211 protein-coding genes, 5 tRNA genes, 1 other RNA gene and 3 pseudogenes (1 of these 220 cut by a window edge) are annotated in these 228399 nt (G+C 70.7%); 121 read left to right on the top strand and 99 right to left on the bottom strand.

The window, feature by feature from the left end; all coding sequences use genetic code 11:
• Together pdxT and ABD161_RS10795 are read left to right on the top strand one after the other, a co-directional pair.
• Window positions 1-490: the 3' portion of a pyridoxal 5'-phosphate synthase glutaminase subunit PdxT gene (pdxT, locus tag ABD161_RS10800; protein WP_344002527.1), read on the top strand. The gene continues 113 nt to the left of window position 1, outside the view; the window shows 490 of its 603 coding nt (coding positions 114-603); the start codon falls outside the window, past its left edge; it ends in the stop codon at window positions 488-490.
• A gap of 111 nt (window positions 491-601) precedes the next feature.
• Window positions 602-1615 (top strand): DUF2510 domain-containing protein, encoded by a 1014-nt coding sequence (locus tag ABD161_RS10795; RefSeq protein WP_344002475.1) that lies wholly within the window; start codon window positions 602-604, stop codon window positions 1613-1615.
• A gap of 19 nt (window positions 1616-1634) precedes the next feature.
• Here the strand turns inward: ABD161_RS10795 and pdxY are convergent, their stop codons facing one another.
• Window positions 1635-2486 carry a pyridoxal kinase PdxY gene (gene pdxY, locus ABD161_RS10790; protein ID WP_344002472.1) on the bottom strand — a complete coding sequence of 284 codons (852 nt, stop codon included), beginning with the start codon at window positions 2484-2486 and terminating at the stop codon, window positions 1635-1637.
• Window positions 2487-2524: 38 nt separating this feature from the next.
• Between pdxY and ABD161_RS10785 the strand changes: the two genes are divergently transcribed.
• The 10 genes from ABD161_RS10785 (at window position 2525) to ABD161_RS10740 (ending at window position 13466) form a co-directional block, all read left to right on the top strand.
• Complete coding sequence (locus tag ABD161_RS10785; RefSeq protein ID WP_344002470.1) at window positions 2525-3436, top strand: L,D-transpeptidase; 912 nt, start codon at window positions 2525-2527, stop codon at window positions 3434-3436.
• A 92-nt stretch (window positions 3437-3528) separates the two neighbouring features.
• Window positions 3529-4290 (top strand): YebC/PmpR family DNA-binding transcriptional regulator, encoded by a 762-nt coding sequence (locus ABD161_RS10780; protein WP_135115302.1) that lies wholly within the window; start codon window positions 3529-3531, stop codon window positions 4288-4290.
• 164 nt (window positions 4291-4454) lie between these two features.
• Complete coding sequence (locus ABD161_RS10775; protein ID WP_344002466.1) at window positions 4455-5186, top strand: phosphotransferase; 732 nt, start codon at window positions 4455-4457, stop codon at window positions 5184-5186.
• A gap of 357 nt (window positions 5187-5543) precedes the next feature.
• Window positions 5544-6128: a crossover junction endodeoxyribonuclease RuvC gene (ruvC, locus tag ABD161_RS10770; protein WP_135115300.1), complete on the top strand. Its 585-nt coding sequence runs from the start codon at window positions 5544-5546 to the stop codon at window positions 6126-6128.
• 27 nt (window positions 6129-6155) lie between these two features.
• Complete coding sequence (gene ruvA, locus ABD161_RS10765; RefSeq protein ID WP_344002461.1) at window positions 6156-6776, top strand: Holliday junction branch migration protein RuvA; 621 nt, start codon at window positions 6156-6158, stop codon at window positions 6774-6776.
• Entirely contained in the window at window positions 6769-7800 is a 1032-nt protein-coding gene (ruvB, locus tag ABD161_RS10760) for a Holliday junction branch migration DNA helicase RuvB (RefSeq protein ID WP_406916308.1), read from the top strand. Before ruvA ends, ruvB begins: the two co-directional genes overlap by 8 nt.
• 88 nt (window positions 7801-7888) lie before the next feature.
• Window positions 7889-8383: a preprotein translocase subunit YajC gene (locus tag ABD161_RS10755; RefSeq protein WP_344002456.1), complete on the top strand. Its 495-nt coding sequence runs from the start codon at window positions 7889-7891 to the stop codon at window positions 8381-8383.
• A 46-nt stretch (window positions 8384-8429) separates the two neighbouring features.
• Entirely contained in the window at window positions 8430-10166 is a 1737-nt protein-coding gene (secD, locus tag ABD161_RS10750) for a protein translocase subunit SecD (RefSeq protein WP_344002453.1), read from the top strand.
• Complete coding sequence (secF, locus tag ABD161_RS10745; RefSeq protein ID WP_135115295.1) at window positions 10166-11146, top strand: protein translocase subunit SecF; 981 nt, start codon at window positions 10166-10168, stop codon at window positions 11144-11146. Before secD ends, secF begins: the two co-directional genes overlap by 1 nt.
• Window positions 11147-11216: 70 nt before the next feature.
• On the top strand, window positions 11217-13466 hold the full coding sequence (locus ABD161_RS10740; protein WP_344002449.1) for a RelA/SpoT family protein: 2250 nt from the start codon (window positions 11217-11219) through the stop codon (window positions 13464-13466).
• Here ABD161_RS10740 and ABD161_RS10735 read toward each other — a convergent pair.
• From ABD161_RS10735 to ABD161_RS10725, 3 genes are all read right to left on the bottom strand, one after another.
• Window positions 13445-14008 (bottom strand): hypothetical protein, encoded by a 564-nt coding sequence (locus tag ABD161_RS10735; protein ID WP_344002446.1) that lies wholly within the window; start codon window positions 14006-14008, stop codon window positions 13445-13447. The two genes, ABD161_RS10740 and ABD161_RS10735, sit on opposite strands and share 22 nt — an antisense overlap.
• A gap of 89 nt (window positions 14009-14097) precedes the next feature.
• A complete protein-coding gene (locus tag ABD161_RS10730; RefSeq protein WP_344002443.1) occupies window positions 14098-15786 on the bottom strand; it encodes a DUF349 domain-containing protein in 1689 nt (562 codons plus the stop codon).
• A 96-nt stretch (window positions 15787-15882) separates the two neighbouring features.
• Window positions 15883-16221, bottom strand: a complete 339-nt coding sequence (locus tag ABD161_RS10725; RefSeq protein ID WP_344002440.1) for a dioxygenase — start codon at window positions 16219-16221, stop codon at window positions 15883-15885.
• Between the two features lie 151 nt (window positions 16222-16372).
• Here ABD161_RS10725 and ABD161_RS10720 point away from each other — a divergent pair, with 151 nt between their 5' ends.
• From ABD161_RS10720 to ABD161_RS10505, 44 genes are all read left to right on the top strand, one after another.
• On the top strand, window positions 16373-17716 hold the full coding sequence (locus ABD161_RS10720) for a replication-associated recombination protein A (protein WP_344002437.1): 1344 nt from the start codon (window positions 16373-16375) through the stop codon (window positions 17714-17716).
• Between the two features lie 126 nt (window positions 17717-17842).
• Window positions 17843-18805 carry an efflux RND transporter periplasmic adaptor subunit gene (locus tag ABD161_RS10715; protein WP_344002434.1) on the top strand — a complete coding sequence of 321 codons (963 nt, stop codon included), beginning with the start codon at window positions 17843-17845 and terminating at the stop codon, window positions 18803-18805.
• Window positions 18802-19542 (top strand): ABC transporter ATP-binding protein, encoded by a 741-nt coding sequence (locus ABD161_RS10710; protein ID WP_344002431.1) that lies wholly within the window; start codon window positions 18802-18804, stop codon window positions 19540-19542. The genes ABD161_RS10715 and ABD161_RS10710 overlap by 4 nt, the downstream gene beginning before the upstream one ends.
• Window positions 19539-20801: an ABC transporter permease gene (locus ABD161_RS10705; protein ID WP_344002428.1), complete on the top strand. Its 1263-nt coding sequence runs from the start codon at window positions 19539-19541 to the stop codon at window positions 20799-20801. Before ABD161_RS10710 ends, ABD161_RS10705 begins: the two co-directional genes overlap by 4 nt.
• 194 nt (window positions 20802-20995) lie before the next feature.
• Window positions 20996-21625, top strand: a complete 630-nt coding sequence (gene rpsD / locus ABD161_RS10700) for a 30S ribosomal protein S4 (protein WP_135113041.1) — start codon at window positions 20996-20998, stop codon at window positions 21623-21625.
• Between the two features lie 165 nt (window positions 21626-21790).
• On the top strand, window positions 21791-21988 hold the full coding sequence (locus ABD161_RS10695; protein WP_344002423.1) for a hypothetical protein: 198 nt from the start codon (window positions 21791-21793) through the stop codon (window positions 21986-21988).
• A 103-nt stretch (window positions 21989-22091) separates the two neighbouring features.
• Complete coding sequence (gene alaS / locus ABD161_RS10690; protein ID WP_344002420.1) at window positions 22092-24752, top strand: alanine--tRNA ligase; 2661 nt, start codon at window positions 22092-22094, stop codon at window positions 24750-24752.
• A 13-nt stretch (window positions 24753-24765) separates the two neighbouring features.
• Window positions 24766-25233 carry a Holliday junction resolvase RuvX gene (gene ruvX / locus ABD161_RS10685; RefSeq protein ID WP_344002417.1) on the top strand — a complete coding sequence of 156 codons (468 nt, stop codon included), beginning with the start codon at window positions 24766-24768 and terminating at the stop codon, window positions 25231-25233.
• Between the two features lie 9 nt (window positions 25234-25242).
• Window positions 25243-26727 carry an endolytic transglycosylase MltG gene (gene mltG / locus ABD161_RS10680; RefSeq protein WP_344002414.1) on the top strand — a complete coding sequence of 495 codons (1485 nt, stop codon included), beginning with the start codon at window positions 25243-25245 and terminating at the stop codon, window positions 26725-26727.
• Complete coding sequence (locus ABD161_RS10675) at window positions 26724-27581, top strand: shikimate dehydrogenase (RefSeq protein ID WP_344002411.1); 858 nt, start codon at window positions 26724-26726, stop codon at window positions 27579-27581. The genes mltG and ABD161_RS10675 overlap by 4 nt, the downstream gene beginning before the upstream one ends.
• Window positions 27582-27585: 4 nt before the next feature.
• The gene (gene aroC, locus ABD161_RS10670; RefSeq protein ID WP_344002409.1) at window positions 27586-28809 is read left to right on the top strand and encodes a chorismate synthase; all 1224 of its coding nucleotides are present in this window, start codon (window positions 27586-27588) and stop codon (window positions 28807-28809) included.
• On the top strand, window positions 28793-29488 hold the full coding sequence (locus ABD161_RS10665) for a shikimate kinase (protein ID WP_344002407.1): 696 nt from the start codon (window positions 28793-28795) through the stop codon (window positions 29486-29488). The genes aroC and ABD161_RS10665 overlap by 17 nt, the downstream gene beginning before the upstream one ends.
• Window positions 29485-30636: a 3-dehydroquinate synthase gene (gene aroB, locus ABD161_RS10660; protein WP_344002404.1), complete on the top strand. Its 1152-nt coding sequence runs from the start codon at window positions 29485-29487 to the stop codon at window positions 30634-30636. Before ABD161_RS10665 ends, aroB begins: the two co-directional genes overlap by 4 nt.
• Before the next feature lie 112 nt (window positions 30637-30748).
• Window positions 30749-31309 carry an elongation factor P gene (efp, locus tag ABD161_RS10655; protein WP_344002401.1) on the top strand — a complete coding sequence of 187 codons (561 nt, stop codon included), beginning with the start codon at window positions 30749-30751 and terminating at the stop codon, window positions 31307-31309.
• On the top strand, window positions 31306-31713 hold the full coding sequence (gene nusB / locus ABD161_RS10650) for a transcription antitermination factor NusB (RefSeq protein ID WP_344002398.1): 408 nt from the start codon (window positions 31306-31308) through the stop codon (window positions 31711-31713). Before efp ends, nusB begins: the two co-directional genes overlap by 4 nt.
• Window positions 31714-32556: 843 nt before the next feature.
• Window positions 32557-33105 (top strand): bifunctional pyr operon transcriptional regulator/uracil phosphoribosyltransferase PyrR, encoded by a 549-nt coding sequence (gene pyrR, locus ABD161_RS10645; RefSeq protein ID WP_135113063.1) that lies wholly within the window; start codon window positions 32557-32559, stop codon window positions 33103-33105.
• On the top strand, window positions 33102-34076 hold the full coding sequence (locus ABD161_RS10640; RefSeq protein WP_135113065.1) for an aspartate carbamoyltransferase catalytic subunit: 975 nt from the start codon (window positions 33102-33104) through the stop codon (window positions 34074-34076). The genes pyrR and ABD161_RS10640 overlap by 4 nt, the downstream gene beginning before the upstream one ends.
• A complete protein-coding gene (locus ABD161_RS10635; protein WP_344002392.1) occupies window positions 34073-35431 on the top strand; it encodes a dihydroorotase in 1359 nt (452 codons plus the stop codon). Before ABD161_RS10640 ends, ABD161_RS10635 begins: the two co-directional genes overlap by 4 nt.
• Window positions 35428-35952: a PH-like domain-containing protein gene (locus ABD161_RS10630; protein ID WP_344002389.1), complete on the top strand. Its 525-nt coding sequence runs from the start codon at window positions 35428-35430 to the stop codon at window positions 35950-35952. The genes ABD161_RS10635 and ABD161_RS10630 overlap by 4 nt, the downstream gene beginning before the upstream one ends.
• A complete protein-coding gene (gene carA / locus ABD161_RS10625; protein WP_344002386.1) occupies window positions 35949-37109 on the top strand; it encodes a glutamine-hydrolyzing carbamoyl-phosphate synthase small subunit in 1161 nt (386 codons plus the stop codon). The genes ABD161_RS10630 and carA overlap by 4 nt, the downstream gene beginning before the upstream one ends.
• On the top strand, window positions 37102-40410 hold the full coding sequence (carB, locus tag ABD161_RS10620; RefSeq protein ID WP_344002384.1) for a carbamoyl-phosphate synthase large subunit: 3309 nt from the start codon (window positions 37102-37104) through the stop codon (window positions 40408-40410). The genes carA and carB overlap by 8 nt, the downstream gene beginning before the upstream one ends.
• Window positions 40407-41273, top strand: coding sequence for an orotidine-5'-phosphate decarboxylase (gene pyrF, locus ABD161_RS10615; protein ID WP_344002381.1), 867 nt, complete (start codon window positions 40407-40409; stop codon window positions 41271-41273). The genes carB and pyrF overlap by 4 nt, the downstream gene beginning before the upstream one ends.
• Window positions 41266-42201 carry a guanylate kinase gene (gene gmk / locus ABD161_RS10610; protein ID WP_344002378.1) on the top strand — a complete coding sequence of 312 codons (936 nt, stop codon included), beginning with the start codon at window positions 41266-41268 and terminating at the stop codon, window positions 42199-42201. Before pyrF ends, gmk begins: the two co-directional genes overlap by 8 nt.
• Before the next feature lie 88 nt (window positions 42202-42289).
• Window positions 42290-42544: a DNA-directed RNA polymerase subunit omega gene (gene rpoZ / locus ABD161_RS10605; protein WP_055988299.1), complete on the top strand. Its 255-nt coding sequence runs from the start codon at window positions 42290-42292 to the stop codon at window positions 42542-42544.
• A 115-nt stretch (window positions 42545-42659) separates the two neighbouring features.
• The gene (gene metK / locus ABD161_RS10600) at window positions 42660-43847 is read left to right on the top strand and encodes a methionine adenosyltransferase (protein WP_135113079.1); all 1188 of its coding nucleotides are present in this window, start codon (window positions 42660-42662) and stop codon (window positions 43845-43847) included.
• Between the two features lie 24 nt (window positions 43848-43871).
• Window positions 43872-45866, top strand: coding sequence for a primosomal protein N' family DNA-binding protein (locus ABD161_RS10595; RefSeq protein WP_344002372.1), 1995 nt, complete (start codon window positions 43872-43874; stop codon window positions 45864-45866).
• An 81-nt stretch (window positions 45867-45947) separates the two neighbouring features.
• Complete coding sequence (gene fmt, locus ABD161_RS10590; RefSeq protein ID WP_344002524.1) at window positions 45948-46871, top strand: methionyl-tRNA formyltransferase; 924 nt, start codon at window positions 45948-45950, stop codon at window positions 46869-46871.
• Window positions 46871-48340 carry an RsmB/NOP family class I SAM-dependent RNA methyltransferase gene (locus ABD161_RS10585; RefSeq protein WP_344002370.1) on the top strand — a complete coding sequence of 490 codons (1470 nt, stop codon included), beginning with the start codon at window positions 46871-46873 and terminating at the stop codon, window positions 48338-48340. The genes fmt and ABD161_RS10585 overlap by 1 nt, the downstream gene beginning before the upstream one ends.
• Window positions 48341-48362: 22 nt before the next feature.
• Window positions 48363-49040 carry a ribulose-phosphate 3-epimerase gene (gene rpe, locus ABD161_RS10580; RefSeq protein ID WP_344002367.1) on the top strand — a complete coding sequence of 226 codons (678 nt, stop codon included), beginning with the start codon at window positions 48363-48365 and terminating at the stop codon, window positions 49038-49040.
• Between the two features lie 94 nt (window positions 49041-49134).
• Window positions 49135-49398 carry a phosphoribosyl-ATP diphosphatase gene (locus ABD161_RS10575; protein WP_135113089.1) on the top strand — a complete coding sequence of 88 codons (264 nt, stop codon included), beginning with the start codon at window positions 49135-49137 and terminating at the stop codon, window positions 49396-49398.
• Between the two features lie 41 nt (window positions 49399-49439).
• On the top strand, window positions 49440-50279 hold the full coding sequence (gene hisG / locus ABD161_RS10570) for an ATP phosphoribosyltransferase (protein WP_344002363.1): 840 nt from the start codon (window positions 49440-49442) through the stop codon (window positions 50277-50279).
• Between the two features lie 2 nt (window positions 50280-50281).
• Complete coding sequence (hisF, locus tag ABD161_RS10565) at window positions 50282-51043, top strand: imidazole glycerol phosphate synthase subunit HisF (RefSeq protein WP_135113093.1); 762 nt, start codon at window positions 50282-50284, stop codon at window positions 51041-51043.
• Window positions 51040-51462, top strand: a complete 423-nt coding sequence (gene hisI / locus ABD161_RS10560) for a phosphoribosyl-AMP cyclohydrolase (protein ID WP_344002360.1) — start codon at window positions 51040-51042, stop codon at window positions 51460-51462. Before hisF ends, hisI begins: the two co-directional genes overlap by 4 nt.
• Window positions 51459-52046, top strand: a complete 588-nt coding sequence (locus ABD161_RS10555) for a Trp biosynthesis-associated membrane protein (RefSeq protein ID WP_344002356.1) — start codon at window positions 51459-51461, stop codon at window positions 52044-52046. The genes hisI and ABD161_RS10555 overlap by 4 nt, the downstream gene beginning before the upstream one ends.
• 111 nt (window positions 52047-52157) lie before the next feature.
• The gene (locus ABD161_RS10550; RefSeq protein ID WP_344002353.1) at window positions 52158-52388 is read left to right on the top strand and encodes an HGxxPAAW family protein; all 231 of its coding nucleotides are present in this window, start codon (window positions 52158-52160) and stop codon (window positions 52386-52388) included.
• A 2-nt stretch (window positions 52389-52390) separates the two neighbouring features.
• Complete coding sequence (trpC, locus tag ABD161_RS10545) at window positions 52391-53167, top strand: indole-3-glycerol phosphate synthase TrpC (protein WP_344002521.1); 777 nt, start codon at window positions 52391-52393, stop codon at window positions 53165-53167.
• 62 nt (window positions 53168-53229) lie between these two features.
• Complete coding sequence (gene trpB / locus ABD161_RS10540; RefSeq protein WP_344002518.1) at window positions 53230-54447, top strand: tryptophan synthase subunit beta; 1218 nt, start codon at window positions 53230-53232, stop codon at window positions 54445-54447.
• Window positions 54444-55235 carry a tryptophan synthase subunit alpha gene (gene trpA / locus ABD161_RS10535; protein WP_344002350.1) on the top strand — a complete coding sequence of 264 codons (792 nt, stop codon included), beginning with the start codon at window positions 54444-54446 and terminating at the stop codon, window positions 55233-55235. Before trpB ends, trpA begins: the two co-directional genes overlap by 4 nt.
• Before the next feature lie 10 nt (window positions 55236-55245).
• Complete coding sequence (gene lgt / locus ABD161_RS10530; RefSeq protein WP_344002347.1) at window positions 55246-56223, top strand: prolipoprotein diacylglyceryl transferase; 978 nt, start codon at window positions 55246-55248, stop codon at window positions 56221-56223.
• A gap of 118 nt (window positions 56224-56341) precedes the next feature.
• On the top strand, window positions 56342-60922 hold the full coding sequence (gltB, locus tag ABD161_RS10525) for a glutamate synthase large subunit (RefSeq protein WP_344002344.1): 4581 nt from the start codon (window positions 56342-56344) through the stop codon (window positions 60920-60922).
• The gene (locus tag ABD161_RS10520) at window positions 60915-62381 is read left to right on the top strand and encodes a glutamate synthase subunit beta (protein WP_344002341.1); all 1467 of its coding nucleotides are present in this window, start codon (window positions 60915-60917) and stop codon (window positions 62379-62381) included. The genes gltB and ABD161_RS10520 overlap by 8 nt, the downstream gene beginning before the upstream one ends.
• A 100-nt stretch (window positions 62382-62481) precedes the next feature.
• A complete protein-coding gene (gene pyk / locus ABD161_RS10515) occupies window positions 62482-63924 on the top strand; it encodes a pyruvate kinase (protein WP_344002338.1) in 1443 nt (480 codons plus the stop codon).
• 106 nt (window positions 63925-64030) lie between these two features.
• Window positions 64031-64113: transfer RNA gene (locus tag ABD161_RS10510), tRNA-Leu, on the top strand.
• A 73-nt stretch (window positions 64114-64186) separates the two neighbouring features.
• Window positions 64187-64801 carry an ANTAR domain-containing response regulator gene (locus tag ABD161_RS10505; RefSeq protein WP_135113108.1) on the top strand — a complete coding sequence of 205 codons (615 nt, stop codon included), beginning with the start codon at window positions 64187-64189 and terminating at the stop codon, window positions 64799-64801.
• 226 nt (window positions 64802-65027) lie between these two features.
• Here ABD161_RS10505 and ABD161_RS10500 read toward each other — a convergent pair whose 3' ends face one another.
• Window positions 65028-65378, bottom strand: a complete 351-nt coding sequence (locus ABD161_RS10500; protein ID WP_425560873.1) for a hotdog fold thioesterase — start codon at window positions 65376-65378, stop codon at window positions 65028-65030.
• 121 nt (window positions 65379-65499) lie between these two features.
• Here ABD161_RS10500 and polA point away from each other — a divergent pair, with 121 nt between their 5' ends.
• From polA to ABD161_RS10470, 6 genes are read left to right on the top strand one after another with little or no spacing between them, the layout of a single operon-like run.
• Window positions 65500-68127: a DNA polymerase I gene (gene polA / locus ABD161_RS10495; RefSeq protein ID WP_344002330.1), complete on the top strand. Its 2628-nt coding sequence runs from the start codon at window positions 65500-65502 to the stop codon at window positions 68125-68127.
• A 26-nt stretch (window positions 68128-68153) separates the two neighbouring features.
• Window positions 68154-69827, top strand: a complete 1674-nt coding sequence (locus tag ABD161_RS10490) for a DUF885 domain-containing protein (RefSeq protein WP_344002327.1) — start codon at window positions 68154-68156, stop codon at window positions 69825-69827.
• A gap of 59 nt (window positions 69828-69886) precedes the next feature.
• On the top strand, window positions 69887-70924 hold the full coding sequence (locus tag ABD161_RS10485) for an LLM class flavin-dependent oxidoreductase (protein ID WP_344002324.1): 1038 nt from the start codon (window positions 69887-69889) through the stop codon (window positions 70922-70924).
• A gap of 29 nt (window positions 70925-70953) precedes the next feature.
• Complete coding sequence (locus ABD161_RS10480) at window positions 70954-72303, top strand: MFS transporter (protein WP_344002321.1); 1350 nt, start codon at window positions 70954-70956, stop codon at window positions 72301-72303.
• Window positions 72304-72341: 38 nt separating this feature from the next.
• On the top strand, window positions 72342-73142 hold the full coding sequence (locus ABD161_RS10475; protein ID WP_344002318.1) for an SGNH/GDSL hydrolase family protein: 801 nt from the start codon (window positions 72342-72344) through the stop codon (window positions 73140-73142).
• Complete coding sequence (locus ABD161_RS10470; RefSeq protein WP_344002315.1) at window positions 73139-74164, top strand: LLM class flavin-dependent oxidoreductase; 1026 nt, start codon at window positions 73139-73141, stop codon at window positions 74162-74164. Before ABD161_RS10475 ends, ABD161_RS10470 begins: the two co-directional genes overlap by 4 nt.
• A 4-nt stretch (window positions 74165-74168) precedes the next feature.
• Here the strand turns inward: ABD161_RS10470 and ABD161_RS10465 are convergent, their stop codons facing one another.
• Window positions 74169-74726 (bottom strand): cysteine hydrolase family protein, encoded by a 558-nt coding sequence (locus ABD161_RS10465; RefSeq protein ID WP_135113122.1) that lies wholly within the window; start codon window positions 74724-74726, stop codon window positions 74169-74171.
• Between the two features lie 98 nt (window positions 74727-74824).
• Between ABD161_RS10465 and ABD161_RS10460 the strand changes: the two genes are divergently transcribed.
• Complete coding sequence (locus tag ABD161_RS10460) at window positions 74825-75574, top strand: formylglycine-generating enzyme family protein (protein ID WP_344002311.1); 750 nt, start codon at window positions 74825-74827, stop codon at window positions 75572-75574.
• A gap of 4 nt (window positions 75575-75578) precedes the next feature.
• Here the strand turns inward: ABD161_RS10460 and ABD161_RS10455 are convergent, their stop codons facing one another.
• Together ABD161_RS10455 and ABD161_RS10450 are read right to left on the bottom strand one after the other, a co-directional pair.
• Entirely contained in the window at window positions 75579-76265 is a 687-nt protein-coding gene (locus tag ABD161_RS10455; RefSeq protein WP_344002307.1) for an esterase/lipase family protein, read from the bottom strand.
• Window positions 76262-77011, bottom strand: a complete 750-nt coding sequence (locus ABD161_RS10450; protein WP_344002304.1) for an alpha/beta fold hydrolase — start codon at window positions 77009-77011, stop codon at window positions 76262-76264. Before ABD161_RS10450 ends, ABD161_RS10455 begins: the two co-directional genes overlap by 4 nt.
• A gap of 140 nt (window positions 77012-77151) precedes the next feature.
• On the opposite strand from ABD161_RS10450, the gene ABD161_RS10445 reads away from it, so the two are divergent.
• Window positions 77152-78231 (top strand): DNA polymerase IV, encoded by a 1080-nt coding sequence (locus tag ABD161_RS10445; protein ID WP_344002300.1) that lies wholly within the window; start codon window positions 77152-77154, stop codon window positions 78229-78231.
• Window positions 78232-78256: 25 nt separating this feature from the next.
• Here ABD161_RS10445 and ABD161_RS10440 read toward each other — a convergent pair whose 3' ends face one another.
• Entirely contained in the window at window positions 78257-79822 is a 1566-nt protein-coding gene (locus tag ABD161_RS10440; RefSeq protein WP_344002297.1) for a deoxyguanosinetriphosphate triphosphohydrolase family protein, read from the bottom strand.
• Window positions 79823-79915: 93 nt separating this feature from the next.
• On the opposite strand from ABD161_RS10440, the gene ABD161_RS10435 reads away from it, so the two are divergent.
• The 5 genes from ABD161_RS10435 to ABD161_RS10415 all read left to right on the top strand — a co-directional run bounded on the left by ABD161_RS10435 (window position 79916) and on the right by ABD161_RS10415 (window position 82403).
• Entirely contained in the window at window positions 79916-80095 is a 180-nt protein-coding gene (locus ABD161_RS10435; RefSeq protein ID WP_344002294.1) for a PspC domain-containing protein, read from the top strand.
• A 24-nt stretch (window positions 80096-80119) separates the two neighbouring features.
• Window positions 80120-80620 (top strand): GNAT family N-acetyltransferase, encoded by a 501-nt coding sequence (locus ABD161_RS10430; RefSeq protein ID WP_344002291.1) that lies wholly within the window; start codon window positions 80120-80122, stop codon window positions 80618-80620.
• A gap of 187 nt (window positions 80621-80807) precedes the next feature.
• The gene (locus ABD161_RS10425; protein WP_344002288.1) at window positions 80808-81515 is read left to right on the top strand and encodes a transglycosylase family protein; all 708 of its coding nucleotides are present in this window, start codon (window positions 80808-80810) and stop codon (window positions 81513-81515) included.
• Between the two features lie 108 nt (window positions 81516-81623).
• Window positions 81624-82013, top strand: a complete 390-nt coding sequence (locus ABD161_RS10420) for an ester cyclase (protein WP_344002285.1) — start codon at window positions 81624-81626, stop codon at window positions 82011-82013.
• Between the two features lie 87 nt (window positions 82014-82100).
• Complete coding sequence (locus ABD161_RS10415) at window positions 82101-82403, top strand: NIPSNAP family protein (protein ID WP_344002282.1); 303 nt, start codon at window positions 82101-82103, stop codon at window positions 82401-82403.
• 30 nt (window positions 82404-82433) lie between these two features.
• Here the strand turns inward: ABD161_RS10415 and ABD161_RS10410 are convergent, their stop codons facing one another.
• Entirely contained in the window at window positions 82434-83249 is an 816-nt protein-coding gene (locus ABD161_RS10410; RefSeq protein ID WP_344002280.1) for an aminoglycoside phosphotransferase family protein, read from the bottom strand.
• 105 nt (window positions 83250-83354) lie between these two features.
• Here ABD161_RS10410 and ABD161_RS10405 point away from each other — a divergent pair, with 105 nt between their 5' ends.
• Window positions 83355-84101 carry a GH25 family lysozyme gene (locus ABD161_RS10405; protein WP_344002277.1) on the top strand — a complete coding sequence of 249 codons (747 nt, stop codon included), beginning with the start codon at window positions 83355-83357 and terminating at the stop codon, window positions 84099-84101.
• A gap of 56 nt (window positions 84102-84157) precedes the next feature.
• Here the strand turns inward: ABD161_RS10405 and ABD161_RS10400 are convergent, their stop codons facing one another.
• A complete protein-coding gene (locus tag ABD161_RS10400) occupies window positions 84158-84490 on the bottom strand; it encodes a hypothetical protein (protein WP_344002274.1) in 333 nt (110 codons plus the stop codon).
• 205 nt (window positions 84491-84695) lie between these two features.
• On the opposite strand from ABD161_RS10400, the gene ABD161_RS10395 reads away from it, so the two are divergent.
• Entirely contained in the window at window positions 84696-84881 is a 186-nt protein-coding gene (locus ABD161_RS10395) for a hypothetical protein (protein ID WP_344002270.1), read from the top strand.
• 415 nt (window positions 84882-85296) lie between these two features.
• On the opposite strand, the gene ABD161_RS10390 is transcribed toward ABD161_RS10395, so the two are convergent.
• Genes ABD161_RS10390 through ABD161_RS10370 form a run of 5 tightly spaced genes read right to left on the bottom strand, consistent with a single transcriptional unit; the run spans window position 85297 to window position 89622 of the window.
• Window positions 85297-85722 carry a pyridoxamine 5'-phosphate oxidase family protein gene (locus ABD161_RS10390; protein WP_135113143.1) on the bottom strand — a complete coding sequence of 142 codons (426 nt, stop codon included), beginning with the start codon at window positions 85720-85722 and terminating at the stop codon, window positions 85297-85299.
• Window positions 85719-88070, bottom strand: coding sequence for an ATP-binding cassette domain-containing protein (locus tag ABD161_RS10385; protein WP_344002265.1), 2352 nt, complete (start codon window positions 88068-88070; stop codon window positions 85719-85721). Before ABD161_RS10385 ends, ABD161_RS10390 begins: the two co-directional genes overlap by 4 nt.
• Window positions 88071-88117: 47 nt before the next feature.
• Window positions 88118-88540: a VOC family protein gene (locus tag ABD161_RS10380; protein WP_344002262.1), complete on the bottom strand. Its 423-nt coding sequence runs from the start codon at window positions 88538-88540 to the stop codon at window positions 88118-88120.
• Window positions 88537-88983, bottom strand: coding sequence for a helix-turn-helix transcriptional regulator (locus ABD161_RS10375; RefSeq protein ID WP_344002259.1), 447 nt, complete (start codon window positions 88981-88983; stop codon window positions 88537-88539). The genes ABD161_RS10380 and ABD161_RS10375 overlap by 4 nt, the downstream gene beginning before the upstream one ends.
• Before the next feature lie 33 nt (window positions 88984-89016).
• Window positions 89017-89622, bottom strand: coding sequence for an LOG family protein (locus tag ABD161_RS10370; RefSeq protein WP_344002256.1), 606 nt, complete (start codon window positions 89620-89622; stop codon window positions 89017-89019).
• 32 nt (window positions 89623-89654) lie between these two features.
• On the opposite strand from ABD161_RS10370, the pseudogene ABD161_RS10365 reads away from it, so the two are divergent.
• The 3 genes and pseudogenes from ABD161_RS10365 to ABD161_RS10355 all read left to right on the top strand — a co-directional run.
• Window positions 89655-92105: pseudogene (locus tag ABD161_RS10365) on the top strand (S41 family peptidase); the annotation flags it as partial.
• A gap of 181 nt (window positions 92106-92286) precedes the next feature.
• Window positions 92287-92871, top strand: a complete 585-nt coding sequence (locus tag ABD161_RS10360; RefSeq protein WP_344002515.1) for a S41 family peptidase — start codon at window positions 92287-92289, stop codon at window positions 92869-92871.
• Window positions 92868-93800: an AEC family transporter gene (locus ABD161_RS10355; RefSeq protein WP_344002512.1), complete on the top strand. Its 933-nt coding sequence runs from the start codon at window positions 92868-92870 to the stop codon at window positions 93798-93800. Before ABD161_RS10360 ends, ABD161_RS10355 begins: the two co-directional genes overlap by 4 nt.
• Window position 93801: 1 nt before the next feature.
• Here ABD161_RS10355 and ABD161_RS10350 read toward each other — a convergent pair whose 3' ends face one another.
• From ABD161_RS10350 to ABD161_RS10340, 3 genes are read right to left on the bottom strand one after another with little or no spacing between them, the layout of a single operon-like run.
• Window positions 93802-95010, bottom strand: a complete 1209-nt coding sequence (locus ABD161_RS10350; protein WP_344002253.1) for an anthranilate synthase component I family protein — start codon at window positions 95008-95010, stop codon at window positions 93802-93804.
• On the bottom strand, window positions 95007-95579 hold the full coding sequence (locus ABD161_RS10345; RefSeq protein ID WP_344002250.1) for an anthranilate synthase component II: 573 nt from the start codon (window positions 95577-95579) through the stop codon (window positions 95007-95009). The genes ABD161_RS10350 and ABD161_RS10345 overlap by 4 nt, the downstream gene beginning before the upstream one ends.
• 39 nt (window positions 95580-95618) lie before the next feature.
• Window positions 95619-96395 (bottom strand): SDR family oxidoreductase, encoded by a 777-nt coding sequence (locus tag ABD161_RS10340; protein WP_344002247.1) that lies wholly within the window; start codon window positions 96393-96395, stop codon window positions 95619-95621.
• A gap of 187 nt (window positions 96396-96582) precedes the next feature.
• On the opposite strand from ABD161_RS10340, the gene ABD161_RS10335 reads away from it, so the two are divergent.
• The 5 genes from ABD161_RS10335 to ppgK all read left to right on the top strand — a co-directional run bounded on the left by ABD161_RS10335 (window position 96583) and on the right by ppgK (window position 100083).
• Window positions 96583-97071: an NfeD family protein gene (locus ABD161_RS10335; protein ID WP_344002244.1), complete on the top strand. Its 489-nt coding sequence runs from the start codon at window positions 96583-96585 to the stop codon at window positions 97069-97071.
• A 3-nt stretch (window positions 97072-97074) separates the two neighbouring features.
• On the top strand, window positions 97075-97980 hold the full coding sequence (locus tag ABD161_RS10330) for an SPFH domain-containing protein (protein ID WP_344002241.1): 906 nt from the start codon (window positions 97075-97077) through the stop codon (window positions 97978-97980).
• Window positions 97977-98735 carry a glycerophosphodiester phosphodiesterase family protein gene (locus tag ABD161_RS10325; protein WP_344002238.1) on the top strand — a complete coding sequence of 253 codons (759 nt, stop codon included), beginning with the start codon at window positions 97977-97979 and terminating at the stop codon, window positions 98733-98735. Before ABD161_RS10330 ends, ABD161_RS10325 begins: the two co-directional genes overlap by 4 nt.
• Window positions 98736-98856: 121 nt before the next feature.
• A complete protein-coding gene (locus ABD161_RS10320) occupies window positions 98857-99234 on the top strand; it encodes an RNA polymerase-binding protein RbpA (RefSeq protein ID WP_135113167.1) in 378 nt (125 codons plus the stop codon).
• Window positions 99235-99330: 96 nt separating this feature from the next.
• Complete coding sequence (gene ppgK / locus ABD161_RS10315; RefSeq protein WP_344002234.1) at window positions 99331-100083, top strand: polyphosphate--glucose phosphotransferase; 753 nt, start codon at window positions 99331-99333, stop codon at window positions 100081-100083.
• Between the two features lie 63 nt (window positions 100084-100146).
• Here ppgK and rnpB read toward each other — a convergent pair.
• From rnpB to ABD161_RS10295, 4 genes are all read right to left on the bottom strand, one after another.
• Window positions 100147-100523: RNase P RNA component class A (rnpB, locus tag ABD161_RS10310), an RNA gene on the bottom strand.
• Between the two features lie 46 nt (window positions 100524-100569).
• Window positions 100570-102396: a bifunctional 3'-5' exonuclease/DNA polymerase gene (locus ABD161_RS10305; RefSeq protein ID WP_425560869.1), complete on the bottom strand. Its 1827-nt coding sequence runs from the start codon at window positions 102394-102396 to the stop codon at window positions 100570-100572.
• Complete coding sequence (locus tag ABD161_RS10300) at window positions 102311-102790, bottom strand: reverse transcriptase-like protein (protein ID WP_344002228.1); 480 nt, start codon at window positions 102788-102790, stop codon at window positions 102311-102313. Before ABD161_RS10300 ends, ABD161_RS10305 begins: the two co-directional genes overlap by 86 nt.
• Entirely contained in the window at window positions 102787-103518 is a 732-nt protein-coding gene (locus tag ABD161_RS10295; RefSeq protein WP_344002225.1) for a zinc ribbon domain-containing protein, read from the bottom strand. The genes ABD161_RS10300 and ABD161_RS10295 overlap by 4 nt, the downstream gene beginning before the upstream one ends.
• A gap of 143 nt (window positions 103519-103661) precedes the next feature.
• Between ABD161_RS10295 and ABD161_RS10290 the strand changes: the two genes are divergently transcribed.
• Window positions 103662-104627 (top strand): LLM class F420-dependent oxidoreductase, encoded by a 966-nt coding sequence (locus ABD161_RS10290; RefSeq protein ID WP_344002222.1) that lies wholly within the window; start codon window positions 103662-103664, stop codon window positions 104625-104627.
• A 33-nt stretch (window positions 104628-104660) separates the two neighbouring features.
• Here ABD161_RS10290 and ABD161_RS10285 read toward each other — a convergent pair whose 3' ends face one another.
• From ABD161_RS10285 to ABD161_RS10240, 10 genes are all read right to left on the bottom strand, one after another.
• Window positions 104661-106133 carry an FGGY family carbohydrate kinase gene (locus ABD161_RS10285; RefSeq protein ID WP_344002219.1) on the bottom strand — a complete coding sequence of 491 codons (1473 nt, stop codon included), beginning with the start codon at window positions 106131-106133 and terminating at the stop codon, window positions 104661-104663.
• A 43-nt stretch (window positions 106134-106176) separates the two neighbouring features.
• Entirely contained in the window at window positions 106177-106986 is an 810-nt protein-coding gene (locus ABD161_RS10280) for a BtpA/SgcQ family protein (protein ID WP_344002216.1), read from the bottom strand.
• A complete protein-coding gene (locus tag ABD161_RS10275) occupies window positions 106983-107786 on the bottom strand; it encodes a DeoR/GlpR family DNA-binding transcription regulator (RefSeq protein WP_344002213.1) in 804 nt (267 codons plus the stop codon). The genes ABD161_RS10280 and ABD161_RS10275 overlap by 4 nt, the downstream gene beginning before the upstream one ends.
• Entirely contained in the window at window positions 107786-109123 is a 1338-nt protein-coding gene (locus tag ABD161_RS10270; RefSeq protein WP_344002210.1) for an amidohydrolase family protein, read from the bottom strand. Before ABD161_RS10270 ends, ABD161_RS10275 begins: the two co-directional genes overlap by 1 nt.
• Window positions 109120-110751 carry an ABC transporter ATP-binding protein gene (locus ABD161_RS10265; protein ID WP_344002509.1) on the bottom strand — a complete coding sequence of 544 codons (1632 nt, stop codon included), beginning with the start codon at window positions 110749-110751 and terminating at the stop codon, window positions 109120-109122. The genes ABD161_RS10270 and ABD161_RS10265 overlap by 4 nt, the downstream gene beginning before the upstream one ends.
• 49 nt (window positions 110752-110800) lie before the next feature.
• On the bottom strand, window positions 110801-111892 hold the full coding sequence (locus ABD161_RS10260) for a BMP family ABC transporter substrate-binding protein (protein ID WP_344002207.1): 1092 nt from the start codon (window positions 111890-111892) through the stop codon (window positions 110801-110803).
• Window positions 111889-112902: an ABC transporter permease gene (locus ABD161_RS10255; RefSeq protein ID WP_344002204.1), complete on the bottom strand. Its 1014-nt coding sequence runs from the start codon at window positions 112900-112902 to the stop codon at window positions 111889-111891. Before ABD161_RS10255 ends, ABD161_RS10260 begins: the two co-directional genes overlap by 4 nt.
• The gene (locus ABD161_RS10250; RefSeq protein ID WP_344002201.1) at window positions 112899-114029 is read right to left on the bottom strand and encodes an ABC transporter permease; all 1131 of its coding nucleotides are present in this window, start codon (window positions 114027-114029) and stop codon (window positions 112899-112901) included. Before ABD161_RS10250 ends, ABD161_RS10255 begins: the two co-directional genes overlap by 4 nt.
• A gap of 221 nt (window positions 114030-114250) precedes the next feature.
• Window positions 114251-114326: transfer RNA gene (locus tag ABD161_RS10245), tRNA-Val, on the bottom strand.
• A 24-nt stretch (window positions 114327-114350) separates the two neighbouring features.
• On the bottom strand, window positions 114351-115145 hold the full coding sequence (locus ABD161_RS10240) for an MOSC domain-containing protein (protein ID WP_344002198.1): 795 nt from the start codon (window positions 115143-115145) through the stop codon (window positions 114351-114353).
• Between the two features lie 125 nt (window positions 115146-115270).
• On the opposite strand from ABD161_RS10240, the gene aceE reads away from it, so the two are divergent.
• The 6 genes from aceE to ABD161_RS10210 all read left to right on the top strand — a co-directional run bounded on the left by aceE (window position 115271) and on the right by ABD161_RS10210 (window position 123141).
• Complete coding sequence (gene aceE, locus ABD161_RS10235) at window positions 115271-117997, top strand: pyruvate dehydrogenase (acetyl-transferring), homodimeric type (RefSeq protein WP_344002195.1); 2727 nt, start codon at window positions 115271-115273, stop codon at window positions 117995-117997.
• A gap of 7 nt (window positions 117998-118004) precedes the next feature.
• On the top strand, window positions 118005-119258 hold the full coding sequence (locus tag ABD161_RS10230; protein ID WP_425560867.1) for a PucR family transcriptional regulator: 1254 nt from the start codon (window positions 118005-118007) through the stop codon (window positions 119256-119258).
• A 289-nt stretch (window positions 119259-119547) separates the two neighbouring features.
• Window positions 119548-120459 (top strand): ACP S-malonyltransferase, encoded by a 912-nt coding sequence (locus ABD161_RS10225; RefSeq protein WP_344002192.1) that lies wholly within the window; start codon window positions 119548-119550, stop codon window positions 120457-120459.
• Between the two features lie 30 nt (window positions 120460-120489).
• On the top strand, window positions 120490-121491 hold the full coding sequence (locus ABD161_RS10220; protein WP_344002189.1) for a beta-ketoacyl-ACP synthase III: 1002 nt from the start codon (window positions 120490-120492) through the stop codon (window positions 121489-121491).
• A gap of 88 nt (window positions 121492-121579) precedes the next feature.
• Window positions 121580-121825 carry an acyl carrier protein gene (locus ABD161_RS10215; protein WP_135113190.1) on the top strand — a complete coding sequence of 82 codons (246 nt, stop codon included), beginning with the start codon at window positions 121580-121582 and terminating at the stop codon, window positions 121823-121825.
• A 74-nt stretch (window positions 121826-121899) separates the two neighbouring features.
• Entirely contained in the window at window positions 121900-123141 is a 1242-nt protein-coding gene (locus tag ABD161_RS10210) for a beta-ketoacyl-[acyl-carrier-protein] synthase family protein (protein ID WP_344002186.1), read from the top strand.
• A 126-nt stretch (window positions 123142-123267) separates the two neighbouring features.
• Here ABD161_RS10210 and ABD161_RS10205 read toward each other — a convergent pair whose 3' ends face one another.
• The 5 genes from ABD161_RS10205 to ABD161_RS10185 form a co-directional block, all read right to left on the bottom strand.
• Window positions 123268-123771, bottom strand: a complete 504-nt coding sequence (locus tag ABD161_RS10205; RefSeq protein ID WP_344002183.1) for a DUF3145 domain-containing protein — start codon at window positions 123769-123771, stop codon at window positions 123268-123270.
• Window positions 123772-123874: 103 nt separating this feature from the next.
• Window positions 123875-124981, bottom strand: coding sequence for a carboxylate-amine ligase (locus ABD161_RS10200; RefSeq protein ID WP_344002180.1), 1107 nt, complete (start codon window positions 124979-124981; stop codon window positions 123875-123877).
• A gap of 73 nt (window positions 124982-125054) precedes the next feature.
• Window positions 125055-125132: transfer RNA gene (locus ABD161_RS10195), tRNA-Ile, on the bottom strand.
• A 54-nt stretch (window positions 125133-125186) separates the two neighbouring features.
• Entirely contained in the window at window positions 125187-126650 is a 1464-nt protein-coding gene (locus tag ABD161_RS10190; RefSeq protein ID WP_344002176.1) for a protein adenylyltransferase SelO, read from the bottom strand.
• A gap of 54 nt (window positions 126651-126704) precedes the next feature.
• Window positions 126705-127799, bottom strand: a complete 1095-nt coding sequence (locus tag ABD161_RS10185) for a DMT family transporter (protein ID WP_344002502.1) — start codon at window positions 127797-127799, stop codon at window positions 126705-126707.
• Between the two features lie 89 nt (window positions 127800-127888).
• Here ABD161_RS10185 and def point away from each other — a divergent pair, with 89 nt between their 5' ends.
• Together def and ABD161_RS10175 are read left to right on the top strand one after the other, a co-directional pair.
• Window positions 127889-128455, top strand: a complete 567-nt coding sequence (def, locus tag ABD161_RS10180; protein WP_135113201.1) for a peptide deformylase — start codon at window positions 127889-127891, stop codon at window positions 128453-128455.
• Between the two features lie 112 nt (window positions 128456-128567).
• A complete protein-coding gene (locus tag ABD161_RS10175) occupies window positions 128568-129095 on the top strand; it encodes a septum formation family protein (protein WP_135113203.1) in 528 nt (175 codons plus the stop codon).
• A 16-nt stretch (window positions 129096-129111) separates the two neighbouring features.
• Here the strand turns inward: ABD161_RS10175 and ABD161_RS10170 are convergent, their stop codons facing one another.
• Window positions 129112-129822 (bottom strand): NUDIX hydrolase, encoded by a 711-nt coding sequence (locus ABD161_RS10170; RefSeq protein WP_425560864.1) that lies wholly within the window; start codon window positions 129820-129822, stop codon window positions 129112-129114.
• 132 nt (window positions 129823-129954) lie between these two features.
• Between ABD161_RS10170 and ABD161_RS10165 the strand changes: the two genes are divergently transcribed.
• Window positions 129955-131310 carry an APC family permease gene (locus ABD161_RS10165; RefSeq protein ID WP_425560862.1) on the top strand — a complete coding sequence of 452 codons (1356 nt, stop codon included), beginning with the start codon at window positions 129955-129957 and terminating at the stop codon, window positions 131308-131310.
• Here the strand turns inward: ABD161_RS10165 and ABD161_RS10160 are convergent.
• The 3 genes and pseudogenes from ABD161_RS10160 to ABD161_RS10150 all read right to left on the bottom strand — a co-directional run.
• Window positions 131258-131533, bottom strand: a pseudogene (locus tag ABD161_RS10160) (GNAT family N-acetyltransferase); the annotation flags it as partial. The gene ABD161_RS10165 and the pseudogene ABD161_RS10160 overlap by 53 nt on opposite strands.
• A gap of 127 nt (window positions 131534-131660) precedes the next feature.
• Window positions 131661-131822: pseudogene (locus tag ABD161_RS10155) on the bottom strand (GNAT family N-acetyltransferase); the annotation flags it as partial.
• Window positions 131823-132007: 185 nt separating this feature from the next.
• A complete protein-coding gene (locus ABD161_RS10150) occupies window positions 132008-133027 on the bottom strand; it encodes a zinc-dependent alcohol dehydrogenase family protein (protein WP_344002169.1) in 1020 nt (339 codons plus the stop codon).
• A 175-nt stretch (window positions 133028-133202) separates the two neighbouring features.
• Between ABD161_RS10150 and ABD161_RS10145 the strand changes: the two genes are divergently transcribed.
• Window positions 133203-134087 (top strand): helix-turn-helix transcriptional regulator, encoded by an 885-nt coding sequence (locus ABD161_RS10145; RefSeq protein ID WP_344002166.1) that lies wholly within the window; start codon window positions 133203-133205, stop codon window positions 134085-134087.
• A gap of 42 nt (window positions 134088-134129) precedes the next feature.
• Here ABD161_RS10145 and ABD161_RS10140 read toward each other — a convergent pair whose 3' ends face one another.
• The 7 genes from ABD161_RS10140 to dusB all read right to left on the bottom strand — a co-directional run bounded on the left by ABD161_RS10140 (window position 134130) and on the right by dusB (window position 141326).
• A complete protein-coding gene (locus tag ABD161_RS10140) occupies window positions 134130-134564 on the bottom strand; it encodes a (R)-mandelonitrile lyase (protein WP_344002163.1) in 435 nt (144 codons plus the stop codon).
• Window positions 134561-135832, bottom strand: a complete 1272-nt coding sequence (locus ABD161_RS10135; RefSeq protein ID WP_344002160.1) for a multidrug effflux MFS transporter — start codon at window positions 135830-135832, stop codon at window positions 134561-134563. Before ABD161_RS10135 ends, ABD161_RS10140 begins: the two co-directional genes overlap by 4 nt.
• Window positions 135833-135947: 115 nt before the next feature.
• A tRNA-Asn gene (locus ABD161_RS10130) sits at window positions 135948-136023 on the bottom strand.
• Between the two features lie 57 nt (window positions 136024-136080).
• Window positions 136081-136860, bottom strand: a complete 780-nt coding sequence (locus ABD161_RS10125) for an ATP-binding cassette domain-containing protein (RefSeq protein WP_344002157.1) — start codon at window positions 136858-136860, stop codon at window positions 136081-136083.
• Window positions 136861-136901: 41 nt separating this feature from the next.
• Window positions 136902-138800 carry a DNA primase gene (gene dnaG, locus ABD161_RS10120; RefSeq protein ID WP_344002154.1) on the bottom strand — a complete coding sequence of 633 codons (1899 nt, stop codon included), beginning with the start codon at window positions 138798-138800 and terminating at the stop codon, window positions 136902-136904.
• Window positions 138800-140182 (bottom strand): deoxyguanosinetriphosphate triphosphohydrolase, encoded by a 1383-nt coding sequence (locus ABD161_RS10115; protein WP_344002151.1) that lies wholly within the window; start codon window positions 140180-140182, stop codon window positions 138800-138802. The genes dnaG and ABD161_RS10115 overlap by 1 nt, the downstream gene beginning before the upstream one ends.
• A complete protein-coding gene (gene dusB, locus ABD161_RS10110) occupies window positions 140172-141326 on the bottom strand; it encodes a tRNA dihydrouridine synthase DusB (protein ID WP_344002148.1) in 1155 nt (384 codons plus the stop codon). The genes ABD161_RS10115 and dusB overlap by 11 nt, the downstream gene beginning before the upstream one ends.
• A 56-nt stretch (window positions 141327-141382) precedes the next feature.
• On the opposite strand from dusB, the gene ABD161_RS10105 reads away from it, so the two are divergent.
• Entirely contained in the window at window positions 141383-141883 is a 501-nt protein-coding gene (locus ABD161_RS10105; protein WP_344002145.1) for a glutathione peroxidase, read from the top strand.
• A gap of 7 nt (window positions 141884-141890) precedes the next feature.
• On the opposite strand, the gene ABD161_RS10100 is transcribed toward ABD161_RS10105, so the two are convergent.
• Genes ABD161_RS10100 through recO form a run of 3 tightly spaced genes read right to left on the bottom strand, consistent with a single transcriptional unit; the run spans window position 141891 to window position 144164 of the window.
• Window positions 141891-142583 carry a DsbA family oxidoreductase gene (locus tag ABD161_RS10100; protein ID WP_344002143.1) on the bottom strand — a complete coding sequence of 231 codons (693 nt, stop codon included), beginning with the start codon at window positions 142581-142583 and terminating at the stop codon, window positions 141891-141893.
• A gap of 43 nt (window positions 142584-142626) precedes the next feature.
• Entirely contained in the window at window positions 142627-143430 is an 804-nt protein-coding gene (locus ABD161_RS10095) for an isoprenyl transferase (protein ID WP_344002140.1), read from the bottom strand.
• Window positions 143427-144164, bottom strand: a complete 738-nt coding sequence (gene recO, locus ABD161_RS10090) for a DNA repair protein RecO (RefSeq protein ID WP_344002138.1) — start codon at window positions 144162-144164, stop codon at window positions 143427-143429. Before recO ends, ABD161_RS10095 begins: the two co-directional genes overlap by 4 nt.
• Before the next feature lie 361 nt (window positions 144165-144525).
• Between recO and ABD161_RS10085 the strand changes: the two genes are divergently transcribed.
• The gene (locus ABD161_RS10085; protein ID WP_425560860.1) at window positions 144526-145392 is read left to right on the top strand and encodes a trimeric intracellular cation channel family protein; all 867 of its coding nucleotides are present in this window, start codon (window positions 144526-144528) and stop codon (window positions 145390-145392) included.
• A gap of 1 nt (window position 145393) precedes the next feature.
• Here ABD161_RS10085 and leuA read toward each other — a convergent pair whose 3' ends face one another.
• On the bottom strand, window positions 145394-147151 hold the full coding sequence (gene leuA / locus ABD161_RS10080) for a 2-isopropylmalate synthase (protein WP_344002135.1): 1758 nt from the start codon (window positions 147149-147151) through the stop codon (window positions 145394-145396).
• A gap of 228 nt (window positions 147152-147379) precedes the next feature.
• On the opposite strand from leuA, the gene ABD161_RS10075 reads away from it, so the two are divergent.
• Window positions 147380-148009 carry a hypothetical protein gene (locus ABD161_RS10075; RefSeq protein ID WP_344002132.1) on the top strand — a complete coding sequence of 210 codons (630 nt, stop codon included), beginning with the start codon at window positions 147380-147382 and terminating at the stop codon, window positions 148007-148009.
• Between the two features lie 92 nt (window positions 148010-148101).
• On the opposite strand, the gene era is transcribed toward ABD161_RS10075, so the two are convergent.
• The 11 genes from era to lepA all read right to left on the bottom strand — a co-directional run bounded on the left by era (window position 148102) and on the right by lepA (window position 159268).
• Window positions 148102-149001 carry a GTPase Era gene (gene era / locus ABD161_RS10070; protein WP_135113237.1) on the bottom strand — a complete coding sequence of 300 codons (900 nt, stop codon included), beginning with the start codon at window positions 148999-149001 and terminating at the stop codon, window positions 148102-148104.
• Window positions 148994-150334 (bottom strand): hemolysin family protein, encoded by a 1341-nt coding sequence (locus ABD161_RS10065; RefSeq protein WP_135113239.1) that lies wholly within the window; start codon window positions 150332-150334, stop codon window positions 148994-148996. The genes era and ABD161_RS10065 overlap by 8 nt, the downstream gene beginning before the upstream one ends.
• A gap of 10 nt (window positions 150335-150344) precedes the next feature.
• Entirely contained in the window at window positions 150345-150812 is a 468-nt protein-coding gene (gene ybeY / locus ABD161_RS10060; protein ID WP_135113241.1) for an rRNA maturation RNase YbeY, read from the bottom strand.
• A complete protein-coding gene (locus ABD161_RS10055; protein ID WP_135113292.1) occupies window positions 150806-151837 on the bottom strand; it encodes a PhoH family protein in 1032 nt (343 codons plus the stop codon). The genes ybeY and ABD161_RS10055 overlap by 7 nt, the downstream gene beginning before the upstream one ends.
• A 52-nt stretch (window positions 151838-151889) precedes the next feature.
• Window positions 151890-152243 carry an HIT domain-containing protein gene (locus ABD161_RS10050; protein WP_344002129.1) on the bottom strand — a complete coding sequence of 118 codons (354 nt, stop codon included), beginning with the start codon at window positions 152241-152243 and terminating at the stop codon, window positions 151890-151892.
• 41 nt (window positions 152244-152284) lie between these two features.
• On the bottom strand, window positions 152285-153010 hold the full coding sequence (locus tag ABD161_RS10045) for a 16S rRNA (uracil(1498)-N(3))-methyltransferase (RefSeq protein WP_344002126.1): 726 nt from the start codon (window positions 153008-153010) through the stop codon (window positions 152285-152287).
• Window positions 153011-153016: 6 nt separating this feature from the next.
• On the bottom strand, window positions 153017-154129 hold the full coding sequence (gene dnaJ, locus ABD161_RS10040) for a molecular chaperone DnaJ (RefSeq protein ID WP_344002123.1): 1113 nt from the start codon (window positions 154127-154129) through the stop codon (window positions 153017-153019).
• Window positions 154130-154214: 85 nt separating this feature from the next.
• Window positions 154215-155255: a heat-inducible transcriptional repressor HrcA gene (hrcA, locus tag ABD161_RS10035; protein WP_344002120.1), complete on the bottom strand. Its 1041-nt coding sequence runs from the start codon at window positions 155253-155255 to the stop codon at window positions 154215-154217.
• Between the two features lie 237 nt (window positions 155256-155492).
• A complete protein-coding gene (hemW, locus tag ABD161_RS10030) occupies window positions 155493-156710 on the bottom strand; it encodes a radical SAM family heme chaperone HemW (protein WP_344002117.1) in 1218 nt (405 codons plus the stop codon).
• Window positions 156711-156720: 10 nt separating this feature from the next.
• Window positions 156721-157374 (bottom strand): DUF1990 domain-containing protein, encoded by a 654-nt coding sequence (locus tag ABD161_RS10025; RefSeq protein ID WP_344002114.1) that lies wholly within the window; start codon window positions 157372-157374, stop codon window positions 156721-156723.
• A gap of 31 nt (window positions 157375-157405) precedes the next feature.
• Complete coding sequence (gene lepA / locus ABD161_RS10020; RefSeq protein WP_135113255.1) at window positions 157406-159268, bottom strand: translation elongation factor 4; 1863 nt, start codon at window positions 159266-159268, stop codon at window positions 157406-157408.
• A 265-nt stretch (window positions 159269-159533) separates the two neighbouring features.
• Between lepA and ABD161_RS10015 the strand changes: the two genes are divergently transcribed.
• From ABD161_RS10015 to rpsT, 6 genes are all read left to right on the top strand, one after another.
• A complete protein-coding gene (locus ABD161_RS10015; RefSeq protein WP_344002109.1) occupies window positions 159534-160505 on the top strand; it encodes an ABC transporter permease in 972 nt (323 codons plus the stop codon).
• Between the two features lies 1 nt (window position 160506).
• Window positions 160507-161451, top strand: coding sequence for an ABC transporter permease (locus ABD161_RS10010; protein WP_344002107.1), 945 nt, complete (start codon window positions 160507-160509; stop codon window positions 161449-161451).
• The gene (locus ABD161_RS10005; protein ID WP_135113259.1) at window positions 161448-163535 is read left to right on the top strand and encodes an ABC transporter ATP-binding protein; all 2088 of its coding nucleotides are present in this window, start codon (window positions 161448-161450) and stop codon (window positions 163533-163535) included. Before ABD161_RS10010 ends, ABD161_RS10005 begins: the two co-directional genes overlap by 4 nt.
• Before the next feature lie 80 nt (window positions 163536-163615).
• Entirely contained in the window at window positions 163616-165340 is a 1725-nt protein-coding gene (locus ABD161_RS10000; protein WP_135113261.1) for an ABC transporter family substrate-binding protein, read from the top strand.
• 90 nt (window positions 165341-165430) lie between these two features.
• Window positions 165431-166186 carry an alpha/beta fold hydrolase gene (locus ABD161_RS09995; RefSeq protein ID WP_344002099.1) on the top strand — a complete coding sequence of 252 codons (756 nt, stop codon included), beginning with the start codon at window positions 165431-165433 and terminating at the stop codon, window positions 166184-166186.
• 117 nt (window positions 166187-166303) lie between these two features.
• Window positions 166304-166564 carry a 30S ribosomal protein S20 gene (gene rpsT / locus ABD161_RS09990; protein WP_135113265.1) on the top strand — a complete coding sequence of 87 codons (261 nt, stop codon included), beginning with the start codon at window positions 166304-166306 and terminating at the stop codon, window positions 166562-166564.
• 116 nt (window positions 166565-166680) lie between these two features.
• Here the strand turns inward: rpsT and holA are convergent, their stop codons facing one another.
• The 4 genes from holA to leuS all read right to left on the bottom strand — a co-directional run bounded on the left by holA (window position 166681) and on the right by leuS (window position 173545).
• Window positions 166681-167724 carry a DNA polymerase III subunit delta gene (gene holA, locus ABD161_RS09985; protein WP_344002095.1) on the bottom strand — a complete coding sequence of 348 codons (1044 nt, stop codon included), beginning with the start codon at window positions 167722-167724 and terminating at the stop codon, window positions 166681-166683.
• A gap of 47 nt (window positions 167725-167771) precedes the next feature.
• Window positions 167772-170141, bottom strand: coding sequence for a ComEC/Rec2 family competence protein (locus ABD161_RS09980; RefSeq protein ID WP_344002092.1), 2370 nt, complete (start codon window positions 170139-170141; stop codon window positions 167772-167774).
• Window positions 170138-170773 (bottom strand): helix-hairpin-helix domain-containing protein, encoded by a 636-nt coding sequence (locus ABD161_RS09975; RefSeq protein WP_344002089.1) that lies wholly within the window; start codon window positions 170771-170773, stop codon window positions 170138-170140. Before ABD161_RS09975 ends, ABD161_RS09980 begins: the two co-directional genes overlap by 4 nt.
• A gap of 204 nt (window positions 170774-170977) precedes the next feature.
• A complete protein-coding gene (gene leuS, locus ABD161_RS09970; protein WP_344002495.1) occupies window positions 170978-173545 on the bottom strand; it encodes a leucine--tRNA ligase in 2568 nt (855 codons plus the stop codon).
• Between the two features lie 108 nt (window positions 173546-173653).
• Between leuS and ABD161_RS09965 the strand changes: the two genes are divergently transcribed.
• The gene (locus ABD161_RS09965; protein ID WP_344002087.1) at window positions 173654-174292 is read left to right on the top strand and encodes a DedA family protein; all 639 of its coding nucleotides are present in this window, start codon (window positions 173654-173656) and stop codon (window positions 174290-174292) included.
• A gap of 51 nt (window positions 174293-174343) precedes the next feature.
• A complete protein-coding gene (locus ABD161_RS09960; RefSeq protein ID WP_344002084.1) occupies window positions 174344-175378 on the top strand; it encodes an App1 family protein phosphatidate phosphatase in 1035 nt (344 codons plus the stop codon).
• Between the two features lie 38 nt (window positions 175379-175416).
• Here ABD161_RS09960 and ABD161_RS09955 read toward each other — a convergent pair whose 3' ends face one another.
• Entirely contained in the window at window positions 175417-175917 is a 501-nt protein-coding gene (locus tag ABD161_RS09955; protein WP_344002081.1) for a GNAT family N-acetyltransferase, read from the bottom strand.
• 182 nt (window positions 175918-176099) lie between these two features.
• Here ABD161_RS09955 and ABD161_RS09950 point away from each other — a divergent pair, with 182 nt between their 5' ends.
• Genes ABD161_RS09950 through ABD161_RS09940 form a run of 3 tightly spaced genes read left to right on the top strand, consistent with a single transcriptional unit; the run spans window position 176100 to window position 179077 of the window.
• A complete protein-coding gene (locus ABD161_RS09950) occupies window positions 176100-176816 on the top strand; it encodes an SOS response-associated peptidase (protein WP_344002078.1) in 717 nt (238 codons plus the stop codon).
• Between the two features lie 37 nt (window positions 176817-176853).
• Window positions 176854-178143, top strand: coding sequence for a M18 family aminopeptidase (locus ABD161_RS09945; protein WP_344002075.1), 1290 nt, complete (start codon window positions 176854-176856; stop codon window positions 178141-178143).
• 1 nt (window position 178144) lies between these two features.
• A complete protein-coding gene (locus ABD161_RS09940) occupies window positions 178145-179077 on the top strand; it encodes a 3-methyladenine DNA glycosylase (RefSeq protein WP_344002072.1) in 933 nt (310 codons plus the stop codon).
• Here ABD161_RS09940 and ABD161_RS09935 read toward each other — a convergent pair.
• Window positions 179023-179427 carry a ribosomal maturation YjgA family protein gene (locus ABD161_RS09935; RefSeq protein ID WP_344002069.1) on the bottom strand — a complete coding sequence of 135 codons (405 nt, stop codon included), beginning with the start codon at window positions 179425-179427 and terminating at the stop codon, window positions 179023-179025. The genes ABD161_RS09940 and ABD161_RS09935 overlap by 55 nt on opposite strands.
• A 209-nt stretch (window positions 179428-179636) precedes the next feature.
• Between ABD161_RS09935 and ABD161_RS09930 the strand changes: the two genes are divergently transcribed.
• The 3 genes from ABD161_RS09930 to ABD161_RS09920 all read left to right on the top strand — a co-directional run bounded on the left by ABD161_RS09930 (window position 179637) and on the right by ABD161_RS09920 (window position 183354).
• The gene (locus ABD161_RS09930) at window positions 179637-181304 is read left to right on the top strand and encodes an ABC transporter substrate-binding protein (protein ID WP_344002066.1); all 1668 of its coding nucleotides are present in this window, start codon (window positions 179637-179639) and stop codon (window positions 181302-181304) included.
• Between the two features lie 98 nt (window positions 181305-181402).
• Window positions 181403-182404, top strand: a complete 1002-nt coding sequence (locus ABD161_RS09925) for an ABC transporter permease (RefSeq protein WP_135112264.1) — start codon at window positions 181403-181405, stop codon at window positions 182402-182404.
• Window positions 182401-183354 carry an ABC transporter permease gene (locus ABD161_RS09920; protein WP_344002061.1) on the top strand — a complete coding sequence of 318 codons (954 nt, stop codon included), beginning with the start codon at window positions 182401-182403 and terminating at the stop codon, window positions 183352-183354. Before ABD161_RS09925 ends, ABD161_RS09920 begins: the two co-directional genes overlap by 4 nt.
• Before the next feature lie 61 nt (window positions 183355-183415).
• Here the strand turns inward: ABD161_RS09920 and ABD161_RS09915 are convergent, their stop codons facing one another.
• A complete protein-coding gene (locus tag ABD161_RS09915) occupies window positions 183416-185083 on the bottom strand; it encodes an ABC transporter ATP-binding protein (RefSeq protein ID WP_344002058.1) in 1668 nt (555 codons plus the stop codon).
• A 98-nt stretch (window positions 185084-185181) separates the two neighbouring features.
• On the opposite strand from ABD161_RS09915, the gene ABD161_RS09910 reads away from it, so the two are divergent.
• Window positions 185182-186042 (top strand): transposase, encoded by an 861-nt coding sequence (locus ABD161_RS09910; RefSeq protein ID WP_344002055.1) that lies wholly within the window; start codon window positions 185182-185184, stop codon window positions 186040-186042.
• A 9-nt stretch (window positions 186043-186051) separates the two neighbouring features.
• Here the strand turns inward: ABD161_RS09910 and ABD161_RS09905 are convergent, their stop codons facing one another.
• Window positions 186052-186411, bottom strand: a complete 360-nt coding sequence (locus tag ABD161_RS09905) for a VOC family protein (RefSeq protein WP_344002052.1) — start codon at window positions 186409-186411, stop codon at window positions 186052-186054.
• A gap of 113 nt (window positions 186412-186524) precedes the next feature.
• On the opposite strand from ABD161_RS09905, the gene ABD161_RS09900 reads away from it, so the two are divergent.
• Both ABD161_RS09900 and ABD161_RS09895 read left to right on the top strand, forming a co-directional pair.
• Window positions 186525-187361, top strand: a complete 837-nt coding sequence (locus ABD161_RS09900; protein ID WP_344002049.1) for a hypothetical protein — start codon at window positions 186525-186527, stop codon at window positions 187359-187361.
• Window positions 187362-187372: 11 nt separating this feature from the next.
• Complete coding sequence (locus tag ABD161_RS09895; RefSeq protein ID WP_344002046.1) at window positions 187373-188449, top strand: FUSC family protein; 1077 nt, start codon at window positions 187373-187375, stop codon at window positions 188447-188449.
• A 6-nt stretch (window positions 188450-188455) separates the two neighbouring features.
• Here ABD161_RS09895 and fdhD read toward each other — a convergent pair whose 3' ends face one another.
• The 4 genes from fdhD to ABD161_RS09875 all read right to left on the bottom strand — a co-directional run bounded on the left by fdhD (window position 188456) and on the right by ABD161_RS09875 (window position 194005).
• Entirely contained in the window at window positions 188456-189304 is an 849-nt protein-coding gene (gene fdhD, locus ABD161_RS09890) for a formate dehydrogenase accessory sulfurtransferase FdhD (protein ID WP_344002043.1), read from the bottom strand.
• 9 nt (window positions 189305-189313) lie between these two features.
• Window positions 189314-191617 carry an FdhF/YdeP family oxidoreductase gene (locus ABD161_RS09885; protein WP_344002040.1) on the bottom strand — a complete coding sequence of 768 codons (2304 nt, stop codon included), beginning with the start codon at window positions 191615-191617 and terminating at the stop codon, window positions 189314-189316.
• Window positions 191618-191683: 66 nt separating this feature from the next.
• A complete protein-coding gene (locus tag ABD161_RS09880) occupies window positions 191684-192598 on the bottom strand; it encodes an AIM24 family protein (RefSeq protein ID WP_344002037.1) in 915 nt (304 codons plus the stop codon).
• Between the two features lie 27 nt (window positions 192599-192625).
• Complete coding sequence (locus ABD161_RS09875; RefSeq protein ID WP_344002035.1) at window positions 192626-194005, bottom strand: MFS transporter; 1380 nt, start codon at window positions 194003-194005, stop codon at window positions 192626-192628.
• A 167-nt stretch (window positions 194006-194172) separates the two neighbouring features.
• On the opposite strand from ABD161_RS09875, the gene ABD161_RS09870 reads away from it, so the two are divergent.
• Entirely contained in the window at window positions 194173-194688 is a 516-nt protein-coding gene (locus tag ABD161_RS09870) for a pyridoxamine 5'-phosphate oxidase family protein (RefSeq protein WP_344002032.1), read from the top strand.
• Window positions 194689-194695: 7 nt separating this feature from the next.
• On the opposite strand, the gene ABD161_RS09865 is transcribed toward ABD161_RS09870, so the two are convergent.
• Window positions 194696-196342, bottom strand: a complete 1647-nt coding sequence (locus ABD161_RS09865; RefSeq protein ID WP_344002029.1) for an NAD-dependent epimerase/dehydratase family protein — start codon at window positions 196340-196342, stop codon at window positions 194696-194698.
• A 96-nt stretch (window positions 196343-196438) separates the two neighbouring features.
• On the opposite strand from ABD161_RS09865, the gene ABD161_RS09860 reads away from it, so the two are divergent.
• A complete protein-coding gene (locus ABD161_RS09860) occupies window positions 196439-196804 on the top strand; it encodes a DUF2200 domain-containing protein (RefSeq protein ID WP_344002026.1) in 366 nt (121 codons plus the stop codon).
• A gap of 63 nt (window positions 196805-196867) precedes the next feature.
• Entirely contained in the window at window positions 196868-197146 is a 279-nt protein-coding gene (locus ABD161_RS09855) for a hypothetical protein (protein WP_228066455.1), read from the top strand.
• A gap of 64 nt (window positions 197147-197210) precedes the next feature.
• On the opposite strand, the gene ABD161_RS09850 is transcribed toward ABD161_RS09855, so the two are convergent.
• From ABD161_RS09850 to rplU, 10 genes are all read right to left on the bottom strand, one after another.
• Window positions 197211-197286: transfer RNA gene (locus tag ABD161_RS09850), tRNA-Ala, on the bottom strand.
• A 72-nt stretch (window positions 197287-197358) separates the two neighbouring features.
• Window positions 197359-197745, bottom strand: coding sequence for a ribosome silencing factor (rsfS, locus tag ABD161_RS09845; RefSeq protein WP_135112241.1), 387 nt, complete (start codon window positions 197743-197745; stop codon window positions 197359-197361).
• Complete coding sequence (locus tag ABD161_RS09840; RefSeq protein ID WP_344002020.1) at window positions 197745-198986, bottom strand: hypothetical protein; 1242 nt, start codon at window positions 198984-198986, stop codon at window positions 197745-197747. Before ABD161_RS09840 ends, rsfS begins: the two co-directional genes overlap by 1 nt.
• Complete coding sequence (gene nadD / locus ABD161_RS09835; protein ID WP_425560872.1) at window positions 198983-199582, bottom strand: nicotinate-nucleotide adenylyltransferase; 600 nt, start codon at window positions 199580-199582, stop codon at window positions 198983-198985. Before nadD ends, ABD161_RS09840 begins: the two co-directional genes overlap by 4 nt.
• Window positions 199583-199628: 46 nt before the next feature.
• Window positions 199629-199850 (bottom strand): hypothetical protein, encoded by a 222-nt coding sequence (locus tag ABD161_RS09830; protein ID WP_135112235.1) that lies wholly within the window; start codon window positions 199848-199850, stop codon window positions 199629-199631.
• Between the two features lie 59 nt (window positions 199851-199909).
• Complete coding sequence (locus tag ABD161_RS09825; RefSeq protein ID WP_344002013.1) at window positions 199910-201187, bottom strand: glutamate-5-semialdehyde dehydrogenase; 1278 nt, start codon at window positions 201185-201187, stop codon at window positions 199910-199912.
• A gap of 67 nt (window positions 201188-201254) precedes the next feature.
• Window positions 201255-202067 carry a glutamate 5-kinase gene (proB, locus tag ABD161_RS09820; protein ID WP_344002010.1) on the bottom strand — a complete coding sequence of 271 codons (813 nt, stop codon included), beginning with the start codon at window positions 202065-202067 and terminating at the stop codon, window positions 201255-201257.
• Window positions 202064-203590 carry a GTPase ObgE gene (gene obgE, locus ABD161_RS09815; protein ID WP_344002006.1) on the bottom strand — a complete coding sequence of 509 codons (1527 nt, stop codon included), beginning with the start codon at window positions 203588-203590 and terminating at the stop codon, window positions 202064-202066. The genes proB and obgE overlap by 4 nt, the downstream gene beginning before the upstream one ends.
• An 84-nt stretch (window positions 203591-203674) precedes the next feature.
• Window positions 203675-203929, bottom strand: a complete 255-nt coding sequence (rpmA, locus tag ABD161_RS09810; protein ID WP_135112227.1) for a 50S ribosomal protein L27 — start codon at window positions 203927-203929, stop codon at window positions 203675-203677.
• A gap of 19 nt (window positions 203930-203948) precedes the next feature.
• Window positions 203949-204257 (bottom strand): 50S ribosomal protein L21, encoded by a 309-nt coding sequence (gene rplU, locus ABD161_RS09805; RefSeq protein ID WP_135112225.1) that lies wholly within the window; start codon window positions 204255-204257, stop codon window positions 203949-203951.
• Between the two features lie 228 nt (window positions 204258-204485).
• Here rplU and ABD161_RS09800 point away from each other — a divergent pair, with 228 nt between their 5' ends.
• Window positions 204486-204758: a DUF4031 domain-containing protein gene (locus ABD161_RS09800; RefSeq protein WP_344002001.1), complete on the top strand. Its 273-nt coding sequence runs from the start codon at window positions 204486-204488 to the stop codon at window positions 204756-204758.
• 88 nt (window positions 204759-204846) lie between these two features.
• Here the strand turns inward: ABD161_RS09800 and ABD161_RS09795 are convergent, their stop codons facing one another.
• Window positions 204847-207420: an Rne/Rng family ribonuclease gene (locus ABD161_RS09795; protein ID WP_344001998.1), complete on the bottom strand. Its 2574-nt coding sequence runs from the start codon at window positions 207418-207420 to the stop codon at window positions 204847-204849.
• Window positions 207421-207684: 264 nt separating this feature from the next.
• Between ABD161_RS09795 and ABD161_RS09790 the strand changes: the two genes are divergently transcribed.
• Window positions 207685-208272 carry a vitamin K epoxide reductase family protein gene (locus tag ABD161_RS09790; RefSeq protein WP_344001995.1) on the top strand — a complete coding sequence of 196 codons (588 nt, stop codon included), beginning with the start codon at window positions 207685-207687 and terminating at the stop codon, window positions 208270-208272.
• 170 nt (window positions 208273-208442) lie between these two features.
• Here the strand turns inward: ABD161_RS09790 and ndk are convergent, their stop codons facing one another.
• From ndk to ileS, 4 genes are read right to left on the bottom strand one after another with little or no spacing between them, the layout of a single operon-like run.
• A complete protein-coding gene (gene ndk, locus ABD161_RS09785; protein ID WP_135112217.1) occupies window positions 208443-208859 on the bottom strand; it encodes a nucleoside-diphosphate kinase in 417 nt (138 codons plus the stop codon).
• 49 nt (window positions 208860-208908) lie between these two features.
• A complete protein-coding gene (locus ABD161_RS09780; RefSeq protein ID WP_344001990.1) occupies window positions 208909-209307 on the bottom strand; it encodes a DUF4233 domain-containing protein in 399 nt (132 codons plus the stop codon).
• Complete coding sequence (locus tag ABD161_RS09775; protein ID WP_233441051.1) at window positions 209304-210689, bottom strand: bifunctional folylpolyglutamate synthase/dihydrofolate synthase; 1386 nt, start codon at window positions 210687-210689, stop codon at window positions 209304-209306. Before ABD161_RS09775 ends, ABD161_RS09780 begins: the two co-directional genes overlap by 4 nt.
• Window positions 210686-214012 (bottom strand): isoleucine--tRNA ligase, encoded by a 3327-nt coding sequence (gene ileS / locus ABD161_RS09770; RefSeq protein ID WP_344001986.1) that lies wholly within the window; start codon window positions 214010-214012, stop codon window positions 210686-210688. The genes ABD161_RS09775 and ileS overlap by 4 nt, the downstream gene beginning before the upstream one ends.
• Before the next feature lie 251 nt (window positions 214013-214263).
• On the opposite strand from ileS, the gene ABD161_RS09765 reads away from it, so the two are divergent.
• Complete coding sequence (locus tag ABD161_RS09765) at window positions 214264-214920, top strand: pentapeptide repeat-containing protein (RefSeq protein ID WP_135112211.1); 657 nt, start codon at window positions 214264-214266, stop codon at window positions 214918-214920.
• A 111-nt stretch (window positions 214921-215031) separates the two neighbouring features.
• Here the strand turns inward: ABD161_RS09765 and ABD161_RS09760 are convergent, their stop codons facing one another.
• A complete protein-coding gene (locus ABD161_RS09760; protein ID WP_344001983.1) occupies window positions 215032-215859 on the bottom strand; it encodes an endonuclease domain-containing protein in 828 nt (275 codons plus the stop codon).
• A gap of 159 nt (window positions 215860-216018) precedes the next feature.
• On the opposite strand from ABD161_RS09760, the gene ABD161_RS09755 reads away from it, so the two are divergent.
• The 3 genes from ABD161_RS09755 to ABD161_RS09745 all read left to right on the top strand — a co-directional run bounded on the left by ABD161_RS09755 (window position 216019) and on the right by ABD161_RS09745 (window position 219770).
• Window positions 216019-216786, top strand: coding sequence for a 2-phosphosulfolactate phosphatase (locus ABD161_RS09755; protein ID WP_344001980.1), 768 nt, complete (start codon window positions 216019-216021; stop codon window positions 216784-216786).
• A gap of 177 nt (window positions 216787-216963) precedes the next feature.
• On the top strand, window positions 216964-219528 hold the full coding sequence (gene valS, locus ABD161_RS09750; protein WP_344001977.1) for a valine--tRNA ligase: 2565 nt from the start codon (window positions 216964-216966) through the stop codon (window positions 219526-219528).
• A complete protein-coding gene (locus ABD161_RS09745) occupies window positions 219528-219770 on the top strand; it encodes a hypothetical protein (protein WP_344002492.1) in 243 nt (80 codons plus the stop codon). The genes valS and ABD161_RS09745 overlap by 1 nt, the downstream gene beginning before the upstream one ends.
• Before the next feature lie 60 nt (window positions 219771-219830).
• On the opposite strand, the gene ABD161_RS09740 is transcribed toward ABD161_RS09745, so the two are convergent.
• Window positions 219831-220055: a hypothetical protein gene (locus ABD161_RS09740; protein WP_344001974.1), complete on the bottom strand. Its 225-nt coding sequence runs from the start codon at window positions 220053-220055 to the stop codon at window positions 219831-219833.
• Entirely contained in the window at window positions 220052-220660 is a 609-nt protein-coding gene (locus ABD161_RS09735) for a helix-turn-helix domain-containing protein (protein WP_344001971.1), read from the bottom strand. The genes ABD161_RS09740 and ABD161_RS09735 overlap by 4 nt, the downstream gene beginning before the upstream one ends.
• Window positions 220661-220741: 81 nt before the next feature.
• Between ABD161_RS09735 and ABD161_RS09730 the strand changes: the two genes are divergently transcribed.
• Both ABD161_RS09730 and ABD161_RS09725 read left to right on the top strand, forming a co-directional pair.
• Complete coding sequence (locus ABD161_RS09730; RefSeq protein WP_344001968.1) at window positions 220742-222805, top strand: M3 family metallopeptidase; 2064 nt, start codon at window positions 220742-220744, stop codon at window positions 222803-222805.
• A 63-nt stretch (window positions 222806-222868) separates the two neighbouring features.
• Window positions 222869-223447, top strand: coding sequence for a carboxymuconolactone decarboxylase family protein (locus ABD161_RS09725; RefSeq protein ID WP_344001965.1), 579 nt, complete (start codon window positions 222869-222871; stop codon window positions 223445-223447).
• 24 nt (window positions 223448-223471) lie between these two features.
• On the opposite strand, the gene ABD161_RS09720 is transcribed toward ABD161_RS09725, so the two are convergent.
• From ABD161_RS09720 to ABD161_RS09705, 4 genes are all read right to left on the bottom strand, one after another.
• The gene (locus ABD161_RS09720) at window positions 223472-224584 is read right to left on the bottom strand and encodes an epoxide hydrolase family protein (RefSeq protein WP_344001962.1); all 1113 of its coding nucleotides are present in this window, start codon (window positions 224582-224584) and stop codon (window positions 223472-223474) included.
• A 56-nt stretch (window positions 224585-224640) separates the two neighbouring features.
• Complete coding sequence (locus ABD161_RS09715) at window positions 224641-225417, bottom strand: hypothetical protein (protein WP_344001959.1); 777 nt, start codon at window positions 225415-225417, stop codon at window positions 224641-224643.
• A gap of 51 nt (window positions 225418-225468) precedes the next feature.
• Window positions 225469-226740, bottom strand: coding sequence for an ATP-dependent Clp protease ATP-binding subunit ClpX (gene clpX, locus ABD161_RS09710; RefSeq protein ID WP_344001956.1), 1272 nt, complete (start codon window positions 226738-226740; stop codon window positions 225469-225471).
• A 114-nt stretch (window positions 226741-226854) separates the two neighbouring features.
• On the bottom strand, window positions 226855-228330 hold the full coding sequence (locus ABD161_RS09705; protein ID WP_344001953.1) for an APC family permease: 1476 nt from the start codon (window positions 228328-228330) through the stop codon (window positions 226855-226857).
• Between the last annotated feature and the right edge of the window lie 69 nt (window positions 228331-228399).

Here is a 228399-nt window from a genome sequence, read left to right as displayed (position 1 = left end):
TGCCGAACTGGCCGAGGTCGACGGTCTTGTGCTGCCCGGGGGCGAGTCGAGCGTGATCGACAAGCTCGCGCGCGCGTTCGAGCTCCAGGGGCCGATCCGCCAGGCGATCGCCGACGGCATGCCGGTCTACGGCACGTGCGCGGGGCTGATCCTGCTCGCCGATCGGATCTCCGACGGCATCGCCGGGCAGCAGACCTTCGGCGGGCTCGACGTCACCGTCCGCCGCAACGCCTTCGGCGGTCAGGTGGAGTCGTTCGAGACCGACCTGGATGTGGCCGAGCTCGGCGGGCCCCCGGTGCATGCGGCCTTCATCCGGGCTCCGCTTGTCGAGGAGCTCGGACCAGCGGCGCGGCCGCTGGCGGCCCTCGACGACGGACGTGTGGTGGCCGTGGAGCAGGGAGCGCTGCTCGGCACCGCGTTCCACCCGGAGGTGACCGGCGACATCCGGTTCCATGAGCGGTTCCTGGCGAGGGTCGCGGCCGTCGCCTGACCCGGATCGACACGGCGCCGCGGGCAACGGAGTTCCCGCGCCGCGCCGGCTCCCTCCCGCTACTCTGGCGGCAGACCGGGCGTCGGCGCGGTCGGCTGCGAAGGGGGACGCATGACCGATTCAGACTCGCGCGGAGGAACGCCTCCCGGATGGTACCCGGACGGATCCGGCGACCTCCGCTGGTGGGACGGCACCGCCTGGACCGAACAGGTCGCGCCGGCGCCGGGAGCGACCTCCGACGCGCCGCAGCCGGCCGTTGCCGATGGGACGGACCCGGACGCCGCGATGGCGACGCCCGCGGGCCCCGCGCCCCGGGGACCATGGGCGCCGCAGGCAGGCCCGGTGCCGCCGGCGAACCCGGCCGCGCCGCGCGGATCAGAGACCGTCGCCACCGTGGGGCTCATCCTCGCCGTGCTCGTCGCGCCGGTGGGGCTCATCCTCAGCATCGTGGCGCTGGTACGCGCAGGCCGCCGCGGACTGAGCCGGGTGATCCCCACGATCGGCATCGTGGTGGGTGCGCTCGGCACCGTCGTGTGGGTGATGCTCGGCATCCTCGCAGCCCTCGCGTGGAGCGCCTATCAGGCGTCGGACAGCGCTGCCACGCCCGCGCCGCTTCCTTCCGCGACCTCGGAGAGCGCGCCCGCCGTATCTGAAGAGCCGGATCCCTCGGTCGAGCCCGTGCCCTCGACGAGCGCCGCGGACGGCGACTACGCGGCCGCCCTCGCCGAGCGGGATCAGTTCATCGCCGACCAGCAGCAGCCGCTCGACGGATCCCTGGCAAAGGCCCGCACGCCGGAGCAGATCGCGTTCGTCGCCGAGCAGCGGGAGTGGATCGAGTCGAACGGCCTCACCTGGACCGAGGAGGAGGAGGCGGTGACGCTCGCGCTGGCGCTCGATGCCTGCGAGACCTCGATCCTGAACTTCCACACGGTGACCACCGACACGGTCTCGACGCACGTCGCGACGTCGCCGCTCATCCAGGGACAGATCGATCAGGCGCCCGATCAGGCGGATCTGATCCGTCAGAGCATGCTCGAGATCGCCGTCTTCGGGACGTCCTTCATCTGCGAGGCCGACGCCCCGCAGTGGGAGGCCGCCTACCTGGAGCTGTACCCCGCGAACTGACCTTCGCGTCCGGGCGCGGTCAGCGCACCTGGCGCGGCTCGAACTCCCGGCGCGGGTTGGCGTAGTGCTCCTGCGCCTCGACCAGCTGAAGTTCGCGCTCGCCCGAGGCGAGCGTCTGCTCGAGCAGGCCGAACACGCTCGACGCGGTGCGGGCGAGCGCCTCGGCGGCCGAGCCCGTCGCGCGGTAGTGCGCCGTGAACAGGGCGGCGGTGACGTCGCCCGATCCGTTCGCCTTGAACGGCAGCTGGGGCGTGGTCACGATCCAGGCGCCCTGGTCGTCGGCCGCGAGCATCTCGAGGGTGCCCTCCTCGCGATCCGGTCGCTCGACGCTCGTCACCAGCACGGTGCGGGGGCCCATGTCCCGTGCACGATCGACCGACTCGAGCGTGGAGGCGAGGTCGCCGGGCTCGGTTCCGGTCAGGTAGCCGAGCTCGAACTGGTTGGGCGTGATGAGGTCGGCGACGGGAACGACCTTGTCGCGCAGCAGCACCGGGATCGCGGGGGCGACGAAGCATCCGGACGTGGCGTTGCCCATGACGGGATCGCACGCGTAGATCGCATCCGGGTTGGCGGCCTTCACCCGTGCCACCGCATCGACGATGACGTCCGCGATGCCCTCGCTTCCCTGGTAGCCGGAGAGGATCGCGTCGATTCCGGGGAACGCGCCGCGCTCCTCGATGCCGGTGATGACCTCTCGCACGTCCTCCGGGGCGATGAGCGGGCCGCGCCACGCCCCGTAGCCCGTGTGATTGGAGAAGTTGACAGTGTAGACCGGCAGCACCTCGACGCCGATGCGCTGCAGCGGGAACACCGCGGCGGAGTTGCCGACGTGCCCATACGCCACCGCCGACTGGATCGAGAGGATCTTCATCCCTCGATCCTCGCACCTCGGAGTGGTGGAATGGACGCATGGGGAGTGGGGTCCGTCGCATCGCGTTGTGGGGCGTCGTCGTGCTCGTCGTCGGCGGGGCGGTCGCGGTGGCCGTGGGCTCCCAGGCGGGGCAGGGCGCCCCATCGACCGCGCGCTCGGTCGAGTCGCCGTCGGCCCAACCGTCACCGACCCCCACTCCGACGCCGACGCCGACCCTGCGCGGTGAGCCGGCCGACACGGCGGCCTACGACCTCGGCGCGCTGCCGGTCGCCGACGTGTTTGCGATCAATCCGCGGCTGCCGCTCGACGACGATCCCGACGCCCCGACCACAGGCCTCGTCGCCCAGCCGAGGGAGGTCGCGGCCCCGGTGTTCGACCGTGAGGGCGGAGAACCGGTGGCGCAGCTTCCGCGGGAGCAGCCCTACGGTGGCTCAGTCGTGCCCGTGATCGAGGAGCACGACCACTGGGTCCGTGTGCTGCTCACCGGGCGTCAGGCGCTGCCGGGGGACGGCGACCCCGCGCAGGTGACCGGCTGGCTGCGCACCGCGGACGTCGATCTCACGCGCAACCCGCACCGGGTCGAGGTGGATCTGTCGGAGACCACCGTCCGGATCGTGACGGATGACGGATCCGGCGAGCAGGAGACGATCGTCGCGGACGACTTCGCGTGGGGGACCGAGGCGACCCCGACGCCGCTGGGACGCTCGTTCGTGATGTTCGTCGACGTCGTGGAGGAGTTCGCCTACACGGAGGGAAACCCGCTCGTCTACCTGTCGGTGCAGTCGCCGACGCTGCGGGGGTTCGGCGGCCAGCCCGTCGCCGTCACGGCGTTCCACTACCACGCGTACCGCAGCGGCGCGATCTCCAACGGCTGCCTGCGCGTCTCGGCGGAGGCGACGGCGGTGCTGAGTGAGCTGCCCCTCGGCACGCCCGTCCACATCCGCGCCTGAGGGGCGTGCCGTCGGCGCGCCGGGCGTTCTCTTAGACTGTCAGGAGGTCTCGACGCCGCGAGGCGCGACCGGAGGACGAGAGCGGGAGAGTCATGTCAGGTCATTCAAAGTGGGCGACGACCAAGCACAAGAAGGCGGTCATCGATGCCCGCCGCGCGAAGTCGTGGGCGAAGCTGATCAAGAACATCGAGGTCGCGGCGCGCCTGGGCGGCCCCGATGAGTCGGGCAACCCGACGCTGTTCGACGCGGTGCTCAAGGCCAAGAAGACCTCGGTCCCGAAGGACAACATCGACCGCGCCATCAAGCGCGGCGCCGGCATCGGCGGCGAGGCCGTCGACTACACGACGATCATGTACGAGTGCTACGCACCGGGCGGCGTCGCGATGCTGATCGAGTGTCTGACCGACAACAAGAACCGCGCCGCCGCCGAGGTGCGCACAGCCGTCACGCGCAACGGCGGCAACATGGCCGACCCGGGCAGCGTGTCGTTCAACTTCGAGCGCAAGGGCGTCATCGTCGCCTCGAATGAGGGCGCCAGCGAGGACGACGTGATGCTCGCCGCCCTGGAGGCCGGCGCGCTCGAGGTCGAGCCGCACCCGCAGGGCTTCGAGGTCATCACCGAGGCCAGCGACATGGTCGCGGTGCGCACGGCGCTCCAGGAGGCGGGAATCGAGTACGAGTCGGCGGACGCCGAGTTCGTCGCGAACGTCAAGGTCCCCGTCGACGCCGAGACGGCCCGCAAGGTCTTCCGCCTGATCGACGCGCTCGAGGACAGCGACGACGTGCAGAACGTCTTCACGAACATGGACCTCACCCCCGAGGTGCAGGCAGAGCTCGAGCAGGACGACGAGTAAGCATCCACCTGATCCGTCACCGCCCCATCCGGTCCGCCGGGTGGGGCGGTTCTGCGTCGTCGCGGGCGTCCGTGGACAGGCTCGGTGTGACGCCTTCGCATCTGTGGGACGGATGAGCCTGCGCGGCGGCTCGGTGGCCTGTCCACGGTCGCTACGGTGGGTCGGTGGGCGGCGACGACGAGGTGATCCTGGCGGGCGGGAACGTGACCCCCGTCGTGCGCATCGGCGACACCGTGCGTCGGGAGACGGGGCCCTGGACTCCGGCCGTCCACCGCCTGCTCGAGCACTGCGCCGAGGCCGAGGTGCCCGGGACGCCACGCGTTCACGGCATCGACGAGCAGGGGCGGGAGATCCTGAGCTTCCTCCCCGGCGAGGTGCTCGCCGACGCCGCCCCCGACGTGCTCTGGTCGCGCGCGACCCTCCGGGATGCGGCCCGCCTGCTGCGTCGCATCCATGACGCGGGCGCCCCGCTCGCTGCCGAGCCGATTGTGTGGCGTGCGTCGAGGCACGAGCCCGTTGAGGTGATCTGCCGCAACGACTTCGCGCCCTACAACCTGCTGATCTCCGGCGCCGGGCTCGCCGCGATCGACTTCGACTTCGCCTCTCCCGGCCCGCGCCTGTGGGATGTCGCGTACCTCGCGTATCGGATCGCGCCGCTCGCCGAGGACGCGCCCGCGTTCGATCCGGAGCGTTTCGGATCGCCGGATGAGCGGATCGCCGAGCTCGTCGCGTCCTACGGCGGCGACTGGTCCACGGCGGAGGTCCGGGCGATGGCCGCTGTGCGCCTCGAGGAGCTCGCGGCGTTCACGGAGGCCCGCGCCGCGGAGACGGGCCGCGACGACCTCGCCGGCCACGCGCGGATGTATCGCCGCGACGCGGCGCGATTGCGCGCGTGACCCGCGCCCGACCGCAGGTTGGTTGTGACGCGTGTGCTCCGCTGCGGCGGATGAGCCTGCGCCGGGGCACCTGAGCCTGTACGGGGTAAACAAGCAGCGAGCGATGCAGGCCGACGAACTGGCGCGTCGTCGAGGGATGACCGAAAACCGGACTGATGTGGCGCGTGTGACGGGTGAGGTCCATCCCGTCCCTCGGTCACGCGGATCCGGTTCTTCGAACGCCCGCGGACGGGCCGGATGTGACGCGTGTGGCGCGGTGGGACGGGTGAGCCTGCGCCCGGGCGGGCGAGTCTGCGGACGGGCGGATGTGCGGCGGTGCGCGGCGGGCGAGCGGCCGGCCGCGCCTACGCTGGGCGGATGAGCAGTCTGCGCGTGCTCGGGATCGATCCCGGCCTGACCCGGTGCGGCGTCGGCGTCGTCGACGTGGCCCGGAACCGCACCGCGACGCTCGTGCACGTCGGGGTTGTGCGCTCGGCCCCCGAGATGCCGATCGCCGAGCGGCTGGCGACGATCGCCCGCGGGATCCGCGAGGTGCTCGACGCGCACTCCCCGGACGTGGTGGCGGTCGAGCGCGTGTTCGCGCAGCACAACCTCCACTCGGTCACCGGCACGGCGCAGGCGAGCGGCGTCGCGCTGATGCTCGCGGCGGAGCGCGGCATCCCCGCGGCGACGCATACGCCGAGCGAGGTGAAGGCCGCCGTGACGGGCTACGGCTCGGCGGACAAGCGCCAGGTGCAGACGATGATCCAGCGCGTGCTGCGGCTCGACGCCCTTCCCCAGCCCGCGGACGCCGCCGATGCGCTCGCGCTCGCGCTGTGCCACGCCTGGGGCGGGGGAGCCTCCGCGCAGGCGCACGGCGCCGACACCTCGCTCACGCCCGCGCAGCGCGCATGGGCCGATGCCGAGAAGCGCACCCGCCGGGCGCGTGTCGCTCGAACATAGGTGCGAACCCGCCCGTAGGCTTGTCGCATGATCTCCTCCCTGCGCGGCACTGTCCTGCATGCCGGCACCGACAGCGTCATCGTGGAGGTCGGGGGAGTCGGGTTCTCCGTCGCCGTGCCGCCGGACGTCGCCCGCACCGCGCGCGTCGGGGAGACTCTCTTCCTTCACACGACCCTCATCGTGCGGGAGGACGCGCTGTCGCTGTTCGGCTTCGCCACGCGCGATGAGCTCGAGGTGTTCGGCACGATGCTCACGGTCTCCGGGGTCGGGCCCAAATCCGCACTCGGCGTGCTCTCGGCGCTCACCGTCGACCAGATCGCGGCGGCCGTGGCCGAGGACGACGACAAGCCGTTCCGCCGGGTGTCGGGCATCGGGCCCAAGACCGCCAAGCTCATCGTCGTGCAGCTGCAGGGGAAGCTCGCCCCGCCCGTGCCGAGCGCGGCACCGTCGGCCGCGGCGACGGACGTCACCGACCGCGTGGTGCAGGCGGTCGCCGGCCTCGGCTGGCCCGAGCGCGTGGCGAGCGACGCCGTCGCGCAGGCCGCCGAGGGGGCCTCCGACGCCGACCGCGCGTCGGTGCAGGCGCTGCTGCGGCTGACGCTCGCGCTGCTCGGACCTGCCCAGCATGCGGGGGCCGCGCGTGGCTGACGACGACGTGACCGCGCCCGAGCCTCTCGACGAGGTCGAGCTCGCGGTCGAGGGAGCGCTGCGCCCCGGCACGCTGGCCGAGTTCGTGGGGCAGCACAAGGTGCGCGGTCAGCTGCAGCTGCTGCTCGATGCCGCCCGCATCCAGCAGCGGCCCGCCGACCACATCCTGCTCGCCGGCCCTCCCGGGCTCGGGAAGACGACCCTGGCCATGATCGTGGCGCAGGAGAGCGAACGGCCGCTGCGGCTCTCCAGCGGCCCGGCGATCCAGCACGCGGGAGACCTCGCGGCCCTGCTGTCGAGCCTGACGCCGGGTGAGGTGCTCTTCATCGACGAGATCCACCGGATGGCGCGCTCCGCCGAGGAGATGCTCTATCTCGCGATGGAGGACTTCCGGATCGACATCATGGTCGGCAAGGGGGCCGGCGCGACGAGCATCCCGCTCGATCTCGCCCCGTTCACGCTCGTGGGTGCGACGACGCGCTCGGGGATGCTCCCCAACCCGCTGCGCGACCGGTTCGGTTTCACGGCTCACCTCGAGTACTACGAACCGGATGAGCTCGAGCGCGTGGTCGAGCGATCCGCGTCGGTGCTCGGCGTGCGGCTCGGCGAGGCGCAGCGCGTCGAGATCGCGCGGCGCTCCCGCGGCACGCCGCGCATCGCGAACCGGCTGCTGCGTCGCGTCCGGGACTACGCACTCGTCCACTCCGGCGGCACCCAGCCCGCGCTGGCGGACGTCCAGGCCGCGCTCGACCTCTACGACGTCGACGCGATCGGCCTCGACCGCCTCGACCGCGCCGTGCTGGATGCGCTGGTGCGGCGCTTCCGCGGGGGACCGGTGGGCCTCTCGACGCTGGCGGTGACCGTCGGCGAGGAGCCCGACACGGTCGAGAGCGTCGTCGAGCCGTACCTCGTGCGCATCGGCTTCATGGGGCGCACGCCGCGCGGCCGCATCGCCACGCCGGAGGCCTACGCGCACGTCGGCGTCGCTCATCCGGACGGGGCGCTGAATCTTGATGACCTATAATCGCTGGAGGTCTGGCGGCTCCCGCCGAATCCCCCCTCTCTCGCGCCGATGACGGCGCGTGCGCCCAGCTGAAAGGCTCTCCCGCCCCATGGATCCGAATCTCCTGCTCCTCGTCGTCCTGGCCGTGCTGCTCATCTGGATGTTCTTCAGCTCGCGGCGCCGCCAGCAGAAGCTGCGCGAGGAGCAGGCTCTCAAGGCGGAGAAGATGGTGCCCGGCGCTCGCGTCATGACCCGCTCCGGTCTGTTCGGCACGCTGGTCGCGTACGACAAGGACGACCTGTCGAAGCCCGCCGAGGTCGAGATCGCCCCCGGTGTCGTCGTCGAGCTGCACACGCAGGCCGTCGACCTCGCGCCTGAGACGGCCGTGGTCGCGGATGAGCCGGAGACCGACGCCGAGGATGTCGCCGACGACGAGACTGCCGTGGAGACCCAGACCGAGACCGACGCGCGGACGGAGCCCGCCGAGCCGGCGGAGACCACCGCGACCCCGGCGTCCAGCGAGTCGGCCTTCCCCGCCTACGAGCTTCCCGACCTCGACCTCGGCGACGACAAGCGCGACCAGGGCACCGACAAGAAGGACTGAGCCCCCTCCGGCTCGTCCCCCTCCCGCTGCAGAAAGCTGACCGCCCGTGGCGACATCCACTCCTGCGCGCCGTGCCTGGCGCGTCCTGACCGGCCTCCTGGTCATCACCGCGATCCTCTTCGGCGCCAACGCGCTCGGCGTGCACGTCTTCAAGGGCGGCACCTGGGTGCCCGAGCTCGCGCTCGACCTTCAGGGCGGCACGCAGATCGTGCTCGAGGCCCAGACCGAGGAGGCCGCTCCCTCGGCCGAGCAGCTCTCCCAGGCGGTCGCGATCATCCGACAGCGCGTCGACGCCTCCGGCGTCGGCGAGTCGGAGATCTCGACCCAGGGATCGCAGAACATCGTCGTGCAGATCCCCGGAAACGCGGATGAGGAGACGCGCGAGCGCATCCAGGCGAGCGCGCAGATGGCCCTTCGTGCCGTGATCTACACGGGCGGCCCCACGAACACGTTCGTCGGAGAGGACGGCGAGGAGACGCCGTACCCGACGCCGGGTCCGTCCCTGAATGCGCAGCCGACAACGGAGCCGTCAAACGGCTCCGACCCCGCATGGGTCAGCGACCTGCTGTGGGCGCAGTTCAACTCGTACAACTGCGCCGACGAGGCGAACGACCCGTCGTCGGCCCCCGCCGACCAGCCGCTCATCACGTGCGACGTCACCGGTGCGCAGAAGTACATCCTCGGTCCGGTCGAGATGGACGGGTCGTCCATCGTCGACGCCACGAATGGGGTCGACCCGCAGACCGGCGTCTGGAGCGTCAACCTCGAGTTCGACCAGCAGGGCACTGAGACGTTCGCCGGCATCAGCGAGCGGCTGAACACCATCCGGCAGCAGTCGCCGAACGATCCGCGCGCGCAGTTCGCCTTCGTCCTCGACGGCAGCGTGATCTCGGCCCCGTCGATGAACGCGGTGATCTCCGACGGCCGTCCCAGCATCTCGGGAAGCTTCGATCAGGACACGTCGAAGGCACTCGCCGACCAGCTGAAGTTCGGCGCGCTGCCGCTGAGCTTCGAGGTCGTCAGCTCCGACACCATCTCGGCCACGCTCGGCACGCAGCAGCTGCAGAGCGGCCTGATCGCGGGCCTGATCGGTCTTGTGCTCGTCGGCCTGTTCGTCGTGCTCATCAGCTACCGCGCACTGGGCTTCGTGATCATCGCGTCGCTCGTCGTGATGGGCGTGCTCACGTACATCCTGCTCTGCCTGCTGTCGTGGCGTCTCGGCTACCGCCTGTCGCTCGCCGGCGTGGCGGGCCTGATCGTCACGATCGGCTTCACCGCCGACTCGTTCATCGTCTACTTCGAACGCATCCGGGACGAGCTGCGGGACGGCAAGGCGATGACCGTCGCGGTCGAGGACGGCTGGGCCCGCGCCAAGCGGACCATCTACATCTCGAAGTCGATCAACGTCCTCGCGGCCGTGGTGCTCTACATCCTGGCCGACGCCACCGTGAAGGGCTTCGCGTTCACTCTGGGTCTGACCACCGTGCTCGACGTCCTGATCTTCGTGATGTTCACGCACCCGGTCATGCAGCTTCTCGTGCGCACGCCGTTCTTCGGCGACGGGCACCGACTGTCGGGCCTTGACCCGACGGCCCTCGGCGCGGTCTACCGCGGCCGGGCGAGCTTCCGCGCGCCCGTTGCCGCACGCGGTCGCGCCTCGCGCTCCCGCGCCGAGGCCGAGCGTCGCCAGACGATCGCCGAGCGCAAGGCAGCTGAGCAGGCCGCCGCCCCGTCCGGGTCTTCGAGCAAGGGCGCCACGCGCGCCGAGGAGGGGAACGACTGATGCGCTCCATGACCGAGGTCGGCAACGACCTCTACACGGGCAAGAGCTCCTTCCCGTTCGTCGGTCGCCGCCGCACCTGGTTCATCGTCGCGATCGTGCTCGTCGTGCTCTCCGCGCTCGCCCCGTTCGTGCGCGGCGGGTTCACGTTCTCGGTCGAGTTCACCGGCGGCTCGCAGTTCCTCGTCTCGGCGCCCGCGTCGACCGACCAGACCCTCGCGACGGATGCCGTCGAAGAGGTCGTGCCGGATGCGACGACCAAGGTCACGACGATCAGCAACCGCGACATCCGCGTGCAGACGTCGCAGCTCGGCGATGACGAGACTCACGCGGTCACCGAGGCCCTTGCCGGCGCGTACGGCGTCGCCCCCGAGGAGGTCACGGCCTCGTTCATCGGCCCCAGCTGGGGTCAGGACGTCACCCGCCAGTCGCTGTGGGGCCTGGCGATCTTCCTCGCGCTGACGTTCCTCATCCTTGCGATCTACTTCCGCACGTGGAAGATGTCGGCCGCCGCGATCATCGGTCTGATCGACGTGCTGATCGTCACGGTCGGCATCTACGCGCTGTGCGGCTTCGAGATCTCTCCGGCGGCCGTGATCGGCTTCCTCACGATCCTCGCGTACTCGCTGTACGACACGACCGTCGTGTTCGACAAGATCCGCGAGAACACCGAGCAGGATGCGGAGGGGTCCGGGCGCACGTTCGGCGAGTCGGTCAACCTCGCGGTGAACCAGACGCTCGTGCGCTCGATCAACACGTCCGTGGTGGCGGCGCTGCCGGTCGCGGCGATCCTGTTCATCGGATCGTTCTGGCTCGGCGCCGAGACGCTGTCGGACATCTCGCTGTCGATCTTCGTCGGCATCATCGTCGCGACCTACTCGACGCTGTTCGTCGCCGCGCCGCTGTACTCGCTGTTCCGTGAGGGCGAGCCGGCGATCCGCCAGGCCGACGAGAGGGTGCTCGCCGCACGTGGCGCGGCCTGAGCCGGCCCCGCCCCGGCGTAGGATTGTCGAATCCGCATTGCGGACCGGCGATCGCGGGAGGGGGCGGAACATGGCTGATTCAGTGACCTCTCAGGCGCCGAGCCTGCGGCGCCTCGTGCCGCGCATCTTCTCCCGGGCCGCGCGGCACGCCGACCTGACGCGCCTGATCACCACCGTGCGGGCGAACCACCCGCGCGGCGACATGGCGATCATCGAGAAGGCCTACGCGGTCGCCGACGAGAAGCACCGCGGGCAGAAGCGCCAGAGCGGTGAGCCCTACATCACCCACCCGCTCGCCGTCGCGCAGATCCTCGCCGAGCTCGGGCTCGGTCCGCGGGCGATCGCGGCGGCGCTGCTTCACGACACGGTCGAGGACACCGGCTATCCGCTCGACGAGCTGCAGGCGGCGTTCGGCGACGAGGTCGCGCTGCTTGTCGACGGCGTCACCAAGCTCGACAAGGTCAAGTACGGCGAGAGCGCGCAGGCCGAGACCGTCCGCAAGATGATCGTGGCGATGTCCAAGGACATCCGCGTGCTGGTCATCAAGCTTGCAGACCGCCTCCACAACGCCCGCACCTGGGGTTTCGTCCCGCCCGAGAAGGCGAAGAAGAAGGCAACCGAGACCCTCGAGATCTACGCGCCGCTCGCGCATCGCCTGGGTATCCAGACGATCAAGTCAGAGCTCGAGGACCTCTCGTTCGCGGTGCTTCATCCGAAGATCTACAACGAGATCGACAGCCTGGTGAAGCAGCGGACGCCCCAGCGCGAGCAGTACGTGCAGAACGTCATCGACGACGTCAGCCGGGACCTGCACGAGCTGCGCATCCGGGGCACCGTCGCCGGGCGCCCCAAGCAGCTGTACTCCGTGTATCAGAAGATGGTCGTGCGGGGCCGTGAGTTCGACGACATCTACGACCTCATCGGCATCCGCGTGATCGTCGCGACGGTGCGCGACTGCTACGCCGTGCTCGGCTCGATCCATGCGCGCTGGCGTCCGCTCCCCGGCCGGTTCAAGGACTACATCGCGACGCCGAAGTTCAACCTGTACCGCTCGCTCCACACCACGGTGATCGGCCCGGGCGGTCGCACGGTCGAGATCCAGATCCGCACGCACGAGATGCACCAGCAGGCCGAGTTCGGTGTCGCGGCGCACTGGAAGTACAAGGAGCGGATGGCGGGCGGCAAGACCGTCCCCGACCCGAAGTCGATCGACACCGACATGGCGTGGCTCGCCCGCATCTCCGACTGGGAGTCGGAGACGAAGGACCCGGGCGAGTTCCTCGATTCGCTGCGCTTCGAGATCGGTGCGAAGGACGTCTACGTCTTCACGCCCAAGGGCAAGGTCATCGGACTTCCCGCCGGCGCGACTCCCGTCGACTTCGCGTACGCCGTGCACACCGAGATCGGCCACCGCACAATGGGTGCGAAGGTCAACGGCCGCCTTGTGCCGCTCGAGTCGACCCTGAACTCCGGCGACGTGGTCGAGGTGTTCACCTCGAAGAACCCGGATGCGAGCCCCAGCCAGGACTGGCTGACGTTCGTCAAGAGCACCCGCGCCCGCAACAAGATCCGCGGCTGGTTCACGAAGGAGCGTCGCGACGAGGCGATCGAGCAGGGGAAGGATGCCATCGCCCGCGCGATGCGCCGCCATCACCTGCCGCTGCAGCGACTCAAGGACTCGCTGCAGGATGTCGCCGACATCATGCACTACGAGGACGTGTCGGCCCTCTACGCCGCGGTCGGCGAGGGGCACGTCTCCACGCAGTCGGTGCTCGAGAAGGTCAGCGGCCTCATCCAGAGCAGCGAGGAGCCGACAACCGAGCAGGTCGAGCTCCCGCCCACGGTCGGTCAGCGCCGACCCCGCGGCGGCGACGCCGGCGTGCTCGTGCGCGGCGCCGACGACATCCTGGTGAAGCTCGCGAAGTGCTGCACGCCGGTGCCGGGCGACGAGATCGTCGGCTTCATCACCCGCGGCAGCGGCGTGTCCGTCCACCGGTCGGACTGCACGAACGTCAAGTCGCTGAAGAACGACCCCGAGCGGATGATCGCCGTCTCATGGGCGCCCACGACGAAGAGCGTGTTCCTCGTGCACATCCAGGTGGAGGCGCTCGACCGCTCCGGTCTGCTCTCGGATGTGACCCGCGTGCTGACGGAGCACCACGTGAACATCCTGTCGGCGACGGTCTCGACGACGAAGGAGCGCCTCGCGCTCAGCCGTTTTGTGTTCGAGATGGGGGACGCGGTGCACCTCGACCGCGTGCTGAACGCGGTGCGCCGCATCGACGGCGTCTACGACGTCTACCGCGTCACGTCGTCCTGATCCGGCTCAGCTGAGCCTTCGGAGGCGAGCCCGGCGAGGAACGCCATGGCGGGCTGCCGGCCGGGAAGTCGACGGTGCGCGGCGATCCAGTCGAGCGCCTCGCGGATGAGTGCCGGGCTGGCGATGCGCCGGGCCGCACCGGCGGCGACCGGGTCGTCGGCTTCGCGGGCGAGCTCGACGAGGGTGCGCGACCGGCTCGAGACCCGCACGCCGCCGAGCAGGACGGTGTCGGCGCTGTCGATCGCCGTGTCGCGGAACCGTACGTCGCGCCGCACGGGCCGGGTGGTGCCGTGTGGTCCGCGCTGGACGTGATGCACGTCCGGAGGCAGGCCGAGCGCACCGTGGATCCATGCAGCGCTCCTGCCGATCGCGACGAGCGCGTCGCCGAGGAGCGGCCGGAGTGTCGCGGCGCGCAGCTCGGGCGATTCCAGCGCGTCGGCGGGAGCGAAGGCGCCGCCGACGCGGGCGAGCTCGCCGTCGAGAAGCGCCGCGGACAGCTCGGCGGGGGACAGGATGTCGTGGGCGAAGTGGACGCGGGCCATGCGGGAAGTGTGCCCGGAAACCCCAGGGGCGCGCGGCCCGGTGTGGATAACCGGTGCCGCGCGCCCCTGGAGCAGCGCGAGCGCTGGGGTCAGCCGCCGATCGCCTTGAGCCAGGCGCGACGGGCCTCGAGTGCCTCGCGGGCCTCGGCCTCTGCCTTCTTGTCGCCCTTGTCCTGGGCGGCGGCGAGCTCCTTCTCGAGCTTGTCGATCGCATCCTGGAGCTGGCGGGTCGCGTCGTTCGCGCGGGCCTTGGTCTCCGGGTTGTTGCGCTTCCAGTCGACCTCTTCGCGGGCGCGCAGATCCTGCTCGATCTTGCGGAGCTGGTCGTCGAGGCCGCGCTCGACGTCGCGCGGGAAGATGCGGCCGACCTCGTCCCAGCGGCGCTGGATGCCGGTCAGCAGCTGGCGGGCCTTCGTCAGGTCGGCAGTGTCGGGCACGACCTTCGCCTCCTCGAGCAGCGCCTTGCGCGCCTCGATGCGCGGGGCGGACTCCGCCTGCTCGGCGGCGTCCCGCTCGGCGCGCGCCGAGTACAGCGCGTCGCCCGCGGCCTTGAAGCGCGCCCACAGCGCGTCGTCGACCTTGCGGCCGGCACGGCCGGCGGCCTTCCACTCGTCGAGGAGGGCGCGGTAGGCGGGGATGCCGTCCTCGCCCTTCGGGGCGAGGGCTTCGGCGCGCTCGAGGATCTTCGTCTTGCGGTCGCGCGCCGACTTATGCGTCTCGTCGAGCTCGGCGAAGAACGCGCGGCGGTGGCGCTCGACCGTGGAGCGCGCGTCACGGAAGCGCTTCCAGAGGGCCTGGCCCGTTGCCTTCGGCAGGCGCGGGGCCGACTGCTGGTGCTGCTGCCACTCCTCGAAGGCGGCATTCAGCTCGGTGGTCGCCTGCTTCCACTGGATCGACTTCGGGTCGCGCGCGGCGAGCGCCTCGACCCGCTCGACGACCGCCGTGCGCTGGGCGACGGCCTCGTCCACCGCGGCGCGGTGCGCGGCGGCCTCCTCGGCGCTCGCCTCCGCGAGCGAGTCGGTGAGCGCGTCGAGCAGGTCGGTCAGTCCGGCGATGTCGCCGACGACCGCCGCGCCCACGACCTCCTCGCGGAGCTTCTTCGCCTGGCCGCGCAGGTCGGCGGCCGATGCTCCGCCGCGGAGACGGCGCTGGGCGAGGGTGCGCACGCGCAGGGCGAGGTCGTCGAACTTGCGCTCGTAGTAGGCGAGCGCCTCCTCCGGCGTGCCGTCGGGGTACTCGCCGACGACGCGCCACTCGTCGCCCTCGCGGACGGAGACGACGCCGGCCTCATCGACCCGGCCCCACTTGGTGGTGTCGGCGGGCGCCGCGGGGGCGGCCGACTTGGCGGGAGCGCTCGGCTTGGGGCTCGCGGCGGCCGGCGCGGCGGCGGCCTGGTCCTCGTCCGCCGGCGTGTCCGCCTCGGCGGCTTCGGGCTCGGTGGGCTGCTCGGCCTCCGGCTCGGCCTCGACCGTCTCGGGCTCGGCGGCCTGCTCAGCGTCCGGGACGACGTCCTCGGCGGAAGCGTCCGCCTGGACCTCGCTCTGAGTGGGCGCCTCGGTCTCCGCCACGGGCGCCTCGGTCTCGGCCGGCTCCTCCGCGGCGGAGGCGGCGTCCTCGGCGGGCACGTTCACCTCGGCCGGCGTCTCCGGCTCAGCGACCTCGTCGGCGACGACGGACGCGGTGCTCTCTGCGTTCTCCGGCGCGGTCTCGTCGACCTCGACGGCGTCGGCGCCGTCCGGGGTCGTCTCTTCAGCAGGGGTGTGATCGGGGATCGTCACGGGGAGGCTCCTTGCGCGGTGACCGCGGGAGGGGACAGGACGCGCCTAGCCTAGTACGCCCGCTCAGGGGCGACCCCGGTGCGGTGACGCCGCGCGTCAGCCCGCGGGTGTCTCGGTCGCCGAGGGCGTGCCGCTGGGCGCCGGAGTGTCGCTCGGCGCGGGAGTTCCCGTCGGCACGGGTGCGGGCGTCTGCGTCACGCCCGGCGTCGGGGTGGGAGCGACGGCGGCGCCCGGGCCCACGCTGTAGAAGAGCGCCTGGCCGCCGATCGCGCCGGCGATGACGACGGCGGCGACGCCGGTCGCGACGATGTTGTCGCGACGACGGCGGCGGGACTGCGCGCGGTGGTGCTCGAGCCGCGCCTCGTAGAGGCGGGCGCGCTCCCGCGCCTCGCGCGCGGCGCGCTCCTTGGCGGATGCCTTGCCCCCTGCGGCCATGTCTGACGGATCCTCTCGACGACGGCGCCGGCGAGGCGCCTCCTGCAGAGCGGGATCGAGCCTACGCATGGGCGGCGCGAGCGTCGAAATCGACACGGGCGAAGACGCGAGCCGCAAACCGTTTGTCAGGGGCGCCTCATAGTCTGAGGGGATGACTCCAGCGAGCGGATCCCTGATGGGCGGTGGGCGCGGCCTGACGCCCCTGGCCGTGCGGATGCGTCCGACGTCGCTGGATGAGGTGGCGGGTCAGGCGCACCTCCTGCGGCCTGGCTCGCCGATCGTCGCGCTCGCCGACCCCGAGGCGCAGGCGCCCGGCACCGTGTCCGTCATCCTGTGGGGGCCGCCCGGAACGGGCAAGACCACGCTCGCCCAGGCGATCGCCCGTTCCTCGGGGCGCCGGTTCGTCGAGCTCTCGGCCATCACCGCGGGAGTCAAGGACGTGCGCGAGGTCATGCAGGAGGCGCTGAACCAGCGCGATCTCTACGGCCAGTCGACGATCCTGTTCCTCGACGAGATCCACCGGTTCACCAAGGCGCAGCAGGATGCGCTGCTCCCCGGCGTCGAGAACGGCTGGGTCATCCTGATCGCGGCGACCACCGAGAACCCGAGCTTCTCGGTGATCTCGCCGCTGCTGTCCCGCTCGCTGCTTCTCACGCTGCAGCCGCTGACGGACGAGGATCTCGGCGTGCTCGTCGACCGCGCCGTCACCGACTCTCGCGGGCTCGCCGGCGAGGTCGAGCTCGAACCAGAGGCCCGATCCGCCCTCATCCGGCTCGCCTCGGGCGATGCGCGGCGGGCGCTGACCGCCCTGGAGGCGAGCGCCGGCGTGGCTGTGTCGGAGGCGCCCGAGGGAGCCGAGACGCCCGCCGTGACGGCCGAGCACGTCGCCCAGGCCGTCGACCGGGCGCTGCTGCGCTACGACCGGCAGGGCGACGAGCACTACGACGTGATCAGCGCGTTCATCAAGTCGATCAGGGGCTCGGACGTCGATGCGGCGATGCACTATCTCGCCCGGATGATCGAGGCGGGGGAGGACCCCCGGTTCATCGCGCGCCGCCTGGTGATCTCGGCCTCCGAGGACATCGGCCTCGCCGACCCCCAGGCGCTGCAGATCGCCGTGGCCGCGGCGGACGCCGTCGCGTTCATCGGCATGCCGGAGGGCCGGATCCCGCTCGCCGAGGCCACCGCGTACCTCGCGACCGCCGCGAAGTCGAACGCCGCGTACAACGCGATCAACGCCGCCATGGCCGACATCAAGGCCGGCCGGATGGGCGCCGTCCCCAAGCACCTGCGGGACGCGCACTACCCGGGCGCGAAGCGGCTCGGCCACGGCAAGGGCTACGTGTACCCGCACGATCACGAGCTCGGTGTGGTGAGCCAGCAGTACCTGCCGGACGAGCTGCGCGGGCGCCGGTACTACGAGCCGAAGCCTCACGGCACCGAGCGGGAGATCGGGGCGCGGCTCGAGAAGCTGCGCCGCATCCTCGGCGGCTGAGTGGACGCCGGCCCCTGATTTCGATCAGGGTCTGCCCGGGTATGTCCGCGGCGTCCTTGACGCCCCGGTCCGTGTCCCGGGAGGGTGAGCGTACCGTCCCGTCTCCCCCCGAACCGAGGTACCAGCATGGCCGTCTTCCGGCGTGTGATCCTTCCCGTCTTCTGGCTCGTCATCGGCGTCGTCGCCGCGGCGGCCCTCGCCAAGCTGGCGTTCTTCCCCGATCAGAGCGAGGCGCCCGTGATGGGCGCCGGCGCCGAGCCGACGGGCGCGCTTTTCGAGCCGCAGCTGGCGGTCGAGCGCGGCACGATCCGGAACGACCTGGAGCTGAAGGCGACGGTCGCGGGCGATCCCGCCGTCGCGATCACGGCGTACAAGGCGGGCACGGTCGTCGACGTGTTCGCCGGCAAGGGGCAGCAGGTCGCGGCCGGCGCCATCATCGCGAGCGTGCGCGAGCAGATCCCCCAGGAGGACGGCTCCACCTTCGACCTGTGGAGCGAGATCATCGCGCCCGGCACCGGCACGCTGTCGGACCTCTCACTGGCGAGCGGCCAGGCGGTCGCGCCGGGGGACACCGTCGGCGCCGTCGCCCCCGCCACGTTCCGGATCCAGGGATCCATCGCCCCCGAGGATCGGTATCGCCTGACGGCGGAGCCGAAGGAGGCGACCATCCAGATCGCCGGCGGTCCCGCGCCCTTCACCTGCACAGGCCTGGTGCTCGAGACCCCGCTCGCGGGTCTGCCGGCCGAGGACTCGGCGGCGCCCTCGTCGCCCACGACGACCGTGCGCTGCCCGGTGCCGGCGGACGTCCGGGTCTTCCCGGGCCTCAGCGCGACCATCACGATCGCCGGCGGCATCGCCGAGGACGTGCTCGTCGTGCCGATGACCGCCGTGATCGGCACGGCCGAGGCGGGCGTCGTCTTCGTGCCGGGGCCCGACGGCATGCCCGAGGAGCGCGAGGTGGTGCTCGGCCTGAACGACGGCAGGAGCATCGAGGTGCGCGAGGGACTCGAGGAGGGCGAGACGATCTTCGAGTTCGTGCCCGCCGCCGCGCAGGCCGAGGAGCAGACGTCCGCCGAGGCGCAGGGGTGAGCGTCCCGATCCTGCGGGCGCGCGGCATCACCCGCACCGTGGAGTTGCCCGACGCCGCGCCCCTGCACATCCTGCGCGGCGTCGACCTCGACGTCCACGTCGGCGACCACCTGAGCATCATGGGCCGCTCGGGGTCGGGCAAGTCGACCCTGCTCAACATCCTCGGGCTGCTGGACGCGCCCACCGACGGCGAGCTGGAGTTCGACGGCGTGCCGCTGCAGCGGATGAGCGCCGGGCGTCGCGACCGCGCGCGCGGCCGCAACGTCGGGTTCGTGTTCCAGCAGTTCAACCTGCTGCCGCGGCGCACGGCACTCGAGAACGTCGAGATGCCACTGATGTACGACGGCGGGCGCGGCTTCTGGCGCCGTCGCGCGCTCGCCTCCGAGATGCTCGATCGCGTCGGACTCGGCGACCGGCTGCAGCAGACGCCGGAACGTCTCTCCGGCGGCGAGCAGCAGCGTGTGGCGATCGCGCGCGCTCTTGTGCGGTCACCGCGGCTCATCCTGGCGGACGAGCCGACCGGGGCGCTCGACGTCGACACCGGCGCGACGATCATGGATCTGCTGGACGACATCGCCACGCAGGCGGGCGCCGCGCTCATCACGATCACGCACGACCCGCACGTCGCTGCGCGCGCGCAGCGCGCGTTCCGCCTCGCCGACGGTGTGCTGCACGAGACCGTTCCGGTGCTCGAGCCCGCCGCGTCGGCGCGGGCGGCCACCGGAGCCGGCGCATGAGCGCCCTGACCTCCGCCGCCGGCTCGCTCGCGGAGGCGTGGCAGGAGCTGCGTGTCCACCGCCTCCGCGTCCTGCTCAGCCTGATCGTCGTGGCCGTGTCGGTCGCCGCGTTCACGGGCGTCGTCGCCCTGGGGCAGATGCTCTCGCAGGGCTTCGAGGAGCAGATGGAGCGCAGCGGCGGACGCCCCGCTCTCGTCATGATCGGCGCCGCGCAGGGGGAGCCGGACGCATCGGGAATCGTCGCTTCGGCGGACGGCGACGCGCTCGATGCCGCGGTCTTCGCGACGGCCGAGCGCTTCGGCATCGACTGGGTCGCGCGTCAGGCGTGGCTCGAGGCACAGCTTCCGTACGAGGGGTGGGCCGGCATGCAGGCGGTCGACCCGGATTACGGAGTGATGCATCGCGTGCCGATCCTGCAGGGCCACTGGTTCACGGACGCAGATGCGGCACGGCTGGTGCCGGCGATCGTGATCAGCGAGAACTGGTGGGAGTCGCTCGGCTCGCCCGCGATGGAGACGCATCCGAGGGTCACGGTCACGCTGACCACCTGGTCCGCCGACGGAACGCCCTCGGCGCCGACCGACGCCGAGGCGGTGGTGGTCGGCGTGACGACCACACAGGATCAGTACTCGTTCAACGGCTTCCTCGTCTACGACGACGTCGCCGCGCTGATCGGCGCCGATGCGCTCGCCCAGAACACGAGCCGCGAGGCGTGGATCCCGGTCGACGGCGCCCAGGAGCTCATCGACGCGATGGAGACCTCGATCGCCGCATCGCTGCCGGAGGGGTACGACGTCTCGGCCGATCGCACCGACTACCTCTATCAGCAGGAGCAGGGCGGCTTCGATCCGTTCGGCCCCATGCTGCTGGTGCTGGGCGGAATCTCGGGCCTCATCCTCGCGCTCGGTGGGCTGAGCCTGCTGAACATCACGCTCGTCACCGTGCGCCACCGGATCCGCGAGATCGGTGTGCGGCGCAGCTTCGGGGCGACCGGCACGCGGGTGTTCTTCTCGGTGATGCTCGAGAGCGTCGTCGCGACCGTCATCGCCGGCGGCGTCGGGATCGTGATCGCGATTCTCGTGCTGCGGATGCCGCTCGTCGCCGACAACATGTTCGCGATGCTGCAGGAACCGCCGGCCTTCCCGATGTCGGCGGCCGTCACGGGCCTGCTGGTCTCGGCAGGCGTGGGCGCGCTTGCCGGCCTGGTGCCCGCGCTGGTCGCCCTCCGGGTCCGTCCGATCGACGCGATCCGCTACTGATCCAGCAGGGGGATCGCGGCCTCTCCGGCGCTGGTCGGGCGCGCTCGGGTGGACCTGGTAAGCTGGATCGGCTCGAAATCCGGGCACATCCCCTTTTGCTTGATCCCTCGGGTGGGTAGACGTACGCCCGAATCGGATGGGAGGGGACTGTACGTCCGAGCGTCGCGACAGCCGCGGCCTCGTGAAAGGAAACCATGGTTACCAAGTCCCAGGACCGCCGCAAGGTCCGCCTGTCGCGCGCCCTCGGCGTCGCGCTGACCCCGAAGGCCGCGCGCTACCTCGAGAAGCGCCCCTACGGCCCCGGTCAGCACGGCCGCACGAAGCGCAAGGCCGACAGTGACTACGCCGTCCGTCTCCGCGAGAAGCAGCGTCTGCGCGAGCAGTACGGCATCCGCGAGAAGCAGCTCCGCATCGCCTTCAACGAGGCGCGCCGCACCGACGGCCTGACGGGTGAGAACCTCGTCGAGCTGCTCGAGATGCGTCTTGACGCCCTCGTGCTGCGTTCGGGCTTCGCCCGCACGACCGCGCAGGCGCGCCAGTTCGTGGTTCACCGCCACATCCTCGTCGACGGCAAGATCGTGGACCGCCCGTCGTTCCGCGTGAAGCCGGGTCAGACCATCGAGGTCAAGGGCAAGAGCGAGTCGCTCGAGCCCTTCCAGGTCGCGGCCGCCGGCGGTCACGCCGAGGTCCTCCCGAACGTTCCGGGCTACCTCGAGGTCGAGCTCGACAAGCTCCAGGCGAAGCTCGTGCGTCGCCCGAAGCGCGCCGAGGTGCCCGTCACGTGTGACGTGCAGCTGGTCGTCGAGTACTACGCGGCTCGCTGATCCATCGATCCGTCCGGAGGGCGTCGAGGCTTCTGCCTCGGCGCCCTCCGTCGTTCGCGCGGCGCCCGGCGCGCTGCCCGACGGCACCGGTCGGCGCTCGCGGCGCCGCTCGGTCTACGATGGAACGACGTCGCGACGCGCGGCCCAAGCTGGAGGATGGGTGACATGAAGAACGTGCTGTGGTTCCTGCTCGGCATCGCCACGGGCTTCGTCGCGGCCCACGTCCTCAACAAGGACCCGCGCGGCGCCGAGGTGCTCGCCGACATCGACGCCCGCATCGACGAGTTCGTCGACCGCATCGGCGAGGCGTACCGCCTCGAGGAGGCGCGCCGCACCTCGGCGGACGACGCCCCCGCAGCCTGACCCCCTCCGCTCTCCGGCCGTCGCCCGAGACGGCCGTCCCCGCATGCAGTCGCGTCCGCTCCGGCGGGGCGCGGCGCCACCAGTCAAGGACGAAGCACTCCCCATGAAGACCGCGGAAATCGCGAAGCGCTACCTCGACTTCTTCGAGAAGAACGACCACACGATCGTGCCGTCCGCCTCGCTCGTGAGCGACGACCCGTCGATCCTGTTCACGATCGCCGGCATGGTGCCGTTCATCCCGTACCTGACGGGTGTCGTTCCGGCGCCCTACTCGCGAGCCGCCGACCTGCAGAAGTGCATCCGGACGAACGACATCGACGAGGTCGGCAAGACGGCGCGCCACGGCACGTTCTTCCAGATGCTCGGCAACTGGTCGTTCGGCGACTACTTCAAGGAGGGCGCGATCTCCTTCGCCTGGGAGCTGCTGACCACCTCCGAGGAGGACGGCGGGCTCGGCTTCGACCCGAAGGACCTCTGGGTCACCGTCTACGAGACCGACGACGAGGCCGCCGAGCTGTGGCAGCGGATCGCGGGGCTCCCGGCGGAGCGCATCCAGCGCCTCGGCCGCGAGGACAACTTCTGGACGACCGGCCAACCCGGCCCCGCCGGACCCTGCTCGGAGATCTACTTCGATCGCGGGCCCGCGTACGGCAAGGACGGCGGCCCGATCGTCGACGACAACCGGTTCCTGGAGATCTGGAACCTTGTCTTCATGCAGAACGAGATCACGAACGTGCGCTCGAAGACCGAGTTCGACATCGTAGGCGATCTTCCCGCGAAGAACATCGACACCGGCATGGGGCTCGAGCGCGTCGCGTTCCTCAAGCAGGGCGTCGAGAACATGTACGAGATCGACCAGGTCCGCCCCGTCCTCGATCGCGCGTCCGAGCTTTCCGGTCGCCCCTACGGCGTCTCACACGAGGACGACGTGCGCTTCCGCATCATCGCCGACCACATCCGGTCCTCGCTGATGCTGCTCTCCGACGGCGTGACCCCCTCGAACGAGGGCCGCGGCTACATCCTGCGTCGCCTGATGCGCCGCAGCGTGCGCGCGATGCGCCTGCTCGGCGTCCAGGAGGCGACGTTCCCCGCGCTGTTCGAGGCCTCGCGCGACGCGATGAAGGAGGCCTACCCGGTCATCGAGAGCGACTGGCAGCGGATCTCGTCCTACGCGTACGCGGAGGAGGAGACGTTCCTGCGCACGCTGACGTCCGGATCCACGATCCTCGACACCGCGGTGCAGAAGACGAAGGCGGGGGGCGGGTCGACCCTCGCCGGCGACCAGGCGTTCCTGCTTCACGACACCTACGGCTTCCCGATCGACCTCACGCTCGAGATCGCGGAGGAGGCGGGAATCGGCGTCGACCGCGCCGGATTCGACGCGCTGATGCAGGAGCAGCGCCAGCGCGCGAAGGCGGATGCGCGCTCGCGCAAGCGCGCGATCGCCGACGTCAGCGTCTACCGCGATTTCCGTGCGCTCGGCGAGACGGTCTTCACCGGCTACACGGATCTCGAGACCGAGAGCCGCGTGCTCGGCGTGCTCGTCGACGGCCTCGCCACCGGTCGGGCATCCGAGGGACAGATCGCCGAGGTCATCCTCGCGGAGACGGCGCTCTACGCCGAGTCGGGCGGCCAGGTGGCCGACAAGGGAACGATCGTCGGCCCGGGCTACGAGCTCGAGGTGCTCGACGTGCAGCGCCCGGTGGCCGGACTCATCAGCCACACCGTCGAGGTCGTGCGCGGCGAGGTCGGCGTCGATCAGCCGGCGACCACGATCGTCGACGCCGCCAACCGCCGCTCGGCCCAGCAGGCGCACTCCGCCACGCACCTCGTGCACGCGGCACTGCGCGACACCCTCGGCAGCGGCGCGACTCAGGCGGGATCGCTCAACCGCGCCGGTTACCTCCGCTTCGACTTCACGTGGGGACAGGCACTGAGCCCGGAGACCCGATCGGAGATCGAGGAGATCGCCAACAACGCGGTGCGCGACAACCTCGAGGTGACGACGCGCGTGCTCTCGCTCGACGAGGCGAAGGCGGCGGGAGCGATGGCGCTGTTCGGCGAGAAGTACGGCCGGACGGTGCGGATGGTCGACATCGGCGGCCCCTGGTCGCGCGAGCTCTGCGGCGGGACGCACGTGTCCTCGAGCGCCGAGATCGGCCTCGTGAGCCTGATCGGCGAGTCGTCGGTGGGAGCGTCGAACCGTCGTGTCGAGGCGCTCGTCGGGCTCGACGCGTTCCGCGAGCTGACGGCCGAGCGGGCGCTCGTCGCCGAGCTCTCGGCCTCGCTGAAGGCGCCGAAGGATCAGCTCCCGGCCCGGATCGCCGAGCTCACCGCGAACCTCAAGGCCGCCGAGAAGAAGATCGCGGCCTTCGAGGCCCGCGCGCTCGCGGACCGCGTGCCGGCGCTCGCGCAGACCTCGCAGCGCACCGGAGCCGTCAACCTGGTGGCCGAGTCCGTCGGCCAGGTCGGGTCGGCAGACGACCTGCGCAGCCTCGCGCTGTCGGTGCGCGACCGTCTCGGCTCGGATCCGGCGGTCGTCGCCCTCACGGGACAGGCGGGAGACAAGGTGCTCGCGATCGTCGCCACGAACGAGGCGGCGCGTTCGGCCGGAGCGAAGGCCGGCGCCCTCGTGAAGGTCGCCCTCGAGCCGCTCGGCGGTCGAGGCGGCGGACGCGACGACATGGCGCAGGGCGCGGGCTCCGAGTCGGCGGGCATCCCGGCGGCGCTCGACGCCGTGCGCGCTCAGCTGCGGACCGCGTGATCGGGCGCGGCGCGTGACGGGATTCCGGCGGGGAGTGCGCCTCGGCGTGGATGTGGGCAAGGCCCGCATCGGCGTCGCGCGCTGCGATCCCGACGGGATGCTCGCCGTTCCCGTCGAGACGGTGCCGCGCGACGAGCGCTCGATCGCCCGGCTGGTGGAGCTCGTGGGGGAGTACGAGCCGCTGGAGATCATCGTCGGCCTGCCGCTCAACATGCGCGGCGAGGACACGCTCTCGACGGCCGATGCGCGCGAGTTCGCCGCGCAGCTCGCCGCCGCGCAGGATGCCGCCGTGCGGCTTGTCGACGAGCGCCTCAGCACCGTGTCGGCGCATTCGGCACTGCGTCAGTCGGGCAGAACCCAGAAGGGTTCTCGTAGCATTGTCGATCAGGTCGCCGCGGTGGTGCTGCTCCAGCACGCCATCGACAGCGAGAAACGCACCGGGGCGGCCGCCGGCAACCCGGCCGGCATACCCGAGGAGTAAGCCCCGCTCATGACCGATCCGTCCCGCGAGAGCACGCCACCCGAGGCCTCGCCCATGACGCGCCGCCAGGCGCGCGAGTCGGCGCGGGCCCCGCAGGCTCCGTCCGCATCCGCCACGCCCGAGGGCGACGCGAGCGGCGTGCCGACGGCCGGCGATCCGGTGTCGGCGGCGCGCGCGATGCCCTGGGACGACGGAATCTTCGTCGAGCGCACGCCGGCGACCACGGTCACCCCCGCCGCGGAGGCGACGCCCCCGGCCGAGCGCTCGGCTCCGGCGACGCTCGCCGAGACGGCGGCGCTCGCGAGCCAGGCGCCGGCGCCCAGCGGTCCGGAGCCGGCGTCGCTCGAGGACCTCTTCGTTCCCGAGAACACGGTCGAGCCGAAGCGCCGCGGGGGCCGCGGCTGCCTCGTCACGCTCGTCATCCTGCTGGCGATCCTCGGCGGCATCGTCGCCGGCGGCATGTACGTGTGGAACACCTACGGCACGCAGATCGCCGAGCGGTTCGGCTGGGACGGGCCGAGCGACTACGAGGCGGGTGAGGCCACCGGCGAGGCGATCATCACGATCGAGGAGGGCGACGGCGGCGAGGCGATCTCGCAGACCCTCTACGAGGCCGGCGTGACGCTCAAGCCCGACTCCTTCTACGACCACCTGCTGGACGCCGATGCGATCCCGACGTTCTACCCCGGGATCTACCGGCTGCAGCAGAAGATGACGTCCGAGGCGGCGCTTGCCGCGCTGGCGGACCCGGCGAACAAGCTCGAGAACACGGTCGCCCTGCAGGAGGGCTGGACCGTCTCGGCGACCCTCGAGGCGGCGTCCACGGGTCTCGACATGCCGCTCGAGGAGCTGCAGGCGGCGGCCGAGGACCCCTCGGCCTACGGCGTCGAGGCCGACAGCCTCGAGGGATGGCTGTTCCCGGCGACCTACACGTTCGACCCGGGCGTCACCGCCGAGGATGTCATCAAGACGATGGTGGATCGCACGCGCGAGTCGCTCGCGAACGCCGGCGTCGCGGCGGGCGACGAGCAGCGCATCCTGACGGTCGCGTCGATCGTGCAGCGCGAGGGCGCCTCGCGTGAGGACTTCGGGATGGTCGCGCAGGTGATCTACAACCGCCTCGATCCGGAGATCTCAGACACCAACGGCCTGCTCCAGATGGACTCGACGGCCCAGTTCGGGTACCGGGCCGCGCACCCGGAGGCAGCGGAGCAGGGCTCGGTCTTCAGCTCGGAGGAGCAGCTGAACGATCCCAACCCGTGGAACACGTACGTGCACCCCGGGCTGCCCGTCGGTCCGATCGCCAACCCGGGCGACGAGGCGATCCAGGCGGCTCAGCAGCCGACGGAAGGCGGATGGCAGTACTTCGTGACCGTGAACCTCGAGACGGGCGAGACGCTCTTCGCGGAGACCTACGCCGAGCAGCAGCAGAACGAGGCGCAGCTTCACGCGTGGTGTGCCGACAACCCCGACCACGGCGGCTGCGGCGGATGACCGGAGCCACCCGGCTCGCGGTCTGGGGCGACCCGATCGCGCACAGCCGCTCGCCGCAGCTTCACGACGCGGCGTACCGGGTGCTCGGGCGGACGTGGAGCTTCGAGCGCGTCCGCGTCGCGGAGGGAGAGTTCGATGGTGTGCTCGCGGGCCTCGACGCGTCGTGGCGCGGGCTCGCGGTCACGATGCCGTTGAAGGAGCGCGCGTGGAGGGCGAGCGGATGGCGTGATCGCCGCGCCCAGCTCACCGGAGCGGTGAACACCCTGCTCCTGCCCGGGGCTGACGTGCCGAGGCCGACCGGGGCACCTGCGTCCGCGCCGGTGGGATTCAACACCGATGTCGGCGGCATCGTCGCGGCGCTTGCCGACGAGGGGATCGCCGAGGTGGGCTCGGTCCGCATCGTGGGCGCGGGCGCCACGTCCGCGTCGGCGCTGGTGGCGGCGGCCGAGATGGGCGCCAGCACGGCGAGTGTCGTCGCCCGCCGGCCCGAGCGCGCTGCGCCCCTCGTGGAGCTCGGGGAGGCGCTGGGCGTCCCCGTCTCGGTGGAGCCCTTCGGCGGCCCGCACGCGCCGGTCGACCTCACCGTCTGCGCACTGCCGGGCGGCACGATCCTGCCGGACGAGGATGCCGACGCCCTCGCGGCGGGCGGTCATCCGCTGTTCGACGTCGCCTACCACCCGTGGCCGTCGCATCTGGCGAGCCGCTGGCAAGGACCGGCGATCCCGGGGCTCGGAATGCTGCTTCACCAGGCGGTGCTGCAGGTGCGGGTGTTCACGACCGGATCGGTCGACGAGCCGCTCGCGTCCGAGGATGACGTGCGCGCCGCGATGCGCTCCGCGCTCATGGGAGACTAGGCGCATGCTCCGCGTGCTCACGGCCGGCGAATCGCACGGCCCCGAACTCATCGCCGTCATGGAGGGACTTCCCTCCGGCGTGCCCCTGCTTGCCGAGGACATCCAGGCCGACCTGCAGCGTCGGAAGCTCGGCTACGGCCGCGGGTCGCGCATGAAGTTCGAGCAGGATGAGCTCACCATCTCGGGCGGCGTGCGTCACGGCCTCACCCTCGGCAGCCCCATCGCGCTGCGCATCGGCAACACCGAGTGGCCCAAGTGGACCGAGGTCATGAACCCGGCCCCCATGGAGCTCACCGAGAAGTCCCGCGGCCGCGGTGCGGCGCTCACCCGCCCGCGCCCGGGACACGCCGACCTGGTCGGGATGCAGAAGTACGACTTCGACGAGGCGCGCCCGATCCTCGAGCGCGCGAGCGCGCGCGAGACGGCCGCGCGCGTCGCGCTGGGGGCGATCGCCCGCGCGTTCCTGGCGGAGCTGGGAATCCGGCTCGTCAGCCACACGCTGTCGATCGGGCCCGTGCGCGTGCCGGATGACGCGCCGGTGCCGACGCCGGATGACGTCGCCGCGCTCGACGCCGATCCGCTGCGTTGCTTCCACGCCGAGACCTCCGAGCGCATGGTCGCCGAGGTCGACGACACTCGCAAGGAGGGCGACACCGTCGGCGGCATCGTCGAGGTGCTCGCATACGGCCTGCCGCCGGGGCTCGGCTCGCACGTGCACTGGGATCGCCGCCTCGATGGAAAGCTCGCGCAGGCGCTGATGAGCATCCAGGCGATCAAGGGCGTGGAGGTCGGCGACGGCTTCGAGACCACCCGCCGCCGCGGTTCCGCCGCGCACGACGAGCTGTTCGTCACGTCCGACGGCATCGCGCGCGGCAGCGACCGCGCCGGCGGCACCGAGGGCGGCATGTCCACCGGCACCGTGCTGCGCGTGCGGGCGGGGATGAAGCCCATCGCGACCGTTCCCCACGCACTGCGGACGGTGGACGTCGCCACCGGCGAGACGGCCGCGGCCCATCACCAGCGCTCCGACGTCTGCGCGGTGCCCGCCGCCGGCGTGGTGGCCGAGGCGATGGTCGCGATCACGCTCGCCGACGTCGTGCTGGAGAAGTTCGGCGGCGACTCCGTGAAGGAGACCCGCCGCAACCTGACCGCATACGTGGACGGCATCGCGGAGAGCCTGCGGACGTCGGCGCAGCCGGTCGACCTCGCGCATGACCTCGCACTCTGACGCAGGCGCCCCCGCCGCCGAGTCGACCGGCGCATCGCCGCGTGCGCTCGTGCTCGTCGGCCCCATGGGCGCCGGCAAGTCGAGCATCGGGCGTCGCCTCGCGCGCACGCTCGGGGTGCGGTTCCGCGACACCGACAGCGCTGTCGTCACAGAGCACGGGCCGATCGCCGACATCTTCGCGGCGCACGGGGAGCCCCATTTCCGTGCGCTGGAGCACGAGGCCGTGATCGCCGCCGTGGCGCGCGGCGGGGTGGTCGCACTCGGCGGCGGCGCCGTGCTCCACCCGGGCACGCGCGCCGCCCTTCGGGATCACCACGTCGTGCTGCTCACGGTCGAGGAGCGCGTGGTCGCGGGCCGCATCCGCGCCCAGCAGAAGCGCCCGCTGCTGAGCGGGGACGAGGATCCGCTGGACGCCTGGATCCGGATCCGCGACGCACGCGAGCCGATCTACCGCGAGGTCGCGGATGCGGTGTTCGACACCTCGAGGGGCCCCCTCGGCGACGTCGTGACGGCGATCGCCGCGTGGGTGCGCGCCGAGGATCCGGCCTTCGCGCCGGGTGTTCCCTCGGAGCAGCAGACGACGCAGGATGAGACCGCCCTGAGCGCAGAGGATCTGAGCGCAGAGGACCCGAACGCCCCGGTTCCCGGCGCGGACGGCGACAAGGAGACGACGCGATGAGCGAGACCAGCACGCAGGCGGACGACCGCACCCCGGGCGACACCGTGATCCACGTGAACGGCACCCCGGGCTACGACGTGACCATCGGTCACGGCACGATCGGGCAGGTCGGGCCCGCGCTTCCCCCGGCGGCGCGCAAGGTGCTCGTCGTCCACCCGCCGACGCTCGGCGCCCAGGCGGCCGAGCTCCGCGAGGCCCTCATGGCCGACGGCGGACGCGAGGTGCTGCTGGCCGAGATCCCCGACGCCGAGGCGGGCAAGCGCATCGAGGTCGCCGCGTTCTGCTGGCAGATCATGGGCCAGGCCGATTTCACCCGCACCGATGCCGTCGTGGGCTTCGGCGGCGGCGCGGTGACCGACCTCGCCGGGTTCGTGGCCGCCAGCTGGCTGCGTGGCGTCGAGATCGTGCAGGTCCCCACCACCGTGGCGGGAATGGTCGACGCGGCCGTCGGCGGCAAGACCGGCGTGAACACCGCGGAGGGGAAGAACCTCGTCGGCGCGTTCTGGGCACCGCGCGCGGTCATCTGCGACCTCGACCTGCTCGCGACGCTGTCGGAGAACGACGTGCTCGCGGGCTTCGCCGAGATCGTCAAGGCAGGCTTCATCCGGTACCCCGAGATCCTCGACATCGTGGAGGCGGACCCGGATCGCGCCATCGACGTCGCCTCGCCCGAGTTCCGCCGCTGCGTCGAGCTGGCGATCCAGATGAAGGCCGACGTCGTGGGGGAGGACTTCCGCGAGGCGGGCCTGCGCGAGATCCTCAACTACGGGCACACGCTCGGGCACGCGATCGAGCACGCCGAGCGCTACCGCTGGCGTCACGGCGCGGCGGTCTCCGTCGGCATGATGTACGCCGCCGAGCTGTCGCGCCTCGCCGGCCGCCTCTCCGACGCCGCGGTCGACCGGCACCGTCGGGTGCTCGAGCTGCTCGGCCTGCCGACCACGTACCGCGCGGGCGCGTGGCAGACGCTGCTGGCGACGATGCAGCGCGACAAGAAGGCGCGCGGCGGCATGCTGCGCTTCATCCTGCTCGACGACATCGCCAAGCCGACCGTTCACCAGGCGCCCGACGAGTCGCTGCTGTTCGCCGCCTACCAGGAGATCGGCGCCGAGGAGCAGGGCCGCATCATCAGCACCCGCCGCAGCTGAGCGCGCCCGCTCGGGGGACTCGCAAGCCGACACGGTAGGATCGTTCCTCGGCCGTGACGGCCCCGAACTTGCGCGCGACTCGGCGCGACTCAATCGAACGAACGGAAGATCCATGGCATCCACCGCAGACATCAAGAACGGCGTCGTTCTCAGCATCGACTCGCAGCTCTGGAGCGTCGTGGAGTTCCAGCACGTCAAGCCCGGCAAGGGCGGCGCGTTCGTCCGCACCAAGCTCAAGAACGTCGTCACCGGCAAGGTCGTCGACCGCACGTTCAACGCCGGCGCCAAGGTCGACATCCAGAACGTCGACCGCCGCGACTACTCGTACCTCTACAACGACGGCGAGAACTTCGTCTTCATGGACCAGAAGGACTACGACCAGATCACGGTCCCCGCCGCCACCGTCGGCGACTCCGCGAAGTTCCTCCTGGAGAACCAGGAGGTCACCATCGCCCTCCACGACGGCACCCCGCTGTACGTCGACCTCCCCGCCTCGGTGATCCTCGAGATCACCTACACCGAGCCCGGCCTCCAGGGCGACCGCTCGTCCGCCGGCACGAAGCCCGCCACGGTCGAGACCGGCGCCGAGATCCAGGTGCCGCTGTTCCTCGAGACCGGCACGCGCGTCAAGGTCGACACCCGCACGGGCGACTACCTCGGCCGCGAGAAGTGAGCGCCCGCACCAAGGCACGCAAGCGCGCCCTCGACATCCTGTTCTCGGCCGACGTCCGCGGCGACCAGCTCTCGGTCGCCCTCGCGGCCGAGGCGAAGCGGGCCGCGTCGGAGCCGGCACGCCAGGCATCCTGGCTCTACGCCCGCGAGATCGTGGACGGCGTGATCGATCACGCCGAGGAGATCGACGAGCAGATCTCCACCCACAGCCGCGACTGGAAGCTCGACCGCATGCCCACCGTCGACCGCGCGCTCCTGCGCATCGCGACGTGGGAGATCCTGTTCAACGACGCCGTGCCGACCGCCGTCGCGATCGATGAGGCGGTCGACCTCGCCAAGGAGTTCTCCACGGATGACTCCGGCGCGTTCGTCCACGGAGTGCTCGCCCGCATCGCCCGCAGCTGAAGGGTCTTATTAGAAGCGTCTCGCACGCTCGCGCCGACGCTCCGCGCCGGCACTCGTGAGCGAGGCACCGTCGCTGACGCTCCGTTGCGGCAGCGCTTCGCGCTGCGGGGTCGCTTCGCTCCACGCTCACTTCGTTCGCACAGGGGCACAGGCTCTTTCCCCCAGCCCGGTTATTGAGCGAGCGGAGCGAGTCGAGATGACGGGTCGCACGGGCGGGCGGCTTCGAGTCGGTCGCTTCGGCTCGCTGGCGCTCGCTCAGCAACCGGTGGGGTGCCGGCCCTTGGCTTAACCCCGGTTATCGAGCGAGCTTGCGAGTCGAGATGACGGGTCGCACGGGCGGGCGGCTTCCAGTCGGTCGCTTCGGCTCGCTGGCGCTCTTCAGCAACCGATGGGGTGCCGGCCCTTGGCTTAACCCCGGTTATCGAGCGAGCTTGCGAGTCGAGATGACGGACCCGCACATGTCGGTCGCTTCGGCTCGCTGGCGCTCGCTCAGCAACCGGTGGGGTGCCGGCCCTTGGCTTAACCCCGGTTATCGAGCGAGCTTGCGAGTCGAGATGACGGACCCGCACATGTCGGTCGCTTCGGCTCGCTGGCGCTCGCTCAGCAACCGGTGGGGCAAACGTGCGGCGTGTGCACCTTCGCGCCGCTTGTTCGGTGCGTTTGCCGCACCTCTGCGTGCCCCAGCCCGGTTATCGAGCGAGCTTGCGAGTCGAGATGGACCCGCACGGGCCCGTCGCTTCGGCTCGTTCAGCAACCGGCGCGCGCTGGGGGAGTCCGGCACCGGTAGGCTGGACGCACCTGCACCTTTAACACCGTCCCGTGAGGCGGAGAAGGGAGAGGCCCATGAGCACGCGCGCTGTGCTGAATGACGCCGACATCACGCGGGCCCTGACTCGGATCGCCCATGAGATCCTCGAGTCGAACAAGGGCCCGGACGACCTTATCCTCCTCGGGATCCCGACCCGCGGCGTCACCCTCGCCCGCCGGCTCGCTGCGCTGATCGAGCGCTTCGCCGGAACCGTCGTGCCCACCGGGGCCCTGGACGTCACGATGTACCGCGACGACCTCTCCCAGCACCCGACGCGCACGCCGCGGCCGACCGAGATCCCGCCCGGCGGCATCGACGGCAAGGTCGTTGTGCTCGTCGACGACGTGCTGTTCTCCGGGCGCAGCATCCGCGCCGCGCTCGACGCGCTGAACGACATCGGCCGGCCCGCCGCCGTGCGCCTCGCGATCCTCGTCGACCGCGGCCACCGCGAGCTGCCGATCCGGCCCGACTTCGTCGGGAAGAACCTGCCGTCCTCGCGCTCCGAGCGCGTGAACGTGCGCCTCGCCGAGATCGACGGCGGGGCCGACGAGGTCACGATCGAGGCACGGGAGGACGAGCGATGAGGCACCTGCTCGACACGCGCACGCTCGCCCGCGAGGACGCCATCCGCATCCTCGACATCGCCGAGGACATGGCCGACACGCAGTCGCGCGAGGTCAAGAAGCTCCCGACCCTGCGCGGCAAGACGGTCGTCAACCTGTTCTTCGAGGACTCGACCCGCACCCGCATCTCGTTCGAGGCCGCGGCAAAGCGGCTCTCGGCCGACGTCATCAACTTCGCCGCCAAGGGCTCGAGCGTCTCCAAGGGCGAGAGCCTGCAGGACACCGCTCAGACGCTGCAGGCGATGGGGGCCGACGCGGTGGTCATCCGCCACGGCGCCTCCGGGGCGCCCCGCACCCTCGCGACCAGCGGATGGATCGACGCGGGCGTCGTGAACGCCGGCGACGGAACGCACGAGCACCCCACGCAGGCCCTGCTCGACGCCTTCACGATGCGCAAGCGCCGCTACGGCGGCGACAGCCGCGGACGCGATCTCGCGGGCTTCCGGGTGGCGATCGTCGGCGACATCCTCCACTCCCGGGTCGCACGCTCGAACGTCTGGCTGCTTCACACCCTCGGCGCGGAGGTGACGCTCGTCGCCCCGCCGACGCTGCTTCCCCAGGACACGTCGGCGTGGCCGGTGACCGTGCGCTATGACCTCGACGAGGCGATCGCCGACGCTCCCGACGCGGTCATGATGCTGCGCATCCAGCTGGAGCGCATGAACGCGGCGTATTTCCCCTCTGAGCGGGAGTATTCGCGTCGCTGGGGGCTCGATCCTCGGCGCCTCATCAGCCTCCCTCCCGGTAGCATCGTCATGCACCCCGGGCCCATGAACAGGGGTCTGGAGATCTCCGCCGAGGCCGCCGATTCGCCCCGCTCGACCGTGCTCGAGCAGGTCAAGGCCGGCGTATCGGTGCGGATGGCGGTGCTGTACCTGCTGCTGGCAGGCGAGCGGACGAACCCGAAGCGCGCAAACGAGGAGGGGCGATGAGCCTGAAGCCCACGAACGAGGTCCTCCTCATCACCGGAGCAGCGATCGAGGGCGGCGACCGAGCCGACCTGCTGATCGAGAACGGCCGGATCACCGAGGTCGGCACCGGACTGTCCCGCGAGGGTGCGACGCGCATCGACGCGGACGGCCTGATCGCCCTGCCCGGCCTCGTCGATCTCCACACCCACCTGCGCGAGCCCGGCTACGAGGCGAGCGAGACCATCCTGACCGGCACGCGCGCGGCTGCCGCGGGTGGGTTCACCGCGGTGTTCGCGATGCCCAACACCTCGCCGGTCGCCGATACCGCGGGAGTGGTCGAGCAGGAGCTCGCCCTCGGCGAGGCGGCCGGCTACGCGACGGTGCAGCCCATCGGCGCGGTCACGGTCGGCCAGAAGGGCGAGCGGCTCGCTGAGCTCGGCGCCATGGCCGATTCTCGGGCGCGGGTCCGCGTCTTCAGCGACGACGGCTTCTGCGTGTGGGACCCGCTGATCATGCGCCGCGCGCTCGAGTACGTGAAGGCCTTCGACGGCGTGGTCGCGCAGCACGCGCAGGACCCCCGGCTCACCGAGGGCGCGCAGATGAACGAGGGGATCGTCTCGGCCGAGCTCGGCCTCACGGGATGGCCCGCCGTCGCCGAGGAGTCGATCATCGCGCGCGACGTGCTGCTCGCCGAGCACGTCGGCTCGCGACTGCACGTCTGCCACCTCTCGACGGCCGGATCGGTCGACATCATCCGGTGGGCGAAGAAGCGGGGGATCGCGGTCACCGCCGAGGTCACCCCCCACCACCTGCTGCTGACCGACGAGCTCGTGCGCGGCTACGACGCCCGCTACAAGGTCAACCCGCCGCTGCGGACGGCCGAGGATGTGCATGCGGTCCGTGAGGGCCTCGCCGACGGCACCATCGACATCGTCGCCACCGACCACGCACCCCACCCCGCCGAGGCGAAGGCGTGCGAGTGGCCCGCGGCGGCCAACGGAATGGTCGGCCTCGAGAGCGCGCTGCGCGTCGTCCACCAGGCGATGGTCGAGACCGGCCTGCTCGACTGGGCGGACGTGGCGCGCGTGATGTCCGCGACGCCGGCGCGGATCGGGCGGCTCGAAGGACACGGCACGCCGCTCGCTGTGGGTCAGCCCGCCGAGCTCACGCTCTACGATCCCCGCACCGGCGGCTCATTCGGCACCGATGACCTGCGCGGCCGCAGCGTGAACTCGCCGTACGTCGGGCGCGAGCTTCCCGGCCAGGTGATGTGGACGATCCACCGCGGCTACGTCACCCTCGCGAACGGCGAGCTCGTCGAGCCGCAGGGGGTCATCGCATCCGATGCATTGAGCGAGCGGAGCGAGTCGAAATGACCCAGGAAGCCGCCGCACTGATCCTCGTCGGCCTCGCCGTCGTCGTGCTCGCGCTGATGGCGTGGGGCTGGCGACGACGATCCCGGCGCGACGCCGGCATCGCGGCCCCGGTCGGCGAACGCCGCGGCGAGATCCGCGGCACGTTCACCGGCCTGTACGTCGCCACGACGCGCCACGAGGCGCCGCTGGATCGCCTGAACGTGCGGCACCTCGCGTTCCGTGCCCGGGCGACCGTGGTCGTGACCGACGCCGGCGTCGCGCTCGAGCTGCCGGGATCGGCTCCCGTCTTCCTCGGCGCCGCGCGCATCGAGGGCGCGGGACGCGCCACCTGGGCGATCGACCGCGTCGTCGAGAACGACGGCCTCGTCCTGGTCGCCTGGACCGCCGACGACGGCACCGTCTGCGACACCTACCTCCGTCTGCAGGACGGCGATCCGGATGCCCTCGTGGCCGAGATCGCGCGTCTTCAGACGCCGACCGACTCACCCTCCGACTCCACCCAGATGGGAGCACAGCGATGACATCGCTCCTCGACCGCCAGCCTGCGGTGCTCGTCCTCGAAGACGGCACGCGCTACCCCGGGCACGCCTACGGCGCCCGCGGCACCACCCTCGGCGAGGTGGTCTTCACGACCGGCATGACCGGCTACCAGGAGACCCTCACCGACCCGTCGTACGCCGGCCAGATCGTGCTGCAGACCGCACCGCACATCGGCAACACCGGCGTCAACACCGAAGACCCCGAGTCGCGCCGCGTCTGGGTCGCCGGCTACATCGTGCGCGACCCCAGCCGCGTGGTGTCGAGCTGGCGTGCCGAGGAGACCCTCGACGACGCCCTCGAGCGCGACGGCATCGTCGGGATCAGCGGGATCGACACCCGCGCCATCACGCGCCACATCCGCTCCGCCGGCAGCATGCGCGGCGGGATCTTCTCGGGCGACGCCGAGTCCCTCGCCGAGGAGGAGCAGCTGCGCCTCGTCACCGAGGCGCCGGAGATGGCCGGCCAGAACCTCTCCGACCAGGTGTCGGTCGAGGTCGCCGAGGTCACGCCGGCCGTCGGCGAGAAGATCGGCAACCTCGCGGTGATCGACCTCGGCATCAAGCAGGCGACCGTGAACAACCTCGCCCGCCGCGGGTTCGAGGTGCACGTCCTGCCGCAGAACGTCACCCGGGAGCAGCTGCTCGCGATCGAGCCGGTCGCCGCCTTCTACTCGAACGGACCCGGAGACCCCGCGGCCTCCGAGGGCCACGTCGAACTGCTGCGCGGCATCCTCGACGAGCGCCTTCCGTTCTTCGGCATCTGCTTCGGCAACCAGCTGCTCGGCCGCGCGCTCGGCCTCGGCACGTACAAGCTCCCGTTCGGCCACCGCGGCATCAACCAGCCGGTGAAGGACAAGCTCACCGGGCGCGTCGAGATCACCGCCCACAACCACGGCTTCGCGGTCGAGGCGCCCCTCGAGGGCGAGTTCGACAGCCCCGCCGGCTACGGCCGCGTCGAGGTCAGCCACGTGGGCCTGAACGACGACGTCGTCGAGGGCCTGCGCGCCCTCGACATCCCCGCGTTCTCGGTGCAGTACCACCCCGAGGCCGCGGGCGGCCCCAACGACGCCAACTACCTCTTCGACCGCTTCCGCGACATGGTCGTGGAGCACCTCACCAAGAAGGACGCGAATGCCTAAGCGCGACGACATCCAGTCCGTCCTCGTCATCGGCTCCGGACCGATCGTCATCGGTCAGGCCGTGGAGTTCGACTACTCCGGCACCCAGGCGTGCCGCGTGCTCCGCGAGGAGGGCGTGCGCGTCATCCTGGTGAACTCGAACCCGGCCACGATCATGACCGACCCCGAGTTCGCCGACGCGACCTACGTCGAGCCGATCACCCCCGAGGTCATCGAGTCGATCATCGCGAAGGAGAAGCCGGACGCGATCCTGCCGACGCTCGGCGGCCAGACCGCGCTGAACGCCGCCATGGCGCTTCACGAGCGCGGCATCCTCGAGAAGTACGGCGTCGAGCTGATCGGCGCGAAGGTGGATGCCATCCGCAAGGGCGAGGACCGCCAGATCTTCAAGCAGCTGGTCATCGACGCCGGCGCGGAGGTCGCCCGCAGCGTGATCGCCCACACGATGGACGAGGTGCTCGCCGGCGCCGAGGAGCTCGGCTACCCGCTCGTCGTGCGCCCGTCCTTCACAATGGGCGGCCTCGGCTCGGGCTTCGCGTTCGACGAGCAGGATCTGCGCCGCATCGCCGGCCAGGGCCTGCGCGAGTCGACCACGACCGAGGTGCTGCTCGAGGAGTCGATCCTCGGGTGGAAGGAGTATGAGCTCGAGCTCATGCGCGACACGGCCGACAACACGGTCGTGGTCTGCTCGATCGAGAACGTCGACCCCGTCGGCGTCCACACGGGAGACTCGATCACCGTCGCCCCGGCGCTGACGCTGACCGACCGCGAGTACCAGAAGCTGCGCGACATCGGCATCGACATCATCCGCGCCGTCGGCGTCGACACGGGCGGCTGCAACATCCAGTTCGCGGTCAACCCGGAGAACGGCCGGATCATCGTGATCGAGATGAACCCGCGAGTGTCGCGCTCGTCGGCGCTCGCGTCGAAGGCCACGGGCTTCCCGATCGCGAAGCTCGCCGCCAAGCTCGCCCTCGGCTATCGCCTGGATGAGGTGCCCAACGACATCACGAAGGTGACCCCCGCGTCGTTCGAGCCCACGCTCGACTACGTGGTCGTGAAGGTGCCCCGGTTCGCGTTCGAGAAGTTCCCCGCCGCCGACCCGACCCTCACGACGACCATGAAGTCGGTCGGCGAGGCGATGGCGATCGGCCGCAACTACACGACCGCGCTGCAGAAGGCCCTCCGCTCGGTCGAGAAGCGCGGTTCGAGCTTCCACTGGGGCGACGAGCCGCGCTCCGCCGAGGAGCTGCTCCTCGAGGCCCGCACTCCCACGGACGGCCGCATCGTGCTCGTGCAGCAGGCGCTGCGCAAGGGCGCGACGGTCGCCGAGGCGTTCGACGCCACCGCGATCGACCCGTGGTTCCTCGACCAGATCGTGCTGATCAACGAGGTGGCCGACGTGGTCGCGGGTGCGGCGGAGCTGGATGAGCGCGTGCTGCGCCTGGCGAAGGAGCACGGCTTCTCGGACGTCCAGATCGCGCAGCTGCGCGGCGTCGACGAGGCGGATGTGCGCGGCGTCCGGTACGAGCTCGGGCTGCGCCCGGTGTTCAAGACGGTCGACACGTGCGCGGGCGAGTTCCCGGCGCTCACGCCGTACCACTACTCGAGCTACGACTTCGAGTCGGAGGTGACCCCCTCCGACCGCAAGAAGGTCGTGATCATCGGATCCGGCCCGAACCGCATCGGGCAGGGCGTCGAGTTCGACTACTCGTGCGTGCACGCGTCGTTCGCGCTGTCGGCGGCCGGGTTCGAGACGATCATGATCAACTGCAACCCCGAGACCGTGTCGACCGACTACGACACGTCCGACCGCCTCTACTTCGAGCCGCTGACGCTCGAGGACGTGCTCGAGGTGCTGCACGTCGAGTCGCTCTCGGGCGAGATCCACGGCGTCGTCTGCCAGCTCGGCGGCCAGACCCCGCTCGGGCTCGCGAAGGGCATCGAGCAGGCCGGCTACACGATCCTCGGCACCAGCCCCGCGGCGATCGACCTCGCCGAGGACCGCAAGCTCTTCGGCGAGATCCTCGAGCGCGGCGGCCTGCTCGCCCCGCGCAACGGCACGGCGACCGACGAGGCCGAGGCGGTCCGCATCGCCGAGGAGATCGGCTACCCGGTGCTCGTGCGCCCCAGCTTCGTGCTCGGCGGCCGCGGCATGGAGATCGTGTACGACACCGCGAGCCTGCGCGACTACTTCGCACGCATCGCGGAGCACGCCATCATCGGTGCGGATGCCCCGCTGCTCGTCGACCGCTTCCTCGACGACGCCGTGGAGATCGACGTCGACGCGCTCTACGACGGCCACGAGCTGTACATCGGCGGCATCATGGAGCACCTCGAGGAGGCCGGCATCCACTCCGGCGACTCGAGCTGCGCGCTGCCGCCCATGTCGCTCGGCCGCACCGAGATCGACCGCGTGCGCGAGGCGACCCTCGCGATCGCGCAGGGTGTGGGCGTCCGCGGCCTGCTGAACGTGCAGTTCGCGATCAGCGCCGGCGTGCTCTACGTCATCGAGGCGAACCCCCGCGCGAGCCGCACGGTGCCGTTCGTGTCGAAGGCGCTGGGCATCCCGCTCGCCAAGGCCGCCGCGCGCATCACGGCGGGCGAGACGATCGACACGCTTCGCTCCGAGGGTCTGCTGCCGCAGACCGACGGATCGCGCGTGCCGCTCGATTCGCCGGTCTCCGTCAAGGAGGCGGTGCTGCCGTTCAAGCGGTTCCGCACCCGGGAGGGACAGATCGTCGACTCGGTGCTCGGGCCGGAGATGCGCTCCACCGGCGAGGTCATGGGCATCGACCGCGACTTCCCGACGGCGTTCGCGAAGAGCCAGTCGGCGGCCTACGGCGGAATCCCGCTGAGCGGCACCGTGTTCATCTCGGTCGCCGACGCCGACAAGCGCGACGTGATCCTGCCGGCCCACCGCCTGCAGCAGCTCGGCTTCTCGATCCTCGCGACCGAGGGCACTGCCGAGATCCTGCTGCGCAACGGCATCAAGGCGGAGGTCGTGGGCAAGTACAGCGCGACCCAGGAGTCCGGCGAGGAGAACATCGTCGACCTCATCAACGAGGGTCGCGTGGACATCATCGTGAACACCCCGAGCGGCATGTCGGCGCGCGCGGACGGCTACGAGATCCGCGCCGCGGCGGTCGGCGGCGACAAGGCCCTGTTCACCACGATCGCCACGCTGGGCGCCGCGGTGAGCGCCATGGACACCATGCGCGACGGCTTCCGGGTGAAGAGCCTGCAGGAGTACGCGACCGAGCGCGCGGAGCGCACCGCCCTCGCCCTGGGGGCGGTGTGACCGCATCCGCCGGCTCGTTCGGAGAGCGCGCCCGCGCCGCCATCGCGCGGCGCGGGCACCTCTGCGTCGGCATCGACCCCCACGAGCCGCTCCTGGCGGCGTGGGGGCTCAGCGCCGATGCCGCGGGGGTGCGCGAGTTCGGGCTCCGCGTCGTCGAGGCCGCCACCGGGCGCGCCGGGTTCGTGAAGCCCCAGGTGTCGTTCTTCGAGCGTCACGGGTCGGCCGGCATCGCCGCCCTCGAGGACGTTCTCGCCGCGGCGCGCGGCGCGGGACTGCTCGCGATCGCCGACGCCAAACGCGGCGACATCGGATCGACGATGGACGCGTACGCGACGGCGTGGCTGACGCCCGGTGCCCCGCTCGAGGCGGATGCGCTGACCGTGACCCCGTACCTCGGCGTCGGGTCCCTCGATGGCACCTTCGACCTCGCGCACGCCCACGGCAAGGGGGCGTTCGTGCTGGCGGCGACGAGCAATCCCGAGGCGACGGCGCTGCAGCGGGCGACGACGGGTGACGGCCGGACGGTCTCCGCCGAGATCGTCGCCGAGGTCTCCCGGCGCAACGCCGAGGCCATGGGGCAGGGCCGGTGGGGGAGCCTCGGCTTCGTCATCGGCGCCACGGTCGACTGGGCCGCCGCGGGGCTGGAGCCCTTCTCGCCCGTGGCGCCCATCCTGGCCCCGGGCTTCGGCCACCAGGGGGCCCGCCCCGATCAGCTGCGAGCCGTGTATGGCACGATGGCCCCCGCGGTCGTCGCGAGCGAGAGCCGCAGCCTCCTGTCCGCGGGCCCCGCCGGCATCGCGGATGCGATCGCCGCGGCCGCCGACGCCTACCCGCCCGTCACCGAGGGGAGCCTGCATGTCTGACACCGCAGATGACGCGCCTCGCGCCACCGCGTCACGGCCCCCGGAGGTCGACAGGGCCGCGGCCTCCCGCCGCGCGGTGGCCGCCCGGCGCGCGCGTGCGTCGCTGAAGCGCGACCTCGCCACCCGTGTCGTGACCCCGCAGGAGGTGCTGCGTCGCGCCGCGGCCGACCCGGCCTCGCCGGCCGGCACGCTCCGCGTTCCCGACTTCCTGACCTCGCTGCCCGCGATCGGCGAGGGCAAGCGCGACCGCATCCTGACCGAGCTCGGCATCTCGCCGGTCAAGCGCCTCGGCGGCCTCGGCACGCGGCAGCGCTCGGCCCTCGAGGCGTGGCTCGATCGGCGGATGCCCGAGCCGCGACCGCGCCCGGGACGCAGCCGCCTCCTCGTGCTCGCCGGCCCGACCGCCGTCGGCAAGGGGACAGTGTCGGCCAAGATCCGCGAGGAGCACCCCGAGATCCTCGTCTCGGTGTCGGCGACGACGCGTCCTCCCCGCCCCGGCGAGATCGACGGCGTCCACTACTACTTCGTGGACGACGCGGAGTTCGATCGCATGCTCGCCGAGGACGAGCTGCTCGAGCACGCCGTCGTGCACAACAAGTACCGCTACGGCACGCCGCGCGGACCGATCGAGGCCGCGCTGGCCGAGGGGCGCACCGTCCTGCTCGAGATCGATCTGCAGGGCGCGCGGCAGGTGCGCGCCGCCGATCCGCGCGCCTCGCTGGTGTTCCTGCTGCCGCCGAGCTGGGATGAGCTCGTGCAGCGGCTCGTCGGCCGCGGCACCGAGGACGCGGAGGAGCGCGCCCGTCGCCTCCGCACCGCGCGGGTCGAGCTGGCGGCCCAGGGGGAGTTCGACTTCCACGTCGTGAACGAGGACGTCGCCACCGCCGCGCGCCAGGTCGTAGACTTGACCCAGGCGTCCGCGCGCTGATCCGTCTGGTCCGCTCCGGACCGCATCCAGATCCGCCGACGCCGATCGTCTTCCACGCGACTGCCGTCGCCCAGCCAGGAGGTTCCGCATGACCACGGAGAACAAGGGCATCATCGACCCGCCCATCGACGAGCTGCTCGACAAGGTCGACTCGAAGTACCAGCTCGTGATCTACGGCGCGAAGCGCGCCCGCCAGATCAACGACTACTACACGGATCTCCACGAGGGGAACCTGTTCGACAACGTCGGCCCGCTCGTCGACTCGTCGGTCGAGGACAAGCCGCTGACGATCGCGCTCCACGAGATCCACCAGGACAAGCTGCGCCTGCGTCACGCCGAGTGACACGCGCCTGACCTGATGTCGGTGGTCGCCCCCATCATGGGTGGCGACCACCTTCTCGTCTGAGCCCTGTCACCGGTCGCACACCGCCCGCCGAAACGCCTCGCCTAGGAGCAGCATGAGCCTTCGCCTCTTCACGTCGGAGTCCGTCACCGAGGGTCACCCCGACAAGATCTGCGACCAGATCTCCGACAGCATCCTCGACGGGCTGCTGGCGCAGGACGCCGAGAGCCGCGTCGCGGTGGAGACGCTCGTGACGACCGGCCTCGTGCACGTCGCCGGCGAGATCCGCACCGAGGCGTACGTCGAGATCCCCGCGATCGTGCGCGGCGTGATCAACCGCATCGGCTACACGTCGAGCGACATGGGCTTCGACGGCGACTCCTGCGGCGTCAGCGTGTCGGTGGGCGAGCAGTCGAGCGACATCGCGGCGGGCGTCGACACGGCGCTCGAGACGCGCGAGGGCTCGTCGGATCACTACGACGAGCTCGGCGCGGGCGACCAGGGCATCATGTTCGGCTTCGCGGCGAACGAGACACCGCAGCTCATGCCGATGGCCGCGTGGGCCTCCCACCGCCTCGCCGAGCGGCTCACCGAGGTGCGCCGCAACGGCGAGATGCCCTTCCTGCGTCCCGACGGCAAGACGCAGGTCACGCTCGGCTACGAGGGGTTCACGCCGAAGACGGTCGACGCCGTCGTGGTGTCCACGCAGCACCACCCGAAGATGACGCAGGACGAGATCCGCGCCGAGGTCGAGGAGCGCGTGATCCGCCCCGTGCTCGAGCAGACGGGGCTCGACTTCGAGGGCGTGAAGCTCTACATCAACCCCGCGGGCCCGTTCGTCACCGGCGGCCCCAAGGGCGACGCGGGGCTCACCGGCCGCAAGATCATCATCGACACCTACGGCGGCGCGGCGCGCCACGGCGGCGGCGCGTTCAGCGGCAAGGACCCGTCGAAGGTCGACCGCTCGGCCGCCTACGCGATGCGCTGGGTCGCCAAGAACGCCGTCGCGGCGGGCCTCGCCGAGCGCCTCGAGGTGCAGGTCGCGTACGCGATCGGCAAGGCGAACCCCGTCGGCCTGTACGTCGAGTCGTTCGGCACGGGCGCCGTGTCCGACGACGTGATCGTCGACGCGATCCGGTCGGTGTTCGACCTGCGGCCGGCCGCGATCATCGAGCAGCTCGACCTGAAGCGCCCGATCTACGCGCAGACCGCCGCGTACGGTCACTTCGGCCGGGAGCTGCCCGATTTCACGTGGGAGCAGACGACGCGCGTCGACGACCTGCGTCGCGCCGCCGGCCTCTGACCCGAGCGGACAAGGGGAGCCGTCGTGTCGCGCCGCGTCGCGCGCGTGCTGATCGACTCGCCGCTGCCCCAGCTCGACCGGCTGTTCGACTACGCGATCCCGGATGAGCTGGCCGGCGAGTGCGTTCCGGGCGTCCGGATCAAGGCGCCGCTGCGCACCGCCGGCCGCGTCGTCGACGGGTACGTGGTCGAGATCGGCGACGAGGCAGACGGCGACAGGCCGCTGTCCGAGCTCGACTCCGTCGTGTCGGCGGCCGAGGTGCTGCCGCCGCGGCTCTACGCGCTCGCCCGGCGCGTCGCCGACCGTGCGGCGGGGTCGGCGGTCGACATCCTGCGGCTCGCGATCCCGAAGCGCCAGGTACGGGTCGAGAAGCAGTGGCTCGCGGGCGACCCGCCGCCGGCTCCGGTGGTGCCTCAGGGTCGGGTGGAGGCCGCCCACGCGCTGCTGGCGGCGTACCCCGGGCTCGCGGAGGGGCTCGAGGAGTCCGGCCGCCTCGCCGTGGACGCGCCGCCCCGGCTCGAGGGTGCCCGTCCGGCGTGGACCGCGCTGATCTCGGCCGCGGCGACGGTGGTGCTCGCCGCCGGGCGCTCGGTGGTGCTCGTGGTGCCCGACCACCGCGACCTCGACGCGCTGCACGGTGCGCTGCTCGAGACGCTGCCCGCCGACGCGGTGGTGCGTCACGACGCCCAGCAGACCGGGCCCGAGCGCTATCGGGGGTTCCTCCGGACGCTCGCCGATGCGCCGTGCGTGGTCATCGGCAACCGCTCGGCCGTGTACTCGCCCGTCGCGCGGCTCGGACTCATCGCGCTGTGGGACGACGGCGATCCCCTGTACGAGGAGCAGCTCGCACCCTACGTGCACGCCCGCGACGCCGCTCTTGTGCGCCAGGAGCTCGCCGACCCCGACTCGGGGGATTCCCCGGCCCTGCTGCTGGCCGGGCACACGCGCACGGCCGACGTGGAGCGGCTGGTGGCGCTCGGCTGGGTGCGCGACGTGCCGGCCGCCCGGCGCTACGCGCCGAACGTCATCCTGAGCGCGGTGAACGAGAGCGAGCGCCCCGGAGCCCGCATCCCGTCGGCGGCGTTCCGCGCGGCGCGTGAGGGCCTCGAGCACGGCCCGGTGCTCGTGCAGGTCGCGCGCCCCGGGTACGCCCCGACGCTGGTGTGCGCCGACTGCCGTGCTCCCGCGCGCTGCCGGCACTGCGGCGGCCCGCTGCATGCTCCCGGCCGGGGCGCGACCCCGGTGTGCGGCTGGTGCGGCCGCTCGGCCACCGCATGGACGTGCGCGGCGTGCTCCTCGCCCCGCGTGCGCCTCGCCTCATCCGGCAGCGAGCGGACGGCGGATGAGCTGGGGCGCGCGTTCCCCGGTGCGCGCGTCATCGTGGCGGACGGCGCCCATCCGGTGCTCGAGGTCGACGACCGTCCGGCCCTTGTCGTCGCGACGCGCGGCGCCGAACCCATCGCCCAGGGCGGGTACCGGGCGGTGCTGCTGCTCGACGGCGACCGGATGCTGCAGGCGCCGGAGCTGAGGATCGGCGAGGCGTGCCTCCGGTGGTGGTCGAACGCGGCGGCACTGGCGGCCCCGGGGGCTCCCGTCCACCTCGTCGGGGTGGGCGGCGCGGTCGGGCGGGCGCTCGCGACCTGGACGCAGGCCGCCTACGCCCGCGCCGAGCTCGCCGACCGCGCGCCGCTGCGGATGCCGCCCACGGCCCGCGTCGCACGCATCGAGGGAGACGTCGCGGCGGTCGATCGCGCGCTCTCCACCCTCCGTGCCGACGTCCCCGAGCTGCCGACCGACGCGGTCCTCGGGCCCGTGCCGCTCGATCGCCAGGGCTGGCCAGGCGCGCGGGCGCTCATCCGCTTCGACTACTCCCGGGGCGCCGCCGTCGCCGCGAGCCTGCGCGCGTCGGTCGTCACCGAGGCGGTGAACGCGCGCTCGTCGCGCCGGGGCTCGGCGAAGTCGCGGGCGCCGCGGAATATACTCACGGCCAGGCTCGACATCGTCGAGCCGGAGTTGTGAATGGCACCGGATGAGCCCCGCGGAGCGGGTGAGGCGCAGGCTGGTGCGCCGCGAGACGGGGGAGCAGTGACCGCTGAACGCATGAGGATCGTGTTCGCGGGGACGCCGTCGGTGGCGGTCCCGTCGCTGCGCGCGCTGCACGCCGCCGGCCACGACATCGCCGCCGTGGTCACCCGCCCCGACGCGCCTCTGGGACGCAAGCGCGTGATGACGCCCTCGCCGGTGGCCGCAGCGGCCGCGGAGCTCGGTCTTCCGGTCATCAAGGCGGCGCGACTGGATGCTGAGGCCACCGAGCGGATCACGCAGCTGCGGCCCGAGCTCGCGGTCGTCGTCGCCTACGGCGGCCTCGTCCGAGAGCCGCTGCTGTCGCAGCCGCCGCATGGCTGGATCAACCTTCACTTCTCGCTGCTGCCGCGCTGGCGCGGGGCGGCGCCGGTGCAGCGCGCGCTGATCGAGGGCGACCGCGTGACGGGTGCCGCGGTGTTCCGGCTGGTGCCCGAGCTCGATGCCGGCGACGTGTTCGGCGAACTGCGCTACGACGTCCCGGAGGACGCGACCGCGGGCGACGTGCTGGAGGCCCTCGCCGAGAGCGGCGCCCGGCTGCTGACCGAGGTCGTCGCCGGCATCGCCGCGGGCACGGCGGTCGCGACCCCCCAGGTCGGCGAGCCGACGCACGCGGCGAAGCTGACGATCGACGACGGGCTTCTCGCGTGGAGCGAGCCGGCGGAGCGCGTCCTCGACCGGTTCCGCGGGGTGACCCCCGAGCCGGGGGCCCACACGACGCTCGACGGCGCCCGGTTCAAGATCCTCGCCGCCCGCCGCGCCGACGGCGCCGGCCACCTGGCGCCCGGCGAGGTCGCCCCGGTCGCGGGCGGCATCCTCGTCGGGACGGGCACCGATCCGATCCTGGTCGATCGGGTGCAGCCGGCCGGCAAGGCGGCGATGGCCGCGAGCGACTGGGCCCGCGGCACGCGCGGCACCGTCGTGCTGGGAGGCGAGGCCTGATGGTCGAGCATCGCGAAGGCGGCGCCCGGCGAGGCGACGGGCACCGTACGTCGTCCCCCGCGCCGCGGAATCGCCGCGCACAGCGGCCGAGCGACAAGGCCTGGCGCCAGGTGCAGCCCGCGCGCCGCGTGGCGTTCGCCGTGCTGCGCGCCGTGCAGGATTCGGACGCCTACGCGAACCTGCTGCTTCCGCGCGAGCTGGAGCGGGCGGGGCTCTCGGGCGGAGACGCCGCCCTCGCCACCGAGCTGACCTACGGCACGCTTCGGCGCCTCGGCACGTACGACGCCGTGATCGCTCTCGCGGCCGACCGCGACCCGGCAACGGTCGACGCGCCCGTGCTCGACGCGCTGCGTCTGGGCGTCCATCAGCTGATGGCGACCCGCGTGGCCTCCCACGCCGCGGTGAACGAGTCCGTCGAGCTCGCTCGCGAGACGGCAGGCGCCAGCGCCGCCGGCTTCGCCAACGCCGTCCTCCGGCGTGTGGCGCGGGAGAACCCGGGCGACTGGCTCACGCGCATCGCGGACACGGCGCGATCGGATGACGAGCGCATCGGGCTCGAGTCGTCGCACCCCGTCTGGATCGTCCGCGCCCTGCGTCGCGCGCTTGCCGCCGAGGGGCGTGCGGACGAGCTCGACGACCTGCTCGACGCCGACAACGTCTCGCCGCGCGTGACCATGGCCGCGCTGCCCGGCCTCGCCGAGACCGACGGAACCCGCACGCCCTACTCGCCGGTCGGCTTCCGTCTCCGCGCCGGCGACCCCGAGCCGCTCGTCCGCGCCTCGGGCGGCACCGTGCGCGTGCAGGACGAGGGGTCGCAGCTCGTCGCCCTGGCACTGACCCGGCTCGCCCCGGTCGAGCCGGGGGAGCGGTGGCTCGATCTCTGCGCGGGCCCGGGTGGCAAGACGGCGCTCCTCGCGGCCGAGGCACTGGCTCACGGCGCGCACCTGGATGCGAACGAGCTCGTTCCCGCCCGCGCCGGTCTCGTGCGCAAGGCGATCGCCCCGATCCCCCTGCAGGTCGACGTCTCGGAGGCCGACGGGCGCGAGCTCGCTGCCGAGCGCGCGGGGACGTACGACCGCGTCCTCGTCGACGCCCCCTGCACCGGTCTCGGCGCCCTGCGCCGGCGGCCGGAGGCGCGCTGGCGCAAGCAGCCGAGCGACGTCGCGGATCTCGCCGTGGTGCAGGCGGGGCTGCTGCGCGCGGCGTTCGCCGCGCTGAGGCCGGGCGGCACCGTCGCATACGTGACGTGCTCGCCGCATCTCGCGGAGACGTCCGCGATCGTCTCCCAGGTGCGCGAGGAGCTGGGCGACGCGGTCGAGGAGCTCGACGCCCGCGCCGTGCTGCGGCGCGTGTCGCGTGGCGCCATCGACCTGCCCACGCCGGCGTCGGGTGCGGGGAGCGCGCAGCTGTGGCCGCACCGCCACGGCACCGACGCGATGTTCCTCGCCCTGCTCCGCAAGACCCGCTGATCCGATCCGGAGGACCCGACCGATGTCGCTACCTGACGCCCCCCGCATCAACCCGAGCATCCTCGCGGCCGATTTCGTGAACATGCAGGCCGAGCTCGCGCGGATCGCGTCGGCCGATTTTGTGCACGTGGACGTGATGGACAACCACTTCGTGCCGAACCTCACGTTCGGGCCGCAGATGGTCGAGCGGATCCAGGCGACGAGTCCCGTGCCGCTCGACGTGCATCTGATGATCGACGATCCGGACCGCTGGGCTCCCGGCTACGCCGAGCTCGGGGCCGCGTCGGTCACCTTCCATCTCGAGGCCGCCGCCGACCCGGTCGCGCTGGCCCGGCGGCTGCGCGAGATCGGCGCCCGCGCGGGCGTGGCGGTCAAGCCCGGCACCGAGGTGGACGGCCTCCTCGAGCACCTCCACGAGTTCGACCAGATCCTGGTGATGACGGTGGAGCCCGGCTTCGGCGGGCAGGGCTTTATGCCGGAGACGATGCCGAAGCTGCGCCGTCTCGCCGACGAGACCCGCCGCCGTGGGGCGGACGTCTGGCTGCAGGTCGACGGCGGCATCGCCGCGGGCACCATCGCGCAGGCCGCGGAGGCGGGCGCCGACACCTTCGTCGCCGGATCCGCCGTGTTCGGGGCCGACGACATCGACGGCGCGATCGCGGGCCTCCGCTCCCTCGCCGCCGCCGCCCACGCCCACTGACCCCTGCCGTCCCGCGTTCAGTACCCTCGTGCGAGCGAAGCGGGTGCCCGAGCGCGTGCGACGAGGGAGCGAAGCGAGCCTCTAAAGTGGATGCGTGAAGACTTTCGATGCCCTGTTCGCCGAGCTGAGCGAGAAGGCTCAGACGCGCCCCGAGGGCTCGGGAACCGTCGCGCAGCTGGATGCCGGCGTCCACGCGATCGGCAAGAAGATCGTGGAGGAGGCGGCCGAGGTCTGGATGGCCGCCGAGTACCAGTCGGACGACGAGGCCGCCGAGGAGATCTCGCAGCTGCTCTACCACCTGCAGGTGATGATGATCGCGAAGGGCCTGACGCCTGCCGACGTCTACCGACATCTGTGAGCTCGCCTCCAGCCCTGTCGACCCCCTTCCTGAAAGCTGACATGCTCCGCATCGCCGTCCCGAACAAGGGATCCCTGTCCGAGACCGCCGCCGAGATGCTCGCCGAGGCCGGCTACGCCGGTCGTCGCGACTCGAAGCAGCTCCACCTCATCGACTCGGCCAACGACGTCGAGTTCTTCTTCCTCCGTCCGCGCGACATCGCCACGTACGTCGCGCTCGGCGCGCTCGACGTGGGCATCACCGGCCGCGACCTCCTGCTCGACGCCCGCATGCCCGCGCGGGAGATCGAGACCCTCGGATTCGCACGGTCGACGTTCCGGTTCGCGGCGGTGCCCGGCCGGTTCGCGGATGTCGCGGCACTCGACGGCGCGCGCATCGCGACGTCGTACCCCGGCCTCGTCGACTCGTTCCTCGACAGCCACGGGGTGGCGGCCGACCTCGTCCCGCTTGACGGTGCCGTGGAGTCCGCGATCGAGCTCGGCGTCGCCGACGCCATCGCCGACGTCGTCGAGACCGGCACGACCCTGCGCCAGGCGGGTCTCGAGATCTTCGGCCCGGTCATCCTCGAGTCCGAGGCGGTGCTGATCCAGGGCCCGCACGAGCGCGCCGGCGTCGACACGCTGCTGCGCCGCCTGCGCGGCGTGATGGTCGCCCGCCAGTACGTGATGGTCGACTACGACCTCCCCGCGAAGCTCGTCGACCGCGCGGTCGAGATCGCCTCCGGAATCGAGTCGCCCACGGTCTCGCCGCTGCGCGATCCCGAGTGGGTGGCAGTGCGCGTGATGGTTCCCCGCAAGGGCGTCAACCGGGTGATGGACGATCTGTACGAGCTCGGCGCGCGCGCCATCCTCGTCACCGCGATCGACAACGCGAGGCTCTGACGATGAGCGTGGTCACGCGCGTCATCCCGTGCCTCGACGTCGCCGCCGGTCGCGTCGTCAAGGGCGTGAACTTCGAGAACCTGCGGGAGATGGGCGATCCCGTCGAACTCGCGCGCGAGTACTTCGAACAGGGCGCCGACGAGCTCACCTTCCTCGACGTGACCGCCACGGTCGACGAGCGCGCGACGATGTACGACGTCGTCCGGCGTACGGCGGAGGAGGTGTTCATCCCGTTGACGGTCGGCGGTGGCGTCCGCACGACCGACGACGTTGCGCGCCTGCAGGGCGTCGGGGCCGACAAGGTGGGAGTGAACTCCGCCGCCATCGCGCGCCCCGACCTGCTCAGCGAGATCGCCGACCGCTTCGGCGCGCAGGCGCTCGTGCTGTCGCTCGACGTGAAGCGGTCGTCTCGGACGCCCTCGGGATTCGTCGTGACGACCCACGGCGGCCGCACCGAGACCGACCTGGATGCCCTCGCGTGGGCCCGCGAGGCGATCGACCGCGGCGCGGGTGAGCTGCTGGTCAACTCGATCGACGCCGACGGCACGAAGCAGGGTTTCGACCTCGAGCTGATCCGCCTGATGCGCGAGCTCTCGAGCGTTCCCGTGATCGCGTCCGGAGGAGCGGGTGCCCCCGAGCACTTCCCGCCGGCGGTGACCGCGGGCGCCGATGCGGTGCTCGCCGCCAGCGTGTTCCACTCGGGCCAGCTGACGATCGACGATGTGAAGCGCGCGCTGCGCGCGGAGGGGATCGACGCGCGATGACTGATCCGGTTGCTGAGCGAGCGGAGCGAGGCGAAGCGACAGGCGCCGAGCGTGACCTCGACGAGCGGATCGCCCGCGTCGCGTTCAACGCCGACGGCCTCGTGCCGGCGATCGTGCAGCAGTGGGACAGCGGCGAGGTGCTGATGCTCGCCTGGCTCGACGCCGAGGCGCTGCGCCGCACCCTCACGACCGGCCGTGTCACGTACTGGTCCCGCTCGCGTCAGGAGTACTGGCGCAAGGGCGACACCTCGGGCAACATCCAGCGCGTCGTCTCCGCGAACCTCGACTGCGACGGCGATGTGGTGCTGCTGAAGGTCGAGCAGACCGGCCCGGCCTGCCACACGGGCACCCGCACCTGCTTCGACGGCCGCGACCTCGGCGCGGTCGCGGCCGACCTCGACGGGACCCCCGCGACGTGAGCCTGCGCACGCGCGCCCGTCCGCTCACCGTCGTCGCCATCCTGGCGGCGGGCGCGATCGGGCTGATCGGCTCGACCCAGACGTGGGCCGTCGCGAGGCTCGCCGACGGCGAGCTGCCGGTCTCCGGATCCATCGCGGTGCCCGTGCTGCAGCCGCTGATGCTCACCGCCCTCGCACTCGGGCTCGTGCTGACCCTTGTCGGACGCGTGCTCCGCTACGTCCTCGGCGCCCTCGCCGTCGTCGTCGCGGGCGCCGTGATCGCGCTGTCGGCGCCCATGCTCGTCGCGCCGCCGCTGTCGGCCGTCGCCCCCGCCGTGACCGAGCGCACCGGCCTGGCGGGAACGGAGGCGGTGGCGGGCGTCGTGTACGACGTCGCGGCGACGCCGTGGCCCCTCGTCACGATCGTCGCGGCCGTGGTGCTCGGACTCGCGGGACTGGCGGTGCTGGCGACCGCGCACCAGTGGACCCGCGGTGGGCGCCGCTATGCCGCAACGGCCGAGCCGGTCGCTCGCACCGAGGACACGACGCTGGATGCCGTCGACTCCTGGGACGATCTGTCCCGCGGCGACGACCCGACCCGCTGACAGCGGCCGAGGGACGACATCCTGGGCGTCGGCCGTCCGCCCGCATCGGATGGCACCCCGCGCGCCCGATAGACTTTCAGAGGTCCCACGCATCGAAGGAGCACATACGCGATGAGCAACCACACCGACGACCCCGGTCACGGACACTCGCCCGCCGCCTGGACGGCCGTCATCATCATGCTGGTCGCGATCTCGCTCGGCACGGTGGCTCTGTTCATCGACGTCTGGGCGCTCTTCTGGGTGGCCGTCGGTCTGCTCGTGGTCGGCCCTCTCGTGGGCTGGATCATGACCAAGGCCGGCTACGGCGCCAACGGACCGAAGTACACGACGAAGGCCCACTGATGCTGCTCGCCGACCTCACGGCCGGCGCGGTGGAGGACGCGGAGAACCGCAGGCTCACCCGCCCGCTGGCGGAGGTCGAGAGCGCGGCTCTCGCTCAGCCGCCCGCCCGCGACGCCCTCGCCGCGCTGGCACCCGCCGCACGCGTTCGCATCATCGCGGAGGTGAAGCGCGCCAGCCCGTCGCGCGGCGACCTCGCCGCCATCCCGGATCCCGCCCACCAGGCAGGGCTGTACGAGCAGGGCGGCGCCTCGGCGATCAGCGTGCTCACCGAGCAGCGGCGGTTCAAGGGAAGCCTCGCCGACCTCACCGCGGTGCGGCAGGCGGTCTCGGTGCCGGTGCTGCGCAAGGACTTCATCGCCACGCCGTACCAGGTGCTCGAGGCACGGGCAGCGGGTGCCGATCTCGTCCTGCTGATCGTCGCGGCGCTGGACCAGCCGGTGCTCGCCGAGCTCTACGGCCTCGTCCGGGAGCTCGGGATGACCCCCCTCGTCGAGGCGCACAGCGCCGACGAGGTCGCCCGCGCCGCGGATCTCGGCGCCGACCTCATCGGGGTGAACGCGCGCGACCTGTCGACGTTCGAGCTCGACCGCGATCTGTTCGGCCGGCTCGTCGAGAAGATCCCTGCGGGCGCCATCAAGGTCGCCGAGTCGGCGGTGCTGACGCCCGCCGACGTCTCCCATTACCGCTCGGCGGGCGCCGACGCGGTGCTCATCGGCGAGGCGCTCGTGACGGGCGACCCCGTGGCCACTCTCAACGCATTCCTGGAGGCCGGATCGTGAGCGACACCACAAGCCTGCGCGACCAGCACGGCCCGTTCTTCGGCGACTTCGGCGGACGGTTCATGCCCGAGTCGCTCGTCGCGGCCATCGACGAGCTCGCGCTCGCCCACGCCGAGGCGATCGCCGATCCCGCCTTCCGCGACGAACTCGCCGGGCTGCTCGCCGACTACGCCGGCCGGCCGTCGGCACTGACCGAGGTGCCGCGCTTCGCCGAGCACGCCGGGGGAGCGCGGGTCTTCCTGAAGCGCGAGGACCTCAACCACACGGGCTCGCACAAGATCAACAACGTGCTCGGTCAGGCGCTGCTCACCAAGCGCCTCGGCAAGACCCGCGTGATCGCCGAGACCGGTGCCGGTCAGCACGGCGTCGCCACGGCCACCGCCGCCGCGCTGTTCGGCCTCGAGTGCACCATCTACATGGGCGAGGTCGACATGGAGCGCCAGGCGCTGAACGTCGCCAGGATGCGCCTGCTCGGCGCCGAGGTCATCCCGGTGACGACCGGATCGCGCACCCTCAAGGACGCGATCAACGAGGCCTACCGAGACTGGGTCGCGAGCGTCGAGACCACAAACTACATCTTCGGCACCGCGGCGGGCCCGCACCCGTTCCCCGCGATGGTGCGCGACTTCCAGAAGATCATCGGCGAGGAGGCGCGCGCCCAGCTCATCGAGCGCGCCGGGCGCCTCCCGGATGCGGTCTTCGCGTGCGTGGGCGGCGGCTCGAATGCGATCGGCATGTTCGACGCGTTCCTCGACGACGAGGGAGTGAAGCTCTACGGCGTCGAGGCCGCCGGTGACGGCGTCGACACCCCGCGTCATGCGGCGTCGATCGAGCGCGGCCGCCCCGGCGTGCTTCACGGATCGCGGACCTACGTGCTGCAGGACGAGGACGGCCAGACGGTCGAGTCCCACTCGATCTCGGCCGGCCTCGACTATCCGGGCGTCGGACCCGAGCACTCCTGGCTCGCCGACATCGGCCGCGCGGAGTACATCCCCGCGACGGACGACGAGGCGATGCAGGCGCTGCGCCTGCTCAGCCGCACCGAGGGGATCATCCCCGCGATCGAATCGGCGCACGCCCTCGCAGGCGCCCTCCGGATCGGCCGCGAGCTGGGCCCGAACGCGATCATCGCCATCTGCCTCTCGGGTCGGGGCGACAAGGACATGGACACCGCCGCGCGCTATTTCGAGCTGTACGACGATGCGCAGGCCGCGCAGGAACACGGGACGCAGGGGGCGCAGGCATGCGATGTACTGAGCGAGCGGAGCGAGTCGAAGTGAGTGTCGTGGAGGACGCGATCGCGAAGGCGCACGCGGAGGGACGCGGCGCGTTCGTCGGCTACCTGCCCGTCGGCTACCCCGACCTGCAGACGAGCATCGACGCGGCCGTCGCCCTCGCCGAGAACGGCGTCGACATCATCGAGCTCGGCCCGCCTTACAGCGACCCGGTGATGGACGGCCCGCTCATCCAGGAGGCAACGCAGGCCGCTCTCGCGGCGGGCTTCCGCACGCGCGACCTGTTCACGGCGCTGCGCGAGATCACCGCGCGCACCGACGTGCCCGTGCTGGTGATGACGTACTGGAACCCCGTCGTGCAGTACGGCGTCGACCGCTACGCCGACGACCTGCTCGCCGCCGGCGGCGCGGGCCTGATCACGCCCGACATGACGCCCGAGGCGGCGCCCGAGTGGATCGCCGCCAGCGAGCGGACCGGCCTGGAGCGGGTCTTCCTCGCCGCGCCGACCTCGAGCGACGAGCGCCTCGACCTCGTGGTCCGCAACACCACGGGCTTCGTCTACACGGTCTCGACGATGGGCATCACGGGCGAGCGCGCCCAGCTGGACGCGGCGGCCCGCACGCTCGTCGAGCGCCTGCGCGCCCACGGCGCCGCCCGCGCCTGCGTGGGCATCGGCATCTCGACGGCCCAGCAGATCTCGGACGTCCTGACGTACGCGGACGGCGCGATCGTCGGCACCGCCCTCGTCCGCGCGCTGCGCGACGGCGGCGTCGAGCAGCTCGCGGCCGTCACGCGCGAGCTGGCGTCCGGTACCCCGCGTCCGTCGAACTAGACTCGGCATCATGCTGTCTTCCGCGCTCGCGTCCGTCGTGACGAGCATTCCCAGCCCGCCGATCAGCTACATCGACCTCGGCCCGCTGCGCATCCACTTCTACGCGCTGTGCATCATCGCCGGCATCGTCGTCGCGACGCTGATGACGAACCACCGGCTCACGAAGCGCGGCGCCGAGCCGTGGGTCGTCATCGACATCGCGCTGCTCGCCGTGCCGCTCGCGATCATCGGCGCGCGCATCTTCCACGTCCTCACGCACCCCGGCTTCTACTTCGGCGAGGGCACGGACATCTGGGCGGTCTTCCGCATCTGGGAGGGCGGCATCGCGATCTTCGGCGCGCTCATCGGCGGCGCCGTGGGTGCCTGGCTCGGATGCCGCTGGACCGGCGTGCGGTTCTGGACGTTCGCCGATGCCCTCGCCCCGGGCCTGCTGCTCGCCCAGGCGATCGGCCGCTTCGGCAACTGGTTCAACCAGGAGCTGTTCGGCTGGCCGACCGACCTTCCCTGGGGCCTCGAGATCGACCCGGAGAACACGGCGATCCCCGAGGGCCTGCCCGAGGGCACGCTCTTCCACCCGACCTTCCTCTACGAGGTGATCTGGAACGTCCTGGGCGTCATCTTCCTGCTCTGGATCGGCAACCGCCTGCGCCTGCAGTGGGGCCGCCTGTTCGCGCTGTACCTGATCTGGTACAGCCTCGGACGCATCGTGTGGGAGTCGATCCGGATCGACCCGAGCGAGATCTACTTCGGCCTGCGCACCAACGTGTGGGCGGCCATCCTCGGCGTCCTCGTCGGCATCGTGATCCTGGTCGTGCAGCGCCGTCACCTCGGTGTCGAGCCCTCGCCGTACGTGCCCGGACGCGAGCGAGGCGACGGCGACGCGCTACACTCGGAAGACCCCACCGACTTCGTCGACGTCAGCGAACCGCCTGCGTCGGAGGTCATCCACCACCAGGCCGCCGCCACAAGCACCGCCGCCGCGAAGTAGCACGCAGCTCCCTACGGAGCGGGCGTTCCTCTCGCGGCCGCTTGCGGCGACGTACCTCTCTGCAGCAGTACAGGGCCGATGTCGTCCCGGCTGAGCACCAACCTCAAGGACGGTAGGCATGGCATCTCGCCCCCGTTACGGATCGCACTCCTCGCTTTCGGGCTTCCCCGAGAAGCAGGGGATGTACAACCCGGCGTTCGAGAAGGACGCGTGTGGTCTCGCCATGGTCGCGACCCTGCGCGGCGAGCCCGGACACGACATCGTCGACCTCGCACTCACCGCACTGCGCAACCTCGAGCACCGCGGCGCGATCGGCTCCGACGCCGGCACGGGTGACGGCGCCGGCATCCTCACTCAGATGCCGGATGCGTTCCTGCGTGCCGTCGTCGGCTTCGACCTGCCGCCGGTGGGGGAGTACGCCGCCGGGATGATCTTCCTTCCCCGCGAGGATGATGCGCGCGAGGCGATGAAGGCCTCGATCGAGAGCGTCGCGGTGAGCGAGGGCATCACGGTGCTCGGCTGGCGCGACGTGCCGACGGAGGACGAGAACCTCGGCAAGCTCGCGTACGACGCGCGTCCCGCCTTCGAGCAGCTGTTCGTCTCGTGCGCGGACGCCGACGGCTCCTCGCTCTCGGGGATCGCTCTCGACCGCCGCATCTACCGGCTGCGCAAGCGCGCGCAGCACGAGCTCGACGCGTACTTCGTGTCGCTCTCGAGCCGCACCCTCGGCTACAAGGGAATGGTCACGACGCTCCAGCTCGAGCCGTTCTACCCCGACCTCCAGGACGAGCGCTTCGTCACCGAGCTCGCCGTCGTGCACAGCCGCTACTCGACGAACACGTTCCCGTCGTGGCCGCTCGCGCAGCCGCTGCGCATGCTCGCCCACAACGGCGAGATCAACACCGTCGGCGGCAACCGCAACTGGATGCGCGCGCGTCAGTCGCAGCTCGCGTCCGACCTGCTCGGCGACATCCGCCCCCTGCTGCCGATCTGCGAGGACGGCCAGAGCGACTCGGCGTCGTTCGACGAGGTCCTCGAGCTGCTCACCCTGACGGGCCGCAGCCTGCCGCACGCGATGCTCATGATGGTGCCGGAGGCGTACGAGAAGCAGCCGGACATGGATCCGGACGTGCGCGCGTTCTACGAGTACCACTCGCTGCAGATGGAGCCGTGGGACGGCCCGGCGTCGCTGATCTTCACGGACGGCACCGTCGTCGGCGGGATGCTCGACCGCAACGGCCTGCGTCCCGGTCGCTGGACCGTCACCAAGGACGGCCTTGTCGTGATCGGCAGCGAGACCGGCGTGCTGGACTTCGAGCCCGAGCGCATCGAGCGCCGCGGCCGCCTGCTGCCGGGCCGCATGTTCGTGGTCGACACGGCGCAGGGCCGCATCATCGAGGACGACGAGGTCAAGCGCGACCTGGCCGCCATGCACCCGTGGCAGGAGTGGCTCGACAAGGGAACCGTCCGCCTCGCGGACCTTCCCGAGCGCGAGCACATCGTTCATCCCATCGCGTCCATCAACCGCCGCCTTCGCACCTTCGGCTACACGGAGGAGGAGGTGCGGATCCTGCTCACGCCCATGGGCCGCACCGGCGCCGAGCCGCTCGGCGCGATGGGTTCGGACACTCCCATCGCCGTGCTCAGCGAGCGCCCGCGCCTGCTGTTCGACTACTTCACGCAGCAGTTCGCGCAGGTCACGAACCCGCCGCTCGACTCCATCCGCGAAGAGGTCGTCACGAGCCTCAAGCTCGGCCTCGGTCCCGAGGCGAACCTCCTCGACTGGGGTCCGGATCACGCCCGCACGGTCGGTCTCGACTTCCCGGTGATCGACAACGACGAGCTGGCGAAGATCCAGCACATCCACACGGCTCTGCCTGGTCGGTCCTCGATCACGGTCCGCGGCCTGTATCGCGTCGCAGCGGGGCGCAAGGGCCTGGAGAAGCGCCTGGCGCAGATGTGCCGCGAGGTCGACAACGCGATCGAGGACGGCGTCGAGTTCATCGTGCTCAGCGACCGCGACTCGAACCAGGACCTCGCGCCGATCCCGTCGCTCCTGATGCTCTCGGCGATCCACCACCACCTCATCCGCAACGAGACGCGCATGAAGGTCGGCCTGGTGGTCGAGGCGGGCGACGTCCGCGAGGTGCACCATGTCGCGACGCTCATCGGCTACGGCGCATCCGCGGTCAACCCGTACCTCGCGATGGAGACGGTCGAGAACCTCGTCCGCTCCGGGACGATCCAGGGCATCACGCCCGAGAAGGCCGTCAAGAACCTGATCTACGCGCTCGGCAAGGGCGTGCTGAAGATCATGTCGAAGATGGGCATCTCGACCGTGTCGTCGTACGCGGGCGCCCAGGTGTTCGAGGCGGTCGGCCTGTCGCAGGAGCTGATCGACGCGTACTTCACGGGCACCGAGAGCAAGCTCGGCGGCGTCGGGCTCGATGTGATCGCGGCCGAGAACGCCGCGCGCCACGCGTTCGCGTATCCGGAGGACCGCGCGCCGCGGGCGCACGAGCGCCTCTGGACGGGCGGCGAGTACCAGTGGCGCCGCGACGGCGCCCCGCACCTGTTCAACCCGGAGACGGTGTTCCGCCTGCAGCACTCGACGCGCACGCGCCGGTACGACATCTTCCGCGAGTACACGAAGCTCGTGGACGACCAGGCGGCCGAGCTCAAGACCCTGCGCGGCCTGTTCCAGCTGCGGACGGATGTGCGCCCGCCGGTGCCGCTCGACGAGGTCGAGCCCGTCTCGTCCATCGTGAAGCGGTTCTCGACCGGCGCGATGAGCTACGGATCCATCTCGCGCGAGGCGCACGAGACGCTCGCGATCGCGATGAACCGTCTCGGCGCGAAGTCGAACACCGGCGAGGGCGGTGAGGACGTCGATCGGCTGCTCGACCCCGAGCGCCGCAGCGCGATCAAGCAGGTCGCGTCGGGCCGCTTCGGCGTCACGAGCCTGTACCTCACAGAGGCCGACGACATCCAGATCAAGCTCGCCCAGGGCGCCAAGCCGGGCGAGGGCGGTCAGCTGCCGCCGGGCAAGGTGTACCCGTGGGTCGCGCGCACCCGTCACGCGACCGCCGGCGTGGGCCTGATCTCGCCGCCGCCGCACCACGACATCTACTCGATCGAGGATCTCAAGCAGCTGATCTTCGACCTCAAGCGCGCCAACCCCGCCGCCCGCATCCACACGAAGCTCGTCAGCCAGTCGGGCATCGGCGCGGTCGCGGCCGGCGTCGCGAAGGCGCTCAGCGACGTCATCCTGGTCTCGGGCCATGACGGCGGCACGGGTGCCAGCCCGATGAACTCGCTCAAGCACGCGGGCACGCCGTGGGAGCTGGGGCTCGCCGAGACGCAGCAGACACTCATGCTGAACGGCATGCGCGACCGCGTCGTCGTGCAGGTCGACGGCCAGCTCAAGACCGGCCGCGACGTCATCATCGGTGCCCTGCTCGGCGCCGAGGAGTTCGGCTTCGCCACGGCGCCGCTCGTGGTGAGCGGCTGCATCATGATGCGCGTCTGCCACCTTGACACCTGCCCCGTGGGCGTCGCGACGCAGAACCCCGTGCTGCGCTCGCGCTTCACCGGCAAGGCCGAGCACGTCGTGAACTTCATGGAGTTCATCGCCCAGGAGGTGCGCGAGTACCTCGCAGCGCTCGGCTTCCGCACGCTCGACGAGGCGATCGGTCACGCCGAGCTGCTCGACACCGACACGGCGCTGTCCCACTGGAAGGCCGAGGGCCTCGACCTCACGCCGATCCTGGAGGGCCCGCGCTTCGCCGACGACGAGCCGCGCCGCCACCAGCGCGACCAGGCCCACGAGCTCGACGACCACTTCGACGTGCCGCTCATCGAGCGCGCGAAGGACGTCATCGAGAACGGCGGCACGGTCAAGATCGAGCTGCCCGTGCGCAACACGGCGCGCGCCGCCGGAACGCTTCTCGGTCACCACGTCACGAAGGCGCACGGCGAGCACGGCCTGCCCGCCGGATCCATCGACGTCTCGCTCACGGGCTCGGCCGGGCAGTCGTTCGGTGCGTTCCTGCCCAACGGCATCACGCTGCGCCTCGAGGGCGACTCGAACGACTACGTCGGCAAGGGTCTCTCGGGCGGCCAGATCGTCATCCGTCCGCCGAAGGGAGCGACCTTCGACGCGTCCGAGAACGTCATCGCCGGCAACGTGATCGGCTACGGCGCGACCCAGGGCACCATGTTCCTGCGCGGCGTGGTGGGCGAGCGGTTCTTCGTCCGCAACTCGGGCGCCACCGCCGTCGTGGAGGGCGTGGGCGACCACGCGCTCGAGTACATGACCGGTGGCCTCGCGGTGATCCTCGGCCGCACCGGGCGCAACCTCGGCGCCGGCATGTCGGGCGGCACGGCGTACGTGTACCGCCTGAACACCGACCTCGTGAACCGCGAGGCGCTGGCGACGGGCGAGCTGACCCTCACCGAGCTGGGTTCGGGCGATGCCGAGATCCTGCGCGACCTGCTCCAGCAGCACGTCGCGGAGACCGGATCCGAGCTCGCGCAGCGCATGCTCGACGACTTCGACAACGAGGTGGCGAACTTCGTGCGGGTCCTGCCGCGCGACTACGCCGCCGTTCTGCAGACCCGCCAGGAGGCGGTCGCCGAGGGGCTCGACCCCGACGGCGACGTCGTCTGGAACCGCATCCTGGAGGTGACCGGTGGCTGACCCCAAGGGCTTTCTGAAGGTGACCGAGCGGGAGCTCCCCGCTCGCCGACCCGTGCCCGTCCGCATCCTCGACTGGAAGGAGGTGTACGAGCCGGGTGATTCGGCCGTGCTCCGCCGTCAGGCAGGGCGCTGCATGGACTGCGGCATCCCGTTCTGCCACCAGGGCTGCCCGCTCGGCAACCTGATCCCCGAGTGGAACGACCTGACGTGGCGCGGCGAGGGGCGCACCGCGATCGAGCGGCTGCACGCGACGAACAACTTCCCGGAGTTCACCGGTCGCCTCTGCCCGGCGCCGTGCGAGAGCGCGTGCGTGCTCGGCATCAACCAGCCGGCCGTCACGATCAAGCAGATCGAGGTCTCGATCATCGACGAGGCGTTCGGCAACGGCTGGGTCGAGCCCAAGCCGCCGGCACGCCTGACCGGCAAGACCGTCGCGGTCGTCGGGTCCGGTCCCGCCGGCCTCGCCGCCGCCCAGCAGCTCACGCGCGCTGGTCACACAGTCGCGGTGTACGAGCGCGATGACCGCATCGGCGGCCTGCTGCGCTACGGCATCCCCGACTTCAAGATGGAGAAGAAGCACGTCGAGGCGCGCCTTCGCCAGATGCAGGATGAGGGAACCCGCTTCCGCGCCGGCGTCGAGATCGGCAAGGACATCAGCTGGAGCGACCTGCGCGCCCGTTACGACGCGGTCGTCGTCGCCACCGGCGCCACGGTTCCGCGCGACCTGCCGATCCCCGGCCGCGACCTCGCCGGCGTCCATTTCGCCATGGAGTACCTCGTCGAGTCGAACAAGGCCGTCGCGGGCGACACCGTGCCGAACCAGATCACGGCCGAGGGAAAGCACGTCGTCGTCATCGGCGGCGGCGACACCGGCGCCGACTGCATCGGCACCGCCCACCGTCAGGGCGCGCTGAGCGTGACCAACCTCGCCATCGGCAAGCAGCCCGGCAGCGAGCGTCCCGAGCACCAGCCGTGGCCGATGACGCCGACCCTGTTCGAGGTCTCCTCGGCCCACGAGGAGGGCGGCGAGCGTCAGTACCTCGCCTCCACCGTCGAGTTCGTCGGCAACGGCGCGGGCGAGGTGCGCGCGCTGGTCGTGGCCGAGACCGAGTTCGTCGACGGACGCCGCGTGCCCAAGCCCGGCACCGAGCGAGAGATCCCGGCCGACCTGGTGCTGATCGCGATGGGCTTCACCGGCCCCGAGCGCGACGCGCTCGAGTCGCAGCTGCAGGCGCAGTTCACCTCGCGCGGGAACGTCGAGCGGGACGGCGCCTTCCAGGCGACGACCCCCGGCGTGTTCGTCGCGGGCGACGCCGGCCGCGGCCAGTCGCTCATCGTCTGGGCGATCGCGGAGGGCCGGTCGGTCGCCGCCGAGGTCGATTCCTACCTGATGGGGGAGACGTCCCTGCCCTCTCCGGTGCGCCCCACGGATGTCGCGATCGGTCTGCAGCCCGCGTAGGCTGACGAGCGAATCCCCGTCGGCGCGCCACAAGGATCGGAAGTTCTGTGGCCCTGCCGAAAAACCCCAACCCTGACCATCCTTGTGCGGAGGTATGCAGTTGAGACGTGCCAAGATCGTCGCCACCCTCGGGCCCGCGACATCGACACGCGAGAAGGTTCGAGAGCTCATCGAGGCGGGGGTCGACGTCGCTCGTCTGAACCTGAGCCACGGTGACTACTCGGTCCACGACGCGAACTACGAGAACGTGCGCGGTGCGTCCCAGGACCTGGGCAAGCCCGTCGCCGTCCTCGTCGACCTGCAGGGCCCGAAGATCCGGCTCGGCAAGTTCAAGGACGGCCCGCACTACCTCGCCGAGGGCGACATCTTCACCATCACGATCGACGAGATCGAGGGGACGAAGGAGATCTGCGGCACCACCTACAAGGGGCTGCCGCAGGACGTGAAGCCGGGTGACTTCCTGCTGATCGACGACGGCAAGGTGCGTCTCCAGGTCGTCGAGGCCGACGAGCGCACCGTCACGACGAAGACGATCGTCGCGGGCAACGTGTCCAACAACAAGGGCATCAACATCCCGAGCGCCGCCGTGAACGTCCCCGCTCTCAGCGAGAAGGACGAGGCCGACCTGCGCTGGGCCCTGCGCAAGGGCGCCGACCTGATCGCCCTCTCGTTCGTGCGGAACGCGAAGGACGTGCAGCGCGCCCACGTGATCATGGCCGAGGAGGGACGTCGCGTCCCGATCATCGCCAAGATCGAGAAGCCCCAGGCCGTCGAGGCTCTCGAGGACATCGTCGACGCCTTCGACGGCATCATGGTCGCCCGCGGCGACCTCGGCGTCGAGCTTCCGCTCGAGGCAGTGCCGATCGTGCAGAAGCGCGCGGTCGAGCTGGCCCGCCGCATGGCGAAGCCCGTCATCGTCGCGACGCAGATGCTCGAGTCGATGATCACCAACCCCGTGCCGACGCGTGCGGAGACGAGCGACGTCGCGAACGCGGTGCTCGACGGCGCCGACGCGGTCATGCTGTCCGGCGAGACGAGCGTGGGCGAGTTCCCGATCGTCACCGTCGCGACCATGGCGCGCATCGTCGAGTCGACCGAGGACCACGGTCTCGAGCGCATCCCGCCGCTGCAGACGAAGCCGCGCACGCAGGGCGGCGCGATCACCCTCGCGGCCGTCGAGGTCGCCGACTTCGTCGACGCCAAGTTCCTCTGCATCTTCACGCAGTCGGGTGACTCGGCGCGTCGCATGTCGCGCCTGCGCTCGCACCGCCCGATGATCGCGTTCACGCCCGACCCGGCCATCCAGAACCGGATGGCGCTGACGTGGGGCATCCGCTCGCACCTCGTCGAGATGGTCGAGCACACCGACGCGATGTTCTACCAGGTCGACGAGTACCTGCTCGAGAACGGGCTCGCCCAGATCGGCGACAAGGTCGTGGTCATCTCCGGTTCCCCTCCCGGGATCGTCGGATCGACCAACGACCTGCGCGTGCACAAGGTCGGCGACGCCGTCCACGGTGCGGCGCCGGTCTACCAGCAGTAACGCCACGGCACCGCGACCGCCCCGATGCGCCTGGCGCGTCGGGGCGGTCGGCCGTCTGGGAGCCGACCGGATGGACGACGGTGCCGACGCGGTAGTGTCGATCGGGGCCGGTGTGGCGGAATGGCAGACGCGGCGCACTCAAAATGCGCTGTCCGTGAGGGCGTGTGGGTTCGAGTCCCACCACCGGCACTCCCATGCACAATCGAACGCCCGAGCCGACGTGGCTCCCGGGCGTCACACGACGAAGAACTAGGATGTACAGGTGACCGAAGAGCAGACCGGACAGGCACCCGCGGCACCGCGCCGCGTGGTCGTCGCCGAGGACGAGTCCCTCATCCGCCTCGACATCGTCGAGATCCTCCGGGACAACGGATACGACGTGGTCGGCGAGGCGGGTGACGGCGAGACCGCCGTGCAGCTCGCGACCGAGCTGCGCCCCGACCTCGTGATCATGGACGTGAAGATGCCCCAGCTGGACGGCATCAGCGCGGCCGAGCGGCTGAGCAAGAACCACATCGCGCCCGTGGTGCTTCTGACGGCGTTCAGCCAGAAGGAGCTCGTGGAGCGCGCGAGCGAGGCCGGCGCCCTCGCGTACGTCGTGAAGCCGTTCACCCCGAACGACCTGTTGCCGGCGATCGAGATCGCCCTGGCGCGCTACGAGCAGATCATCACGCTCGAGGCCGAGGTCGCCGACATGGTCGAGCGCTTCGAGACCCGCAAGCTCGTCGACCGGGCCAAGGGCCTGCTCAACGAGAAGATGGGTCTGTCCGAGCCCGAGGCGTTCCGCTGGATCCAGAAGGCGTCGATGGATCGTCGCCTGACGATGCAGGACGTCGCCAAGGCGATCATCGAGCAGCTCTCGCCGAAGAAGGCGTAAGCACCCTCACCGAGACATCCGGCTCCGTCCCTCACCAAGGGGCGGAGCCGTTCTCGTTTCGACGCCGTCCGCGCATCCCAGACGTCGGTCGCGGGCCGAGACTGCAGCTGCGGGCCGAAACCGCAGCTGCGGGCCGAGACTGCGTGTGGGGACTGCGGTCTCGGCCGCGGGGCGCGGTCTCGACCGTGGGGTGCGGTCTCGCTCGGCCGGTGTCGCCGGCCGGGTGTCAGGCCGGAAGGTCCTTGATGAGGTTCGTGATGCGCACCGTCGAGCACCGGCGGCCCGACTCGTCGACGACGACGATCTCGTGGACCGTGGTGGTGCGCCCGAGGTGGATAGCCGTGCAGGTCGCGGTCACGACGCCGGTGCGCGCAGAGCGCGTGTGGGTCGCGTTGATGTCCAGGCCCACGGCGAGGCGGCCGGGCCCCGCGTGGTAGTTCGCGGACATCGAGCCCATCGTCTCGCCGAGGACGACGTATGCGCCGCCGTGCATGAGACCGACCGGCTGGGTGTTCCCCTCGACGGGCATCGTCGCCACGGAGCGCTCGGCGCTGAACTCGGTGAACTGCACGCCCATGCGCTCGGCGAGCACGCCGACTCCGCGCTGGTGCAGCCATTCGAGTCCGGGGGAGAGGACGGTCGAACGGTCGGACACGGCGGCTCCTCGGGATGTCCCTGGCCGAAGTTAGGCTGGCAGGGTGACGGACTCCGCAAAGCCTACCCTTCTCGTCGTCGACGGCCATTCGCTCGCTTACCGGGCGTTCTACGCGCTTCCCGTCGAGAACTTCACGACGAAGGACGGGCAGCACACAAACGGGATCTACGGGTTCCTCTCCATGTTCGTCAACCTGCTGAAGGCCGAGAAGCCCACCCATCTCGCGGTCGCCTTCGACACGTCCCGCGAGTCGTTCCGCACCCGCGAGTACACCGAGTACAAGGCGAACCGCTCCGAGACGCCCTCCGAGTTCAAGGGGCAGATCCCGCTCCTGCAGGAGTGCCTCGACGCGATGGGCGTGACGGTGCTGACGAAGCCCGACTTCGAGGCCGATGACATCCTCGCGACGCTCGCGACGCAGGGGATGGAGCAGGGCTTCCGGGTGCTCGTCTGCTCGGGCGATCGCGACACCATCCAGCTCGTGAACGACGACGTGACGCTGCTCTACCCGTCGGTGCAGGGGGTGTCGCAGCTGAAGCGGTACGACCCCGCGGCGGTCGTCGAGAAGTACGGCCTCGCGCCGGAGTTCTACCCGGACATCGCGGCGCTCGTGGGCGAGACAAGCGACAACCTCCCCGGTGTGCCGAAGGTCGGCGAGAAGACGGCGGTGAAGTGGCTCACGCAGTTCGGGTCGCTCGACGCGCTGCTCGACGGAGCCGACACGATCAAGGGCGTGGTCGGCGGCAACCTGCGCGATCACATCGAGGACGTGCGCCGCAATCGCCGCCTGAACCGGCTGCTGCGCGACGTCGAGCTTCCCTTCGGGCCCGCCGAGCTCGCGGTGAAGCCGCTCGACCCGCAGGCAGTGCGCGACGTGTTCGCCCGGCTCGAGTTCCGCACCCTGCTGCCGCGCGTGTTCGAGTGGGCCGGCACGACCGGCGAGGACGAGCCGCAGGCGCCGGCCGAGCCGGCGCCCACGCCGAGGGAGCTTCCCGCGGCCGAGCTCGCCGCCTGGGCCGCCGCCGCCGAGGGCGAGGTCGGCGTGACGGTGACGGTGCAGGCCGGCCGTCCCGACCGCATCGGCCTTGCGGCTGCCGGTGAGGCCGTGGAGGCCTCGTGGTCCGACGAGGTGGCCACGGCCCTGGGCCCGTGGCTCGCCTCCGCCGCACCGAAGGTGCTGTCCGACGCGAAGCCCCAGGTCAAGGCGCTGGGGCGTGCGGGGGCGACGGTCGGCGGGCTCGCCTTCGACACGATCGTCGCCGGCTGGCTGCTGCGCCCGAGCTTCCCCGACCGCACGCTCGGCCATCTCGTCGAGCGCTATCTCGGCGAGAAGCTGCCCGAGGCCGATCCGTCCCAGCTCGTCCCCGAGACGGAAGGCGCGACGCCCGGGCAGCTGTCCTGGTACACGCTGCGTGTGGCGGCGGGGCTGCGCGACGAGCTGCCCGACGCCGTCCTCTCGGTGCTGACGGACATCGAGCTGCCGACGCTGATCGCTCTCGCCGACATGGAGCTCGCGGGCGTCGCGGTGTCGCACGAGAAGCTCTCGGGCTTCTCGGGTGAACTCGGCGGTCGCGCCGACGCGCTCGCGCAGCAGTCGTATGCCGCGATCGGCCACGAGGTCAATCTGGGCTCGCCGAAGCAGCTGCAGGAGGTCCTTTTCGAGGAGCTGCAGCTGCCGAAGACCCGCAAGACCAAGACGGGCTACACGACCGACGCCGCGGCCCTCGCCGACCTCCAGGAGAAGGCGCATCATCCCTTCCTCGACCTGCTGCTGCAGCACCGCGAGGCGACGAAGCTGAAGCAGATCATCGACGGCCTGGATGCCGCGATCGGTCCGGATGGGCGCGTGCGCACCACGTACGTGCAGACCGGCAGCCAGACCGGGCGTCTGTCTAGCACCGACCCGAACCTGCAGAACATCCCGGTCCGCACCGAGGAGTCGCGCCGCATCCGCGCCGCGTTCGAGGTGGGCGAGGGCTACGAGGCGCTGCTGACGGCCGACTACTCGCAGATCGAGATGCGCATCATGGCCCACCTGTCGGGCGACCCGGGCCTCGTCGAGGCGTTCAACTCGGGCGAGGACCTTCACCGCTTCGTCGGCGCCAGGGTCTTCGGCGTCGCCCCGGAGGACGTGACCTCCGCGATGCGCACGAAGGTCAAGGCGATGTCGTACGGCCTCGTGTACGGCCTGTCCGCCTTCGGCCTCTCGAAGCAGCTGCGCATCGAGCAGTCCGAGGCGAAGGCCCTCATGCTCGAGTACTTCGCCCGTTTCGGCGCGGTGCGCGACTACCTGCGCTCGTCGGTCGAGCAGGCGCGCATCGACGGCTACACCGAGACGATCTTCGGCCGCCGCCGTCCCTTCCCCGATCTGACGAGCCCCAACCGCCAGCTGCGCGAGAACGCCGAGCGTGCGGCCCTCAACGCCCCGATCCAGGGGAGCGCGGCCGACATCATGAAGATCGCGCTGTTCCGCATCCACGACGACCTGCGCGATCTGCGCTCCCGCGTGCTGCTGCAGATCCACGACGAGCTCGTGGTCGAGGTGGCGCCGGGCGAGTGGGACGATGTGGAGCGCATCGTCCGCGATCGGATGGGCAGCGCCGCGCAGCTGACGGTGCCGCTCGACGTGCAGGTGGGACGCGGCGCCGACTGGAACGAAGCCGCGCACTGAGCGCGGCCGACGAAGGGACCGACGGGATGACGGATCAGCAGCGGCCGCACACGGAGATCGATCGGATCGCGGAGGGCTGGGTCGACGAGGTCGTGCGTCTTTCGCCGATCGCCGCGACGTACATCGGGCGCAGCGAGAGCAGCGATCGGTACGACGACTTCAGCCTCGCCGGACACGACGATGCCCTTGAGACCGGACGGCGCACGCTCGCGGCCCTGGAGGCCGCGGTGCCGGCCGACGACATCGACCGGGTGACGCAGGCGGACCTCGGCGCCGAGCTGCGCCTCGCGCAGGAGCTGCACGACGCGCAGTGGCACCTTCGCGACCTGAACGTGATCGCCAGCGCGCCGCAGGATGTCCGTCAGGTGTACGACCTGATGCCGACCGACACAGCCGACAACTGGGAGGTCATCGCGCGCCGCCTCGCGGCGGTCCCCGCCGCTCTCGACGGCTACGTCGAGACACTCACGGAGGGCATCCATCGCGGCGTCGTCCCGGCGGCACGGCAGGTGCGAGAGGTCGCGGATCAGATCCCGCGCTACACCGCGGAGGACGGCTTCTTCGCCACCCTCGCGACGGAGGCGACGGCAGGAGACGGCGCACTCCCCGAGGCGCTGCACGTCGAGCTCGAGCGTGCGGCGACCTCCGCACGAGCGGCCTACGACCGGCTCGCGGAGTTCCTGACCGGACCGCTCGCCCACGCTGCCACCGAGACCGACGCGGTGGGTCGCGAGCTGTACGCGCTTCATTCGCGCCGGTTCCTCGGCGCGAAGATCGACCTCGACGAGACGTACGAGTGGGGGCTCGACGAGCTCGCCCGGATGACGGCCGAGCAGGAGGCGATCGCGCGGGAGATCCTTCCGGGCGCCACCGTCGCCGAGGCCGTCGCGCACCTGGAGAAGGACGCGTCCCGCAAGCTCATCGGCACGGATGCGCTGCGGGAGTGGATGCAGGAGACGAGCGATCGCGCCGTGGCCGAGCTCGGGCGCACCCACTTCGACATCCCCGAGCCGATCCGGCGGCTCGAGTGCATGATCGCCCCCACGCAGGAGGGTGGCATCTACTACACGGGGCCCACCGACGACTTCTCGCGTCCGGGCCGGATGTGGTGGTCTGTGCCGGAGGGCGTGACCGAGTTCGACACGTGGCGCGAGCTCACGACGGTGTACCACGAGGGCGTCCCGGGGCATCACCTGCAGATCGGGCAGGCGGTGTACAACCGCGCCCAGCTCAACTCGTGGCGCCGCCTGCTGGCCGGCGCGTCCGGCCACGCCGAGGGATGGGCCCTGTACGCCGAGCGGCTGATGGAGCAGCTCGGATACCTCGACGATCCCGCCGACCGGCTCGGCATGCTCGACGGACAGCGGATGCGCGCCGCGCGCGTTGTGCTCGACATCGGGGTGCACCTGGGCAAGCCGCGTCCCGATGGCACGGGAACGTGGGACGCCGACTACGCGCTCGAGTTCATGCGCGCGAACGTGAACATGCCCGACGAGTTCGTGCGCTTCGAGGTCAACCGCTACCTGGGCTGGCCCGGCCAGGCACCGTCGTACAAGGTCGGCCAGCGCCTCTGGGAGCAGGTCCGCGACGAGTATCGCGCGGCGCGCGGCGACGGCTTCTCCATGAAGGAGTTCCATAAGCGCGCCCTCGATCTCGGCGGAGTCGGCCTCGACACGCTGAAGTCCGCGCTGCTCGACTGACGCGGAGGAATAGCCGCAGCCCCGCTCGGGTTCCATGCGAGTGAATAGGAAGGATCGACATGGAGATCGAGCTCGGGCTTGACACCTTCGGGGACGTCACACGAGGACCGGACGGCGGAACCCTCAGCGACGCGGAGACGATCCGCAACATCGTCGCGCAGGCGAAGCTCGCCGACGAGGTGGGGCTGTCCTTCTTCGGCGTGGGGGAGCACCACCGGCACGAGTTCGCCGTGTCGAGCCCCGAGATCGTGCTGGCCGCGATCGCCTCGGTCACCAAGGACATCCGGCTCGGCACCGCCGTGACCGTGCTCTCCAGCGACGACCCCGTCCGTGTCTACGAGCGCTTCGCCACGCTCGACGCGGTCTCGCACGGTCGCGCCGAGGTCATCCTGGGACGCGGCTCGTTCATCGAGTCGTTCCCGCTGTTCGGCTACGACCTTCACGACTACGAGGCTCTGTTCGAGGAGAAGCTCGACCTGTTCGTGCAGCTCATGAGCGAGCGTCCCGTCACGTGGCAGGGGACCATGCGCCCGTCCCTCACGGAAGCGGATGTGTTCCCGAAGACGGAGAACGGTATCGCCGCGTGGGTCGGCGTCGGCGGTTCGCCCGAATCGGTGGTCCGCACGGCGCGGCACGGGCTCGGGCTTATGCTGGCGATCATCGGCGGGTCTCCCGCCCGGTTCCGGCCGTACGTCGATCTCTTCCACCGCTCGCTCGCCTCCTACGAGAAGCCGACCGCGCCCGTCGGTGTTCATTCGCCCGGCCATATCGCCGACACCGATGAGCAGGCGTGGGACGAGCTGTACCCCGAGATGGCGGCGCTGCGGGAGAAGATCGGGCGCGAGCGCGGTTGGGCGGGCGGCTACAACCGCCTCCAGTTCCAGAACGAGGTCGGCCCCGAGGGCGCCGTGTACGCCGGTTCGCCGGAGCGGGTGGCGCGGAAGATCGCCGACACGGTTCGGATGCTGGGCCTGACGCGCTTCGACCTGAAGTTCGCCAACGGCGGGCTCGAGCACGACAAGCTCATGAAGAGCATCGAGCTCTACGGGACCGTCGTGGCGCCGCGGGTGCGCGAGCTGCTGGCCGGATCCGACTGATAGGTCAGCCTGACCATTAGGGTGGAGCCATGACCGCGCCGTCCGCTCGCCTCGACTCCCTGCCGTTCACGCGCAAGCACCTGCGCCTGCTGACCGGCTCCGGCGTGGGCTGGGCGCTCGATGCGATGGACGTCGGACTGATCTCGTTCATCATCGCGGCGCTGGCGGCCGAGTGGCAGCTCTCGCCCACGGAGACCTCGTGGATCGCGTCGGTCGGGTTCATCGGCATGGCGATCGGCGCGAGCGTCGGCGGTCTTCTCGCCGACCGCCTGGGGCGCCGGCAGGTGTTCGCCCTGACGCTGCTCATCTACGGCGTCGCCACCGGAGCCAGCGCGCTGGTCGGGGGAGTGGCGGCGCTGCTTGTGCTGCGGTTCTTCGTCGGGCTCGGGCTCGGCTCCGAGCTCCCGGTCGCATCCACGTACGTCAGCGAGTTCGCCCCGACGCGCATCCGGGGACGGCTCGTCGTCATCCTCGAGGCCTTCTGGGCCGTCGGATGGACGCTCGCCGCGCTGATCGGCTACTTCGTCGTGCCGCTCGAGGAGGGGTGGCGCTGGGCCTTCGCCATCGGCGCCGTCCCCGCCGTGTATGCGCTGGTGGTGCGGTGGGCCCTTCCCGAGTCGCCCCGGTACCTCGAGAGCAAGGGGCGCATCGCCGAGTCGGACGCGATCGTGCGCGAGTTCGAGGCGTCGGCCGGCCGGCCCGTCACGCGCGCGGAGTCGCCTGTCGCCCCGCGGTCCGCCGCGCAGGCGCCCTCGGCACCGCGGGGCCTCGCCGCGGTCGCGGCGCTCTGGATCCCCGCGCTGCGGATGCGCACGGGCGCGCTCTGGCTCGTCTGGTTCTGCGTCAACTTCTCGTATTACGGCGCCTTCATCTGGATCCCGTCGATCCTGTTCGCGCAGGGGTTCGACCTGGTGAAGTCGTTCGGGTTCACCCTGATCATCACGCTGGCGCAGCTGCCGGGATACGCGGTCGCCGCCTGGCTGATCGAGGTGTGGGGCCGGCGCGCGACGCTCGCGACCTTCCTCGTCGGATCGGCGATCGCCGCGGTCCTGTTCGGCAACTCGACGCAGGAGTGGCAGATCATCGCCACGGGCATGGCCCTGTCGTTCTTCAACCTCGGCGCCTGGGGCGCCCTGTACGCGGTGACGCCCGAGCTCTACCCGACAGCGCTGCGCGCGACGGGAGCCGGATGGGCGGCTGCCGCCGGGCGCATCGCGTCGATCGTCGCGCCGCTGTTCGTGCCGTGGGCGATGGGCATCGGTGGGGCGCCGTTGCTGTTCACGGTCTTCTCGATCTTCTTCGCCGTCGCGGCGATCGGCGTGATCCCGCTCGCCGAGCGCAAGGGTGCCGCCCTCGAGGAGCGCCTTCCCGTCGGCTGACGGGCCCGCGTATGCGGCCACCGGCATAGACTGCCGCCATGGCTGAGGTGCGGTACGCGGCGATCGGCGACTCGTTCACGGAGGGCGTCGGCGACGAACTGCCGGACGGCACCCCTCGCGGGTGGGCCGACCTCGCCGCCCAGGGATGGGCGGACGCGCTCGGCGAGCCCATCCAGTACGCGAACTTCGCGATCCGCGGCAAACTCGCCTGGCCGATCGTCGACGAGCAGCTCGAGGCGGCGCTCGCGCTGCGCCCCACGCACCTGTCGTTCAACGGCGGCGGCAACGACATGCTGCGTCCCCGCACGCCGATCTCCCGCATCGCCGACGCCTTCGCGCACGTCCTGAAGCGCTGCGACGAGGAGGGCGTGCGGCTCATCCTGCTCTCGGGAGCGGATCCCACCGAGGGGCTGCCCCTCGGCGCGCTCGTCCGTCGCCGGGGCGATCAGCTCTCCGCCGCGGTGGAGGAGCGGATGCAGGGCCGCGACGACGTCGTGCGGGCGCTGAACTGGCCGGATCGCGCGCTCGCGCAGGCCCCGTTCTGGTCGGCCGACCGCCTGCACATGAACGCGCGCGGGCACCACCGCGTCGCCGCACGGGTGCTCACGGCGCTGGGTTTCGAGCCCGACCCGGCGTGGTGGTCGTTGCCCGTCGACGATTCGGGTGTGCGGCTGCGGGGAGCCGAGTACTACCGCACGCACGTCGGCCCCTGGCTGCGTCGACGGCTGACGCGCACGTCGTCCGGAGACGGGCGTCTGCCGAAGTTCGCCGAGTGGCAGCAGATCCGACCTTCATTCAGTGGAATGGATTCGCACGGCGAGGGGTTTGCCTCAGCGTGAAGAAGATCGGGTTCCTGTCCTTTGGTCATTGGACGCCGCATCCGGAGTCGGGCACGCGCAGTGCCGGCGACATGCTGCTGCAGTCGATCGACCTGGCGCAGGCCGTCGAGGACATCGGCGGCGACGGCGCCTACTTCCGCGTGCATCATTTCGCGAGGCAGATGAGCTCGCCGTTCCCGCTGCTGGCGGCGATCGGTGCGAAGACGTCGCGCATCGAGATCGGCACCGGTGTGATCGACATGCGGTACGAGAACCCGCTCTACATGGTCGAGGACGCCGGATCCGCCGACCTGATCTCGGAGGGCCGCCTGCAGCTCGGCATCTCGCGCGGGTCACCCGAGCAGGTCATCGATGGCTGGAAGCACTTCGGGTACTCGAGCGCGGACGACGACGCCGACGGCGCCCAGATCGCCCGCCAGAAGACGGAGCTGTTGCTCCAGCTGCTCGAGGGCCGCGGCTTCGCGCAGCCGAACCCGCGGCCGATGTTCCCGAACCCGCCGGGCCTGCTGCGTCTCGAGCCGCACAGCGACGGCCTGCGCGAGCGCATCTGGTGGGGCGCCGGAGCGAACGCGACCGCCGTCTGGGCCGCGGAGCAGGGAATGAACCTGATGAGCTCGACGCTCAAGTTCGACGAGACCGGCGAGCCGTTCCACGTCCAGCAGGCCGGGCAGATCCGGCTGTTCCGCGAGGAGTGGGCGAAGCACGACTGGGGATTCGAGCCGCGCGTCTCCGTGTCCCGCTCGATCGTCGCGATCACCGATCAGCGCGACCGACGCTACTTCGTCGGCGGGGGAGACCACGAGGATCAGGTCGGCTACATCGACGCGAACACCCGTGCCATCTTCGGCCGTTCCTATGCCGCCGAGCCCGAGGTCCTCATCGAGGAGCTGCGGCGCGACGAGGCGATCGCCGAGTCGGACACGATCCTCATCACGATCCCCAGCCAGCTGGGCGTCGACTACAACACGCACATGATCGAGTCGATCCTCACGCACGTGGCGCCGGCGCTCGGCTGGCGCTGAGCCCTCACGCCGCGGGGACGAGCAGCTCCGCCGTCGACAGCACCGTCGCGAAACCTCCGCCGTGGAGGTTGGTCGCCGTCGTGGACATGAGGACGTCGGCGGGGATCACGACTCCGTCCGGCCCGGTGAGATCGAACGTGCGCGTCGCATCCAGCGCGAGGACGACGTCGAAGCCGAGGTTGCCGCCCATGCGCGCCGTCGTCTCGACGCACATGTTCGTCTGGATGCCGCACACGACGATCCGCGAGATGCGCGCCTCGCGCAGCCACGCCTCGAGATCGGGTTCGCCGTAGAAGGCCGAGTTGACGGTCTTGGCGACGAACAGCGCCGGCTCGACCGCGTCGACCGCATCCATGAGGCGATTGCCCGGGTTGCCGGGGTGGAGCGGGGAGTGAGGGTTCGCGCTGTCGTGACGCACGACGACGATCGGCTCGCCCTGCGCCGTCCAGTGCTCGATCAGGCGGGCGACGTTGTGCTCGCACTGCGGGTGGTTGGTCGTGGGTCCCCAGAACGGGTCGAGGAATCCCTGCTGCATGTCGATCACGACGAGGGCGGTGGTCATTGCTCCATTTCACACGCACCAGCCCCGCGGCGCCCCATCCTGCGCCGACGAGTGGCGCCTGGATCCTGCCAACCTGCTGTGGGGGCAGGATGGATGACGTGCTGGACATCGAACTCGCGCGTATCCCGGCCGGGGCCGTGACGCTCCACGACGCCCGGCGCAAGACCCGGCGCGCGGTGGACCTCGCCCCGTTCGAGATCGGCGTGTTCCCCGTCACCCAGGAGCAGGTCGCCGAGATCCTCGGCGACACGGGGGAGGAGCACCCGCACCCGCGCCGTCCGGCGACCGGCGTCAGCTGGCAGCGGGCGATCCGGTTCTGCAATGCCGCGTCCGAGTGGGAGGGGCTGGACCCCGTGTACTCCTTCGACGGCGAGGAGGTCACCTGGCACGTCGACGCGGACGGCTATCGTCTGCCGACCGAGGCGGAGTGGGAGTACGCGTGCCGGGCCGGATCGACCGGGCCGCACTACGGCCCGCTCACGGAGGTCGCGTGGACCGCGGCCGACGGGGTGCGCACGCCGCAGAACATCGGCGGCAAGCTGCCGAACCTGTTCGGCCTGTTCGACACGCTCGGCAACGTCTGGGAGTGGTGCTGGGATCTGCTCGATCCGCTGCGCTACGACGACTACCGCGTGTTCCGCGGCGGCGGTTTCGCCGACGAGGCCTGGAACGTGCGCGCCTCGGTGCGGCGTGGGGGCGCACCCCGGATGCACCACGAGGATCTCGGGTTCCGGGTCGCGCGCGGCGGCTTCGACGGCCCGGACGCGCAGGGGTGGTCGGCGGCCGCCGACCGCGAGCGCGCCGACGCGGACGGGCCGCTTCCGCTCGGCTGGACGCCGCGGCGCTGAGCGATCACCCGGGCGCGGGCGGAAGCTCGGCCATGGCGGCGACCTCCGCGATCACGCGCGGGTGCGCGAGGATGCGGAAGTGGCCGCCGGTCTCGATGACCACGTTCTGGGCGCCCGCGAGCTCACTGCCGCCGGGGATGTGGGGATCGAAGCGGCCGTACACCGACACGATCCGGGCATTGACGCCGGTCTCGCGTGCCAGCGCAAGGATCGTCGCATCGCGCGGCGAGAAGCTGCGGAGGGTGGGCGTCACCATAAGCGGCGCGTACCGCGAGCCGCCGAACGGCGCCGCGACGGCGACCATCCCGCGGACGCGGTGGGTCGCCGGGCCGAGGGCCATCACGTGCTTGCCGATCAGGCCGCCCTTGCTGTGCGCGACCAGCACGACATCGCTCAGGCCGTGGCGTTCGAGGTACTCCGTGACGAGCGCGGCGCCGGCGGCGACGGGCTGCCGGTTGTGCCGCAGCGGATCGACGACGTGCACCGGATGCCCCCGGTCGTGGAGGGCGACGACGAGCGGCTGCAGGAACTTCCAGGACTCGTACACGCCGGGGATCACCAGGATGGGGACGCGCTCTCCGGAGTGGAAGCCGGCGGGGTCCGTGCGGTTCGCGAACGCACGCACCTGCCAGCCCGCGGCGTAGGCGTAGTCGGCCGCCCACCAGGCGAGGTTGCGCAGCGGCCGGATCATGCGTCCTCCCCGGCCAGGAACGAGGCGATCGCCGCGGCGACCGCGCGCGGTGCCGTGTGCTGGACGAGATGCGGGTGCCGTGGCACCTCGACCAGGCGACCGCGCGGCGCGCTGTCGCGGACGCGGCGACACCACTCGCGCCCGGCGATCGGATCCCAGCCGCCCCGCATCACGAGCAGCGGCTGCGTGAGGTCGGCGGCGCGATCCTCGATGCGGTAGGAGAGCATGTGCGGCAGCTGGCGGAAGTACCACCGAGGGCCGCAGCGCGTGTACTCGGTGAGCACGCGGATGTTCGCGTCCGGCGGCTCTCGCACGGTGTCGGCGGCCAGCGCGGTCGCCTGCGCCAGCGGTGTGCGATGCCGCTCGTCGGCCACGGGGCCGATCGCGACGACGTGCGAGACGAGGTCTGGCCGCTGTGCGCCGAGTTCGATGACCCACTGCGTTCCCATCGAATCACCCACGGCGACGACGCGGCCGGCCCCGATGCGTTCGAGCACGCGTGCGATGCCCGCGGCCATGGCAGGGACGTCCGGCGAGTCGGCGGGCTGCGGCAGGCCGCCGAACCCCGGCAGATCGAGGGTGTGGACGGTGTGCCGCTCGGCGAGCAGCCCGTGCAGGCGCGAGAAGAGCCGGTGCGAGATGCCGATCCCGTGCACGAGCACGAACGCGGTCTCGGCGCCGGGGCGCTCGGACGAGAACACGCGGAAGGTGCGTCCGTCGACGTCGAGGAGGCGCACGTTCGGCATGGGCTCCATCCTGCGCGATCTTCGCGGGCCGCGACCACCGCTTGACAGGCGCGGCGCCGGTCGGGGCTTTCGGATGTCGGTGGTCCTTGCCACCATGTCGGCATGGCGCTCACACTCACCGAGAGGCAGTCGTTCCAGCCATGAGCGCGCCGCGATGGGTGCTGCACGTCGACATGGATCAGTTCATCGCCGCCGTCGAGGTGCTGCGGCGCCCCGAGCTCGCGGGGCTGCCGGTCATCGTCGGCGGGCGCGGCGACCCGACCGAGCGGGCGGTGGTGTCGACGGCGTCGTACGAGGCACGCGCCTTCGGCATCGGCTCGGGAATGCCGCTGAAGATCGCCGCCCGCAAGGCCCCACCGGATGCCGTGTTCCTGCCCGTTGACCACGACGCGTACGAGGAGGCCTCGGCACAGGTCATGGCGACCCTGCGTGCGCTCCCGGGCGTGGTCCTCGAGGTGCTCGGCTGGGACGAGTGCTTCCTCGGCGTGGCGACGGATGACCCCGAGTCCGTCGCGCAGCAGGCCCAGGACGCGGTGCTCACGGCGACGAGACTTCACTGCACGGTCGGCATCGGCGACAACAAGCTCCGCGCGAAGATCGCCACGGAGTTCGGCAAGCCGCGCGGTACGTTCCGGCTCACCGAGCAGAACTGGTTCGAGGTCATGGGGGAGCGGCCCACCCGCGCCCTGTGGGGCGTGGGGGCGAAGGTCGAGAAGCGTCTCGCGGCGCACGGGATCGGCACGGTGCGGCAACTCGCCGACGCGTCCGCCGACGAACTGGTGGCCGAGTTCGGGCCGCGGATGGGCGTCTGGTATCGCGAGCTCGGGAGGGGCATCGGGCCCGCGGTCGTCGACGACACGCCCTGGGTCACCCGCAGCCACAGCAGGGAGACGACCTACCAGCAGAACCTCGTGACCCGCGCCGACATCGAAGACGCGGTGCGTGTGCTCGCCGGTCAGGCGTTCGACGACTGCGCTGCCGAAGGACGCGCGGTGATGCGCGTGCACCTGAAGGTGCGGTACGCGCCGTTCGACACCAAGACGTGGGGCAGGAAACTGGCCGAGCCGACGGCCGAGCGAGAGGGCGTCGTCGCCGCCGCGCTCGCGCTGTGCGACGCGCTCGAGGACCGCGAGGTGCGGCTGCTCGGCGTGCGCGCCGAGATGGTGATGCCCGAGGAGGGCGACCCGGTCGAGCGCACACCCGTGCGCGGGCGCATCTGAGCCGCCACGGTGCGGCTGTCTCGGCTCAGAGGCCCTGGCTACCCTCCCAGAGCCGCTCCGAGCCCCCGTTGATCATCGCGTCGAGGTGCATCGCCTGCGCGTCGGTGAGGGCCGCGACGTAGTCGATGATCCCGCGTCCGGTCGCGCGGACACGAAGGTCCGGCCCCTCCGCGTCGACGAGCTCTGGATGATCTCGCCGCAGCCGGTCGTGATCCTCCCCGGCAAGGTCGACGAGGTCCAGCAGGCGCCGCGGCGCACGGCGCACGTCGTGCGGATCGTCGAGCCAGGCGGCGAAACCGTCGACGAGGCGCTCGAGCACGCTCGCCTGGCCGCGCTGGTACACAGCGAGGTCGGGTCGCTCCAGGATGAACCGCTGGTGCAGGAACTTCAGCACCGCGACCTCGTGCCAGGCCGCCGTACTGAGGCTGACGTGCCCCGACCGCACGGGCGGTTCGGCGCTCACCGTCACGGAGTGCTGCAGCCGGTTGATCCAGGCGCTGGTGAACTGCGACAGCGAGCGCTCGGCGAGCAGCGAGCCGTCGAACGGCACCGACAGCAGCCCCTCGACGACGTCCTCGTTCACACGGGACACGGCCTCGGTGAAGGCGTCCTCGTCGGCGATCCACGGGTCCTTGTCCGCGAGCCGGCGCCACAGCAGCTCGAGAGATCGGCCGGGCGTGCGCTCGGCGATCCGCAGTTCCGTCGGATCCAGCTGAGCGAGTTCGGCCCGTTCGCGGCGCCAGGCGCGGAACTCCGACGAGATGGTCGCCTGGTTCAGCAGCCCTGCCCGGTAGAAGTCGTCGAGGTCGTGCAGCGAATATGCGATGTCATCCGCGATGTCCATCACGGCGCACTCGACCGTCTGCTGATACTCGCCGATCGCGGGATACGCCTGGCGGGCATCCTGCATGTCGGCGAGGTCGAGCGCGTAGACCGAGAACTTGTTCGCTCCTCCGCCGGGCGAGGACGGCTTCAATCCGCGGGGCGTCTGCGGCCCTCCCGCTCCGTCCCGGCCGTGGCGGCGCAGCCACGGGTACTTCAGCACGGCGGCCCGCACCGCGGCGGTCAGGTTCAGGCCCGTCCCGGCACGATCGTGCTCGTCGAGGCGGGTGATGATGCGGAACGTCTGGGCGTTTCCCTCGAAGCCCTCGCTCAGGCCGAACCGATCCTTCGCGAGCCGGTCGAGCGTCTGCTCGCCGAGATGCCCGAACGGCGGGTGGCCGAGGTCATGGGCCGCGGCCGCGGCCTGCGCGACGACCGGGTCGCAGCCGCCCAGCTGGGCCACGACGCGTCCCTGGGCTCCCCGGTCGTGCGATACCTGCACGGCGATGGCACGGGCGACGGCCGACACCTTCACCGAATGCGTGAGGCGGTTGTGGACGGCGAGGCCCGCGCCCGTCTGCGAGATCACCTGCGTGACGGCCGACAGTCGCGAGAAGTACGGCGAGAACCGGATCCGCTCGAGGTCGACGCGGAACTCCGGATGCCGCTCGCGCCGCTGGAACTCGTCGAGCACCTCGGGGGCGCGCCGGCCCAGGCGCGGATCCGGCGCATCCTGCGCGACCGCTGTGTCGAACGCCTCACTCATCATCGCCCGATGCTACGACAGGCGGTGGCACCCTGCGTCGCGCGCGTTCCCGGTGTTGGGTGGCCTGTCACCACGTCGGCGGGCTAGCCTTGCGGCATGAGCCAGCTCGTCCGTCCGCGATCCGACCGCGTGATCGCCGGCGTGTGCAGCGCGATCGCCCGCCGCTTCGACACGAGCGCAACCCTGGTGCGCGTGCTCGCGGTGCTCGGCGTGCTGTTCTTCGGCTGGACGATCCCGGTCTACATCGCGTTCTGGATCGTCGTCCCGAACGACTGACCGGCGGGGAGATAGCGTGACCGCATGAGCTTCACGGTGCGCGAGGTCACGGCGGAAGACTGGCGGGAGTTCCGCGACATCCGGCTGCGGATGCTGCAGGACACCCCGATCGCGTACGGCGAGACGCATGAGGCGAGCCTCCGCATCGACGAGGCCGAGTGGCGCTCCCGCGCGGAGCGAGGGCAGCAGCCGCACAACGCGAGCTTCGTCGCCGTGGCCGATGACGGAAGCTGGGTCGGCATCATGCGCGGGTTCGTATCCCAGACCCGTGGGCCGATGCTCGTGAGCGTGTTCGTGGACCCTGGCTGGCGCAGCCCGGCGATCGGCGTCGCGGATGCGCTGCTCGACGCGGTGGTGGCATGGGCTCGCGGTGAAGGCGAGACCCTGCGGCTCGAGGTGCACGCGGACAATCCCCGGGCGACCGCGTTCTACCGGCGCAGGGGCTTCCGCGAGACCGGAAACCGCCGCCCGTACGAGCTGCCGCCCTTTGGCGACGAGGTCGAGATGGAGCTGAGCCTGGATTGACGGGGTTCCTGGCAAGAGCCTGGACGTGATTGTTACTTCTTCGTGACCATCACGTATGGTGGCAGTTCGAACGGCGAGGGACCGCCGTCGGATCCGCCCCGAGAGTCCCTCGTACCCGAGATCCACAAAGACCATTCCGGTCGGGCGGACGGACGTGCAGACTGCGGTCGCACGCGGAGACGGGGCCGTGGAGTTCCAAGTGATCCCGAACAAGAATTCCCGCATCACCACCGGCTCGCGCCGTTCCTCGCGTCTCGCGCGGGGAGGCCTTCTCGCTGCCGGCGTGCTCGCCGCCGGCGCCGGTGTTCTGATCCCGTCCGCGGCGAACGCCGCAGACGACGCGACCTGGGACGCCCTCGCACAGTGCGAGTCGGGCGGCAACTGGGCGATCGACACGGGCAACGGCTACCGCGGCGGCCTGCAGTTCTCGCAGTCGACGTGGGAGGCGAACGGCGGCTCCGGCAACCCCGCTGCCGCGTCGCGCGAGGAGCAGATCCGCGTCGCGGAGAACGTGCTCGCGACGCAGGGCTGGGGCGCCTGGCCCAGCTGCTCCGCGCAGATCGGCGCCAGCGGCGCGGCCGAGCCGAGCGCTCCCGCACCGGCGCCCGCGCCCGCGGAGCAGGCAGCTCCCGCGGCCCCGGCAGCCCCGGCCCCCTCGACGGGCGGAGCGGCGCAGGCTCCCGCGGCCGCACCCGCCGCGCCGACGTACGAGCTTCCGGACGTCGAGCCCTCGGACGAGACCTACAAGGTCGAGGCCGGCGACACGCTGTTCGAGATCGCCGAGGCGCAGGAGCTCGAGACCGGCTGGCTCGGCATCTTCGCGGTCAACCAGGACACGATCTCCAACCCCGACCTCATCGAGGTGGGCCAGGAGCTCGTTCTCCCCGCTGAGTAAGAGCGGTCATTTCCTGTGGGCGGCTGCCGGTGACGGTGGCCGCCCACAGGCATGTACGGATACCTTCTCGCGAGTATCGAGCGGTGGCAGGGCGCAGATAATGGCTCCGTGGAGCCGTGGCAGATGCACGAGTGGTTCGAGGACTATCTCGACGCCCTGAACCGACACGACCTTGAGCGCATCCGCGAGTTCGTCGATCCCGCCGTGCGTCGGGCTCATCTGCCCGGGGGAGTGGATGCGTGGATCGGTGATCTCGGCGACCTCTTCCACGCGTTCCCCGACTGGCGATGGCGGCGCATCCAGCTCGTCGTCGAGGATGACCGGATCGCGGCGCACCTGCGGGGGAGCGGCACGCATCAGGCGGTGTTCCATGGCATCGCCGCGACGCGGCGGCACGTGAACGTCGCCGAGTTCCGGATGTATCGCCTGTCCAAGGGGCGCATCGCCGAGTTCGCGGGGACCGACCAGCTGGAGCTGCTGACTCAGATCAGCGGGTAACCTCGCTCGCCAGTTCGGCAGGATCCGGACGTGTGGTGTCCGGCTATGTACTCGACCGAGTGCACCGGTTCGGCTTGCATTGGGCGGGTGATCACGGTGCATCTGCGTTACGAAATCGACCCGTACAAGCTCGCCGACTTCGAGGAGTACGGCCGACGCTGGATCGCCCTCGTCGAGAAGTTCGGCGGCGACCACCATGGGTACTTCCTGCCGTCCGAAGGGGACAGCGACGAGGCGTTCGCGCTGTTCAGCTTCGAGTCGCTCGCGGCGTACGAGCAGTACCGCGTGAAGGCAGCGACCGATCCGGAGAGCATCGCGGCCTACGAACTCGCGGAGCGGACCGGATGCATCCGCCGCTACGAACGCCGATTCCTGCGGCCGCTGCTCTGACCTCCGGTTCGACGTCATCCCGCGCTCTCGTCAGCGGAGGAGTCTCATGAGGTGGCGCGCCTGCACCTCCGTGGTGCCAGGCGGGTTGCGGCGGAACGCCCCGTTGCCGGGTAACAGCATCACGAGCCAGAAGATCGCCCAGAGCGGTCGATAGGCCTGCATCCGCGCGCGATCCTCGGGGGAGAGGCCGACGGCGTCTGCAAGGCGATCGGCGTCGAACACGCCGCTGAGGCGTCCGGCGATGTGCTCGACGTGATCTGCCAGGTCGTAGGACGGGTCCGTGAGGCCGCCGTCCTCGAAGTCCACCAGGCGGCACGACTCGCCATCCCACAGGATGTTCGCCGGATTGAGGTCGGAGATTCCAAGGCCGACGAGTCGTGGCTCGGGAAGTGCAGGGGAGTCTTCGAGCCAGGCTCGGGCCGTGTCGACGCCGATCGCGACCTCAGCCCGCTCTCGGCACTGCGAGAGGTCGTACGGTTCGTCGGGCCACTGCGACAAGAGCTGCGGCAGCGTCGACGGGCCGTATCGGCGTTCGGTGATCGCCGCGGCCGCGATTGCATCGACGGGGATCGCGTAGAGACGGCTCAATGCCCGACCGAGGGCGACCGTCTGTTCCGCGCTCAACGGTCGGTCACCCAGCGGATCTCCCGGCAGGCGTTCCGTGACCACCACCGGCCGGGAACCCCACATCTCCCGCCGGAGAGGGCGAGGCGCCACGCCTCGAGCGTGCTCGTGAATAGCGGAAAGGCAGCGCCATTCGCGGTCGGCCTCTCCGTCGTCCCACGTCACGAACCGCTTGTGAACCTCATCGGCGGTGAACACCAGGTCGTGAGTGTGCTTCTGCATGCGGTGCCATTCCGTTTGCCGTGCAGTCTCGAGTCTCTGTCTGGGCCTCGTGGTGCCGGTGGCCTTAGAGACCATCACGCCGAGCGCACCACGTAGGTTTGCGGCATGACCGAATCACGCCGGCGCCGTCGCGGCTGGCTGATCGCATCCGCCGCGACTGTCGCCGCGCTCGCGACGCTCGCGGTCCTGGTGTGGTCGGGGATCCTCTGGCCCGGAAGGATGTTCGCCGCCGGATACGAGACCAGGGGAGTGGACGTCTCCTCCTATCAAGGCGAGATCGACTGGCAGGTGCTCGCGAGCGAGGGGATCGACTTCGCGTATATCAAGTCGACCGAGGGCTCGTCGTACGTCGATGAGCGCTTCGAAGCGAACTGGGCCGGCGCCAACGAGACCGAGCTGCTGGTCGGCGCCTACCACTTCATGAGCTTCGAGAGCGCCGGACAGTCGCAGGCCGAGCATGTGATCGATACGGTGCCGCGCGGCGCCGATCTGGCGATCGCGGTCGATGTGGAGTTCTACGGCGACTTCTTCGCAGATCCGCCGTCGCGCGCGGACGTGGACGCGATCCTGCGCCCGTTGCTCGAGCGGCTGCAGGCGCACTATGGGTCACCGCCGGTGATCTACGCGACGCCGGAGGCGTACGACCGGTACATCGCCGGCGCGTATCCGGACAACCCGATCTGGATCCGCTCGGTCGTGCTGCCGCCGACGCTCGAAGATGAGCGCGACTGGACGATCTGGCAGTACTCGCATCGCGACCGCCTCGCGGGCTACGAGGGCGATGAGGCCTACATCGACATGAACGTGTTCCGCGGATCGACGGCCGAGCTGGCGGCCCTCGCGGGGGAGTAGGCGAGGGCGGCGCAGTCGAGCCCCCGCGGGTCACGCCGCGCCGCAAGGTACCCGTGCTACTTCGAATGGGTCACCAGAAGGTGATCACCCACGCGCTCTCCCGTTGTATCGTCCCCGGACATTTGTCCCACCAGTGCGATCTGAGTCGTACCGAACGCTATGGCTTCTGGAAGCCGATCGTCACCGCATCCGCTCACCCAGTCGGATTCGTCGCTGACCACGACCACGATGCACTGCAGGTGCCGCGCGCCTTCTCGCTCGAACTTCGCGGCGTAGTAATTCCATCCTTCGGAATCGCTGCCGAGATGGCGGACGGTTTCCGACTGGACGCCTTCCGAACTTACGAGGGCAGGAAGGTGATCGTCGGAACTCTGCTCCCCGTCGAACACAGACTAGTCGTCGTTGCGCATCCAGAAAGCGCGAGCATCGCTGCGAGCCCGATAATGCTTGTCCACCTGCCAGCCTGCATGTTGTGCACGCTACACGCGATGTTCAGGTGCGTGTTGCGCGGCTATTTGTAGCCTTGATGTGGCGTCGCGCTGATTCTGGTCCTCACTGGTGCGCGGACGGGCCAGGCGGGTCTAGCCTCGGCACATGAGCCTCGCATGCGACAGCTGCCGTCGTCTGATCCGCGGGGAGGGGCGCCGCACGGCGACACGCACACTGTGCGACGTCTGCTACGACACCTATCTCGGAGCGGCGGCCGGGTCGTTGTCCAGCGGTTTCGACGTTTCCCAGACCATCGCCACCGCCGGCTGGTACGCGAATTCGCGGAAGTAGAAGCGCGGCTCCTGAGGATCATTCGACGTAGAGCGATGAGGCCGTTCTCGCACGCGCCGGCGAGTCTCACTAGCGTGATTGCTTCAGGGTGAACGCGGTGCGCGCGTAGCGGAGCCCGGGAGAAGCAGCTCCGGCGAACTGAGTGGGGAAGTCCGTCAGGAGCGGGTGAAGCACGTGGCGTGGTCTTGAGCTGACATAATGTGCATTATCGGCAAGAACACACCGGGTCACTCGGTGGCCTCGACAGCCGGGGCTTTGCGCTTCTGCCACGGCCACTGCCCGGTGATCTCCAGCTCGAGCTGCCGCGTCCACGCCGCGTCCCACGGTCTCGACCATCTCCTGGAACTCCATTCATCCGTCCTAGCGGCTGCGCGCGACAGCCGCCAGCCCGTTGGCACGGAGACCGGCCGCAGCTTCAGGACGACGGCAGATCGGCCGTGAGGCTCTGCGAGACCAGGAACCGGTCGATCTCGACGCGGATCGCGACGCGCTCGGGGTTCGGCCGCGGCGTCCGGTAACGCGCGGCATACCTTTCCTCGGCGCGGCGGACGGACTCCGGGTCATCCAGAACGCTCGCCGTTCCCTCCAGCGTCGACCAGTGGCGTCCGTCCACCTGGCACGCAGCGACACGCGGATCGCGCCCGACGAGCTTCGCCTTCAACGACGAGCGTGAGGTGATCACCCACGCGCACCGATATTCCAGATCGAGGGCTACCCCGACGGGAGTGACGTGGGGCCGGCCGTCTGCGCGCAGCGTCGTCAGCGTGCAGAGGTGCCGCTCGGTCCAGAACTCGAGAAGCGAAGCCGGAAAGCCGTCCCATTCGGGAACCCAGGAAGTCATGCCCCGACTGCCCCCACGTACTTCGCCAGGTGCTCCCCCGTCAGGGTCGACTTGGCGACAAGGTCGGCGGGGGTTCCCCCGAACACGATGCGGCCGCCGTCGTGGCCGGCACCGGGACCGAGATCGATGATCCAGTCGGCGTGCGCCATGACCGCCTGGTGGTGCTCGATCACGATCACGGTCTTCCCCGAGTCGACGAGCCGGTCGAGCAGGCCGAGCAGGTTCTCGACGTCGGCGAGGTGAAGACCCGTCGTGGGCTCGTCGAGCACGTAGATGTCGGCCTTCTCCCCCATCTGGTTGGCGAGCTTGATCCGCTGCCGCTCACCGCCCGAGAGGGTAGACAGCGGCTGGCCGAGCGTCAGGTATCCGAGGCCGACGTCCTCGAGCCGCCCGAGGATCGCCGCGGCGGCCGGGATCTTCGCCTCACCATCGGAGAAGAACGGTCGCGCCTCGGCGACCGGCAGGTCATACACCTCGGTGATGTCCTTGCCGCCGAGCTTGTAATCGAGCACGGCCGCCTGGAAGCGCTTGCCGCCGCAGTCCTCGCAGGGCGTCTCGACGGTGTCCATGAACCCGAGCTCGGTCACGATTACGCCCGCGCCCTTGCAGGTCGGGCAGGCGCCCTCGGAGTTCGCGCTGAACAGCGCCGGCTTGACGCCGTTCGCCTTGGCGAATGCCTTGCGGATCGGCTCGAGCAGCCCCGTGTAGGTGGCCGGGTTGCTGCGTCGGGAACCCCGGATGGCGCCCTGGTCGATCGACACCACGCCCTCGCGCGGCGACACCTCGCCGTGGATGAGCGAGCTCTTGCCGGATCCGGCGACGCCCGTGACCACGGTCAGCACACCGAGCGGGATGTCGACGTCCACGTCCTGAAGGTTGTTCCCGCTGGCGCCCCGCACCTCGATGGCGCCGGTCGCCGAACGCACCGCGGGCTTCAGCTGAGCGCGGTAGTCGAGGTGCTGACCGGTGAGCGTGCCGCTCGCCTTGAGGCCGTCGACCGTCCCCTCGAAGCAGATCGTGCCGCCCTGGCTGCCGGCGCGCGGGCCGAGGTCGACGACGTGGTCGGCGATCGCGATCGCCTCGGGCTTGTGCTCGACGACCAGGACCGTGTTCCCCTTGTCGCGCAGTCGGATCAGCAGCTCGTTCATCCGCTGGATGTCGTGCGGATGCAGGCCGATCGTGGGCTCGTCGAACACATACGTGATGTCGGTCAGCGAGGACCCGAGGTGCCGCAGCATCTTGATGCGCTGGGCCTCTCCCCCGCTCAGGGTGCCCGACGGGCGATCGAGGCTGAGATAGCCGAGCCCCAGGGTCACGAACGCGTCGAGGTTCGCACCGAGGGCGCTCAGCAGCGGGCCGGCGCCCGGCTTGTCGAGCCCGCGCACCCATTCGGCCAGGTCCGTCACCTGCATGCGGCAGGCATCCGCGATGCTGACCCCGTCGATCTTCGACGAGCGCGCTCCCTCGGTCAGGCGGGTGCCGTCGCACTCCGGACACGTCGCGAAGGTCGCCACCCGCTCGACGAACGCGCGGACGTGCGGCTGCAGCGACTCGATGTCCTTCGAGAGCATCGCCTTCGTGATCTTCGGGATCAGACCCTCGTAGGTCATGTTGATCCCCTGGATCTTGACCTTCGTCGTCTCGCCGTAGAGCAGCATGTGGCGCTGCTTCTCGCTGAACTGCGCGATGGGCTTGTCGGCCGGGTAGAAGCCCGACTCGGCGAACCCGCGCACCATCCAGCCGTCGGCCGTGTAGCCGGGCACCATGATCGCGCCCTCGTTGAGCGACTTCGACTCGTCGATGATCTTCGTCAGATCGAGGTCCGACACCGAGCCGCGGCCGTCGCACCGGGGGCACATGCCGCCGAGGTAGATGACGTCCTTGACGATCGTCTTCTCGCCCTTCGGCCCGGTCATCACTCCGCTTGCTTTTTGCGTCGGGATGTTGAACGAGAACGCCGTCGGACCGCCGATGTACGGCTCGCCCAGCCGGCTGAACAGGATGCGCAGCATCGCGTTCGCATCGGTGACGGTGCCGACCGTCGACCGCGGGTTGGCACCGAGCCGCTCCTGGTCGACGATGATCGCCGTCGTCAGCCCCTCGAGGACATCCACGTCCGGCCGCGGCACGGACGGCATGAACCCCTGCACGAACGCGCTGTAGGTCTCGTCGATCATGCGCCGCGACTCGGCCGCGATGGTGTCGAAGACGAGCGAGCTCTTGCCGGATCCGGAGACGCCGGTGAACACCGTCAGCCGGCGCTTCGGGATCTCGACGCTGACGTCCTTCAGGTTGTTCGCGCGCGCGCCCTGCACGCGGATCAGGTCGTGGGTGTCGGCGGGGTGCACCGGCGCTCCTTCGTGTCGGTCGTTCCGGGGACGGGTGGCGGGATGAGTCAGCCGCGCTGCTGGATGCGGACCATGTTCCCCGCGGGATCGCGCAGCGCGAAGTCACGAAGACCGTAGTCCTGATCGATCGGCTCCTGCACGATGTCGACGTCGGGCAGCGCCTGGATGCGCTCGAACACGGCGTCGACGTCGGGCGTCGCGAGCACGATGCCCGCGTACGTGCCCTTCGCCATCATCTCGGCGATCATCCCGCGCTCGTCGTCGGTGATGCCGGGGTCGACGGCGGGCGGGGTCAGCACGATCGACGTGTCGGGCTGCCCCGCGGGACCGACGGTGATCCAGCGCATGTTCTCGTAGCCGACGTCGAGGCGTACCTCGAAGCCCAGCACGTCACGGTAGAAGGCGAGTGACGCCTCCGGGTCGGTGTGCGGCAGGAAGCTCGCGTTGATTGTGATGTCCATGTCGGTCACGTTATCGGCGCCGTGGCGGGCCGCGCTTCTCGATTCCTGACCGGTCTCGTGGCCGACTTCACCACGAGGGATGGGAGCCCGCCGAGCCCGTGCTCGACCCGGCTGCGGTAGACGCTCGGCGGCATCCCCACCAGCTCGGTGAACCGCGAGCTGAAGGTGCCGAGTGACGCGCAGCCGACCTCCATGCAGACTCCGGTCACGCTGAGATCGCCCCGGCGCAGCAGCGTCATGGCGCGCTCGATCCGCCGGGTCATGAGATAGGAGTACGGCGACTCGCCATATGCGGCCTTGAACTGCCGGCTGAGGTGACCGGCCGACATGTGCACGCCACGGGCGAGCGCCTCGACGTCGAGGGGCTTCGCGTACTCGCGGTCCATCCTGTCGCGCACGCGCCGCAGCAGCGCGAGATCGCGCAGACGGGATTCGTCGACGGCCGGGGTCACATCCCGATCGTGCCACGACCCGCCGACATGCGCTCAGGCGTGGGGCGCTTCCTCGGCGCTGAACTTCGGCGTCGGCGGTTCCCAGTCCTCGAGGGCGTGGATGAGGCCGCGCGGCGTGGAGACGACGAGCAGTGAATCGCGGAAGGTGTCCGTGACGAACCCCTCCTCGACCATCCGGTCGACCATCGTGAGCATCGGGCGCCAGAACCCCCGCACGTCGTAGATCGCGACGGGCTTGCGATGGATGCCGAGCTGCAACCACGTCCACACCTCGAAGAACTCCTCGAGGGTGCCGATTCCGCCGGGCAGCGCGACGAACGCGTCGCCGAGCTCGGCCATGCGCATCTTCCGCGCGTGCATGTCGGGGACGATCTCGAAGCTCGTGAGATTCGGGTGCGCCATCTCCTTGTCGACGAGCGCCTCGGGCATGACGCCGTGCACCTCGGCGCCGGCCTCGCGCGCGGAGGTCGAGATCGCGCCCATCAGGCCCACGTTGCCGCCCCCGTAGACCACCCCGATGCCGCGCGCGGCGAACGCCTGCCCGACGTCGACGGCCGCGCGGGCGTATGCCGGGTCCGCTCCGGCGGATGATCCGGTGAAGACGGTGACGCGGCGGATGGACGTGCGCGTGGTGCTCATGCCCCCAGCCTACGGAGCCGTAGGTTGAGGGGGTGAGCGCCCGTCCCGCATACCTCCGCTATCCCCATCTCCACGGAGACCTCCTCACGTTCGTCGCGGCCGACGACGTGTGGATCGCCCCGGTCTCCGGAGGGCGCGCGTGGCGCCTCACGAGCGATATCGCACCGGTGCGTCAGCCGCGGTTCTCGCCGGACGGTGCGCGTATCGCGTACGTCTCACACCGCGACGGGCATCCGGAGGTGATGGTCGCCGAGGTCGACTCCGGCGACGTGCGACGGCTCACGCACTGGGGCGCCCAGATGACCTATCTGCTCGGCTGGACCGCGGACGGGCGCATCATCGTCGCGTCCAACGGCGGCGAGGCGAACATCCGGCACACGGTCGTGAAGCTCCTCTCGCTCGACGGGTCGTGGGAGCGCCCCGAGATCGGCATGGCGTCGGGCATCGCCCTGCACGACGACGGGCGCATCGCGCTCACCACCCCGTGGAGCCGCCCGCCGGCGCACTGGAAGCGCTACCGCGGCGGCACGGCCCCGCGGCTGTGGCTCGCGCGCGAGGGCGCCGGCGCCTGGGAGCAGCTGCTCACGGAGGACGAGGCGTCGATCACCGACCCCATGTGGCTGGGCGACGCGCTCGTGTTCGCCTCGGACCGCGCCGCGACGTTCCCCGACCGGGCGGACGAGCAGGCGAACCTCTGGATCTGGGACACCGCGGGCGAGGGTGCGCCGCGCCTGCTCACGCATCAGACGGCGGCGGACGGCTACGTCCGCGACGCGACAACCGACGGAAACCGGATCGTCTGGCACAGCCGGGGACGGATCCGGATCCTCGACAGCCTCGATGGCGCGCCCCGGACCATCGACGTCACGCTTCCCGGCACGGCCGCCGAGCCGATGGTGCTCGGCGGAACCCGGCGACTCGACGCGTTCGCCCCCGATCACGACGCCTCCGGCAGCCTCGTCGCCTGGCGCGGCAAGGCGTTCTGGCTCGCTCACCGCGAGGGTCCGGCGCGGGCGCTGCTGGCAGATTCGGGCATCCGTGCGCGGGAGCCGATCGTGCTGGGACGGACGGGATTCGGCGCCGTCGCGAGCGACGCCGACGGCGAGGACGGCATCGACATCCTGTCTCTCGCCAGCACGCAGCCGCCGCGCCGCCTGCTGTCCGGCGACCTCGGACGCATTCTTCACCTCGCCGCCAGCCCCGGGGGCGACCGGATCGCGGCGATCTCGCACGACGGCACCGTGCGCGTCATCGACGTCGCCGGTGGCGCGACGCGCGAGGTCGGCCGCTCCGGCCGGGGCGAGGCGCGGACTCCCCGCTTCTCCCCCGACGGCCGCTATCTCGCCTGGACCCAGCCGGTGGACGCCGGCGGCGATCTCCATGCGATCTGGATCGCCGACATCCATGCGGCCGGCCCCGCGATCCGGCTGACGACGGGGCAGTACAACGACCGCTCCCCCGACTTCACGCACGACGGCCGCCATCTCGTGTTCCTGTCGGATCGCACGTTCGATCCGCACTACAACGCCCACGCGTTCGACCTGGCGTTCGCCGGCGCGACGCGCCCCTGGCTGATCCCGCTGTCGGCCACGGAGCCCGCCCCGTTCGGGCCGAGCGCCGACGGCTGGCCCGTCTCTCCGGCGCCGAAGCCCGCCGAGGACGAGCGCGTCGTGTGCCCCGACCTGGACGCCGACGGCGCGGAGGAGCGGATCGTGCCGTTCCCCGTTCCGTCCGCGGAGTACCGCGACCTGCGGTGCGTCGACGGCGGCGTGGTGTGGATCGCCGTCCACCGCGAGCAGGGAGTGCTCGGCTCGCGCCGCGCGGGAGTGAAGGACGAGCCGACGCCCGACAGCCTCGAGCGCTGGTCGTTCGCCGACCGCCGTGCCGACACCCTCGTCGAGGCGGTGGACCGCTACGCCGTCTCGGGCGACGGACGTCGCCTGACGGTGCGGCACCGCGACGCCGTCACCGTGGTGCCCGCAGACCGTCCCGCGAAGGACGACGCCGTCAAGGTAGACCTCGGCCGGCTGCGCTTCACCGTCGACCGCCCCGCCGAGTGGCGGCAGATGTTCGACGAGAACGCCCGCATCATGCGCGACCACTTCTGGCGGGCCGACATGGACGGCGTCGACTGGGACGCGGTCGTCGCCCGCTGGCGTCCCGTCGTCGAGTCCGCGCTCACGCACGACGACGTCGTCGACATCCTGTGGGAGACGGTGGGCGAGCTGAACACCTCGCACGCCTACGTCACCCCCTCCGCGCCGCTCGGCAACCAGACGCGCCGCCTGGGGTTCCTCGGTGCCGACCTCTCCCCCGCCGAGGGCGGCTGGCGCATCGACCGGATCCTGCCGGGCGAATCGAGCGAGCCGAACGCCCGCTCGCCGCTGCGTCAGGCCGGCGTCGGCGCGCGCGAGGGCGACCTCATCGTGGCGGTCGACGGGAAGCCCGTCGACGAGGTCGCGGGCCCCGCCGCGTCGCTGGTGGGGGCCGCCGACAAGCCCGTCGAGCTCACCCTGCGCCGCGAGGGCGAGGACGATCGGCGGCGTGGTCGTCGTGCCGCTTCCGGACGAGGAGGTGCTTCGGTATCAGGACTGGGTCCGGTCGCGTCGCGCGTACGTCTCCACCCGCAGCGGCGGACGGCTCGGCTACGTGCACGTGCCCGACATGCAGAGCTACGGCTGGGCGCAGCTCCACCGCGACCTGCGCATCGCCACCGACGCCGAGGGCGTGATCGCCGACGTGCGCTACAACCGCGGCGGGCACACGAGCCAGCTCGTCGTCGAACGCCTCGCGTCCCGCGTCATCGCCTGGAACGCCGCCCGGCACTTCGAGCAGTTCGTCCCGGATCCCGATCGCGCACCGCGGGGGCCGGTCGTCCTCGTCGCGAACGAGTTCTCGGGATCCGACGGCGACATCGTCAACGCGCGCGCCCAGGCGCTCGGCGTCGGGCCCGTGGTGGGTGTGCGCACGTGGGGTGGCGTGGTCGGGATCGACAGCCGGTTCGACCTCGTCGACGGCACCAAGGTCACCCAGCCGCGGTACGCCTACTGGCTGCAGGGCAAGGGCTGGGGCGTCGAGAACCACGGCGTCGACCCGGACATCGAGGTCGTGCACACCCCCGCGCAGCTCTTCCGGGACGACGACCCCCAGCTCGATCGCGCGATCGAGGAGGCGCTGCGGCGCCTCGAGGCCGTCCCCGCGGCCGAGGCGCCGCCGCTTCCCGCGCCGAAGGTGCGTCCCGCCTCGTGATCGGTGTTCTGACCGGCTTCGCGGTCGTCGGTCTCGCGATCCTCGTCGGCTACATCGTCGCCAGGATCGACCTGCTCGGCGAGCACGCCCGGTACGTGCTCAGCCGCCTGACGTTCTTCGTCCTGAATCCGTTCCTGCTGTTCGCGGTGCTCGCCGACGCCGATCTGGGGCTTCTCTTCTCGGCCCTGCTGCCGGTGTCGCTGCTCGCCGCAGTGGCGATGATCGTCGTCTACGCGCTGATCGCCCGCCTGCTCTGGAAGCGCTCGCTCGGCGAGGTCGTGGTCGGCGCCCTCGGTGCCGGCTACGTCAACGGCAACAACATCGGGATCCCGATCTCCACCTATCTGCTCGGCAACGGCGCGTATGCGGCCCCGGTCATCCTGATCCAGCTGCTGATCTTCACGCCCGTCGTCCTGGCGATCCTCGACAGCGTCTCGAGCGGTGGGGCCGCGGGATGGCGCGGGCTCGGGCGGGCGCTGCGACGCACCCTGCGCAACCCGATGATCATCGGGGCCGCCCTGGGGGTGCTCGTCGCGGTGCTCGGGATCGAGCTGCCGACCATCGTGTCGGCGCCGATCGACCTGATCGCCGGCGCCGCGGTGCCCGTCCTGCTGCTCAGCTTCGGCATGTCGCTGTTCGGGCAGCGGGTGCTCACCACGCGCGCGTCCCGCGCGGATGTGCTGCTGTCCACCGGGATGAAGCTGTTCCTGATGCCCGTGGCGGCCTGGGCGATCGGGCTGCTGTTCCAGCTCGATCCGCACGCGATGCTCGTCGTGGTGGTGCTGGCGAGCCTGCCGAGCGCCCAGAACGTCTTCAACTACGCCCAGCGCTATGGGGTCGGCGAGATCCTCGCCCGAGACGTCGTCTTCCTGACCACGTTCGGCTGCATCCCGATCGTGTTCGTCGCGGCGACGGTCTTCGGGGCCTGAGTCACGCCTCGAGAGCGCGCAGCAGGCGCTCGGCCTTCCAGCGCGACTCCGTGTACTCGTCCTCGGCCGTCGACTGCACAGTGACGCCGCCCCCGGTGCCGAGCGTGTACGTGCCCGATCCGTCGGTCAGCAGCGTCCGGATGATCACGCCGAGATCGGCGCGGCCGTCACCCGAGATCCAGCCGAGCGCCCCCGCGTAGGCGCCGCGCGGGCTGGCCTCCACCTCGTCGATGATCTGCATCGTCCGCAGCTTGGGGGCGCCCGTCATCGACCCGGCCGGAAACAGGGCGCGCAGGGCGTCGATGCTGGACACGTCGGCACGCAGCGCACCGCGGACTGTCGACACGAGCTGGTGCACCGACGCGTACGACTCGACCGCCATAAGCGTCGGCACCTCGACCGTGCCGACATCGCACACCTGCGAGAGGTCATGCCGCAGCAGGTCCACGATCATCAGGTTCTCGGAGCGGAAGCGCTGGTCGGTGCGCAGCAGCTCGGCGGCGGCGGCGTCCTCCGCCGCGGTCGCCCCGCGCGGGGTGGTCCCCTTGATCGGCTTCGCCTCCAGCGTGCGCGCCGTGCCGCGGGCGTCGATCCGGGCATAGCGCTCCGGCGACGAGCCGGCGACGAAGGCGCGGGCGCCGGGCACGTCGTGGTGCACGTACGCCGCGTAGGGGGCGGGATTCACCCGCCACAGGCGCGTGAAGGCCTCGAGTGGTGTCAGGCTGCTGCGGGTGGTGGCGCGGTAGGTCAGGTTCACCTCGTACGAGTTGCCGGCGTGGAGGTGCTCCTGCACGGAATCGAACGCGTCGCGGTACCACTGCGGCGCGGGTTCGTGGACGGTTCCGCCGCGGTGCTGCGCGGACGTCGCGGGCAGCTCGAGGGACTCCACGTGCGACGGACGCATCCACACCGCGTCGGGCAGGATGTCGTCGGGCCGCGCCGGCAGATCGGAGCGCGCGGCATACCCGAAGTAGCCGTACCACCGGTCGTCCGGCGACCCGGCCGCGGTCTCGCCGGCGAGCACGTCGAAGATGTCGTCGCCGACCACCTCGCGCCCGCCCGCGACGTGGCGCGTGACCTCGCGGCGGCGGGCGTCGTAGGTCAGCGACACGTCGTCCGGCTCGAGCCAGGCGAGCTGCGGCCCGCCGTCACCCGCGTGAAGCCAGACGCAGCGGCCGCTCCCGGCGGCCTGCGCGATCCGGTCGGTCATGCCGCACCGAGGAAGTTCCGCACGATCGTCTCGCCGTGTTCCGTGAGGATCGACTCGGGGTGGAACTGCACTCCCGCGATCGGCAGGGCGCGATGCGCGACGCCCATCACGAGACCCGTGCGCTGGTCCGTCGCCGTGACGACGACGTCGTCGGGCAGCTCGAGGGCCGCGAGCGAGTGATAGCGGATGGCCCGGAAGCCGTCGGGGACGCCGGCGAACAGCCCCGCGCCGTCGTGGCGCACGGTCGCGTCGATGCCGTGCCCCGGGTCCACCCGCTCCACGCGTCCGCCGAACGTCGTCACGATGCCCTGCATGCCGAGGCACACCCCGAGCACCGGCTTCTCCCCCGCGCGGAGCACCTCGCGCCCGACGGCGAAGTCGTGCGGGTCGGCCGGATGGCCTGGGCCCGGCGACAGCACGATGAAGTCGTGCGCGAGCACTTCGGCCGCCGTGCACTCGTCGTGCTCGACGACACGCGGCAGCGAGCCGGTCACCCCGGCGATCAGGTGCACGAGGTTCCCCGTGTAGCTGTCGTGGTGGTCGATGACGACCACGTCGTGCGAGGGCATGGACCTATTGTGGGGCCCGCCGCACCCGCGCGACGCCCGCTACTCGGAGGCGAAGGCGCTGACGTCGCCGACGAGGCGGGTGTTGTCGGCCGGCACCGGGTCGACCGCGGCCCGCGCGACCTCGGCGGCGAACTCCGACACGTTGTACAGCTTCCCGGCCGACTCGCGACGCTGCGCGATGGCCCCGGGGTTCGCGCGCTCGAGAAGCGTGGCGGTGATCGTCCCCTCGATCATGTCGCCCGAGACGACGGTGAAGCCGATCCCCTTCTCGGCGAGCGCCGGGATGCGCTCCCGCAGGGCGTCCTCGCCCGCGCGCTTCGACAGCGCGACGGGCTCGTACTCGGGCATGGTCGGCGTCGTGCGGATGAAGTGCGCCTGGTGGCTCGTCACGAAGACCACCCGCGATCCGTCGCCGAGCAGCGGCTCGGCCGCCGTCAGCACGCCGACCTGCGCGTCGCGGTTGAGCGTGAGGGCGTAGTCCGCGGCCATTCCCGACTCCATGCCGCCCGAGGCGTTCAGGACCAGGATGTCCAGCGTGCCGAACTCGTCCTTCACGGCCGCGAACATCGCCTCGACCGACGCGGGATCGGTCAGGTCGGCGCCGACGACGAGGGCGCGGACGCCGAGCTCGCGCAGCTTGGCGGCGAGCTTCTCCGCGCGCGGCGCCTTGTTGCGGAAGTTGATGACGACGTCCGCGCCGGCCTGCGCGAAGTAGCGCACCGTGTCCGCGCCGATGCCGCGGGAGGAGCCGGTCACGAGGGCGACCTTGCCCGCCAGGGTGCCGGGGGCGATGGGCTGCGAGGGGGCGTCGGTCACGGTGTCTCCTGGAGCGGACGAGCGGATCGGGCGCGCGTCGCGAGGTCATCGCGACGCGACCCTGGGGTCTGTTCGACAGTACCAACGCGGCACCGCGGAGCCCTGTCGCGAGCCTCCAATGTCGCGGCGCTCCGGTTGTCCGTCCCGGCGTCGTCGGCCGCTGGTAGGGTGCGAGCAAGGAGGCCCCATGGACTTCGCAGTGTGGGAATTCATCGGACAGTGGGCGTGGGTCGGCTGGATCGTGCTGATCGCCCTGTTCCTCGCGATCGAAGTCATGGCGAGTGAGCTGACGTTCCTCATGCTCGCCCTCGGCTCGGCCGCGGGAATCGTGGCGGCGCTCGCCGGCGCGCCGGTCTGGCTGCAGGTGATCATCGCGGCTGTCGCTGCCGTCGCCGGTCTCACGCTGCTCCGGGCCCCGCTGCTGCGCCGGCTGCGCCGCAGCTCCGACCCGCAGAAGTTCAACGTGGATGCGCTCATCGGCCTGAACGGCATGGTGACCGAGACCGTGACGGCGATCGGCGGCCGCGTCAAACTCGCGAACGGCGACTCCTGGTCGGCGCGCGTCCAGACAGGCGGCGAGCTTCCCCCGGCCACCCCGGTCGTTGTGCAGCAGATCAACGGCGCCACGGCCATCGTGGCCCGAGCGACCGCGACGACACCGACCCCGGAGAGCTGACTCATGCCAGACATCGGAGCGATCCTGCTGTGGATCCTCGCCATCGCCGTCGTGATCTTCGTGATCACGGTGCTCGTCCAGGCGATCCGGATCGTGCCGCAGAGCGAGGCGTTCATCATCGAGCGCCTCGGCCGGTACCACCGCACCCTCTACGGCGGGCCCCACCTGCTCATGCCCATCGTCGACCGCACCCGCGCCCGCGTCGACCTCCGCGAGCAGGTGGTCTCGTTCCCGCCGCAGCAGGTCATCACCGAGGACAACCTGTCGGTCGCGGTGGACGTCGTCGTGTACTTCCGCGTCACGGATCCGCGCGCCGCGACGTACGAGATCGCCAACTACCTCGGCGCCGTCGAGCAGCTCTCGATCACGACCCTCCGCAACGTCGTCGGCGGCCTGAACCTCGAGGAGGCGCTGGTCAGCCGGGACCTGATCAACGGCAAGCTCAGCGCGACGCTCGATGAGGCGACAGGCCAGTGGGGAATCAAGGTCGGCCGCGTCGAGATCAAGGCGATCGACCCGCCGGCCACGCTGCGCGATGCGATGGAGAAGCAGATGCGCGCCGAGCGAGACCGGCGCGCCGCCATCCTCACGGCCGAGGGCCAGAAGCAGTCGCAGATCCTCGTCGCGGAAGGAGCCCGCCAGGCGGAGATCCTCAAGGCCGAGGGCGACAAGCAGGCGCAGGTGCTGCGCGCGCAGGGCGAGTCGGAGGCGATCCAGAACGTCTTCAACGCCATCCACGCCGGCGCGCCGGACGACAAGCTGCTCGCCTACCAGTACCTGCAGACGCTGCCGAAGCTCGCCGAGAGCCAGTCGAGCAAGCTGTGGATCATCCCGAGCGAGCTGACGGAGGCCCTCAAGGGCATCGCCGGCGGCTTCGGCCGCGGCACGACCCCGTCGGATCGCCCGTGACGCACCCGTACCTCACCGGAACGCCCCATCCGCGGGTGCTCGCCCACCGTGGCCTCGCCGTGCCGGGTGATCACGTCGCCGAGAACTCGTTCGCCGCCATCGCCGCCGCGCACGCCGCGGGCGCCGCGTACGTCGAGTCCGACTGCCACGTGACGGCGGACGGTCACGTTGTGCTCTTTCACGACGACACGCTCGAGCGCGTGACGGGCGACCGCCGCGCGATCGCGGAGGTCTCGCTGCGGGAGCTTGCGCAGCAGATGGAGGGTCTCGGCGGCCTCGCGACCCTCGAGCAGTCGCTCGATGCGTTCCCCGAGACGCGCTTCAACCTGGACGTCAAGGCCGGGGCAGCCGCGGTGGGCGTCGGCAGGCTCGTCGCTGAGCACGCCGACCGCGTGCTGGTGACGAGCTTCTCGGATCAGCGACGCCGGATCGCCATGGATGCGGCCCTCCCCGCGCGCCCGGCGATCTCGCCCGGTTCCCGCACGATCACGCGCATCGTCGCGGCCGTGGGCGCCGGCCTGCGACCGGTGGCGATGCGGCTGCTTCGCGGGTTCGATGCCATCCAGATCCCCGAGCGCCAGGGCGCGATCCGCGTGCTCACCCCTCGGCTCATCCGGTGGGCGCACGACGCCGGCGTCGAGGTGCACGTCTGGACCGTCAACGACCCGCAGCGGATGCGGATGCTCGTGGCGATGGGGGTCGACGGGATCGTCACGGACCGGGCGGATCTCGCGCTGGAGACCCTCACCCGCTGAGCCGCGCGGCCCATCTCTCATCACGCTGGGATTCGGCTGGGAAACCCTCACCGGAGCGCGCACTTCGGATGATGCGCACAGGCGCGAGCGTTATACCTGGGACCGACGAGAGGACCACACAATGGCAGATCGCAGCCTTCGCGGAATCCGACTCGGCGCCCAGAGCCTCCAGAGCGAGGAGGGCGTCGTTTTTATGGAGCGCACCCAGCACACGTACCACTGTGCCGCGTGTGATCGCGACACCACGCTCACCTTCGCGGCCGACGCCGAGGCCCCCCAGACCTGGGAGTGCCGCGGCTGTGGCGGCGAGGCGCTGCTGAAGATCGACGGTGGCACCGTCGAGGTCGACCACAGCGGCGACAAGGCCGCACGCACCCACTGGGACATGCTGCTCGAGCGCCGCACCCTCCCCGAGCTGGAGGAGATCCTCGCGGAGCGCCTCGAGTTCGTCCGGGCCCGCCGCGGCGCCGGCGACGAGGCGCGCGCCAAGTCGGCCTGACCGATCACACAGAGACGACGCCGGCCCATCGTGGCCGGCGTCTTCTGTTGTGATCGAACGTCAAGCACTCCCCTGCGGCTCCCATAGGCTGTGACCATGGCGAAGAGCGTGGACCGGGCCGTCGGCATCGACATCGGCGGCACCGGCATGAAGGCCGGCATCGTCGACCTCGTCGACGGTCAGCTGGTGAGCGAACGAGTGCGGATCCCCACCCCCGAGGGCGCGAAGCCGAAGGACGTCCTGGCGACGGTCCAGCAGCTGCTCGACAAGCTGGGGTCGGATGCCGACGAGCTGCCCCTGGGCATCTGCTTCCCGACGATCGTGAAGAACGGCCGCACCCTGTCGGCGGCGAACGTGTCGAAGAAGTGGATCGGCTTCGAGGCCGACCGCTTCTTCGAGGAGGGCCTCGGACGCCCGATCCACTTCGTCAACGACGCGGATGCCGCGGGCCTCGCCGAGCTCCGCTTCGGCGGCGCCAAGGACCAGCCGGGGCTCACCATCCTGACGACGCTCGGAACGGGCATCGGATCGGCGTTCCTGTTCGACGACGCGCTGGTGCCGAACACCGAGCTCGGCCACCTGCAGTGGAACGGCGACTCCATCGAGCGCTACGCAGCCCCGACCGCGCGCGAGCGCGAGAACCTGTCGTGGGAGGAGTGGGCGGGTCGCCTGCAGGAGTTCTACGACCACGTGGAGTTCCTCTTCTCCCCCGACCTCATCTTGGTCGGCGGCGGCGTGTCGAAGAACCCCGAGAAGTTCATGCCGATGCTGAAGACCCGCGCCGAGATGCGGATCGCGACGCACGCGAACAACGCCGGCATCATCGGCGCCGCGTCGCTGTCCCTCTGACCCCGTAAGCCGCACGCGCCCGGATCCGACTGGATCCGGGCGCGTCTTCGTTCACGGCTGAGGCGAATGGGCCGGCCTGTACGCCGGGTTCTGTTCCGGGGCTTTCGCCCCTTCGACGACCATCTCTCTCGGCGACACGTTGCCGTGCCGCTCTAGCGACCTACCCGGGGACTCGGCGGGCCGCTTCGACGTCCCCTGTCTGGTCTTGCTCCGGGCGAGGTTTACCGAGCGGATCGCGTCACCGCGACCCCTGGTGGTCTCTTACACCACCGTTTCACCCTTACCGGGCGCCCTTTCGGGTGCCCGGCGGTCTGCTTTCTGTGGCACTGTCTCGCGGATCGCTCCGGGTGGGTGTTACCCACCGCCCTGCCCTGTGGAGCCCGGACGTTCCTCGGCGCGCGGCGGCGAACCGCCCGCGACGCGGTCGTCCGGCCGACCCATTCGCATCCGCCAGTCTACGTCGCCGAGATCGGAGGATCCCGCCGGTCACTCCTTGGCGGCGCTGTCGGAGATGCGCAGGTCGAGCGGGAAGTCGATGGGGAACGAGCCGAACAGCAGGCGGCCGGCCGCCGCGGCAGATTCGCGCAGGGCCTCGGCTGCGGCTTCGGCCTGTTCGGCCGGGGCGTGGATCAGCACCTCGTCGTGGAGGAAGAACGCAAGGTGCGCGCGCCGCGCGAAAGCCGGCCCCGAGGCCGGCGCGGCGTCGGCCGGCGCCACAGGCGGCAGCTGCGCCAGCCGCAGCCGCAGATCGGCGAGCCACGCCAGCGCCCACTCCGCCGCGGTCCCCTGCACGATGTAGTTGCGGGTGAAGCGCCCGCGGTCGCGCGCGATGCGACGCGCGCGGTTCTCATCCGCCGCCGACGCACCGGGACGCGAGGCGCGCTCCTGAGCCGAGCGCCAGGCCTCGTCCGGCCCCGGACTCGTGCGGCCGAGCCAGGTGGCGACGACCCCGCCGTCCTCCCCCGTTCGCGCAGCCGCGTCCACCATCCCCATCGCCCGCGGGTAGGCCCGGCGCAGACGCGGGACGAGCCGGCCCGAGTCGCCGGTGGTGGCGCCGTACATCGCACCGAGCACGGCGAGCTTCGCCTCGGCGCGCGTGCTGACCGCGCCGTCCGCGACGATGCCCTCGTAGAGATCGCGCCCGCGCGCGGCATCCGCCATCCTGTCGTCCCGCGACATCGCGGCGAGCACACGCGGCTCGAGCTGGGCGACGTCCGCGCCGACGATGCGCCACCCCGGATCGGCGCGCAGCGCCCCGCGGATCTGACGGGGCAGCTGCAGCGCGCCGCCTCCCGAGGACGCCCATCGGCCGGTCACGACCCCGCCCGGCACGAAGACCGGACGGAACCGCCCGTCGTTCACCCACTCGTCCAGCCAGGCCCAGCCGTTGGCCGTCAGCAGCCGTGCGAGGCGCTTGTACTCGAGCAGCGGAGGGATCGCGGGGTGCGCGATCTCACGCAGCTCCCACTTGCTCGTCGAGTCCACGAGGATTCCCGCGCTGTGCAGTGCGCGTAGCAGGCGCGGCGGCGAATCGAGCGAGGCGGCCGGGTCGTCGAGCGCCTCGCGCACCTCGGCGGCGAGACGCGCCATGTGATCGGGCACGCCGCCGGCCCGACGGGCGCCCAGCACCTCGGTCAGGATGCGGCGGTGATGCTCGGCGTCCCACGGCACCCCGGCGACGCGCATCTCGGCGGCCACGAGCGCGCCGGCCGACTCGGCGGCGAGAAGCAGGCGCATCCTGCCGGGGTCCGGCGCGAGTGGCACCGCCGCGTCTTGGCGGTCGAGCTCGGCGAGCACCTCGGCGATGTCGTCGCGCCCTCTCTCGGATCCCGTGCGATCCAGCGCGAACAGCGCGTCGTCATCCGGGCCCTCGGCCGTGCCGATCCCGTCCCATTCCGTCGCCGCGCGCAGGGCGGATGCGCTCGGCGCCGCCTCGCGCAGGATCGCGTGCGAGAGCCGAAGGTCGTGGCAGCGCACGACGCGGACGCCGGCCGCCAGGAGCTTCGGGTACCACTCGGTCGTGCTCGACCACACCCAGCGGATGGCGCGGCCCGCGTATGCGGCCTCCGCTTCCCGCGCGGCGACCCAGGCGGGCAGCTCTGCCGCCGTCAGCGGCCGGCGGCCCCGCTCCCCCTCGCGGGCGAGCACGAGCGCCACGATGCCGCCGCCCGCGGTGCGCCCGAGGGCGATGCGATCCGCGTGTGCCCACGGCGAGGCGTCCGCCGGTTCAGAGGAGGAAGTCACCGCCCACGGCCTCGGGTGCAGGGGCGGGCACGCCGCCGTCGAGATCGCGGCGGAAGCTCGCTCGCGCATCCATCGCCTCGTTGGCGGCGGCGTCCGCCAGGCGGTTGTCGTTGCGCGGGACCCACTCGAAGGTGACCGTCCGCCCTGCCGCCAGCTCGCGCGCGCGGCGGGCGAGCGTCTGCATGTCGGGGTGCTTGATCTTCCAGCGGCCGGTCATCTGCTCGACGACGAGCTTCGAATCCATCCTCACGTGGATGGCCGCAGGGTCGCGATCGAGCGCCGCCTGGATCCCGGCGATCATCCCGTTGTACTCGGCGACGTTGTTCGTCGCGATGCCGACGTAGACGCCGACCTCGGTGAGCACCGCTCCGGTGGCCGGGTCGATCACCACCGCGCCGCCGGCAGCCGTGCCGGGGTTGCCGCGCGAGCCGCCGTCGGCCTCGACGATGAGGGCTCCGGTCACAGACCGGACTCCGCGGTGCGCACCATGATGCCGCCGCACTCGGGGCACAGCGCGACCTCGTCGTCCGGGGTCGATCGGAGGACCGCGAGGTCGCTGGGCGAGAGGGTCATGTTGCAGGCGCCGCACATGCCGCGCGTGAACACGGCGGTGCCCGTGCCGCGCGACGCGAGCCGCTCATAGAGGGCGAGAAGGTCGGCGGGGGTGCGCCCGGCAACCGCTGCGCGGTCGCGCGTCAGGGTGGCGAGGTCGGCCGTCGCCTGCGCCACGATTCCCTTCGCCTCGGTGCTCAGGCGCTGGCCCTCGGACGTGACCTCGTCGAGGAGCGCCTGCTGCTCGGCGGCGGCCGCCTCGGCGGCTTCGAGCTTCTCCATCACCTCGAGCTCGGCGTCCTCGAGGTCACTGCGGCGCTTCTCGAGGCTGGCGATCTCGTGCTCGAGCCCCTGGGCGTCCTTCGGGCTGCTGGTGGCGGCGAGACGCTCCACATCCCGCGCCCGACGCGCGGACACGACGGCGACGTCGCCTTCGATGCGCTTCAGCTCCGCGCGCAGGTCGTCGCGCGCTCCCGCCTTCTCCGCGAGCTCGCGGCCGAGGGTCGTGCGCCGGGCGATCAGCTCCTGCACGCGTGCCGCCTGGGGCGGGTTCTTGCGCGCGGACTCCGCCTGCGCGATGCGGCGGTCGATGTCGACGACGTCGAGCAGGAGGAGCTGGTCTGCGGGGCTGGCTTTCACCCTTCCAACCTACCCCGGCACCCGCCCGCCGCACGGGCGGAGGTTGCCCGATGAGCGGCGCGTCCGCAACCCCCGTGCGCCCGCCGCCCGAGACTCGTAACGTCGCCCGTGGACGCTGACCGACGCGCACGACGGAGGATCCGATGACACGTTTCGGCTACACCCTGATGACCGAGCAGAGCGGACCGCGCGCGCTCGTCCGCTACGCCCAGCAGGCGGAGGATCTCGGCTTCGACTTCGAGGTCTCGAGCGACCACTACTCCCCCTGGCTCACCAGCCAGGGGCACTCCCCTTACGCCTGGAGCGTGCTGGGCGCGGTCTCGCAGGTGACCTCCCGCGTGGACCTGATGACCTACGTCACCTGCCCGACGATGCGGTACCACCCGGCGGTCGTGGCGCAGAAGGCGGCGACGATGCAGCTTCTGTCCGAGGGGCGCTTCACCCTCGGCCTCGGGTCCGGGGAGAGCCTCAACGAGCACGTCGTCGGCGAGGGGTGGCCGGGGGTCGACCAGCGACAGGACATGCTCGTCGAGGCGATCGAGATCATCCGCGCGCTGCACACCGGCGACCTCGTCACCTATGACGGCGCGTACTTCCGCGTCGACTCGGCGCGGGTCTGGGACGCCCCGGACGGCGGGGTCCCGCTGGGAGTCGCGGTGTCGGGCGACAGCTCGCTGTCGAAGCTCGCGCCCCTGGGCGATCACCTGATCGCGGTGCAGCCGGAGGCGCAGCTGGTCACGGGGTGGGATGAGAAGCACGAGGGCGAGTCGCGCAAGATCGGCCAGGTGCCGATCAGCTGGGATCCGGATCCGGATGCGGCCGTCGCCCGCGCTCACGATGAGTTCCGCTGGTTCGGCGGTGGGTGGGCGGTCAATGCCGACCTGCCGACCCCGGCCGGGTTCGCGGCGGCGAGTCAGTTCGTCCGGCCGGAGGACGTCGCGGCGTCGATCCCGTGCGGACCGGATCTGGACGCGCTCGCGGAGGGCGTGCGTCCGTTCCTCGACGCCGGGTTCACCGACATCGCGATCGTGCAGATCGGCGACGAGAAGCAGCAGCAGTTCCTCGACGAGGCGGCGGGCCCCCTGCTCGAGCGCCTGCGCGCGCTCTGAGCTCGGCCCGTCGTCGCGGAGTCGTCGCAACCGCTATAACCGGGCTATCGCCCGGGCGGTGGAGGCGGTCGCGTCGGACAGCTCCCGCCAGATCTCGTACGCGCCGTCGTAGCGCGCGACCAGCGCCGGGTCGGGGTCGATGGTCTCGCCCTCGGATACGAAGCGTGTGACATCGGCCCACCCGCGCACCGCACCGACTCCGACCGCCGCGGCGACGGCGGCTCCGAGACTCGCGCCCGGATGACCGAGCACGGTTCGCAACGGCACGCCCATGACCGACGCGTGGATCGTCTTCCACAGTCGCGACGTCGCCCCGCCGTTCGTGACCGTGGCTCGATCGAGGGCCAGCCCGGCGTCGCGCATCGCGTCGGCGTTGTGGCGGAAGCCGAAAGCGATGCCCTCGAGTGCCGAGCGATAGAGGTCGACGCGGTCGTGTCCCAAGTGGATCCCGGCGAAGACGCCCCGTAGATCCGGGTCATTGAGCGGGCTCTTCTCGCCGAGGAAGTAGGGAAGGCAGAGGATTTCCGCCGCCCGGCGCCCGCTTGCCTCGGCATCCATCGCGGCGAGGTCTGTCGCACCGATGAGTGTCTGGATCCAGCGCACGAGGCTTCCGCTCGTCGCCATGCAGCCGTTCGGCAGCCACAGCCCGTCGACGGGATGCGCGTCGAGATAGAACCGGGCATCGACGAGCGGCGTACGCGACACGGAGAGGATGTCGCCCGCTCCCCCGAGCTTGAGCAGCCAGTCGCCCTCCGCCGCCAGCCCGGCCGCATAGGCGGACAGCACGTGGTCGGCTCCGCCGACCACGAGGGCCACCTCCGAGGACAGACCGACCCGAGCAGCGATGGACGGGTTCAGTGTGCCGACGACCTGACCCGGCTCAGCGACGGTAGGCACCCGATCGCCCACGCCGACGACTCGGTGAGCGGGAAGGAAGGAGTCCCCGCCGACGGTGGACAGGCCTGCCTCCAGTGCCCAGTTGCGCTCGACGTGGGGTTGAGCTCCGAGCGCCAGCAGCAGCCAGTCGTACGAGCCCATGACGTGCTCGGTTCGCTCCCAGATCTCAGGCTCGTGTCGCGCGAGCCAGAGGGCAGTGGGCGCTACGGACTGTTGCGTGACGGGCGAGCCGGTGTTGAGGAGCGGTTCATCCTGCGCCAGCGACCGTGCGAGCTCCTCGACTTCACGCGATGCGCGGGCGTCGTTCTGCAGTATTGCCGGGCGCAGCGCATGGCCGGACACATCCACGCCTACGACAGCGGGAACCATCCCCGTCGTGGCGACGGCCACGACGTCGGAGGGGGTGACGGCTGGTGAGTGCGTCAGGGCGCCGAGAACTTCGATGACGTTGGTGAGCCACTGGCTCGTCGATGCCTCGGCCCAGCCCGGCCGCGGCGACCACAGCGTGTTCGCACGGGTCTCCTGTGCGAGGAGTCCGCGGTCGGGGTGAAGGGCGACGGCTTTGACGCCGGTCGTGCCGATGTCTAGGCCGATAGTCACCTGTGCCATTCCTGCACCTTTCCGGTCCCGTTTCCGTTGAGCGCCTCGTTCCTCAGCGTGCCGGCGCCTTGGCGGCGTCGACGAATGCCCTCGCCCGGGAAGGGTCGACCGGATTCCATGTGCGCCCGTCCACCTTGAGCGACGAGCCGACGATGCAGCCGTCGGCGATGGCCAACATGGAGGCGATCGTGTCGGCCTGGGCTCCCGTGTTCAGCAGCACCGGGACGTCCGACGGTACGGCCTCGCGCACCTCGCGCAGCACCGACTGGTCAGGTCCGGCGCCGGCCATCGGACCCGACACGAGGATCCCGTCGGCCAGGCTCGACACGACGGTGCTCTTGGCGATCTGGGCGAAGCTGCGGCCGCCGAGCGGTGAGGCGAACTCCGGGGCGATGTTCATGAGGATGGCGATGTCGTCGCCGCCGAGCCGCCGCCGTTCGCGCAGGGTGGCCGCCGCGTCGGTGTTCCAGAGGCCCATGTCTGACTCCCAGACGCCAGTCACGACTTCACGGAGGAAGCTCGCCCCCGTGGCGACCGCGGTCGCCAGAGCGACGCTCGGGTCCCAGAGGAAGTCGACGCCGAACGGGACGGAAACCGGGCGACACTCCGCAACGACGCGGGTCAACACCGCCGCCGACTCCGGCCCCGCCTTCAACTGGTACGGCCGGTCGTTCTCATTGCAGAACATCACAGCGTCGAAGCCCGCGTCGATGAGCACCTCCACGTCCCTCCGCACCGAGTCGACGATGCCCTGAACGCCAGCCGCGGCGTCGTAGAGCGGCGTGCCGGGCAGCGCGGGCAGGTGGGCCATGGCGATGAGCGGCTTGTCGATGCCGGCGAAGATCGTAGCGAAGCGGGTCATGCGGTCTCTCCTCGTGAAGCGATGGGGTGGGGCGCGGGAACGACGACGACGTCGGCGCCACCGGCTCTTGCTGCGACGACGGTGGGGTGGTCTGACGAGGCGTCGGTGACGAGGGTCGACACCACCGTCAACGGGGCGACCGTGACCAGGTGGACGCGGCCGAGCTTCGCGGCCTCGACGCCGACGATCACGCGAGTCGATGCCCGTACAGCGGCCTGTTTCACGCTCGCCTCCTGCGGGTGGTACTCGGTCAGGCCGCGCTCGGCGTCGACGCCGGCTACCCCCGCGATGTAGGTGTCGCAGTTGTAGCGGCCGATCATCTGCTCGGCGTCGGGCCCGATAAGGCTCAGCTCACCGGGCCGCACCAGGCCGCCGATGAGCAGCACCTGTGTGTCCGGCTCGTCGGCCAACTCCTGAGCGACTCCGATGCTCGGCGTGAGGACGGTCAGACGGAGACCCCTGCCCCGGACGGCGCGAGCGATGGCGAGCACGGTGCTGCCGCTGTCGAAGAGCACGGTCTCCCCTGGTCGCAACAGCGCTGCCACCTCCTCGGCGATGTGCTCCTTGCTGTCCGCTGCCCGGCCGGCGCGCAAGCCGTAGGAGGGCTCGAATGCCGTACCGCTGAGCGCGATGGCTCCGCCGGAGACCCTGCGCACGATTCCCTGTGTCTGGAGCGCCTCAATGTCCCGGCGGATGGTCATCTCAGAGACCCCGAAGGACTCTGCCAGCTCGACGAAGGACACCTCGCCGGTTCGAATCACCTGCTCTTCGATCGCCGTGCGACGCTGTGCGACATCCATCAGCGCGTCCTCTTCGACTCGGCGGCGCGCATACGCCGAAGAAGAGTGTCGTAGTCGCGCTGCTGCTGCGCCAGCGCCGCTGGCACGTCGAGTGTGCCCACGGCGCGGTCCCGCATCAGCCATCGGCCGCCCACCATGGCGGACCCGACCGAGGCTCCGGAGGTGCAGTACACCAGCGCCGACTCGAGGCTCTGGGCGCCCACGGGTCCGCGATACACCTCGTCGACCGGAATCGCGATCAGGTCCGCGACCGCGCCGGGCACCAGCCGCCCGTCGTCGGGGCCCCCGTCAAGGGCACGGTGGCCGCCGACCGTCGCGATGGCGAGGATCTCCCGAGAGGTGACCTGGTTCGGGACCTTCGAGGCGAACGTCGCCAGCTTCCCGAGTGTCCGCATCTCCTCGAAGAGGTCGGCGGTCGTATTGTTGCACGGGTTGTCCGAGCCGATCGCGACGTTGACGCCGGCGTCGAGCGCCTCACGGACGGGCGCGGCCGGGGCTCCGCTGACCATCGCGACGGACGGGATGATCGAGATCGTCGCCCTGGTTCCCGACAGTATCGGCAACTGCTCGGCCGGCAGGGTGTTGCAGTGGGCAAGGATCAGGGGGAGCTCGAGGAGGCCGAGGTCCTTCATGACCGCGAGCGCCGGACGGCCGTACTCGGCGAGGCAGTGCTCGTCCTCCTCGCTGGAGGTCGAGAAGTGCGCGTGCAGGCCCACCCCGAAGCGCTCCGCCATCTCGACCTCAGCCCGGATCGCTTCCGGCTGGTTGTCGACGAAGAAGGCGTGCGGGCCGACCCAGCCACGGACGAGCGGGTCGTCGAGCGAACTCGCGATGAACGCGGCTGTTGCCGCGAGCTCGCGGGCACGGGCATCGTCGTCCCCGAGCTCGACGATGCCCCAGGCGATGCGAGCGCGCAGCCCGGACTCGACGACGGTCGGCATGATCTGGTCGGCGTAGAAGTATTGGTCGGCGAACGCCGTGGTGCCGTGCCGGATCATGTCGGCGCAGGACACCGCGACCGATGCGCGAACCATGTCCGGGGTGAGGTGCGCCTCGCGGCTTCGGAGGGTCCCGAGGAAGCCCGCCATGGTCAGCAGGGAGACCCCTTCCGCCACCCCGCGCATCAACGACATGGGTGTGTGGGCGTGCGAGTTGACGAGGCCGGGCATCACGATCGCCTCGCCCAGGTCGGTGACGCCCGTCCCGGATGGCCGGGGACCCGTCACCGCGGCCGTCGAGACGATGCGGCCCTCGTTGACCTCGATCACACCGGGTGAGAGTACTGTGCCCTCCGCATCGCCGGTCCAGACGTGGTCGGCGACGATGAGCTCGGTCACAGGCGGTCCTCCTGTCTGATTGGGTACGTGTCGAGGCTCGCGCCTCGGGTGCTTGCAGTGTCGACGGCTGGAGGCCCGGGGACGGCAGCGGATCCGGAAGCCTCGGTGGCTGGATCGAGTGATCCGCCGGTCATCAGCCGGCCGAGCCGATCACGGTCGACGTCGGCGCGGTCGTACGGGCCCAGCAGTGCCCCGTCATACATCACGGCCACTCGGTCGGAGAGGGCGAGGACCTCCTCCAGCTCGGTGGACACGAGCAGGACGGCGCTGCCCTCCGCTCGCGCAGCCGAGAGGGACCGGTGCACGAACTCGATGCTGCCGACGTCGAGTCCGCGTGTGGGCTGGTTGGCGAGCACCACCTTGGGGCTCCCGCTCAACTCGCGCCCGATGACCACCTTCTGAAGATTGCCGCCAGAGAGCGATCCGACGACGCGGGAAGGCGCTCCCCCACGGACCTCATAGGCGGCGATCAGCTGCTCGGCGAAGCGACGCCGCTCACGGCGACGGATGACGCCGCGGCGGGAGAAGCGGGGCGACCGGAACGAGGTGCTGACGGCGTTCTCCTCGAGTGTGGCCTGCAGGTTGAGCCCGACATTCATGCGGTCTGCGGCGATGTGGGCGACTCCCACGCCGCGCACCTGAGCGGGTGAACGGTGGGTGATGTCGGTCCCGTTCAGCCGGATCCATCCTGACGCCGGCGGCTGGAGTGCGGCCACCGCTTCGACCAGCTCGTCCTGCCCGTTGCCGCTGACGCCCGCGATGCCGAGGATCTCTCCGGCGCGCACCTCGAGTCGGACGTCGTGCAGGCCAGGGCTGCCCTCTGCGGTGGGCGGAGCCGAGACGGCGTCGAGCTCGAGCAGGACCTCTCCCGGCACCGCCTCGCTCCGATCAGTCGCGAGCAGCACCTCGCGCCCCACCATGAGGCGAGCGAGATCGGCGTCCGAGGCCTCTCCACGGGCCAGGTTGCCCACTACCCGGCCGCGACGCATCACGACGATGCGGTCGGCGACCGACTGGACCTCGGGAAGCTTGTGGGAGATGAACACGACCGAACGACCCGATGCTGCGAGCGAACGCACCAGTACGAGCAGGTCGTCGGCCTCGCTAGGGGTGAGGACGGCCGTCGGCTCGTCGAGGATGAGCAGCCGAGCGTCCGCGGCCAGGGCCTTGAGGATCTCAACCCGCTGTTGTGCGCCGACCGGCAGATCGCGGACCAGCCGACCGGGATCGATAGCGAAGCCCATCTCGGCCGCGAGCTCCGCCACCCGCCGCTCGGCAGCGGCATTGTCGAACAGTCCGAAGCGCACCGGCTCTCGTCCCAGGAGCACGTTCTGCGCCACGGTGAAGGAGGGCACGAGCGCGAAGTGCTGATGCACCATGCCAAGGCCATGGCGGATGGCATCCTGCTGGCTGTGGATGGCCACTTCCCGGCCGTCGATGAGCACGGAGCCCGCGTCCGGAGAGTGCACCCCGAAGAGGAGGTTCATGAGGGTGGTCTTGCCCGTGCCGTTCTCGCCGATGAGGGCGAGGACTTCACCTGCCGCCACCTCAAGCGAGACGTCGGCGACTGCGAGCACGCCGGACGCGGCGAAGTACTTCCGCAGCGCGCGGATCTCGAGCCGGGGCATCTCGCCCGAAGTGGAGGTCATCGATGTGTCCTGTCGAGTCGACCGACGGTCAGCCGGTGAGGCCCACCGAGGCGCAGGCGTCGCTCGTCGGATCGTTGAGAGCGTCGCAGATCTCGAGCTCGCCCTCGAGGATCTGCTGCTGCAGGCCTTCCACCTCGGTGACCAGGTCGGGGACCATGCCCGCAAGCTCTTCGGGGCCCTCGTCCTGGAAGACGGTGGAGCCGTCGGTCCAGGAGAGGCCGGTGACGCCCTCAGCCATGCCGGCGGCCACGAAGCCCGACTCGAACTGATCGTTCATGGCGGCCTCGATGAGGTTGTAAGTCGTCTGGTCCACCCGCTTCACGACCGAGACGATCACGGCGCCGGGGGCGTTGCCGTCCTGGTTCGAGTCGACGCCGATCGCGTAGGCGCCCTCCTGGGTTGCTGCGGTGAAGACGCCTTGACCACTCAGGCCGGCGACCCCGAACACGATGTCGTTGCCACCCTGGTAGAGCGCCAGCGCGGCCTCTTGGCCGACGGACGGGTCGGAGAACTCGCCGTTCAGGTAGCTCGGGGTGACCGTGCAATCCGGGCATGCGGCCAGCACGCCCTGCTTGTAGCCGTAGTAGAACTGGTTGAGCCCGGGGTTGTCGATTCCCAGTACGGCGCCGACCTTCTTCGTCTGGGTCATGCTTCCTGCCACGAAGCCGCCGAGGAAGCTGCTCTCGTGAACGTTGATGGAGAACGCCTGCACGTTCTCCGGCAGCTCGTCGACGAAGATGTCGCTCGGAACGCCGAACAGCTGGTTAGGGTTCTCGTTCGCCACAGCCAGCAGCGAGTCGGGGTCGAGACCCGGAGCGATGATGATGTTCGGCTGCGTGGCGACGGTCGAGCGGATGACGCCCTCCTGCTGCGAGACCGACTCAGCCTCCACGACCCGGCCGGTGACGCCGAGCTCCGCCTCGGCGAGCTGCGTTCCCGCGATGGCAGAGTCGATGAATCCGCCGTCCCCGGCGGCGCCCGGGGTGATGAGCGCATAGGTGAAGGTGTTCTCGTCGCCCGACCCGACTGCATCGGTCGAGGCCCCGCCGGAGCACCCGGCGAGAAGCGCGGTGGCCGCGAGGGCGGCGAGGGAGGTGAGTCCTATCCGGTGCCGTGTCATGAGGTCTCCTTGAGTTCCTGGTTCGTGGTGGTTGTCGGTGCCGAAGGTGCGACGGGAGCAGGTGGACCAGGATCCCGGCGTCGCCCGAGTGGGATACGGCTGCTCCGTCTCCACAGTCGAGCGAAGGAGCCGCGCGACTTCGCGCGAAGCCCGACCAACACGAGAGCGACGAACGCCGCTCCCTGCGGGAGGAACTGGGTGACGTTCGGGGGGATATCGAACGCCTGGAGGCGGATGCTCGCGGCGCTTGCGAATCCGAACACGGCGGCCGCTGGCACGACGAAGGCCGGCCGGTTGAAGGCGAGTAGCGCGGCCGTGATGCCGATCCACCCCCGGTCGCCGCTCATGTTGCGCGTGAAGAGGCCGAGATCGCCGACCGAGAGGAATGCGCCGCCGATGCCGGCGCAGATACCCGCGACGAGCAGTGTGACGGCCTGGGTCCAGCCGATCCGGATGCCGGCTGAAGCTGCGGCGATGGGCGCTTCGCCGACGGCGAGAAGGTGACGGCCGCTTCGCGTCCGGAAATAGATTCCGACGAGGATCGCGGCGATGAGCGAGAGGTACACCAGCCAGTTGAGCCGGTCGAGAACCGGACCGATGAAGGGCAGCTCCGAGAGGAATGGGATCGTCGCGGGTGGTATCCGCTCGAGGCCGGCCGGATGGAACGTGCCCACCCCGCCGAAGTAGGACCGCATCAGATACACGGTCAGCTGGAGGACGAGGATGTTGAGACCGATGGCGAGGACGACGAGGTCGACGCCGAGGCGATTGGCGCCGGCCATGATGAGGCCGATGGTCGCTCCCGTCAGGGCACCGGCGAGCACGCCGATCAGGTTGTCGCCGGTGGCCGCCGCGGCGAGGATGCCGACGAAGGCCCCGGCGAGCATCTTCGACTCGATGGCCAGGTTGAGGACGCCCGCCCGGGCGCTGAGCAGCGATGCGATGGCGCAGAACAGGATCGGCGTGGTGAGACGTATCCCGCTGTTGAGGAAATCGGCAAGGGCGTTCATGCGACATCGACCGCCGTCCTGTCAGCTGGTTGCTCAAGCCCCTTGCGGGAATCGATCGCGCGGTTCGCGCGCCGTCGAGACAACCACCGCTCCCATCGGGTGAGCAGCGGCGCCTGGGCCGCAATGAACACGATCATGAGGGCGAGAACGGTGGAGCCGATCTCACGCGGCACGCCGAGGACGATCTGCAGCCCGTTGACGGCGCCCACGGTGATTCCGGCGTAGAGGATCCCGAGAAGGCCCGCGCCGATGGCAGTCGTGCCGCTGAGGATGGCTGCGGTCAGGCCGGTGAAGCCAGTTCCATCCGAGAACCCTTCGATGACCCGGTAGTTCGTGCCGAGCACCTGGACACCCCCGCCGAGGCCGGCCAAGGCGCCGCCGAGGAGTCCCGCCCGGATCACGCTCGCAGCGCTCGACATCCCGGAGTAGCGAGCGAAGGCGGTCGCCTCCCCTGACATCCGCTGCTCGTAACCGGCGGTGGTGCGACCGAGGAAGAACCACACCGCGGCCACGGCGAGGACGGCGATCACGAAGGCGAGACCGAACTTCGTCGAGATGTCGAACAGCGGCAGGCGTGCCTCGTCGCGGACGACGTGGGTGTAGCCGACGGTGCTCGCCTCTGCGCGCAGCGGGTAGTTGACGAGGAAGTCGAGGAGGAGGCCTGCGATGGCGTTGAGGACGATGGTGATGATGAGCTCGTTGACGCCGAGGAAGATTTTGAGGATCGCGGGGATGACGCCCCAGAGCGCCCCGATCAGGGCCGCTGCCGCGAGGCTCGCCACGGGTGCGACGCCGGCGGGAAGCGGCAGCAGGTACCCGGCGACGGCGCCCGCGAGCCCTCCGAGCGCGTACTGCCCCTCCTGGCCGATGCTGAAGAGCCCGGTGCGGAGGGATACCACGGCGCCGAGTGCGCACAGGATGATCGGCGAGGAAAGCGCGAGTGTTCCGCCGAGGTTGCAGTAGCCGGGGTTGCAGCTGAAGCCGGCCTGCACCACCGTGCTCGCCGCGGCGAACGGCGACTCCCCGAGCATCGCGACGAGAACGCCCCCGACGATGAGCGCGGCGAGGATGGCGAGGACCGGCAGGCCGACGCGACGGAGGCTGCTCTCGATCGCGTCGCGGTCCATCGTGCTCCTGCTCTGTTCGGTCCCAAGAACGGGACCACCCCAGCTTGGAACGCCGTTGTTACCGATTCACGCGAAGCGAGTTTCCTTGGTGTTACAAATTCACAGGCGATCCAGGGCTCGACCCGTCCATCCACGCGGCAGCACCGACCCACGGAGGCAAGCTGTCCGCGGACAGGAAGGGGTGAAGCCCGCTGACGTGGCGGTCTTGAGCATCCAATGTGTGGTGGGCCCTGCCGGGATCGAACCGACGACACCCTGGGTGTAAACCAGGTGCTCTACCAGCTGAGCTAAAGGCCCGTCCTCCGAGTCTACGGGCGCGCCTCAGCCGATGCGGACCTCGTCGCCCACCCGGATGACGCCACCCCCATCGGCGGGCAGCAGCAGGATGCCGAGGGTCGGCGCGTCCTGCCCGATGTCGCGCGTGAGCGTCTGCAGCAGTCGCGCGTCGCGCTCCCCCGTGTCCGGATTCGCGTGCACCGCGACGCAGCGCCCGATCGGCTGCTGCACCTCGAACGCCACGTCGCCGATGGTGACGCGCCCGGTCCATCCGAGTTCGGCCCACGCCGCGACGCCGTCGAGCACGACGTTCGAGCGGAACCGTCGGTCGTCGACCCGCGCATCCGTGATCGCATCCAGCGCGGCGACGGACGCGCTTCCGTGCAGCGAGACGTAGCCGCGCGGGCGGTCCTGGAACCGCGACGCCACGCCATCACCCACGAGGCGCAGCGGCAGGCGTCCCTCGGCGCGGAGGCGACGGCCGTCCGGCGTGCCCAGCACATAGGCGGTGACGGCGTCCGTGAGACGCTCGCGGCCCTCCTCGTCGAGGCCCTCATCTGCCAGCACGTCGTCTCCCAGGGCCACGCGCACGCGCTGCCCCGCGGCGTCGTACGTCACCCCCAGCCGGGCGAGCCCCGGGAAGTCGACGAGCGCGAGCCCGCGGGTCTTGGGCCAGTAGTCGAGCCCGTCGCGGTCTTCCGGCACCGCCGAGTCGGCGAACCGGAACGCGAGCACCCGGTCGCCCTCGACGCGCTCGTCCGGGCCGACCGTGAGCGTTTCGCGGGGCTCAGGCGTGAAGCCCTTCAGCGGATAGCGGAACAGGGCTCTCACGTGCGGCACCCGTCCATCCTGCACCCTTGCGGGGTCTAGGCTGAGAGGCGATCACGCGTGCGCTCGGACCCATCGGCGCGCGCGCAGGCATGTACGCGAGGCACGACCTGCCCCGCTCGACGAAAGGGAATCCGGTGGCTGTACACGACCAGGATCCGTACTCGCAGGGACCGCAGGACAGCGATCCGGAAGAGACCAGCGAGTGGCAGCAGTCGCTGGATGAGCTCGTCGACGCGAAGGGTCATCAGCGGGGTCGCGAGATCATGCTGAGCCTGCTGAAGCGGTCGAAGGATCTGCACCTGGGCGTGCCGATGGTGCCGACCACCGACTACGTCAACACCATCGCGCCCGAGGACGAGCCCGGCTTCCCCGGCGACGAGGAGCTCGAGCGTCGCTATCGTTCCTGGATCCGGTGGAACGCGGCCCTCACGGTGCACCGCGCGCAGCGGCCCGGCATCGGCGTCGGCGGCCACATCTCCACCTACGCGTCGTCCGCCTCGCTCTACGAGATCGGCTTCAACCACTTCTTCCGCGGCCAGGACCACCCGTCCGGCGGCGACCAGATCTTCGTCCAGGGACACGCCTCCCCCGGACCGTACGCCCGCGCGTTCCTCGAGGGACGCCTCACCGAGGCGCAGCTCGACGGCTTCCGTCAGGAGAAGTCGGCCGGCGCGAACGGCATCCCGTCGTACCCGCACCCGCGGCTCATGCCCGAGTTCTGGCAGTTCCCGACCGTCTCGATGGGACTCGGCCCGATCAACGCCATCTACCAGGCGATGACGAACAAGTACCTCGCCAACCGCGGCATCAAGGACACGGCCGACAGCCACGTCTGGGCGTTCCTCGGCGACGGCGAGATGGACGAGGTCGAGAGCCGCGGCCAGCTGCAGGTCGCGGCCAACGAGGGCCTCGACAACCTCACGTTCGTCGTCAACGCGAACCTCCAGCGCCTCGACGGCCCGGTGCGCGGCAACGGCAAGATCATCCAGGAGCTCGAGAGCTTCTTCCGCGGCGCCGGCTGGAACGTCATCAAGGTCATCTGGGGCCGCGAGTGGGACGACCTGCTCGCGCGCGACAAGGACGGCGCGCTGCGCAACCTGATGAACGTGACGCCGGACGGCGACTTCCAGACGTACAAGACCGAGTCCGGCGCGTACGTCCGTGAGAACTTCTTCGGCCGCGACCCGCGCGCGCTCGAGCTGGTCAAGGACTACTCCGACGACCAGATCTGGGGTCTGCGCCGCGGTGGTCACGACTACCGCAAGGTCTACGCGGCCTTCAAGGCGGCCCAGGAGCACAAGGGCCAGCCGACCGCCATCATCGCCCACACCATCAAGGGCTACGGCCTCGGGCCGCACTTCGAGGGCCGCAACGCGACCCACCAGATGAAGAAGATGACGCTGGACGACCTCAAGCTGTTCCGCGACACGATGCACATCCCCGTCACGGACAAGCAGCTCGAGGACGACCCGTACCGCCCGCCGTACTACCACCCGGGTGAGAACGACGAGACGATCCAGTACATGCTCGAGCGCCGCCGCGCGCTGGGCGGCTTCCTCCCGGAGCGCCGCAGCAAGTACACCCAGATCCCTCTTCCGCAGGACAAGGACTACGCCCTGATGAAGAAGGGCTCCGGCACGCAGGAGATCGCCACCACCATGGCGTTCGTGCGTCTCGTGAAGGACCTGCTGCGCGTCGACGGGTTCGGCAACCGCATCGTGCCGATCATCCCGGATGAGGCGCGCACGTTCGGCATGGACTCGTACTTCCCGACCGCGAAGATCTACAACCCCCACGGCCAGAACTACACCTCGGTCGACCGCGCGCTCCTCCTCGCCTACAAGGAGAGCCCGCAGGGACAGATCATCCACGTCGGCATCAACGAGGCCGGCGCGCTTGCGGCGTTCACCGGGACGGGCACGACGTACGCCACGCACGGCGAGCCGCTGATCCCGATCTACATCTTTTACTCGATGTTCGGCTTCCAGCGCACCGGCGACGCCCAGTGGGCGGCCGGCGACCAGATGGCCCGCGGCTTCATCATCGGCGCGACCGCCGGACGCACGACCCTGACGGGTGAGGGCCTGCAGCACGCCGACGGCCACTCGCACCTGCTGGCCTCGACGAACCCGGCGACCGTGTCGTACGACCCGGCGTACGGGTACGAGATCGCGCACATCGTGCGCTCGGGCATCGAGCGGATGTACGGCGGCCAGCACGAGGACCCCAATGTGATGTACTACATCACCGTCTACAACGAGCCGATCGTGATGCCGGCCGAGCCGGAGAACGTGGACGTCGACGGCATCGTGCGCGGCATCCACCGCATCTCGGAGGGCCAGGGCGACGGCCCTCGCACGCAGCTTCTCGCGTCGGGCGTGGGCGTGCCGTGGGCGCTCGAGGCACAGGAGCTGCTCAAGAACGACTGGGGCGTCGTCGCCGACGTCTGGTCGGTGACCAGCTGGACCGAGCTGCGCCGCGACGGCCTCGCCGCCGACGAGCACAACTTCCTGCACCCCGAGGCGGAGCCGAGGACGGCGTACATCACCGAGAAGCTCAAGGACGCCGAGGGCCCGGTCGTCGCCGTCAGCGACTTCATGCACGCCGTGCAGGACCAGATCCGGCCCTGGGTGCCGCAGCGTTACCTGACGCTCGGCGCCGACGGCTTCGGCTTCTCGGACACCCGCGCCGCGGCCCGTCGCTTCTTCAAGATCGACGGCCCGTCGATGGCGGTGCGCGCCCTGCAGGGCCTCGCCGACGAGGGCAAGGTCGACCGCAGCGTGATCGCCCAGGCGATCGAGAAGTACCGTCTGCACGACGTCAACGCCGGCACCTCGGGGAACGCCGGCGGGGAGAGCTGAGCTCTCAGTGAGTCAGGACGCCACGCCCGTCGAGGGCACGGCATCGGGTGAGGGGGCCGCTCTCGACAAGACGGCCACCCTCGCCTGGCTGCGCCGGATCTCCGGCGACCTCGCGACGGCGACCACGACACGGCTCGAGCAGTCGCTGTCGTGGTACGCCGGGATGCCGCCCGCGCGCCGCTCGGCGGTGGGCCTCGTCGCGCAGGCCGGCATCACGTCGTTCATCCAGTGGTACGACGACCCCACGTCGACGCCCTGGATCGCGGCCGACATCTTCGCGGCGGCCCCGCGCGAGCTGCTGCGGAGCGTCAGCCTGCAGCAGACGCTGCAGCTGATCCGGATCACCGTGGAGGTCGTCGAGGAGCGCGTCGCGTCGAAGAGCGAGGACCTGCGCGAGGGCATCCTCCTGTACTCGCGTGAGGTCGCCTTCACGGCTGCCGACGTCTATGCGCGCGCCGCGGAATCGCGGGGCCTGTGGGATGCGCGCCTCGAGGCGCTCGTCGTCGATTCCATCCTCACGGGCGAGGCCGACGAGGAGCTGCCGAGCCGGATCGCCGCGCTCGGCTGGCACGGCCACGGCCAGGCCTGCGTGCTCGTCGGCACCGCTCCCCCGCAGTTCGATGTCGACCAGGTGCGGCGCACGTCGCGCAAGCTCGGCGTGGATGTGCTCGTGGGCGTGCAGGGATCGCGTCTCGTGATCGTGATCGGCCGGGCCCAGGAGGCGGACGCCGACGAGGAGACCGAGCCCGAAGGCATGCCGTTCATCGAGGTCGCCCGTCACCTCGAGCCCCTGTTCGGCGAGGGCTACCTCGTGCTCGGGCCGACCGTTCCCGCACTCGTCGACGCGAGCCAGAGCGCCCGCGCCGCGCTGGCGGGATTCGCCGTGGCGCGCGGCCGGCGCCACGCCCCTCGTCCGGTCGAGGCCGACGATCTGCTGCCCGAGCGGGCGCTTGCCGGCGATCCCGTCGCGAAGCAGACCCTTGTGGAGCGGATCTACCGCCCGCTCGCGGCGCACTCCACCGACCTCGTCACGACCCTGTGGAGCTACCTCGACAACGGCCGATCGCTCGAGGCGACGGCCCGCGAGCTGTTCGTCCACCCGAACACGGTGCGGTACCGCCTCAAGCGGGTCAGCGACGTGATCGGCTGGGATGCGACGGGCCCGCGCGAGGCGCTCATCCTGCAGACCGCGATGATCCTCGGCTCCATCGGATCGGCGGACGTCGGCCGCCGCCGCGCCGCGGTGCGCCGCCCTCGCTGACCTGTTTCTCGGCTCGCTTCGCTCGCGCCCAATCCTGGCTACCGCCCGCTGTGCCCCTCTGGGAGCGCCAGCGACCGTGCCGCGGATGCGGCCAACCAGCGCGCCCCGGATGGAGCGAAGCGACAGCCCATCGAACGCGAGTGCCGGCGCGAAGCGTCGGCCGAGCGATCGATCAGCGCGCGGCGCGAGCGAAGCGAGCTCACGGACTGTCCGCCACGCACAAGTGATCCCGGTTTTCTTGTGAGGCCGTCGCCAGCGCCGCGTTGCAGAACGTTGGCAGACTGGACGGGTGATCGTCGTAGTCTGCCCTGGACAGGGCTCGCAGACCCCCGGATTCCTCGCCCCCTGGCTTGAGCTGGACGGTGCGGCCGAGCGCCTCGCGTCGTTCTCCGAGGCCGCACAGGTCGACCTCGTCGCCCACGGCACGCAGTCGGATGCCGACACGATCCGGGACACGCGCATCGCGCAGCCGCTGATCGTCGCCGCGAGCATCCTCGCGTGGGAGCAGCTCACCTCGGGCGGCGCGCGCCCCGCCGGCGTCGCCGGTCACTCCGTCGGCGAGATCGCCGCGCTCGTGGCGTCGGGAGTGATCGACGCCGAGGCCGGAATGCGCCTCGTCGGGGTCCGCGGTCGGGCGATGGCGGATGCCGCCGCGCTCGTCGAGACGGGCATGAGCGCGGTCGTCGGCGGCGACGAGCAGCAGGTGCTCGAAGCGATTGAGGCCAACGGGCTCGCCCCCGCCAACTACAACGGCGGCGGCCAGATCGTCGCGGCCGGCGAGCTTCCCGGTCTCGCGGCCCTCGCCGAGCAGGCGCCCCGCGGGGCGCGGGTCATCCCCCTCCAGGTCGCGGGCGCGTTCCACACTCGGTTCATGGCGCCGGCGCAGGATGCGCTCCGCAGCGCGGTCGACGGCATCCGCGCGGTCGGCAACCCCGATCTCACCCTCTGGACGAACAGCGACGGCAGCACCGTCCCCGCGGGCGTCCGGGCGCTCGAGCTGATCGTGCACCAGGTCGCCAACCCGGTGCGCTGGGACCTCTGCATGGCCTCGTTCGCCGAGCAGGGAGTGACCGGCATCATCGAGCTGGCGCCCGCCGGCGCCCTCGTCGGCCTCGCCAAGCGCGGCCTGCGCGGCGTGCCCAGCGTCGCGGTCAAGACCCCGGACGATCTGGCCGCAGCGCTCGAGCTGCTCGCCGCCTGATCCGCCCCGACCTCACAGAACGGAACGCACATGACCGTCATCCTGAAGGAAGCCGTCGGGGCTCCGCACTCCCGCATCTACGCCTACGGCGCCGCGCGCGGTGAGCTCGCCGTGCCGAACGACGACCTCGTCGGCCCGATCGACTCGAGCGACGAGTGGATCCGGCAGCGCACCGGCATCGTCACGCGCGTGCGCGCCGTGCCCGAGACGGATGCGATCGACCTCGCGACGACCGCGGCCCGCGAGGCGATCGAGAAGGCGGGCGTCGACCCCGCACAGGTCGACCTCGTGATCGTCGCCACGATCAGCAACCCCAAGCAGACGCCCTCGGTCTCGGCGATCGTCGCCGACCGCGTGGGAGCGAACCCGGCCGCGGCGTACGACGTCAACGCGGCGTGCGCCGGCTACTGCTACGCCGTCGCACAGGCCGACGCGCTCATCCGCTCGGGCGCCGCCCGCTACGCGCTGGTGATCGGCACCGAGAAGCTCAGCGACATCGTCGATCCCACCGACCGCAGCATCTCGTTCCTGCTCGGCGATGGTGCCGGTGCCGCCCTGCTGGGGCCGAGCGACACCCCTGGGGTCTCGGCCTCGATCTGGGGCTCGGACGGCTCCAAGGCGGGCGCGGTGGGCATGAACCACACGCTGACCGAGTTCCGCGACGGCGCCGCCGAGTGGCCCACATTGCGCCAGGAGGGCCCCACGGTCTTCCGCTGGGCCGTGTGGGAGATGGCGAAGGTCGCCAAGCAGGCCCTCGAGGCCGCGGGCATCACCGCCGACGACCTCGCCGCATTCATCCCTCACCAGGCGAACATGCGCATCATCGACGAGTTCGCCAAGCAGCTCGGCCTTCCCGAGACCGTGAAGGTCGCCCGCGACATCGAGACCACCGGCAACACGTCGGCCGCCTCGATCCCGCTCGCCACCCACCGGCTGCTGCAGGAGAATCCCGAGCTGAGCGGCGGCCTCGCGTTGCAGATCGGCTTCGGCGCCGGCCTCGTCTACGCGGCACAGGTCGTCGTCCTCCCGTGAGGCGTGGCGCCGCGACCATAGACTGAACCTCGGTTCCGTCGTCTCCCGAATCATCCGATCCGACCGAAACATCCTGAAGGAGTACCCCATGGCATACACGACTGACGAGGTCCTCGCCGGCCTGGCCGAGCTGATCACCGACGAGACCGGCATCGCCGCCGAGGAGGTCGCGCTCGAGAAGTCGTTCACCGACGACCTCGACATCGACTCGATCTCGATGATGACGATCGTCGTCAACGCCGAGGAGAAGTTCGGCGTCACGATCCCGGACGACGAGGTCAAGAACCTCAAGACGGTGAAGGACGCCGTCGACTTCATCACCAACAACCAGTGACATCCGCGGTGCCGCACCCCTGACGACCGGGTGCGGCACCGGATCCCCTTCATCGGAGCACGAGGAACCAACCCATGAGCAAGTCCATCGTCGTGACCGGCATCGGCGCCACGTCGGCGCTCGGCGGCACCGCGCCCGAGAACTGGCAGAACCTTCTCGCCGGCGTCTCCGGCACTCGCGCACTCGAGCACGACTGGGTGGCCGAGTACGAGCTCCCGGTGACCTTCGCCGCCGAGGCGGTGGTGCGCCCGGAGACCGTGCTTCCCCGCCCGACCGCCAAGCGCCTCGACCCCGCGTCGCAGTTCGCGCTGATCGCCGCCATGGAGGCCTGGGAGGACGCGGGCGCACCCGCGGTCGCCCCCGAGCGCCTCGGCATCGACTTCGCCACCGGCATCGGCGGTGTGTGGACGCTGCTCGACGCGTGGGACACGCTGCGCGAGAAGGGCCCGCGTCGCGTCATGCCGATGACCGTGCCGATGCTCATGCCCAACGCCGCGGCCGGCAACCTCTCGCTCCACTTCGGCGCCCGCGCCTTCGCGCGCACCGTCGCCTCGGCCTGCGCCTCGAGCGTCGAGTCGATCGCGAGCGCCTACGAGCACCTGCAGCTCGGACTCGCGGACGTCGTGATCGCGGGCGGCACCGAGTCGGCCATTCACCCGATCACCGTCGCGTCCTTCGCCTCGATGCAGGCGCTGTCGCGTCGCAACGACTCGCCCGAGACGGCCTCGCGGCCCTTCTCGGTCGACCGCGACGGCTTCGTGATGGGTGAGGGCGCCGCCGCGCTGATCCTCGAGACCGAGGAGCACGCGCTGGCCCGCGGCGCGAAGATCTACGGCCGCCTCGTCGGCTCCGCGGTCACCGCCGACGCCCACCACATCACGGCGAACGACCCGAGCGGCGCCGGCGCGTCGCGCGCGGTCCGGCAGGCGCTCGAGCAGGCCGGTCGCGCACCCGAAGAGGTCACCCACATCAACGCGCACGCGACGTCGACGCCCGTGGGCGACCCGGCCGAATACGCGGCCCTGCTGTCGGTGTTCGGCGACCGCGTCCACGACATCCCGGTCTCGGCCACCAAGGCATCCACCGGCCACCTGCTCGGCGGCACGGGTGCGATCGAGTCGGTCTTCACGATCCTCGCGCTGCGCGATCGCGTCGCTCCCCCGACGATCAACCTCGTCGATCAGGACCCCGCGATCCCGCTGAAGGCGTCGACCTCGCCGCAGAAGCTCAGCGCCGACCCGCAGCTGGCCATCTGCAACTCGTTCGGCTTCGGCGGACACAACGCCGTCGCGGCGTTCGCGTCCTACGACGACTGATCCGCGGACGCAGAAGCGGCCCCTGGTTCTCCAGGGGCCGCTTCTTTCGTTCCGGAGTGACGCTGTCTCACCCGCCGGGACTCCTCACCGGCCGGCGGTACCGGCGCCGCTCCGTGGCTTGCGTGCTCAGCCGACCTTGTGGAGCCAGACGACCGGTGCGTCGTCGCTCGCGTGGCGGAACGGCTCGAGCTCCTCGTCCCAGGCCGAGCCGAGGGCGATGTCGAGCTCGCGCTGCAGCTCGAAGGGGTCGCCCGCCGCGACCTCCATCGCGTAGCGGATGCGATCCTCGGGGACGACGACGTTTCCTGCCGTGTCCATCTGCGCGTAGTGGATGCCGAGATCGGGCGTGTGCATCCAGCGACCGCCGTCACTGCGCGGGGTCGGGTCCTCGGTCACCTCGAAGCGCAGGTGCTCCCAGCCGCGGATGCCGGTGGCCAGGGCAGCGCCGGTGCCGGCGGGGCCCTCCCAGTAGAACTCCGCGCGCCGCGCACCGTCCAGCACAGGCTGGTCGGCCCACTCGAAGTTCACGGCCCGGCCGAGCGATCGGCCGACCGCCCACTCCAGGTGGGGGCACAACGCACGTGGCGCTGAGTGGATGTAGACCACTCCGCGCGCCGTAGGTGTCGCCATGATCTCTCCGTTTCGTCAGGTGCGTCTTCCCCTACGACCTGACCGGCGGATCCGGTGACGAATCTTCAGTTCTCCCAGCATTATGACCCGGGCGGGTCCGGAATCACAAGCGTGTGATTCCTGATTCTCGGGACACGCGAGCGGCGTCCAGCACGACCTGGGTGACGGAGCCCGTCCGCGCGTAGACCGACCACTGCCGATCGGCGCCCGTTCCGCGGTGGGCGATCGCGCGGAGAGCATGCCGCACGGCCTCCTCGTCGCCGTGCCGGCGAAGGGCTGGGCCCGCCCAGGCGAGCATCCGATCGACGACGGCCGACGCGGGCCGCGCGGTTCCCGTTAGCGGGTCGACGAGCCGGTCGCGCATGCCGTGACGCGCCGCGGTCCAGGAGGCAAGCCGGATCGCCGCCGTCGACGCCGGCAGCGGAGCCACTCCCCCGCGCCAGTCATCCGCCGCCTGATCCACGAGCGCCCGGACCATGCAGGCGAGCGCCGCACCGTCCTCCGCCGTCAGGCAGACATCCGCGATCCGCACCTCCACGGTCTGGTGCGAGTGCGACAGGCGGGCGTCGAAGTACAGCATGCCGGTGTCGAGGATGGCACCGGTGGCGACCAGCTCCTGCTCGAACGCCCGGTACGCCGCGGCATCCGCGAAGACGTCGATGGGGCCGGCGGTCGGCCAGTGGTGCCACGCGACGAAGCGGAAGCTCGCGTAACCGGTGTCCTCACCGTCCCGGAACGGCGAGTTGGCCGACAGTGCCAGCAGCACCGGCAGCCAGGCGCGGATCCGGTTCAGGATCGCCACGCCCTCCTCGGGGTCGGCGATGCCGACGTGCACGTGGAAGCCGCATTCGAGCGTCGTGCGCGCCATGCCCGCGTAGCCCTCGGCGATGGCCTGGTAGCGGCGCCGCGTCGTCACGTGCGGACGGACGGGCATCGGGGAGCCCGCGATCGCGACGGCGTGCGCGCCGCGATCCTGCGCCAGGCCGTCGGCCGTGCGCCGCCCCGCACGCATAAAGCGCAACAGCTCGCCGCGCTCGGTGCAGGGCGACGACACGACCTCGATCATCTCCTGCTGCATCTCGGCCTCGAGCGAGAAGCCCGCCCCGTCGCCGCGCCCGAAGCGATCGAGGATGTCCGGGGCGAGCGCCCGCGGGCTTCCCGTGACCCCGTCGACGAGGAGCAGCTCCTCCTCCACCCCGAACGTCCGCATGCGTCAGTATGCGCACGCGGACGCCCCCGGCGGCAGGGACTTGACGCGGCTGCGCGGATCCGGTCCGGCTCGTTGGTGGGGCGGGTGGGACTCGAACCCACGCATCGTCGGGTTATGAGCCCGCTGCCTTGACCATCTTGGCCACCGCCCCGCGTACCTCGAGCCTACTGCCGCGCGGGTCACGACCCGGCACGGGAGGAGCGCGTCAGGTGCCGCAGAACGTCCGGTACGCGCCGAAGTCCTGCGGCGCCGGCTCCGCATAGCGCTCGAAGCCGGCACGCTCGACGTACGGGGTGCTGACCGCGTCGAGCAGGCGCTCGAACGGGCCGAGGTCGCCATCGGTCGCGGCGGTGAGCGCCTCCTCGACGAGGTGGTTCCGCGGGATGTAGACGGGGTTGACGGCGTCCATCGCCGCCGCGTCGGGGCCGAGCCCGCGCCACCTCTCGATCCACGCGTCGATCGCGCCGAGATCGAGGAACAGCCGCCGCACCGGCTCGTGGCGGCCGCGCGCGGCGTCGCCCAGCGCGCGGAAGAACGAGGTGTGATCGACGTGATCCGCCCGGAGCAGCGACAGCAGGTCGCCGATCAGGGACGTGGTCAGCTCTTCCTCCGCTCCCGTGCCGAGGCCGAGCTTTGCGAGGAAGCCGGCGGTCCAGGCGGTGCTGTACCGCGGGCCGAACGCATCCAGGGCCTGCTGAGCGAGCGCGAGTGCCCGTGCGCGGTCATCGTCGAACGCGGGCAGGAGCGTCTCGGCGAGGCGCGCGAGGTTCCACGCGGCGATCGAGGGCTGGTTTCCGTACGCGTACCGGCCGTCGACGTCGATCGAGCTGTAGACCGCGCCGGGGTCGAACGCCTCCATGAACGCGCACGGTCCGTAGTCGATCGTCTCGCCTGAGATCGTCATGTTGTCGGTGTTCATGACGCCGTGGACGAAACCGACCAGCATCCACTGCGCGACGAGGGCGGCCTGCGCGTCGCGCACCGCCTCGAACAGGGCGAGCGGGGGGTTGTCCGCCTCGGCGAGTTCCGGATGGTGGCGGTCTATCGCGTGGCGGACGAGCCGCACGAGAAGATCCGGATCGCGCGTGGCCGCGGCGTACTGGAAGCTGCCCACGCGCAGGTGACTGCTCGCGACGCGGACGAGCATCGCGCCCGGCAGGGCCGTCTCGCGATACACCGTCGCCCCGGTGGCGATGACCGCGAGCGACCGGGTGGACGGTATGCCGAGCGCGTGCATCGCCTCGCTGATCAGGTACTCGCGCAGCATCGGGCCGAGCGCGGCGAAGCCATCCCCCGCACGCGCGAACGGCGTGGGGCCCGAGCCCTTCAGGTGGATGTCGCGCCGGTCGCCGTGCGCGTCGGCGACGTCGCGGAGGAGGAGCGCCCGGCCGTCGCCGAGGCGCGGCGAGTAGCCGCCGAACTGGTGCCCCGCGTACGCCTGAGCCACCGGAACCGCGCCGTCTCCGAGGGCGGCGCCGCATAGCAGCTTCACGCCCTCCGGCGTCCGCAGGAACGCCGGGTCGAAACCGAGCTCGCGCGCGAGGGGCTCGTTGAGCACAACGAGTCGCGCATCCGGGAACGGCTCTGCGCGCCAGGGCACCGCCATCTCGGGGACGTCGCGCGCGAAGCCGTTCGCGAACGTCACCGAACCCGTCACCGCCGTCCCCATGCGATCGACGATACGCCGGTCCGGCCCGCCGCGGGCCGGGTCACGCGACCCGCGCTACCTCGTGGGGCCGGGTTCGTCCTCCGGCGGAAGCCGCCGGCTCAGCAGGTCGTCGGGATCGCGCGCCGCGCGAAGCTGGTCGAGCGCCGACGCGCGGCCCGGGAGCGGCTCGTCGGTGTCGCGCGCGGCGCGATCCACCCCCGCGTCGCGGCCGCGGGCGATGGCCAGCTCCTGGCTCTCGCTCACCACCTGCGGGTGGTGCCGAGCGAGCAGGAAGACGCCGAGAGACGCGGCGGCCCCGGCGATGCCGAAGACGATCAGGGCCCACAGCGGAGCCTGCGAGGCTTCGCCGAGCACGATCGCGCCGATGAGGACCGCGATGATCGGGTCGATCACGGTGAGGCCGGCGATGACGAGGTCCGGGGGTCCCGACGCGTATGCCGTCTGCACGAAGTAGCCGCCGGCAATCGCCGCGGCCACGAGCGCGATCAGGCAGATGATCGTGAGCCAGTCGAAGTCGCCCTGCTGGAACCTGCTGATGACGACCTTGGCGAGGGTCGCGACGAAGCCGTAGAGAACGCCGGCGGCAGTGATGTAGAACAGGGCGCCCATCCGGTGCCGCAGCATCAGCCAGGCAACGCCGAGCAGGATGATCACAACGAGCAGGATCGCGAGCACGACAAGCAGTTCGAACTGGCTGAGCGGGTGCTCGGTGGCGAACAGCGTCGCCACGATGACGAACAGGAAGATGCCGCCGACGCACAGGCCGATAGACATCAGGGAGTTCCTCGTCGGCGCGTGTCCCGTGATCTGCGCGTTGAGCAGCGTCGTGATGACGAGCGAGACGGCGCCCAGCGGCTGCACGACGATGAGCGGCGCGACGGCGAGGGCACTGAGCTGACAGACGATGGCCACGGTCAGCAGGACCGTCCCGATCACCCAGGACGGGCGCGTCAGCAGGCGCAGCAGGTGCGAGAGCCCGAGCCCCGTGTCGGCGTTCGCTCCGGAGATCCGCTCGACCTTGCGGACGCCCTGGCTCTGGTACTGCGCGCCGAGCGACATGAACACCGCGCCAGCGAGAGCGAGCGGGATGCCCAGGAGGAGGCCCGGGTTCTGGAACGCACCGAGCAGCTGATCACCGACCTCGTCCATGCCGATGACCCCGTTTCCGAGCGCCAGCTCAACGATCCCCCGATGCACCCTCCGAGGGTACCCGGCGGGGGCCCGACTACGCTGGAGACATGGCCGTGCTCCCGATCCGAATCATGGGCGACCCCGTTCTCCACGCACCCGCCGCCGATGTCGACGAGATCACGGACGAGATCCGCACACTGGTCGCGGACATGTTCGAGACGATGGACGCCGCCCCCGGCGTCGGCCTCGCCGCCCCGCAGGTGGGGGTTCCGCTGCGCATCTTCACGTACTCGTACGAGGACGACGAGGGTGAGCCGTGGCGCGGGGTCATCCTGAACCCTGAGCTCTGGATGACGCCGACCGTCCCCGGCGAGCCGGATGAGGACGAGGAGTCGGAGGGCTGCCTGTCCTTCCCGGGCGAGCGCTTCCCGCTGCGGCGCTCGGAGCGCGTCCTGGTGACCGGCCTCGACCTGGACGGCGCACCGGTGCGCATCGACGTCGACGGGTGGCGCGCGCGCATCCTGCAGCACGAGTTCGATCACCTCGACGGTGTCCTCTACGTCGACCGGCTCGGCGGATCGGACGCGAAGCTCGTCCAGAAGATCGCCCGCAAGCGCGGCTGGGGACGTCCGGGCGCGAGCTGGATGCCCGGGATCGACGATCTCGAGGGCTGACGCGCATACCGGTCAGCTCTGCCCGTCGCGGAGGCTCGCCCGTCGCCCCGCCGGGGATTACTGTGAGCGCTGAGGCGGTGCACCGCCTCGCATGATCGACAGGAGAGGCGCAATGATCCGCATCCGCCCCGTCCGCGTGGCCGCCGCGATCGGCGCACTCGCCCTCGCCTCGACCCTCGGCGGGTGCGCCGTGATCGACCAGGTCTTCGGCGGCGGGCCCGACCGCGACGAGGAGACGGGTCAGGTCACGGAGGGTGGTGACGTCGACGTCTTCCAGCTGGAGGTGGGCGACTGCCTCAATCTCGATGACAGCGGAGAGCTCTCCTCCGCCGCGGTGGTCCCCTGCGCGGAGCCGCACACCGAGGAGATCTTCCACGAGTTCTCGCTGCCGGACGGCGAGTGGCCCGGCAAGGAGGCGATCGACACGGCGGCCGATGAGGGCTGCTACGAGGCGTTCGCGGGCTTCGTCGGGAAGGCGTACGAGGACTCGGTGCTCGAGTATGTCTTCCTCGCGCCCTTGGAGGGCGGCTGGAACGACCCGAACGTGAAGGACCGCCTCGTGCAGTGCGTGATCTACGAGCCCGGCGACGGCGGCGCCGCCAAGCCGGTGGAGGGGTCGCTCAAGGGCGCCGCGCGCTGAGCCGCGCTGGGAGTGCTCACTCCCCGCCGCGCGCGGGCCGCGGGAAGAACTCCTCGACGGGTCGGGTGCGGTCGGTGTCCCAGGGCACCGTCCACCCGGCCGCGTCGAAGAGGCGGTCGAGCACGATGGCGGTGAAGCCCCACACGATCGTGCCCCCGACGTCGAAGGCGGGCGCCTCGCGCTCGCGGCCGCGGAACGTCCAGACCGACATGAAGCGGCTGGCGGGGTCGAGCAGCTCGGCGACCGGCACGCGGAGCACGTCCACCGTCTCGGCGTGATCCACGGCCGCCACCTGCGAGGGCGTCCGCCACCAGGCGACGACCGGGGTGACGAGGTGGCTGCTGGCCGCGAGCGGCAGCTCGGGAAGTAGGCCGAGGATCTCGACGTCGCGGGGATCGACCCCGGTCTCCTCCTCGGCCTCGCGCAACGCCGTGGCGACGGCGTCCGCGTCGCCCGGCTCGCGGCGCCCACCCGGGAACGACACTTCGGACGGATGCGAGCGCAGGGTCGCGGCGCGCCTCTGCAGGAGGACGTCGAGCTCGCGCGCGACCGCCGCATCCGGCACGGCGGGGACGACCGAGTCGAGCACTCCGAAGAGCACGAGCACGGCGGCGTGCCGCGCGTCGGCCGGCCTTGCCAGCGGCGGCAGGCCCTGCACCCAGCGGAGCGATTCGACCGCGGAGAGCAGCTCCCGTCTCGCGTCGCCCGCACCCTCCTCCTGCCGCACGTTCCCACGCTACTCCGGGCACGGCGGCGCGGGGCGGGACGCCACCTCGCGTTATCGACTCGGGCCACGCTCGGTCAACCCGTGGCGTCGGGCGGGCGCGCGGACGAGCATGGATGGACCCGCCCGGGTCGGATGCGGGCGGAGAGCGGAGGCGGAGTGAGCGCAGAGACGACGGACGACACCCGGCTGCGGAGGGGCATCACCGGTCCCCTGCTGTTCGTGTTCATCCTGGGGGATGTCCTCGGCGCGGGGATCTACGCGCTCATGGGTGTCCTCGCGGGCGAGGTCGGCGGTCTGCTCTGGGCGCCGCTGCTCATCGCCCTCGCGCTCGCGCTGCTCACGGCCGGCTCGTATGCAGAACTCGTCACCAAGTATCCGAAGGCGGGCGGTGCGGCGGTCTTCGCGGAACGGGCGTTCCGAAACCCGCTGGTGTCGTTCCTGGTGGGCTTCAGCATGCTCGCGGCGGGCATCGTGAGCGCCGCGGGCCTCGCGCTCGCCTTCGCCGGCGACTACTTCCGCACCTTCCTCGACGTCCCCACGGTGCCCGTCGCGATCGTGTTCCTCGCCGTCGTCGCGGCGCTGAACGCCCGCGGCATCCGCGAGTCGATGTCGGCGAATCTCGTGATGACGGCCATCGAGCTCAGCGGGCTCGTGATCGTGGTGGTGGTCGTGGCGGTGTTCCTCGCGGGTGGTGGCGGCGACGTGTCTCGCGTGCTGCAGCCGCCGCCGGACACCGCGGTGCCACTCGCGCTGCTCGGCGGCGCGATCATCGCGTACTACTCGTTCGTGGGATTCGAGACCTCCGCGAACGTCATCGAGGAGGTGCGCGATCCCCGCCGGTCCTATCCGCGTGCGCTGTTCGGCTCGCTGCTGGTCGCGGGGGCGGTCTACGTCCTCGTGGGGCTCGCGAGCGCGATCGCCCTGCCAGCCGAGGAGCTGAGCGGGTCGACCGGCCCGCTTCTCGACGTCGTCGAGGCGACCGGGGTCGCCGTGCCGTCGTGGCTGTTCAGCCTCATCGCCCTCATCGCGGTCGCCAACGGCGCGCTGCTGACCATGATCATGGCGAGCCGGCTCGCGTACGGAATGGCCGACGGCGGCCTGCTGCCGTCCGTGTTCGGGCGCGTGCTGCCGAACCGCAGGACGCCGTGGGTGGCGATCATCGCGACCACCGCGGTGGCGATGGCCCTGACTCTGCTCGGCGATCTCGCCATGCTCGCCGAGACCGTGGTGCTGCTGCTCCTGTTCGTGTTCCTCAGCGCGAACGTGTCGGTGCTCGTGCTGCGGCGCGACCACGTCGAGCACGACCACTTCCGGGTCTGGACGATCGTCCCTGTCCTCGGCATCGCGTCGTGCATCCTGCTGCTCACCCAGCAGGACGGCGCCGTGTGGCTCTTCGGCGGAGCGCTTCTGGCGCTCGGAGCAGTGCTCTACGCGATCACGCGGATGACCAGGCGACGGCGAAAAGAGCGGCCGCGCGCTCACGGGTGAGGAACACGAGCTGCGCGTCCTTCGGCCCGTAGGCGGAATCGAACCGCACCCGCTCTCCACGCTCGAACCCGATGGCGAGCACCCGCGCGACGGCGGCGCGGTTGCGCGCGTCCGGCTCGGCGATGAGGCGCTGGGCCCCGGGCTCCGACAGCAGGAACGAGACGAGCGCGGGGCCGAGGAGCTCCCACACATCCGAGACGCCCTCGATCCGGGCGCTGAGGAAGAAGTGGAACCCGACGTCCCCGGGCCGCGCGTCGTACGCGACGGCGACCGGATCGTCCTGCGTCGTACGCCTGAAGCAGCACGACGGGTGTGCCGTCCCAGCTCACGAGGTAAGCGTGATGAGTGGGAAGCGTCTCGACGAACGCGTAGGCGTCGCGCACCTCGTCACGCGTGAGCCCGCCCATCCCCCAGAACGCCGCGCGCGGCTGCGTCACCCAGCCGTGGAGCAGATCCGCATCCGCGTCCGGGTCGAGGGCGTGAACGGTCACCGTCGCCTGGTCCGCGCTCATCCGGAACAGCTCGGCACCGCGCGCGCCGGTGCGCAGCAGGCTCATCGGCGCTCCCCCAGCTGGCCCTCGGCCGGAACGGGTCGCAGCAGGGACCAGTCGGTCACGACGGCGGCCGTGTCCGCCTCGGCCCAGGCCCCGGTCACGGGGCGGCCGGAGAACGTCCGGCCGCCCCGATCCGATATCCCTCAGACGGTGAGCAGCACCTTTGTGGCGCGGCGCTCGTCCATCGCCTTGTAGCCCTCGGCGGCGTCCTCCAGCGGGAGCGTCAGGTCGAACACCTTGCCGGGGTCGATCCTGCGGTCCCAGATCAGCTGGATGAGCTGGGGCAGGTACTGCCGCACGGGCGCCGCTCCCCCGTGCAGGTGGATGCCGGCGCCGAAGAGCTCGAGGCCGTCGAGCGACACGTCGTGCGAGACGCCGACGAAGCCCACGTGACCGCCCGCGCGGGTGGCGCGGATCGCCTGGTGCATCGCCTCCTGCGTGCCGACTGCCTCGATCACGCTGTGCGCGCCGAGACCTCCGGTGAGCTCCTTGATGCGCGCCACGCCCTCCTCGCCGCGCTCCTCGACGATGTCGGTCGCTCCGAACTCGCGGGCGAGTGCCTGGCGGTCGGCGTGTCGGGACATGGCGATGATCCGCTCCGCGCCGAGCTCGCGTGCGGCGAGGATGCCGAGCAGCCCGACCGCGCCGTCGCCGACGACCGCGACGGTCTTGCCCGGGCCCGCCTCGGCGGCGACGGCGGCGAACCAGCCGGTGCCGAGGACGTCCGAGGCAGCGAGAAGCGACGGGATGAGCTCGGCGTCGGGCTGGCCGGGCGTCGCGACGAGGGTTCCGTCGGCGAGCGGGATGCGGGCGAACTCGGCCTGCGTGCCGAGCGTCCCCATGAGGGTGCGGTGCACGCAGTACGACTGGTAGCCGGCCTGGCAGATCTCGCAGGTGTTGTCCGACGACCAGAACGAGCCCACGACGAAGTCGCCGACCTTCACGTTCTTCACGTCCGCACCGATCTCGGTGACCACGCCGACGTACTCGTGCCCCATGGGCGCATGGTCGACGGGCTCGGCGCCGCGATACGGCCACAGGTCGGATCCGCAGATGCAGGACGCCGTGAGCCGGATGATGGCGTCGGTGGGCTCGAGGATCGTCGGGTCGTCCCGATCCTCGACGCGCACATCGCCGGGGGCGTGCATGATGACTCCACGCATGATGGTGTCCTTCCATTCAGGGTTCGCAGATCCGCAGCCGCGCCTCGCCGCGAGCGGACGGGGCGGAGGGCCGCGTGATCCAGCCTCGCGCGCGGCGCGGGCGAACGGGAGACTCTGCCGTGAGGTGTACCCACAGGGAACCCCTCGATCCGCCGGGCGCGCATAGCCTCGTCCTATGGACAACCGAGCGGAGGTGCGCGAGTTCCTGATGACGCGCCGCGCCCGGATCACCCCCGAAGCGGCAGGCATCACGGCCGGCGGCAACCGTCGCGTCGAGGGGCTGCGCCGCAGCGAGGTCGCGAGCCTCGCCGGGGTCAGCGTCGAGTACTACTCCAAGCTCGAGCGCGGCGCGATCGCCGGTGCCTCGGCTTCCGTGCTCGACGCCCTCGCCCGCGCGCTTCAGCTCGACGAGACCGAGACCGCCCACCTGTTCGACCTCGCCCGCGCGGCCGACGGCGTCCCCACCAGCGGCCGGCCGCGGCGGCGTGCCGCCGGGACACCCGTGCCGCGGCAGAGCCTGCAATGGGCACTCGCGTCGATCACGGACGGGATCGCGTTCGTGCGCGACCAGCGACAGAACCTGCTCGCGGTGAACGACCTCGGCCGCGCGTTCTACTCGCCGGTGATCGGCGACGGCGGCCGCACGCCGAACCTGGCCAGGTTCCAGTTCCTCGACCCTGCCGCCCGCGAGTTCTACCCCGACTGGGAGAAGTTCGCCGAGATGTGCGTGGCGATCATGCGCGCCGAGGCCGGCCGGGACCCGCATGACAAGGCGCTGCAGGATCTGGTCGGCGAGCTGTCCACGCGCAGCGACCACTTCCGCACGCTGTGGGCGGTGCACAACGTGCGCACCCACGGTGCCGGCACGAAGCGTTTCCACCACCCCGTCGTCGGCGAGCTCACCCTCGCGTACGAGGAGTTCGCCCTCACCGCCGAGCCGGGCAACGTGATGCTGATCTACACCGCGGAGCCTGGATCCCCCTCGGCCGAGCGGCTGCGCCTGCTTGCCTCGTGGGGCGCGGAACACCCCGCGGCCCTCGACGCGGAGGGCCGGCCCTGAGGCGTCCGCCGACCGCGGCCAACGCCACGGGCATGCGGCGGATCATCGCGGCACCGCCGCCGCCCCGCCCTCGACGTCGTTCCCCTGGTACTCCGTGTCGGTGACGTGTTCCTTCCACACGGTGGTGGATGCCGGGTCGTCGCCGCTCTCGAGCATCGCGATGTGCTCCATGAAGGTGCCGGCGGCGGCAGCGTGCCAGTGGTCCTCCCCCGGTGGCGTGTAGAGCGTCTGTCCCGGGTGGAGCTCGATGATCCGGCCGTCGCGGGTTCCGAATCGGGCGATGCCCTGGGTGACGCGGAGGTACTGGCCGCGTGCGTGCGAGTGCCAGGCGGTGCGCGCGCCGGGCGCGAACCGCACGAGAGCGACCGACATCCGCTGGTCGCCCTCGTGCGGGGTGGCGATCATGTCGACCCAGACGTCACCGGCGAACTGCTCGGGCGGGTTCCTGATCGTGGGGCCTGGGGGTTCGATGTTCATGAGGAGCTCCTGTCGGGGATGGCGGTGGATGCGGGCTCAAGGGCGGGACGCCGCTCGCCCCGTGCACCGTCCGTCGAAGGGTCACGGGTCAGGAGCAGGGCAGCGGCGGCGAGAGCGACGGAGACGACGGTGACCACACCGAGCGGAAGGATGCTGAGCGCGCCGGCCACGCCGACGAACGGGGCCGCGATGCCGCCGAACCCGAACCTCACCATCCCGAGCAGCGAGGACGCGGTGCCCGCGATCTGCGGATAGTCGGACATCGCGAGGGTCGTCGCCGGAGGCGCCGTGATCGCGACTCCGCTGGAGAGCGCGAACAGCGACACGATCACCACCCACAGCGGCATCGGGGTCAGTCCCGCGGCCAGGAGGCCCAGCCCACCCGATCCGGTCACTGCGACGCCGATCACGAGTGTGCCGGGGATGCTCCACCGCTCGGCGCTGCGGCCCGCGAGATAGCCGAAGGTCATGTGACCCGCGGAGTTGAGGCCGAACGCCGCGGCGTACCACTGCGGCGAGAGACCGTAGATGTCTTGAAGCACGAACGTCGATCCAGCCACATAGGCGAACAGCGCGGCGTAGAGGAATCCCTGGTTCAGCACTGCGCCGAGGAATCGGCGGTCGCTCAGGAGGGTTCGCCAATCGCGAAGCGTCTTCGCGAAACCGCCCTGGGCTCGACGCTGGGCCGGCAGCGTCTCGCCGAAGGCGATGAGGACGAGGACGAGGATCGCAACGCCGATCAGCGCGAGGAACACGAACAGGCCCCGCCAGTCGGTGAAGGTGTTGAGCAGCCCGCCGAGGAGGGGGCCGACGATCGCCGCGAGCCCGCCCACGACGGTCAGGCTCCCGTAGAAGCGGATCAACGCCCTGCCGCTGAAGACGTCGCGACCGGCGGCGGTGGCGATCACGATGCCCACGCCGCCCGCGAGCCCCTGCACGAGGCAGACGAGGATGAGCGACTCGATGCTCGGGCTCAGCGCGCACAGCGCCGAGGTCACGATGTAGCCGACGATGCCGATCAGAAGGATCCCCCGTCGTCCGTATCGGTCGGACAGCGCGCCCGCGATCAGCTGTCCGACCGCGAGCCCGATCAGACACGCGGTGACCGTCAGCTGGGCGACGGACGTGGCCGCATCCATCTCCGCGGTGAGCGCGGGCAGCGCCGGCAGGTACAGGTCCATCGAGATCGGACCGAACACCGTGAGGATCAGCAGCAGCGCCGGCAGGGACCGGCTGACGGCGGGGGCGTGCGGGTTCGGAGCGGCCATGCGACCCAGCCTCGCCCGGTGGCGCCGCGCGAGGGAGCCTCTGATGAGGGGTGTACCCGCAGGGTGCCCTTCGCGTGGACCAAAGGGAAAGGGCCCGTCTTTCGACGGGCCCTGTTGGCTCCCCGGCTTGGACTCGAACCAAGAACCTGCCGGTTAACAGCCGGCTGCTCTGCCAATTGAGCTACCGAGGATCATTCCTCTGCCCCTCGCGGGGCAACCCCACAATCTTAGCAAAGCCGAACGGGTGCTCACGACACGGGCGTGCGCCCTGGCGTGTCGGGTGTCCACAGCACCTGGCCGTCCGCCGACTGGGCGACGACGTGGCCTCCGTGCAGGTGCAGGCGCGCGGCGCCGAGCTCGCGCGCGAACGCCTCGTCGTTGCTCGCGATGAGCGCCGCCATGCCCGAGTCGCGCCGGCGTCGCACGATCGCGTCGTAGATGACGTGACGCACCTCGAGGTCGATGTTGGCGAGCGGCTCGTCGGCGATCAGGATGCGCGGGTCCAGAATCAGCGAGCGAGCGAACGCCACGCGCTGGCGCATCCCGGCGCTGAGCTCGAACGGGAACCGGTCGGCGGTGCCCAGCGGCAGGTGCATCTCATCCAGCAGCGCCGCCACCCGGACGGCGACCGCGCGGCTGTTGACGCGGCGGTCGCGTGACGTGATCGGCTCGGCGATCGCCTCCCCCACCGTGAGGCGCGCGGGAAGCGTCGCACCTGCCCCCTGCGGGACGTAGCCGACCCGGAAGGTGAGCACTCGGCGATCCCTCCCCCGGCGCCGCACGGAGATGCCGCACACCCGCGCTTCGCCCCCGGCGATGCCGAGCGTGTCGTCGCTCTGCCCCGCGAGCACGCCGAGCAGGCTCGACTTCCCCGACCCGGTCGGGCCGGAGACGACCAGGATCTCCCCCGCCTTGACGGTGAACGTCGCTCCGTCGACAGCGCGGGTCTCGGGGCCGTGACCCCACCGGCTCACGCTCAGGTCGTCGCAGACGACGGCGTTGACGGGATCATCCGGGACGCGGAACATGAGCCCATCCTGCCCGCTGCGAACACCGCGGGCCAGCCGACTCACTCGACGTCGATGAGGGCGCGGCGCTCGTTGTCGAGATCGCGGAGCCTCATGCGCAGCGTCCGTCCCTCCTCCGACGTCGGCGCCGCACGCTGCACCGCGCCGAGCAGCTCCGACTTCTCGCTGTCGAGCGCGCGCAGGATGAGGCGACGGCAGATGTCCTTCACCGACGCGATCGCGTGCTCGTCGTCCCGCGCGGGGAAGTCGCGCGCGAGCAGCTCGCCCGCAAGCTGCCGGTAGGGCTCCCGCACCACCTCGATCGCGCTCATCGCCCATCCGGGACGCGTGCGGTCGGCCGCGGCGGCCACGCTGGCGCGCACCGCCTCCAGCGCCTGCGTGCGGAACGGGATGCTCACCGCGCGGGCGAGCACGTCCGGGTCGATGCGGTGGCCGTAGAGCAGGATGCCCGTGAGCGCGTCGCGCTCGAGCGCGACGTCGGTCGAACGCGGCAGCGACGCGAGCGTCACGCGCTCGAGCGGGGCCTGCACCGCCGGCTCGGATCCCGGCATCGGACGCGGCTCGGGGCGTGAATCCGAGCGGCCGTCTGAACGGGACGGGGCGCCATCGGACGACGCGCGGCGCGCGGCCTGCTCGACCGCGCCGTGCACATCGCGCGGCTCCATGCCGAGCTTCCGCGCGAGGACCCGCTCGTAGCCGGCGCGGACCATCCTGTCGCGGATCGCGGCGACGATGGGCGCGGCGGAGCGAAGCGCGCCGATGCGGCCCTCCACGCTGCGGAGGTCGAACCCTCCGATGCGCCGGTCGATCACGAACTCGAACATCGGCACCCGGTGGTCGAGCAGACCCCGGACGGCGCCGTCTCCCCGCTGCAGCCGGAGGTCGCACGGGTCGAGGCCGTCGGGGGCGACGGCGACGTACGTCTGGGCGTTGAAGCGCCCGTCCTCGGCGAACGCGCGGATCGCGGCCTTCTGGCCCGCCTCGTCGCCGTCGAACGTGAACACCACCTCGCCGGATGCGGAGTCGTCGCCCATCACGCGCCGCAGCACCGTGACGTGCTCCGATCCGAAGGCCGTGCCGCACGTCGCGATCGCGGTCGTCACCCCGGCGAGGTGACAGGCCATCACGTCGGTGTAGCCCTCGACCACCACGACGCGTTTGGGGTCGCCGCGCGAGATGTCGCGCTTGGCGAGGTCGAGGCCGTAGAGCACCTGGGCCTTCTTGTAGATCGGCGTCTCGGGCGTGTTCAGGTACTTGGGGCCCTGGTCGTCGTCATAGAGCTTGCGCGCGCCGAAGCCGATGGTCTGACCGGTGACGTCGCGGATGGGCCAGACCAGCCGGCCACGGAAGCGGTCGTACACGCCGCCGCGCTGGTTGGTCGAGACGAGGCCCGCTGTGGTGAGCTCGTCGCGCGTGAAGCCCTGGGCGGTGAGGGCCTTGAGCATCGCGTCCCAGCCCTTGGGCGCATAGCCGACGCCGAAGTGCGCCGCCGCGCCGGCGTCGAAGCCGCGCTCCCCCAGGAACCGCCGCGCGGGCTCCGCCTCGGCGCTGACGAGCTGCGCGCGGAAGAACTCCGCGGCGGCAGAGTTCGCCGCGAACAGCCGCGATCGGCCGCTCGTCTCGGGCGCCGGGCCGCCGTCCTCGTAGTGAAGCGTGTAGCCGATGCGCCCCGCGAGGCGCTCGACGGCTTCGGTGAAGGTGACGTGGTCCATCTCACGCAGGAACGTGTAGACGTCGCCCGACTCGCCGCAGCCGAAGCAGTGGTAGTAGCCGACCTGCGGCCGCACGTGGAAGCTCGGGCTCTTCTCGTCGTGGAAGGGGCACAGACCCTTGAGCGAGCCCACTCCGGCCGAGCGAAGCGCGACGCGCTCGCCCACGATGTCGGCGATGTTCGTCCGCGCTTTGACCTCTTCGACGTCGGCCTGACGGATGCGGGGCATCAGCCCACCTCGACGTCCACCGTCTGCGGCGTCGCCGCAGAGCGCGTCCGGGCGCCGGGACGCGCGTGGCGGGGAGTCCAGATGCCGACCTCGGCCGGGTCGATCTCCCCGACGAGGCGGTTGTGCCAGTCGATCGCCGTCTGGTCCGTGAGGCTCGCGACCTGGTCGACGACCACGCGTGCGCGCTCGGCATCGTTCTGCGCCGCCCGGAAGTCGGCGGCGAACGCCGGCTCGAGCACATCCGCGCCGGCCGACCACAGCGCATCCGTCGACCACAGGGCATCGGCGAGGCGCTTGAGCACCCGCCGCTGCTCCTTGTAGACGCCCTTGCGTGCCTCGATCGTCACGATGGACGAGCCCATGATGCCCTTGAGAACGGCGATCTCGACATCCACGACGCGCGGCACGACCACGTGCGCGTTGTACCGGGCGAGCGACGACCCGGCGTAGGCCTCGCGCGTCGCCGTGACCGCGGCGCGTGCGAAGCGCCCGATGAGGTCGCTCGTGAGGTTCTTCAGACGCGCGAGGTCCTGCCGCGAGCGGTCGAACGACTTCAGCCACATCGGCTGGCGCGTCAGGCGATAGAGCCCGTCCGCCAGCTCCTCGCGGCTGTAGTCGTAGCCCACCCACTGCTGGATCTTGCCGATCAGCGGATGATGCTGCACCGGATCCGCGAGCGCCTCCAGGTCGATGTAGCCGTTGACGACCGCGTCCTCGAAGTCGTGCACGGAGTACGCGATGTCGTCGGAGAGGTCCATGACCTCGGCCTCGATGCAGCGCAGGCGACCGGGCGCGCCGTCGCGCATCCAGTGGAACACCGCCTCGTCCTCCGGATACACGCCGAACTTGAGCCGCCCGCCCGGATCCGGCACGGGGTTGTCCACGGTCCACGGGTACTTGCACGTCGCATCGAGCGAGGCCCGCGTGAGGTTGAGGCCGACCGAGTGCTCGTTCTCGTCGAGCACCTTCGCCTCGAGGCGGGTCAGGATGCGCAGCGACTGCGCGTTCCCCTCGAAGCCGCCGATGTGATCCGCCCACTCGTTGAGCGCCCGCTCGCCGTTATGGCCGAACGGCGGGTGCCCGAGGTCGTGGCTGAGGCACGCGGTGTCGACGACGTCGGCGGAGACGCCCAGCGAGATCGCCAGCTCCCGTCCGATCTGCGCGACCTCGAGCGAGTGCGTCAGGCGGTTGCGGGCGAAGTCGGCGGTGCTCGCCGGGCTCAGCACCTGCGTCTTGGCGGCGAGGCGGCGAAGGCCCGCGGAGTGCAGCACGCGTGCGCGGTCGCGGGCGAAATCGTCGCGCTCAGACCGGTGGTGCTCGGCGAAGAAGCGCTCGGCGTCGCCGTCGCCGTACCCATCCGGGCGCCGGAGCTCAGCCGCCACTGGTGTCAAGCTCCGCTCCCTGGAGTTCGCAGCTCGCGTCCTCGGCGATGTCGCGCGAATCGAGCCAGCCCTGCGGCAGCACCGGCCGCTTCGGCGAGCCGGCGCGCCCGCGCTGACCCTCCGCCGCGGCACCGGGGTACGGCGCGTTGTGGTCGAGCTGGGCGAGGAGGTCGTCGATCTCGGCGAGGCTCGACGCGGTCGCGAGGCTGGCGCGCAGGTCGCCGCCGACCGGGTAGCCCTTGAAGTACCAGGCGACGTGCTTGCGGATGTCGCGGCAGCCGCGATCCTCGTCCTCGAAGAACTCGGCGAGCAGCTCGGCGTGGCGGCGGAACGCCTGCGCCACGAACCCGAGGTTCGCATCGACCACGGGCGCCTCCGCGCCGAAGGCCGTGGCGAGCTCGCCGAACAGCCACGGGCGACCGAGGCAGCCGCGGCCCACGACGACCCCGTCGCATCCGGTCTCGTCCATCATCCTGACCGCGTCGGCCGCGCTCCAGATGTCGCCGTTGCCGAGCACCGGGATGCTCGTCACGGTCTCCTTGAGCTTGGTGATCGCCGACCAGTCGGCCGTTCCCGAGTAGAACTCGGCGGCGGTGCGGGCGTGCAGCGCAACGGCCGCGGCACCGGCGTCCTCGGCGATCCGCCCGGCATCGAGGTAGGTGAGGTGATCGGCGTCGATGCCCTTGCGCATCTTCACCGTGACCGGCACGTCGCCCGCGGCCTTGACGGCGCCCTCGACGATGTCGCGGAACAGGCCGAGCTTCCAGGGAAGGGCGGATCCGCCGCCCTTGCGGGTCACCTTGGGCACGGGGCAGCCGAAGTTCAGGTCGATGTGGTCGGCCCGGTCCTCCTCGGCGATGATGCGCGCGGCTTCCGCGGTCACGACGGGATCGACGCCGTACAGCTGGATCGAGCGCGGGGTCTCCGACTCGTGGTGGCGGATGAGACGCATCGTCGCCTCGTTGCGCTCGACGAGCGCGCGGGTCGTGATCATCTCGCTGACGTACAGCCCGGCGCCGTATTCGCGGCAGAGCCTGCGGAACGCGGTGTTGGTGATCCCCGCCATCGGGGCGAGGACGACCGGCACGTCGAGGTCGATCGGGCCGATGCGCAGAGCGCGGCGGCGGGTCAGCACGGAGGTCACGGATCCATTCTCACAGACTCGCCTTGGGTGGGAGCCGATGGTCGTAGCCTGTGGGTATGGCCGCCCCCGATCTGCCCCCTGTGCGCGACATCCCCTTCGCCGGAGCCGATGGCACGGAGCGCACGCTCGCCGAGTTCCCCGGCCCGGTGCTGCTGGTCAACGTCGCCTCCAAGTGCGGTCTCACGCCGCAGTACGAGCAGCTCGAGCAGCTGCAGCGCACCTACGGCGAGCGTGGGCTGACCGTCGTCGGGCTGCCCTGCAACCAGTTCATGGGCCAGGAGCCCGGATCGATCGAGCAGATCCTCGACTACTGCGCCGCGACCTGGGGCGTCAGCTTCCCGATCGGCGACAAGGTGAAGGTCAACGGACCGAATGCGCACCCGCTCTACAAGGCGCTGAAGAAGACGCCGGATGGGCACGGCAAGGCGGGCCGCGTCGCCTGGAACTTCGAGAAGTTCCTCGTCCGCACCGACGGCTCGGTCGCGCGGTTCCGGCCGCCGCAGAAGCCGGATGACCCCGAGATCGTCGCCGCGATCGAGGCGGCGCTGGAGCGCTGAGCCCGGCTCAGGCGTCTTCGCCGCGGTGCTCGGCCCACACCTGCCGCACCACCTGCGTGAACGCGTCCGCGGGCTGCGCGCCGCTGACGCCGTACTTGCCGTCGATCACGAAGAACGGCACCCCGTTGATGCCGTAGGCCTGTGCCTGCGCCTGGTCCTGCCGGACGGCGGGCAGGAACTCGTCGTTCTCGAGCGCGTCGCGCGCGGCGGCCTCGTCCAGGCCGACGGAGCCCGCCAGCTCGACGAGCTCGTCGATCCGGCCGACGTGCCGGCCCTCGACGAAGTACGCCGACAGCAGGCGCTCCTTCATCTCGAGCTGCTTGCCATGCGTCTTCGCGAAGTGCACGAGCTCGTGCGCCTTGACCGTGTTGGTGTGCTGCTGCAGGTCGAAGCGGTACTGAAGGCCCGCCTGATCCTTGGCGATCTGCGCGACGCGGTCGTTCATCTCCTGCGCCTGCTCACGCGTGATGCGCTTGTGCTTGGCGAGGAAGTCGGCGCTCGAGCCGTCGAAGTCGACCGGGGTGTCGGGCGAGAGCTCGAACGAGTGGTACGTGATCTCGACCTGCGGGGCATCCTCGTCCTGCGCCGCCGCGGCGAGGCCGTTCTCGAGGTTCCGCTTGCCGATGTAGCACCACGGGCAGGCGATGTCGCTCCAGACGTCGATGCGGATGGGGGCCGGGGAGGTCTGCGCGTCGGTCACGTCAGTCTCCAACCCCGCGGGCCACGGACGTATTCCGGATCCGTCATGCGCCGGTCGGCGCATCGATCGCCGCGCCGAACCGCCGCTCGCGTCCGAGGTACAGGTCGATCGCGTGCCACAGGTCGGTGCGGCTGAAGTCGGGCCACAGCGTGTCGAGGAACACCATCTCGGCGTAGGCGGCCTGCCAGAGCAGGAAGTTCGACGTGCGCTGCTCGCCGCTCGAGCGCACGAACAGGTCGACATCCGGCATGTCCGGAACGTAGAAGTGCCGCCGCAGCGCCTTCTCGGTGATGCCGGAGGGTTTCAGCCTTCCGGCGGCGACCTCCTCTGCCAGGGCGCGCATCGCGTCGACGATCTCGTTGCGCCCGCCGTAGTTGATGCACATGGTGAGGGTGAGCCCGCCGTTGCCCGCCGTGAGCTGCTCGGCGTACTTCAGCTCCTTGATCACCGATCCCCACAGGCGCGGGGTGCGGCCCGCCCAGCGGATGCGCACATCCCACTCGTTGAGCTGGTCGCGCCGGCGGTGCAGCACGTCGCGGTTGTAGCCCATCAGGAAGCGCACCTCGTCGGGTGATCGCCGCCAGTTCTCGGTCGAGAACGCGTAGACGGAGAGGTGCTTCACGCCCGCCTGGATGGCCCCCGCGACCACGTCGAGCAGCACCTCCTCCCCCGCCTTGTGGCCCTCGATGCGCGGCAGCCCGCGCCGGTTCGCCCAGCGGCCGTTGCCGTCCATGACGATGGCGACGTGCTCGGGGGCGTCCTTGCCGTAGTCGGGCGCCTGCAGCCCCGTCCAGTCGATCGGGCGGTACGCCACCGCGTCGCGGTGCGTGTAGGGCTTGGGCGTCATCGGGCTCCCTGACTGGGTGAGGTGTGGGACAGCGCGCGCAGCCCGCGTTCCATCGTCCACTGCACGTAGGCCGAGACGAGACCGGATGCCTGGGACGCGTCGCGAGCGGATGCCGCATCGACCGTCTCCCAGTCTCCCCCGAGCAGGGCGCGGAGCAGGGCCAGCACCGTCGCGCTCACGTGCGGGGTGCCGGGCGGGGCGCAGGCGGTGCAGACGACGCCGCCGAGCTGGGCGAGGAACTGGTCGTGCGGCCCGGCGGCGCCGCAGCGCGCGCAGTCGTCGAGGGCGGGCGCCCATCCGGCGAGCGACAGCGACCGCAGCAGGTACGAGTCGAGCGTGTGCCGCGGCGCGTGCTCGCCGCGGGACAGCGACCGCAGCGCCCCCACGAGCAGGTAGTACTGGTTGGGCACCGGCTCGTGGTGCGTCAGCCGATCCGCAGACTCGACCATGGCGCTCGCGGCGGTGTACCGGTCGTAGTCGGCGGCGATGTCGGCCCCGTAGGCACCGAGCGACTCGGCCTGCTGCACGATGTCGAGGCTCCGGCCGGCGTACAGCTGCACGTCGGCGACCATGAACGGCTCGAGCCGCGAGCCGAAGCGCGAGGACGTGCGACGCACGCCCTTCGCCACCGCGCGCACCTTGCCGTGACGCCGGCTGAGCATCGTGACGATGCGGTCGGCCTCGCCGAGCTTGTGCGTGCGCAGCACGACCGCTTCGTCTCGGTAGGTGGGCACGGATCCATTATCCGCCGGGCCCCTGACATCCGGCCGCTGCCCCGCGGGCGGGCGCCGGTGTCCCCGTCCTGTCGGTATGACCCGGCACGTCGGGGACACACTCCGAGCTGTGTCCCCAAGTTGCCGGATCGAAGCGGCACCACGGGGACACGACGCCCACCGTGTCCCCCAGTTGCCGGATCGAAGCGGCACCACGGGGACACGACGCGAACCTCCGCGTCGGAGTGATGGTGTGACGCAAGGCAGGCGAGCCGTTGCCCCGAACCGCCGGTTCAGAGCGACGGATCGAGGCAAGCCCCCGGCGACGCGCCCGCGCACCGCGTCGAGCGGGCGTTCGGCCGGCCGGTGACACCATGGAGGGGTGACCGACCCGACCTTCGTGCTGCCCCTGTGGGCCGATCTCGTCGCCGTGGCCTTCGGCGGCGTCCAGGGCGCGATGTTCGCGTCGGGCTTCCAGGGCGAGCGCCGCCTCGACCTGCTCGGCGTGGCGCTGATCGGGATCATCGTCGGGATGGGCGGCGGCCTCATCCGCGACATCCTGCTCGGCGTGACGCCGGCGACCCTCCAGTCGAACTGGTACATCCTGACCGCGATCATCGCGTCGCTCACCGGCATGCTCCTGGCGGGGCTCTTCGATCGCCTGAACAAGGTGATCGTCGCCCTCGACGCCGTCCTGATCGGCCTGTTCGGCGCCTTCGGCACGAGCAAGGCGCTCGCCTTCGGCATCCCGCTGGTGCCGGCGATCTTCATCGGCGCGCTCGCGGCCGTCGGCGGCGGCGTGGCCCGCGACGTCGCGATGGGGCTGCCGATCGCGATCATGCACGTCGGGTCGCTCTATGCGGTCGCGGCGGCGGCAGGATGCACGGTGCTCGCCGTCGGCTTCCAGGCCGGCCTCGACATCGTTCCCGCGGCGGTCGCAGGCGTCGTCGTGACCACCGTCATCCGCCTGCTCGCCGTGATCTTCGACGTCTCGCTTCCGGAGCAGCGCAGGATCTACCGCCGCCGCGTCGCGCTCGAGACGTCGGCGATCCCGGTCATCTCCTCCGAGATGATCGCGCAGGCTCAGGCCGGCGCCGAGCAGGCGCAGGCGGCCGCCGCCCAGGCAGTGGAGGCAATGGAACTCGCCTCCGAGGCGAACGAGCGCGCCGAGGAGGCCGCCGAGCAGGCGCAGGCCGCGGCCGATCAGGCCGAGGAGGCCGCCGGCGACGACGACCTCCCCGGGCGCTGAGTCAGACGGCCGCGACCAGCTCGGGCTGACGGGCCCGGATCGAGCGGTTCACGCCGGACACGATCGCCTTGAGCGAGGCGGTCGAGATGTCGCCGTCGATGCCGACGCCCCAGAGGCGCTGACCGTCGACCTGCAGCTCGACGTACGCGGCGGCCTCGGCGTCTCCGGATGCGCTGAGGGTGTGCTCGACGTAGTCGTACAGCGTGACGTCGATCCCCTGCTCGCGCAGCACCGTGAGGAACGCGGCGATCGGGCCGTTGCCGTGACCCGACACCTCGAGGCGCTCCTCGCCGTCACGCAGCACCACCTCGAGCGCGACGTTGCCGTCGAGCTTGCTCTGCGTGCTCGTGCCCAGCAGCTCGAACCGGCCCCAGCGCCCGTCCTCGTGGGCCGACGGCAGGTACTCGTCCTGGAAGATGGCCCAGATCTGGTCGCTCGTGACCTCGCCGCCCTCGGCGTCGGTCTTCGCCTGCACGACGCCGGAGAACTCGATCTGCAGCTTGCGGGGCAGATCCAGCGAGTGGTCGCTCTTCAGCAGGTACGCGACGCCGCCCTTGCCCGACTGCGAGTTCACCCGGATGACCGCCTCGTACGAGCGGCCCAGGTCCTTCGGGTCGATGGGCAGGTACGGCACGCCCCACTCGATGTCGTCGACCGAGACTCCCTGCGCGGCGGCCTTGGCGGCCATCGCCTCGAAGCCCTTCTTGATCGCGTCCTGGTGCGATCCGCTGAACGCGGTGAACACCAGGTCGCCGGCCCACGGGCTGCGCTCGGGAACCGGCAGCTGGTTGCAGTACTCGACGGTGCGCTTGACGTGGTCGATGTCGCTGAAGTCGATCTGCGGGTCGATCCCCTGCGTGAACAGGTTCACGCCCAGCGCGACGAGATCGACGTTGCCGGTGCGCTCGCCGTTGCCGAACAGGCAGCCCTCGATGCGGTCGGCGCCGGCCATGTACCCGAGCTCGGCGGCGGCGACGGCCGTGCCCCGGTCGTTGTGCGGGTGCAGCGAGATGATGACGTTCTCGCGGTGGTTCAGGTGGCGGCCCATCCACTCGATCGAGTCGGCGTAGACGTTGGGGGTCGCCATCTCGACGGTCGCCGGCAGGTTCAGGATGACCTTGCGCTCGGGCGTCGGCTCGAAGACCTCGAGCACCTGGTTGCAGACGTCGACGGCGAACTCGAGCTCGGTGCCGGTGTAGCTCTCGGGCGAGTACTCGTAGTACACCGCGGTCTCGGGCACGGTCTTCTCGTACTGGCGGCACAGCCGGGCGCCCTCGAGGGCGATGTCGATGATCCCCTGCTTGTCGGTGCGGAAGACGACCTCGCGCTGCAGCACGCTCGTCGAGTTGTACAGGTGCACGATCGCCTGCTTGGCGCCCTTGATCGACTCGTACGTGCGGGCGATCAGGTGCTCGCGGGCCTGCGTCAGGACCTGGATGGTGACGTCGTCCGGAATCAGGTCCTCTTCGATCAGCTGGCGCACGAAGTCGAAGTCGGTCTGGCTCGCCGACGGGAACCCGACCTCGATCTCCTTGTAGCCCATCTCGACGAGCAGCTCGAACATCACGCGCTTGCGCTCGGGGCTCATCGGATCGATGAGTGCCTGGTTTCCGTCGCGCAGGTCGACGGCGCACCAGCGGGGCGCCTTCTCGATGCGCTTGGACGGCCAGGTGCGGTCAGGCAGATCGACGACGATCTGCTCGTGATACGGGCGGTACTTGTGCACCGGCATGCCGCTGGGCTTCTGGGTGTTCTCCATGGTGTCGCTTCTTCTCGATTTCGTCGTTGTGTGTCGGGCCACGACGATCTCCGCGACGAGGAGGCCCTAGATCGAGGTCTCGTCGCGGCGGCTAAGGAGAAGAAGCCCACCGAGGCGCATGCAAGCAGGCTAACACGCAGATTGCGCGGTCGCGAAGGCCACGGACCACCGGCGGATGAGCAGGATGCTCAATCTGAGACGATCCGGAACCGCGCGACACTCCTGGATATGAGCACCACTCGCCGCATCACCGCGACGGCCGTCGCGGTCCTCGCACTCACCCTGACGGCGTGCGCCACGCCCCGCGCCGACGCCCCCGCGGCCGCTCCGCCGCCGCCGAAGCTGGGCGACGTCCGACCGGCACCGCCGGCGAGCGACATCGTCGCGCAGGGCACCGTCATGGACGACGCGGGCGAGATCTCACTGTGCACGGGCCACATGACGATGATCTACCCGCCGCAGTGCTCCGGCATCCCGCTCGACGGATGGGACTGGGCCGTCGCCGACGGCGAGGAGTCGGCCGAGGGCCGCACGTGGGGCACCTACGCCGTCACCGGTGGCTTCGACGGCGAGCGGATCACCGTGACCGCTCCCCCGATCCCGCTCGCGCTCTACGACCCCATGGCACCCGAGGACCCGACCGGCGGCATGCCGGGGAAGACCGACGAGGCCACCCTCGCGGAGATCCAGCAGACCGTGACGGATCGCCTCGGCGACGAGGTGCAGGTCGCCTACGTCGAGAACGGGTACGTGCATGTGCAGGTGCTGTGGGACGACGGCACCTACCAGGATGCCGCCGACGCCGAGTTCGGTGACGACGTCGTGATCGTCACGACGCTCCTGCAGCCCGTCTCCTGAATTTCGCCGGGGCGCTCCCGCATTCGGGGCGGTCGAGCGCCCCGGCGATTGTTTCAACTCAGGCGCGCTCTCCCGCGCTCAGGCTCGACCGATCAGAATCCCAGGCGACCCAGCTGCTTGGGGTCGCGCTGCCACTCCTTCGCCACGCGCACGTGGAGCTTCAGGAACACCTTCGTGCCGACGAGCGTCTCGATCTGGGCGCGGGCGCGGGCGCCGACGTCGCGCAGACGCGAGCCCTTGTGGCCGATGATGATCGCCTTCTGGCTGTCGCGCTCGACGACGACGCTCGCGTGCACATCGGTGAGGTCGTCCCGGTCCTCGCGCAGCGAGATCTCATCGAGCGTCACGGCGATCGAGTGCGGAAGCTCGTCGCGCACTCCCTCGAGCGCCGCCTCGCGGATGATCTCGGCGATCCGGTCCTCGAGGGTCTCGTCGGTGACGACGCCCTCCTCGTAGAGCGGCGGGCCCTCGGGCATCAGGGCGAGCAGCTCGTCGCTCAGCACCTCCAGCTGGTCGCCGGTGAGAGAGGACAGCGGGATGACCGCGGCCCAGTCCTCGCGCAGCGCGTTGACCTCGAGGAGACGCTCCATGATCTGGTCGGACGAGGCGGCATCCGTCTTCGTCACGATCGCGACCTTCTTGGCGCGCGGGTAGCCGTCGAGCGACTCGGCGATGCGGCGGTCGCCGGGGCCGACCTTCTCGGGCGCCGGAGCGCAGAACGCGATGACGTCCACGTCGCCCAGCACCTGCTCGACGAGGTCGTTCAGGCGCTGGCCGAGAAGGGTCCGCGGCTTGTGGATGCCCGGCGTGTCGACGACGACGAGCTGACCGGCCGGCCGGTTCAGGATGCCCCGGATCGCGCGTCGCGTTGTCTGCGGCTTCTCGCTCGTGATGGCGACCTTCTCGCCCACCAGCGCGTTCATCAGGGTGGACTTGCCGACGTTCGGCCGCCCCACGAACGTCACGAACCCGGATCGCGGTGACTCAGTCATCGTCTCTCTCCCTGTACTCCTCGATCGTCCGCAGCGCCTCTCCGCGCTCGACGAACACCGTCGCGATGCCGCGGCCGCGTCCCCGCGACGTTCCGCCGGTGATCACGATCCCGGCCACCTCTGCCACGTCGCCCGGCTGGGGCACACGTCCGAGGGTCTTGGCCATCAGGCCGCCGATCGAGTCGACGTCCTCGTCCTCCAGCTCGACGCCGAACAGGTCGCCGACCTCGTCCAGCGACAGTCGCGAGCTCACGCGATAGCGGCCGCCCGCGAGCTCGACGATCTCCTTCGAGGGCACGTCGTACTCGTCGGCGATCTCGCCCACGAGCTCCTCGATGAGGTCCTCGAGGGTGACGAGCCCGGCGATCCCGCCGTACTCGTCCACCACGAGGCAGACGTGCACGGCGTCGCGCTTCATCTGCTGCAGCAGCGTCTCCGCGCGCATCTGCTCGGGAACGAACACGGCGGGGCGCGCGATCCCGCGGATGCCGGCGTCGCGCCACAGCCCCGAGTCGCGGAGCCCCGCGGCATCGCGGAAGCCGAACTGCACGACGTCCTTCAGGTACAGCACGCCGATGATGTCGTCGACCTCCCCGTCCACGACGGGCATGCGGGAGATCCCGCGGTCGAGGAACAGGCGCATCGCCTCGTGGATCGTGGCGTCGGCCTCGACGGTCACCATCTCGGTGCGCGGCACCATGACGGCGCGGACGACCTGGTCGGTGAAGTCGAAGACCGAGTGGATGAGTGCCCGGTCGTCCGCCTCGATGAGGGCGTGCGACGCGGCCTCGTCGACGATGCTGAGCAGCTGCTCCTCCGACTCGAAGCTGCGGCGTCCACCGCCGGGAGTCAGGCGGTTTCCGAAGGCGGCGAGAAGGCTCGACAGCGGGCCGAGAACGATGAGGACCGCGCGCACGAGGGAGGCCGTGAACGGCAGCAGGGTCGACGCGTAGCGGCGCCCGAAGGTGGCGGGGATCGACGCCACGGCGACGAACGACACGCCCGTCATCAGCAGCGCCGTGACGAGCAGGGCCCACCAGATGCTGTTCAGGATGAGCGTGAACGCCGCCGTCACCAGCACCGCGGCCGCGGTCTCGGCGAACACGCGCACGAACACGATCACGCCCGCGTGGCGATCCGGATCGGCCGCGATGCGCGCCAGGGCCTTCGCGCTGCGACCCTCAGACGCGAGGTCGACGAGGTCGCCGCGGGACGTCACGGACAGCGCCGCGTCGATCGCCGACATGAGGCCGGCGAACAGCACGAACAGCAGCCCGCCGACGAGCAGCAGCGAGGCGACGGGGGTCAGGAGATCCGCGGGGAGGTCTGTCATCCGTCAGTACTCACGCCGACCGGCGGCGCTCCGCCGCGGCGAACGCGGCGATGAGCTCGCGCTGCAGGCCGAACATCTCGCGCTCCTCCTCGGGCTCCGCGTGGTCGTAGCCGAGAAGGTGGAGCAGGCCGTGCGTGGTGAGCAGGATGAGCTCGTCCATCGTGGAGTGACCGGCCGTCTCCGCCTGCGACTCCGCGACCTGCGGGCACAGCACGATGTCGCCCAGCAGCCCGGGAGGGGTCGGCTGGTCCTCGGTCCCGGGGCGGAGCTCATCCATCGGGAAGCTCAGGACATCGGTCGGGCCTGGCTCGTCCATCCACTGCAGGTGCAGCTGCTCCATCGCGCCCTCGTCGACGAGCACGATCGCCACGTCGGCATCCGGCGACACGTTCAGCGCCGCGAGGTTGTGCTGCGTGAGGCGCAGCAGCACCGACTCGTCGATCTCGACGGCGGACTCGTTGTTGATGTCGATCACGATCGTCCTCGCTTGGGCATGCGGTCACGCGGACCGGTGGGGCGCGCGGTGGCGGCACGGCGCTCGGCGCGGTTGGCGAACTCGCTGGCCTCGTCGCGCTCGTGCCGGGCCGCGAGGCGGCGCTCGTCGTACTCGCTGTACGCGTCGACGATGCGGCCGACCAGCGAGTGGCGCACGACGTCGTCGCTTGTCAGCCGCGAGAAGTGGATGTCGTCGATCCTGTCGAGCACGCGCGTCACGAGCCGCAGGCCGGACGCGCCCTGCGGCAGGTCGACCTGGGTGATGTCGCCCGTGACGACCATCTTCGTGCCGAAGCCGAGACGGGTCAGGAACATCTTCATCTGCTCGGGCGTGGTGTTCTGCGCCTCGTCGAGCACGACGAACGAGTTGTTGAGCGTGCGACCGCGCATGTAGGCGAGCGGGGCGACCTCGATCGTGCCGGTCGCCATCAGCTTCGGGACGAGCTCGGGATCCATCATCTCGTTGAGCGCGTCGTACAGCGGGCGCAGGTACGGGTCGATCTTGTCGGTCAGCGTGCCGGGAAGGAAGCCGAGCCGCTCCCCCGCCTCCACGGCGGGCCGGGTCAGGATGATCCGGTCGACCTCGCGACGCTGCAGCGATTGCACCGCCTTGGCCATGGCGAGGTAGGTCTTGCCGGTTCCGGCGGGACCGATGCCGAACACGATGGTGTTCTCGTCGATCGCGTCGACGTACTCCTTCTGCCCCACGGTCTTGGGCCGGATCGTCTTGCCTCGGCTCGACAGGATCGCCTCGCCCATGACCTCGCTGGGTCGCGGGCCCGACTCGTCGCGCAGCATCCGGGCAGAGCTCTGCACGTCGGCCTCACCGAGCGCGTGGCCGGCCTTGGTCATGTGCAGCAGCTCGTCGACGAGTGTGCGCGCGGCGCGCACCTCGGCGGCCTCTCCGCGCAGGGTGATCTCGTTGCCGCGGACGTGGACGTCCACGCGCGGATGGGCCTTCTCGACCATGCGCAGCAGGCGGTCCTGCGGGCCGAGCAGCTGCACCATCGCCACGCCGTCGGCCGTCACGGTGTCGGTGACGATGTCGTCGCGGTTCGCGTCACTCACCGACGAGGCTCTTCTCTCCGAGGCCGCCCGCGAGCAGGTGCGCGTGGACGTGGAAGACGGTCTGCCCGGCGCCGGCGCCCGTGTTGAAGATCAGACGGAAGTCGCCGTCGTCGGCGTGCTCGCGGCCGAGGCGCTTGGCCAGGGCGATCATCTCGGCGAGGAGCGTCGCATCCCCGGCGGCGAGCTCGGTGACGTCGCGGTACTCCTGCGTCTTCGGGATCACGAGCAGGTGCACCGGCGCCTGCGGGGCGATGTCCTTGATGGCGAACACGCGCTCGGTCTCGGCGACGATCTCGCCGGGGATGTCTCCCTGCAGGATGCGGGTGAAGATCGAGGGTTCAGCCATGTCGTCCAGTCTATGCGCGGGGCCCGAGCGGGTCTCCGCCTTCACCAGCGGCCGAGGCGCGCGTTGACGAGCGCGAGAGCGGCGGGCCCCGCGGTCGATGTGCGCAGCACCGTGTCACCCAGGCGCACACGGGTCGCGCCGGCCTCCTCGAGACGGGCGAGCTCCTCGGGCGTGATGCCGCCCTCCGGGCCCACGACGAGCAGGATGGACCCCGCGTCCGCAAGGTCGACCGCGCTCAGCCGCACTTCCGCCGTCGGCTCGAGCACGAGGATGCGGTCGCCCCGCGCGGCGAGAGCGGCCGTCGTGGCGATCGGCGTGACCTCGGGAAGCCAGGCGCGGTGCGCCTGCTTCGCGGCCTCGCGCACGATGGTCGCCCAGCGGGTGCGGCCCTTCTCGGCCTTCGGCCCCTCCCAGCGCGAGACGGAGCGCGACGCCTGCCACGGCACGATCTCGTCGACACCCAGCTCGGTCGCCGCCTGCACCGCGAGCTCGTCGCGATCGCCCTTCGCCAGCGCCTGGGCCAGCGCGATGCGCGGGCTCGGGGCGTCCTCGTCACGGCGCGCGACGATCCGGACGACCACCTCGCGCGGGGCGACGCTCTCGCACTCGCCCTCCAGCCAGGCTCCGCGGCCGTCGGTCACGGTGACCGCCTCGCCCACGCGCACGCGGCGCACGGCGGCGGCATGGTGGGCCTCCGCTCCCGTGAGCGTCAGCGTGTCGCCGGGCGCGACGGCGCCGGCCGTCTCGTCGATGAAGTGAAGGGCCACGGCGGATCAGCCCTGCCGGAAGCGGTCGCGCAGCTTCGAGAACAGGCCCTGATGGAACTCCGCCAGTCGCGGCGCTGGCGCCTTTGTGCGCTTCGCGAGCTCCTCGACCAGCGCGCGCTCCTTGGCGTCGAGCCGCGTCGGGGTGACCACGTGCACGCCGACCCGCAGGTCGCCGCGCTGGCCCGAACGCAGCCCGGTGATGCCGCGGTCCTTGATGGTCAGCACGTCGCCGCCCTGCACGCCGGGGCGCAGTTCGAGGTCGACGGGCCCGTCGAGCGCCTCGATCGTCGTGGTCGAGCCCAGGATCGCGTCGGTCATCGAGACCTCGAGCGTCGCGAGCAGGTCGTCGCCGTCGCGGCTGAACACCGGGTGCGGCGTGACCTGCACCTCGATGTAGAGGTCGCCGTTCGGGCCGCCCGCGGGGCCGACCTCGCCCGAGCCGGGCAGCTGCAGCCGCAGGCCCGACTCGACGCCGGCGGGGATGTCGACCGACACGGTGCGACGCGAACGCACGCGGCCCTGACCGCCGCACGTCGGGCACGGGTGCGGGATCGTCGTGCCGTACCCCTGGCAGGCACCGCAGGGCTGGGAGGTGACGACGTTGCCGAGAAGGCTGCGCACCTGGCGCTGCACGTGACCGGAGCCGCCGCAGATCTCGCAGCGCTCGGGGCCGGTGCCGGGCTGGCAGCACGAGCCGTTGCACGTCTCGCACAGCACTGCCGTGTCGACCTCGAGGTCGCGGTGGGCGCCGAAGACGACGTCGCCGAGCTCGAGCGTGACGCGCACGAGCGCATCCTGGCCCCGCTCACGGCGGGAGCGCGGGCGACCACCGCGGCCGCCGCCTCCCGCGCCGAAGAAGGTCTCGAAGATGTCGCTGAAGCCGCCGAAGCCGCCCGCCCCGCCGAACATGCTGTCGTCGCCGCCCATGTCGTAGCGGCGACGCTTCTCGTCATCGCTCAGCACCTCGTAGGCGTGGGTGACGAGCTTGAACTTCTCGGCCGCGTCCTCGCTGGGATTCACGTCGGGGTGAAGCTGGCGCGCCAGCTTGCGATAGGCCTTCTTGATCTCGTCGGAGCTCGCCTCGCGCGACACTCCGAGCACCTCGTAGTGGTCAGCCACAGTCCGCCTCTCGGGGGTCGCGCACCCGCGCGGCCCCGCACTTTCGATGGATCGCGCTCGGGCGATCCCGGTTGATCGATGCCGCTTACCGGCGGTTCTCGTCCTCGTCGAGCAGCCTGGTGAGGTACCGCGCCACGGCGCGAGCCGCCGCCAGGTTGCTCGGGTAGTCCATCCGCGTGGGGCCCATCAGCCCCACGCGTGCCCGGCCGACGCCGGCGTCGTAGTCGCTGGTGATGACGGAGGCCTCCGTCAGCCCGAACGCGTCGTTCTCGCGTCCGATGCTGGCCGAGAGACCCTTCTCATCCGCCGCCATCTCCGACATCAGCCGCAGCAGGGTCACCTGCTCCTCGATCGCCTGGAGGAGCGGATGGATGCTGCCGCGGAAGTCCTGCTCGCGCTTGGCGAGCGTCGCCGCGCCGGCCATCACGAGGCGGTCCTGCCGGAACTCGTCGAGCTCCTCCCCGGCGACGGCGGCGATCGTGAGGAGCGCCTCGTCGAGCCGCGCGCGGTCGGCGGGCGCGGATGCGCGCAGCTCCTCGATCCGCTCGGAACCGGATCGCACCGAGCGTCCGGTGATGAGCGAAGCGAGCTGCGCGCGAAGCAGGGCCACATCCTGCTCGTCGACGCCGCTCGGGGTCGCCGTCAGCCGCTGCGACACGCGTCCCGTGTCGGTCACGATGATGACGAGCATCCGGAACTCGTCCAACCGCACGAGTTCGACGTGGGTCACGTTCGCCGAGGCGAACGACGGGTACTGGACGAGCGCGACCTGGCCGGTGAGCTGCGTGAGCAGGCGCACGGTGCGGGCCAGCAGGTCATCGAGGTCGGCCGGATCCTGCAGGAAGGTCGAGATCGCCGCGCGCTGCGCCGTGGAGAGCGGTCGCAGCTCGGCGAGGTGGTCGACGAAGACCCGGTAGCCCTTGTCGGTGGGCACCCGGCCGGACGAGGTGTGCGGAGCGGTGATCAGCTCCTCGTCCTCGAGCAGCGCCATGTCGTTGCGGATGGTCGCGGCCGACACCCCGAAGGCGTGGCGTTCGACGATCGACTTGCTGCCGACAGGTTCGTGCGTGTCGACGTAGTCCTGCACGATCGCGCGCAGGACCTGCAGTCCGCGGTCCGTGACCATGGGCACCTCCCCGTCGCGCTTGGCACTCACTCGTTCTGAGTGCCAATTCTAGCGAGGTTCGGCGTCGCGTCGCTGAGCAGGCGAGGCGAGTCGAAACGGCCTGGACTGCCCGGATCAGCAGTCGCCCAGACATTGCGCGTTTCGACTCCCTCGCTTCGCTCGGTCGCTCAACGACCGGAGGGTGCCATCACTCCGTTCCCTCGCTTCGCTCGGTCGCTCAACGACCGGAGGGTGCCATCACTCCGTGAGCGCGCGCACGACGGCGTCGGCGAGGAGACGCCCGCGCAGGGTGAGCACAACGCGCCCGCGGATGGCCGCCGCGCCATCCACGAGACCGTCGGCCACGAGTCCGGCGACATTGCGCCGGGCGTCGGCTCCGAGGGACTCGACAGCGAGCCCCTCGCGGATCCGGCTCTCGAGCAGCACACGCTCGAGCGCGCGGGCATCGGCGTCCGGTGTCTCGCGTCCGGCCGCGGGCGACTCGCCGAGCGCCAGGCGCTGGGCGTACGCGGCGGGATGCTTCACGTTCCACCAGCGCAGGCCGCCCACGTGGCTGTGCGCGCCCGGGCCGAACCCCCACCAGTCGGAGCTGCGCCAGTACGCGAGGTTGTGCCGCGAGCGGTGGCGCTCGCCGCGCGCCCAGTTGCTGACCTCGTACCACTCGAAGCCCGCGGCGCCCAGCTTCGCGTCGGCCAGCTCGTACATGTCGGCCTGCAGATCGTCGTCCGGCGCGGGCACCTCACCGCGCTTGATCTGGCGGGCGAGCTTCGTGCCGTCCTCGATGATCAGCGCGTAGGCCGAGATGTGGTCGGACTCGAGCGCGAGGGCGGCGTCCAGCGAGGCCTCCCAGTCGGCGAGGGTCTCCCCCGGCGCGCCGTAGATGAGGTCGACGCTGACGTCCAGCCCCGCGTCCCGCGCGTCGTCCACCGCCGTGCGCACGTTCGACGGCGTGTGCGTGCGATCGAGCGCCGCGAGCACATGCGGCACCGACGACTGCATCCCGATCGACATGCGGTTCACACCGGATGCCGCGAGCTCGCGCACGACGGCGGGTGTCACCGTGTCGGGGTTCGCCTCCACCGTGACCTCGGCGCCGTCCGCGAGGCCGAACGCGTCGCGCACGCCGTCGAGCATCCGCCCCAGATCGCCCGCGGGCAGCAGGGTCGGCGTGCCGCCGCCGAAGAACACGGTGCGCGCCGGGCGCAGCGCGCCCGCGTCCGCCAGCACCTCGCGGCCGAGCGCGATCTCGCGCAGCAGCGTGTCGGCGTACTCGTCCTGGCGCGCCCCGCGCAGCTCGCTCGACGTGTACGTGTTGAAGTCGCAGTAACCGCAGCGCACGCGGCAGAACGGCACGTGCAGATACACGCCGAAGTCGACATCCGGATCGATCAGGATCCCGTCGGGCAGGCGTCCGTCGGCCGGGGCCGGATCGCCGAGGGGCAGCGGGCCGGCCATCAGCGGCCCGTCACGAACCCGGCGTGGCGAACAGCGGGGAGATCGCGCGCAGGTACCCGGCGAACAGCGCCCGGCGGCGACGGCGCACGAAGCCCTTGAACATCCGGTACAGCAGCCCCACGCCGCGGTCGAACGCCTTCACTGTGCACCACACCTCATCGTTGTCGCGCCACTCGACCATAAACGACTCCTCGCCGCTGACCATCGACCCGCCGACGGTGCCGAGGGCGAAGCCGACGCGGCGCGCCTCCTCGATCACGAAGATGACCCGCAGCTCGGCGTCGGCGCGCATCCCGTTGACGCGGCCGTGCACGCGAAGCGTCGTTCCGGGGCCCGCGTACGGAGTGCCCTCGGCGTCGTAGCGCTGGTCGCTCTCGAGCTTGGAGGGAGCCACCGGGTTGCCCTCGCCGTCGAAGCTCACTCCCGAATAGGCCGGTCCCGGCGCCGGGCGCACGTCCGTGACCTTCAGGCCCGCGCCCTTCAGCGCACCCCACGACAGCAGGGCGTCGCCCGCCGTGCGGAAACGCTCCTCGCCGCTGCCGATGCGCCACGAATCCGCAGCCGGGATGCTGTGCTCCGGCGGGTACTGGAGCAGGTCGTTCGCCTGGGTGGCGCCGACGGCCGCATAGTCGACCGTCTCGTCCTGGAAGGTGCCGCGACGCATGTGATCCACCCTACGTGCCGAGCCTGAGCGGCTACTTCGCCTTCGCCTCGACGTCGCCCGACAGCGCCGCGATGAACGCGTTCTGGGGCACCTCGACGCGACCGATGGTCTTCATGCGCTTCTTGCCCTCCTTCTGCTTCTCGAGCAGCTTGCGCTTGCGGCTGATGTCACCGCCGTAGCACTTGGCGAGCACGTCCTTGCGCATCGCGCGGATGTTCTCGCGCGCGATGATCCGCGCGCCGATCGCCGCCTGGATGGGCACCTCGAACTGCTGGCGAGGGATGAGCTTGCGCAGGCGCTCGGTCATCGTCGTGCCGTACGCGTAGGCCTTCTCACGGTGGACGATCGCGCTGAACGCGTCGACGCGGTCGCCCTGCAGCAGGATGTCGACCTTCACGAGGTCGGCCTCCTGTCGGCCGGCGGGCTCGTAGTCGAGGCTCGCGTAGCCCTGCGTGCGGCTCTTGAGCTGGTCGAAGAAGTCGAACACGATCTCGCCGAGCGGCATCGTGTACTTCAGCTCGACGCGCTCCTCCGAGAGGTAGTCCATGCCGAGCAGCGTGCCGCGACGCGTCTGGCAGAGGTCCATGATCGTGCCGACGTAGTCCTTCGGCGCGAGGATCGAGGCCTTCACGATGGGCTCGGTGACGGCGTTGATCTTGCCGTCGGGGTACTCGCTCGGGTTGGTGACGACGATCGTCTCGCCCGTCTCGGTCGTGACCTCGTAGATCACGCTCGGAGCGGTGGTGATCAGGTCGAGGCCGAACTCGCGCTCGAGGCGCTCGGTGATGATCTCGAGGTGAAGCAGGCCGAGGAACCCGCAGCGGAAGCCGAAGCCCAGCGCGACCGAGGTCTCGGGCTCGTACGCGAGCGAGGCATCCGACAGCTTCAGCTTGTCGAGGGCGTCGCGCAGATCCGGGTAGTCACTCGCGTCGATCGGATACAGACCCGAGTACACCATCGGCTTCGGATCGACGTAGCCGGCCAGAGCGTCGCTCGCGGGCGTGCGCGCGTTCGTGACGGTGTCGCCGACCTTCGACTGGCGCACGTCCTTCACACCCGTGATGAGGTAGCCCACCTCGCCCACGCCGAGGCCCTTCGACGGCACCGGCTCGGGCGCCGACACGCCGATCTCCAGAAGCTCATGCGTCGCCTTGGTCGACATCATCTGCACGCGCTCGCGCGGCGACAGCGATCCGTCGATCATTCGCACGTAGGTGATGACGCCGCGGTACGCGTCGTACACGGAGTCGAAGATCATTGCGCGGGCCGGCGCATCGGCGTCGCCCTTCGGGGCCGGGATCTCGCGCACGAGGCGGTCGAGCAGCTCCTCGACGCCCTGCCCGGTCTTGCCGGACACGCGCAGCACGTCGTCGGGGCTGCCGCCGATCAGGTCGGCGAGCTCCTTGGCGAAGCGATCGGGATCGGCCGCGGGAAGGTCGATCTTGTTCAGCACCGGGATGATCGTCAGATCGTTCTCGAGCGCGAGGTACAGGTTCGCGAGCGTCTGGGCCTCGATGCCCTGTGCCGCATCGACGAGCAGGATGGCGCCCTCGCAGGCAGCAAGCGAGCGCGAGACCTCGTAGGTGAAGTCGACGTGACCCGGGGTGTCGATCATGTTCAGCGCGACCGTCACGTCCGGTCCCTGAGCCTGCCGAAGGGTCCACGGCATGCGCACCGCCTGCGACTTGATCGTGATGCCGCGCTCGCGCTCGATGTCCATCCGGTCGAGGTACTGCGCCCGCATGTCCCGGTCGGAGACCACGCCGGTGATCTGCAGCATTCGGTCGGCCAGGGTGGACTTGCCGTGGTCGATGTGGGCGATGATGCAGAAGTTGCGGATGCGCTCGGGGGGCGTCGCGGCGGGCTCGAGCGGAGTAGAGGCGCGGGGTGACATGTCCGTTCGATTCTACGGTCCCCCTCCCGCTTCTCCTTCCCGCCTCTCCCATGGGGCAGAACGCCCACTTGCGATACACCCGCGCCTGCGTGCACCATGCAGGTTGCACGGCGATAGCGCTTGTGTTGCATGTTTTTCACGGCGAGAGCACAGATAGGTAACGCTTTTCGCACCGGTGAGTGCCTTCGATGGTGAGGGCGCAGCCGCGGGGTAGAGTCCCGGTCAACGTCTGTTACGAAAGAAGTCCTACGCCTTGATCCGTTTTATGCTGCGCCGCACTGCGGGCTGGCTGCTGATGATCGTGGCGGTGACCAATCTGACGTACTTCCTCGCCTGGGGTTATCTCGACCCTCGCGCGAACTACGTCGGCCGCCGCCCTCCCCTGACCGAAGAGCAGATCGTCGGTCTGCTGCGCCCGCGCAATCTCGACGACAAGATCCCGCTCATCGAGCGCTGGTGGGGCTGGTTCAGCGGCATCCTGCTGCGCTGGGACTGGGGCGTCAGCCCCGTCGGGCAATCGGTCAACGAGCAGGTCGCCTACCGCATGTGGGTATCCGCCGAGCTGATGCTCGGCGCGACGATCCTGCTGACGCTCGTCGGCATCGGCCTCGGCGTGTACACCGCCTCGCGTCAGTACAAGACCGCGGATCGCGTCTGGCAGGGCGTCTCGATCGTCACGATGAACATCCCCGTCGTCGTCGGTGCGCTCGCCATCGTGCTGCTGGCGATCGCCCTCAACGACGCGGTCGGCACCCGCATCTTCTACGTGACCGGAGCCGCGTCGCTCGGGGTCAGTGGTTTCTTCCCCGTGCTCCTCGACACGCTGCAGCATCTCGTTCTTCCCACGCTCGCGCTCGTGCTCACGGGGTACGCGCAGTACCACTTCCTGCAGCGCTCGCTGCTTCTGGACAACATCAAGACCGACTACGTGCGCATGGCACGGGCGAAGGGCCTGACGAAGTCGCAGGCCGTCCGCCGGCACGCTCTCCGCACCTCGCTGATCCCCGTCGCGACCCAGGTGGCGTTCTCGATCCCCGCGATCTTCACCGGCGCGATCCTGACCGAGCGGATCTTCGCGTGGGAGGGCATGGGCAAGTACTTCCTCGACACGATCACGAACAACGACATTCACGGTGTCGTCGCCGTCGCGGCCTTTAGCGCCGTGTTCACGGCGGTCGGCGCGGTGCTCTCCGATGTCGCCGTCGTGGTCCTCGATCCTCGAGTGCGGGTGAGCTGACATGAGCGTGACGAACAGTCTGATCGATCCCCTCGAGCACGGCGACAACCCGCCGCCGTCCGACACCGAGCTGCGCGCGCCGGGCCGCAAGCGCATGTCGAAGTGGGAGCTCTACGGCCGCCGCTTCGCGCGCAACCGCGGCGCCCTCGTCGGCCTGGTCATCTTCGCCGTGCTCGTGCTGTTCGCGGTCATCGGACCGCTGTTCCAGCAGTACGACCACATCGAGCTCGACTTCCTGTCGCTCAGCGACCCGCCCAGCGCCGAGCACTGGTTCGGCACCAACGGCTCGGGCAACGACGTGTACGCGATGGTCGTCGTGGGCCTGCAGCGGTCGCTCATGATCGCCCTGGTCGTCTCGATCGGCACGACCGTCCTGTCGGCCGTGATCGGCGCGGCGGCCGCGTACTTCCGCGGCACGGTCGAGCGCGTCACGCTGCTCATCATCCACTTCCTCATGGTCACGCCGACGTTCCTGATCCTCGCGATGATCTCGAACGACGCCGGCGGCGACTGGCGCGTGATCTCGCTCGTCATGATCCTCACGGGCTGGTTCTTCTCCGCCCGGGTGATCTGGACCCTGTCGCTGTCCATCCGCGAGCGCGAGTACGTGCAGGCGGCGCGCTACATGGGCGTCAAGGGCTTCACGATCGTGCTGCGCCACATGCTGCCGAACATCGGGTCGCTGCTCGTGATCAACTTCACGCTCGGCGTGGTCACGGCCGTGCTGACCGAGACCGGCCTGTCGTTCATCGGCTTCGGCGTGAAGCTGCCGGACGTCTCGCTCGGCTCGCTGATCGGCATCGGCGCGAACAGCGTCTCGAGCGCACCGTGGCTGTTTTATTTCCCGGCCGGCGCCCTGACGCTGCTGACCGTCTCGATGGCGCTCGTCGCCGACGGCCTGCGCGACGCGCTCGACCCGACCTCGGCGGCGGGAGGCCGCGCATGACAATCGCAGACACCACACTCCCGAGCGCCACGTCCAAGCCGGTGCTGACCGTCCGTGACCTCACCGTGAGCTTCCCGTCGGAGGCCGGTCGCGTCGACGCCGTGCGCGGCGTCTCCTTCGACCTGCTCCCCGGGCGCACTCTCGGCATCGTCGGCGAGTCCGGATCCGGCAAGTCGGTGACGTCGCTCGCCGTCATGGGCCTGCTCGACGACAATGCGCGCATCGGCGGATCGATCCAGTTCGACGGCGAGGAGCTGCTCGGCAAGAGCGACGCCCAGCTGTCGAAGCTGCGCGGCAACGGCATCGCCATGATCTTCCAGGACCCGCTGACCTCGCTGACGCCCGTCTTCACGATCGGCGACCAGATCATCGAGGCCCTCACCGTGCACGACGGTCGCATGTCGCGCCAGGCGGCGACGGCGCGCGCCATCGAGCTGCTGCGCCTCGTGGGGATCCCGAACCCCGAGAACCGCCTGAAGGCGTTCCCGCACGAGTTCTCCGGCGGAATGCGTCAGCGCGTCGTCATCGCGATCGCGATGGCGAACCGCCCGAAGCTGATCATCGCGGATGAGCCGACAACGGCCCTCGACGTGACGATCCAGGCGCAGATCCTCGAGCTGATCAAGACCGCGCAGCGCGAGACCGGAGCCGCGGTGATCATGATCACTCACGACATGGGTGTCGTCGCCAACATCGCCGACGACGTGCTCGTGATGTACGCAGGCAAGCCCATCGAGCAGTCCCCCGTCGACGAGCTGTTCGCCGACACCCGCATGCCGTACTCGATCGGTCTGCTGGGCGCGATCCCGCGCGTGGACAAGGCCGAGAAGCAGCCGCTGGTGCCGATCAAGGGCAACCCGCCGCTGCTCGTGAATCTGCCCGACGCCTGCCCGTTCGCCGACCGGTGCCCGATCGCCGTGGACGCGTGTCGCAGGAAGGAGCCCGAGCTGCTTCCCGTCGGCGGCAAGGAAGACCACCGGGCGGCATGCATCCGGGCAGAGGAGATCCGCGCCGGCTTCATCGACGGCCACCCCGTCTACCCCGTGCCGGAGATCCCCACCTCCGAGCTCGTGCGCACGCCCCGCGAGGAGCGTCCGGCCACACTCGAGGTCGAGAACCTCTCGAAGACCTTCCCGCTCACGCGCGGAGCCTTCTTCAAGCGCAGGATCGGCGACGTGCATGCCGTCAAGAACGTCTCCTTCGACGTCCGCGAGGGCGAGTGCATGGCGATCGTCGGCGAGTCGGGCTCCGGCAAGACGACGACGCTGCTGCAGATCATGGACCTCGCCGCCCAGCAGGACGGCGACATCCGCATCAACGGCGTCAGCGTCGCCGATGTGAAGTCGGGCCGCGCCGAGCGCGATCTGCGCCGCGACATCCAGATCGTCTTCCAGGATCCGATGGGCGCACTCGACCCCCGCATGACGGTCTTCGATATCATCGCCGAGCCGCTGCGCACCATCGGCGAGCCGAAGAGCCGCATCGAGTCGCGTGTCGACGAGCTCATGGACCTCGTGGGCCTGAACCCGGCGCACAGCGACCGGTTCCCCACCGCCTTCTCGGGCGGTCAGCGACAGCGCATCGGCATCGCGCGTGCGCTCGCGACGAATCCCAAGGTCGTCGTGCTGGACGAGCCGGTGTCGGCGCTCGACGTCTCCATCCAGGCGGGCGTCATCAATCTTCTCGACGAGCTCAAGGTCAGACTCGGGCTCTCGTATCTGTTCGTCGCGCACGACCTGTCGGTCGTGCGTCACATCGCCGATCGTGTCGCGGTGATGTACCTCGGAAGCTTCGTCGAGCACGGCGACGTGGATGAGGTGTTCGACAACCCGCAGCATCCGTACACGCAGGCGCTGCTGTCGGCGATCCCCGTTCCCGATCCTCAGAAGGAACGGACCCGTGAGCGCATCGTGCTCACGGGCGATCTGCCGAGCCCGACCGAGCAGCCGAAGGGCTGCCCGTTCGTCAGCCGCTGCCCGCTGTACAAGACGCTCGGAGACGCGGAGCGAACCCGGTGCGAGACAGAGGTTCCGCCTCTCACCGGTCGCGAGGGGGTCCACGTGAACGCCTGCCACTACCGCTGACGTCCCACACTGCCCGACTCACAACTCAACAGTCCCCACCATTCCAGTGACGCCCACCGGGCGTCGAAAGGAGCACCAGAATGAAGCTGCAGCACAAGCTGCTGGGCGTCGTCGCCACTGGCGGCGCGCTCGCTCTGACCCTCGCCGGCTGCGCCGGCGGCGGCAACGGCAACGGCAACGACGGAGCCGGCGAAGAGGCGCCGCAGACGATCGAGGGGGCGGACTACAACCCGCAGCCGCGCGAGAACCTCGAGCAGGGCGGCGAGGTGGTCTTCCCGATCTCCGAGATCACCCCGCAGATGAACGTGAACCACTCGGACGGCTCGGTCGACACGGCGACGATCTGGGAGTGGTACAACCCCCAGACGATCCTGATGTCTCCCGAGGGCGAGGCATCGGCCAACCCCAACTACCTCACCGGCTGGGAGGCCGAGGAGGTCGACGGCAAGACGGTCGTGACGTTCACCATCAACCCCGAGGCGAAGTTCAACGACGGCACGCCGTTCACGTGGGAGTCGTACAAGGTCACGTGGGAGGCGAACCGCTCGTCCGAGGAGGGCTACCTCCCCAACTCGACCGATGGCTACTCGCTGATCGAGTCGGTCGAGCAGGGCGACGACGAGTACCAGGCCGTCGTCACGTTCTCGCAGGTCTACCCCTGGTGGCAGGGCCTGTTCTGGCACCCGCTGCACCCCGCTGTGAACAGCCCCGAGCTCTTCAACGAGGGCTACCTCGAGGAGCCGAACGCCGACTGGGGTGCCGGCCCCTACAAGATCGAGGAGTTCGACAAGAACGGCGGGACCATCTCGTTCGTGCCGAACGAGAACTGGTGGGGCGACGAGCCGCTGCTCGACAAGGTCACGTTCCGCGTGCTCGAGCCGGTCGCAGCCGTCAACGCCTTCCAGAACGGCGAGACGAACTACGTCGACAACCTCTCGGCCGACAACCTCGAGCAGCTCAAGGACGTCGAGGGTGCGGTCACCTACCGCGCCCAGCGCACGGCCACGAACCTGCTTCAGATCAACGCCGAGCGCGAGCAGTTCGCCGATCTCGAGGTCCGCGAGGCGATGTTCAAGGCGATCGACCGCGAGCAGATCAAGGAGGTCGTCTGGGACGGCCTCGGTTACACCGAGGAGCCCGTCGGCTCGCTGAACCTGTTCCCGTTCCAGGAGGGCTACGTCGACGCCCTTTCCGAGGCCGGGTACGAGTTCAACGTCGAGGACGCGAACGCGATCCTGGACGAGGCCGGATGGACGCTGAACGGCGACGTCCGCGAGAAGGACGGCGTCCAGCTCGCCGGCCGCCTCCCGATCTTCGGCGACGACCCGATCACGCAGGCGCGCGCCCAGGTCATCCAGTCGCAGCTCGCCGAGATCGGCGTTCAGGTCGAGATCGACGTTCGCCCGGCGAGCGACTTCTCGACCGTCCTGACGACGAAGGACTGGGATCTCGTTCTGCTCGGCTTCTCGTCGAGTGACCCGTACGGCGTGGCGTACATGTGCCAGCTGTACTGCTCGGACAGCGGCCTGAACCTGTCGGCCACCGGCACGCCGGAGATCGACGAGCGCATCAAGAACGAGGTGTCGGCCCTGCCGACCGCCGAGGAGCAGACCGAGGCGGGTCTCGCGCTCGAGGCCGAGATCATCGCCGAGACGTGGGGCATCCTGCCGCTGTACATGGGCCCCTGGATCTCGATGGCCTCGGAGGGTCTGGCGAACCTCACGCCGGAGACCTACACGGGTCTTGACCTGTTCGGCCTGTCGCCGGTGGAGAACGTCGGCTGGGAGAAGGGCGCGGCGGAGTAAATTCCGTTCGCCTGATCTGAACTGATCGATCCGCTTCGGGGTCGGTGGCTGAGGCCACCGGCCCCGAAGTCGTTTCGGTAGCGTGGGCGCATGTCGGTGCAGGTCATCCTCGTGCACGGCATCCGCACGTCCGCGACGATGTGGCGCACGCAGGTCGCGCACCTCGAGCAACGCGGGATCGGAGCGCACGCGATCGACCTGCCCGGGCACGGCGCCCGCATCGACGAGACCTTCACACTCGAGGGAGCAATGGCTGCAATCGACGCCGCGGTGCGCTCCGCCGCCGCGATCGGACCCGTCCTCCTCGTCGGCCACTCGATGGGCGGACTCATCGCGACCGAGTACGTCGGCGCGGCGGACCCACCGCCTGTGGCCGGCCTCGTCGCGGCGTCGGCAACCGCGATCCCCCGCGGGCTCGGGCTGCACGCCTACCGGACGCTGATGCGCGGGTTCAACGCGCTGCCCGGCCGCGGGCTGATCCTGACGCGTGCAATGCTGCGGGCCACGCTCCCCGACGACACCCGCACCGACTTCGGCGCGGGCGGCTACGCCTTCGGCGCGCAGGACGCGGCGCTGCGCAGCCTCTCCGTGCTCGATCTGGCGGCGGCGCTGCGGCGCATCCGTGTGCCGGTGTGGTTCGTGAACGGCCAGTGGGATCAGCTACGGCTGCACGAGAAGGTCTTCGCGAGCATGGTGCCCGACTCCGAGCTCATCGTGGTGCCCCGGACGACGCACCTGGTCACCGCCATGCGGCCCGCCGTGTTCAATCTCGTGCTGGATCTGGCCGTCGCCACCGTGGAGGCGCGCGCTGACAGGGCGTCCGCGGGCGCGGCGGGCAGCACCTGACCTGCTAGACTTGGTCCTTGGCTTGCGTGTGGGTCCCACCCCACACCCGTCGAGCGACATCCCTCTACTGTCAATCGACATCGTCCGCACAACCTCTGAACGAAAGTCTTTCGACACGTGGCAAACATCAAGTCGCAGATCAAGCGCATCAAGACCAACGAGAAGGCGCGCGAGCGCAACAAGGCCGTCAAGAGCGAGCTGAAGTCCTTCGTCCGCCGCACCCGCGACGCCATCGCCTCCGGCGACAAGGCCGCCGCCGAGGCCGCGTTCGTCAAGGCCGCCAAGAAGCTCGACAAGGCCGCCAGCAAGGGCGTCATCCACAAGAACCAGGCCGCGAACCGCAAGTCGGCTCTCGCGTCCAAGGTCGCCTCGCTCTGAGCTGACTCTTCTCGAAGAACCCGTCCCCGCTGGGGGCGGGTTCTTTGCTTTGCGCGTGAACGCCGCGGGTTGCGACTGCGAGCAGGGAACAGACGCGGCGCTGGACGGCGCGCGGATCACTCCCCGAACGGGCGGCGGGTGGCGATGACGGAGATCATCCGCTCGAGCGCGAACACCGGATCGCGCGACGCGCCCTTGACCTCGGCGTCGGCACGCGCCGCGGCCTGGATCGCGAGCCCAAGCGTCGCCTGCGTCCAGCCTGCCTGCAGGTCGCGGCGGGCGCGATCCACCTGCCAGTCCTTCATCCCGAGGCGCGCTGCGAGAGCGCGGGCCGGCTCGCGCGATCCGGCGACCTTCGCCATCGTGCGCAGCTTCATCGCGAACGCGGCCACGATCGGCACGGGATCGGCGCCCGACGCGAGGGCGTGGCGCAGGCCGACGAGCGCCTCGCCGTAGCGGCCGGCGATGGCCGTGTCGGCCACCGCGAACGCATTGGTCTCGACGCGCCCTCCGTAGTAGCGCGTGACGATGTCCTCGGTGATGTCGCCGTCGACGTCCGAGATCAGCTGCTGGCACGCGGCGGCGAGCTCGGTGAGGTCGTCGGCGAACGCAGACAGCAGCGCCTGGAGCGCGCGGGGCGCGATCCGGCGCCCCACCGCCTTGAACTCGCCCGCGGCGAAGTCGTGCCGGTCGGCGTCGCGCTTGACGGCGGGGCACGGCACCTCCGCTCCCCCGCCGACGCCGGCGCGGATCGCATCGAGCAGCTTCTTGCCGCGCACTGTCGCGCCCGTATGACGCAGGACGACGGTCGCACCCTCCTGCGGGTGCTCGATGTAAGAGAGCGCCTCGGTGAGGAAGGCGTCGCTGCACTTCTCGACTCCCGAGACGCGCACGAGGCGGGGCTCGCCGAACAGAGACGGGGCCGACACGGCGAGCAGGGTGCCTGCCGTGTAGTCGTCGGCGCGGATGTCGGCGATCTCGACCGCCGGGTCCTCGGCCTTCAGGTAATCGCGCACACCGGCGATCGCGCGCTCGGCGCAGACCTCCTCGGGGCCCGACACGAGGACGATCGGCGCGGGGCGCGGGCTGCGCCACGACAGCTGAGGGATGGATGCCTTGGCCCCGCGCGCCGGAGACTTCGAAGCGGGTGCGGGAGCCATGCAGCCAGCCTACCGGCGGCCACCGACGCGACGCCGTGTGGCCCGGGTCACGGTGGCCGCTCCCGCCAGACGGAGACGCCGTCCGGCGTCGGGGAGACGAGGAGGAGCCCCTCGCGGTCGGTGCGCCCGATCACCGTGCCGAGGGACGTGAGCGTGTTGAGGATCTCTTCGCGCGGGTGCCCGTAGTCGTTGTCGGCGCCGACGGTGATGAGTCCCACGCTCGCCTCGATCTCCTCGTACAGCGCCCCGAGCTGATCCGCGCTTCCGTGGTGCGCGACCTTCACGACCTGATACGGACCGGCGATCCGCGCGGTGCCGAGCATCGCGGCCTGCGCCGAAGTGCCGAGATCGCCGAGCAGGATGGTGCGCGGCAGGTCGGGCCCTTCGATCTCGATGACGACGCTGGAGTCGTTGCCGGGTTCGAACGCCCGCGACTCGGCACGAGGCCAGAGCACCGTCCAGCGGGATTCACCGAGCACCCCCGTCATCCCGACGGTCGCCTGGACGCGCTGCGCGGCGCCGAGCCCGTCAAGGGCCCACTCGTCCTCGGGGCCGCCGAGGGGGCCGTGCAGCACCGTCGTCACCCGATCGCGGAGCGCCGCGGCCCCGCCGACGTGGTCGATGTCGAAGTGGCTGAGCACGAGCAGATCGACGCGGTCGATGCCGAGCCGCGACAGGCAGGCGGCAAGGGGCTCGGGGTCGGGCCCCATGTCGACGACGGCCACGGCTCCGCCCGACCGCAGGACGAGCCCATCCCCCTGCCCCACCTCGCACACCGCGATCGCCCAGTCGCGCGGCACCGTGAGAGGTCCCGCGACAACGCCGCTCAGCGCGCTGGCGCCGGTCGAGACGCCCACCGCCACCGCCAGCAGCGTCGCCGCGGCCGCACGCAGCCGCCGATCGGCGAGACCGGCCCGGCCCGCACGGGCGATCATCACGCCCGCGGCAGCGCCGAGCAGCGCGAGCAGAAGCGCACCGGCGAGGCCGGGCACCCAGGCGAGCTGCCCGCCCGGCATGGCTGCGAGGGTCTGAGCGGTGGCGGCGATCCACGCCGACGGGATCCACGCGATCGCCGCCAGACCATCGGCGAGCACCGGGATGGGCGCGGCGAGGCACGCCGCGAGACCGACGATCGTCACGATCGGCGCTGCGGGACCGGCGAGCAGGTTGGCCACGACACCGTAGAGCGGAACCTCGGGCGCCAGCAGCACCAGCACCGGTCCGCAGGCGAGCTGCGCGGCCAGTGGCACGCTCAGGGCGGCGGCGAGCGGCAGCGGGAGCCACCGCGAGAGGCCGCGCGCGATGGGACGTGCGAGCAGCAGCAGCGACCCGGTGGCGACGACCGACAGGGCGAAACCATAACTCGTCGCGAGCCAGGGGTCGCCGATCAGCAGCACCGTCGCCGCGAGCGACAGAAGCGAGATGCCCGCGCCCACCCGCCCCAGCGCCAGCGCGAGCAGCGCGATCATCGCCATGGTCCCGGCACGGATGACGCTCGGCTCGGGCGTCACGAGCACGACGAAGCCACCGAGTGCCGCGGCGGCGAGCCCGATCCGCGCACCGCGGGAGGCACCACACAACGCCGCCGCGCCGAACGCGATGCCGACCACGAGTGCGCAGTTCGCGCCACTGACCGCCGTGAGGTGGCTCAGCGACGTCGCCTTCATCTGTGCGTCGAGCTCATCCGTCACCGCCCGTGTGTCGCCGACGGCAAGGCCCGGAAGCAGCATCGAGCCTGGCGCGGGGAGGGCCGTCGCCCGCTCGACGAACACGTCGCGCAGCGACGCGGCCGCGTCGAGCGGCCCGAACGGCCCGCGGATGACGTCCACCCCGCGCGCGAAGACGACCAGCGCCGCACGGTCTCCCCCGTCTCCCGCCTGGGCCGTGCCGCTCACGATCACGGCCGAGCCGAGGTCCAGCCGCTGCCCCTCGACCGCCTCTGCCGACACGCTGACCGTGACCGGCACGGTGCCGACGAGCTCCTGCTCCCCACGACTCAGGCGCTGTGCCTCGCCGTCGAACCACAGCGCCTCGCCGTGCAGCTCGACCTTCGACGTCACGTCGACGCTGAGCTCCACGGAGCGGCCACCGGTGACCGCGAACTCGACCGCTGCACTGCGCGCGGGCAGAGCGGCGGCCACGTGGGTGGCGACCGCTCCGGAGGCCGCGCACGCGAGCAGCACGACGGCGGCAAGGGTGCGCCGCCGCGCCGGCAGCCACCGCCACACGGCGAGGCCGGCGACCGTCATCACCCAGGCGGCGACCGCCACGGGAGCGGCCGCCGGCGGCGCGAGCACGACCAGGAGGGCAGTCGCCCACGCGGCGATCACGATCGGCAGCAGTCGCAGATCGGCCGAGCGGAGCACCTCCTCCTGTTCGACGCGCGCGTCCTGCACGACGGGCGCGACGAGCGTCATCCGACCCTCACGTGGGGGCGCAGCGACTCGAGCATCTTCTCGCCGATGCCCGGCACCGCGAGGAGATCCTCGACGGCGGCGAACCGTCCGTTCGCGTCCCGCCACTCGATGATGCGCTGGGCCAGAGCCGGGCCGATCCGGGGCAGCTCCTCCAGTGCGGCGGAGTCGGCGGTGTTCAGGTCGATGGGGGCCTCGCCGCCGGCTCCTCCGCCCGCCGCCGCGGCAGGCGGAGGGGCGGCCCCCTGCTCGGGCACGACGAGCTGCTCGCCGTCGGCCACGACGCGCGCGAGGTTCACGGAGGTCCGGTCGGCCTTCTCCCCGAAGCCGCCGGCGGACGCGATCGCGTCGACCACGCGCGATCCTGCGGGCAGGACGTACAGCCCCGGCGCGCGCACCTGCCCGTCGACGTGCACGTATACACGTCCCGCGGCCACGGTCGCTCCGGGAGTCGGGGTGGCGGCCGTCACCTGCTCGGTGGGCGTCGTGGCGCCGCGCCACACGCCGATGCCGATCGTGATCGCCAGCGCTCCGAGCACGAGCAGCACGACCGCGCCGAGACCGAGCCTCACCCGGCGCGGCGGCGCCGCGATCTCCGGGATCGGCTCGGCACGTGTCCCCTCGCCGCCCGCCACATCGCCAGGCTATGAACGCCGCGATGAGCGAGGCCGCGTATCCGAGCGCACCGTGGAGAGCCAGGGAGACCCACGCTCTGGGGACGAGTCACCCGGTCGCTTCGACTCGCTTCGCTCGCTCAGCAGCCGTCGCTGGACACGGCCACCGGCCTGTCCCCGAGGTGCCGGAACCACACGGCAACTCGGGGACAACAGCCACGGGAACTACTTCGTCGAGAAGCTGACGACCTTCGGCGCGCGCACGATCGCACGCACGATCTCGCGGTCGCCGAGGGCACGAAGCACGCGCTCGTCGGCGCGCGCGAGGCGCTCGAGCTCCTCGGTGTCGATCTTCGCCGACACCTCGAGCGTCGCTCGCACCTTGCCGTCGATCTGCACGACCGCGGTCACCGACTCCTCCACGAGCAGCGCGGGGTCGGCGCTGCGCCACGTCACGTGGCCGACCGAGGCTTCGTAGCCGAGCAGCTCCCACATCTCCTCGGCCGTGTGCGGGGCGAACAGGTCGAGGATCATCGCGGTCGCCTCGACCGCCTCGCGCACGGCGGGATCGGCCGGACCCGCGGCGCCGTCCACGGCCTTGCGGATCGCGTTGACGAGCTCCATCAGCCGCGCGACGACGACGTTGAACTTGGTCTGCTCGATCAGCACCGGGGCATCGGCGAGCAGGCGGTGCGTGACGCGCCGCAGGCCCGCGTCGCCCTCGGCCCAGACGACATCCGTCGCGCTCGTGACCTCCTGCGCCAGACGCAGGGCGCGCGCGAGGAACTTCTGGGCGCCCGTTGTCGAGACGTCCTTCCAGTCCTTGTCGTCCTCCACGGGGCCGGCGAACGCCAGGGCCACGCGCAGCACGTCGGCGCTGTGCTGCGCCAGCTCCTCCTCGAACAGCACGAGGTTGCCCTTCGACTTCGACATCTTCGCGCCGTCGAGGATCACCATTCCCTGGTTGATCAGGCTCGAGAACGGCTCGGTGAAGTCGACCTGGCCCATGTCGAACAGGACCTTGGTGATGAAGCGCGCGTAGAGCAGGTGCAGGATGGCGTGCTCGACGCCGCCGATGTACGAGTCGACGGGAGCCCAGCGGTCGGCGTCCTTCGGGTCGAAGGCGCGCTCGGCGTTGCCCGGAGACAGGAAGCGCAGGAAGTACCACGAGCTGTCGACGAACGTGTCCATCGTGTCGGGGTCGCGCAGCGCGGGCTCGCCGGTGCGGGGATCCGTCGTCTCCACCCAGCCGGTCGCGGCGCCCAGCGGCGACTGCCCCTTGGGCTTCAGGTCGAGACCGGCGGCGTCCGGCAGGCGCACCGGCAGCTGGTCGGCCGGAACCGGCACGATCTCGCCGTCCTGCGCGTGGATCATCGGGATCGGCGTGCCCCAGAAGCGCTGACGCGAGATCAGCCAGTCGCGGAGGCGATACTGCTTTGCCGCGCGGCCGGTGCCGGCCGCCTCGAGCTGCTCGATCACGCGCGCGATCGCGTTGCGCTTGGACAGGCCGTCCAGCGATCCGGAGTTGATCATCCGGCCCTCGCCGGTCAGCGCCTCGCCGGTGTGGCGGGGGTCGACCCCGCTGAGCTGCGGGTCGATCGGCACGCCGTCCTCGTCGAGCTCGATGACCGGGATGGCGCCGGTGATGGGCGCCGTCGTGTCGACGACGACCCGGATGGGCAGGTCGAACGTGCGGGCGAAATCGAGGTCGCGCTGGTCGTGCGCGGGAACGGCCATGACCGCACCGTGCCCGTAGTCGGCCAGGACGTAATCGGCCGCCCAGATGGGCAGGCGCTCGCCGTTGACCGGGTTGATCGCGTAGCGCTCGAGGAAGACGCCGGTCTTCGGCTTGTCGGTCGCCTGGCGCTCGATGTCGGTCTGCTTCTGCGTCTGCTCCAGGTAGTCCTGGAACCGCATCCGCGCCTCGGGCGATGCGCCCGAGACCAGCTCGGCGGCGAGGTCGCTGTCGGGGGCGACGACCATGAACGTCGCGCCGTACAGGGTGTCGGGGCGGGTGGAGAAGACCGTGACCTTCTCGGCGCGACCCTCGATCTCGAAGTCGATGTCGGCGCCGACCGAGCGGCCGATCCAGTTGCGCTGCATCTGCAGCACCTTGTGGGGCCAGCGGCCCTCGAGCTGGTTCAGGTCGTCGAGCAGGCGGTCGGCGTACTCGGTGATGCGGAAGTACCACTGCGTGAGCTTCTTCTTCACGACGGTCGTGCCGCAGCGCTCGCAGGCACCGTCGACGACCTGCTCGTTCGCCAGCACGGTCTGGTCCTTGGGGCACCAGTTGACCGGGCTCTCCTTGCGGTAGGCGAGGCCGCGCTCGTGCAGCTGCTGGAACAGCCACTGGTTCCAGCGGTAGTAGTCCTCGTCGCTGGTGTGGAGCACCCGGCTCCAGTCGAACGAGACGCCGTACGCCTTCAGACTCTCCCGCTGCTGCGCGATGTTCGCGTAGGTCCACTCGCGCGGGTCGGCGCCGCGCTGGATGGCCGCGTTCTCCGCCGGCAGGCCGAACGAGTCCCAGCCGATGGGCTGCAGCACGTTGTAGCCGCGATGACGCCAGAAGCGCGCGACGATGTCGCTGTACAGATAGTTCTCCGCGTGACCCATGTGCAGATCGCCGGACGGGTACGGGAACATCGGCAGCACGTACTTGCGCGGACGGGTGTCCTCGTCGGAGCCCGCAAGGAACGTGTCGTTCTCGGCCCAGTACGCCTGCCACTTCGCGTGCAGGGCGTGGAGGTCGAACGCGCCGTCGGCGGGAGCGTTCGCTGCGGGGGCGGGAGAGATCTGCGACACGGGTGGGACAGCCAATCGATCGAGCGTGCGCGCCCCGATTCGGGCGCGTCGGTGCGAGATTCCAGGTTAGCGCCCGACGCCCCCGCCTATGCTCTACGCGTGGACGACGCTCTCCGGTGGCTGCTGGACCTTGTGGAGTCCGTGGATCCGGTGCTGCGCACGACCCTCGCAGGGATCGCGATGCTGCTGGAGACAAGCGTCCTCGTGGGGCTGATCGTGCCCGGCGACACCGTCGTCATCGTCGCGGCGACCGGCGTCACGAGCGTGCTCGACGGCGTCATCCTCGCGATCGTGGTCATCTGCGGCTCCCTCGCGGGCGAGTCGATCGGCTTCGCCCTCGGGCGCTGGCTCGGCCCGCACATCCGCACGTCCTGGGTCGGACGCCGGATCGGCGAACGCAACTGGGTGCGCGCGGAGAGATACGTGCAGCGCCGCGGCGGGATCGCCATCTTCCTGTCCCGCTTCCTGCCCGTGATGCACTCGCTCGTGCCGCTGACGGTCGGCATGAGCACCTATCCGTACCGCAGGTTCATCCTCTGGACCCTGCCCGCCTGCGTGATCTGGGCGACGCTCTACGTCTCGATCTCGGCCGGCGCGGCGCAGTCGTACCGGAGCCTGTCCGACACGGCGCACTGGGCCGCGTACATCTTCGTCGGGGCCATCCTGCTGCTCGTCGTCGGCGTCTTCATCGCCAAGAAGGTGATCGCCCACCTCGAGCGGCGCCACCTCGACGACTGACGGGCACCTCCGCCCGCGGTCTGCGGCGGCGCTCGTGGAAGACTGGTGGCGATGCCCTCCACCTCGCCTCGCGACAGGATCCACTGGATCGCCCGGATCGAGCGCCGCGTGCATGCGCGGCGAGAACGACGCGCCCGTCGGCACGGCCGCAAGCCCACGGTGCTCGTGTTCCCCGGCTACGGCGGCGAGGGATGGGTTCGCGTCCTCGGTCGCGTCCTGATCGTGCCGCCGACGAAGCGCACGAAGTCGGGCGAGCTGGCCAGCGTGCGCGGCTGGCGCAGCTTCCTCGGGATCCCGGTGGGCTACTCCACTGTGCGCATCACGATCGGCGACGAGACGCACGAGGTCGTCGCCGACCGCGGCGGGGTGATCGACGCGCGCATCGAGGCGAAGCTCGAACCCGGCTGGCAGCTGGTGCGGATGGCCGTCGAGGACGGCGAGCCCGGCGAGTCGCTGGTGCAGATCGTCGCGCCCGGAATGCGTCACGGCGTCGTCAGCGACGTCGACGACACCGTGATGGTCACGGCGCTCCCCCGACCGCTGCTCGCCGCGTGGAACTCGTTCGTGCTCGACGAGCACGCCCGCCAGCCGGTGCCGGGGATGGCGGTGCTCCTCGGCCGCCTCACGCGCCAGCAGCAGGGGCTGCCGATGGTCTACCTGTCGACGGGCGCCTGGAACGTCGCCCCGACGCTGACCCGCTTCCTCAACCGCCATCTCTTCCCCGCCGGGTCACTGCTGCTGACCGACTGGGGCCCGACGCACGACCGCTGGTTCCGCAGCGGCAGCGATCACAAGGCGACCAACCTGCGCCGCCTCGCCGAGGAGTTCCCGGATGTGCGGTGGCTGCTGATCGGCGACGACGGTCAGCACGACGACGCCATCTACACGGCCTTCGCGAGCGAGTACCCGCAGTCGGTCGCGGGAGTGGCCATCCGCCGCCTGTCCCCCGCCGAGGCGGTGCTGGCCGGTGGTCGCACGGCCGTCAACGACCACTCCGGCGCCTCGATCCCGTGGGTCACCGCCGACGACGGCGCGGGCCTCGCGGAGCGCCTCGAGGCCGTCGGCCTCCTCGACCCGGAGAGCTGAACTCCCGCGATATCGGTGGTCGGCGTGCGCCGGCGAGCCTATGAGGCCGCACGGATCATCCGGATCTCACGGACTCCGTCGTCGACCTCTGACCGGCCGTCAGGTGTGAAGCCGTGCCTCCGGTAGAAGGCCTGCGCCCGCGGGTTTGGGTCCACAACCCACAGGAAGGCGCCCTCCGTCGGCGCCAAGACCGCCTCGAGGAGCGGACCGCCCACGCCCGAGCCGTGCTCGGCGGCGAGGAGGTAGATCAGGTAGAGCTGGCGCGCCTGGGGCGCATCGTCGCCCTCCGGCGGGCCCGCCAGCGCGATCCCTACGACCGCTCCATCGCGGTCCGCGACGGCCGCGCGCTGGCCCGATCCGCCGATCCTCGTCAGCACGTTCGTCCACATCCGCTCGCGACGCTCGACCGCGTCGGGGGCGTCGAGCACCTCGTCGCGCATCAGCCCGCGGTATGTCTCCTGCCAGGCCAGCGCGTGCACGCGCGCCATAGCCCGCGCGTCCTCTGGCCGGGCGGCCCGCACCACGACTGCTGGGGTCATGGCACGACGGTAGCGACCCGAAACGACTCACCGCAGCCGAAACGACGGACGGGATCGGCGATCCGGTGCGTCGCTGCGGTCTTCTTGTGTCGTTTCGGGCCACTGGCAAGCGGCGCAGCCCACACGCTCGGCCCGCGGCCCGGGACCAGGCGGATGTCGGCGGCACGGCATAGCCTGGCGGCATGTGCGGTCGATTCGTCGTGGCGAAGGTCGGGAACGAGCTCGTGGGTGAGCTGCGGGTGGATCTGCAGGCGGATGAGCTGCCGCCGCCCTCGTACAACGTCGCGCCGACCGATCCGGTCGCGATCGTGCTCGACTCGGCGAAGACCGAGCCGCCGACCCGCCGGCTCGAGGTCGCACGCTGGGGACTCGTCCCGTCCTGGGCGAAGGACCTCTCGATCGGCGCCCGCGCGTTCAACGCGCGCTCCGAGGAACTGGAGGAGAAGCGGATGTTCCAGAACGCGCTGCAGAAGCGGCGCGCGATCATCCCCTCCTCCGGCTACTACGAGTGGCAGCAGCAGGCGGACGGCAAGGTGCCGCACTTCATCCACCCCGCCGACGGATCACCGCTGCTGTTCGCCGGCCTGTACGAGTGGTGGAAGGACCCGTCGAAGACCGACGACGACCCAGCTCGCTGGGTGCTGAGCTTCACGATCCTGACCCGCGAGGCGATCGGCGAACTCGGATCCATCCACGGCCGGATGCCCGTCTTCCTCGACGTCGACCACGCCGATGCCTGGCTCGATCCGACCATCGACTACCCGCGCGACGTGCTGGACGCTGCGGTCGACGCCGCGCCCTACGTCGCCGAGACCCTGACGTTCCACCCGGTGGCGAAGGACGTCGGCAACGTGCGGAACAACTCCCCCGCGCTGATCGAGCCGCTCGACGCCGCCTGAACCGAGACGCCCAGGCGCCCGCGCGATAATCGAACCCATGACTGCCGATCGCGTTCCCGCCGAAGCCCGCGCCCACATCGAGGACCTCGCGGCCTTCGTGACGGCCTCCCCGTCCTCGTACCACGCGGCCGCCGAGATCGCTCGCCGCGCCGAGGGGGCCGGCTACACGCGGATCGACGAGGTCGACGCGTGGGACATCGCGCCCGGCGGACGTTATGTCGTGGTGCGCGACGGATCGGCCGTGGCGTTCGCGCTGCCCGAGGCGGCGGCCGCGACCACGCCCTTCACCATCATCGGGGCGCACACCGACTCCCCCGGTTTCAAGCTCAAGCCGAAGCCGACCACACTCGGGCCCGGCGGCTGGTGGCAGCTCGGCGTCGAGATCTACGGCGGCCCGCTGCTGAACTCGTGGCTCGACCGGGAGCTCGAGCTCGCGGGTCGTCTCGTCACCCTCGAGGGCGAGGAACACCTCGTCCGGACGGGGTCGCTGCTGCGCATCCCGCAGCTCGCGATCCACCTCGACCGCGGCGTGAACAACGGCCTTGAGCTCGACAAGCAGCGTCACACGCAGCCCGTGTGGGGCCTCGGTGACGCCGAGAGCGCCGACATCCTGCACGCCCTGGCGGCACGTGCGGGCGTCGAGGCCTCGCAGATCGGCGGCTACGACATCGTGGTCGCGGACACGCAGGAGCCGCGCACCTTCGGCCACGCCCAGGAGCTGTTCGCATCGGGCCGGCTCGACAACCTGCTGTCGGCGCACGCGGCGCTGGTGGCTCAGCTGCAGACCGAACCGCGCGAGGCGATCACCATGTACGCCGCGTTCGACCACGAGGAGATCGGCAGCGCCTCGCGCTCCGGCGCGGCCGGCCCGTTCCTCGAGGATGTGCTGCTGCGGATCTCGGCGGCGCTCGGCGCCGGCGCCGACGAGCGCGCGCAGGCCTTCGCCGCGTCGCTGCACGTCTCCAGCGACGTCGGTCACGCGGTGCACCCGAACTACCCCGACCGGCACGACCCGGCGAACCACCCCGTCGCGGGCGGCGGGCCGATCCTCAAGATCAACGCCAGCCAGCGCTACGCGACCGACGCGCACGGCGCCGCCGCGTGGAACGCCGCCTGCGAGGCGGCCGGCGTGCCGATGCAGGAGTTCGTGTCGAACAACGCCGTGCCGTGCGGCTCCACGATCGGTCCCATCACCGCGACCCGTCTGGGCATCCGCACCGTCGACGTCGGCGTGCCGATCCTGTCGATGCACTCCGCCAGGGAGCTGACCGCGGTCGTCGACCCGTGGTACCTGTCGCGTGCAATGCGCGCCGTCCTCGAGCGGTGACGTGAGGCCGACCGCCGCGCTCGCCGTCACGCGCCTCGCGCGCGATGACTGGCGTGCGCGCGCGGAGGCGCATCGGCAGCGGGCCGACGAGCTGACCGCGGCGCATCGGGCTCGGTCTGCCCGCGGCGAGAAGCACCCCGTGTGGGACTTCCTCTTCACGTACTACTCGTACAAGCCCGCCACGCTGCGCCGCTGGCATCCGGGCCCCGACGTCGAGCTCGCGGACGCCGCCGCCGACGAGCGTGCGGGCTGGCGCTGGTACGTGCCGGGCACGGAGCCGGGATCCCTCACCGTCGACCGCCACGGATTCGGCCGCGAGAAGGCGTCACTGGCGCGGCTGATCGAGATCATGCTCCGCCGTCCCGCGGAACGCGCCGGTCGGTTCGACTGCTTCGGGCTTCACGAGTGGGCGATGGTCTACCGGCAGCGTGAGCACCGGCATCCGGTTCCCCTGCGCCTCGGCCAGGATGCGACGGACGCGGTCGTCGAGGCCCACGAGCTCAAGTGCACCCACTACGACGCGTTCCGCTTCTTCACTCCCGACGCCGTGCCGCGCAACCAGCAGGCGCCGACGCGTGAGACGCAGCCCGAGCTCGACCAGCCGGGCTGCCTGCATGCGGGGATGGACGTCTACAAGTGGGCCGTCAAGCTCGGCCCGCTCGTTCCCGGCGAGCTGCTGCTCGACGCATTCGAGCTGGCGAGGGACATCCGGGTGCTGGACATGGAGGCCGCGCCGTACGACCTCGCCGACTGGGGCGTCACACCGGTGCGGATCGAGACGGCGGAGGGAAAGGCCGAGTACGTGCGTCGTCAGCGGGCGTTCGCGGAGCGGGGAAACGACCTGCGCCGGCGGATCCTCGACGCGTGGCGGCCGGACGATCAGCGCCGCACGAGCGCGTCGATCGCCCACGCCCCGGCGACGCCGGCCGCGTAGAGCAGCAGGTCCTGAGGCGCGAACACCGTGCCGAAGACGAGCATCAGCGGGGTGAAGGCCGCGCCCCATACCTCGGGCAGCCCGGTGAGCTGGAACAACTCGACGGCCGCGCACCAGCCGAAGGCGGCCACCGCGACGATCCAGAATGCCGCGCGCGGCAGGATGAACACCCCGAGCAGGTAGATCAGCGCCGCGTACAGCGCGTCGCCGGCCGCGTCCGAGGCGAAGCCGTCGGGCGCGAACGCGTGGACGGCGAGCCCCGCGGCCACGACCAGCGCTCCCGCGACGGCAACCGCGACACGCCTCGGCGCCGACCGCACGCGGGCAGAACTGCCCGGTTCTGTCGCCATACCCACGGCGCGACTCTAGACGAGGCGTGTGATCCGCGGCCGAATGCCCGTCAGCGCCGCAAGTCCCGCCGGCCACAGCCAGGTGAACGGTCGCGAAACACGATCGAGACGTCGATGTAATGGTCGGGTACGCGACGGAGAAGTAGGTTGGCGGATATGCGTCGGCTGTGAGCCGACGCGATCTGCATTCCGAGAAAGGTGCACAGCGCATGTCCCATCACGCACGACGACGCGGCCTGATCGCAGTCGCGGGGATCGCCATCGCGACCCTCGCCCTCAGTGCCTGCGCGCAGAGCCAGCGCGGCGAGGACGGCGGCGGTGACGGCGGCGACGATGCCGCGGTCGACTCGACCTTCACGTTCGCCTCCTCGTCCGACCCCGCCGGTCTGGATCCGGCGTTCGCCAGCGACGGCGAGACCTTCCGCATCGCCCGCCAGATCTTCGAGGGCCTCGTCGGCGTCGAGCCGGGCACGGCCGACCCCGCCCCGCTGCTCGCCGAAGAGTGGACGCAGAACGACGAGGGCACCTCGTTCACCTTCACGCTGAAGGAGGGCGTGAAGTTCCACGACGGCACCGACTTCAACGCCGAGGCGGTGTGCGCGAACTTCGACCGCTGGTACAACTGGACCGGCGTCGCGGCGACCGAGAGCCTCTCGTACTACTACAACAGCCTGTTCGGCAGCCCGGACTCGTCGGACAACCCGCTCTATGAGTCCTGCAGCGCCGACGACGAGCTCAGCGCGACGGTCAACCTGACGCGCCCGTGGTCGGGCTTCATCGCCGCACTGTCGCTGCCCGCCTTCTCGATGCAGAGCCCCACCGCGCTCGAGGAGTTCGGCGCCGACGAGGTCGGCGGCACCGAGGACGCACCCGTCTACAGCGAGTACGCCGAAGGGCACCCTGTGGGCACCGGTCCGTTCACGTTCGACTCGTGGTCGCCCGGCGACCAGGTCGTCCTCACGGCGAACGAGGACTACTGGGGCGAGCAGGGCCAGGTTCAGGAGGTCGTGTTCCGTGTGATCGACGACCCGACGGCCCGCCGTCAGGCGCTCGAGTCGGGTTCGATCGACGGCTACGACCTCGTCGCCCCCGCCGACACGGCCGCGCTCGAGGGGAAGGGCTTCACGATCACCCAGCGCGACCCGTTCACCATCCTCTACCTGGGCTTCAACCACGCGACGCCCGAACTGCAGGATCCGCTGGTGCGTCAGGCGCTCTCGTACGCCATCGACAAGGACGCGCTCGTCCAGCAGGTGCTGCCCGAGGGAACCGAGGTCGCGACGCAGTTCATTCCGCCGGTCGTCAACGGCTGGAACGATTCGGTCACGACGTACGAGTACGACCCCGAGAAGGCGAAGCAGCTGCTGGCGGAGGCCGGCCATGAGGACCTCACGCTCACGTTCAACTACCCCGTGAACGTGTCGCGCCCCTACATGCCGAACCCCGACCAGATCTTCGCGGCCCTCGCCGCGCAGCTGGAGGAGGTCGGCATCACGGTCGAGCCGGTCGAGAACGAGTGGGTCGACTACCTCGACCTGATCCAGGGCAGCGAGAACCACGGCATCCACCTGCTCGGGTGGACGGGCGATTACAACGACACCGACAACTTCCTCGGCGTCTTCTTCGGCCGCCAGTCGATGGAGTGGGGCTTCGACAACCCCGAGCTGTTCACGGCCCTCGAGGAGGCGCGCCAGATCCCGAGCCCGGAGGAGGCGACGGCGACGTACCAGGAGATCAACGAGATGGTCGCCGAGTTCATCCCCGGCATCCCGCTCGCTCACCCGGCACCGTCGCTCGCGTTCGCCCCGCGCGTCACGTCGTACCCGGCGAGCCCGGTGAACGACGAGGTGTTCAACATGATCGAGCTCAGCGAGTGACGCTCGGCGAGTAGGACACGTTCGACAGACGACTGCCGCGGGGTCGGCTCTCCGGCCCCGCGGCAGTCGCCCGCCGCCCCACATCCCGCAGGAGCACCGTGCTACGCACCATCGGCAAGAGGATCTTGCTCGTCATCCCCACCCTGTTCGGCCTGACAATCCTGCTGTTCGCCTGGGTGCGCGCGCTTCCCGGAGGGCCCGCCGCGGCCCTGCTCGGCGAACGCGCGACACCCGAGGCGATCGAGCGCATCAACGCGGCATACGGCTTCGACCGCCCGATCGTCGTGCAGTACTTCACCTGGCTCGGCCGCCTCATCCAGGGCGACTTCGGAGCGTCCATCAGCTCGCGCCGCCCCGTGCTCGAGGAGTTCGCGAACCGCTTCCCCGCAACCGTCGAGCTGTCGATCGCGGCGCTGCTGATCGCCGTCGCGATCGGCATCCCCATCGGGTACTGGGCCGCCAAGCACTACGGCAAGGCTGCCGACCATGTCTCGGTGGCCGCCAGTCTCGTCGGCATCACCATCCCGGTCTTCTTCCTCGCGTACATCCTGAAGTACGTCTTCGCCGTACAGCTCGGATGGCTGCCGTCGGACGGCAGGCAGGACAACATCGACGCGACCCACATCACCGGCTTCTACGTGCTCGACGGTCTGATGACCGGCGAGCTGGATGCCGCGTGGAACGCGATCCTCCACCTGATCCTTCCCGCGATGGCGCTGTCGACGATCCCGCTCGCGATCATCGTCCGGATCACGCGTGCATCCGTCCTCGAGGTGATGAACGCCGACTACGTCCGCACGGGCCGCGCGAAGGGGCTTCCCCCACAGCAGATCCGTGACCGGTTCGTGCTGCGCAACGCGATGCTGCCGGTGGTCACCACCATCGGCCTGCAGGCGGGCCTGCTCATCGCCGGCGCCGTCCTGACCGAGACGGTGTTCGCCTTCCACGGGATCGGCGAGTTCCTCGCGACGGCGATCTTCCAGCGCGACTTCCCGGTGCTGCAGGGCTTCGTCCTGTTCATCGCCATCGCCTACGCCGCGATCAACCTGCTCGTCGACATCTCCTACAGCCTGATCGATCCGAGAGTGAGGGTTCAGTGAGCGCTCCGGTCATTCCCCCGACCGGCGGCCTCGGCGGCGACGCCACCGCCGTCGACCACGCCGCACTCGAGGCGCGACGCAGGGGCGGCTTCTGGCACGACGTGTTCCGTCGCCTGCGCCGAAACCCGACGGCCTGGATCGGCGCCGCCATCGTGCTGCTGTTCATCCTCGTGGCCGCCGCTGCACCGCTGCTGGCACCGTACGGCGACCTCAGCTCCCCCGGACGCGAGCACATCCGCCCGACGGCGCTGCCCGGGATCGGCACGCTGCCGGAGTTCCCGCTCGGGATCGACCGGTTCGGCGGGGATGTGCTCTCGAAGCTGATCTGGGGCGCGCAGGCGTCCCTCGTGATCGGCGTCGTCTCCACCCTGTTCGGACTGATCGGCGGAATGGTGCTCGGGGCGCTCGCGGGGGCGTTCGGCGGCTGGGTCGACAACGTCGTGATGCGCGTCGTCGACATCCTGCTGTCGGTGCCGAACCTGCTGCTGGCGGTCTCGATCGCCGCGGTGCTGGGACGCACCCAGCTCGCCGTGATGATCGCGATCGGCGTGGCGCAGATCCCGATCTTCGCGCGACTGCTGCGCTCGTCGATGCTGCAGCAGCGCGAGACCGACTACGTCCTCGCCGCCGGCACGCTGGGCCTCGGGCGCGGGCGGATCACCCTGACGCACGTGCTTCCCAACTCGGTCGGCCCGGTCATCGTGCAGGGAACCCTGACGCTCGCCACCGCCGTGATCGACGCTGCCGCGCTGTCGTTCCTCGGCCTCGGCGGCGGGCGCCCCGAGACGGCAGAGTGGGGGCGCATGCTCACCTACGCGCAGGCGGAGCTCTCCATCGCCCCGCACCTGGCGTTCCTGCCGGGCATCTGCATCATGATCACCGCGCTCGGCTTCACGCTCCTCGGCGAGGCCCTCCGCGGCGCGATGGATCCGCGGACGCGGGCACGCTGATCCGGTGACGAGAAGAGGCCGGTCCCCCGTTGACGGGTGACCGGCCTCTTCGGCGTGCGGCTCAGCTCGCGATCTCGAGCTCGTTGCCCGGGATCGACGCGAGCAGATTGCGCGTGTACGGGTCACGCGGATTCGTGAAGATCTCCTCGCTGGTCGCCGCCTCGACGAGCTTGCCGTTCTTCATCACGCACACGTAGTCGCTGATCAGCCGGACGACGGCGAGGTCGTGCGAGATGAACAGGTAGCTGAGCCCGTACTCGCGCTGCAGGTCGCCGAGCAGCCGCAGGATCTGGTCCTGCACGAGCACGTCGAGGGCCGACACCGGCTCGTCGCAGACGACCACGTCGGGCGAGAGGGCGAGCGCGCGGGCGATGGCGACGCGCTGACGCTGTCCTCCGGAGAGCTCCGACGGGTAACGGCGGGCCATTTCGGATGGAAGGGCGACCTGGTCGAGCAGCTCGCGCACCCGCTTCTGGCGTTCGATCCGCGACCCGCGACCGTAGAACGCGAGCGGCTCCTCGATGATGCGCTCGATCGTGAACATCGGGTTCAGGGACGAGTACGGGTCCTGGAAGACCGGCTGCACCTTCTGCCGGAAGTCGCGCTGCTCGGCGCGGCTCAGCGAGAAGATGTCCTTGCCTTCGAAGCGGACGGTCCCCGATGTCGGTTCGATCGCCTTCAGAAGCATCCGCGCGGTGGTGGTCTTGCCCGATCCCGACTCGCCGACGACCGAGACCGTCGTGCCGCGCGGGATCGCGAGCGACACGTCGTCGACCGCGAGGAACGGCTCGCGCTGCCCGCGGATCCGGTACTCCTTGGTGACGCCCTGGAACTCGACGACATGGTCGGGCGCGGGCGCCGACGCGACCGGAGCCAGACGCTCGCTCGTCGTGGCGCGGAAGTCCTCGGGGCGCAGGCGCGCGATCGCGACCGACGGCGCGGCCTTCACCAGCGACTGGGTGTAGGGGTGCTGCGGGTCCTCGAGGATCTGGCGGGCCAGGCCCTGCTCGACCACACGACCACGGTGCATGACCACGACGTGCTTGGCCCGCTCGGCGGCGAGGCCGAGGTCGTGCGTGATCATCAGCACGGCCGTGCCGAGCTCGCGCGTCATCGAGTCGAGCTGGTCGAGGATCGTGCGCTGGACGGTCACGTCGAGGGCGCTGGTGGGCTCGTCGGCGATCAGCAGGCGGGGGCGACAGGCGAGACCGATCGCGATCAGCGCGCGCTGGCGCATGCCCCCGGAGAACTCGTGGGGGTACTGCTTCGCCCGGCGGGCGGCGTCGGGAAGCCCCGCGGCCTCGAGCGTCTCGACGACCTTGGCGTCGACGTTCCGCCGGTTGGCGAGCCCGTGCGCGAGCAGCGTCTCGGCGACCTGCGTGCCGATCTTCGACACCGGGTTCAAGTTCGACATCGGGTCCTGCGGCACGAGTCCGATGTGCCGGCCGCGCACCTCGCGCAGCGCTGCCTCGTCGGCCCCGACGAGTTCCTGCCCGTCGAAGCGGATGCTGCCCGCCGACACGCGCCCGTTGCCCGGCAAGAGACCGATGATCGACATCGCGGTCGTCGACTTGCCGGATCCCGACTCGCCGACGATGGCGAGCGTCTCCCCGGCCCCGAGCGTCAGGCTCGCCTCGTGCACCGCGGTGACCGGTCCGTCCTGGGTCGAGAAGTCGACCTTCAGACCCGAGATCTCGAGCAGCGGCGGGATCGTCTCTGGATGCCTCATCCCCCCATCCTGCCCTCGTCAGGCCGCATCCGGGTATCGCCATCCCCGGGGGTAACGTGCCTGTAACAGCGGCACCGTGAGTGCGGCAGGATCGACCCATGGCCTCCGACCCGCTGATCGCCGTCGCGTGGGAGCTGTACGACCTGCCGCCCGCGCGGTTCACCGCCGAGCGCAATGCCCGCGCGAAGGCGGTGAAGGGCGAGGATCCGGCGCTCGCGAAGCGGATCGCCGAGCTGCGACGCCCGTCCGCGCCGGCGTGGATCATCGGGCAGCTCGTGCGGCACCGCGCGGAGCGGCTCACCCAGGTGCTCGAGCTCGGCGCCGAGCTGCGCGAGGCCCAGGAGGATCTGGATGCAGCCACGCTGGCGCAGCTCACGAAGGACCGCCGTGCGCTGACGGCCGCGCTCGCGCGCGAGGGCGCCGACCTGGCCGCCCGCCAGGACGTCAACGCCCCGTCGTCGGTGCTCGACGAGGTGTCGCAGACCCTCCAGGCGGCCATGGCCGACGCGGCCGCGGCCGAGGCGGTCACGTCGGGGCGGCTGATCCGGTCGCTCGAGGCGGTGGGCTTCGATCCCGTCGACCTGGCCGACGCGGTGGCGGGGCCCGCGCCCGACGGCTCCGTCGCCCCGCAGCGGGCGAAGGCGGCGCCGGACGAGCTCGCCGCTCGGCGCGCGCGCCGGGAGGCCGAGCGCGCGATCCGCGACGCGGAGGCCGCGCATCAGCGCGCCGAGCGCAACCTCGCCGCCGCGCGCCGCACGGCGGCAGACGCGCGGCAGCGCGAGGACGGGCTCACCAGCCGCCGCGAGCAGCTGCGCGCCGAGCTTCGCCGGCTCGACGACGATCTGCGTGACGCCGAGACCGCGACCGAGCAGGCGACCGCCCGCGAGCAGGAGGCCGAGGCGGCCCAGGCCACCACGGGCGCGGCACTGGAGCGCGCCCGCGCGTCCCTCGAGCCCTGACCGAACGGCTCAGTCGAACGGCGCCACCCGGATCAGGTTGCCGTCGGGATCGGCGATGACGAACGTGCGGCCGAACACGTCGTCGTGCGGTGGCTCGACCACCGTCGCACCCTTCGCCGACCACGCCTCGAAGACGTCATCGACCGCGCCCTGCTCGCGCGGGACGAGGAGGCCGACTTCCGAGGTGCGCGGGGCCGACGCATCCGCTCGTCCCCCGCTCCACAGGGCGAACGTCACTCCGGGCGCCACCTCGAACGGCACATAGCGCGGCGTCACCATGACGGGTTCGATCTCGAACAGCTCGCGATAGAAGGCGGTCGCGCGCTCCACATCGCTCACGTACACAAGGAACAGATTCGGGGCTGCCATGTCTCTCCTTTCGCGCGGACGCGTCCGTTCCGCGCGAGGGCGATCCTGCCGGAGACCACCGACATCGAGCGGCCGCCGCCTCACCGCCGCCGCAGATCGGCGAAGATGGTCTCATGACCTCCGCTCCCTACGGCCTGCTCCTCGACGTCGACGGTCCGCTCGCGAGCACGGTCACCCGGTCCATCCGGATCCCGTCGATCGCCGACGACCTCGTCGCCATCGCGAACTCCGGGTGCCCGGTCGTGTTCAACACGGGGCGCTCCGACGCCTTCCTCGCCGAGCAGGTCATCCCCGAGCTCGTCCGCGCCGGCCTCGCCGCCGACGCCCCCGTGTGGGGAATCGGCGAGAAGGGGGCCTCCTGGTTCACCGTGACGAACGGCCGGATCGGAGCGGTGCAGGTGGACGAGACCATCGCCGTCCCGGCGGATCTCGTCGCCGCCTGCCGCGCGATCGCCGAGCAGCACCGCGACCTGATGTTCTGGGACGCCACCAAGCGCACGATGGTGTCGCTCGAGCAGAACCTCGACGTCGAGAACGCCGAGTTCCTCGGGCGCCGCGCGCAGGTCACGGCCGAGCTCGACGCCGCGATCGCATCCCTCGGCCTCGCGGATCGCTTCTACACGGTGCCCACGGTGATCTCGATCGACCTCGAGCACCGAACCGCGGGCAAGGCCCTCGGGGCCGAGCGCGCCGTGCGCCTCGTGGGCGAGCGGATGGAGGTCCCCCGCCGGTGGTTCACGGCCGGCGACTCCCACGGCGACTACGACATGGCCGCGTGGCTGCACGACGCCGCCTACGACGCGACGCATCTGGACGTGCGCCCCTCGGGCGACCAGCCGGAGACCGCGTTCACGGTGCTGCGGGAGATCCCGACCTTCGCCGAGGGCCACGCCGAGGACGACATCACCGCCTCGTACCTCACACGCTGGCGCGCGGAGCTGGCGGTCTAGGCTCCAGCGTCATGACGGCGATGCGGCTGCCTCTCCCCCGCCTGCGGGGGCTGCTCGAGTTCTCCCGCGTCATCCTCGCCCTCCGCACCGCCGTGGCGGCGGCGATCGCCTGGTATCTGGCCCCATTCGTCCCGCTCGCTGAGGCCGAGTACTCCTACTACGCGCCGCTGGGTGTGCTGGTGAGCATGTACCCGACGCTCGCCCGCTCGGCGCGATCCGGCGGTCAGGCGCTCCTCGGCCTGGCGCTCGGCATCGCGCTGGGCATCGGCGGCATCGCGCTCACCTGGCTCGGCGCGCCCGGCATCATCGCCCTCGCCCTCGTCGTCGGTGTCGGCGTCTGGCTCGGCGGCATCGAGCAGCTCGACGCCGGACGGGATTGGATCGCGATGGCGGGGCTGTTCGTCCTGCTTCTGGGAGGGCCGACGCCGGACGACTTCTCCATCTCCTACCTCGTCACGATGGCCTTCGGCGTGATCGTCGGGCTCGTCGCCAATCTCCTCTTCCCGCCGCTGTACCTCCAGCAGGCGTCCGCGCGACTGTCGTCGCTGCGCGACGCGGCCGCCGCCCACCTGCACGACATGGCGGATGCGGTGGAGGCGGATCAGCTCGAGAAGGAGCACCTGCACAGGATCGTCCGCGAGCTGCGTGAGACGGAGACGCAGGTCGCCGCCGCCGTCGAGGACGCGGATGAGAGCAGCCGCGCGAACCCTCGCGCGCGCGGGCGAGGCCAGGACCGCGAGCTGAACCGGCAGCGCCTGGAGGCGCTCGAGAGGACGATCTTCTCGATCCGGGAGCTCGCCGACGTCCTCGAGCGCGCGCACGACCGCCCCGCGGGCCCGGAGCCCGCGCAGAATCTCCTCGCCGAGGCGATCCACCGTGTCGCGGACCTCGTTTCCGAGCCGCCCCGCAGCGAGTCGGGAGCCGGCCAGCTGACCGCCGCCGAGCGCGCGATCGAGCGCTACGCCGCCGCGATCGACGACGCCGCGGGCGGCCCCGACCGCGAAGCCGTGCCATCGGGCGTGGCCGAGGAGATCGCCGCCGCGGTGTGCCTGCGCCGCATCGTCGAGGCCTGTCGCCCGCTCGTCTGAGCCCGCTCAGGCGACGGCCACGGGAGCCACGACACGCTCGGCGCCGGCGTAGACGTTCATCGTCTCGCCGCGCAGGAACCCCACAAGGGTCAGGCCCTGCTCGACCGCCAGCTCGACCGCGAGCGAGGACGGCGCGGATACGGCCGAGAGCACCGGGATGCCCGCCATGACCGCCTTCTGCGCGAGCTCGAAGCTCGCCCGGCCCGACACCATCAGCACGTGGCCCCGAAGCGGCAGGCGGTCGTTCAGCACCGCCCAGCCGACGACCTTGTCGACCGCGTTGTGCCGGCCGACGTCCTCGCGCAGCACAACCAGTTCACCGGTCTCGGCGTCGAACAGTCCCGCGGCGTGCAGTCCGCCGGTCTTGTCGAACACGTCCTGGTGGGCGCGCAGAGCATCCGGCAGCCCCGCGAGCGTCTCGGCCGTGACGCGCACGTCATCCTCGGCGACGTCGTAGGCCGACACGGCCTTCACCGCATCGATGCTCGCCTTCCCGCACATCCCGCACGAGCTCGTCGTGTAGAAGTTGCGCGCGAGGTCGGTGCTCGGCGGCTCCACGCCCGGCGCGAGGGCCACATCCAGCACGTTGTACGTGTTCTCCATGCCGCCGGTCCCGGGACCGCCGCAGTGGATGGCGGAGCGGAAGTCGGATCCGGTACGCACGACCCCCTCGGACACAAGGAATCCCGCGGCGAGCTCGACGTCGTGCCCCGGGGTGCGCATCGTCACGGCGAGCGGCTCCCCCACAACGCGGATCTCGAGCGGCTCCTCGACCGCCAGCGTGTCCGCCCGGCGAGTCGTCGCGCCGTGCAGCGCGATCCGCATGACCGGACGTCGCTGTGTGATGCGTCCCATGCCGTCCTCCTATCGCCTCTCGAGCCGCACGACCACGGCCTTCGACGTCGGCGTGCCGCTCACATCCGCGGTCGAGTCGAGCGGCACCAGGACGTTGGTCTCGGGGTAGTACGCGGCGGCGTTGCGGCGAGGCGTGTCGTACGGGACGAGGCGGAACTCCTCGGCGCGACGTTCCTCGAGTCCGCCCGGACCGTTCCACTCCGAGACGAGATCGACAACGTCGCCCTCCGCGAACCCGAGCTCCCGGATGTCCGCCGGGTTGATCAGCACGACCCGACGGCCGTCGTGGATCCCCCGGTAGCGGTCGTCCTTGCCGTAGATCGTGGTGTTGTACTGATCGTGCGAGCGGAGGGTCTGCAGCAGCAGGCGCCCCTCGGGGATGACGGGGTACTCCAGCGGGTTGGCCGTGAAGTTCGCCTTTCCGTTCGCGGTGGCGAACCGCCGCTCGTCGCGTGGGCCGTTCGGCAGGAAGAACGTGCGTCCCTTGTCGATCCGGGCGTCGTAGTCCTCGAACCCGGGGATCACGCGCGCGATGTGGCCGCGGATGGCGGAGTAGTCGCTCTCGAGGCCCCGCCAGTCGGCGTGGGGGGCGCCTGGGCGGTCGGCGAAGACGAGCTCGCACAGCCGGGTCAGGATCGCCACCTCGCTGAGCAGGTCTTCCGCCGGCGGGGCGAGCCGGCCGCGTGAGCCGTGGACGGCGCCCATCGAGTCCTCCACGGTGACACGCTGCTCGACGCCACCCCGGCGGTCGCGTTCGGTGCGTCCGAGCGTCGGCAGGATGATCGCCCGGCGGCCGTGGACGACGTGCGAGCGGTTGAGCTTCGTGGAGACCTGCACCGTGAGCCCCACATTGCTCATTCCCTGCTCGACGACCCGGGTGTCGGGGGTGGCGCTGACGAAGTTGCCGCCCATCCCCATGAACACGCGCACCCGGCCATCGCGCATCGCACGGATCGCCTCGACGGTGTCATACCCGTGCTTGCGCGGCGCGGTGAACCCGAACTCGCGGTCGAGTGCCGCGAGGAACGCCTCGGCGGGCTTCTCGTAGATGCCGACGGTGCGGTCGCCCTGCACGTTCGAGTGGCCGCGCACGGGGCACACCCCCGCGCCGGGGCGCCCGATGTTGCCCTGCAGCAGAAGGACGTTCACGATCTCGCGCAGGGTCGGCACCGAGTGCTTGTGCTGGGTCAGTCCCATCGCCCAGCACACGATCGTCGCCTCCGAGCGGCGCACGATCTCGGCGATCTCGCGCAGCCGCTCCGTCGTCAGGCCGGTCGCCTCCTCGAGCGGCTCCCACGCCAGCGCGGCGACATGCGCGGCGTACTCCGCGAATCCGGCGGTATGCGCGTCGATGAAGTCGTGATCGAGAACGCCCCCCGCTCGGGCCTCCAGCTCCAGCAGGTGCTTGCCGATCGCCTGGAACAGCGCCTGGTCGCCGCCGAGGCGGATCTGCACGAAGTCGTCGGCGAGCTTCGTGCCGCCAAGCAGCACTCCCTTCGGCGTCTGCGGGTTCTTGAAGTTGAACAGGCCCGCCTCCGGCAGCGGGTTCACCGCGACGATCGTCGCGCCCTTCTCCTTCGCCTTCTCGAGCGCGCTCAGCATCCGCGGATGATTCGTGCCGGGGTTCTGGCCGGCGACGATCAGCAGGTCGGCCTCGTGGATGTCGGTGATCGAGACGGTGCCCTTGCCGATGCCGATCGTCTGGTTGAGCGCCGAGCCGCTCGATTCGTGACACATGTTCGAGCAGTCGGGCAGATTGTTCGTGCCGAGCCCGCGTACCAGCAGCTGGTACAGGAACGCCGCCTCGTTCGACGTGCGACCCGAGGTGTAGAAGACCGCCTGATCCGGGTCGTCGAGCGCGCGCAGCGTCCCGGCGATCTCCTCGAGCGCCGCGTCCCAGCCGATGGGGCGGTAATGGGTGCCGCCCTCCTCGAGCAGCATCGGCGTGGTGAGGCGCCCCTGCTGGCCGAGCCAGAAGTCGTCGTGCTCGCGCAGCTCGGCGATGCTGTGCCGCGCGAAGAAGTCCGGACCGACCCGTCGTACGGTCGCCTCCTCGGCCACCGCCTTCGCACCGTTCTCGCAGAACTCCGCGACGTGGCGGTGGTCCTCCTCCGGCCAGGCGCATCCCGGGCAGTCGAAGCCGCTCTTCTGATTCACCCGGAGCAGGGTCTGCGCGCTGCGGAGCACGCCCATCTGCTCGATCGAGATCTTCAGAGCGTGCATCACGGCCGGGACGCCGACCGCCGACCGTTCGCGCTCGCCGATGCGCAGCTTGGACTCGTCGATGTCCTCGGTGGGAGGCTTCGTCGCCATCGTCCCTCCTTCGTCTCGTGCCAGGCTACGCCGGGCGGAAGCCGGCGGGGTCCCGCACGCCGCGTACTAGGAGGATGGCGCGGCGGTGACGCCCTCGGACGGCTGCACGATCACGAAGCCGTAGCCCGCGAACGCGACCTGCACGGCCTCGCCCGATCCGCGGCCGATCAGCGCGCCGGCCTTGAACGACGTCTTCAGCGTCGTCTGCAGCGACGCCGACCAGGCGACGACGGCGTTGGTGTCGGCGTAGGTCGGAGCCTCGGCGGCGTTGAGCACGACGGGCGGCCCGGCCGTCGTGACCGCGACCCATCCGGTGCCGCGCAGCGTCGTGTTGAACAGACCGCCGGTCATGATGCCCGCGCCCTGCACCCGCTCGATGTTCCACTGCAGGCTCTCCGAGAACGCCAGCACGTTGCGGCCGTTGATCGAGATGCCCGAGTCGTCGAGATGCAGGATGTGCACCTCGGCCTCCTCGTTGGCGAGGAAGACGTCACCCCGGCCGGAGACCCGCATCAGCGAGAGCCCTTCGCCGGTCACCTGCGATTTGAGGAAGCGACCGACGCCGCCGCCCTGGTACGCGAAGTCGACCTCGCCCTGGTAGGCCACCATCGCGCCCTGGCGGGCGAGGAACGCCTCGCCCAGGCCGACGCGCAGCATCTTCAGGTTCTGCTTGGTGGGGCCGAGGCCGGAGACCTCGGCGTGCGACCCGGAGATGAGGTCGCCCGTGATGCCGGCATCGCCGCGGCCGATGCCCTGCCCCGCTGCACTCGGCTGCGCCGCAGACTGCGGAGCGAAGGCCGCCTGAGGGGCCTCCTCATGCGCCTGCGGCCCACCGCCGACGGCGTGCGGCTCCTCCTGCGCGGGCGTCAGCGGCGCACTCGAGACCACGCCTCCGGTCGAGACGTGCTCCGTCCACGTCGTGCCGTCCCACCAGCGCAGCTCGGCGCGCCCCGTCGGATCCGGAAACCAGCCTGCATCCATGTGCGGTCCCTCCCTCTCACGGGAACACTACTCAGTGCGCTGCGACCCGTGCGAGGTCGCATCGCGCCGCGGGTTGCGGATGCCCGCCCAGGAGGCGAGAGCTCCCGCGGCGAACAGCGCCGCGGTGGCGACGGCCGTGCGGTGGAATCCGTCGAGGTCGAGGTCTCCCCCGGCGATGACCGCGATCATCGCGACGACGAGTAGGCCCGCCACCCTGGCGACGGCGTTGTTCACGGCCGAGGCGATGCCCTCGCGGCCCGTGTCGACCGCGCCGAGAACGGCGCTCGTGAGCGGACTGACCGTCACCGTGAGGCCGACGCCCAGCAGGATGATCCCCGGCAGCATCTGCAGCCAGTAGTCGAGCGGATCCCGCGCCGTCAACAGCAGGATCGATCCGATCGCCATGATGGCGGGTCCGGTCGCCATGAACAGCCGGGGGCCCCGGCGGTCCGCCCATCTGCCCACGCGGGACGATCCGAGGATCATGATGACCGTGATCGGCAGCGAGGCGAGCCCCGCGAGCGTGGCGCTGAATCCCGCGGTCTCCTGCAGGAAGACCACGACGGCGAAGCCGTTCAGGGCGAGCGCCGCGTAGACGAACGTGGTCGCCAGGTTGCCGGCCCAGAAGTTGCGGAGCCGGAACAGCGCCAGCGGCAGCACCGGCTCGGACGAGCGCCGCTCGCGCAGCACGAACCCCGCGAACAGGGCCGCCCCGACGAGGAGCGCCGCGATCACGATCGGATCCGCCCAGCCGAGACGCGGACCCTCGATCAACGCGAACACAACGCCGCCGAGCCCGAGGGCGCACAGCGTCGACGCGAGGAGGTCGACGCGTGCGCCGGGCTTCCGCACATCCGGTGTGCCCAGCCCCGCCAGCAGCCACAGCGTGATGCCGATCGGGAGCACGTTGATCAGGAACGCCCAGCGCCAGGACGCGAGGTCGATGAAGAGGCCGCCGATCAGCGGAGCGACGAGCATGGCGGCGCTCGTCGCGGCGGTCCACGCCCCGATCGCCCTGCCGCGCATCGCCTCGCCGAAGTGGGTCGTGATGAGGGCCAGCGAACTCGGCACCAGCAGCGCGCCCGCGATCCCCTGCGCAGCCCGGGCGATGACCGCGAACTCGATTCCCGGGGCCGCCGCGATGGCCACCGACGTCACGAGGAAGCCGATCAGCCCGACCCGCAGCACGACCTTGCGGCCATAGAGATCGCTCAGCGAGCCCGCCACCAGGATCAGCGCCCCGAGCGTGACCAGGTAGGCGTTGACCACCCACTGCTGACCGGCGAGGCCCCCGCCCAGATCGGCCCGGATCGCCGGCAGCGCGACGTTCACGATGCTCGAGTCGAGGAAGGCCACAAAAGACGCGAGGATCGCGACCGCGAGTACTCGACGATCGGTCGCAGTCATCCGCTCATCCGGCACGTCTGCACGCTACCCCGGATCGAGGGCGCCGGGGCCGGTGGCGCCCTCACGCGACACACCATGCGGCAGCATCCGGCCCGTGACCCCCTTCCCTCCACGGAGCACGTCGTCTTGACTGGACGGAGGGACGACACACGACGAAGGCGAGGGATATGAGCAGCGCTCAGGAAGACCGCGAGGTCGAGGAGCTCCCCACCGGGGAATGCTGGCGGCTTCTCGAGATCGCCGACATCGGCCGCCTCGCCGTCACCCGCGGCGACGGGGGCCCGGACGTCTACCCCGTGAACTTCATCGCCCACCAGGGGCGGATCTATCTGCGCTCGGGGGCCGGTCCGAAGCTTCGCAGCATGATCGCGAATCCGGCGGTCGCGATCGAGGTGGACGGCGAGGAGGACGGATTCCACTGGAGCGTCGTCGTGCGCGGCGTGGCAGCCCGCACCGAGGTCGACTCCGAGATCCTCGCATCGGGCGCGGCCCGGCTCGTGAGCCACGAGCCCGCCCGGAAGCCGCATGTGCTCCGCATCACGCCCGACAGCGTGACCGGGCGCCGCTTCGCGAAGCGCTCGACGCCCGGCGAGCCGACGCCTCCGCGGCGAGGGGCCCCGCCCGCCGACGCTCCCGGAAAGCCGAAACCCATCCCGCACTTCCCGCCGCCCTGGCAGCGCTGAGGTCGCGTCAGTCGACCCGGCCCGCGCGGAACGCCTCCGGCACGATGTGCGCGTGCAGGCGGGTCAGCGTGTCGGCCTGCTCGCGGGCCCGGGCCGCGAGCCGCTGGAACTGCTCGCGCGGCAATCCGAGTTCCGGAGCCAGCTCGGCGAGGGTCTCCCACCCTCCGAGCTTTCCCATGATGGCGCTGCGCATCAGCTCGATCTCCAGCACGGGGGTCATCGGCGAGCCGAGCGGGCGGCCGTTCGTCTTCAGCCGGCCGGCCCGCTCCGCCGCCCAGGCCGCCGCCTGACGGTAGGGGCGGCGGCGGAACTCGAGCGTGGCGAGCAGGTCACGGAGGAACCTGCGCTCGTCGCGGGTCTCGCGCGCGATGCGGGCGAGGTCGGCCCCCATGTCGGTGTCGGCGTATGCCTTCGCCATCCGCTCGAGTCGCGCAACACCCGCCGTGGCACCCGTCAGGTGATCGGACAGGTACAGCCCCAGGATGTCGCGCTCGAGGTCTGCGGGCACGCGGTGCGCCGACGACTCGGCCGGCGGCTGCACCGCGCCGTCGGGCCTGCTCTCCCCCGGCGGCTGCTGATCCTGCGGCCAGTTCTTGCGGGGCCGCATCGGCGGGCTCGCGGTGCCCCGGCCGTCCGCCATGGCGGTGAGCAGCTCGCTGAGCGCCTCCTTCGCGCCGCGGCGCGGACTCCAGCCGAGCTCACGCTGGGCCCGCGACGTGTCCATCAGCGGGGCGGTCATCGCCATGTCGAGCCAGCCGGGGTCCGCCGCGACGGCGTGTGCCCGCCACGCCGCGTGCAGCATGGGGCGCAGCATCCGCGCCGGCACCTCGACATGCCTGCCGTGACTCAGCACATCCGCGAGGTCGCGAGCTCGGAGCACGGGCTCCGTGGCGACGTTGTAGGCGCCGGTCGCCCTCTGCACGATGGCCCGGCGGTAAGCGTCGGCCAGGTCTGCGCCGTGCACGACCTGCATCCGGATGCCCGCGGGCAAGGTGAGGACCGGAAGCGCTCCTGGCCGCAGCAGCGCCGGCGGAACCAGCGCCCCGACGAACAGCCGCACGACCTCGGCTCCGGCATCCGCATCGAACACGAGCGCCGGGCGCAGCCGCGCGACGGCGAGCCCGCGCCGCTCCGCCTCGTCGAGCACACGTTCCTGCGCTGCCTTGTCCGCGGCGTAGTGCGCGCTCGGGATGCCCTGGGTCGGCCATGACTCGTCGCGCAGGTCGTCGTCCCGCACGCCCGTGTAGGCGGCGACCGATGACGCGCAGACCAGGTGGGCGACCCCCGCGCGCACACAGGCCTCCACGACCCGCCGCGTGCCGTCGACGTTCGCGCGCCGCAGCAGCTCGCGGTCTCGGTTCGGCTGGATCAGCCACGCGAGGTGGACGACCGTGTCGACGCCCGTGAAGGCGGCCGCCAGGCGCGCGATGATCAGCTCCTCGCTCTCGTCCCCGAGCAGCGGCGTCGCGATGTCGATGAGGTCCCAGCGCGCCGCGTCATACGGCGCAGCAGCGACGTCGGGCGAGCGTCGGGCGATCCCGATGATCTCTCCGACGGCCGGCTCGTCGCGCAGCGCGCGCAGCAACGCGGTGCCGACGTGGCCGCTGGCTCCGACGATCGCGACTTTCAGGGGGGTGATCGGTGCTTCCGGCATGGCGTCCTCCTTGGAGGATCCTCGCCCGCACTGCGGCGCCTGACCATGGGCTTGCGGTGACATCGATCTGGCCGTAGGGCGGCGTAAACTCGCGGCATGGCCACGCGAGAGCAGAACCAGGAGCGCCTGTTCAAGACTGCCGTCTCCGCTGTCTACCCGATGTACGTCGAGAAGGTGGAGCGGAAGGGCCGCACGAAGGCCGAGCTCGACGAGGTCATCGAATGGCTCACCGGCTTCGACCAGGGCGAACTCGCGGCCCACCTCGAGGCGGGCACGACGTTCCGCGACTTCTTCACACGCGCCGACATCAATCCGCTGGCGTCGCAGATCACCGGCGTCATCTGCGGAATGCGGGTCGAGGAGATCGACGACCCGCTGATGCAGAGGCTCCGCTACCTCGACAAGCTCGTGGACGAGCTTGCCCGGGGCAAGGCGATGGAGAAGGTGCTCCGCGCCGTGTGACCCCTTCGCGGGCGGAATGCAAGCCCCGTTCGCCATTGCGTCGCTCGTCTTATGGTTGCAGTCATGACCGACATCCAGCTGATGCAGCGCGTCGAGGTGTCCATCAATGGCACAGCACACCTTCTCGCCCAGGGACAGCAGCTCACCGCGCTCAAGGAGCGGGTCGAGGAGGCCGTACAGGCCGGCGGAAGATTCATCGACTTCACCGTCGTCGGCAATCGCTCCGTCAGCGTGCTGATCACTCCCGCTGCACAGGTCGTCTTCTCGGTCGAGACCGTGCAGTACGACCCGCGCGACGACGGCGACGAGGCCCACCCGTACGGCGGCATCTTCGACTTCTAGGTCGTTGTCGCACACGCCGGGAACGAGAAAACCCCCGGGGAGACCGGGGGTTTCTTCGTGTCGTTGGTGGATCTGAGGGGACTCGAACCCCTGACCCCCTGCATGCCATGCAGGTGCGCTACCAGCTGCGCCACAGACCCAGGTGCTGTCCGGGTAGAAGCCCCGGACAACTCCATAAGCTTACAACAGGAGTACGCGGAGGTGAAATCCGGTCACTCCGCCGGGCGCGTCGAGGCTTCGGGAGCCGCGACCGTGACGGGCAGCACCGGGCAGTCCTTCCACAGGCGCTCGAGCGCGTAGAACGCCCGCTCCTCCTGGTGGAAGGCGTGCACGACGAGATCGCCGAAGTCGAGCAGGACCCAGCGCGACTCAGCGCGGCCCTCGCGGCGCAGCCGCTTGTAGCCTGCCTCGTTGAGCTTGTCCTCGATCTCGTCGGCGATCGCCGCGACGTTGCGCTCGCTGCGTCCCGTCACGAGGAGGAAGACGTCGACGAGTGGCAGCGGCTCGGAGACGTCGAGGGCGACGAGGTCCTCGCCGCCCTTCGAATCGGCCGCCGCGGCGGCGATCTCGAGCATGCGCAATGAATCGGCAGAGGCCATCAGCCAAGAACTCCTGTTGTGAATGCGGCGACCACCACGCCGATGAGAGCGATGCCCAGCACACCCGCCGCGATGCCGAGGATCAGGGTCAGGCGGTGCGACTTCTCCGGTGCCGGCGGGCGGATCACCTCCGCTGGGCTCTTCGAAGTGCTCACCGCGTCGCTCGCGGAGATCGGGGTCGGCGACGACGCGAGCGGCAGCTCGCCGTCGATCAGCACGACATCCACTTCCTTGCCGTCGGTGGTGCCGGCGGCGTGACCGCGCGACCCGAACCCGTCGGGAAGCGCGTGAGTGCTGGTGACGAGGATCTCCCCCGTCGCGTCGATCGGCGCGGACAGCGGGATCGCCCCGGGGTCGGTCGCCAGGATGAGCGTGCTGCCCGCCGTGGACGTGCCGCTCGAGTCGGACGACTGGGTCAGGATCTCCTCGAAGCTCGCCGCGGTGGGCGTGGCGGGAGCCGGTGCTCGCAGCACGGTGGAGCCGAACGCCGGCGCGACCGTGGGGCGCTCCTCCTCGACACCGTCGGCCGGTGCGTCCTCGGCGACGAACACCGTCTGCACGGCCGCGTCCGCGAACTCGTCCTCGGGTCGGGCCTGCTCCGCCTCCTTCTCGGGGGCGGCGTCCTCGTACACCAGCTCGGCCACCGGCACCTCGGCGCCTGCGGGCTCCGTCTGCTCGGAGGGCTGGGGATCGTCGTCCTGCTCGGCCGCGGGCTGCTCGAACGGCACCTCGACGACCTCGTAGACAACGGAGGTCTCGTTCTCGCCGACGATCTTCGTCTCGATGGCGGCGACATGCGGCTCGAAGGCGAGCGGCGCATCCTCGTCGGCGGGAGGGATCACGGCCATCTGGTTTGTGCGCAGCCGCTCCTGCTCGCGCACCTCGCGGCGCGTCAGGGGGCGACCGCCGGCGACGGGCCACCCGGGCGCCGAGGACTCCTCGGCTGCCGCCTCCAGCGCCGCTGCCTCCTCGGCGGGACCAGGCTCCTCGTCAGGAGCTGCCTCCTCTGCCCGAGCGGCCTCGGGCGCGACGGGCTCCGCGACATCCTGAGCGGGTGCCGGGGCCTCGGGGGTCTCCGTCTCGACGACCTCGGGCGCTGCTTCGGCGTGAGCCTCCGCGGCACCTCGGGCGTCGTTTGCGGCCTGGATCTCCGGCGTGATCACGGGCGTCTGGCCGGTCAGTTTCAGCTCGCGCAGCTGCCGGCGCGTCAGCGGCTGCGACGGCTCGTCCGGTGTGCTCATTTCGACTCGCTCCGCTCGCTCAATGCGACGCATGCGCTTTCGCTCCGATACAGATGATGCTTCGCGATGTACTGCACGACCCCGTCAGGCACGAGGTACCAGACCGGGAAGCCACGACTCACGCGGTCACGGCAGTCCGTCGATGAGATCGCCAGTGCGGGGATCTCGAGCTGGCTCACTTCCGTGGTCGGCAGCCCCGCGAGGTCGAGCACGTGGCCCGGCCGGGACACGGCCACGAAGTGCGCGAGATCCCACAGTTCATCGTGGTCTCTCCAGCTGAGAATCTGCGCCACGGCGTCGGCGCCGCTGATGAAGAACAGCTCGGCGTCCGGCCGCTGCGCCTTCAGGTCGCGGAGTGTGTCGACCGTGTAGGTGAGCCCTTCGCGATCGACGTCGACCCGGCTCACGGTGAAGCGAGGGTTCGAGGCGGTGGCGATGACCGTCATCTCGTACCGCTGTTCGGCGGGCGAGACGCCCTGCTTCTGCCACGGCTTGCCGGTCGGCACGAAGACGACCTCGTCCAGGTCGAACGACTGCGCCACCTCGCTCGCGGCCACGAGGTGACCATGATGGATGGGATCGAACGTCCCACCCATCACCCCGATACGCGGAGGCCTCGCCTGCACCGTCACCTGGGACGACCTAGTGGCCGTGGCCCGTCTCGTGCTCGGAGTGGCCGGCAGATGCGTGCACCTCTGCCGGGTCGGCGTGACGGTTCGCCACGTTGCGGTACGACGCCGTGACGATCGCGAGCAGCGTGAAGACGACAGCCGCGATCACAAAGGCCGGCAAGGTCGCCAGCATCGGGTTGCCGTGGTGTTCCGTCTCGGCGGCGGCGGCGACAAGCGCTGCGGCGAGGTGCATTCGTGCTCCGTTCAAGGTTCTGGCACGGGTGATGAGAACGTGCCGTCCCAGCTTATCTCTCAGATGCGGACCTGACCGGAGCCACGACCGAGCCACTTCGTGCTCGTCAGCTCCGGAAGGCCCATCGGACCGCGGGCGTGAAGCTTCTGGGTCGAGATGCCGACCTCGGCGCCGAACCCGAACTCCGAGCCGTCGGTGAATCGCGTCGACGCGTTCGCCAGCACCACGGCGGAGTCGACCTCGGCGAGGAAGCGCTCGGCGTTGCGGACATCCGTCGTCACGATCGACTCGGTGTGCCCTGTCGAGTACCGACGGATGTGCTCGAGCGCGTCGTCCAGCGAGTCGACGACGCGCATGGCGATGTCGAGGGTCAGGTACTCCGTGGCCCAGTCTTCCTCGGTCGCGGGCTCGACGCCCTCGACGAGCGTGCGGACGGCCTCGTCGCCGTGGATCGTGACGCCCTGCGCCTGCAGGGCCGACGCCACGGGCGCCACGAGGCGCTCGGCGGCGCCGCGCAGCACGAGGACGGTCTCGGCGGCGTTGCAGACGCTGGGCCGCTGCACCTTGGCGTTCACGACGATGTCCCGCGCCCATTCCTCGGGCGCGCTGTCGTCGAGGACGATGTGGACGTTCCCGGCGCCGGTCTCGATGACGGGGACGGTCGACTCGGTCACCACGGTCTCGATCAGGCTCGCACTGCCGCGCGGGACGAGCACGTCGACGAAGCCCCGGCCGTGCATGAGGGCCTTCGCGCCGTCGCGTCCGAAGGCGTCGACCGACTGGATCGCGTCGGGCACGATCCCCTGCGCCTCGAGCGCGTCGCGCATCACACCGACCAGCACCGTGTTCGACGAGAGGGCCGCGCTGCCGCCGCGCAGCACCACGGCGTTGCCCGACCGCAGCGCGAGCGCGGCGATGTCGACCGTCACATTTGGCCGGGCCTCGTAGATGGCGCCGACCACGCCGAAGGGCACGCGCACCTGCTCGAGGTTCACGCCGTTGGGCATGCGGTGCCCGCGGACGATCTCGCCCACGGGGTCCGGGAGTGCGGCGATCTGCCGCACCGCCTCGGCCAGCGCGGCGACGCGAGGGGTGTCGAGTCGCAGGCGGTCGAGCAGCCCCGCGCCGATGCCGTCGCGCTCGCCCCTGGCGAGGTCGTCGGCGTTGGCCGCGATGATCTCATCGCCGTGAGCGAGCAGGGCGTCGGCGATCGCGTGCAGCGCATCGGCCTTCTCGCCGCTCGTGAGCCGCGCCGTGGCGCGCGCGGCGTCCTTGGCGAGGCGCAGGCGATCCTGCGGCGTGTCGACGGCGACCTCGGCGGTCTCGACGATGCTCATCAGCGCTGTCTCCTCGGGGTGCGAGCGGCGCGTCCGGGACCGGGCCACTGGCCCGTCCGGATCACTGTCATTCCGTGAGTGTACCGAGCGGCGCCGGGGTCGGAGACGGCTCGAACCACGTGCCGACCGGCCCACCGGCGAGGGCCTCGCCGACGAGGTCGGCGCCCGTGACCAGCACGCCGATCCCGGCGGCCGCGGCAAGGCGCGCGGCGGACACCTTGGTCGCCGCTCCCCCGGTGCCGACGCTGTTCACGACCGTCGATCCGAACTCCAGCCCGCTGAGGTCGGCGTCGTGCGCGATCACGTCCAGCGGCTCGGCGCCCGGGTCGGTCGGCGGTTTCGTATAGAGCGACGCGATGTCGCTGAGCAGCACGAGCGCATCCGCCGACAGCAGCTTCGCCACGAGCGCGGCGAGCCGGTCGTTGTCGCCGAAGCGGATCTCCTGCGTCGCCACCGTGTCGTTCTCGTTCACGATCGGCAGGACGCCGAGATCGAGCAGACGATCGATCGCGCGGCGGGCGTTGCTGCGCGGTGTCGGGTTCTCGAGGTCGCTCGCGGTGAGCAGGATCTGCCCGGCAAGGGTCTCGTGCCGATCGAGGCTGTTCTGGTAGCGCCACATCAGCACGTTCTGCCCGACTGCCGCGGCCGCCTGCTGGGAGGCGAGGTCGATGGGCCGGCCGCCGAGATCGAGGAACGGGATGGCGGTCGCGATGGCTCCCGACGAGACGAGCACCACCTCCGCACCGCGTGCGCGCGCGTCGGCGAGGGCGTCGACGATCACGTCGATGCGCCACGACGACTCGCCGCTGATCGACGAGGAGCCGACCTTCACGACGATGCGGCGCGCGGCCGCGAGACCGGCGCGGTCCTGCGCGGTCACGACGCGTCGTCCTCGGTTCCGGCCTCCTCGGGGAGGTCGTCGCGTCGCGCCCGTCGCACCTCGTCGGCCTCCGCGCGGGCGGCGGCGCGGGCATCCTGACGCGCGTGGTACTGCTCGCGGCGCTCGTTGCTCGTGCGGCGACCGCCCTGCATGAGGCGGGGGTCGGTGCCGCGCGGGGCCTGGATGAGCTCGGCGGCCGAGCCGATCGAGGGCTCCCAGTCGAAGACGACCGAGTCGCCCTCGCCGATGAGAACGGTCGAGCCGGGCGTCGCGCCGGCGCGGAACAGCTCGTTCTCGATGCCGAGCTTGTCGAGGCGGTCGGAGAGGAAGCCCACGGCCTCCTCGTTCTGGAAGTCGGTCTGCTGCACCCAGCGCACCGGCTTCTCGCCCAGGATGCGGTAGATGTTGCCGTAGGTGCCGCCCTCGACCCGGATCTCGAACTCCTTGCGGGAGCCCTTCGGGCGGATGACCACGCGCGGCTGGACGGGCTCGACGGGCTGCGCCTTGCGGTGCTCGTCGATGACCTCGCCGAGCGCGAAGGTCAGCTCGCGCAGCCCCTTGCGGGCGACGGTGGAGATCTCGAACACGCGGTAGCCCTGCGCCTCGAGGTCGGGGCGCACGAACGCGGCGAGTTCCTCGGCCTCGGGGACGTCGATCTTGTTCAGGACGACGATCTGCGGGCGCTCGAGCAGGGGCGTCTGCCCCTCGGGCACGGGGTACGCGCCGAGTTCGGCGCGGATGACCTCGAGGTCGCTGACCGGGTCGCGGCCGGGCTCGAGCGTCGCGCAGTCGAGGACGTGCACGAGCGCGGTGCACCGCTCGACGTGGCGGAGGAACTCGAGACCGAGCCCGCGGCCCTCGCTCGCGCCCTCGATGAGACCGGGCACGTCGGCGACCGTGTAGCGGACGTCGCCCGCCTGCACGACGCCGAGGTTCGGGTGCAGCGTCGTGAACGGGTAGTCGGCGATCTTCGGCCGCGCGGCCGAGATCGCGGCGATCAGGCTCGACTTGCCCGCCGACGGGAAGCCCACCAGCGCCACGTCGGCGACCGTCTTCAGCTCGAGGACGACATCGCCCTCCCAGCCGGGCGTGCCGAGCAGCGCGAAGCCGGGAGCCTTGCGCTTGGGCGACGCCAGCGCCGCGTTGCCGAGGCCGCCGCGGCCACCGGGCGCGGCGATGAAGCGCATCCCCGGCTCGATCATGTCGACGAGCACCTCGCCCGACGGGTCCTTGACGACCGTTCCGACCGGGACGGGGAGCTCGAGGTCCTCGCCCTGCGCGCCCGAGCGCATGTCGCCCATGCCGAATCCGCCGTTGCCCGCCGCGCGGTGCGGCGAGTGGTGGTAGCTCAGGAGCGTCGTCGTCTGCGGGTCGGCGACCAGGATGATGTCGCCGCCGTCGCCGCCGTTCGCGCCGTCCGGGCCTCCCAGCGGCTTGAACTTCTCGCGGCGGACCGAGACGCAGCCGTTGCCGCCCTTGCCGGCACGCAGATGCAGCGTGACCTCATCGACGAACGTGACCATGATCCCCACAGATTCAGATAGATAGAAGAACGGGACGAGCCGAAGCCCGCCCCGTTCCCAAGAGTGCTCGTGCGCGTCGAGTGATTACTCGCCCGCGACGATGTTGACGACCTTGCGGCCGCCCTTGTTGCCGAACTCGACCGCACCGGCGGCGAGGGCGAACAGGGTGTCGTCGCCACCGCGACCGACGTTGGCGCCCGGGTGGAAGTGGGTGCCACGCTGGCGGACGATGATCTCGCCGGCGCTGACGACCTGACCGCCGAAGCGCTTCACGCCCAGTCGCTGGGCGTTGGAGTCGCGACCGTTACGGGTGGAGCTTGCGCCCTTTTTGTGTGCCATTGCTCAGATCCTCCGCTGCTTACTTGATGCCGGTGATCTTGACGCGCGTGAGGTCCTGACGGTGTCCCTGGCGCTTCTTGTAGCCGGTCTTGTTCTTGAACTTCTGGATGACGATCTTCGGGCCGCGAAGGTTGCCGACGACCTCGGCCGTGACCTTGATCTTCGCGAGCTTCTCAGCGTCGGTCGTCACGTTGTCACCGTCGACGAAGAGGACGGCGGGCAGCTCGATCGTCTCGCCCGCAGCAGCCTGCACACGGTCGAGCTGAACGATGGTGCCGACCTCGACCTTCTCCTGCCGGCCGCCGGCGCGCACAACTGCGTAAACCACTTCACACCTGTTTCATTGGGGAGCCTCGTCCGGCTCCGGTATCTCACGGGAAAGACTTCGCTTGCTCTCGCTGGCAGCGAGGGGCGTCTGCAAGACTTTCGTCGCGGCGCTGTCTGGAGCGCGCGACATACGGGACGCACCAAAGGAATACTCTACCCGATCCAACCTGGATCCGGCAAAAGCGGCGACCCGGCGCGTCGCCGCGTTCCCGCTGGTTACGATCGTGCGATGGCGATCCTGGTGGATGATCCGGTCTGGCCCGCGCACGGGCGCCTGTGGGCGCACCTCGTGAGCGACTCGGATCTCGCCGAGCTTCACGCGTTCGCGGCGGCGCAGGACGTGCCGCCGCGCTCGTTCGACCGCGACCACTACGACGTGCCGCAGGATGCCGTCCCGCGGCTGATCGCCGCCGGCGCCCGGCACGTCTCGGGCAAGGAGCTCGTGCGCGCGCTGATCGCCTCCGGGCTGCGTGTGACGGCGCGCGAGCGCCGCCACGGATGACCTGTACGGCGCGCCAGCGCCGCCACGGATGACCCAGACGACGCGCGAACGCCGCGGGCGCTGAGCCCGCGGCGTTCGACGACGCCGGTCAGTCCTCGGCGAGAGGGGCCGGTGCGACCGGGGTCACCGAGACCGCCGTGCCGGTGAGCGCGGCCGTGGTGACGCGGCGGCTGCGGCTGCGTCCCTGCCCCGGTGCCTTCGGCTCCGGCAGGGCGTTGAGCACGGAGTCGAGCAGCTGCTCGGTCGACGACTTGCGCTGCGGCTGAGCGGGCTCGGCCGCCGGGCGCTTGCGGCGCGGCTTCTTCTGACGATCCTCGCGCGGTGCGCCGTCCTGGGCGTCCTGGCGGGGCGCATCCTGCTTCGCGGGCGTGCGCGGCCCCTCGGGCAGCTCGATGCGGACCTCGGGAAGCGTCTCCTGCTTCTCGGGGTGCGACAGCGTCGACGCGGCGATCTGGGCGAGGGCCGACTTCACGCCCTCGGTGATCACGTGCGTGCCCGCGGTGCTGGAGGCCGCGCTCGAGGGCTGGCCTCCCCCGTTGCCCGACTGCCCGTTCGACGACCCGCCGCCGCGCGAGCGCCGGCCGGAGCCGCCGCCGTTGCCGCCCGCGCTGCCACCGCCGTTGCCGTTGCCGACGGGACGGTGCTTGGCGACGGGATCGTGATGGACGATCACGCCGCGGCCGGCGCAGACCTCGCACGCCTCGCTGAAGGTCTCGAGGAGGCCGAGGCCGAGCTTCTTGCGGGTCATCTGCACGAGTCCGAGCGAGGTGACCTCGGCGACCTGGTGCTTCGTGCGGTCGCGGCTCAGGCACTCGACGAGCCGCCGCAGCACGAGGTCGCGGTTCGACTCGAGGACCATGTCGATGAAGTCGACGACGATGATGCCGCCGATGTCGCGCAGCCGCAGCTGGCGGACGATCTCCTCGGCGGCCTCGAGGTTGTTCTTGGTGACGGTCTCCTCGAGGTTTCCGCCCGAGCCGACGAACTTGCCGGTGTTGACGTCGACGACGGTCATCGCCTCGGTGCGGTCGATCACGAGCGAGCCGCCCGACGGCAGCCAGACCTTGCGGTCGAGCGCCTTCTCGATCTGCTCGGTGATGCGGAACGCGTCGAAGGGATCCTGCTCGTCCTCGTACTTCTCGACCCGGTCGAGCAGGTCGGGGGCGACGCCCTCGAGGTAGCTGGTGATGGTGCTCTGCGCGTCGGCGCCCTGGATGAGCATCTTCGTGAAGTCCTCGTTGAAGACGTCGCGGACGATCTTCACCAGGAGGTCGGGCTCGCTGTGGAGCAGGCTCGGGGCGTTGCCCTTCTCGACCATCGCGTTGATGTGCGCCCACTGCGAGGTGAGGCGGTTCACATCCCGGGTCAGCTGCTCCTCGGTGGCGCCCTCGGCGGCCGTGCGGACGATGACTCCGGACGACTCGGGCAGCACCTCCTTGAGGATCTTCTTCAGGCGCGAGCGCTCCGTGTCGGGCAGCTTGCGCGAGATGCCGTTCATGGCGCCGCCCGGCACGTAGACCAGGTAGCGACCGGGCAGGGAGATCTGGCTGGTCAGACGGGCGCCCTTGTGGCCGACGGGGTCCTTCGTGACCTGCACGAGGACCTTGTCGCCCGGCTTGAGGGCGAGCTCGATGCGGCGGGGCTGGTTGCCGGTCTCGACCGAATCCCAGTCGACCTCGCCCGAGTAGAGGACGGCGTTGCGGCCGCGCCCGATGTCGACGAAGGCCGCCTCCATGCTCGGCAGCACGTTCTGCACGCGACCGAGGTAGACGTTGCCGATCAGCGACGCGTCCTGGCTGCGCGCCACGTAGTGCTCGACGAGGACGTTGTCCTCGAGCACCGCGATCTGCACACGGCCGCTCTTCGAGCGCACGATCATCTGGCGGTCGACCGCCTCCCGGCGCGCGAGGAACTCGGCCTCGGTCACCACGGGACGGCGACGGCCCGCCTCGCGGCCGTCGCGGCGGCGCTGCTTCTTCGCCTCGAGGCGCGTCGATCCCTTGATCCGCTGCGGCTCGGTGATGACCTCGACGACGCGCTGGCGGCGGCGCGGGGCCTCCTCGGCCTGCGCGGCGGCGGGGGCCTCGTCGGCGCCCTCGCTGCCGCCGCGGCGGCGGCGACGTCGCGACGAGCGAGCCGAGCTCGGCTCCTCCTGGGCGGGCAGCGCGGGAAGCGGCTGGATGTCGGGCGCGTAGAAGTGCAGCGCGGTCGAGACCTGCGACACGAACTGCTCGGGAAGCAGCCCGAGGCTCACGGCCGTCGGGCGCTCCGGGGTCTCCGGCTCGGCCTCGGTGGTCGGTGCGGGCTCAGCGTCAGCCGGCTCGGAGCCTGCGGGCTCGGCCTCGCCGGGCTCGGCGGGCTCGGTGGCGTCAGCCGCGTCGGCCTCCGGCTCCGTGGCCTCAGGCGCGTCGGCCTCCGGCTCGGCGACCGCGCGCTCGCTCTCCGCGGCGGGCTGCTCATCGACCGGCGCCGCGTCGGCGGGCTGCTCATCGACCGGCGCCGCGTCGGCGGGCTGCTCCTCGGACGGCTGCTCTTCGGTCGGCTGCGCGTCGGCGGGAGCCTCGACGGGCTGCTCGCTCTCGGAAGCCTGAGCCTCGGGCGCTACCGCGTCCGCAGGCTCGTCGAAGGTGCGCTCGTCGTGTTCATTGTTCTGTTCAGCCATTGCTGGCGTACTCCCTGCGGGCGGACATCCGCGCGTCGCCCGGAAATCTCGTGCGGCTCCGCCTCGGCGGCTCCGCGAACTCATTCGGCCTGCGACCGGCTCATGGCTCTGGTCGCGCGGGGCATCCGTTGCCCCGAAGTCTTCAATCGACGCGGAACGCGGCGCGGCCGCGAGATGCGTCAGGTGTCATTATCGCACCCCGCGCGCGGTAATCGCACGCACGCGCGGCACGACGGCGCGTGAGACCCGGGAGACAATGGTGCGGTGACCGAATCGCCGCGCCGCCCCGTCGTCCTCGCCGTCTGGCTCGTGATCGCCGGAGCCATCGGCTGGTGGGCGGCCTTCTCGCTCACGATCGAGCGCTTCCACAGCCTGCAGAACCCGGGCACGGACGCATCCTGCGACTTCAGCCTGCTGGTCCAGTGCTCGGCGAACCTCGAGTCGGCGCAGGGCTCGGCGTTCGGCTTCCCGAACCCGATCCTCGGCCTCACCGGGTGGGTCGCCCCGATCGTCGTGGGGATGGCACTGCTCGCAGGAGCGCGCTTCGCCAAGTGGTTCTGGCTGCTGTTCCTTGCCGGCATGACGTTCGCGTTCGGCTTCGTCGTGTGGCTGATCGGCCAGAGCATCTTCGTGCTGGGAACGCTGTGCCCGTGGTGCATGGTGACGTGGGTCGTGACGATCCCGTCGTTCTATGCGGTGCTGCTGCACACCATCCGTGTCGTCGGCGGATCCGGGGCACGGCGGGTCGCCGGGACGCTCATGGGCTGGCTGCCGCTGTTCGCCATCGTGAGCTACGCGGTGATCGCCGTGCTCGCCCAGTTGCGCCTCGACGTGCTCGACAACCTGTTCTAGGCCCGTCGGTCCACAGACGCGAGGGGCCGATCTCCTTCGGTCGTTGAGTGAGGGCGTCCACGCCCGAGTCGAAACGGCCCGGACCGCCGGCGGCTTCACGCCGTGGCACGTCCGGACCGTTTCGACTCGTCGCTTCGCTCCTCGCTCAACGAACGAGGAGCGGCTTCAGCTCACGCGAACCAGATCGCCAGCTCGCGCGACGCCGACTCGGGCGAGTCGGAGCCGTGCACGAGGTTCTGCTGCACCGCGACGCCCCAGTCACGACCGAAGTCGCCGCGGATCGTGCCGGGCGCCGCGGTCGTCGGGTCGGTGGTTCCCGCGAGCGAGCGGAAGCCCTCGATGACGCGGTTGCCGGCGACGCGGATGGCGACCACCGGGCCGGACATCATGAACTCGAGCAGCGGCTCGTAGAACGGCTTGCCCTCGTGCTCGGCGTAGTGCTGCGCGAGAAGGTCGCGGCTCGGCTCGACGAGGCGGATGTCGACGAGCGAGTAGCCCTTCGCCTCGATGCGAGCGAGGATCGATCCGGTCAGTCCCCGGGCGACGCCGTCCGGCTTGATGAGGACGAGGGTCTCTTCGGTGGCCATGTGCTCTCTCTCCGTTGCGTTTGTCACTGCCGCACGGGGCGGCGTTCGGTCAGTTCGAGTCGTCGTGCGCGGCGCGCTGTGCGGCGATCCGGCGCTCGATCCGTCCGCCTCCGATCGTCGCATACGCCCACATGCCGCCGAAGACGAGCGCGACGAACAGGATGGCCGGCACCACGAAGGCACCGAGCGCGACGACCACCTGGAGCACCCAGCCGATCACGAAGCCGGATCTGCGCCGCAGCAGACCGGACGTGAGGAACATCGCCAGCCCCACGACGGCACCGGCGACGATCCCCCACCAGGGCGCGATCGGCTCGGGCAGCGCGCGCAGCCCGTAGATCACAAGTCCGGCGAGGAACACGACGATCGCCTCGAACCCGAGGACGACCTGACCGAGCTTCTCGGGCAGGGAGCGGTAGCGGGGGGCCTTCGGCGCGGGCTCGCTCATCCCTTCCACCCGGACTTCCAGTCGTCCGCCTCCGAGAGCGTCAGCGCCTCACCCGCGAGCAGCACCGATCCGGCGATCGCGACCGCGCGGCGCGGGCTCTCCGACGCCCACTCCCGCGCGGCGTCCGCGGCATCGGCGAGGTTGGGGTGCACCGTGGTGCGCAGCCCGGCGCTCTCGACGAGATCCGCCAGCGAGTCCGGCTCGGTCGCGCGCTCCGACTCGGGAGCGGTGACGAACACATGCGCCGCGATCGGGCCGAGCTCGCGCAGGATGCCGATCGCGTCCTTGTCGCCGAGCACGCCGAGCACGAGGCCCCACTCGTCGAAGTCGAACGCCTCGCGGAGGGCGGCGGCGAGGGCCGCGGCGCCGTGCGGGTTGTGCGCCGCGTCGACGACGACGGTCGGCTCGACGCCCACGAGCTGGAGGCGTCCGGGGGACGTCGCCTCGGCGAGCCCCTCGGTCAGCACCGCACCGGCGATCGGCTGCGATGCGCCGCCGATCAGCGACTCGACGGCGGCGATAGCGAGCGCGGCGTTCGCACCCTGGTGGCGCCCGTACAGCGGCAGGTACTCCTCGGGGTACTCCCCCGCGAGGCCCTTCACCGTGATCAGCTGCCCGCCGACGGCGAGCTTGTCCTCGGCGAGGGCGAAGTCGGCGCCCTCGAACGCGATCTCGGCGCCCTTCGCGGCCGCGACGCGGCGGAGCACCGCCTCGGCCTCGGGGCGCTGGCGGGCCGAGACGACGCGCGCGCCGTCCTTGATGATCCCGGCCTTCACCGTCGCGATCTCCGCGATCGTCTCGCCGAGGCGGTCGGCGTGGTCGACATCGATCGGCGCGAAGACCGCCACGTCACCGTCGGCGGTGTTCGTCGAGTCCCACTCGCCACCCATGCCGACCTCGAGGACGAGCACGTCGATCGGCGCGTCGGCGCACGCGACGAACGCGAGCACGGTGAGCAGCTCGAAGAAGGTCAGCGGCTCCTCGTCCTTCGCCTCGAGCTCGGCGTCGACGATGCCCACGAAGGGCTCGATCTCCTCCCAGGCATCCGCGACGGCGGCGTCCGCGATGGGGCGGCCGTCGATCAGGATGCGCTCGGTGAAGCGCTCGAGGTGCGGGCTGGTGAACAGGCCGGTGCGCAGCCCGTGCGCACGGATGAGGCTCTCGATGATCCGGCTCGTCGAGGTCTTCCCGTTCGTGCCCGTCACGTGCACGACGCGATAGGTGCGCTGCGGATCGTCGAGCAGCTCGAGCACGCGCGCGGTGCGCTCCTTGCGCGGCTGCACCCACCGCTCGCCCGCACGCGAGAGCAGCGTCTCGTAGACCGCGTCGGCGCGCCGGCGGTCCTCCGGGGTCCCCTCGACGATGTCCTCGCTGTCGCTCACTTGGCGGCTCCGATCCGGCTCACGGCGACCGCGAAGTCGCCCCTGTTCGCGTATGTGCCCGTGCTCACCACGGCGGTGTGCTCGGCCTCGCCCGGGGTCGACCCGGTCGTGACGGCATGCTCGACCGCGAGGGTCTCCCCCGCCACGTCGGCCACGTCGAACGCGCTGCGCACGGCGGCGGCATCGGCCTCATCTGCGAAGGCGAGGGAGAGACGGATCCGGTCGCTCACGTCGAAGCCCGCCGCCTTCCGGGTGTCCTGCACGGCGCGGATGACGTCGCGCGCGAGGCCCTCGGCCTCCAGCTCGGGCGTCGTGTTGGTGTCCAGCAGCACGAAGCCACCCGTCGGCAGCAGCGCGAGCGCCTCGCCCTCGGGACGTCCGGTGGTCTCGAGCACGAGCTCGTACTCGCCCGGCTCCAGCGCCAGTCCGCCGGCGGTGACGACGCCGTCCTGCTCCGACCAGTCGCCCTCCTTCGCGGCGCGGATCGCCTGCTGCACCTGCTTGCCCAGGCGCGGGCCGGCGGCGCGCGCGTTGACCGTGAGCCGGTGCGAGATGCCGTACTCGGCTGCTGTGTCGTCGCCCAGCGCCACGAGCTCGACCGCCTTGACGTTCAGCTCCTCGCGCAGGATGTCCTCGAACTGGCCGAGACCGGCGTGGCCGGTCACGACCGTGAGCTTCGCGAGCGGCAGGCGCACGCGCAGCCCCTCCTTCTTGCGGAGCGCGTTCGCGACGCTCGAGGCCTCGCGCACGGCGTCCATCGCCTCGCGGATGTCGGCGGCCTCCGGGAACGCGGTCGCATCCGGCCAATCCGTCAGGTGCACGCTGCGGCCGCCCGTCAGGCCCTGCCACACGCGCTCCGCCACCAGCGGGATGAGCGGCGCCGCGACGCGCGTGAGCGTCTCGAGCACAGTGTACAGCGTGTCGAAGGCCTCGCGGCTCTTCGGATCCTCCGTCACGCCCGTCCAGAACCGGTCGCGCGAACGACGGATGTACCAGTTCGTCAGCACCTCGGCGAAGTCGCGCAGGCGCGCGGCGGCCGTGGTCGAGTCGAGGGCGTCGAGATCGGCGGCGACGTCGCGCACGAGGTCGCCGAGCAGCGCGAGGATGTACCGGTCGAGCACGTCGGTGGAGTCGGTGCGCCACTGCGCCTCGTATCCGGATCCCTCCGGCCCGCCCGCCGCGTTCGAGTACGTCGCGAAGAAGTACCACGAGTTCCACAGCGGCAGCAGGAACTCGCGCACGCCCGCGCGGATGCCTTCCTCGGTGACGATGAGGTTGCCGCCGCGCAGCACGCTCGACGACATCAGGAACCAGCGCATCGCGTCGGATCCGTCGCGGTCGAACACCTCGGACACGTCGGGGTAGTTGCGCAGCGACTTCGACATCTTCTGCCCGTCGCTGCCGAGCACGATGCCGTGGCACGAGACGCCCGAGAACGCGGGGCGGTCGAACAGCGCGGTCGAGAGCGCGTGCATCACGTAGAACCAGCCGCGCGTCTGACCGATGTACTCGACGATGAAGTCGGCCGGGGCGTGGGTGTCGAACCAGTCGGCGTTCTCGAACGGGTAGTGCACCTGCGCGAACGGCATCGATCCCGAGTCGAACCACACGTCGAAGACGTCCTCGATCCGGCGCATCGTGCTCTGCCCCGTGGGATCGTCGGGGTTCGGGCGGGTCAGGTCGTCGATGTACGGGCGGTGAAGATCCACCTCGCCCTGCTCGTTGCGCGGCAGGGTGCCGAAGTCGCGCTCGAGCTCCGCGAGCGAGCCGTAGACGTCGAGGCGCGGGTGGTTCGGGTCATCCGACTTCCAGACCGGGATCGGCGATCCCCAGAACCGGTTGCGGCTGATCGACCAGTCACGCGCACCCTCGACCCACTTGCCGAACTGGCCGTGCTTGACGTTCTCGGGCGACCAGGTGATCTGCTCGTTGAGCTCGACCATGCGGTCCTTGAAATCGGTGACGCGGACGAACCAGCTCGACACCGCCTTGTAGATCAGAGGGTTCCGGCAGCGCCAGCAGTGCGGGTACGAGTGCTCGTACGACTGCAGGCGCAGCAGGCGGCCGTTCTGACGCAGCAGACGCACGAGCGGGGTGTTCGCGTCCATCCAGAGCTCGCCCGCGACATCCGGCACCATGTCGAGGAACCTCCCGTCGTCGCCGAGCGAGACGATGGTCGGGATGCCGGCGGCGTCGTTCAGTCGCTTGTCGTCCTCACCGTAGGCGGGGGCCTGGTGCACGATTCCCGTGCCGTCGCCGGTGGTGACGTAGTCGTCGACGAGGATGCGCCACGCGTTCTGCGTGCCCCACTTCTCGGTGTCGGCGAAGTAGTCGAAGAGCCGCTCGAACGTGACATCCGCGAGGTCGGCGCCGGCCACGCGCGTGCGCACGGCCGCCTTCGCATCGTCGGGCGACTCGTAGCCGAGGTCCTTCGCGTAGCCGCCCAGCAGATCCTCGGCGAGCAGGAACTCGTCGCCCTGCGCGCCCTCCTTCGCGCCGTTCGGCCCGACGGGCACCACGGCGTACGTGATGCCGGGCCCGACCGCGAGCGACATGTTGGTGGGAAGCGTCCACGGCGTCGTCGTCCAGGCGAGAGCTCGCGCCCCCTCGATGTCGAGAGCCGCCGCCTTCTCGCCCGTGAGCGGGAACGTCACGGTCACCGACGGATCCTGACGGTTCTTGTAGACGTCGTCGTCCATCCGCAGCTCGTGCGTGGACAGCGGCGTCTGGTCGCGCCAGCAGTACGGCAGCACGCGGTAGCCCTCGTACGCGAGGCCCTTGTCGAACAGCTGCTTGAAGGCCCACAGCACGCTCTCCATGAACGTGGTGTCGAGCGTCTTGTAGCCGCGGTCGAAGTCGACCCAGCGCGCCATGCGCGTGACGTAGTCCTGCCACTCGCGCGTGTAGGTGAGGACGGACTCGCGCGCCTTGGCGTTGAACGTGTCGACGCCCATGGCCTCGATCTCGCTCTTCTCGGTGATCCCGAGCTGCTTCATCGCCTCCAGCTCGGCCGGGAGGCCGTGCGTGTCCCAGCCGAACACGCGGTCGACCTTGCGACCCCGCATGGTCTGGAAGCGCGGGAAGAGGTCCTTCGCGTAGCCGGTGAGCAGGTGGCCGTAGTGCGGCAGGCCGTTCGCGAACGGCGGGCCGTCGTAGAAGACCCACTCCTCGGATCCCTCGCGCTGCTCGATCGACGCGCGGAAGGTGTCGTCCTGCTGCCAGAACGACAGCACGTCGCGCTCGATGTCGGGGAAGCGCGGGCTCGGCGCGATCGCGCTCTGCGCGTCGGCAGCGGGACCAAAGGAAGACTTCGGGTAGGTCATCAGCACTCCAGCAGATCCGGTGACGGTCTGCGAGGACGACCTCTGCCGACGAACGACAGGTGCCGCGGTACCACCCCGCGTTGCGTGGTGCCGAAGCACCGCGCCGCTTTCACTGCGGCTGTGACGGGCCTGCCCCGCGCGGTTCTACTGGGGCCGAAGCCTGTTCTTCCGCGAGCTCCCCGGTGATGGCCGGATCGATGCCGTTCCCTCGATTCTACGGGGTCGCCGCCGTCCGGGGATACCGTGGCGGAATGGCCAGATCCGTCGTCCGTCCCGCCCCGCCCCGCGTCTCGTCGCCCGATCTGCCGAATCGGCTCGAGGATGGCGTCCCGAGGCGCGGGATGGATGCGCACCAGCAGCGCTTCGCCGGGCTCGACGCTTCCGTGGATCTCGCGCATGCGTCGCTCGAGGAGTGCGCGATCGACGACGCCGCCGTCGACTCGCTCGATCTGCTCGGAGCGACCCTGATCGACGTGTCGGTCTCGAACCTGCGGGCGGCGTCCGTGTCGGCGCGCGACACGACGATCCGGCGTCTGCGCGTCACCGGTGGCCGCATCGGCACGCTCGATCTCACGGGAGCGCAGGTCGCGGAACTCGAGCTGCGCGACGTCCGCATCGACTATCTGACGCTCGCCGGATCGCGCGCGGAGGACATCCTGGTCTCCGGGTGCACGATCCGCGCCCTGGATCTGCCGCACGCGACGCTCACGCGCGTCGCCTTCGACGACTGCCGGGTGGACGAGGTCGATCCGCGCGGAATGCGCTCGGCCGACGTCGACCTGCGCGGGCTCGACGCCGTGGGCTTCCTCGACGTGCTCTCGCTGCGCGGCGTCACCCTCTCGTCGCTCCAGGTCGAGCGTCTCGCCCCGGTCTTCGCCGTGGCGGCCGGCATCGACGTCCGCGACTGAGGCTCCCGCGCTACGGTCCGAAAGTACGGACGATGCCTGAAACGACGGAGCAGGATGCCGGATCCGCTCCGTCGTTTCGGATCCTGTCCGTCGATCCGGCCATGCTCGACGTCACGACCGCGCGAGGTGAAGGCCCTGCGCGACGGCGAGGGCGATCACGTCATGCACCGACGGCCAGTCGTCGAGGATCTGCCGGTAGCTCACGCGGATGACGTGGTAGCCCATGAGCTTGAGCTGCGCGTCGTGGGCGTTGTCCGCGTCCCGCTGCGGACCGATGTGGTGCCCGCCGTCGATCTGGAGGACGAGCCGATCGCCGATCAGCAGGTCCACGGGACGTCCGGCGATCACGACCTGTCGGCGCAGGGGCAGCTTCAACCATCTGAGTCGCGGGATCACGACCGTCTCCAGCCCCGAGTCGGCGAAGGGCAGCGCCGCGTCGAGCACCCGTCGTGCACGCTCGCTCAGACGCAGATTGCGCATGACATCCAGGTCGATCAGGTTCGACCGCATCGCGGATTCCCACACCACCAGCGCCTTCTCGAACGGCTGGCACTCCGCGATCAGCACGAGTGTGTTCTCGATGCCGTCCTCGAGCGTTCCCGGAGCCCGCGGAACGACTGGGCGCGCCCAATGGACATGCGCCGCCGTCTTGCGCGGCAGGCGCTGATCCGGCCGCGCAGCCACGTGGTGCTTGTCGCTGCCGAAGGTCCACAGCCCGACCCGCTCGGCGCGGGTCACACACGAGATCACCACGCCCAGCTCCGCGGCGACGCGAAGGAACGGGTCGGCCGTCGGCAGCGCCACCCACCCGTTGGCGGGGCGAATGAGCTGCTTCTGTCTCTTGGCCCTCTTGAGTGCGGATGAGGTCACCCCGGCGTCGAGCACGTCTCTCACGCGGGCGATGCCGCCGAGTTCGGCGACGACGGCGATCGGATCCATACTCGACGGTCTCGCATCGTCGAGCGGGTCGAAGGTGATCGCCGCTCGCTGAGTGACTGTTCGCGTAATCCGGTCCCCTGTGGACGAGACGTGATGGTCTCCGGGGGGTCAGGATCGGCGGCTGGCGCCCGACCACGTACCGGGATAGCCTCCTCCGCTGTGGCGGATCTCTTCGGGCAAGGCGACTTCGGTGTGCGGCTCGAATGGGGTCGGGCGGGTGCGCGCGCCACTCGGCCGGACATCGCAGTGGTGGTGGACGTCCTGAGCTTCACCACATCGGTGACGGTCGCCGTCGGGCGCGGCATGCAGGTCTTCCCGTTCCGCTGGCAGGGAGCAGAGGCTCATCGCTTCGCCGATGACCACGATGCCGAGCTGGCAATGGGACGTCTGGAACCGGCCAGGCCCGGAGCGGTTCCCGCGCCGTCGCTCTCGCCGGCGCACCTCCTGACGTGCGACCTCGTCCCCCGTCTCGTACTGCCGTCACCCAACGGCTCGACGATCGCGGCCGAGCTGACGCATGGGCATTCCTCCGTCGTCGCCGGATGCCTGCGCAATGCCGGCGCGGTTGCCGAGTGGCTCAGTCCGGCTGCCGCCGCGGGACGATCGATCGCGGTGATCCCGGCCGGCGAGCGCTGGGACCACGACGATTCTCTGCGCCCCGCGTTGGAGGACCACCTCGGGGCGGGGGCCATCCTGTCGGCGCTCGCCGCGCTCGGTCACGACGGCTCTTTCAGCCCCGAAGCCGAGGCCGCGGCCGAGCTCTTCGACGCCAGCGGGATCCGCTTCGCAGATCGCGTCCGCAACTGCACCAGCGGTCGCGAGCTGATCAGCAAGGGCTTCGGTGAGGACGTGGAAGTCGCCATCGACGCCGATGCCTCTGCTGCTGTCCCGATCCTCGACGCGGGCGCGTTCACCGCTGCCGACTGACCCGAATCTACGGATGACAGCCGGATCTCCGGATCAATATCGCTGATCTCATCCGGAGAGCTGGGAATCGTCCGTCGTTTCGGACCGGATGGCACCATCCGGCAGGCCGGTAGACTCGAGGCACAACCCCACACTCAGGCACGCAGACACCGTGCCGCATATAACGAGGAGATCCTTATGGCCGCCATTCCCGACAAGCCCGCGCTCGAGGGTCTCGAATCGAAGTGGGGATCCGCCTGGGAAGAGCAGGGCACGTACCTGTTCGACCGTGATGCGGCGAAGGCCGCCGGTCGCGCGGGCGTCTACTCGGTCGACACTCCCCCGCCCACGGCGTCGGGATCGCTGCACATCGGCCACGTGTTCTCGTACACGCACACAGACGTCAAGGCGCGCTTCGAGCGCATGCGCGGCAAGACCGTGTTCTACCCGATCGGCTGGGACGACAACGGCCTGCCGACCGAGCGCCGTGTGCAGAACTACTACGGCGTGCGATGCGACCCGTCGCTTCCGTACGACCCCGACTTCACGCCGCCGTTCGAGGGGAACGCCAAGAGCCTGAAGGCCGCCGACCAGGTGCCCGTCAGCCGCCGCAACTTCATCGAGCTGTGCGAGACCCTCACCGTCGAGGACGAGAAGACCTTCGAGGAGGTCTGGCGCGCGCTCGGCCTCTCGGTCGACTGGACGCAGACGTACCGCACGATCTCGGACGACACCATCCGGACGAGCCAGCTCGCGTTCCTGCGCTCGGCCGACCGCGGCGAGGCGTACCGGGCCCTCGCGCCGACGCTGTGGGATGTCGACTTCCGCAGTGCGATCGCGCAGGCCGAGCTCGAGGATCGCGAGCAGCAGGCGTCCTTCCACCGGATCGCGTTCGCGAAGACGGATGGATCGGGCGACATCGAGATCATGACGACGCGCCCGGAGCTGCTCGCGGCGTGTGTCGCGCTCGTGGCGCACCCCGACGACGAGCGCTACCAGCCCTACTTCGGCAAGACCGTGACGACCCCGGTCTTCGGCGTCGAGGTCCCGGTGCTGCCGCACCCGCTCGCGCAGCCCGACAAGGGCACCGGCATCGCGATGATCTGCACCTTCGGCGACGTCACGGACATGATCTGGTGGCGCGAGCTGGATCTGCCGATCCGCACGATCATCGGCCTCGACGGCCGCGTCGTCGCCGACGCCCCCGAGGCGATCACGACCGACGAGGGCAAGGCCGCGTACGCCGAGCTCGTGGGCCTGACGGTCTTCAGCGCGAAGAAGAAGATGGCCGAACTGCTCGAGGCGTCCGGTCGCCTGCTCGAGGTGGGCAAGCCCTTCATGCACCCCGTGAAGTTCTTCGAGAAGGGCGACCGCCCGCTCGAGATCGTCTCGACCAAGCAGTGGTACCTGACGAACGGCGCGCGCGACGAGAAGCTCAAGGAGCGTCTGCTCGAGCTCGGCCGCCAGATCGAGTGGCACCCCGAGTTCATGCGCGTCCGCTACGAGAACTGGGTGAACGGCCTCACCGGCGACTGGCTCGTCTCGCGCCAGCGGTTCTTCGGCGTGCCGATCCCCGTCTGGTACGCGCTGGATGAGAACGGCGACCAGAGCGACGTCCTGTTCGCGACCCCCGACCAGCTGCCCGTCGACCCGTCGACGGATGTGCCTGCCGGCTTCACCGAGGAACAGCGTGGCGTGCCGGGCGGGTTCATCGGCGAGACGGATGTGCTCGACACCTGGGCCACGTCCTCGCTCACGCCGCAGATCGTCGGCGGCTGGCAGCGCGACGAGGAGCTCTGGAACCTCGTGGCGCCGTTTGACGTGCGCCCGCAGGGCCAGGACATCATCCGCACGTGGCTGTTCTCGACGCTGCTGCGCAGCGCGCTCGAGGATGACCGCACCCCGTGGGCGAACGCCTCGATCTCGGGCTTCATCGTCGACCCCGACCGCAAGAAGATGTCGAAGTCGAAGGGCAATGTCGTCACCCCGGCGGACATCCTCGCGCAGCACGGCTCCGACGCGGTGCGCTACTGGGCGGCCTCGAGCCGGCTCGGCACCGACGCGGCGTTCGACCCGCAGAACCCGACGCAGATCAAGATCGGTCGCCGTCTCGCGATCAAGCTGCTCAACGCGGCGAAGTTCGTGCTCGGCTTCCCGGTGCCGGATGGCGCCGAGGTGACCGAGCCCCTCGACCTGTCGATGCTCGCCACGCTCGATCGCGTCGTCGCCGATGCCACCAAGGCGCTGGAGGCGTACGACCACGCCCGAGCGCTCGAGGTGTCGGAGTCGTTCTTCTGGACGTTCTGCGACGACTACCTCGAGCTCGTCAAGGAGCGTGCGTACGACCAGGCCAACCCCGGCCAGGCCTCGGCGGCGCTCGCCCTGCGCACGGCGCTCGAGACGCTGATCCGCCTGTTCGCCCCGGTGCTGGCGTTCGCTGCCGAGGAGACGTGGTCGTGGTTCCGCGAGGGATCCGTCCACACCGCCGGATGGCCGACGCCCGCGGGCGTCGAGGGCGACCTCGCGGTGCTCACCGCCGCGAGCGAGGCCCTGATCGGCGTCCGGCGCGCGAAGACCGAGGCGAAGGCGTCGCAGAAGACCCCCGTGGCCTTCGCGGCGATCGCCGCCCCCGCGGCCACCGCCGCGGCCCTGCGCCTGGCGGCCGGCGACCTGAAGGCCGTGGGGCGCATCCAGGAACTCGAGATCACCGACGGCGAGGAGTTCGCGGTGACGCGCATCGACCTCGCGGAGACGGAGGCATGATGCAGCTCGGAACCCGTTGGACGGCAGGATCGCAGCCGCCCGCATCGGTGCCCGCGGAGCTTCGCGAGACGATCGCGAAGGTCGAGGAGCACCTTCTCGAAGGCCCGAAGCCCGGGTGGACGCTGACCTGGCTCGAGGGGCGCCCGATCGCCGAGCTCGACACGGGCGTCACCGTCTCGCTCGCGCCGGACGGCCGGGCCGTGGTGGGTCACATCGACGGCATGGACGACGACGAGCGCTGACCGGATGCACGAAGGCGCCTGACTTCCGCGGAAGCTCAGGCCCCTTCGTCGTCTCCGGGGTCAGAGCCGGGGGACGTCGCGCGCCATGGCGCGCATCGCGGCGAGCCGGCTCTCGCCGAGCAGGCGCTCGCGCTCGAGATCGGCGAGCAGTCGTGCATCGCGGCGCATCGCCCGACGATGGATGTACGCCGCGAGTGCATCGGCCGCGCGCAGCGCGAACCGCTCGCTCGGCGTGATGCGCAGCGATTGGATCGCGGCGCGCGGGTACAGCGTGACAGCGGTCATGAGGCACCTCCGAGCTGGCGCAGCGGAAAGAGGTCGGCGCGGATGGTGACGCTGCGCACGTCCTCACCCTCCTGATCGCGGTAGCGTTCGCCGGCCGCGGTGATGAGGGCCTCGATCTGGTCGGCGATCTCGGCGAGCTGGGCCGGCGTCATCCGGGCCGTCGTGGTGAAGGAGGAGGCGACGTCGCGCCACTCCTCCGGTTCGCGGTCGGCGCGGCGGGTGAAGAAGTCGAGCGTCTCCTCGTTGCGGAGACGGTGGAACTCCGAGGTCGCGGCCTGGAGCGCGGCGCGGCCGGCGGGCGAACGGGTGTCGTCCGTGTCGCCCCACGCCGTGGAGCCCTTCGGCCGCTCCCACCAGCGCTCGCGGCCCGTGCTGCGCTCGGGGATCTCGCGGATCAGCTCCTGCTTGGCGAGGATCCGCAGGTGGTAGCTCGTGGATCCGGACGACTCCCCCGTCAGCTCGGCCAGCGTGCTCGAGGTCTGCGGCCCGTGCTGGCTCAGGATGTCGAAGATCCGCATGCGGAGCGGATGCCCCAGCGCGCGCAGCGCCGCGACATCGAGGACACGGCGCTCGCGGGTCGGCTGTTCGGGCTGCTCATCCGTCATGTCCCCCAGCGTACGACCGCAAAGGTTTCTTTGCAACAGCTTCTTTGCAGAGGTTTCCTTGCCGTTGGCTAGGGTGGAGGAATGACCGACGCCCCCGCCTTCAACCCGCTGCTCGCCCCGTCGCCGCTCCCCTACGGCGTGCCCGACTACGCGGCGATCGAGCCGGCGCACTACCTTCCCGCATTCGAGGCCGCGTTCGCGGCCCATCGCGCCGAGGTGGAGGCGATCGCGTCACGGGATGACGAGCCGACGTTCGAGAACACCCTGCTCGCGCTCGAGCAGGCGGGCGCGCAGCTCGAGCGCGTCATCCTGGCGTTCTACACGGTCAGCTCGTCCGACGCGACGCCCGAGATCCAGGCGATCGACGAGCAGCTCGCGCCGCTTATGGCCGCGCACACCGACGCCATCCAGCTCGACGGCCGCCTCTACGCGCGCATCCGCGCCCTGCACGAGCGACTCGACGATCTGGACCTGGATGCCGAGTCGCGGCGGCTCGTCGAGCGTCACTTCCGCGAGATGACGCACGCCGGCGCCGCGCTCGACGACTCCGCCAAGGAGCGCCTGACCGCGCTCAACCGCCGCCTGTCCGAGCTCACGACGCAGTTCGAGAAGAACCTCCTCGCGGACACGAACGAGCTCGCGGTGGCGTTCGACGACGTTGCGGAGCTCGACGGCCTGACGGAGGGTGAGCTGTCGGCCGCGGTCGAGGCGGCGCGAGAGCGCGGCCTCGAGGGCAAGTGGCTCGTGACCCTGACCCTGTTCTCGGGTCATCCGTACCTCGCGCAGCTGACGAGCCGCGCGTCGCGCGAGCGCATCATGGCCGCCTCGCGCGCCCGGGCATCTCGGGGCGACGTTCACGACAACAGCGCCGTGCTGCTCGAGATCGTCCGGCTGCGCGCCGAGCGCGCCGAGCTGCTCGGCTACGCGTCGCACGCGGCCTACGTCACCGCGGATCAGACGGCGGGAACGCCCGAGGCGGTGCAGTCGCTGCTGAGGCAGCTCGCGATTCCCGCCGCGCGCAACGCTCAGGCCGAGAAGGCCGCGCTGCAGCGCCTCATCGACGCGACCGCGGCCGAGCCCTACCCGCTCGAGGCGCACGACTGGGCGTTCTGGACCGAGAAGGTGCGCTCCGCGGAGTACGACATCGACGCGGCCGCGCTGCGCCCCTGGTTCGAGGCGGAGCGCGTTCTGCAGGATGGCGTCTTCCGCGCGGCGAACCTGCTCTACGGTCTGACGTTCCGCGAGCGCGCCGACATCCCCGCCTACCACCCCGACACCCGCACGTTCGAGATCTTCAACGAGGACGGATCGGCGCTTGGCCTGTACGTGCTGGATCTGTACACGCGCGACACGAAGCGCGGCGGGGCCTGGATGAACTCGATCGTCAAGCAGTCGGCCCTGCGCGGCACTCAGCCCGTCGTGGTCAACAACCTCAACGTGCCGAAGCCGGCGGCGGGGTCGCCGACGCTGCTGACGCTCGATCAGGTCACGACGCTGTTCCACGAGTTCGGCCACGCGCTGCATGGCCTGTTCGCCACCGTGACCTACCCGCACTTCGCCGCGACGGCTGTGCACCGCGACTTCGTGGAGTTCCCGAGCCAGGTCAACGAGATGTGGATCCTCTGGCCCGAGGTGCTGGCGGAGTATGCCGTGCACCATGAGACCGGCGAACCGCTGCCCACAGACGTGGTCGAGCGCCTGCGTGCGACCGAGACGTTCAACCAGGGCTTCGCGACGAGCGAGTACCTCGCCGCGGCGTGGCTCGATCAGGCGTGGCACTCGCTGTCGCGCGCCGAGGCCGACGCGGTCACCGACGTCGACGCGTTCGAGGCCGCGGCCCTCGCCGACATCGGTCTCGACGAGCCCGCCGTCCCGCCGCGCTATTCGTCCACGTACTTCGCGCACGTGTTCTCGGGCGGCTACAGCGCGGGGTACTACTCCTACATCTGGGCCGAGGTGCTCGACGCCGACACCGTGGAGTGGTTTCGCGAGAACGGCGGCCTCACCCGCGCGAACGGCGACCGGTTCCGGCAGCGCCTGCTCGGTGTCGGCGGCGCCAAGGATCCCCTCGAGGCCTACCGCGACTTCCGAGGCCGCGACGCCGAGATCACGCCACTGCTGACGCGCCGCGGCCTGACCGCCTGAGCATCTGTCGCGCCTGCCGCGCCGGGTCTACGCTTCGCGCAGGAGACCCGAGCGGAGGACGCCATGTACCTGGAGACGGTGTCGGACGAGGCGGCGGACGGCGAGATCGCGGAGATCTACGCCGCGGAGCGCGCCGACATGGGCATGGTCATGAACGCCACGCGCAGCCTGTCGGCGCGGCCGGACATGGCGGCACCCGTCGAGAGGCTGCTCCATCAGCTGCGTGACGGCTTCTCGCTGGGCCTCGAGGCGTTTCGGATGATCACGCTCGTCGTGGCGAAGCACGTGCCGTCCAGCTACTGCAGTCACGTGTACTTCCGCGGGCTGACGCGGTTCGTGGGGCGCGAGCAGGCGCTCGCAATCCAGAGCGATCACCGCACCGCGGGTCTGAGCGCGCGCGACGTCGCGATGCTCGACTACGCGGAGCAGATCGCGACCGACGCCTCGCGCATCGGCGAGGCCGACATCCAGCGTCTGCGGGACCTCGGCTTCAGCGACCTCAATATCGCCGACATCGCGTACGCCGCGGCGTTCCGGTGCTTTCTCAGCCGGTACTTCGACGCGGTCGGCGCGACCGCCGAGCCAGACCTCCTCGATGACGACCCCGCTGTGCGGGCGCAGCTCGCGGTCGGCAAGCGCTGACCGGCACGCCGGGGACGCCGGGGCTCAGCGCAGCGTCGCCGCGAACGCCCGGACGCGGTCGGCCATCTCGCGCGGCACCTCGGCGATCGTGAAGTGCCCACCCCGCTCGAGACGCTCGAACACGCGCAGGTCGAGATAGTAGCGGCGCGCGAGGACCTCCGGATAGTCGTGCTCATGGCGCTGGATGAACACGGCGGCGGGCACGGTGACCGGCGGGATCGGGCCGGGGGTGTCGGCGCCCTCGTGATACGGCCGGAACGACGTCGCGATGCTCTGGGTGACCCAGTAGATCATCGCCTCCGTCAGGATGCGATCGCGCGAGATGACCGACTCGAGCCGTGCCGGATCGTCGCCTGGGACGTCCGCCCACTCGGCGAGCTTCTCGGCGATCCAGGCGAGCAGGCCCGCCGGAGAGTCGTTCAGCGCGGCCGCGAGGGTGTCGGGGCGCGCCCACTGCACGTGACCGTACGACCCGTTCGGCCCGTGCTCGGCGTTCAGCCGCGCGAAGAACGCTCGCACCGCGGGATCGTCGTTCGCCTCACGCTCGGCCGGGGTGCCGAAGTGCGCATGCGTCGCGACGATGCCGGCGACCTGATCCGGATGCGTCGCCGCGATCAGGTCGCTGACGTTCGCCGAGACGTCCTCGCCGTACGTGAGGTACGACCCGTAGCCGAGCACGTCGGTCATCAGCGCGTGCATGGTCGCCGCGAAGCGCGCTTCATCCGCCGGTCCGTCCGCGTACGGCGGCGAGAATGCGAAGCCCGGCAGGCTGGCGACCACGACGTGGAAGTCGGTCAGCAGCGCCGCGAAGTCGAGCTGCAGCGCGAAGGTGTGCGGCCAGCCGTGCATCACAAGCAGCGCGGGCGCATCGGCCGCGTCGGAGCGAAGGTGCGCGAAGTGGATCGTCGCGCCGTCGACGTCGGCGAGGAACTGCGGGAATCCACCCAGCCATTCCTCGCGGGCGCGCCAGTCCCACGTGGCCCATGCATCGACGAGGTCGCGCAGCCAGTCAGCCGTCATCCCCGACGGCATCCGCCGCGGCGAGTCGGGAAGCAGCCTGGTGCGCATCAGGCGCTCACGCAGGTCCGCGAGCACGGCGTCGGGCACGTGGAGCCGGAAGGGTCGGATGTCGGTCATGCGCGCACGCTACGCGCGGGCACCGACATCGGCGTCGGCGCCTGCCACCACAGCGCTCAGTCGAACGAGATCGCGTGCCCGTCGGTCAGCGGCCGCGGCGAGACGAGCGAGCCATCCAGGAGAACCCGGTCGCCCAGGCGCTCGGCGAGTTCGATGGTGAACGGCGTCGTGGGGTTCGAGGGGCAGGTCTGCGGCCCGCCCTCGGGACGGATGCCGATGCGCACCGTCACGGAGGCGTCCGTCTCCTCCAGCGAGATCAGCTCGATCCGGCCCGCGGCGTCCCGCCCGCTGTTGCAGGCCCCCTCGGTGACGAGGAGCGCGATCGTGGTGTCATCCGGTGACGGGAGAGCGGCCAGGTCGCGCTGGACCAGGGCTCCGGTCAGGGGCGCAGGGTCCAGCGACAGCGCGCACGACGACAGCTGCCCGTAGGAGGGGATGTCCCCGAGCTCGGTCGTCGCGGTGAAGAGCTCGTGATCGTGCAGCTCGCCGTTGCCGTAGAGATCGGCGGGCTCCGCCAGGGGCCGGATGAGCGTGACCCTCGCCGAACTCTCGCTCACGATCGACCACGAGGCGAGGTCGTCCACGGTCACGGGGTCTCCCAGGTCGTCCGTCGCGCCCGCCACAAGCGCCGCGGGCTCCGGCGACAGCTCGTCGGCGCTGCGGGCTTCGCGGTACGCCGCGGAGTCGATCGGCGCTCCCCCGCACACGTACGGCGACGAGACGCCGGACGCCGCCCCGCCCGGCGAACCGGCGACCGAGGGCGATGCGCATCCGGAGGCCGCACCGGACAGCACGACAACGGCGAGCAGCGCGTACGCGCGCGAAGTCCTCATACCGAGGAGTGTCCCTGACGGAGCGTACGTCTCACACCCGTCGGGACGAGATCAGGCCGACTTCTTCTTCTGCGCGAGCACGAACGTCGGATCGGCGCCGTCCTCGACCGAGGCGCGCGTCACGATCACCTTCGCCACGTCGTCATTCGAAGGGATGTCGAACATGATCGGGCCGAGCACGTCCTCGAGGATCGCGCGGAGACCGCGCGCACCGGTCTTGCGCAGCACCGCCAGATCCGCGATGGCGCGCAGTGCGTCCTCTTCGAACTCGAGCTGCACGCCGTCGAGCTCGAACATGCGCTGGTACTGCTTGACCAGCGCGTTGCGCGGAACGGTCAGGATCTCCATCAGCGCGTCCTGATCGAGCGGCTGCACCGAGGCGATGACGGGAAGCCGGCCGATGAACTCGGGGATCAGGCCGAACTTGTGCAGGTCCTCCGGGAGCACCTCGCCGAAGAGGGAGCTGTCGTCGTTCTTGTCGTGCAGCGGGGCGCCGAAGCCGACGCCGTGCTTGCCGACACGGGCGGAGATGATGTCCTCCAGGCCCGCGAAGGCGCCGGCCACGATGAACAGCACGTTCGTGGTGTCGATCTGGATGAACTCCTGGTGCGGGTGCTTGCGCCCACCCTGCGGAGGAACCGAGGCGACCGTGCCCTCGAGGATCTTCAGCAGCGCCTGCTGCACACCCTCGCCCGAGACGTCGCGCGTGATCGACGGGTTCTCGGCCTTGCGGGCGATCTTGTCGACCTCGTCGATGTAGATGATGCCGGTCTGGGCGCGCTTGACGTCGAAGTCGGCGGCCTGCAGCAGCTTGAGGAGGATGTTCTCGACGTCCTCGCCGACGTAGCCCGCTTCAGTCAGCGCGGTGGCGTCGGCGACGGCGAACGGCACGTTGAGACGCTTCGCCAGCGTCTGCGCCAGATACGTCTTGCCGCAGCCGGTGGGGCCGAGCATCAGGATGTTGCTCTTCGCGACCTCGACGTCCTCGGCCTTCTGGTCTGCCGCCTTGAGCTCACCACGGGCGCGCACGCGCTTGTAGTGGTTGTACACCGCGACCGCGAGGGCCCGCTTGGCGGGGTCCTGGCCGATGACGTACTCCTCCAGGAACGCGAAGATCTCGCGGGGCTTGGGAAGGTCGAACTCGGCCACCTCGCCGGTACCGGCCGACTCGGCCATCCGCTCTTCGATGATCTCGTTGCACAACTCGACGCATTCGTCGCAGATGTACACGCCGGGGCCGGCGATCAGCTGCTGCACCTGCTTCTGGCTCTTGCCGCAGAAGGAGCACTTGAAGAGGTCGGCGCTCTCACCGATACGTGCCATGCGTGTCCTCCTCGGACCTTTCCGTTCGAGTCCCCCTGAGCCTAACCGCTGCCACCGACACCGGGACCGCGGCACGCGCCGTTTTCGGTGTCGGTCCTGTCACGGCCCTCCGGATCATGTCCCCGACGAGGTCCGCCCGCGCCTCGCCGCGATCTCCGCGAGCAGGATCGCCTCGGTGTCCGGTCCCGCCTTGATGCCACCCGGCAGCCGGAAGGCGAACGCGACGCCGACCAGCATCCAGACCCCGAAGATCAGGTACGACTGCCAGGCGAGAGTGATGCTGATGGGCGTGAGCCCCGGGATGTAGAGCAGGAAGAGAAGCACGCACAGCACGCTCGCCGCGACGCCCACGACCATGCCGGTCGTGCGGCCCCGACCGACGCGGAAGGGCCGCTCCATCCCGGGATCCTTGATCCGCAGCAGGCAGAAGGACAGCGCCACGAGCGCGTAGGCGAGCACGATCATCGGCGAGCCGCCGTCCACGGCCCAGCCCAGCATGGCCGTGCCGCCGAACGGCGCGATCACCGACAGGGCGCCGATGAAGAGGATGGCGTTCGACGGCGTCCGGTAGCGCGGATGGATCCTGCCGAACCACGCGGGGATCATCCCGGACACCGACATCGCCCAGAGCAGCCGCGACGCACCCAGCAGGAATCCGATCCACGACGTCAGGATGCCCGCGAGCCCGCCCGCGATCACGACGCGGCCCCAGAAGTCGGCGCCCAGCATGATCGCCAGCGCGTCGGCGGTGACGAGGTCGAACGCCGCGAGTTCGCTCGCGGGCATGGCGAGCGAGGTCACGAAGATGACGATCAGGTAGAACGCGACGGCCATCGAGACCGACAGGATCAGGATCCGCCCGATCCTGCGCGGCGGCAGGTCGATCTCCTCGGCCGCCTGCGGGATCACGTCGAAGCCGACGAACAGGAACGGCACCGCGCCCAGCACGATCGCGAATCCCGCGACGCCGCCCACGAAGGCCGGCTCGGTGTTGGCGATGTCACCGCCCGCGAACCCGCCGAAGACGAGCAGCGCCGCGACGAGCAGCAGGAACGACACCACGAAGGTCTGCACCAGCGACGTGATCTTGACGCCGCGGATGTTGATCCACGTGACGGCGATCGCCGCGACGACGCCGACGAGCGCCCACGGCAGCCCGACCTCGAAGCCGGCGATCGTGTACATCGGCATGAGCGAGGCGAGCCCGGGGAACAGGTAGTCGAACGTGCGCGGGGTCGCCACCGCCTCGAACAGGATGACGGTGATGTAGCCGCCGGTGATGGCCCAGGATCCCACCAGGGACCACCGAGGCCCCATGCCGCGCATCAGGTAGTTGTGCTCGCCGCCCGCTCGCGGCATCGCCGACACGAGCTCGGAGTAGACGAGGCCGACGAGCACCATGATGGCGCCGCCGACGACGAACGCGAGCATCGCTCCCCAGGTTCCCGCGGTGGTGAGCCATCCGCTCGTCAGGGTGATCCAACCGAAGCCGATCATCGCCCCGAACCCCACGAACAGGGCGTCGACGGAGCCCATCGCCTTCACGAATCCGCCCTCGCGGTGTCCGCCCTCGGTCTGAACGCCGATCATTGCCCCGCCTCTCATCCGCGTCATTGCGGCCCATCCTGCCGGGCCGGGATGTCGAGGACATTACCGCGC

The organism is Microbacterium paludicola (genome assembly GCF_039529675.1).
Classification (GTDB): domain Bacteria; phylum Actinomycetota; class Actinomycetes; order Actinomycetales; family Microbacteriaceae; genus Microbacterium; species Microbacterium paludicola.
Note: the sequence above shows the minus strand (reverse complement) of the source record. Positions and strands in the feature narration are given on the sequence as shown.

Bases quoted from the DNA above. Each gene is read 5' to 3' on its own strand.
- ABD161_RS10795 (WP_344002475.1), top strand. From the start codon at position 602: ATGACCGATTCAGACTCGCGCGGAGGAACGCCTCCCGGATGGTACCCG.
- pdxY (WP_344002472.1), bottom strand. From the start codon at position 2,486: ATGAAGATCCTCTCGATCCAGTCGGCGGTGGCGTATGGGCACGTCGGC.
- ABD161_RS10785 (WP_344002470.1), top strand. From the start codon at position 2,525: ATGGGGAGTGGGGTCCGTCGCATCGCGTTGTGGGGCGTCGTCGTGCTC.
- ABD161_RS10780 (WP_135115302.1), top strand. From the start codon at position 3,529: ATGTCAGGTCATTCAAAGTGGGCGACGACCAAGCACAAGAAGGCGGTC.
- ruvC (WP_135115300.1), top strand. From the start codon at position 5,544: ATGAGCAGTCTGCGCGTGCTCGGGATCGATCCCGGCCTGACCCGGTGC.
- ruvA (WP_344002461.1), top strand. From the start codon at position 6,156: ATGATCTCCTCCCTGCGCGGCACTGTCCTGCATGCCGGCACCGACAGC.
- ABD161_RS10755 (WP_344002456.1), top strand. From the start codon at position 7,889: ATGGATCCGAATCTCCTGCTCCTCGTCGTCCTGGCCGTGCTGCTCATC.
- secF (WP_135115295.1), top strand. From the start codon at position 10,166: ATGCGCTCCATGACCGAGGTCGGCAACGACCTCTACACGGGCAAGAGC.
- ABD161_RS10740 (WP_344002449.1), top strand. From the start codon at position 11,217: ATGGCTGATTCAGTGACCTCTCAGGCGCCGAGCCTGCGGCGCCTCGTG.
- ABD161_RS10735 (WP_344002446.1), bottom strand. From the start codon at position 14,008: ATGGCCCGCGTCCACTTCGCCCACGACATCCTGTCCCCCGCCGAGCTG.
- ABD161_RS10725 (WP_344002440.1), bottom strand. From the start codon at position 16,221: ATGGCCGCAGGGGGCAAGGCATCCGCCAAGGAGCGCGCCGCGCGCGAG.
- ABD161_RS10720 (WP_344002437.1), top strand. From the start codon at position 16,373: ATGACTCCAGCGAGCGGATCCCTGATGGGCGGTGGGCGCGGCCTGACG.
- ABD161_RS10715 (WP_344002434.1), top strand. From the start codon at position 17,843: ATGGCCGTCTTCCGGCGTGTGATCCTTCCCGTCTTCTGGCTCGTCATC.
- ABD161_RS10705 (WP_344002428.1), top strand. From the start codon at position 19,539: ATGAGCGCCCTGACCTCCGCCGCCGGCTCGCTCGCGGAGGCGTGGCAG.
- rpsD (WP_135113041.1), top strand. From the start codon at position 20,996: ATGGTTACCAAGTCCCAGGACCGCCGCAAGGTCCGCCTGTCGCGCGCC.
- ABD161_RS10695 (WP_344002423.1), top strand. From the start codon at position 21,791: ATGAAGAACGTGCTGTGGTTCCTGCTCGGCATCGCCACGGGCTTCGTC.
- alaS (WP_344002420.1), top strand. From the start codon at position 22,092: ATGAAGACCGCGGAAATCGCGAAGCGCTACCTCGACTTCTTCGAGAAG.
- mltG (WP_344002414.1), top strand. From the start codon at position 25,243: ATGACCGATCCGTCCCGCGAGAGCACGCCACCCGAGGCCTCGCCCATG.
- ABD161_RS10675 (WP_344002411.1), top strand. From the start codon at position 26,724: ATGACCGGAGCCACCCGGCTCGCGGTCTGGGGCGACCCGATCGCGCAC.
- aroC (WP_344002409.1), top strand. From the start codon at position 27,586: ATGCTCCGCGTGCTCACGGCCGGCGAATCGCACGGCCCCGAACTCATC.
- ABD161_RS10665 (WP_344002407.1), top strand. From the start codon at position 28,793: ATGACCTCGCACTCTGACGCAGGCGCCCCCGCCGCCGAGTCGACCGGC.
- aroB (WP_344002404.1), top strand. From the start codon at position 29,485: ATGAGCGAGACCAGCACGCAGGCGGACGACCGCACCCCGGGCGACACC.
- efp (WP_344002401.1), top strand. From the start codon at position 30,749: ATGGCATCCACCGCAGACATCAAGAACGGCGTCGTTCTCAGCATCGAC.
- pyrR (WP_135113063.1), top strand. From the start codon at position 32,557: ATGAGCACGCGCGCTGTGCTGAATGACGCCGACATCACGCGGGCCCTG.
- ABD161_RS10640 (WP_135113065.1), top strand. From the start codon at position 33,102: ATGAGGCACCTGCTCGACACGCGCACGCTCGCCCGCGAGGACGCCATC.
- ABD161_RS10635 (WP_344002392.1), top strand. From the start codon at position 34,073: ATGAGCCTGAAGCCCACGAACGAGGTCCTCCTCATCACCGGAGCAGCG.
- ABD161_RS10630 (WP_344002389.1), top strand. From the start codon at position 35,428: ATGACCCAGGAAGCCGCCGCACTGATCCTCGTCGGCCTCGCCGTCGTC.
- carA (WP_344002386.1), top strand. From the start codon at position 35,949: ATGACATCGCTCCTCGACCGCCAGCCTGCGGTGCTCGTCCTCGAAGAC.
- carB (WP_344002384.1), top strand. From the start codon at position 37,102: ATGCCTAAGCGCGACGACATCCAGTCCGTCCTCGTCATCGGCTCCGGA.
- gmk (WP_344002378.1), top strand. From the start codon at position 41,266: ATGTCTGACACCGCAGATGACGCGCCTCGCGCCACCGCGTCACGGCCC.
- rpoZ (WP_055988299.1), top strand. From the start codon at position 42,290: ATGACCACGGAGAACAAGGGCATCATCGACCCGCCCATCGACGAGCTG.
- metK (WP_135113079.1), top strand. From the start codon at position 42,660: ATGAGCCTTCGCCTCTTCACGTCGGAGTCCGTCACCGAGGGTCACCCC.
- fmt (WP_344002524.1), top strand. From the start codon at position 45,948: ATGAGGATCGTGTTCGCGGGGACGCCGTCGGTGGCGGTCCCGTCGCTG.
- ABD161_RS10585 (WP_344002370.1), top strand. From the start codon at position 46,871: ATGGTCGAGCATCGCGAAGGCGGCGCCCGGCGAGGCGACGGGCACCGT.
- rpe (WP_344002367.1), top strand. From the start codon at position 48,363: ATGTCGCTACCTGACGCCCCCCGCATCAACCCGAGCATCCTCGCGGCC.
- hisG (WP_344002363.1), top strand. From the start codon at position 49,440: ATGCTCCGCATCGCCGTCCCGAACAAGGGATCCCTGTCCGAGACCGCC.
- hisF (WP_135113093.1), top strand. From the start codon at position 50,282: ATGAGCGTGGTCACGCGCGTCATCCCGTGCCTCGACGTCGCCGCCGGT.
- hisI (WP_344002360.1), top strand. From the start codon at position 51,040: ATGACTGATCCGGTTGCTGAGCGAGCGGAGCGAGGCGAAGCGACAGGC.
- ABD161_RS10550 (WP_344002353.1), top strand. From the start codon at position 52,158: ATGAGCAACCACACCGACGACCCCGGTCACGGACACTCGCCCGCCGCC.
- trpB (WP_344002518.1), top strand. From the start codon at position 53,230: ATGCCCGAGTCGCTCGTCGCGGCCATCGACGAGCTCGCGCTCGCCCAC.
- lgt (WP_344002347.1), top strand. From the start codon at position 55,246: ATGCTGTCTTCCGCGCTCGCGTCCGTCGTGACGAGCATTCCCAGCCCG.
- gltB (WP_344002344.1), top strand. From the start codon at position 56,342: ATGGCATCTCGCCCCCGTTACGGATCGCACTCCTCGCTTTCGGGCTTC.
- ABD161_RS10500 (WP_425560873.1), bottom strand. From the start codon at position 65,378: ATGGGCGTGCAGTTCACCGAGTTCAGCGCCGAGCGCTCCGTGGCGACG.
- ABD161_RS10490 (WP_344002327.1), top strand. From the start codon at position 68,154: ATGACGGATCAGCAGCGGCCGCACACGGAGATCGATCGGATCGCGGAG.
- ABD161_RS10485 (WP_344002324.1), top strand. From the start codon at position 69,887: ATGGAGATCGAGCTCGGGCTTGACACCTTCGGGGACGTCACACGAGGA.
- ABD161_RS10480 (WP_344002321.1), top strand. From the start codon at position 70,954: ATGACCGCGCCGTCCGCTCGCCTCGACTCCCTGCCGTTCACGCGCAAG.
- ABD161_RS10475 (WP_344002318.1), top strand. From the start codon at position 72,342: ATGGCTGAGGTGCGGTACGCGGCGATCGGCGACTCGTTCACGGAGGGC.
- ABD161_RS10465 (WP_135113122.1), bottom strand. From the start codon at position 74,726: ATGACCACCGCCCTCGTCGTGATCGACATGCAGCAGGGATTCCTCGAC.
- ABD161_RS10455 (WP_344002307.1), bottom strand. From the start codon at position 76,265: ATGATCCGGCCGCTGCGCAACCTCGCCTGGTGGGCGGCCGACTACGCC.
- ABD161_RS10450 (WP_344002304.1), bottom strand. From the start codon at position 77,011: ATGCCGAACGTGCGCCTCCTCGACGTCGACGGACGCACCTTCCGCGTG.
- ABD161_RS10445 (WP_344002300.1), top strand. From the start codon at position 77,152: ATGAGCGCGCCGCGATGGGTGCTGCACGTCGACATGGATCAGTTCATC.
- ABD161_RS10440 (WP_344002297.1), bottom strand. From the start codon at position 79,822: ATGATGAGTGAGGCGTTCGACACAGCGGTCGCGCAGGATGCGCCGGAT.
- ABD161_RS10435 (WP_344002294.1), top strand. From the start codon at position 79,916: ATGAGCCAGCTCGTCCGTCCGCGATCCGACCGCGTGATCGCCGGCGTG.
- ABD161_RS10430 (WP_344002291.1), top strand. From the start codon at position 80,120: ATGAGCTTCACGGTGCGCGAGGTCACGGCGGAAGACTGGCGGGAGTTC.
- ABD161_RS10410 (WP_344002280.1), bottom strand. From the start codon at position 83,249: ATGCAGAAGCACACTCACGACCTGGTGTTCACCGCCGATGAGGTTCAC.
- ABD161_RS10405 (WP_344002277.1), top strand. From the start codon at position 83,355: ATGACCGAATCACGCCGGCGCCGTCGCGGCTGGCTGATCGCATCCGCC.
- ABD161_RS10395 (WP_344002270.1), top strand. From the start codon at position 84,696: ATGAGCCTCGCATGCGACAGCTGCCGTCGTCTGATCCGCGGGGAGGGG.
- ABD161_RS10390 (WP_135113143.1), bottom strand. From the start codon at position 85,722: ATGACTTCCTGGGTTCCCGAATGGGACGGCTTTCCGGCTTCGCTTCTC.
- ABD161_RS10370 (WP_344002256.1), bottom strand. From the start codon at position 89,622: ATGAGCACCACGCGCACGTCCATCCGCCGCGTCACCGTCTTCACCGGA.
- ABD161_RS10360 (WP_344002515.1), top strand. From the start codon at position 92,287: ATGCAGAGCTACGGCTGGGCGCAGCTCCACCGCGACCTGCGCATCGCC.
- ABD161_RS10350 (WP_344002253.1), bottom strand. From the start codon at position 95,010: ATGACCGACCGGATCGCGCAGGCCGCCGGGAGCGGCCGCTGCGTCTGG.
- ABD161_RS10345 (WP_344002250.1), bottom strand. From the start codon at position 95,579: ATGCCCTCGCACGACGTGGTCGTCATCGACCACCACGACAGCTACACG.
- ABD161_RS10335 (WP_344002244.1), top strand. From the start codon at position 96,583: ATGGACTTCGCAGTGTGGGAATTCATCGGACAGTGGGCGTGGGTCGGC.
- ABD161_RS10330 (WP_344002241.1), top strand. From the start codon at position 97,075: ATGCCAGACATCGGAGCGATCCTGCTGTGGATCCTCGCCATCGCCGTC.
- ABD161_RS10320 (WP_135113167.1), top strand. From the start codon at position 98,857: ATGGCAGATCGCAGCCTTCGCGGAATCCGACTCGGCGCCCAGAGCCTC.
- ppgK (WP_344002234.1), top strand. From the start codon at position 99,331: ATGGCGAAGAGCGTGGACCGGGCCGTCGGCATCGACATCGGCGGCACC.
- ABD161_RS10305 (WP_425560869.1), bottom strand. From the start codon at position 102,396: ATGCGCGAGCGAGCTTCCGCCGCGATCTCGACGGCGGCGTGCCCGCCC.
- ABD161_RS10290 (WP_344002222.1), top strand. From the start codon at position 103,662: ATGACACGTTTCGGCTACACCCTGATGACCGAGCAGAGCGGACCGCGC.
- ABD161_RS10285 (WP_344002219.1), bottom strand. From the start codon at position 106,133: ATGGCACAGGTGACTATCGGCCTAGACATCGGCACGACCGGCGTCAAA.
- ABD161_RS10280 (WP_344002216.1), bottom strand. From the start codon at position 106,986: ATGACCCGCTTCGCTACGATCTTCGCCGGCATCGACAAGCCGCTCATC.
- ABD161_RS10275 (WP_344002213.1), bottom strand. From the start codon at position 107,786: ATGGATGTCGCACAGCGTCGCACGGCGATCGAAGAGCAGGTGATTCGA.
- ABD161_RS10265 (WP_344002509.1), bottom strand. From the start codon at position 110,751: ATGCCCCGGCTCGAGATCCGCGCGCTGCGGAAGTACTTCGCCGCGTCC.
- ABD161_RS10260 (WP_344002207.1), bottom strand. From the start codon at position 111,892: ATGACACGGCACCGGATAGGACTCACCTCCCTCGCCGCCCTCGCGGCC.
- ABD161_RS10255 (WP_344002204.1), bottom strand. From the start codon at position 112,902: ATGAACGCCCTTGCCGATTTCCTCAACAGCGGGATACGTCTCACCACG.
- ABD161_RS10250 (WP_344002201.1), bottom strand. From the start codon at position 114,029: ATGGACCGCGACGCGATCGAGAGCAGCCTCCGTCGCGTCGGCCTGCCG.
- ABD161_RS10220 (WP_344002189.1), top strand. From the start codon at position 120,490: ATGACCGTCATCCTGAAGGAAGCCGTCGGGGCTCCGCACTCCCGCATC.
- ABD161_RS10215 (WP_135113190.1), top strand. From the start codon at position 121,580: ATGGCATACACGACTGACGAGGTCCTCGCCGGCCTGGCCGAGCTGATC.
- ABD161_RS10210 (WP_344002186.1), top strand. From the start codon at position 121,900: ATGAGCAAGTCCATCGTCGTGACCGGCATCGGCGCCACGTCGGCGCTC.
- ABD161_RS10205 (WP_344002183.1), bottom strand. From the start codon at position 123,771: ATGGCGACACCTACGGCGCGCGGAGTGGTCTACATCCACTCAGCGCCA.
- ABD161_RS10200 (WP_344002180.1), bottom strand. From the start codon at position 124,981: ATGCGGACGTTCGGGGTGGAGGAGGAGCTGCTCCTCGTCGACGGGGTC.
- ABD161_RS10190 (WP_344002176.1), bottom strand. From the start codon at position 126,650: ATGGGGACGGCGGTGACGGGTTCGGTGACGTTCGCGAACGGCTTCGCG.
- ABD161_RS10185 (WP_344002502.1), bottom strand. From the start codon at position 127,799: ATGGACGAGGTCGGTGATCAGCTGCTCGGTGCGTTCCAGAACCCGGGC.
- def (WP_135113201.1), top strand. From the start codon at position 127,889: ATGGCCGTGCTCCCGATCCGAATCATGGGCGACCCCGTTCTCCACGCA.
- ABD161_RS10175 (WP_135113203.1), top strand. From the start codon at position 128,568: ATGATCCGCATCCGCCCCGTCCGCGTGGCCGCCGCGATCGGCGCACTC.
- ABD161_RS10165 (WP_425560862.1), top strand. From the start codon at position 129,955: ATGCGGGCGGAGAGCGGAGGCGGAGTGAGCGCAGAGACGACGGACGAC.
- ABD161_RS10150 (WP_344002169.1), bottom strand. From the start codon at position 133,027: ATGCGTGGAGTCATCATGCACGCCCCCGGCGATGTGCGCGTCGAGGAT.
- ABD161_RS10145 (WP_344002166.1), top strand. From the start codon at position 133,203: ATGGACAACCGAGCGGAGGTGCGCGAGTTCCTGATGACGCGCCGCGCC.
- ABD161_RS10140 (WP_344002163.1), bottom strand. From the start codon at position 134,564: ATGAACATCGAACCCCCAGGCCCCACGATCAGGAACCCGCCCGAGCAG.
- ABD161_RS10135 (WP_344002160.1), bottom strand. From the start codon at position 135,832: ATGGCCGCTCCGAACCCGCACGCCCCCGCCGTCAGCCGGTCCCTGCCG.
- ABD161_RS10125 (WP_344002157.1), bottom strand. From the start codon at position 136,860: ATGTTCCGCGTCCCGGATGATCCCGTCAACGCCGTCGTCTGCGACGAC.
- dnaG (WP_344002154.1), bottom strand. From the start codon at position 138,800: ATGCCCCGCATCCGTCAGGCCGACGTCGAAGAGGTCAAAGCGCGGACG.
- ABD161_RS10105 (WP_344002145.1), top strand. From the start codon at position 141,383: ATGGCCGCCCCCGATCTGCCCCCTGTGCGCGACATCCCCTTCGCCGGA.
- ABD161_RS10095 (WP_344002140.1), bottom strand. From the start codon at position 143,430: ATGACGCCCAAGCCCTACACGCACCGCGACGCGGTGGCGTACCGCCCG.
- leuA (WP_344002135.1), bottom strand. From the start codon at position 147,151: ATGGAGAACACCCAGAAGCCCAGCGGCATGCCGGTGCACAAGTACCGC.
- ABD161_RS10075 (WP_344002132.1), top strand. From the start codon at position 147,380: ATGAGCACCACTCGCCGCATCACCGCGACGGCCGTCGCGGTCCTCGCA.
- era (WP_135113237.1), bottom strand. From the start codon at position 149,001: ATGACTGAGTCACCGCGATCCGGGTTCGTGACGTTCGTGGGGCGGCCG.
- ABD161_RS10065 (WP_135113239.1), bottom strand. From the start codon at position 150,334: ATGACAGACCTCCCCGCGGATCTCCTGACCCCCGTCGCCTCGCTGCTG.
- ABD161_RS10055 (WP_135113292.1), bottom strand. From the start codon at position 151,837: ATGGTGCAGCTGCTCGGCCCGCAGGACCGCCTGCTGCGCATGGTCGAG.
- ABD161_RS10050 (WP_344002129.1), bottom strand. From the start codon at position 152,243: ATGGCTGAACCCTCGATCTTCACCCGCATCCTGCAGGGAGACATCCCC.
- hrcA (WP_344002120.1), bottom strand. From the start codon at position 155,255: ATGGTCACGGACCGCGGACTGCAGGTCCTGCGCGCGATCGTGCAGGAC.
- hemW (WP_344002117.1), bottom strand. From the start codon at position 156,710: ATGGCCGGCCCGCTGCCCCTCGGCGATCCGGCCCCGGCCGACGGACGC.
- ABD161_RS10025 (WP_344002114.1), bottom strand. From the start codon at position 157,374: ATGCGTCGCGGCACCTTCCAGGACGAGACGGTCGACTATGCGGCCGTC.
- lepA (WP_135113255.1), bottom strand. From the start codon at position 159,268: ATGTCACCCCGCGCCTCTACTCCGCTCGAGCCCGCCGCGACGCCCCCC.
- ABD161_RS10015 (WP_344002109.1), top strand. From the start codon at position 159,534: ATGCTGCGCCGCACTGCGGGCTGGCTGCTGATGATCGTGGCGGTGACC.
- ABD161_RS10010 (WP_344002107.1), top strand. From the start codon at position 160,507: ATGAGCGTGACGAACAGTCTGATCGATCCCCTCGAGCACGGCGACAAC.
- ABD161_RS10005 (WP_135113259.1), top strand. From the start codon at position 161,448: ATGACAATCGCAGACACCACACTCCCGAGCGCCACGTCCAAGCCGGTG.
- ABD161_RS10000 (WP_135113261.1), top strand. From the start codon at position 163,616: ATGAAGCTGCAGCACAAGCTGCTGGGCGTCGTCGCCACTGGCGGCGCG.
- ABD161_RS09995 (WP_344002099.1), top strand. From the start codon at position 165,431: ATGTCGGTGCAGGTCATCCTCGTGCACGGCATCCGCACGTCCGCGACG.
- holA (WP_344002095.1), bottom strand. From the start codon at position 167,724: ATGGCTCCCGCACCCGCTTCGAAGTCTCCGGCGCGCGGGGCCAAGGCA.
- ABD161_RS09980 (WP_344002092.1), bottom strand. From the start codon at position 170,141: ATGACGCTCGTCGCGCCCGTCGTGCAGGACGCGCGCGTCGAACAGGAG.
- ABD161_RS09960 (WP_344002084.1), top strand. From the start codon at position 174,344: ATGCCCTCCACCTCGCCTCGCGACAGGATCCACTGGATCGCCCGGATC.
- ABD161_RS09955 (WP_344002081.1), bottom strand. From the start codon at position 175,917: ATGACCCCAGCAGTCGTGGTGCGGGCCGCCCGGCCAGAGGACGCGCGG.
- ABD161_RS09950 (WP_344002078.1), top strand. From the start codon at position 176,100: ATGTGCGGTCGATTCGTCGTGGCGAAGGTCGGGAACGAGCTCGTGGGT.
- ABD161_RS09945 (WP_344002075.1), top strand. From the start codon at position 176,854: ATGACTGCCGATCGCGTTCCCGCCGAAGCCCGCGCCCACATCGAGGAC.
- ABD161_RS09935 (WP_344002069.1), bottom strand. From the start codon at position 179,427: ATGGCGACAGAACCGGGCAGTTCTGCCCGCGTGCGGTCGGCGCCGAGG.
- ABD161_RS09930 (WP_344002066.1), top strand. From the start codon at position 179,637: ATGTCCCATCACGCACGACGACGCGGCCTGATCGCAGTCGCGGGGATC.
- ABD161_RS09915 (WP_344002058.1), bottom strand. From the start codon at position 185,083: ATGAGGCATCCAGAGACGATCCCGCCGCTGCTCGAGATCTCGGGTCTG.
- ABD161_RS09910 (WP_344002055.1), top strand. From the start codon at position 185,182: ATGGCCTCCGACCCGCTGATCGCCGTCGCGTGGGAGCTGTACGACCTG.
- ABD161_RS09905 (WP_344002052.1), bottom strand. From the start codon at position 186,411: ATGGCAGCCCCGAATCTGTTCCTTGTGTACGTGAGCGATGTGGAGCGC.
- ABD161_RS09900 (WP_344002049.1), top strand. From the start codon at position 186,525: ATGACCTCCGCTCCCTACGGCCTGCTCCTCGACGTCGACGGTCCGCTC.
- ABD161_RS09895 (WP_344002046.1), top strand. From the start codon at position 187,373: ATGACGGCGATGCGGCTGCCTCTCCCCCGCCTGCGGGGGCTGCTCGAG.
- fdhD (WP_344002043.1), bottom strand. From the start codon at position 189,304: ATGGGACGCATCACACAGCGACGTCCGGTCATGCGGATCGCGCTGCAC.
- ABD161_RS09885 (WP_344002040.1), bottom strand. From the start codon at position 191,617: ATGGCGACGAAGCCTCCCACCGAGGACATCGACGAGTCCAAGCTGCGC.
- ABD161_RS09880 (WP_344002037.1), bottom strand. From the start codon at position 192,598: ATGGATGCAGGCTGGTTTCCGGATCCGACGGGGCGCGCCGAGCTGCGC.
- ABD161_RS09875 (WP_344002035.1), bottom strand. From the start codon at position 194,005: ATGACTGCGACCGATCGTCGAGTACTCGCGGTCGCGATCCTCGCGTCT.
- ABD161_RS09870 (WP_344002032.1), top strand. From the start codon at position 194,173: ATGAGCAGCGCTCAGGAAGACCGCGAGGTCGAGGAGCTCCCCACCGGG.
- ABD161_RS09865 (WP_344002029.1), bottom strand. From the start codon at position 196,342: ATGCCGGAAGCACCGATCACCCCCCTGAAAGTCGCGATCGTCGGAGCC.
- ABD161_RS09860 (WP_344002026.1), top strand. From the start codon at position 196,439: ATGGCCACGCGAGAGCAGAACCAGGAGCGCCTGTTCAAGACTGCCGTC.
- ABD161_RS09855 (WP_228066455.1), top strand. From the start codon at position 196,868: ATGACCGACATCCAGCTGATGCAGCGCGTCGAGGTGTCCATCAATGGC.
- rsfS (WP_135112241.1), bottom strand. From the start codon at position 197,745: ATGGCCTCTGCCGATTCATTGCGCATGCTCGAGATCGCCGCCGCGGCG.
- ABD161_RS09840 (WP_344002020.1), bottom strand. From the start codon at position 198,986: ATGAGCACACCGGACGAGCCGTCGCAGCCGCTGACGCGCCGGCAGCTG.
- nadD (WP_425560872.1), bottom strand. From the start codon at position 199,582: ATGGGTGGGACGTTCGATCCCATCCATCATGGTCACCTCGTGGCCGCG.
- ABD161_RS09830 (WP_135112235.1), bottom strand. From the start codon at position 199,850: ATGCACCTCGCCGCAGCGCTTGTCGCCGCCGCCGCCGAGACGGAACAC.
- ABD161_RS09825 (WP_344002013.1), bottom strand. From the start codon at position 201,187: ATGAGCATCGTCGAGACCGCCGAGGTCGCCGTCGACACGCCGCAGGAT.
- obgE (WP_344002006.1), bottom strand. From the start codon at position 203,590: ATGGTCACGTTCGTCGATGAGGTCACGCTGCATCTGCGTGCCGGCAAG.
- rpmA (WP_135112227.1), bottom strand. From the start codon at position 203,929: ATGGCACACAAAAAGGGCGCAAGCTCCACCCGTAACGGTCGCGACTCC.
- ABD161_RS09800 (WP_344002001.1), top strand. From the start codon at position 204,486: ATGGCGATCCTGGTGGATGATCCGGTCTGGCCCGCGCACGGGCGCCTG.
- ABD161_RS09795 (WP_344001998.1), bottom strand. From the start codon at position 207,420: ATGGCTGAACAGAACAATGAACACGACGAGCGCACCTTCGACGAGCCT.
- ndk (WP_135112217.1), bottom strand. From the start codon at position 208,859: ATGGCCACCGAAGAGACCCTCGTCCTCATCAAGCCGGACGGCGTCGCC.
- ABD161_RS09780 (WP_344001990.1), bottom strand. From the start codon at position 209,307: ATGAGCGAGCCCGCGCCGAAGGCCCCCCGCTACCGCTCCCTGCCCGAG.
- ileS (WP_344001986.1), bottom strand. From the start codon at position 214,012: ATGACCTACCCGAAGTCTTCCTTTGGTCCCGCTGCCGACGCGCAGAGC.
- ABD161_RS09765 (WP_135112211.1), top strand. From the start codon at position 214,264: ATGGCCAGATCCGTCGTCCGTCCCGCCCCGCCCCGCGTCTCGTCGCCC.
- ABD161_RS09760 (WP_344001983.1), bottom strand. From the start codon at position 215,859: ATGGATCCGATCGCCGTCGTCGCCGAACTCGGCGGCATCGCCCGCGTG.
- valS (WP_344001977.1), top strand. From the start codon at position 216,964: ATGGCCGCCATTCCCGACAAGCCCGCGCTCGAGGGTCTCGAATCGAAG.
- ABD161_RS09745 (WP_344002492.1), top strand. From the start codon at position 219,528: ATGCAGCTCGGAACCCGTTGGACGGCAGGATCGCAGCCGCCCGCATCG.
- ABD161_RS09740 (WP_344001974.1), bottom strand. From the start codon at position 220,055: ATGACCGCTGTCACGCTGTACCCGCGCGCCGCGATCCAATCGCTGCGC.
- ABD161_RS09735 (WP_344001971.1), bottom strand. From the start codon at position 220,660: ATGACGGATGAGCAGCCCGAACAGCCGACCCGCGAGCGCCGTGTCCTC.
- ABD161_RS09730 (WP_344001968.1), top strand. From the start codon at position 220,742: ATGACCGACGCCCCCGCCTTCAACCCGCTGCTCGCCCCGTCGCCGCTC.
- ABD161_RS09725 (WP_344001965.1), top strand. From the start codon at position 222,869: ATGTACCTGGAGACGGTGTCGGACGAGGCGGCGGACGGCGAGATCGCG.
- ABD161_RS09720 (WP_344001962.1), bottom strand. From the start codon at position 224,584: ATGACCGACATCCGACCCTTCCGGCTCCACGTGCCCGACGCCGTGCTC.
- ABD161_RS09715 (WP_344001959.1), bottom strand. From the start codon at position 225,417: ATGAGGACTTCGCGCGCGTACGCGCTGCTCGCCGTTGTCGTGCTGTCC.
- clpX (WP_344001956.1), bottom strand. From the start codon at position 226,740: ATGGCACGTATCGGTGAGAGCGCCGACCTCTTCAAGTGCTCCTTCTGC.
- ABD161_RS09705 (WP_344001953.1), bottom strand. From the start codon at position 228,330: ATGATCGGCGTTCAGACCGAGGGCGGACACCGCGAGGGCGGATTCGTG.